General features: G+C 71.3%; 207 protein-coding genes, 4 tRNA genes and 4 pseudogenes (1 of these 215 cut by a window edge). 112 read left to right on the forward strand and 103 right to left on the reverse strand.

The window, feature by feature from the left end; translation table 11 throughout:
• A pseudogene (locus tag HG542_RS03225) lies at positions 1–1002 on the forward strand (response regulator); the annotation flags it as partial.
• Positions 1003–1020: 18 nt separating this feature from the next.
• On the opposite strand, the gene HG542_RS03230 reads toward HG542_RS03225, so the two are convergent.
• Positions 1021–1602, reverse strand: coding sequence for a TetR/AcrR family transcriptional regulator (locus tag HG542_RS03230; RefSeq protein ID WP_171078470.1), 582 nt, complete (start codon positions 1600–1602; stop codon positions 1021–1023).
• Between the two features lie 105 nt (positions 1603–1707).
• Here HG542_RS03230 and HG542_RS03235 point away from each other — a divergent pair, with 105 nt between their 5' ends.
• Together HG542_RS03235 and HG542_RS03240 are read left to right on the forward strand one after the other, a co-directional pair.
• Positions 1708–2931, forward strand: coding sequence for an MFS transporter (locus HG542_RS03235; RefSeq protein ID WP_171078471.1), 1224 nt, complete (start codon positions 1708–1710; stop codon positions 2929–2931).
• 82 nt (positions 2932–3013) lie between these two features.
• Positions 3014–4666, forward strand: a complete 1653-nt coding sequence (locus tag HG542_RS03240) for a long-chain fatty acid--CoA ligase (protein WP_171078472.1) — start codon at positions 3014–3016, stop codon at positions 4664–4666.
• Between the two features lie 57 nt (positions 4667–4723).
• Here the strand turns inward: HG542_RS03240 and HG542_RS03245 are convergent, their stop codons facing one another.
• From HG542_RS03245 to HG542_RS03270, 6 genes are all read right to left on the reverse strand, one after another.
• On the reverse strand, positions 4724–5266 hold the full coding sequence (locus HG542_RS03245; RefSeq protein WP_171078473.1) for a SigE family RNA polymerase sigma factor: 543 nt from the start codon (positions 5264–5266) through the stop codon (positions 4724–4726).
• 124 nt (positions 5267–5390) lie between these two features.
• Positions 5391–6230 carry a DUF1906 domain-containing protein gene (locus HG542_RS03250; protein ID WP_171078474.1) on the reverse strand — a complete coding sequence of 280 codons (840 nt, stop codon included), beginning with the start codon at positions 6228–6230 and terminating at the stop codon, positions 5391–5393.
• Positions 6231–6284: 54 nt separating this feature from the next.
• Complete coding sequence (locus tag HG542_RS03255) at positions 6285–7436, reverse strand: lipid-transfer protein (RefSeq protein WP_171078475.1); 1152 nt, start codon at positions 7434–7436, stop codon at positions 6285–6287.
• Positions 7436–7843, reverse strand: a complete 408-nt coding sequence (locus HG542_RS03260; RefSeq protein ID WP_171078476.1) for a MaoC family dehydratase — start codon at positions 7841–7843, stop codon at positions 7436–7438. Before HG542_RS03260 ends, HG542_RS03255 begins: the two co-directional genes overlap by 1 nt.
• The gene (locus HG542_RS03265; RefSeq protein WP_171078477.1) at positions 7840–8736 is read right to left on the reverse strand and encodes a bifunctional MaoC family dehydratase N-terminal/OB-fold nucleic acid binding domain-containing protein; all 897 of its coding nucleotides are present in this window, start codon (positions 8734–8736) and stop codon (positions 7840–7842) included. The genes HG542_RS03260 and HG542_RS03265 overlap by 4 nt, the downstream gene beginning before the upstream one ends.
• A 157-nt stretch (positions 8737–8893) precedes the next feature.
• On the reverse strand, positions 8894–9205 hold the full coding sequence (locus tag HG542_RS03270) for a hypothetical protein (protein WP_171078478.1): 312 nt from the start codon (positions 9203–9205) through the stop codon (positions 8894–8896).
• A gap of 613 nt (positions 9206–9818) precedes the next feature.
• On the opposite strand from HG542_RS03270, the gene HG542_RS03275 reads away from it, so the two are divergent.
• Positions 9819–10406 (forward strand): GGDEF domain-containing protein, encoded by a 588-nt coding sequence (locus HG542_RS03275; RefSeq protein ID WP_171078479.1) that lies wholly within the window; start codon positions 9819–9821, stop codon positions 10404–10406.
• A gap of 43 nt (positions 10407–10449) precedes the next feature.
• Here the strand turns inward: HG542_RS03275 and HG542_RS03280 are convergent, their stop codons facing one another.
• A complete protein-coding gene (locus HG542_RS03280; RefSeq protein WP_227723320.1) occupies positions 10450–11163 on the reverse strand; it encodes a GntR family transcriptional regulator in 714 nt (237 codons plus the stop codon).
• Between the two features lie 165 nt (positions 11164–11328).
• Here HG542_RS03280 and HG542_RS03285 point away from each other — a divergent pair, with 165 nt between their 5' ends.
• Positions 11329–11574: a hypothetical protein gene (locus tag HG542_RS03285; RefSeq protein WP_171078481.1), complete on the forward strand. Its 246-nt coding sequence runs from the start codon at positions 11329–11331 to the stop codon at positions 11572–11574.
• Here HG542_RS03285 and HG542_RS03290 read toward each other — a convergent pair.
• On the reverse strand, positions 11564–12097 hold the full coding sequence (locus HG542_RS03290; protein WP_171078482.1) for a DUF4232 domain-containing protein: 534 nt from the start codon (positions 12095–12097) through the stop codon (positions 11564–11566). The two genes, HG542_RS03285 and HG542_RS03290, sit on opposite strands and share 11 nt — an antisense overlap.
• Before the next feature lie 326 nt (positions 12098–12423).
• Here HG542_RS03290 and HG542_RS03295 point away from each other — a divergent pair, with 326 nt between their 5' ends.
• A complete protein-coding gene (locus HG542_RS03295) occupies positions 12424–13083 on the forward strand; it encodes a hypothetical protein (protein WP_171078483.1) in 660 nt (219 codons plus the stop codon).
• A 77-nt stretch (positions 13084–13160) separates the two neighbouring features.
• On the opposite strand, the gene metC is transcribed toward HG542_RS03295, so the two are convergent.
• The 7 genes from metC to HG542_RS03330 all read right to left on the reverse strand — a co-directional run bounded on the left by metC (position 13161) and on the right by HG542_RS03330 (position 21401).
• Positions 13161–14474: a cystathionine beta-lyase gene (gene metC / locus HG542_RS03300; protein WP_171078484.1), complete on the reverse strand. Its 1314-nt coding sequence runs from the start codon at positions 14472–14474 to the stop codon at positions 13161–13163.
• Entirely contained in the window at positions 14471–15748 is a 1278-nt protein-coding gene (locus HG542_RS03305; RefSeq protein WP_171078485.1) for an MFS transporter, read from the reverse strand. Before HG542_RS03305 ends, metC begins: the two co-directional genes overlap by 4 nt.
• A 5-nt stretch (positions 15749–15753) precedes the next feature.
• Positions 15754–16626 (reverse strand): sulfurtransferase, encoded by an 873-nt coding sequence (locus HG542_RS03310; RefSeq protein ID WP_171078486.1) that lies wholly within the window; start codon positions 16624–16626, stop codon positions 15754–15756.
• The gene (locus HG542_RS03315; RefSeq protein ID WP_171078487.1) at positions 16623–17840 is read right to left on the reverse strand and encodes an ATP-grasp domain-containing protein; all 1218 of its coding nucleotides are present in this window, start codon (positions 17838–17840) and stop codon (positions 16623–16625) included. Before HG542_RS03315 ends, HG542_RS03310 begins: the two co-directional genes overlap by 4 nt.
• A 13-nt stretch (positions 17841–17853) precedes the next feature.
• Positions 17854–19110, reverse strand: coding sequence for a radical SAM protein (locus HG542_RS03320; RefSeq protein WP_171078488.1), 1257 nt, complete (start codon positions 19108–19110; stop codon positions 17854–17856).
• Between the two features lie 489 nt (positions 19111–19599).
• Positions 19600–19686, reverse strand: a tRNA-Ser gene (locus HG542_RS03325).
• A gap of 56 nt (positions 19687–19742) precedes the next feature.
• Entirely contained in the window at positions 19743–21401 is a 1659-nt protein-coding gene (locus tag HG542_RS03330) for a trypsin-like peptidase domain-containing protein (RefSeq protein WP_229922656.1), read from the reverse strand.
• Positions 21402–21651: 250 nt separating this feature from the next.
• Between HG542_RS03330 and HG542_RS03335 the strand changes: the two genes are divergently transcribed.
• The 3 genes and pseudogenes from HG542_RS03335 (at position 21652) to HG542_RS03345 (ending at position 24353) form a co-directional block, all read left to right on the forward strand.
• Positions 21652–22497, forward strand: a complete 846-nt coding sequence (locus HG542_RS03335; RefSeq protein ID WP_227723349.1) for a glycerophosphodiester phosphodiesterase — start codon at positions 21652–21654, stop codon at positions 22495–22497.
• A gap of 102 nt (positions 22498–22599) precedes the next feature.
• Positions 22600–23211, forward strand: a pseudogene (locus HG542_RS03340) (ATP-binding protein).
• A 170-nt stretch (positions 23212–23381) separates the two neighbouring features.
• Entirely contained in the window at positions 23382–24353 is a 972-nt protein-coding gene (locus HG542_RS03345; RefSeq protein WP_171078491.1) for a DUF5926 family protein, read from the forward strand.
• A gap of 417 nt (positions 24354–24770) precedes the next feature.
• Here HG542_RS03345 and HG542_RS03350 read toward each other — a convergent pair whose 3' ends face one another.
• Together HG542_RS03350 and HG542_RS03355 are read right to left on the reverse strand one after the other, a co-directional pair.
• Positions 24771–25412 carry a hypothetical protein gene (locus HG542_RS03350; RefSeq protein WP_229922655.1) on the reverse strand — a complete coding sequence of 214 codons (642 nt, stop codon included), beginning with the start codon at positions 25410–25412 and terminating at the stop codon, positions 24771–24773.
• A 333-nt stretch (positions 25413–25745) separates the two neighbouring features.
• Positions 25746–26513, reverse strand: a complete 768-nt coding sequence (locus tag HG542_RS03355) for a bifunctional DNA primase/polymerase (RefSeq protein WP_171078492.1) — start codon at positions 26511–26513, stop codon at positions 25746–25748.
• A gap of 751 nt (positions 26514–27264) precedes the next feature.
• On the opposite strand from HG542_RS03355, the gene HG542_RS03360 reads away from it, so the two are divergent.
• From HG542_RS03360 to HG542_RS03370, 3 genes are all read left to right on the forward strand, one after another.
• The gene (locus HG542_RS03360; protein ID WP_171078493.1) at positions 27265–28710 is read left to right on the forward strand and encodes a PP2C family protein-serine/threonine phosphatase; all 1446 of its coding nucleotides are present in this window, start codon (positions 27265–27267) and stop codon (positions 28708–28710) included.
• Positions 28711–28813: 103 nt separating this feature from the next.
• Entirely contained in the window at positions 28814–30271 is a 1458-nt protein-coding gene (locus HG542_RS03365) for an aminopeptidase P family protein (protein ID WP_229922654.1), read from the forward strand.
• A gap of 283 nt (positions 30272–30554) precedes the next feature.
• Entirely contained in the window at positions 30555–31751 is a 1197-nt protein-coding gene (locus tag HG542_RS03370) for a Cmx/CmrA family chloramphenicol efflux MFS transporter (RefSeq protein ID WP_171078495.1), read from the forward strand.
• On the opposite strand, the gene HG542_RS03375 is transcribed toward HG542_RS03370, so the two are convergent.
• A complete protein-coding gene (locus HG542_RS03375) occupies positions 31699–32187 on the reverse strand; it encodes an ATP-binding protein (protein WP_171078496.1) in 489 nt (162 codons plus the stop codon). The genes HG542_RS03370 and HG542_RS03375 overlap by 53 nt on opposite strands.
• 214 nt (positions 32188–32401) lie before the next feature.
• Between HG542_RS03375 and HG542_RS03380 the strand changes: the two genes are divergently transcribed.
• From HG542_RS03380 to HG542_RS03420, 9 genes are all read left to right on the forward strand, one after another.
• Entirely contained in the window at positions 32402–33229 is an 828-nt protein-coding gene (locus HG542_RS03380) for a hypothetical protein (RefSeq protein WP_171078497.1), read from the forward strand.
• Positions 33230–33332: 103 nt separating this feature from the next.
• Positions 33333–34055 carry a YcnI family copper-binding membrane protein gene (locus tag HG542_RS03385; protein ID WP_171078498.1) on the forward strand — a complete coding sequence of 241 codons (723 nt, stop codon included), beginning with the start codon at positions 33333–33335 and terminating at the stop codon, positions 34053–34055.
• Positions 34056–34126: 71 nt separating this feature from the next.
• Complete coding sequence (locus HG542_RS03390; RefSeq protein WP_171078499.1) at positions 34127–34777, forward strand: SCO family protein; 651 nt, start codon at positions 34127–34129, stop codon at positions 34775–34777.
• The gene (locus tag HG542_RS03395; RefSeq protein WP_171078500.1) at positions 34777–35244 is read left to right on the forward strand and encodes a copper chaperone PCu(A)C; all 468 of its coding nucleotides are present in this window, start codon (positions 34777–34779) and stop codon (positions 35242–35244) included. The genes HG542_RS03390 and HG542_RS03395 overlap by 1 nt, the downstream gene beginning before the upstream one ends.
• Positions 35245–35251: 7 nt before the next feature.
• Positions 35252–37159: a FixH family protein gene (locus HG542_RS03400; RefSeq protein WP_171078501.1), complete on the forward strand. Its 1908-nt coding sequence runs from the start codon at positions 35252–35254 to the stop codon at positions 37157–37159.
• The gene (efeB, locus tag HG542_RS03405) at positions 37159–38448 is read left to right on the forward strand and encodes an iron uptake transporter deferrochelatase/peroxidase subunit (RefSeq protein WP_171078502.1); all 1290 of its coding nucleotides are present in this window, start codon (positions 37159–37161) and stop codon (positions 38446–38448) included. The genes HG542_RS03400 and efeB overlap by 1 nt, the downstream gene beginning before the upstream one ends.
• A 191-nt stretch (positions 38449–38639) precedes the next feature.
• Complete coding sequence (pheA, locus tag HG542_RS03410; protein WP_171078503.1) at positions 38640–39575, forward strand: prephenate dehydratase; 936 nt, start codon at positions 38640–38642, stop codon at positions 39573–39575.
• 634 nt (positions 39576–40209) lie between these two features.
• The gene (serS, locus tag HG542_RS03415; RefSeq protein WP_171078504.1) at positions 40210–41487 is read left to right on the forward strand and encodes a serine--tRNA ligase; all 1278 of its coding nucleotides are present in this window, start codon (positions 40210–40212) and stop codon (positions 41485–41487) included.
• Entirely contained in the window at positions 41484–42302 is an 819-nt protein-coding gene (locus HG542_RS03420) for an HAD family hydrolase (protein ID WP_171078505.1), read from the forward strand. Before serS ends, HG542_RS03420 begins: the two co-directional genes overlap by 4 nt.
• Here HG542_RS03420 and HG542_RS03425 read toward each other — a convergent pair.
• Complete coding sequence (locus HG542_RS03425) at positions 42244–42984, reverse strand: rhomboid-like protein (protein WP_229922653.1); 741 nt, start codon at positions 42982–42984, stop codon at positions 42244–42246. The two genes, HG542_RS03420 and HG542_RS03425, sit on opposite strands and share 59 nt — an antisense overlap.
• Positions 42985–43101: 117 nt before the next feature.
• Between HG542_RS03425 and HG542_RS03430 the strand changes: the two genes are divergently transcribed.
• Both HG542_RS03430 and HG542_RS03435 read left to right on the forward strand, forming a co-directional pair.
• Positions 43102–43815, forward strand: coding sequence for a FadR/GntR family transcriptional regulator (locus HG542_RS03430; protein ID WP_171078506.1), 714 nt, complete (start codon positions 43102–43104; stop codon positions 43813–43815).
• Between the two features lie 67 nt (positions 43816–43882).
• Entirely contained in the window at positions 43883–45160 is a 1278-nt protein-coding gene (locus tag HG542_RS03435) for a CynX/NimT family MFS transporter (protein WP_171078507.1), read from the forward strand.
• A gap of 58 nt (positions 45161–45218) precedes the next feature.
• On the opposite strand, the gene HG542_RS03440 is transcribed toward HG542_RS03435, so the two are convergent.
• From HG542_RS03440 to HG542_RS03455, 4 genes are read right to left on the reverse strand one after another with little or no spacing between them, the layout of a single operon-like run.
• Positions 45219–45938, reverse strand: a complete 720-nt coding sequence (locus HG542_RS03440; protein ID WP_171078508.1) for an ABC transporter permease subunit — start codon at positions 45936–45938, stop codon at positions 45219–45221.
• 13 nt (positions 45939–45951) lie between these two features.
• On the reverse strand, positions 45952–46863 hold the full coding sequence (locus HG542_RS03445) for an ABC transporter ATP-binding protein (protein ID WP_171078509.1): 912 nt from the start codon (positions 46861–46863) through the stop codon (positions 45952–45954).
• Positions 46860–47768: an ABC transporter permease subunit gene (locus tag HG542_RS03450; protein WP_171078510.1), complete on the reverse strand. Its 909-nt coding sequence runs from the start codon at positions 47766–47768 to the stop codon at positions 46860–46862. Before HG542_RS03450 ends, HG542_RS03445 begins: the two co-directional genes overlap by 4 nt.
• Positions 47758–48765 (reverse strand): ABC transporter ATP-binding protein, encoded by a 1008-nt coding sequence (locus HG542_RS03455; protein ID WP_171078707.1) that lies wholly within the window; start codon positions 48763–48765, stop codon positions 47758–47760. The genes HG542_RS03450 and HG542_RS03455 overlap by 11 nt, the downstream gene beginning before the upstream one ends.
• A 254-nt stretch (positions 48766–49019) precedes the next feature.
• Between HG542_RS03455 and HG542_RS03460 the strand changes: the two genes are divergently transcribed.
• Genes HG542_RS03460 through HG542_RS03475 form a run of 4 tightly spaced genes read left to right on the forward strand, consistent with a single transcriptional unit; the run spans position 49020 to position 53646 of the window.
• Positions 49020–49895, forward strand: coding sequence for a M24 family metallopeptidase (locus tag HG542_RS03460; protein ID WP_171078511.1), 876 nt, complete (start codon positions 49020–49022; stop codon positions 49893–49895).
• Positions 49892–51676, forward strand: coding sequence for an SDR family oxidoreductase (locus HG542_RS03465; protein WP_171078512.1), 1785 nt, complete (start codon positions 49892–49894; stop codon positions 51674–51676). The genes HG542_RS03460 and HG542_RS03465 overlap by 4 nt, the downstream gene beginning before the upstream one ends.
• Positions 51677–51696: 20 nt before the next feature.
• Complete coding sequence (locus tag HG542_RS03470; protein ID WP_171078513.1) at positions 51697–52593, forward strand: metal-dependent hydrolase; 897 nt, start codon at positions 51697–51699, stop codon at positions 52591–52593.
• A 12-nt stretch (positions 52594–52605) separates the two neighbouring features.
• Complete coding sequence (locus HG542_RS03475; RefSeq protein WP_176606186.1) at positions 52606–53646, forward strand: MerR family transcriptional regulator; 1041 nt, start codon at positions 52606–52608, stop codon at positions 53644–53646.
• Between the two features lie 43 nt (positions 53647–53689).
• Here HG542_RS03475 and HG542_RS03480 read toward each other — a convergent pair whose 3' ends face one another.
• Both HG542_RS03480 and HG542_RS03485 read right to left on the reverse strand, forming a co-directional pair.
• Positions 53690–55036 (reverse strand): carotenoid oxygenase family protein, encoded by a 1347-nt coding sequence (locus HG542_RS03480; protein ID WP_171078514.1) that lies wholly within the window; start codon positions 55034–55036, stop codon positions 53690–53692.
• Between the two features lie 85 nt (positions 55037–55121).
• Entirely contained in the window at positions 55122–55694 is a 573-nt protein-coding gene (locus tag HG542_RS03485; protein WP_308438056.1) for a hypothetical protein, read from the reverse strand.
• Positions 55695–55854: 160 nt separating this feature from the next.
• Between HG542_RS03485 and HG542_RS03490 the strand changes: the two genes are divergently transcribed.
• Both HG542_RS03490 and HG542_RS03495 read left to right on the forward strand, forming a co-directional pair.
• Positions 55855–56397: a PadR family transcriptional regulator gene (locus HG542_RS03490; RefSeq protein ID WP_171078515.1), complete on the forward strand. Its 543-nt coding sequence runs from the start codon at positions 55855–55857 to the stop codon at positions 56395–56397.
• A gap of 44 nt (positions 56398–56441) precedes the next feature.
• Positions 56442–56915 carry a hypothetical protein gene (locus HG542_RS03495; protein ID WP_171078516.1) on the forward strand — a complete coding sequence of 158 codons (474 nt, stop codon included), beginning with the start codon at positions 56442–56444 and terminating at the stop codon, positions 56913–56915.
• Between the two features lie 22 nt (positions 56916–56937).
• Here HG542_RS03495 and pspAB read toward each other — a convergent pair whose 3' ends face one another.
• The 3 genes from pspAB to HG542_RS03510 form a co-directional block, all read right to left on the reverse strand.
• On the reverse strand, positions 56938–57522 hold the full coding sequence (pspAB, locus tag HG542_RS03500; protein ID WP_171078517.1) for a PspA-associated protein PspAB: 585 nt from the start codon (positions 57520–57522) through the stop codon (positions 56938–56940).
• Between the two features lie 66 nt (positions 57523–57588).
• Positions 57589–58491, reverse strand: a complete 903-nt coding sequence (gene htpX / locus HG542_RS03505) for a zinc metalloprotease HtpX (protein WP_171078518.1) — start codon at positions 58489–58491, stop codon at positions 57589–57591.
• Between the two features lie 79 nt (positions 58492–58570).
• Positions 58571–59467, reverse strand: a complete 897-nt coding sequence (locus HG542_RS03510; protein WP_171078519.1) for an LLM class flavin-dependent oxidoreductase — start codon at positions 59465–59467, stop codon at positions 58571–58573.
• A gap of 201 nt (positions 59468–59668) precedes the next feature.
• Between HG542_RS03510 and HG542_RS03515 the strand changes: the two genes are divergently transcribed.
• Positions 59669–60541 carry an HAD family hydrolase gene (locus HG542_RS03515; protein ID WP_227723370.1) on the forward strand — a complete coding sequence of 291 codons (873 nt, stop codon included), beginning with the start codon at positions 59669–59671 and terminating at the stop codon, positions 60539–60541.
• A 35-nt stretch (positions 60542–60576) separates the two neighbouring features.
• Here HG542_RS03515 and HG542_RS03520 read toward each other — a convergent pair whose 3' ends face one another.
• The 6 genes from HG542_RS03520 to hisC all read right to left on the reverse strand — a co-directional run bounded on the left by HG542_RS03520 (position 60577) and on the right by hisC (position 71213).
• On the reverse strand, positions 60577–61650 hold the full coding sequence (locus HG542_RS03520; protein WP_227723371.1) for a M23 family metallopeptidase: 1074 nt from the start codon (positions 61648–61650) through the stop codon (positions 60577–60579).
• Between the two features lie 135 nt (positions 61651–61785).
• Positions 61786–63531: a GAF domain-containing sensor histidine kinase gene (locus tag HG542_RS03525; protein ID WP_373313140.1), complete on the reverse strand. Its 1746-nt coding sequence runs from the start codon at positions 63529–63531 to the stop codon at positions 61786–61788.
• A 9-nt stretch (positions 63532–63540) separates the two neighbouring features.
• On the reverse strand, positions 63541–67170 hold the full coding sequence (cydD, locus tag HG542_RS03530; RefSeq protein ID WP_171078522.1) for a thiol reductant ABC exporter subunit CydD: 3630 nt from the start codon (positions 67168–67170) through the stop codon (positions 63541–63543).
• A 51-nt stretch (positions 67171–67221) separates the two neighbouring features.
• Positions 67222–68223, reverse strand: a complete 1002-nt coding sequence (gene cydB / locus HG542_RS03535) for a cytochrome d ubiquinol oxidase subunit II (RefSeq protein ID WP_171078523.1) — start codon at positions 68221–68223, stop codon at positions 67222–67224.
• A gap of 34 nt (positions 68224–68257) precedes the next feature.
• Complete coding sequence (locus HG542_RS03540; protein WP_171078524.1) at positions 68258–69844, reverse strand: cytochrome ubiquinol oxidase subunit I; 1587 nt, start codon at positions 69842–69844, stop codon at positions 68258–68260.
• A gap of 289 nt (positions 69845–70133) precedes the next feature.
• Positions 70134–71213: a histidinol-phosphate transaminase gene (hisC, locus tag HG542_RS03545; RefSeq protein WP_171078525.1), complete on the reverse strand. Its 1080-nt coding sequence runs from the start codon at positions 71211–71213 to the stop codon at positions 70134–70136.
• A 343-nt stretch (positions 71214–71556) separates the two neighbouring features.
• Here hisC and HG542_RS03550 point away from each other — a divergent pair, with 343 nt between their 5' ends.
• From HG542_RS03550 to HG542_RS03570, 5 genes are all read left to right on the forward strand, one after another.
• Complete coding sequence (locus HG542_RS03550; protein ID WP_171078526.1) at positions 71557–72669, forward strand: LacI family DNA-binding transcriptional regulator; 1113 nt, start codon at positions 71557–71559, stop codon at positions 72667–72669.
• 336 nt (positions 72670–73005) lie between these two features.
• The gene (locus HG542_RS03555) at positions 73006–74166 is read left to right on the forward strand and encodes a metallophosphoesterase family protein (protein ID WP_171078527.1); all 1161 of its coding nucleotides are present in this window, start codon (positions 73006–73008) and stop codon (positions 74164–74166) included.
• Between the two features lie 181 nt (positions 74167–74347).
• Positions 74348–75226, forward strand: a complete 879-nt coding sequence (locus HG542_RS03560; protein WP_171078528.1) for a hypothetical protein — start codon at positions 74348–74350, stop codon at positions 75224–75226.
• Between the two features lie 495 nt (positions 75227–75721).
• Complete coding sequence (locus tag HG542_RS34695; protein WP_171078529.1) at positions 75722–76681, forward strand: TauD/TfdA family dioxygenase; 960 nt, start codon at positions 75722–75724, stop codon at positions 76679–76681.
• A 79-nt stretch (positions 76682–76760) separates the two neighbouring features.
• The gene (locus tag HG542_RS03570; protein WP_171078530.1) at positions 76761–77522 is read left to right on the forward strand and encodes a sulfite exporter TauE/SafE family protein; all 762 of its coding nucleotides are present in this window, start codon (positions 76761–76763) and stop codon (positions 77520–77522) included.
• Positions 77523–77530: 8 nt separating this feature from the next.
• On the opposite strand, the gene HG542_RS03575 is transcribed toward HG542_RS03570, so the two are convergent.
• Complete coding sequence (locus HG542_RS03575; protein WP_171078531.1) at positions 77531–78547, reverse strand: pyridoxal-phosphate dependent enzyme; 1017 nt, start codon at positions 78545–78547, stop codon at positions 77531–77533.
• A gap of 105 nt (positions 78548–78652) precedes the next feature.
• The gene (gene thiC, locus HG542_RS03580) at positions 78653–80413 is read right to left on the reverse strand and encodes a phosphomethylpyrimidine synthase ThiC (RefSeq protein ID WP_171078532.1); all 1761 of its coding nucleotides are present in this window, start codon (positions 80411–80413) and stop codon (positions 78653–78655) included.
• A 197-nt stretch (positions 80414–80610) separates the two neighbouring features.
• Here thiC and HG542_RS03585 point away from each other — a divergent pair, with 197 nt between their 5' ends.
• From HG542_RS03585 to HG542_RS03595, 3 genes are all read left to right on the forward strand, one after another.
• Positions 80611–81951: a YibE/F family protein gene (locus HG542_RS03585; protein ID WP_171078533.1), complete on the forward strand. Its 1341-nt coding sequence runs from the start codon at positions 80611–80613 to the stop codon at positions 81949–81951.
• A 39-nt stretch (positions 81952–81990) separates the two neighbouring features.
• Complete coding sequence (locus HG542_RS03590; protein ID WP_171078534.1) at positions 81991–82191, forward strand: NfeD C-terminal domain-containing protein; 201 nt, start codon at positions 81991–81993, stop codon at positions 82189–82191.
• Positions 82192–82328: 137 nt separating this feature from the next.
• Entirely contained in the window at positions 82329–83969 is a 1641-nt protein-coding gene (locus HG542_RS03595; protein WP_171078535.1) for a flotillin family protein, read from the forward strand.
• 118 nt (positions 83970–84087) lie between these two features.
• Here HG542_RS03595 and HG542_RS03600 read toward each other — a convergent pair whose 3' ends face one another.
• From HG542_RS03600 to HG542_RS03610, 3 genes are all read right to left on the reverse strand, one after another.
• Positions 84088–84534, reverse strand: a complete 447-nt coding sequence (locus HG542_RS03600) for an SsgA family sporulation/cell division regulator (RefSeq protein ID WP_171078536.1) — start codon at positions 84532–84534, stop codon at positions 84088–84090.
• A 452-nt stretch (positions 84535–84986) separates the two neighbouring features.
• A complete protein-coding gene (locus tag HG542_RS03605) occupies positions 84987–85205 on the reverse strand; it encodes a DUF5326 family protein (RefSeq protein ID WP_171078711.1) in 219 nt (72 codons plus the stop codon).
• Positions 85206–85407: 202 nt separating this feature from the next.
• Entirely contained in the window at positions 85408–85725 is a 318-nt protein-coding gene (locus HG542_RS03610; protein ID WP_171078537.1) for a cupin domain-containing protein, read from the reverse strand.
• A 79-nt stretch (positions 85726–85804) separates the two neighbouring features.
• On the opposite strand from HG542_RS03610, the gene HG542_RS03615 reads away from it, so the two are divergent.
• From HG542_RS03615 to HG542_RS03625, 3 genes are all read left to right on the forward strand, one after another.
• Entirely contained in the window at positions 85805–86185 is a 381-nt protein-coding gene (locus tag HG542_RS03615) for a phage holin family protein (RefSeq protein WP_171078538.1), read from the forward strand.
• Positions 86186–86378: 193 nt separating this feature from the next.
• Positions 86379–87275, forward strand: a complete 897-nt coding sequence (locus HG542_RS03620) for a LysR family transcriptional regulator (RefSeq protein ID WP_171078539.1) — start codon at positions 86379–86381, stop codon at positions 87273–87275.
• A 60-nt stretch (positions 87276–87335) separates the two neighbouring features.
• Positions 87336–87833, forward strand: coding sequence for an NUDIX hydrolase (locus tag HG542_RS03625; RefSeq protein ID WP_171078540.1), 498 nt, complete (start codon positions 87336–87338; stop codon positions 87831–87833).
• Between the two features lie 15 nt (positions 87834–87848).
• Here HG542_RS03625 and HG542_RS03630 read toward each other — a convergent pair whose 3' ends face one another.
• From HG542_RS03630 to HG542_RS03645, 4 genes are all read right to left on the reverse strand, one after another.
• Positions 87849–88448 carry a pyridoxamine 5'-phosphate oxidase family protein gene (locus HG542_RS03630; protein WP_227723378.1) on the reverse strand — a complete coding sequence of 200 codons (600 nt, stop codon included), beginning with the start codon at positions 88446–88448 and terminating at the stop codon, positions 87849–87851.
• A gap of 6 nt (positions 88449–88454) precedes the next feature.
• On the reverse strand, positions 88455–89876 hold the full coding sequence (locus HG542_RS03635) for a globin domain-containing protein (protein WP_171078541.1): 1422 nt from the start codon (positions 89874–89876) through the stop codon (positions 88455–88457).
• Between the two features lie 178 nt (positions 89877–90054).
• Complete coding sequence (locus HG542_RS03640) at positions 90055–90687, reverse strand: HAD family hydrolase (protein WP_171078542.1); 633 nt, start codon at positions 90685–90687, stop codon at positions 90055–90057.
• The gene (locus HG542_RS03645; protein WP_171078543.1) at positions 90684–91946 is read right to left on the reverse strand and encodes an MFS transporter; all 1263 of its coding nucleotides are present in this window, start codon (positions 91944–91946) and stop codon (positions 90684–90686) included. Before HG542_RS03645 ends, HG542_RS03640 begins: the two co-directional genes overlap by 4 nt.
• Positions 91947–92154: 208 nt before the next feature.
• Between HG542_RS03645 and HG542_RS03650 the strand changes: the two genes are divergently transcribed.
• Together HG542_RS03650 and HG542_RS03655 are read left to right on the forward strand one after the other, a co-directional pair.
• Positions 92155–92619 (forward strand): MarR family winged helix-turn-helix transcriptional regulator, encoded by a 465-nt coding sequence (locus HG542_RS03650; RefSeq protein ID WP_171078544.1) that lies wholly within the window; start codon positions 92155–92157, stop codon positions 92617–92619.
• A gap of 39 nt (positions 92620–92658) precedes the next feature.
• Complete coding sequence (locus tag HG542_RS03655) at positions 92659–93111, forward strand: GNAT family N-acetyltransferase (protein ID WP_171078545.1); 453 nt, start codon at positions 92659–92661, stop codon at positions 93109–93111.
• Here the strand turns inward: HG542_RS03655 and HG542_RS03660 are convergent.
• From HG542_RS03660 to dnaB, 4 genes are all read right to left on the reverse strand, one after another.
• Positions 93082–93864 carry a TetR/AcrR family transcriptional regulator gene (locus HG542_RS03660; RefSeq protein ID WP_171078546.1) on the reverse strand — a complete coding sequence of 261 codons (783 nt, stop codon included), beginning with the start codon at positions 93862–93864 and terminating at the stop codon, positions 93082–93084. The two genes, HG542_RS03655 and HG542_RS03660, sit on opposite strands and share 30 nt — an antisense overlap.
• 196 nt (positions 93865–94060) lie before the next feature.
• Positions 94061–95191, reverse strand: a complete 1131-nt coding sequence (locus HG542_RS03665; protein WP_171078547.1) for a pyridoxal-phosphate-dependent aminotransferase family protein — start codon at positions 95189–95191, stop codon at positions 94061–94063.
• Positions 95192–95294: 103 nt separating this feature from the next.
• Positions 95295–96689 carry a serine hydrolase domain-containing protein gene (locus HG542_RS03670; RefSeq protein WP_171078548.1) on the reverse strand — a complete coding sequence of 465 codons (1395 nt, stop codon included), beginning with the start codon at positions 96687–96689 and terminating at the stop codon, positions 95295–95297.
• A gap of 56 nt (positions 96690–96745) precedes the next feature.
• Positions 96746–98221: a replicative DNA helicase gene (dnaB, locus tag HG542_RS03675; protein ID WP_171078549.1), complete on the reverse strand. Its 1476-nt coding sequence runs from the start codon at positions 98219–98221 to the stop codon at positions 96746–96748.
• A 449-nt stretch (positions 98222–98670) separates the two neighbouring features.
• Between dnaB and HG542_RS03680 the strand changes: the two genes are divergently transcribed.
• Entirely contained in the window at positions 98671–100032 is a 1362-nt protein-coding gene (locus HG542_RS03680) for an MATE family efflux transporter (RefSeq protein ID WP_171078550.1), read from the forward strand.
• Positions 100033–100109: 77 nt separating this feature from the next.
• Here HG542_RS03680 and rplI read toward each other — a convergent pair whose 3' ends face one another.
• The 4 genes from rplI to rpsF form a co-directional block, all read right to left on the reverse strand.
• Positions 100110–100556, reverse strand: a complete 447-nt coding sequence (gene rplI, locus HG542_RS03685; protein WP_171078551.1) for a 50S ribosomal protein L9 — start codon at positions 100554–100556, stop codon at positions 100110–100112.
• A gap of 18 nt (positions 100557–100574) precedes the next feature.
• Entirely contained in the window at positions 100575–100811 is a 237-nt protein-coding gene (gene rpsR, locus HG542_RS03690) for a 30S ribosomal protein S18 (RefSeq protein ID WP_004950692.1), read from the reverse strand.
• A gap of 79 nt (positions 100812–100890) precedes the next feature.
• Positions 100891–101478, reverse strand: coding sequence for a single-stranded DNA-binding protein (locus HG542_RS03695; protein WP_171078552.1), 588 nt, complete (start codon positions 101476–101478; stop codon positions 100891–100893).
• An 84-nt stretch (positions 101479–101562) separates the two neighbouring features.
• Entirely contained in the window at positions 101563–101853 is a 291-nt protein-coding gene (gene rpsF / locus HG542_RS03700) for a 30S ribosomal protein S6 (protein WP_049719052.1), read from the reverse strand.
• A 287-nt stretch (positions 101854–102140) separates the two neighbouring features.
• Here rpsF and HG542_RS03705 point away from each other — a divergent pair, with 287 nt between their 5' ends.
• The 3 genes from HG542_RS03705 to HG542_RS03715 all read left to right on the forward strand — a co-directional run bounded on the left by HG542_RS03705 (position 102141) and on the right by HG542_RS03715 (position 104858).
• On the forward strand, positions 102141–102470 hold the full coding sequence (locus tag HG542_RS03705; RefSeq protein WP_171078553.1) for a hypothetical protein: 330 nt from the start codon (positions 102141–102143) through the stop codon (positions 102468–102470).
• 183 nt (positions 102471–102653) lie between these two features.
• Positions 102654–103772 (forward strand): lipid II:glycine glycyltransferase FemX, encoded by a 1119-nt coding sequence (locus HG542_RS03710; RefSeq protein WP_171078554.1) that lies wholly within the window; start codon positions 102654–102656, stop codon positions 103770–103772.
• A gap of 54 nt (positions 103773–103826) precedes the next feature.
• Positions 103827–104858 carry an alanine racemase gene (locus HG542_RS03715; RefSeq protein WP_171078555.1) on the forward strand — a complete coding sequence of 344 codons (1032 nt, stop codon included), beginning with the start codon at positions 103827–103829 and terminating at the stop codon, positions 104856–104858.
• 42 nt (positions 104859–104900) lie between these two features.
• Here the strand turns inward: HG542_RS03715 and HG542_RS03720 are convergent, their stop codons facing one another.
• Positions 104901–106403 (reverse strand): glycosyltransferase family 87 protein, encoded by a 1503-nt coding sequence (locus HG542_RS03720; protein ID WP_171078556.1) that lies wholly within the window; start codon positions 106401–106403, stop codon positions 104901–104903.
• A 143-nt stretch (positions 106404–106546) separates the two neighbouring features.
• Positions 106547–109156: a transglycosylase domain-containing protein gene (locus HG542_RS03725; protein WP_171078557.1), complete on the reverse strand. Its 2610-nt coding sequence runs from the start codon at positions 109154–109156 to the stop codon at positions 106547–106549.
• A gap of 385 nt (positions 109157–109541) precedes the next feature.
• Between HG542_RS03725 and HG542_RS03730 the strand changes: the two genes are divergently transcribed.
• From HG542_RS03730 to HG542_RS03745, 4 genes are all read left to right on the forward strand, one after another.
• Complete coding sequence (locus HG542_RS03730; protein ID WP_171078558.1) at positions 109542–110129, forward strand: PadR family transcriptional regulator; 588 nt, start codon at positions 109542–109544, stop codon at positions 110127–110129.
• A gap of 49 nt (positions 110130–110178) precedes the next feature.
• Complete coding sequence (locus HG542_RS03735) at positions 110179–111261, forward strand: inositol-3-phosphate synthase (RefSeq protein ID WP_171078559.1); 1083 nt, start codon at positions 110179–110181, stop codon at positions 111259–111261.
• A 69-nt stretch (positions 111262–111330) separates the two neighbouring features.
• Positions 111331–112599 (forward strand): MFS transporter, encoded by a 1269-nt coding sequence (locus HG542_RS03740; protein ID WP_171078560.1) that lies wholly within the window; start codon positions 111331–111333, stop codon positions 112597–112599.
• A 109-nt stretch (positions 112600–112708) separates the two neighbouring features.
• The gene (locus HG542_RS03745) at positions 112709–113293 is read left to right on the forward strand and encodes an LppU/SCO3897 family protein (protein WP_171078561.1); all 585 of its coding nucleotides are present in this window, start codon (positions 112709–112711) and stop codon (positions 113291–113293) included.
• Between the two features lie 100 nt (positions 113294–113393).
• On the opposite strand, the gene HG542_RS03750 is transcribed toward HG542_RS03745, so the two are convergent.
• Positions 113394–114851: a CCA tRNA nucleotidyltransferase gene (locus HG542_RS03750; protein WP_171078562.1), complete on the reverse strand. Its 1458-nt coding sequence runs from the start codon at positions 114849–114851 to the stop codon at positions 113394–113396.
• A gap of 209 nt (positions 114852–115060) precedes the next feature.
• On the opposite strand from HG542_RS03750, the gene HG542_RS03755 reads away from it, so the two are divergent.
• From HG542_RS03755 to trxA, 7 genes are all read left to right on the forward strand, one after another.
• Positions 115061–117388, forward strand: a complete 2328-nt coding sequence (locus tag HG542_RS03755; protein WP_171078563.1) for a DUF6049 family protein — start codon at positions 115061–115063, stop codon at positions 117386–117388.
• A 45-nt stretch (positions 117389–117433) separates the two neighbouring features.
• Positions 117434–119629: a murein biosynthesis integral membrane protein MurJ gene (murJ, locus tag HG542_RS03760; RefSeq protein WP_171078564.1), complete on the forward strand. Its 2196-nt coding sequence runs from the start codon at positions 117434–117436 to the stop codon at positions 119627–119629.
• A 109-nt stretch (positions 119630–119738) separates the two neighbouring features.
• Entirely contained in the window at positions 119739–121403 is a 1665-nt protein-coding gene (locus tag HG542_RS03765; protein ID WP_171078565.1) for a protein kinase family protein, read from the forward strand.
• 31 nt (positions 121404–121434) lie between these two features.
• Positions 121435–122124, forward strand: coding sequence for an RNA polymerase sigma factor SigM (sigM, locus tag HG542_RS03770; RefSeq protein WP_171078566.1), 690 nt, complete (start codon positions 121435–121437; stop codon positions 122122–122124).
• Positions 122121–123050, forward strand: coding sequence for an RsmA family anti-sigma factor (locus tag HG542_RS03775; protein ID WP_171078567.1), 930 nt, complete (start codon positions 122121–122123; stop codon positions 123048–123050). The genes sigM and HG542_RS03775 overlap by 4 nt, the downstream gene beginning before the upstream one ends.
• 118 nt (positions 123051–123168) lie before the next feature.
• Positions 123169–124137 carry a thioredoxin-disulfide reductase gene (trxB, locus tag HG542_RS03780; protein WP_171078568.1) on the forward strand — a complete coding sequence of 323 codons (969 nt, stop codon included), beginning with the start codon at positions 123169–123171 and terminating at the stop codon, positions 124135–124137.
• A 48-nt stretch (positions 124138–124185) separates the two neighbouring features.
• Positions 124186–124518, forward strand: coding sequence for a thioredoxin (gene trxA, locus HG542_RS03785; protein WP_171078569.1), 333 nt, complete (start codon positions 124186–124188; stop codon positions 124516–124518).
• Between the two features lie 81 nt (positions 124519–124599).
• Here trxA and HG542_RS03790 read toward each other — a convergent pair whose 3' ends face one another.
• The 9 genes and pseudogenes from HG542_RS03790 to rpmH all read right to left on the reverse strand — a co-directional run bounded on the left by HG542_RS03790 (position 124600) and on the right by rpmH (position 131360).
• Complete coding sequence (locus HG542_RS03790; RefSeq protein WP_171078570.1) at positions 124600–125217, reverse strand: GNAT family N-acetyltransferase; 618 nt, start codon at positions 125215–125217, stop codon at positions 124600–124602.
• Positions 125218–125528: 311 nt separating this feature from the next.
• Positions 125529–126647: a ParB/RepB/Spo0J family partition protein gene (locus tag HG542_RS03795; protein WP_171078571.1), complete on the reverse strand. Its 1119-nt coding sequence runs from the start codon at positions 126645–126647 to the stop codon at positions 125529–125531.
• Positions 126644–127708, reverse strand: a complete 1065-nt coding sequence (locus tag HG542_RS03800; protein ID WP_171078572.1) for a ParA family protein — start codon at positions 127706–127708, stop codon at positions 126644–126646. The genes HG542_RS03795 and HG542_RS03800 overlap by 4 nt, the downstream gene beginning before the upstream one ends.
• A gap of 272 nt (positions 127709–127980) precedes the next feature.
• On the reverse strand, positions 127981–128697 hold the full coding sequence (gene rsmG, locus HG542_RS03805; RefSeq protein WP_171078573.1) for a 16S rRNA (guanine(527)-N(7))-methyltransferase RsmG: 717 nt from the start codon (positions 128695–128697) through the stop codon (positions 127981–127983).
• Between the two features lie 134 nt (positions 128698–128831).
• Entirely contained in the window at positions 128832–129353 is a 522-nt protein-coding gene (locus HG542_RS03810; protein WP_171078574.1) for a Jag family protein, read from the reverse strand.
• A 14-nt stretch (positions 129354–129367) separates the two neighbouring features.
• Positions 129368–130447: a membrane protein insertase YidC gene (gene yidC, locus HG542_RS03815; protein WP_171078575.1), complete on the reverse strand. Its 1080-nt coding sequence runs from the start codon at positions 130445–130447 to the stop codon at positions 129368–129370.
• Between the two features lie 3 nt (positions 130448–130450).
• Positions 130451–130768: a membrane protein insertion efficiency factor YidD gene (gene yidD, locus HG542_RS03820; RefSeq protein ID WP_171078576.1), complete on the reverse strand. Its 318-nt coding sequence runs from the start codon at positions 130766–130768 to the stop codon at positions 130451–130453.
• A gap of 59 nt (positions 130769–130827) precedes the next feature.
• Positions 130828–131196: pseudogene (gene rnpA, locus HG542_RS03825) on the reverse strand (ribonuclease P protein component); the annotation flags it as partial.
• 26 nt (positions 131197–131222) lie between these two features.
• Positions 131223–131360 carry a 50S ribosomal protein L34 gene (gene rpmH, locus HG542_RS03830; RefSeq protein ID WP_003949374.1) on the reverse strand — a complete coding sequence of 46 codons (138 nt, stop codon included), beginning with the start codon at positions 131358–131360 and terminating at the stop codon, positions 131223–131225.
• Positions 131361–131793: 433 nt separating this feature from the next.
• Between rpmH and dnaA the strand changes: the two genes are divergently transcribed.
• From dnaA to HG542_RS34480, 10 genes are all read left to right on the forward strand, one after another.
• Entirely contained in the window at positions 131794–133611 is a 1818-nt protein-coding gene (gene dnaA, locus HG542_RS03835) for a chromosomal replication initiator protein DnaA (RefSeq protein WP_171078578.1), read from the forward strand.
• Positions 133612–134435: 824 nt separating this feature from the next.
• Positions 134436–135566 (forward strand): DNA polymerase III subunit beta, encoded by a 1131-nt coding sequence (gene dnaN, locus HG542_RS03840; RefSeq protein WP_171078579.1) that lies wholly within the window; start codon positions 134436–134438, stop codon positions 135564–135566.
• 134 nt (positions 135567–135700) lie between these two features.
• Complete coding sequence (gnd, locus tag HG542_RS03845) at positions 135701–136579, forward strand: phosphogluconate dehydrogenase (NAD(+)-dependent, decarboxylating) (RefSeq protein WP_171078580.1); 879 nt, start codon at positions 135701–135703, stop codon at positions 136577–136579.
• A 34-nt stretch (positions 136580–136613) separates the two neighbouring features.
• Positions 136614–137738 carry a DNA replication/repair protein RecF gene (recF, locus tag HG542_RS03850; protein WP_171078581.1) on the forward strand — a complete coding sequence of 375 codons (1125 nt, stop codon included), beginning with the start codon at positions 136614–136616 and terminating at the stop codon, positions 137736–137738.
• Positions 137735–138262 (forward strand): DciA family protein, encoded by a 528-nt coding sequence (locus tag HG542_RS03855; RefSeq protein WP_171078582.1) that lies wholly within the window; start codon positions 137735–137737, stop codon positions 138260–138262. Before recF ends, HG542_RS03855 begins: the two co-directional genes overlap by 4 nt.
• A 319-nt stretch (positions 138263–138581) precedes the next feature.
• On the forward strand, positions 138582–140627 hold the full coding sequence (gyrB, locus tag HG542_RS03860; protein ID WP_171078583.1) for a DNA topoisomerase (ATP-hydrolyzing) subunit B: 2046 nt from the start codon (positions 138582–138584) through the stop codon (positions 140625–140627).
• A 44-nt stretch (positions 140628–140671) separates the two neighbouring features.
• Positions 140672–143302, forward strand: coding sequence for a DNA gyrase subunit A (gyrA, locus tag HG542_RS03865; RefSeq protein ID WP_171078584.1), 2631 nt, complete (start codon positions 140672–140674; stop codon positions 143300–143302).
• A 192-nt stretch (positions 143303–143494) separates the two neighbouring features.
• Positions 143495–144124, forward strand: a complete 630-nt coding sequence (locus HG542_RS35910; protein ID WP_171078585.1) for a DUF3566 domain-containing protein — start codon at positions 143495–143497, stop codon at positions 144122–144124.
• A 75-nt stretch (positions 144125–144199) separates the two neighbouring features.
• A tRNA-Ile gene (locus HG542_RS03875) sits at positions 144200–144273 on the forward strand.
• Positions 144274–144443: 170 nt separating this feature from the next.
• A complete protein-coding gene (locus HG542_RS34480) occupies positions 144444–144578 on the forward strand; it encodes a DLW-39 family protein (RefSeq protein ID WP_003958712.1) in 135 nt (44 codons plus the stop codon).
• Between the two features lie 91 nt (positions 144579–144669).
• Here the strand turns inward: HG542_RS34480 and HG542_RS03885 are convergent, their stop codons facing one another.
• Positions 144670–145782 carry a serine/threonine-protein kinase gene (locus HG542_RS03885; RefSeq protein ID WP_171078586.1) on the reverse strand — a complete coding sequence of 371 codons (1113 nt, stop codon included), beginning with the start codon at positions 145780–145782 and terminating at the stop codon, positions 144670–144672.
• Positions 145783–145796: 14 nt separating this feature from the next.
• Positions 145797–146342 carry a helix-turn-helix domain-containing protein gene (locus HG542_RS03890; protein WP_171078587.1) on the reverse strand — a complete coding sequence of 182 codons (546 nt, stop codon included), beginning with the start codon at positions 146340–146342 and terminating at the stop codon, positions 145797–145799.
• 118 nt (positions 146343–146460) lie between these two features.
• Between HG542_RS03890 and HG542_RS03895 the strand changes: the two genes are divergently transcribed.
• Positions 146461–146533 (forward strand) — tRNA-Ala (locus HG542_RS03895).
• A 327-nt stretch (positions 146534–146860) separates the two neighbouring features.
• Here the strand turns inward: HG542_RS03895 and HG542_RS03900 are convergent.
• Positions 146861–147580, reverse strand: coding sequence for a DUF5324 family protein (locus tag HG542_RS03900; RefSeq protein ID WP_171078588.1), 720 nt, complete (start codon positions 147578–147580; stop codon positions 146861–146863).
• A 228-nt stretch (positions 147581–147808) separates the two neighbouring features.
• Between HG542_RS03900 and HG542_RS03905 the strand changes: the two genes are divergently transcribed.
• Positions 147809–148336 (forward strand): peptidylprolyl isomerase, encoded by a 528-nt coding sequence (locus HG542_RS03905; protein WP_171078589.1) that lies wholly within the window; start codon positions 147809–147811, stop codon positions 148334–148336.
• Positions 148337–148425: 89 nt separating this feature from the next.
• Positions 148426–149289: a rhomboid family intramembrane serine protease gene (locus tag HG542_RS03910; protein ID WP_171078590.1), complete on the forward strand. Its 864-nt coding sequence runs from the start codon at positions 148426–148428 to the stop codon at positions 149287–149289.
• A 293-nt stretch (positions 149290–149582) separates the two neighbouring features.
• On the opposite strand, the gene crgA is transcribed toward HG542_RS03910, so the two are convergent.
• A complete protein-coding gene (crgA, locus tag HG542_RS03915) occupies positions 149583–149837 on the reverse strand; it encodes a cell division protein CrgA (RefSeq protein WP_171078591.1) in 255 nt (84 codons plus the stop codon).
• 144 nt (positions 149838–149981) lie between these two features.
• On the opposite strand from crgA, the gene HG542_RS03920 reads away from it, so the two are divergent.
• The 6 genes and pseudogenes from HG542_RS03920 (at position 149982) to HG542_RS03945 (ending at position 154090) form a co-directional block, all read left to right on the forward strand.
• Positions 149982–150752, forward strand: coding sequence for a DUF881 domain-containing protein (locus HG542_RS03920; protein ID WP_171078592.1), 771 nt, complete (start codon positions 149982–149984; stop codon positions 150750–150752).
• Positions 150753–150771: 19 nt separating this feature from the next.
• Entirely contained in the window at positions 150772–151521 is a 750-nt protein-coding gene (locus tag HG542_RS03925; RefSeq protein WP_171078593.1) for a class E sortase, read from the forward strand.
• Positions 151522–151618: 97 nt separating this feature from the next.
• Complete coding sequence (locus HG542_RS03930) at positions 151619–151828, forward strand: hypothetical protein (protein WP_171078594.1); 210 nt, start codon at positions 151619–151621, stop codon at positions 151826–151828.
• Positions 151825–152463: an aminodeoxychorismate/anthranilate synthase component II gene (locus tag HG542_RS03935; protein ID WP_171078595.1), complete on the forward strand. Its 639-nt coding sequence runs from the start codon at positions 151825–151827 to the stop codon at positions 152461–152463. Before HG542_RS03930 ends, HG542_RS03935 begins: the two co-directional genes overlap by 4 nt.
• A 167-nt stretch (positions 152464–152630) precedes the next feature.
• Positions 152631–153365: pseudogene (locus HG542_RS03940) on the forward strand (class E sortase); the annotation flags it as partial.
• Positions 153366–153400: 35 nt separating this feature from the next.
• Entirely contained in the window at positions 153401–154090 is a 690-nt protein-coding gene (locus tag HG542_RS03945; RefSeq protein ID WP_227723395.1) for a class E sortase, read from the forward strand.
• Positions 154091–154157: 67 nt separating this feature from the next.
• On the opposite strand, the gene pknB is transcribed toward HG542_RS03945, so the two are convergent.
• From pknB to HG542_RS03975, 6 genes are all read right to left on the reverse strand, one after another.
• Positions 154158–156197: a Stk1 family PASTA domain-containing Ser/Thr kinase gene (gene pknB / locus HG542_RS03950; RefSeq protein WP_171078597.1), complete on the reverse strand. Its 2040-nt coding sequence runs from the start codon at positions 156195–156197 to the stop codon at positions 154158–154160.
• A 161-nt stretch (positions 156198–156358) separates the two neighbouring features.
• On the reverse strand, positions 156359–157813 hold the full coding sequence (locus HG542_RS03955) for a peptidoglycan D,D-transpeptidase FtsI family protein (RefSeq protein WP_171078598.1): 1455 nt from the start codon (positions 157811–157813) through the stop codon (positions 156359–156361).
• The gene (locus HG542_RS03960) at positions 157810–159249 is read right to left on the reverse strand and encodes an FtsW/RodA/SpoVE family cell cycle protein (protein ID WP_373313138.1); all 1440 of its coding nucleotides are present in this window, start codon (positions 159247–159249) and stop codon (positions 157810–157812) included. The genes HG542_RS03955 and HG542_RS03960 overlap by 4 nt, the downstream gene beginning before the upstream one ends.
• A 22-nt stretch (positions 159250–159271) precedes the next feature.
• On the reverse strand, positions 159272–160774 hold the full coding sequence (locus HG542_RS03965; RefSeq protein ID WP_171078715.1) for a Stp1/IreP family PP2C-type Ser/Thr phosphatase: 1503 nt from the start codon (positions 160772–160774) through the stop codon (positions 159272–159274).
• Positions 160775–160850: 76 nt separating this feature from the next.
• On the reverse strand, positions 160851–161381 hold the full coding sequence (locus tag HG542_RS03970) for an FHA domain-containing protein FhaB/FipA (protein ID WP_171078599.1): 531 nt from the start codon (positions 161379–161381) through the stop codon (positions 160851–160853).
• 10 nt (positions 161382–161391) lie between these two features.
• A complete protein-coding gene (locus HG542_RS03975; protein ID WP_171078600.1) occupies positions 161392–162246 on the reverse strand; it encodes an FHA domain-containing protein in 855 nt (284 codons plus the stop codon).
• Positions 162247–162631: 385 nt separating this feature from the next.
• Here HG542_RS03975 and HG542_RS03980 point away from each other — a divergent pair.
• Positions 162632–162715, forward strand: a tRNA-Leu gene (locus HG542_RS03980).
• 139 nt (positions 162716–162854) lie between these two features.
• Here HG542_RS03980 and HG542_RS03985 read toward each other — a convergent pair.
• Together HG542_RS03985 and HG542_RS03990 are read right to left on the reverse strand one after the other, a co-directional pair.
• Entirely contained in the window at positions 162855–164552 is a 1698-nt protein-coding gene (locus HG542_RS03985) for a proline--tRNA ligase (RefSeq protein ID WP_171078601.1), read from the reverse strand.
• A 116-nt stretch (positions 164553–164668) separates the two neighbouring features.
• The gene (locus HG542_RS03990) at positions 164669–165316 is read right to left on the reverse strand and encodes an FMN-dependent NADH-azoreductase (protein ID WP_171078602.1); all 648 of its coding nucleotides are present in this window, start codon (positions 165314–165316) and stop codon (positions 164669–164671) included.
• Between the two features lie 102 nt (positions 165317–165418).
• Between HG542_RS03990 and HG542_RS03995 the strand changes: the two genes are divergently transcribed.
• The 3 genes from HG542_RS03995 to HG542_RS04005 are packed head-to-tail and all read left to right on the forward strand — an operon-like array spanning position 165419 to position 166992.
• A complete protein-coding gene (locus HG542_RS03995) occupies positions 165419–165778 on the forward strand; it encodes a winged helix-turn-helix transcriptional regulator (protein ID WP_171078603.1) in 360 nt (119 codons plus the stop codon).
• Positions 165779–165833: 55 nt separating this feature from the next.
• A complete protein-coding gene (locus tag HG542_RS04000; RefSeq protein ID WP_171078716.1) occupies positions 165834–166634 on the forward strand; it encodes a J domain-containing protein in 801 nt (266 codons plus the stop codon).
• Positions 166635–166662: 28 nt separating this feature from the next.
• Positions 166663–166992, forward strand: coding sequence for a rhodanese-like domain-containing protein (locus HG542_RS04005; protein WP_229922651.1), 330 nt, complete (start codon positions 166663–166665; stop codon positions 166990–166992).
• A gap of 13 nt (positions 166993–167005) precedes the next feature.
• On the opposite strand, the gene HG542_RS04010 is transcribed toward HG542_RS04005, so the two are convergent.
• The 6 genes from HG542_RS04010 to paaA all read right to left on the reverse strand — a co-directional run bounded on the left by HG542_RS04010 (position 167006) and on the right by paaA (position 171848).
• Positions 167006–168133 (reverse strand): acyl-CoA dehydrogenase family protein, encoded by a 1128-nt coding sequence (locus HG542_RS04010; RefSeq protein ID WP_171078605.1) that lies wholly within the window; start codon positions 168131–168133, stop codon positions 167006–167008.
• A gap of 76 nt (positions 168134–168209) precedes the next feature.
• The gene (gene paaE / locus HG542_RS04015) at positions 168210–169298 is read right to left on the reverse strand and encodes a 1,2-phenylacetyl-CoA epoxidase subunit PaaE (RefSeq protein WP_171078606.1); all 1089 of its coding nucleotides are present in this window, start codon (positions 169296–169298) and stop codon (positions 168210–168212) included.
• Entirely contained in the window at positions 169299–169841 is a 543-nt protein-coding gene (gene paaD, locus HG542_RS04020) for a 1,2-phenylacetyl-CoA epoxidase subunit PaaD (RefSeq protein WP_171078607.1), read from the reverse strand.
• Positions 169835–170536 carry a 1,2-phenylacetyl-CoA epoxidase subunit PaaC gene (paaC, locus tag HG542_RS04025; RefSeq protein WP_171078717.1) on the reverse strand — a complete coding sequence of 234 codons (702 nt, stop codon included), beginning with the start codon at positions 170534–170536 and terminating at the stop codon, positions 169835–169837. The genes paaD and paaC overlap by 7 nt, the downstream gene beginning before the upstream one ends.
• Positions 170537–170547: 11 nt before the next feature.
• Positions 170548–170835 (reverse strand): 1,2-phenylacetyl-CoA epoxidase subunit PaaB, encoded by a 288-nt coding sequence (paaB, locus tag HG542_RS04030; protein ID WP_171078608.1) that lies wholly within the window; start codon positions 170833–170835, stop codon positions 170548–170550.
• A complete protein-coding gene (gene paaA / locus HG542_RS04035; protein WP_171078609.1) occupies positions 170832–171848 on the reverse strand; it encodes a 1,2-phenylacetyl-CoA epoxidase subunit PaaA in 1017 nt (338 codons plus the stop codon). The genes paaB and paaA overlap by 4 nt, the downstream gene beginning before the upstream one ends.
• Before the next feature lie 196 nt (positions 171849–172044).
• Between paaA and HG542_RS04040 the strand changes: the two genes are divergently transcribed.
• Genes HG542_RS04040 through HG542_RS04050 form a run of 3 tightly spaced genes read left to right on the forward strand, consistent with a single transcriptional unit; the run spans position 172045 to position 174824 of the window.
• The gene (locus tag HG542_RS04040) at positions 172045–172809 is read left to right on the forward strand and encodes a DUF5819 family protein (RefSeq protein ID WP_229922650.1); all 765 of its coding nucleotides are present in this window, start codon (positions 172045–172047) and stop codon (positions 172807–172809) included.
• Positions 172806–174074 (forward strand): HTTM domain-containing protein, encoded by a 1269-nt coding sequence (locus HG542_RS04045; protein ID WP_171078610.1) that lies wholly within the window; start codon positions 172806–172808, stop codon positions 174072–174074. The genes HG542_RS04040 and HG542_RS04045 overlap by 4 nt, the downstream gene beginning before the upstream one ends.
• Before the next feature lie 9 nt (positions 174075–174083).
• On the forward strand, positions 174084–174824 hold the full coding sequence (locus HG542_RS04050; RefSeq protein WP_171078611.1) for a TrmH family RNA methyltransferase: 741 nt from the start codon (positions 174084–174086) through the stop codon (positions 174822–174824).
• A 3-nt stretch (positions 174825–174827) separates the two neighbouring features.
• Here HG542_RS04050 and paaN read toward each other — a convergent pair whose 3' ends face one another.
• Entirely contained in the window at positions 174828–176540 is a 1713-nt protein-coding gene (paaN, locus tag HG542_RS04055) for a phenylacetic acid degradation protein PaaN (protein WP_229922649.1), read from the reverse strand.
• A gap of 137 nt (positions 176541–176677) precedes the next feature.
• On the opposite strand from paaN, the gene HG542_RS04060 reads away from it, so the two are divergent.
• Complete coding sequence (locus HG542_RS04060; protein ID WP_171078613.1) at positions 176678–178207, forward strand: 3-hydroxyacyl-CoA dehydrogenase; 1530 nt, start codon at positions 176678–176680, stop codon at positions 178205–178207.
• Positions 178208–178209: 2 nt separating this feature from the next.
• Positions 178210–178797: a TetR/AcrR family transcriptional regulator gene (locus HG542_RS04065; protein ID WP_171078614.1), complete on the forward strand. Its 588-nt coding sequence runs from the start codon at positions 178210–178212 to the stop codon at positions 178795–178797.
• A 29-nt stretch (positions 178798–178826) separates the two neighbouring features.
• Here the strand turns inward: HG542_RS04065 and HG542_RS04070 are convergent, their stop codons facing one another.
• Positions 178827–179351, reverse strand: a complete 525-nt coding sequence (locus HG542_RS04070; RefSeq protein WP_373313137.1) for an Lrp/AsnC family transcriptional regulator — start codon at positions 179349–179351, stop codon at positions 178827–178829.
• A 170-nt stretch (positions 179352–179521) separates the two neighbouring features.
• Between HG542_RS04070 and pdhA (HG542_RS04075) the strand changes: the two genes are divergently transcribed.
• The 5 genes from pdhA (HG542_RS04075) to HG542_RS04095 are packed head-to-tail and all read left to right on the forward strand — an operon-like array spanning position 179522 to position 185495.
• The gene (gene pdhA, locus HG542_RS04075) at positions 179522–180697 is read left to right on the forward strand and encodes a pyruvate dehydrogenase (acetyl-transferring) E1 component subunit alpha (RefSeq protein WP_171078615.1); all 1176 of its coding nucleotides are present in this window, start codon (positions 179522–179524) and stop codon (positions 180695–180697) included.
• Entirely contained in the window at positions 180694–181731 is a 1038-nt protein-coding gene (locus HG542_RS04080; protein ID WP_171078616.1) for an alpha-ketoacid dehydrogenase subunit beta, read from the forward strand. Before pdhA (HG542_RS04075) ends, HG542_RS04080 begins: the two co-directional genes overlap by 4 nt.
• On the forward strand, positions 181731–183068 hold the full coding sequence (locus tag HG542_RS04085; protein ID WP_171078617.1) for a dihydrolipoamide acetyltransferase family protein: 1338 nt from the start codon (positions 181731–181733) through the stop codon (positions 183066–183068). The genes HG542_RS04080 and HG542_RS04085 overlap by 1 nt, the downstream gene beginning before the upstream one ends.
• Positions 183069–183111: 43 nt before the next feature.
• On the forward strand, positions 183112–183990 hold the full coding sequence (locus HG542_RS04090; RefSeq protein ID WP_229922648.1) for an NTP transferase domain-containing protein: 879 nt from the start codon (positions 183112–183114) through the stop codon (positions 183988–183990).
• Positions 183987–185495 (forward strand): molybdopterin molybdotransferase MoeA, encoded by a 1509-nt coding sequence (locus HG542_RS04095; protein WP_171078618.1) that lies wholly within the window; start codon positions 183987–183989, stop codon positions 185493–185495. Before HG542_RS04090 ends, HG542_RS04095 begins: the two co-directional genes overlap by 4 nt.
• A 132-nt stretch (positions 185496–185627) precedes the next feature.
• Here HG542_RS04095 and HG542_RS04100 read toward each other — a convergent pair whose 3' ends face one another.
• Positions 185628–186746, reverse strand: a complete 1119-nt coding sequence (locus HG542_RS04100; protein ID WP_171078619.1) for a potassium channel family protein — start codon at positions 186744–186746, stop codon at positions 185628–185630.
• Between the two features lie 101 nt (positions 186747–186847).
• Between HG542_RS04100 and HG542_RS04105 the strand changes: the two genes are divergently transcribed.
• The 3 genes from HG542_RS04105 to HG542_RS04115 all read left to right on the forward strand — a co-directional run bounded on the left by HG542_RS04105 (position 186848) and on the right by HG542_RS04115 (position 189060).
• Positions 186848–187825: an NAD(P)H-quinone oxidoreductase gene (locus tag HG542_RS04105; RefSeq protein WP_171078721.1), complete on the forward strand. Its 978-nt coding sequence runs from the start codon at positions 186848–186850 to the stop codon at positions 187823–187825.
• Between the two features lie 104 nt (positions 187826–187929).
• On the forward strand, positions 187930–188376 hold the full coding sequence (locus HG542_RS04110) for a hypothetical protein (protein WP_171078620.1): 447 nt from the start codon (positions 187930–187932) through the stop codon (positions 188374–188376).
• 123 nt (positions 188377–188499) lie between these two features.
• On the forward strand, positions 188500–189060 hold the full coding sequence (locus tag HG542_RS04115; protein ID WP_171078621.1) for a bacterial proteasome activator family protein: 561 nt from the start codon (positions 188500–188502) through the stop codon (positions 189058–189060).
• 56 nt (positions 189061–189116) lie between these two features.
• Here HG542_RS04115 and HG542_RS04120 read toward each other — a convergent pair whose 3' ends face one another.
• Positions 189117–190784, reverse strand: a complete 1668-nt coding sequence (locus HG542_RS04120; protein WP_171078622.1) for a protein kinase domain-containing protein — start codon at positions 190782–190784, stop codon at positions 189117–189119.
• A gap of 330 nt (positions 190785–191114) precedes the next feature.
• Here HG542_RS04120 and HG542_RS04125 point away from each other — a divergent pair, with 330 nt between their 5' ends.
• Positions 191115–192716, forward strand: a complete 1602-nt coding sequence (locus HG542_RS04125) for a protein kinase domain-containing protein (RefSeq protein ID WP_171078623.1) — start codon at positions 191115–191117, stop codon at positions 192714–192716.
• Between the two features lie 10 nt (positions 192717–192726).
• Here the strand turns inward: HG542_RS04125 and HG542_RS04130 are convergent, their stop codons facing one another.
• The 3 genes from HG542_RS04130 to HG542_RS04140 all read right to left on the reverse strand — a co-directional run bounded on the left by HG542_RS04130 (position 192727) and on the right by HG542_RS04140 (position 194986).
• Positions 192727–193767 carry a phosphotransferase gene (locus HG542_RS04130; RefSeq protein ID WP_171078624.1) on the reverse strand — a complete coding sequence of 347 codons (1041 nt, stop codon included), beginning with the start codon at positions 193765–193767 and terminating at the stop codon, positions 192727–192729.
• A 15-nt stretch (positions 193768–193782) separates the two neighbouring features.
• Positions 193783–194241 carry a pyridoxamine 5'-phosphate oxidase family protein gene (locus HG542_RS04135; RefSeq protein WP_171078625.1) on the reverse strand — a complete coding sequence of 153 codons (459 nt, stop codon included), beginning with the start codon at positions 194239–194241 and terminating at the stop codon, positions 193783–193785.
• Positions 194242–194326: 85 nt separating this feature from the next.
• Complete coding sequence (locus HG542_RS04140; RefSeq protein WP_308110139.1) at positions 194327–194986, reverse strand: response regulator; 660 nt, start codon at positions 194984–194986, stop codon at positions 194327–194329.
• A 349-nt stretch (positions 194987–195335) separates the two neighbouring features.
• Between HG542_RS04140 and pdhA (HG542_RS04145) the strand changes: the two genes are divergently transcribed.
• The 6 genes from pdhA (HG542_RS04145) to HG542_RS04170 all read left to right on the forward strand — a co-directional run bounded on the left by pdhA (HG542_RS04145) (position 195336) and on the right by HG542_RS04170 (position 201966).
• The gene (gene pdhA / locus HG542_RS04145; RefSeq protein ID WP_171078627.1) at positions 195336–196493 is read left to right on the forward strand and encodes a pyruvate dehydrogenase (acetyl-transferring) E1 component subunit alpha; all 1158 of its coding nucleotides are present in this window, start codon (positions 195336–195338) and stop codon (positions 196491–196493) included.
• A 2-nt stretch (positions 196494–196495) separates the two neighbouring features.
• Positions 196496–197476 (forward strand): alpha-ketoacid dehydrogenase subunit beta, encoded by a 981-nt coding sequence (locus HG542_RS04150; RefSeq protein ID WP_171078628.1) that lies wholly within the window; start codon positions 196496–196498, stop codon positions 197474–197476.
• Positions 197477–197496: 20 nt separating this feature from the next.
• A complete protein-coding gene (locus HG542_RS04155) occupies positions 197497–198888 on the forward strand; it encodes a dihydrolipoamide acetyltransferase family protein (RefSeq protein WP_171078629.1) in 1392 nt (463 codons plus the stop codon).
• Positions 198889–199059: 171 nt separating this feature from the next.
• Entirely contained in the window at positions 199060–199902 is an 843-nt protein-coding gene (locus tag HG542_RS04160) for a helix-turn-helix transcriptional regulator (protein WP_171078630.1), read from the forward strand.
• Between the two features lie 82 nt (positions 199903–199984).
• Complete coding sequence (locus tag HG542_RS04165; RefSeq protein WP_171078631.1) at positions 199985–200647, forward strand: GntR family transcriptional regulator; 663 nt, start codon at positions 199985–199987, stop codon at positions 200645–200647.
• Entirely contained in the window at positions 200644–201966 is a 1323-nt protein-coding gene (locus HG542_RS04170) for an MFS transporter (RefSeq protein ID WP_171078632.1), read from the forward strand. The genes HG542_RS04165 and HG542_RS04170 overlap by 4 nt, the downstream gene beginning before the upstream one ends.
• 30 nt (positions 201967–201996) lie before the next feature.
• Here HG542_RS04170 and HG542_RS04175 read toward each other — a convergent pair whose 3' ends face one another.
• The gene (locus HG542_RS04175) at positions 201997–202827 is read right to left on the reverse strand and encodes a maleylpyruvate isomerase family mycothiol-dependent enzyme (protein WP_171078633.1); all 831 of its coding nucleotides are present in this window, start codon (positions 202825–202827) and stop codon (positions 201997–201999) included.
• Between the two features lie 110 nt (positions 202828–202937).
• Here HG542_RS04175 and HG542_RS04180 point away from each other — a divergent pair, with 110 nt between their 5' ends.
• From HG542_RS04180 to HG542_RS34700, 3 genes are all read left to right on the forward strand, one after another.
• Positions 202938–203711, forward strand: coding sequence for a carbon-nitrogen family hydrolase (locus tag HG542_RS04180; protein WP_171078634.1), 774 nt, complete (start codon positions 202938–202940; stop codon positions 203709–203711).
• Between the two features lie 107 nt (positions 203712–203818).
• Positions 203819–205369, forward strand: coding sequence for a recombinase family protein (locus HG542_RS04185; protein ID WP_171078635.1), 1551 nt, complete (start codon positions 203819–203821; stop codon positions 205367–205369).
• 496 nt (positions 205370–205865) lie between these two features.
• Positions 205866–206021 (forward strand): HNH endonuclease, encoded by a 156-nt coding sequence (locus HG542_RS34700; RefSeq protein WP_171078636.1) that lies wholly within the window; start codon positions 205866–205868, stop codon positions 206019–206021.
• A gap of 358 nt (positions 206022–206379) precedes the next feature.
• Here the strand turns inward: HG542_RS34700 and HG542_RS04195 are convergent, their stop codons facing one another.
• Entirely contained in the window at positions 206380–206538 is a 159-nt protein-coding gene (locus HG542_RS04195) for a hypothetical protein (protein WP_171078637.1), read from the reverse strand.
• A 561-nt stretch (positions 206539–207099) separates the two neighbouring features.
• On the opposite strand from HG542_RS04195, the gene HG542_RS04200 reads away from it, so the two are divergent.
• On the forward strand, positions 207100–207255 hold the full coding sequence (locus HG542_RS04200; protein WP_229922646.1) for a hypothetical protein: 156 nt from the start codon (positions 207100–207102) through the stop codon (positions 207253–207255).
• Between the two features lie 54 nt (positions 207256–207309).
• Complete coding sequence (locus HG542_RS04205) at positions 207310–209124, forward strand: NHL domain-containing thioredoxin family protein (RefSeq protein ID WP_171078639.1); 1815 nt, start codon at positions 207310–207312, stop codon at positions 209122–209124.
• Between the two features lie 49 nt (positions 209125–209173).
• Here HG542_RS04205 and HG542_RS04210 read toward each other — a convergent pair whose 3' ends face one another.
• The 3 genes from HG542_RS04210 to HG542_RS04220 form a co-directional block, all read right to left on the reverse strand.
• Complete coding sequence (locus HG542_RS04210; protein WP_171078640.1) at positions 209174–209800, reverse strand: DUF4232 domain-containing protein; 627 nt, start codon at positions 209798–209800, stop codon at positions 209174–209176.
• Positions 209801–209812: 12 nt separating this feature from the next.
• Positions 209813–211105 (reverse strand): M18 family aminopeptidase, encoded by a 1293-nt coding sequence (locus HG542_RS04215; protein ID WP_171078641.1) that lies wholly within the window; start codon positions 211103–211105, stop codon positions 209813–209815.
• 82 nt (positions 211106–211187) lie between these two features.
• The gene (locus tag HG542_RS04220) at positions 211188–213014 is read right to left on the reverse strand and encodes an acyl-CoA dehydrogenase (protein ID WP_171078642.1); all 1827 of its coding nucleotides are present in this window, start codon (positions 213012–213014) and stop codon (positions 211188–211190) included.
• Positions 213015–213146: 132 nt separating this feature from the next.
• Here HG542_RS04220 and HG542_RS04225 point away from each other — a divergent pair, with 132 nt between their 5' ends.
• Complete coding sequence (locus tag HG542_RS04225) at positions 213147–213599, forward strand: SseB family protein (RefSeq protein ID WP_171078643.1); 453 nt, start codon at positions 213147–213149, stop codon at positions 213597–213599.
• Between the two features lie 63 nt (positions 213600–213662).
• Here HG542_RS04225 and HG542_RS04230 read toward each other — a convergent pair whose 3' ends face one another.
• Entirely contained in the window at positions 213663–214604 is a 942-nt protein-coding gene (locus tag HG542_RS04230) for a trypsin-like serine peptidase (protein WP_171078644.1), read from the reverse strand.
• A 120-nt stretch (positions 214605–214724) separates the two neighbouring features.
• Between HG542_RS04230 and HG542_RS04235 the strand changes: the two genes are divergently transcribed.
• A complete protein-coding gene (locus HG542_RS04235; protein ID WP_171078645.1) occupies positions 214725–215675 on the forward strand; it encodes a pirin family protein in 951 nt (316 codons plus the stop codon).
• Positions 215676–215739: 64 nt separating this feature from the next.
• Here HG542_RS04235 and HG542_RS04240 read toward each other — a convergent pair whose 3' ends face one another.
• On the reverse strand, positions 215740–217887 hold the full coding sequence (locus HG542_RS04240) for an ATP-binding SpoIIE family protein phosphatase (RefSeq protein ID WP_171078646.1): 2148 nt from the start codon (positions 217885–217887) through the stop codon (positions 215740–215742).
• A 172-nt stretch (positions 217888–218059) separates the two neighbouring features.
• Between HG542_RS04240 and aspS the strand changes: the two genes are divergently transcribed.
• Positions 218060–219856 (forward strand): aspartate--tRNA ligase, encoded by a 1797-nt coding sequence (gene aspS, locus HG542_RS04245; protein WP_171078722.1) that lies wholly within the window; start codon positions 218060–218062, stop codon positions 219854–219856.
• Positions 219857–219917: 61 nt separating this feature from the next.
• On the opposite strand, the gene HG542_RS04250 is transcribed toward aspS, so the two are convergent.
• Positions 219918–220313, reverse strand: coding sequence for a DNA-binding response regulator (locus tag HG542_RS04250; RefSeq protein ID WP_373313136.1), 396 nt, complete (start codon positions 220311–220313; stop codon positions 219918–219920).
• Between the two features lie 136 nt (positions 220314–220449).
• Positions 220450–222168: a methionine--tRNA ligase gene (gene metG, locus HG542_RS04255; RefSeq protein ID WP_171078647.1), complete on the reverse strand. Its 1719-nt coding sequence runs from the start codon at positions 222166–222168 to the stop codon at positions 220450–220452.
• 180 nt (positions 222169–222348) lie between these two features.
• On the opposite strand from metG, the gene HG542_RS04260 reads away from it, so the two are divergent.
• Together HG542_RS04260 and HG542_RS04265 are read left to right on the forward strand one after the other, a co-directional pair.
• Positions 222349–223002 (forward strand): response regulator transcription factor, encoded by a 654-nt coding sequence (locus HG542_RS04260; protein ID WP_171078648.1) that lies wholly within the window; start codon positions 222349–222351, stop codon positions 223000–223002.
• Positions 222999–224144 (forward strand): sensor histidine kinase, encoded by a 1146-nt coding sequence (locus HG542_RS04265; RefSeq protein ID WP_171078649.1) that lies wholly within the window; start codon positions 222999–223001, stop codon positions 224142–224144. The genes HG542_RS04260 and HG542_RS04265 overlap by 4 nt, the downstream gene beginning before the upstream one ends.
• A 93-nt stretch (positions 224145–224237) precedes the next feature.
• Here the strand turns inward: HG542_RS04265 and HG542_RS04270 are convergent, their stop codons facing one another.
• Positions 224238–225320: a vWA domain-containing protein gene (locus HG542_RS04270; RefSeq protein ID WP_171078650.1), complete on the reverse strand. Its 1083-nt coding sequence runs from the start codon at positions 225318–225320 to the stop codon at positions 224238–224240.
• 148 nt (positions 225321–225468) lie between these two features.
• Entirely contained in the window at positions 225469–226806 is a 1338-nt protein-coding gene (locus HG542_RS04275) for a carotenoid oxygenase family protein (protein WP_171078651.1), read from the reverse strand.
• 276 nt (positions 226807–227082) lie between these two features.
• Between HG542_RS04275 and HG542_RS04280 the strand changes: the two genes are divergently transcribed.
• Positions 227083–228273, forward strand: coding sequence for an alpha/beta hydrolase (locus HG542_RS04280; protein WP_171078652.1), 1191 nt, complete (start codon positions 227083–227085; stop codon positions 228271–228273).
• Here HG542_RS04280 and HG542_RS04285 read toward each other — a convergent pair whose 3' ends face one another.
• The 3 genes from HG542_RS04285 to HG542_RS04295 form a co-directional block, all read right to left on the reverse strand.
• Entirely contained in the window at positions 228274–229338 is a 1065-nt protein-coding gene (locus HG542_RS04285) for an alpha/beta hydrolase (RefSeq protein WP_171078653.1), read from the reverse strand. It abuts the gene before it with no gap.
• A gap of 123 nt (positions 229339–229461) precedes the next feature.
• The gene (locus tag HG542_RS04290; protein WP_171078654.1) at positions 229462–230055 is read right to left on the reverse strand and encodes a TetR/AcrR family transcriptional regulator; all 594 of its coding nucleotides are present in this window, start codon (positions 230053–230055) and stop codon (positions 229462–229464) included.
• A 275-nt stretch (positions 230056–230330) separates the two neighbouring features.
• Positions 230331–230686, reverse strand: partial view of a TetR/AcrR family transcriptional regulator gene (locus tag HG542_RS04295; RefSeq protein ID WP_171078655.1) — the 3' portion only. It continues 265 nt past the right edge of the window; only the last 356 of its 621 coding nucleotides appear in the window; the start codon falls outside the window, past its right edge; its stop codon occupies positions 230331–230333.

Here is a 230686-nt window from a genome sequence, read left to right on the forward strand (position 1 = left end):
GCCGGGGACACCCCGCCCGGCGGGACCGCCGTCGGTTCGGGGCGGCGCCGCAAGCTCGCGAACCCCGCCGACACCCCCCGCGAGGCCAAGGCGCCGGCCGCCCCGGCGCAAGCCGCACCCGCCCGCCCGCACCCGCTCGGCGCCCCCGAAGCCCGCCCGGAGGGCCGCGCGTTCACGGTCGGCGCCCCGGACGAGGGTTCCGAGGGCCCCGAGCCGCTGGACGGGCCCAACGGCGCCGTCGAGGTCGAGCAGGTGCGGCCGCCGATGGACGACGAGCTGCCCCCGGAGCCGCTGGACAACCCGCGGCGGCTGCTGGTCTGGCCGGCCCCGGACGCGTCCACGGAGTCCGCGCTGACCGAGCGCGGCTACCGCCCGGTGCTCGTGCACTCGCGCGAGGAGGTCGACGCCCAGAAGGCGGCGTACCCGGCGGCGCTGTTCATCGACCCGCTGACCGGCCCGATCACCCGCACCGCGCTGCAGTCGCTGCGCGAGGCGGCGGTCGTGGCCGAGGTCCCGGTGCTGGTGACGGCCGGCCTCGGGCAGGCCACGCGGGAGGCGGCGTACGGCGCCGACCCGGCCGTCCTGCTCAAGGCGCTGGCCCCGCGCGACAGCGAGATGCACCCGCCGCGGGTGCTGCTGATCGAGGAGCAGGAGCCCGTCGCCAACGCGCTCCGGGCCACCCTGGAACGCCGCGGCATGCACGTGGTGTGCGCGGCGACGGACGCCGAGGCCGTGCAGCTCGCGCAGCAGACGCACCCGAACCTGGTGGTGATGGACCTGATGCAGGTGCGCCGCCGCCGGGCCGGCATCGTCGACTGGCTGCGCGGCAACGGCCAGTTGCACCGCACGCCGCTCGTCGTCTACACGTCCGCGGACATGGACCCCTCGCAACTGCCGCGCCTGGCATCGGGCGAGACGGTGCTGTTCCTGGCGGAACGCTCGACGAGCGCCGAGGTGCAGGGCCGCATCGTGGACCTGCTGGCGAAGATCGGCACCAACTAGCGTCGGCGGGACCGGCGTTCAGGCCCGGGTGAGCCGGCGCGCGGCCGCCCGCAGGGACGCCCTCAGCCGGTCCTGGTCCTCGTCCGTGTCCCCGACGACGATCCGCCGCATCTGCGGCTGCACCGTGGACCACGAGGCCAGCGCGATCATCATGAACAGCAGGTCCTGCGCCGGAATGGCATCGCTGATGACGCCCTTCTCCTGGGCCTCCGTGAAGGCCGCGATCTTGCGCGCGTAGTGGTCCTTGCGCTCCTGCTCGTGCGGGATGCCGCCGGAGCCGTACTCCAGGCCCTCCCAGAAGACGAGCCGGATCAGGTCGGGATGGGCGGCGTGGTAGTCCACGAGGCGGTCGATCCAGCCGTCGGGGTCCTCCGCGTCGACAGGGATGGCGACGGCGAGTTCCATCAGCCGCTTCTCCAGGACCTGGGAGAAGAGCTCGGCCTTGTTGCCGAAATAGGCGTAGATCAGCTGCTTGTTGGCCTTGGCCTCGCGCGCGATCCGGTCCACGCGCGCCCCGGCGATGCCGTGCGCGGCGAATTCGTCGCTGGCCGCGGCGAAGATACGGGCCTTGGTCGCCTCGGGGTCCCTGGTTGCTCCCATGGCACACAGCGTAACCAACTATTCGGTTGACAGCGCGCGGACGGCTCTGCGAGATTCACAACCAACCAGTTGGTTGCAAGCACCCCGGGGGAGCCTCCGCCACTCATGACCGTCACCACGAGACCCACAGCACCCGCAACGCACATAACCGCCGACATCGCAAAGGGCCCGCGGCCCGCCCTCCTGCTCGCCGTCATCGCGCTGTGCACCGCCGTCACCGCCGCCAACATCTACCTGGCCGCCCCGCTCCTCGGGCTCATCGCCCGCAGCTTCGGCGCCTCGCCCTCCTCCGCCGGCTGGATCGCCTCCGTCGCCCAACTCGGCTACGCCATCGGCCTGCTGGCCTTCGCCCCGCTCGGGGACACGGCCGACCGCCGCCGCCTCGTCGCCGCGCTGTCCGGCCTCGCGGGCGCGGCCCTCGTCGCCGCCGGGCTCGCGCCGGGCCTGCCCGCGCTGGCGGCCGCGGTGCTGGTGGCCTGCGCCGGCACGGTCGTCCCGCAGCTGCTCGTCCCGCTCGTGGCCGAGCGCGCGCCCGCGGACCGGCGCGGTCTGCACGTGGCGGCCGTGGTGGCGGGCCTGTTCACCGGCATCGTCGCGGCCCGGGTGCTCGGCGGCCTGGCCGGCCAGGCCTTCGGCTGGCGCCCGGTGTTCTTCGGCGCCGCGGCGCTCACGGTGACCGTCGGCCTGCTGACGGCGCTGATGCTGCCCCGCGAGACGCGCCCGCGGCGCGCGTCCAACCCGCTGAAGAACATCGCCGGCCTCCCCCGCCTGCTGCGCTCCTCGGCCGACCTCCGGGCGGCGTGCCTGCGCCAGGCCGGCCTGTTCGGCGCGTGGAGCTCCCTGTGGACGACGCTGTCGCTGCTGCTGACGGCACCGCAGCCGTTCCACTTCTCGACGGGCACGGCGGGCCTCTTCGGCCTGTTCGGCCTGACCTCGACCGCCGTCGCCCCCGTCTCCGGCACGCTGATCGACCGCTTCGGCCCGCGCCGGGTGGTGACGGCCGCCTATGTGCTGGCGGCGCTCTCCCTCCCGCTGTTCTGGCTGGGCGGGCACCGGATCTGGGCCCTGTGCGCGGCGGCGGTGCTGATCCACGCCGGTCTGATGGCGGGCCAAGTGGCCAACCAGACGCGGGCGTTGGGCGCCACGCCGATGCCGTCGACGGCGAACACCGCGTACGTGGTGTCGGCCTTCATCGGCGGCGCGAGCGCCTCGGCCCTGGCGGGCCCGGCCTTCTCCGCGTGGGGCTGGAACGGGGTGTGTGCGATCGCGGTCGCGTCCGTCGTCGTGGGCTGGCTCGGAGGCCGGGGGAAGGGGTCGGTCCGGAACTAGTGACTTACCGCCGGATACGGCATCAGAATCGCCCCTGACGCAGTCACGCAGACACGCAGACAAGGGCAAAGGGGAGGCTCCGGTGCTGAGCACGATGCAGGATGTACCGCTGACCGTCGCACGCATCCTGGCCCACGGCTCCAGAGTGCACGGCCGGACGCAGGTCACCACCTGGACCGGCACCGGCGAGCCGCACCGCCGGAGCTTCGAGGACGTCGGGGTGCGGTCCGCGCGGCTCGCCCATGCCCTGCACGGGCTCGGCGTCCGCGAGGGGGAGCCCGTGGCGACCCTGATGTGGAACAACGCCGAGCACCTGGAGGCGTACCTGGCCGTCCCCTCCATGGGCGCGGTCCTGCACACCCTCAACCTGCGGCTGCCTCCCGAGCAGCTCGCCTGGATCATGCGGCACGCGGGCGACCGCGTCGTGGTCGTCAACGGCTCGCTGCTGCCGCTCCTCGCGCCGCTCCTGCCGCACCTGGACGACGTGGAGCACGTGATCGTCTCCGGCCCGGGCGACCGGTCCGCGCTGGCGGACGTGCGCCCGCAGGTGCACGACTACGAGGAGCTGCTCGCGGCACAGCCCGCGGACCCCTACCCCTGGCCCGAGCTCGACGAGCGCCAGGCCGCCGCCCTCTGCTACACCTCCGGCACCACCGGCGAGCCCAAGGGCGTGGCCTACAGCCACCGTTCGGTGTACCTGCACGCGATGGAGGTCAACGCCGCGGCCTCCTTCGGGCTGACCCCGGCGCAGATCTGTCTGCCGGTCGTGCCGATGTTCCACGTCAACGCCTGGGGCCTGCCGCACGCGGCCTTCATGGCGGGCGCCGCGCTGCTGATGCCGGACCGATTCCTGCAGCCCGCGCCGCTCGCGGACATGATCGAGGCCGAGCGGCCGACCGTCACCGCCGGTGTGCCGACCATCTGGCAGGGCCTGCTGGCCGAGCTGGACGCCCGCCCGCGCGACGTCTCCTCGCTGCACACGGTCGTCAGCGGCGGCTCGGCCTGCCCGCCCTCGCTGATGAAGGACTTCGAGGAGCGGCACGGGCTGCGCATCGTCCAGGCCTGGGGCATGACCGAGACATCCCCGCTGGGCTCGGTGGCCTACCCGCCGCCCGGCCTGAGCCCGGAGGAGGCCTGGCCCTACCGGATCACCCAGGGCCTGCTGCCCGCCTCGGTCGAGTTCCGGCTGGCCGGGCCGGACGGACGGTTCCTGCCGTGGGACGGCACGTCGGCCGGTGAGCTGGAGGTGCGCGGACCGTGGATCGCGGGCGCGTACTACGGCGGCAAGGACGGCGAGCCCTTCCGCCCCGCGGACAAGTTCAGCGAGGACGGCTGGCTGCGCACGGGCGACATCGGCACGATGTCCCCCGACGGCTACCTGACCCTCACCGACCGGGCGAAGGACGTCATCAAGTCCGGCGGCGAGTGGATCTCCTCGTGCGAGCTGGAGAACCACCTGATGGCCCACCCGGACGTCACGGAGGCGGCCGTCATCGCCGTCCCGGACGAGAAGTGGGGCGAGCGCCCGCTGGCCACGGTGGTCCTGCGCGACGGCGCGACGGCCGGCTGGCCGGAGCTGCGCAGCTTCCTCGGCGAGCGGGTGGCCCGCTGGCAGCTCCCGGAACGCTGGGCACCGGTCCCGGCCGTGCCGAAGACGTCGGTGGGCAAGTTCGACAAGAAGGTCCTCCGCAGGCAGTACGCGGAGGGGGAACTGAAGGTCACGGTCGTGGACTGACGTGAGCTGCGCCCCCGTCGGGGGCGCGGGGAACTGCGCGAGCAACCAGGTCCGGCCTCAAGCCGCACACGCAAGCTCAGGATCCTCCCGCAACTTCCCGAGCGCACGCGAAACCGCACTCTTCACCGTGCCCACGGAAACCCCCATCAGCTCCGCCGTCTGCACCTCGGTCAGATCCTCGTAATACCTGAGGACGACCATCGCCCGCTGCCGGTCCGGCAACCGGTGCACGGCCCGCCACATCGCATCACGCAGAGCCACCGGCTCTGCGTGATCGCCGGTACCCTGCGGCGCCTCCGGCAGCTCCTCGCAGGGGAACTCGTCGACCCTGCGCTTGCGCCACTGCGACGTGCGCGTGTTGACCAGCGCCCGGCGCACATAGCCGTCCAGCGCCCGGTGGTCCTCGATGCGGTCCCACGCCAGATACGTCTTGGTGAGGGCCGTCTGCAGCAGATCCTCGGCATCGCAGGGGTTCGAGGTCAGCGAACGGGCGGTCCGCTGCAGCACCGGACCGCGTGCCCGTACGTACGAGGAGAACGACGGGTACACGGCGGCCGCGGTGGAGGCGCCGGCACACACGGACGTCGAGGTCACTGTCATGCTTCAACGCTAGGAGCGCACCCGACCCCGGCGGATCGGCCGGAGGTGCCGAAGCGCGCTCCCCCTCAGGTCGTACGAAACACCGTGGCCACACCTCCTGGAGGGGGAGCCCGGCGGGGCCCGGTCAGTCGATCACGGCGACCGGCGCGTCGACGAGGTTGCGGTCGATGGTCAGCTTGCGGCCGCCGTAGGTCTCGGTCACATTGCCCGCGTACTGGTGGATCCGGCGGTGCGGCGCCCAGGCCGTGGAGGACAGCGACGGCTCCTTGGCCGTGTTCGGCGAGGTCTTCCAGCGGGCGAACCAGACGGCCTCGGGAAGGTCGTCCATCCCGGCCCGGCGGGCGCGCTCCAGGTGGCGGACGCCCGACTCGGCGCTGCTGTAGAAGCCGGGCAGGTAGCCCTTGTCCCTGACGGCGGCGCTCCAGGAGCGGATGAAGGTGAGGGTGGTGTCGGCGCAGTCGTCGTTCTTGTCGTTGTACGCCTCCATGTCGAGGTAGAGCGCGCTGTGCTGCAGGATGCCGAGCGCGCTCGCGTCGTGGACGGCGTCCATGCCCTCGTCCCAGCCCTGGTCGTAGGGGTCGTCCCCGATGGGGTAGCCCTTCTTGCTGGCGGCACGGACGCAGGGCGACTGCGAGCCGACGAAGATCGGCAGGACCTTCCAGCCGAGGTCACGGGCTCCGGAGAGCCAGCGGGCGCTGAGATAGGTCTGGCGCGGGCAGGCCCGGGCGCGGCCGCTGTAGTAGACGCCCACGGCGCGGTACTCGGACGCGGCCCATGCGCTGAGGGTGGTCAGCGGCGGGGCCTGGCAGGTGTCGAACGCCTGCCCCCGGAAAATCGAGGCACTGCCGCCCAGGCCCAGGAGTGCCGGGGCGGCGGTGACGGGCGCTGCTGCCTGGGTGACCACCTGGGCCAGCGCCGCCAACAGGGCGACGATGTATCCGATGATCTTCCTTCGTCGGTCCATAAGGGCGAGTCAAGGGGGCCGGACGGGGCCGTCCCGGCGTGACACGCCCTCGGTTCATCCGTCTGCGCCGAGAAGCAGCCCGGACGTGGGAACTCCCGTCCCGGCGGTGACGAGCACATGCGCGACGTCCGCAACTTGGTTGGCCGCACTGCCCCGCAACTGCCGCACGGCTTCGGCGATGCCGTTCATGCCGTGCAGGTACGCCTCGCCCAGTTGGCCTCCGTGGGTGTTGAGCGGCAGCCGGTCCGCGGCGACGAACTCGCCTGCGCCGCCCGGTGCGCAGAAGCCGAACTCCTCCAACTGCATGAGGACATGCGGGGTGAAGTGGTCGTAGAGGATACCGACGTCGATGTCGGAGGGCCGCAGCCCGCTGTCGCGCCACAGCCTGCGCGCGACGACGCCGGCCTCGGGGAGGCGGCCGGGCTCGCCCCGGTAGAAGCTCGTCATCTGCTCCTGGCCCGCGGCGGCGCCCTGGGCCGCCGCGGTGATCACCGCGGGCGGATGCCGGAGCGTACGGGCCCGTTCGGTGCTCGTGACGACGAAGGCCTGCCCGCCGTCGGTCTCCTGGCAGCAGTCGAGCAGCCGCAGCGGCTCGGCGATCCAGCGGGAGGCGGCGTGTTCGGCGAGGGTGACGGGACGGCCGTGGAAGTACGCGGCCGGGTTGGTGGCGGCGTACCGGCGGGCGGTGACGGCGACGTGGCCGAAGACCTCCGGTTCCAGGCCGTGGAGATGGAGATAGCGGCTCGCCTGCACGGCCACCCAGGAGGCCGGGGTGAGCAGCCCGAACGGCAGCGACCAGCCGAGGGCCACCCCCTCGGCGGAGGGTTCCCGGTGCCGTACGCCCGCGCCGAAGCGGCGGCCGGAACGTTCGTTGAAGGCGCGGTAGCAGACGACGGCCCGGGCCACGCCGGCCGCGACGGCGAGGGCGGCCTGCAGGACGGTGGCACAGGCGGCGCCGCCGCCGTAGTGGACGCGGGAGAAGAAGGACAGCTCCCCGATGCCGGCGGCCCGGGCCACGCCGATCTCGGGGCTGGTGTCCATGGTGAAGGTGACCATGCCGTCGACGTCGCCGGGTGCGAGCCCGGCGTCGTCCAGCGCGGCCCGTACCGCCTCGGCGGCCAGGGCGAGTTCGCTGCGGCCGGAGTTCTTGGAGAACTCGGTGGCGCCGATGCCGGCGATGGCGGCTCTGCCACCGAACGCGCCCATCAGGCACCCCCGCCGGGCAGATCCAGGGTCACGGTGCCGGTGACGTGGCGGCCGAGGCGGTTGGTGCCGACGACGTCGACGACGACGGTCTCCCCGTCGACGGAGCCGACCGTGCCGTTCAGGACGAGCTCGTCGCCCGGGTGGCTGGGCACGCCGAGCCGGATGGCGACCTTGCGCAGGACGGCGTCCGGGCCGAAGTGGTCGGTGAGGTAGCGGCCCACGAGGCCGTTGGTGGTGAGGATGTTCATGAAGATGTCGGGGGCGCCCTTGGCCCGGGCGGCCTCGGGGTCGTGGTGCACGTCCTGGTAGTCGCGGGAGGCGAGGGCGCCCGCGATGACGAGGGTGCGGGTGACGGGGATGGTGAGCGGGGGGAGCGTGTCTCCCTTCTTCGGCTCCTTCGGCGTCATGCGTCCGCCCCCCGGGGCCGGAACACCGGTAACTCCCTGCCCTCGCCCACCCGCTGGAACTCCAGCTCGACCGGCATGCCGATGCGCACCGCGCCCGGTCCGACCCCGGTGAGGTTGCTGATCATCCGTACTCCTTCGGCGAGTTCGACCAGCACGACGGCGTAGGGCGCGTCGAATCCCGGGGCGGGCGGGTGGTGCACGACGACGTACGCGTGCACCGTGCCGGCTCCGGAGGCGTCCACGGCCGTCCAGCGGGGCGAACCGCAGGCCCCGCAGCCGGGCAGCCAGGGGAAGCGGCGTTCCGCGCAGTCGTCGCACTGCTGGATCAGCAGGCGGTGGGCGGCGACGCCCTCCCAGAACCCGGCGTTGTCGCGGTTGACGACGGGCTGCGGGCGTTCGGCGGGGCGCGAAGCGGGCGGCGCAGGCGCGTACTTGAGGATGCGGAAGCGCTGGATGCCCGCGAGTTCGCCGTTGGCGCGGATCTCGGTGCGCCGGGTGAGGAAGTGGCCGCTGCCGAGCCGGGTCGTCTTGCGCGGCGAGACCGACTCGATCACGGAGTCGAACGTGATCTCGTCGCCGGGGCGCAGGGGCCGCAGGTACTCCTGTTCGCAGTCGGTGGCGACGACGGCGGTGAAGCCCGCGCCGTCGAGGAGGGCGAACACCTCGGCGAGGGCGACGGATCGGGCGGCAGGGCCGCCGAGCCCCGGCATGGTCCAGACCTGGAGCATGGTGGCCGGGGCAACGGCGTCCGCGCCGCGATAGGCGGGGCCGGTGTCGCCCAGCGCCTCGCACCAGTGCCTGATCATGGGGCGGTTGACGGGGTCGGGCCCGCGGCCCGCGACGGCGGCGGGGCGCCCTTCGTACAGCTTGAGGAGCTGGTGGAGGTCGCTCACGGTTTCTGACTGTCCGTCAGATCTCCGGGAACTGTCAAGGCCCGCGCACCAACGCCGCGGCGGCGGCACCGGAGTGCCGCCGCGCGGTTCGTACAGACCCTGTCCACTCTCACCACATCACCCGGTGCATGACTCCCGGGCGGGGGTCACTCCGGGCTCACCAGAGGTTGGTGAAGCGGACGGTGACATTGTCCTGGCGGATCGCCGTATGGCCGGACCTGTTGACGCTGGCCGTATTGGCCTGGTTACTGGCCCCTGTGCCGGTGGACTGCTGTTGCGTGGTGTCCGAGTTGCCGTGGTTGTTGTGGCCCACGCCGCTCCCGACGAGGCCGGCCGCGGCAGCGTTCGATCCCCGGTTGGCCAGCTGACCGCCGTCGTCGGCCTGGGCCATTCCGGAGAAGAGCAGGACAGCCATGGGCAGGGCCGCGACAGCGGCGAGAACGCGGGCGGCAGTGCGGGTGCTTGCCATCTCATTCCTCCAGTACGGAACTACGAACTACCGGTCGTTGCCAGGTGGTTGGCCGACCGCCCCGGCGCTGTTTCGACGTCGCGAATCCAGAATTGCCCACCGAATCTCCACCGAACCCACCTCCGCTCCCCATTCCCTCGCAAGCATGACCGGCTGCGGATAAACCTCCACCACCGCCGCACGGCCTGCGCCGGGCCCCACCGGATGCCCCCGGAATCCGTACGTCCCACGGAAGAAATCGTTTCGGCAGGGCCCCCGCGCGTGCTTCGAAAGACCCCGGACGGCCGAGCCTCGGACCGCGGAAGGGCGCATGCCGCGGTGTCCACTCCCCGCCCCCGCGGCCGACGCCGCGATATCCGGATCATCCGATGCCCGGCACCGCCCGGGACCGCATATCGGCCGCCACCGACCGCATTTCGGATGTTCCGGGCCACCCGGCGTGGCCCCGCGTGCTCCCACCGCCCGAAACGGGGGATGTGCGGCATGACGGCCCGGTCCGCGGCCCCGGTGAGCACACCCCAAGTACCGCCGTGATCAGGCACGTTCACCTGCAGGAACCCCGGACCGCGGTCCCCGCCGCACACCCGTCGTCCGAGGAACCGGAAGGTGCCCGATGAACCTCATACTCCAGGCCCTGCCCGTAGCCGCTCCGACCATCGGCTGGGTCACCCACGCCTGTTTCCTGGCCCGCAGGCTCCGTTCCGCGCGCCGGGATCCGCTGACGGGCCTGATGAGCCGCGCCGAATTCACCGCCCGCGCCCTGCGCGCCCTCCGGCACCCGCACGCGGCCGTCCTGCTGCTCGACCTCAACGGCTTCAAGCAGATCAACGACACCCACGGCCACGCCGTGGGCGACCAGGTCATCGCCGCCGTGGGCCAACGCCTCGACACCTGGTGCACGGAACACGCCGGCTTCGCCGCCCGCCTGGGCGGCGACGAGTTCGCCGCCCTCGTCCGCCTCGCCCCCGAAGCGGACCTGGACACCGAACTCACCCACGGCCTCTCGGCCCGTCTGTCGGCCCCCCTCGACACGGGCCGCACCACCCTGACCCCCCACGCCTCGATCGGCATCTGCCGCAAGGCGTTCCGCCCCGGCGCGGGCCTGCCGGACCTGCTGCGGGGCGCGGACGAGGCGATGTACGCGGCCAAGCGCCGGGGCGAACACTGGCGGCCGGGAACGCATTTGACGCTGGCGTCGTGACGGCGGGCCCCCGCGCCCCGCAAGAGGCGCGGGGGCCGGACCCTCACGAACGGAACCCGTACTCCAGCTCCTGAAGATGCCCCGCCTTGGCCATGACGCTGACCTCGATCGGCCGGTCCCCTTCGTCGTACAGCACGCGGAACGTCCGCAGCACCGGCAGGTCACCCGGCATCTCCAGGGCCCGGTACTGCTCCTGGGTGGGCACGCGTGCGGAGACCCGGTCCACGCAGCGGCGCGGCGGGTGGCCCAGTTCCGCCAGGAGGGCGGGGGCGCCTTCTCCTATGGCGCGGTGTTCCATCATGGGGGTGCCCCGCGCGATGTCGAGCGGGTAGTAGGACTTGACCAGTTCGACGGGCTCGTCGTCGAACAGCACGATCCGGGAGCGCAGCAGGGCCGTCCCGTTCTTCATCAGGTTCATCGCCGCGGCGACGTCCGCGGGCGGGCGGACCTCGGCGACGTCCAGCAGCCGGCTCCGGTCGCGGCGCGGGCGCCAGGCGGGGCGCAGGGTGCGCTGCCGGTGCGGGCGGACGGTGACGGACGCGCCGGGGCGTCCCACGACGAGGCCTTCGGCCTTCAGGACCTGGAGCGCCTTCTGCACGGTCGCGTTGGAGGCCACGAAGCGGGTCTTGAGCTGCTGGGTCGACGGCACGCTCTCGCCCGGCGGGATGTCGCCGGACATGATCTCGTCCCGCAGGTCCGCCGCGATGCGCTCGTGGAGCGAGCGCCTGTCGCACGCGTTGTCCTCCGCCTTGGGCACAGCCGTCCGATCCTCCGCTACGGGCCTCATCGGCTTACACAGTAGGCAGGTTGGCCCAGTGCGACCAGAGCTCACCCCTGACCTTGCCGCCTTTCGTGAACAGCAGTACCGTCACCGCAGCGCCACGGAGACATCACCCTCTGTCGTCGTACAAGGAGTTCACCGATGCCCGACCGCCGCAGGACCGGCAGGACCGGCAGCACCGCCAGGATCAGCACCGTCACCGTGACCGGGGACGGCGTGCGCGTAGGGGACGTCATCACCGTCGGCGGCATCCCGCACGTCGTCCGGGACGTGCGGGGCGTCCAGCCGGCCCGTAAACGCGTCGAGTTCGAGGACGGCAACGCGTACGTCCTCGGGCGGCACCACCCCATCGAGGTCGCCCGCCCCTCCCCGCCGGTCACGACATGAGGGCGTCGCCGGGGGTCGCCTGCCAGGAGGAGACGGCCGCCGAGCCGTCGACGGAGGTGCCCTCGGGCAGGGCGAGCCGGGACGGGGCCGCGTTCGCCCACTGCACCGACACCGTCAGGAAGTGGGCGGGACGGGCGCCCGCCGCCGCACGGACGGCGGCATAGGCGGACTGCCCGGGGGCCAGGGCGACTTCGGCCCGCGGCCGGCTGCCGGGCAGGTCCCGGTTGACCGGCTCGCCCTCGTCGAAGCGCAGGCGAGGACGGCCGTGCACGGCGCAGCGGGCGGAGCCGGTGTTGGTGAAGGTGAGGAGCAAGTGGTGCGCGGTGCGGCGGACCGCACCGACCGTCAACCTCCCGGCGGCCGCCGAGCAGACCGGCACCCCCTGCATGCGGGCCGCCTGGGCCTCGGTGGCCGGCGCGGGACCGAGCCTCGCCCCGCTCCCCTGCCCCTGGCAGGCGGTCGTGGCGAGAGCGGCGGTCACGGCGAGTGCAGCGGAAGCGGCGAACCGGGCGGTGCTGGGCATGGACATTCCCCCCGAAGGCATGAGCAGGAGCACGGGAAGCCTCCGCCGCCCGCCGCCCCGGCCGCAACGGCCCTCGGCGCGTTCGGGACGCTGGGACGGTCGCATGCACTCCGACCTGGGGAAACACCGTTCCCCTGGAACGCCTCCCCGGGACGGAGGAGCTGCCGGAAGCCGATGTACGGCCGCCCGCCCGGCAGTTGGTGATCTCCGCCACACGACAGCCGAAGACCGCTAAGAGGTCGTTTTTGCGCCATCCGTTCCGGCGTCAACTGCCGTACCGTCCCCCCTCGCACTTCACCATCCACAAGCAACGGGGGAATCACACGGTGAACGGTATCGACATCAAGTCTGTCCGAAAACTGAGCGGTCTCGTGGCACTCGGGGCGCTCGCCCTGACCGGCTGCGGTCCCGAGGACAAGCCGGCCCAGTCGTCCTCGCAGCCCTCTTCGGCCTCCTCGGCCCCTGCGTCCTCTTCTTCCTCGGCCGCGCCCGCCGCCACCCCGAGTGCGGCAACCGGCGGCGGGAGCACGGGAGAGGTGAAGCCCGGCCAGACCTTCAAGGTCGGCGAAGCGGCTCACATCCCCTTCTCCTACGGCCACACGAGCGGCAAGATCGCGCTGACCGTCACGGCGATCGAGCAGGGCGACCCGAACGACCTCTCCTCGCTGAACCTCGGCGACCAGGTCAAGGGCAAGGTCCCCTACTACATCCGCTACTCGGTCACCAACGACGGCACCACGGACCTGTCCTTCGCCGCCGTGAACCACATGAAGGGCCACCTCCAGGACGGCACCGAGGCCCAGGACCTCATGGTCATCGGCGACTTCGACAAGTGCAAGGGCGGCGACCTGCCGAGCGGCTTCACCGCGGGCAAGACCACCCAGGGCTGCGCGGTGGCGCTCGCGCCGTCGGCCTCGGTGAAGGTCGCGTCGGCCGAGTACTGGGGGGACCCGTTCACCCTGGGCAAGGGCGTCAACTGGAAGTGACCTGAGTCGGGTTGACGTGACCTGAGCCGGGTTCATGAGGGCGCCCCCCAACCGGGGCGCCCTCATCGCTCCAGCGGTCATCCCCTCAGTACGGCAAACCCCGCCGCCAAGTCGGCCTCGAGGTCGTCCAGATCCTCGAAGCCTGCATGAACGCGCAGGAGAGGCCCGCGGTCCCGCCACGTGCCGGGCAGCCGGTGCGTGAGCGGGTCGGCGGGGACGAGCAGGCTCTCGTACCCGCCCCAGCTGTGGCCCAGCCCGAACAGCCGCAGGCTGTCGATCATCGCGTCGACGGCCGTCCTGCCGAAGTCGGGCCGGAGGACGAGGCCGAACAGGCCCGACGCACCGTCGAAATCGCGCTGCCAGACCCGGTGTCCCGGGTGCTCGGGCAGGGCGGGGTGGATCACCTCGGCGACCTCGTCGCGCTCCCGGAGCCAGTGGGCGAGGTCCAGCGCCTGCTGCTGGTGCTGCCGGAGCCGTACGCCGAGGGTGCGCAGGCCGCGCAGCCCCAGGTAGAGATCGTCGGCACCGGCGCACTGGCCGAGCCGCATGGCGGCCCCGCGCACGGCCGGGAAGGTCTCCTCGGAGCAGACGACGGCACCCAGGATGCTGTCCGCGTGCCCGGTCAGGTACTTGGTGGCGGAGTGGACGACGACATCGGCGCCGAGTTCGAGGGGGCGCAGGAAGGCCGGAGTGGCCCAGGTGTTGTCGATGACGGTGGTGATCCCGCGCGGCCGGCAGGCGGCGGTGATCGCCGGGACGTCCTGGACCTCGAACGTGGTGGAGCCGGGGGACTCCAGGTACACCAACCGGGTCTCCGGGCGGAGCAGTTCCTCGATGCCGGCGCCGATGACGGGGTCGTAGTACTCGACGCGGACGCCGAAGGCGGTGAGCGAGTCGCAGAACCGCCGCGTCGGCATGTAGACCGAGTCGCTGACGAGCAGGTGGTCGCCGGCGCGGACGAAGGAGAGGACGGCGGTGGTGGCCGCGGCCAGCCCGGAACAGGTGGCCACGGCGGCGTGCCCGCCTTCCAGTTCGGCCAGGGCGCTCTCGAAGGCCCGGCCGGTCGGGGTGCCGAAGCGCCCGTACACCGGCGGCGTCCGCTTGAGCGGGTCGGCCTGCGAGGCCGCCATCTCGGCGGTGTCCCGGTAGAGGACGGTGGAGACGCGGTGGACGGGCGGGTTGACGTAGCCGTGGCGGCGGCGCGGCTCGGAACCGGCCTGGACGTGCGGCTCCGAACCGGCTTGGACGTAGCGGGTGTCGCGGTGGGTACCGCTGCTGATGTCGCGGCGCGTGCCGCTGCCGGCGTCGTTGCTGATGTCGTGGCGCGTGCCGCTGCTGATGTCGCTGCCGGCGTCGGTCCTCGCCTCGCTGCCGGTGTCGCGCAGGGTCATGCCGCAGGCTCCTTCTCGCGGCCGGCGGTGTCCTCGGTGCCGGCCCGCTCCGTGCGGCCGGCGGAGGAGCCGCCGAGGACGAGGCCGAGGACGGCGACGACCGCGCACTGGGCGGCGACGGCCAGCCAGTAGCGGCCGGGGTGACCGTCGTGCTGGAAGTGACCGAACAGGAAGCCGCCGGCCGCACCGGCGAACAGTCCTCCGACGCCCGTCGTGAGCCGCTGGACGCCGAAGGCGAAGGCGGGCCGGTCGGGGATCCGGCCGACCACCTCCAGGTCGCCGCGGAGGAAGACGAACGCCTCGCCGACCGTGAACACCGCGGTGCCGAGCAGCAGGGCGAAGGTGCCGCCGAGACACATCACCGCCGTGCCGGCCGCCATCAGCAGGAACGACCCGGCGAGCAGCATCCGGTAGCCGGCCCGGGCGATCCGCCCGGCCAGCAGGGGCTGGAGGACGGCCATCATGGCGCAGTTGAGCAGCATCACCCAGCCGACCAGGCCGAGGTGCGACTCGGCGGCCGCGTACAGGCCGATGAAGCTCTGGAAGGAGAAGTAGAGGTAGAAGGCGGCCACGTTGAAGAGCACGGGCCGCAGCGCGTCGCTCAGGGCACCGCGCAACGTGCTGCCCCCACCGGCCTCCGTCCCACCGGCCTCCGTCCCGCCGCCCGGCGCCTCGGGCCGTGCGGCGACCGGCTGCATGGCGACCTGATGGGCGACGGTGATCAGGGCGAAGAACCCGGCCAGCACGAGCAGCAGCACGACCGGGTCCCGCCCGATCAGCAGCACCGCGAGGAACGGGCCGAGGCCCATGCCGACGTTGAGGGCGGCAGCGCTGATCGCCAGGAAGAGCGGCCGCAGTTCATCGGACACCGAACGCACGATGTACGCCTTGTTGGCCGGCAGGTACAGCGCAGGCCCGGCCGCCACCAGGACGACCGCGGGCAGGACGAGGAAGTGCACCCGGACCGCGAGCGCGAGCAGGACGAGGCCGAGCGTCCGCAGCAGCAGGGCGACGATCATCGTCGGCCTGAGGCCCAGCCGGTCGGCGACCGGGCCACCGACGATGCTGCCGCCGAACTGGACGAACGTGGCGACCGCGACCAGCAGACCGGCCGTACCGGTGTCCAGGCCGACGCCCTTGACCAGGAGCACCCCGATGAACGGGGTGATCATGTAGCTGCCGAGGCCGACCACGGTGGAGAGGACGACCAGGGCCTTGAGCCCGGCCGGCAGCCCGGCGTACGTCCGCCACCGGGCGGCTGCGGAGCCCGTCACCGGGGCTACTCCTTCCCCGGCTCGGCGCCCGTCACGACCGGCGGTCCGGAGGGCAGGCCCCACTCGCTCCACGAGCCGTCGTACACCGTGAGATCGCGGTAGCCGGCCAGTTCGGCGCCGAGGGCGAGCACGCAGGCGGTGACGCCGGAGCCGCAGCTGAACACCAGCCGCTCGCGGCCGCCCGCCGCCGCGGCGAAGGCGGAGCGGAGATCGTCGGCGGGCAGCATCCGGCCGCCGTCCTGCAGTTCGGTGAACGGCAGGTTCACGGCGCCGGGCATGTGGCCGCCGCGCAGGCCGGGCCGGGGCTCGGCCTCGGTGCCGGCGTAGCGGCCGCGGGAGCGGGCGTCGAGGACGGCCGAACCCTCGTCGGCGAGGGCCTCCCGCACGGTGTCGATGCCGACGAGCAGCCCGGTGCGGGGCCGCGCGATGAAGTCGCCCTCGGCGGGCGGCTCCTGGCCGAACGGGCCGCACGGGTGCCCGGCGGCCGTCCAGGCGGGCAGTCCGCCGTCGAGGACGGCGGCCCGGTCGAAGCCCATCGCGCGCAGCATCCACCAGGCCCGGGCACTGGAGTAGATGCCGGCCGCGTCGTACACCACCACGGTGGAGCGGTCGTTGACGCCGAGGGCCCGTATCCCGCGGACGAACTGCTCGATGCCGGGCATGGTGTGCGGGCGCGGGTCGTCGTGGTCGGACATCGCCCCGTCGATGTCGAACACCCGGGCGCCGGCGATCGCGGTCCCGGCGCCCCGGGCGGCGCCGACGCTCGCGTCGAGCACCACCAGGTCGGGGTGGCCCAGGTGCTCCGCCAGCCACTCGACGGTGACCAGCGGACCGGGCAGGGACAGGGGAGGGACAGGGGTCGGGGTCGGGGAACTCATCGCGCGCCTTCCTCGCTTCCGAGCGGCCGCCACTTGGCCGTCTCGGCGAACCAGGTGTGGACGCGTGCCATGTTGGTCACGACATCCTCCTCCGAGCTCCCGGCTACCGCGTAACCGGCCAGGAACAAACCGGACTTGACGCCGCCGTGGAAGGTCTGGCCACTGGCCCCGTGGAGCACCCGCTCGTGGACGCAGTCCGGTTCGCCGTCCTCCGGCAGGTACTCCAGCACGCCGTTGAGCGGCGGGATGCACATGCCGGCGAAGGGCCGCAGCCCGGCGGCCGCGGGCGTCACGGCCAGGCCGCACTCGGCGTACAGCCACTCGCGGTCGATGTCGATGCCCCGGGCGTGGTTCAGCGTGGTGGCGATCATGCCGCCGCCGGTGCGGCTGGCGATCTCGCAGAACACCAGCCGGTCGTCCGGGGTGATCCACAACTCGCAGTGGAACGCGGTGTTCTCCGGCGTCGGCAGCCGGTCGACCACCGCCAGCGTCGCCTCGACCAGCCGGTCGTACACCGGGTTGCCGGGCTCCAGCGTGAGGCTGGCCACCCAGTCGTTGCTGCGGAACGACAGGCAGTCGTTGACGTACCGGAAGGGCTGGACGAAGACCACTTCACCGCCGGCCACCAGGCCGTCGATGTGGTACATCTGCCCCTCGACGAAGCTCTCGACCATGCTGGTGCCGGGCCAGGGGGCGGCCAGGTACGCGTCCAGGTCGGTCTCGTCACGGATGACAGCGGCACCCAGCGAGCCCGACTCGGAGACGGGCTTGACCACCACCGGGTAGCCGTGCTGCTCGACGAACTCCAGGACGGTGTAGGCCGATTCGACCTGCCGGTACTCCGGGAGCCCGACCGGGCCGCCGGCCAGGTGGTCCTTCATCACGACCTTGTCCCGGAAGGCGAGGGCACTCGCCGTCCACTGGCCCGGCAGGCCGAGCAGCTCACGGAGCCGGGCCGCCCGCAGCACATCCGCCTCGGCCCGGGCGAACACGGCCTCCACGCCGAATTCGCGGGCGAGCCGCAGCGCCGCCTTCTCGACCAGCTGGTTGGTGTCGTAGTCCGCGAAGGCGTGTACGTGTCGCAGGTGGCGGCGGTACTCCTCGGCGTACCCGTCGGTGGTGAGCACGACCGGCTCGATGCCGGTGCCCTCCAGCCAGCGGTCGTACGGCGTCTTCTGGTAAGGGGTCTTGGCAAAAACCAGGATGCGGCGCACGGGCGGCCCTTTCTCAGCTGGCGGTCTCGACGATCGGCAGTCGGCGGCGCTCGGGCACCCGGGACACCAGCTGCTGCTCCTCGGCCAGTTCACGGGCGAAGCACCCGTCCTTGTAGTGGCCGGAGAGCCGCTTGGCGGTGAAGGCCTCGATCGCGTCGTGGTCGAACTCGACCCGGTATCCGGCCTCTTCGCCCTCGGCGGTGGTGCGGACCAGGATCCCGAGGTGCGGCTCGAAGGTGTTGACGCAGCCGACGATGTCGCCGATCTTCTCGCGGCGCTCGCCGCCCGCCTCGGAGAGCGTCTCCTCCGGCGTCGGAATGGCGGCGAACAGCTGACGGCCGGCCCGGCACCAGCCGACGTGGCCGGGGAAGCCCATGACCTTGATGCCGAAGGTGCCGAAGTCCTCGCTGACACCGAGCTGGAAGGACATCTCCACGGTCTCGTGGAGCTCCTTGAGGTCGCGGTAGGCCTGCGCGATCTCCTCGTGGCTCAGCTGGAGCTCGGCGTGCTTGCCGCCGTGCGCGGCGTAGTTGTTGAAGCGGACGGTGTCGACGCCCAGCTTGTTGAAGTAGTGGACGTAGCGCTCCAGCGACTGACGGCCGTGGTTGTGCCGGCCGACGGTGACGCCGATGTTCACACGGAAGGCGTCGTCGCTCTCGCCCGAGACGGCCCGCCAGTGCTCGTTGTACTTGCCGATGCGGCGCAGCACTTCCTCGGTGAGGGCACCGCTGAACACACCCTTGATGGGGTAGCTGCCGTCGTCGACGACGGCGAGGTTCTCGTCGATCACACCGTGGTAGGTGATCGAGATGGTGCCGTAGCCGCTCTCCCGGGCCAGGTCGAGCAGCTCCATCCAGTTGTCGGCGAGCAGCGGCCGCCCGCTCGTCCAGGCGTCGCCCTTGGCCATGGTCTCGGTCGGCGTGTGATCCGCGTCCTGCCGGAACTCACGGTTGTTGGCCGGCCCGTAGATGCGCATGAACTCGCCGTCGTACGCGAAACTGTCGACGTACCGCGGGTAGACGTGGAAGCCCTGCGACTCCAGGCCCGCCTTGATGAGCGGGCCTTCCTCCATCGCGAACGACCGGTCGTACACCTTCTCGTAGTTGACGAACCAGCAGTGCGTGCACTTCTGGCCGCAGGTGTTCTTCCCGACCTTGGTGTCGAGGTCGAGATAGATGTGGATGTCCTCCGGCTTGATGTCCGCGAACGGGACGGAGAACGGCTGGTCACCGTGGAAGTCGTAGGCGATGGGCGCGTTCTGGACAGGCATGCTTCCCCCGGATGGTTCGCGGATGACTCGCGGATGATTCGTGAAAGGCAGAACGGAGGGGCGCCGCGGAGAGCGGCGCCTCGGAAACGGCGTGGTGCCGGTATGCGGAAGAGGTGGTGACGGCGGGGCGGGCGGCGGGCCCGGCTACGACTGCCTCACCATGCGCGCTGCAGCGCCTCTGACCCCGCCGACGACAAGACTCACGACGCCCCCCGACTCGCTCGACATGCGCCCCCACCGTGGACGACCGCAGTTGATCGGGCAGTCGTACGGCGTGGCAACGGAACGATCCAACAGCGCCCGGATTTCGTCAATCCCCGTCAGGACCGAGAGATGCTCAAAGCAAGTCTTTGAGTTGGGTGCAGGGTGAAACGATCACCGGGCCGGGTCAAGGGCCGTTCGGCACCGGGGAATTGCCGAACGGAACGACAAGAGGGCGCCCCTGACACAGAGGCGCCCTCTTCGACCGGGCTACTGCACCGGCTTCTGCGGAGGCTGTGGGATTTGAACCCACGGTGACATCGCTGCCACGACGGTTTTCAAGACCGTTCCCTTCGGCCGCTCGGGCAAGCCTCCCCGCACCGCCTCACGGCAGCGCGGGGACAGCCTACCGGGTGACGGAAGGCGGACGGTCAGCTGTCGCCCTTGCGTTCGCCCAGCGTGATCTCCGTGGTGGCCTGCTTGCCGTCGCGGATGTAGGTCACGGTGACCTTGTCGCCGGGCTGGTGCGTCCAGATCTCGCTGATCAGGGTCGGGCCGCTGTCGATCTTCGTCTCGTCGAGCTTGGTGATCACGTCGCCCGGCTTGAGGCCGGCCTTGTCCGCCGGGCCGCCGGGGGTGACGGCCGGGCTGCCGTTGGCACCATTGGCGGCGATCTTGGCTCCGTTGCCGGAGTCCTTCATGTTCACCGTGGCCGAGATGACCGGGTAGGTCGGGACATGGTTCTTGATCAGCTGCTCGGCGACGTTCCTCGCCTGGTTGATCGGGATCGCGAAGCCGAGGCCGATACTGCCCGACTGGCCCTGGCCGCCGCCGAATCCGCCGCCGTTGCCCGCGGACTGGATCGCGGAGTTGATGCCGATGACGGCGCCCTGGGCGTTGAGCAGCGGGCCGCCGGAGTTGCCCGGGTTGATCGACGCGTCCGTCTGCAGCGCGCTCATGTACGAGGCCTGGCCGCTGCCGCCGCCGTCGCTGGAGGCGACCGGGCGCTTCTTGGCGCTCACGATGCCCGTGGTGACCGTGCCGGACAGTCCGAAGGGCGCGCCGATGGCGACCGTCGCGTCGCCCACCGCCGCCTTGTCGGAGTCGCCGAGCGGGAGCGGGTTGAGCCTGGCGCCGGAAGGGTTCTTCAGCTTGATGACGGCGACGTCGTAGCCCTGGGCCCGGCCGACCACCTCGGCGTCGTAGCTCTTGCCGTCCGAGAACGTCGCCTGCAGCTTGCCGCCGTCCGCGGCCGCGGCCACCACGTGGTTGTTGGTGAGGATGTGGCCCTGCTTGTCGTAGACGAAGCCGGTGCCCGTGCCGCCGTCGCCGTTGTTGCTCTGCGCCTCGATGGTGACGACGCTCGGCAGCGCCTTGCTCGCGATGTCCGCGACCGAACCGGGCGAGCGGCTCTCCACCTTGGGGTCGCCCGCGGCGGAGACCGTCGTCGAACCGGCGTTGTCGGTGCGGTTCGCGGCCCAGTAGCCGACGCCGCCGCCGACACCGCCCGCGATCAGGGCCGCGGCCAGCACCGCCGCCACGAGCCCGCCGCCCCGCTTGCGCTGCGGCACGGGCGCGCCCCACGGATCCGTACCCCCGTACGGGCCCTGCGGCCCGTCGGGCCCGCCGTACCAGGCGCCGGTGGCGGACTGGTGCGGCGCGGCGCCCATGGGGGCACCGGGTGCGGGAGCACCGTACGGATCCGCCTGCGGCGCGCCGCCGGGGGCTTCGGCCTTGGACATCTGCACACCGGGTGCACCCGGGGCAACTGCCGCTGCATCCGCGGGGATCGAGGGCATCTGCGCGGTGCCGCCGTGCGCGTCGGCCGCAGCGGCCTGTCGCGCCTGCGCCTGCGCCGCGGCGTCGTAGGCAACCGCGGCACCCTGCGCCCCGTCACCGTGGGCACCCCCGGAAGCCTGCGCCGTGGGGGGCTCCGCCGGGTGCGGGGCGTCCGTCGGGGCGGCCGCCCCGACGGCAGGCGGCTCCGCCGGGACCGGCGGAACAGGGCCCGCACCCGAATCCGGGGTCGGAGACCCCGCCCCCGGCCCGGCCGCGGACGGAACGGCGGCGCCCTCGTTCTCGGTGCTCACAGTTGTCTCCTCATCAGGTGCATGGTGCAGTGCAGTCCGATGCAATTCGGTACACATCGGCCTTTTCGCGACCCAGGCCACGCTCGCAACATGTCTGCGGCAAGCTTTTCCCATCGCACGTCAGACCGCTGTAAACGGAGGCTGTGTCCTTACCGGCCTCACGGCCCCCGCCGAAGCCACCCGGATCAGGGCGATTACCGAACAAAGGGCCCGCATGCGCGATTGTGCCAGGCGGTGGCACCATAACGCGGTGACCTATGCGCACCCGGCCCGGAACGTCCGTCCCGAGCGCCATCCGCTTGCCGTCGTAGCCCATCGGGGAGCCTCCGAGGACGCCCCGGAACACACGCTGGCCGCGTACCGCAAAGCGCTCGAGGACGGCGCCGACGGGCTGGAGTGCGACGTCCGGCTGACCGCCGACGGGCACCTGGTCTGCGTGCACGACCGCCGGGTGAACCGCACGTCCAACGGCCGCGGTGCCGTCTCCGCCCTGGAGCTGGCCGACCTCGCGGCGCTCGACTTCGGCTCGTGGAAGGGCAAGGCCGCCGATGCCGAGGCGCCGGACATCGACCCCGCCGCCCCCGATCACGAGCGCACCTCCGTCCTCACCCTGGAGCGCCTCCTCGAGCTCGTCGCCGACTCGGGGCGGCAGGTCGAGCTGGCCATCGAGACCAAGCACCCGACCCGCTGGGCCGGCCAGGTGGAGGAGAGGCTGCTCGGCCTGCTCGACCGCTTCGGCCTGGCCGCACCGCCGGCCGGCAAGGGCCCGCGGGTGCGCGTGATGAGCTTCTCCGCCCGCTCCCTGCAGCGGGTACAGGCCGCCGCGCCCGCCATCCCGACCGTCTATCTCATGCAGTTCATCTCCCCGCGCTACCGCGACGGGCGGCTGCCCGCGGGCGTGCACATCGCCGGGCCGAGCATCCGGATCGTCCGCAACCACCCGGAGTTCGTGGCCCGGCTGCAGCGCGCCGGCAACCAGGTGCACGTCTGGACCGTGAACGAGGCGGAGGACGTCGAGCTGTGCGCCCGCCTCGGCGTGGACGCGGTCATCACCAACCGGCCCAAGGCAGTGCTTACCCAGCTGGGCCGCCGCTAGACGCGGAGCCCGGTCCGACGGCGCCGGGGCGCATCCCGATGCCACCGCACGGCCATTACAAGGAGTGCACCGGCGCGTTCGCTCCGCAGTCGGCCCGCGCGAGTGCCCCTGCCCGTGCGCGATGGCCGGTTTCCGGTACAGGCCATTGGGGCATTCATCCCCTGACGTGGGGCAAAGGAGGTCTCGGGGGTGGCGTTGGTGGTGGCACAGGAGGTGCCCACGTCGTCGATCATGGCCGTACCCCATGGTCCTGCCGGTGTGGGAGAGGCAAGACACCGGATGCGCAAGGATCTGCGCAGCAGCGGGGTACCGGATCCGGTCATCGACGACGCCGTACTGATCCTTTCGGAGCTGCTCAGCAACGCGTACCGGCACGGACGCCCGCTGCCCCGGGAGAACGGCGCGGCAGGCGGCAGCGGCCCGGAGGACGGCGGCGGCATCCGCGCGGCCTGGCGGGTGGACGAGCGCGGCAGGCTCACGGTCGAGGTCACCGACGGCGGCGGACCCACCCGGCCTGTTCCGGCCACTCCATCGGTCACCGCCCGCGGCGGCCGCGGGCTGAACATCATCAGTGCCCTCTCCCAGGACTGGGGCGTGCGCGACGCCTCCGGCGAGGTCACGGTCTGGGCCGCACTCTCCGCGCGCGCCGGTTTCGCTACGCGCGTTGAGCCCGTCCCCGAACTCGCCTTCCCGGAACTCGACGGACTGCTCTGACGACGCGCGTGGCACGCCCCGAAGGGGCGCGAGGAACTGCGCGATCAGCCACAACGCACCCGCAGATCAACACGAACTCCCGGCGGAGCGCTTAGGCTCGCGCCCGTCAAGGCAGTCCGCCGCCCGGCCCGCCGCCAGGCGCACCGCACCGATCGGGAGACCCGCACACCATGGCCAAGAAGCGCCGCCCCCAGACCAAGGCCGCCGCACCCCGGGCGGGCAGCGACGCCCCGATTCCCGTGGTGGGCGCCCGCGAGCCCTGCCCCTGCGGTTCGGGCCGGCGGTACAAGGCCTGCCACGGCCGCGAGGCCGCGCACGCCGTGGCCGAGCTGGTGCAGCGCCCGTTCGAGGGGCTGCCGGGCGAGGCCGACTGGGTCGCCCTGCGCGAGCTGGTCCCCGCCGCCACGGTCGAACTCACCCTCAAGGACGGCCTGCCCGAGGGCGTCCCCTCGGTGACGCTCGCCACCGTGCTGCCGATGGCCTGGCCCGCGCTGCGCCGCGACAACGGCGCCGTGCTGCTCGGCCTGCAGAACGACACGGCCTCCGGCGACCTCAGCCGCGACCTCGCCGACACCCTGCGGCGCGCCCTGACCGCCGAGCCCGGCACGCCGGTGGCCGCCGGCCGCGCCGCCGCCGACGGGCCGCGGCTGCAGGATCTGCTGGACCCGCAGGGCGCGTTCGAGCCGGCGGTGCACACCGGCTTCGAGTTCTGGATCGAGAACGCGGAGAACGCCACCGGCGAGGTCGCCGCCTCCCTGGAGCGGGCCAACGCCGCCGCGATCCCCACCGTCCGGCTCGCCGGCCCGGATGCCGCGTACTGGTGCGAGACCCCGGAGAAGAACCACCTGCGCTGGGTGATGACGCACCCGGAGGAGCAGCTCCTGGACGCCCTGGCCCGGCTGCACGCCGCGGGCGCGACCTCGCTCGGCGAGGGCACCCGCCTGGTCGGTTCGTTCCGTGCGCACGGGCTGACCGTGCCGGTGTGGGACCTGCCGAGCGGGATGCGGGCGGAGGACGTGGAGAAGCCGGCCAAGGAGTTCGCGGAGCGGCTCGCCGGGGCGCTGGCGGACACCGCGCCGCTCTCGGCCGACGAGCGGCGGGCCCGCAGCGGCCTCACCAGCCGTCAGGTCACCCTGAACTGACCCGTGCGGGGGATCGGCCGGCCCCGATCCGGTGACGGCGGGGGCGAGAGCGCGGAGGGCCCCGTTCCGGGGCTTTCCGGGAGCCCGGGGGCGTGACTCCTGTCACAACTCCCGCTGTCGGCCCGGAAATCCGCGTCCGGAAATCCGCGATCGAATTTGCGAACCGCCGATCTCTTGTTACCGTTTGAGGAGCCCGGTCGCTGGTGCATCCCCCGTCGCCAGCGACCGGGCGCTTCCATGTCCGGACGCATCCGGAGAGCGCGCGGCATCCTCCGCGCCCCCGGCGCTCCCACAGCCGGCCCACAGCAGGCCGCAGCCCTTCCCCCGCAGCTCCCGAAGCACCTCGGCCCGGGCATCCGTGCGCCCCTGCCCCGGCCCGGCGCCTCCGCGCCCGGCCGGAGCGCTCTGGCGGACGGGCTACGGAAGGAGATCCGGACTGTCTGCCTCCGCCGCAGGAGAGTTGCTGCCGGACCGGAGCAACAGGTTCCCCTTGGCCGAGGCGATCTCCGCGACCGCTGCATACGAGCCATGTCCGCGCACGGACGCCGCATGTGGCGTCTCACACGCGCCCGGGTCGTCGGAGGCGGGCATGTCGCACGGCGCCTGGACCGTGCTGCCGTCGGGCGCCATGAGGGTCAGCACGCCCGAGAGCGGGCCGCCCGTGGCGTTCCGGTAGTACGTGCGCCCCCACGTCTCGTGGCTCTGCTCCAGGACGCAGGTCTGGGCCTCCAGGCCTGCGGGGGAGGAGAGTTCGGGCCCGCACTGGGCGATGTTGGCGTCCTGCGCGCCCGGCAGCGGGAGGGCCCGGCCGGCGGGCCGGGGGTCGGACGCCGCGGCGGACGCGCCGTCCCGCAGGGCACCGCCCCGGGCGCGGTCCGCCGGGACCTTGCCCGGCCCCGTCCGCTCCCGGCCCGCCGGGCCCGCGGGGCCGGCGCTCGCCGCGGCCAGCGGCAGCACGACGACGAGCGCCACCGCACCGGCCAGGGCGAGCATCCGGAGATTCGCTCCGCGCGGCCTGGACATTTCGGCCATACCGGCCGCACTGGACGCTCGCTCCATGAGGGATCACCTGCAATTCGCCGCGGAAGCCTGAACGCAGGACGGCTCGGCGGCACGCCCCTGCGGATGACCGGACCGACGGCGCCTGCTGCGCTGTGCGCGGCACCCGACACAGGCCCGGTCACCCGAACATAGCGGGCGGGAACGGGTCTTGATGACCCCACACGGCCGTTCCCGGGACATCTCGGGGTTGGTTACACCCGAACGAGTGAGAGCGCGGGCGTCTCCCGTCCGTACGCGCTCTCACCTGCCCTCCGAACCGGCCGCTCCGGGCCCGGGCCGCGTCAACGCCCTTGCCCCTCCGCACGATCGACGACGGGCGGCGGCGATGCCTCAGTGAGCGAGCCGGCTGCCGCCGCCGGACGTGCCGCTGTCCGCGCTCTTCTCCACCAGGACGTCCACGAGGGTGGCCACGTCCGGCAGCCAGGGCCGCGCGGAGGAGTCGAGCCGTCCGGTCCGCAGCATCCGCACCGAACCCGCCCGCGGCATACGCCCGTTACCGGCACCCGGCCCCGCCGTGCTGCCGTCCGGCCGCGGCGCCCGCTCCCAGCGCACCCGGCCGGCCCCCGTGGGCGACGGCGGCAGCACCACGTACCCGCCGTCGCCGTGGAAGCGCAGCGAGCCGGGCACCCAGTCCTGGCGGTGCAGCAGTTCGCCGAGCACCTCCAGCGAGTACGGGGCCACCAGCAGGGACCAGCGCGTGGGCGTCGCCACCACCGGGCCCAGCCGCACGCCCGCGCGGTCGAGGGCAGCCAGCGCCCGGGCCCCCGCCACCGCCGGCAGGCTCACCGCGCACGGCGCCCGCCCGCCCGTGGCGAGCACGACGGGGGCCTCGGGCCGGTTCGTCCACCACCAGCGCACCATCCGGGCGTCGGTGGTCGCGGCCAGCAGGCCGGGATCGAAGGGGTGGGCGCCGGGGACCGCGCAGTCGGGGTCCGGGCAGCCGCACTCCCGCACCCGGCCGATGCCCGGCTGCAGGCCCACTCCGGGGAGTACGGGCCACTGCCACTCCGTCGCGCAGGTCAGGGCCGCGGTGAGCACCGCGGACCGGCCGGCACGCCGGAGGGAGAGCTTGCGTCGCCTTCCGAGGATCTCGCGCATGAGCGCTCGTTCCTTTCCGTGAACGCCGAAGGACCGGTCCCGCCCGGCGGCGGGAACCGTCTCGCACTACATGGCACTTCCATGGCCGTCGCATGGACTGCACGGGACTGCTTGGAACACATGGCACTACGGGCACTGCATGGCGCGGTACTCAACGCGCCGTGGCCCCTTCGAGGCCGCTCACCACATGGATCACTGGTCTCTGCGCGTACAACGCAGCGCATCATGCCGCGGGCCGAGCGTGAAACGTGGCGGGGGGTGGCGCGCGTATGGCGCTTCGTGCTGCTCCGGTGCGCCCCTCGCCCACGGCATGGGTTCCCCCACGCCGCTCGGGGACGGGCGTGGCCGTTGACGGTAGAGACGCTCGGGCCCGCCGCCGGGTTCCGGGGCGGCCCCAACTGCCCCTGCCCTTCTCCGAGTACGTACCCACCGGGGTGGGTATGACGCGCTGTTCGAGCGAAGCCAGTCGATCGCAATTCCACGGCCACGACAGTATTTTCCGGCCAAAGTTCACGGCGTACCGAACCTCCCAGACACCACCAATCCCACTGGTCCAATGCTGGACATCCCCTTGCCCGGGCGTGTACATGTGGAGCACTGATAGCGCGCAACACGACAGGGGGTGTGCGGTGCTATTCACCAGAACGCGCAGACCAACAGCCTGGTCACCATGGTCCGCCGAAGCGCGGCGGACGGCGCGTCAGGGCCGCGGCGAGCGCTCCTCCGTGCGGCCCTCCCCGGGCAGCCGGCCATGAGCGCGCCCCACCTGCCGAAAGTGGCCGGAATCAATCCACCTGCCCCTGCTCCCCCGCACACTTCCGCCCCCGCCGGTCCCGCCGCCCCCGCGCCCCCGGACCCCCCGGAGCCCTCTCCCGCACCGCCCGCGCCGAACGCCGTCGTCCAGGACCGCCTCGCCGGCTGGATCTCCGACCTCACCACGCTCCAGGAGCTGATCGAGCGGCTGCTGCGCACCGCCACCCTCGACGCCGCCCTGCACGAACTGCTGCGCGCCGGGGCCCTGCTGCTCGGCGCCGGCCGCGGCCTGGTCACCCTGCAGCCGCCCGCGGGCACCGGCCGGTCCGTCACCGTCGGCCTGGGGCTGGGCCGCGCGGACCTCGGGCACATCGAGACGATTCCGCACGACGGCGGGTACGTACGGCTCCTCGACGACCTGCCGGCTGCAGGGAATCGTTCCGGCACGGCCCACCCCGACATCGCCGGCGAGGACGGCCTCGACCCCCGCCACCGCGAGGTCGCGGCCCGGCTGGGCTACGCCGCCAGTTACGCGGTGCCGCTGGAGCCCACGGTTCCGGGCCGGGCGCCCGGCCCCCGGCTCGGCGCGGCCGTCTGGCTCTACGACGAGCCCGCCGAACCCTCCGAGCGCCGGCGCCACCTGGCCGGCCTCTACTGCGGCTGCGCCGCCGAGCACCTCGCCCGGCTCGTCGAGCTGACCCACGCCCGCGAGGCCGTCGCCACCCTGCACGAGGAACTGCTGCCCAGCCGCCTCCCCCGGGTCCCCGGCATCCGCCTCGCCGTCCGCCACCGCACCGGCCCCGGGGGCGGCGGCGACTGGTACGACGCCCTGCCGCTGCCCGAGGGGGCACTGGGCATCGCCGTCGGCGGTATCTCCGGTTCCGGTCCGGGCGCCGTCGCCGCGATGGGCCGGCTGCGCGCCTCCCTGCGGGCGTACGCCGTCATGGAGGGCGAGGATCCGGTCGCGGTCCTCTCCGACCTCGAACTGCTGCTGCGGCTGACCGAGCCCTCCTGGGCCGCCACCGCGCTCTTCGCCTACTGCGAGCCCGCCGCGCGCAAGGTCGTCGTGGCCGGCGCCGGGCACTGCTCGCCGCTGATCATCGGCGACGGCCGGGCCGAGTACGTGGAGACCTCGCTCTCGGCGCCGCTGGGCATGCTCGCCTGCTGGGAGGCGCCCAGCGTGGAAATCGAACCGGCACCCGGAGAAACGCTCCTCTTCTACAGCGACGGTCTGCTGCACCGCACGGGCGACGCCATGGACCGCGCCTTCACCCGGCTGCAGCGGGCGGCCGCGAGCGTCCCCCGGGCCGCCCGTCACGACCCGGAGGCCATCGCGGACCACGTCCTGCGCGCCGTCCTGCCGGAGGGCGGCACGGCGGGTACCGGGGAGCGGGACCCCGAGCACGCCGAGGACATCGTCCTGCTCGTCGCCCACTTCGAGTGATCTCCGAACGGAAAATCCACACTGTCCGATGGAGCACAGTCCTCCTCGCCCGCTTTCCGCCACACATACGATGGAACGCGGCCCCGTTCGAGGAGGAAATGCAGTGACCGAGCAGCCCGCGCCCGAGAACCCCGAAGGTGACGAGCCGATCAAGCAGCGGAAGAACGGCCTCTACCCGGCCGTCTCCGACGAGCTTGCCGCCAACATGAAGTCCGGCTGGGCCGACACCGAACTGCGCGACCTGCAGCCCATAGCCCAGGCGGCGGAGACCGCGAAGCGCCGCGCCGAGCTCTCCGCGCGGTTCCCCGGTGAGCGCCTGGTGATCCCGGCGGGCAACCTGAGGACCCGCTCGAACGACACCGAGTACAGCTTCCGCGCCTCGACCGAGTATGTGTACCTCACAGGCGACCAGACCGAGGACGGTGTCCTGGTCCTGGAGCCGACGGCCGGCGAGGGCCACGAGGCGACGGTCTACCTGCTGCCCCGCTCCGACCGCGAGAACGGCGAGTTCTGGCTGGACGGCCAGGGCGAGCTCTGGGTCGGCCGCCGGCACAGCCTCGGCGAGGCCGAGCAGCTGCTCGGCATCCCCGCCCGCGACGTGCGCGAGCTCGCCGATGCGCTGCGCGAGGCCACCGGCCCCGTCCGCGTCGTCCGCGGCCACGACGCCGGTATCGAGGCGGCCCTCACCGACAAGGTCACCGCCGAGCGCGACGAGGAGCTGAGGGTCTTCGTCAGCGAGCAGCGCCTGGTCAAGGACGCCTTCGAGATAGCCGAGCTGCAGAAGGCGGTGGACTCCACGGTCCGCGGCTTCGAGGACGTCGTGAAGGTCCTCGACAAGGCCGAGGCGACCAGCGAGCGGTACATCGAAGGAACGTTCTTCCTCCGGGCCCGCGTCGAGGGCAACGACATAGGCTACGGCTCCATCTGCGCCGCCGGCCCGCACGCCACCACCCTGCACTGGGTGCGCAACGACGGCCCGGTCCGCTCCGGGGAGCTGCTGCTCCTGGACGCCGGTGTGGAGACCCGCACCCTCTACACCGCGGACGTCACCCGGACTCTGCCGATCAACGGCACCTACTCCGAGCTGCAGCGGAAGATCTACGACGCCGTGTACGAGGCCCAGGAGGCCGGCATCGCGGCCGTCCGCCCCGGCGCCAAGTACCGCGACTTCCACGACGCCGCCCAGCGCGTCCTCGCCGCGAAGCTGATCGAATGGGGCCTGCTCGAGGGCCCGGTCGACCGCGTCCTGGAACTCGGCCTGCAGCGCCGCTGGACCCTCCACGGCACCGGCCACATGCTCGGCCTGGACGTCCACGACTGCGCGGTCGCCCGCACCGAGACCTATGTCGACGGTGTCCTGGAGCCCGGTATGGTCCTCACCGTCGAGCCCGGCCTGTACTTCCAGGCCGACGACCTGACCGTGCCGGAGGAGTACCGCGGCATCGGGGTCCGCATCGAGGACGACATCCTCGTCACCGAGGACGGCAACCGGAACCTCTCCGCCGCGCTGCCGCGCACGTCCGCGGACGTCGAGGCGTGGATGGCGGGGCTCAAGGGCTGACCCGTCCGTTTCCCGGGAGCCGCGGTCCGCACGAGCGGGCCGCGGCTCCTGTGCGTCCAGGGGCACCGGGCCCGAAGTGCGCCGAAAATCGGTGGACTTGACGTGGCGGGAGTGCCTACCGTGCACCCATGTCCAGTCCCGAGTCGAACAGACGCTAGCCACCGGTTCCCGTTCTTCTTCCTCCGTGGCTCGTCTTCCGTGCGCCCGGCGCACGCCCGACTGGACGGTTCTCTTCCGCATGCGTTTTTTCGTGACGCGTTTTTCTGTGACGCGCTTTTTCGCGATGCCTTTTTTCGTGTACCTGCTCGGACTGGCGGTCTTCGCCCAGGGGATGTCCGAGTTCATGTTGTCCGGCCTCGTGGAGGACATCGCAGCCGACCTGGGTGTCTCCATCGGTACGGCCGGCACGCTGACCTCGGCATTCGCCGTGGGGATGATCATCGGCGCGCCGCTGATGGCCATGCTGAGCATGCACTGGCCCAGGCGCCGCGCCCTGTCGGCCTTCCTGATCGCCTTCCTCGTCGTGCACATCGCCGGTGCGCTGACCAGCAGCTTCGCGGTCCTGCTGGTCACCCGGGTCGTGGGAGCCCTGGCCAACGCCGGCTTCCTGGCCGTCGCCGTGGCGACCGCGGCCGCCGTGGCCGGGCCGGACGCCAAGGGCCGGGCCACTTCGGTCCTGCTCGGCGGGGTGACCCTCGCCTGCGTCGTGGGCGTGCCGGGTGGTGCGCTGCTCGGCCAGTTCTGGGGGTGGCGCTCGGCGTTCTGGGCGGTGGTCGTCCTGTCGGTGCCGGCCGTCTTCGCCGTGCTGCATTCGGTGCCGGACGACGCCCCCGCCGGCGCGGTGCCCGGCGCACGCCGGGAACTACGGGCGCTGCGCCGCCCGCGGCTGCTGGTGACGCTGCTCCTGGGCGCTCTCGTCAACGGCGCGACGTTCTGCAGCTTCACCTACCTCGCGCCGCTGTTCACCCATGTCACCGGCGTCGCGGACACGTGGGTGCCGGCCCTGCTCGCCCTCTTCGGTCTGGGGTCGTTCGCCGGTGTCACGGCCGGCGGCCGGCTGGCCGACACGCGGGCTGCGCAGGTCCTGGTGGCCGGAGGTGCGGCCCTGCTCGTCGGCTGGGTCGTCTTCGCGCTGACGGCCGGGAACCCGGTGGCCGCTTCCGTCCTCGTCTTCGTCCAGGGCGCATTGTCGTTCGGCGTCGGCTCCACGCTCGTCACGCAGGCGCTCTACGCGGCCGGTGAAGCGCCCACCCTGGCCGGCGGGTTCGCCACGGCCGCCCTCAACGTGGGCGCCGCGGCCGGCCCGTCCATCGGCGCCCTCGCTCTCGACGGCGGCCTCGGCCACCGCTCGCCCCTGTGGGTCAGCGCCCTGCTGGTGGGGCTCGCGGCCGTCGTGGCGGGGGTGTGGCGCAGGACGTCCGCCGTGCTCAGGACGCGCGCAGCAGGGCGGCCGCCGGCGGACCGCCCTCTCTCCATTTGAGGATCTTGTCGAAGCTGACGACCGCCCCCTGGCGCCCGGGGCGGTTGCGGACACGGACGTGATCGGTGAGGGAGGCGATCAGAAAAAGACCCCGGCCGTGTTCGTCCTGGACGGACACCGGGGTCTGCGGGCGGGGGTGGCACGCCGGATGAGGGCGGGCCGTGGAGCGGGGGCCTCCGCCGGTGAAGCCGGGGCCCGAGTCGGTGACCTCGATGCGGCACGTGTCCCCGTCGATCAGGGCGGTGACGCGATAGCCGGGTGAGGAGTCACCGCCGTGTTCGACGGCGTTGGCACAGGCCTCGCTGAGCGCCACAGCGAGGTCGTAGGACGTATCGGGATCGACTCCGGCCGTCTCCATGGCACCGATCAGCAGGCGCCTGGCGAGCGGAACGCTCGCAGCCTCGCGCCGCAAGTGGAGTGACCACCAAATGCTCATGCTCAGCCTCCTGGCTGCGGCTCGACATACCGATACGTATAGCCGGGACAGGCCTCTCGTAAGCCTGCCGGGCGTGTGAGTCCGCTCATTCGGCCGATGCGCGGAGGCGGTCCTGCGGTGTATGGCTCCGGTGAGGAGGATCCGGACAGCCGCGGTGGAAATCCGGACACCCGCCGTGGGTGGGGGGCGGTCGCGGTGGGATGATGGCGCAGCCATGCCTCACCCCGTCGCGCGCGCCGGCGCGGATCTGCGACTGATACGGGCCGCGGTGTTCACCGCGGTCTGTGTTCTGCTGTCCGCGGGCGGGCACGTGCTGGCCTCCTGCGCGGGCGTGCCGCTGTGGACGCTGGGCGCGGGCGGCGCGGCCGTCTTCGCGGTGGCCGTGCTGCTGGCCGGCCGGGAGCGCTCGCTGCCGGGGATAGCAGCGTTGCTGGCCGTGGGCCAGCTCGCGCTGCACACGCTGTTCGGGCTCGGGCAGCAGGGCGCCGAGGAGGTCCGGCAGCAGGCCGGCTCCGACGGACGGCTGATCGACTTCGCGGCGCAGCTGGTGTGCAACCAGCCGCACCGGATGACCGCCGCCCAGGCGCGGCAGGTCATCTCCGACGCCGGGTTCGACCCCGCGGCCCATGTGCCGGGGGCGGCGCCGATGGACGGGATGTCCATGGGGACCCCGGGCGGCTCCGGCGCGTCCGGCCCCTGCGAGCTCCTCGCGCACGTCCTTCCCGCCTCCCTCCCGATGCTGCTCGGCCACGTCGTCGCGGCCGTGGTGCTGGGCTGGGTGCTGCGTCGCGGCGAGGCCGCGCTGTGGCGGGCGCTGGAGCTGTCGGCCCAGGGGGCGCAGGGTGTCGCGGAGGCGGCGCTCATACGGTCGTTGCGCGCCGCCTTGGCGCTCGTACGGTCGCTGGTGCACCCGGCCGCCGGGGCCCGTGAGGTGCCGTCCGTCCGGCACGCGCGCGAGGACGACGAGCGTCCGGCCCGCGAGCCGGAGCTCCAGCACTTCGTGATCAGGCGGGGACCGCCGCGCTTCGCCCTCGCGGCCTGACGACGCGGCGCACTCCGGCACTTACGACGGGAGGGCGTCCGCGCTGCTGCCGCACGCGCGCCGAACACCTCTCTCGTCCCTCCTGCCTGTGGAGTGTCATCCCATGAACCCAACCTCTGCCGTGTCCCGGTTCCGCCGCCGTCTCCCCCTCGCCGCCGGTGTCGCCGCGGGCGGCGTGCTGCTGCTCGCCTCCCCCGCCTTCGCGCACGTGAGCGTGCAGCCGGGCACGGCCGAGAAGGGCGGCTACGGCACCATCGCCCTCAAGGTGCCGAACGAGAAGGACAACGCCTCGACGGTCAAGCTGGAGCTCACGCTCGACCCGCAGCACCCGCTGACCTCGGTGATGCCGCAGCCCGTGCCGGGCTGGGACATCAAGGTCGAGAAGTCGAAGCTCGACAAGCCGGTGCAGATGCACGGCGAGACCGTCAACGAGGCCGTCACCAAGATCACTTGGTCCGGCGGCAAGATCGACCCGGGCCAGTTCCAGCAGTTCCCGCTGTCGGTCGGGCCGCTGCCCAAGGACGCCGACCAGCTGACCTTCAAGGCGCTCCAGACCTACTCCGACGACGACGTCGTGCGCTGGATCGACGCCTCGAAGCCGGGCGGCCAGGAGCCGGAGCACCCGGCCCCGGTGCTCAAGCTCGTCGACAAGGCGGGCGCCAGGACCGACGACAAGCCCGCGGCCGCTGCCCCCGCCGAGAAGTCCGGCTCCGGTTCGGACACCACCGCCCGTGCCCTCGGCGGCGCCGGCATAGCCCTCGGCGCGGCCGGTGTCGCCTACGGCGTGTTCGCCGGCCGTCGCCGCAGGACCGCCGACGCCTCCTGACCCGCACAGCCGTCCGCCTCACGCCGGGCGGGCCCGCCGCGGGCCCGCCCGGCCGACCCCGGGAAGAACACATGCGCACCAAGCTCCTGGGCGCGGCCCTGGCCATGGCCGCCGCGCTCACCCTGACCGCCTGCGGCGGTTCCTCCGGCAGCGGCGACAAGCCCGCCGCCGACGTCTCCGCCGAGCCCAAGAAGGCGGCGATCACGCTCGACACCCCGAAGGACAAGCCGGACCTCGTCCTGACCGACACGTCGGACAAGAAGTACGAGCTCGCCAAGGAGACCAAGGGCCGTCCGGTCCTGCTCTACTTCGGCTACACCTACTGCCCGGACGTCTGCTCGACGGTCGTCTCCGACATAGCGGCCGCGACGAAGAAGCTGTCCAAGGAGGACCAGGAGAAGCTCCAGGTCGTCTTCGTCACCACCGACCCCGAGCGCGACACCCCCAAGCGCATGCGCGAGTGGCTCGACGCACAGGGCGGTCAGAACATCGTCGGCCTGACCGGTGACTTCGACACCATCCAGGCCGCCGCCAAGCCGCTCGGCATCCTGGTGGAGAAGCCGAAGAAGGAGAAGGACGGCTCGGTGACCGTCTCCCACGGCGCCGAGGTCGTCGGCTTCTCGCCGAAGGACGACGCGGCCCACTGGATCTACACCTCGTCCACCACCGCCGACCAGTACGCCCAGGATCTCCCGAAGATCGTCAAGGGGGAGAACCCGTGATGCGCAGGACCACCGTCGCCACCGCCGCCGCCCTTCCGCTGCTGCTCGCCGGAGGGCTCCTCGCGGTCACCGGCTGCGATGCGGAGAAGAAGTCGCAGAAGGCCGAACTGTCCGTGAGCGGCGCCTATATGCCGCAGCCCGCCATGGACGACATGGCGGCCGCGTACTTCACCGTCAAGAACGACGGCGGCAAGGCCGACACCCTCACCAAGGTGACCAGCCCGCTCTCGCAGGACGTCACCCTGCACACCACCGAGGGCGAGCAGATGAAGCACGCCGAGCAGCTGGAGGTGCCCGCGAAGGGCGAGCTCGCGCTGTCGCGCGGCGGTACGCATCTGATGCTCGGCAAGCTGGCGCACAAGCCGAAGGAAGGCGAGAAGATCGAATTCACGCTGCACTTCGCCACGTCGGCATCCATCAAGGTCCAGGTGCCCGTCGAATCCGCCACCTACCGCCCCAAGAGCTGACGTTGCGATGACGATCCAGGCCACCGCCGCCCGGCGCACCGTGACACTGCTGGGCACCCTGTTCGCCGCGCTGCTGTGCGCGCTGAGCCTGGGTGCGGGCACCGCGTCGGCGCATGCCGCGCTCGTCTCCACCGACCCGAAGGACGGGTCGGTGGTGCCCGTCGCACCGCAGCAGATCAAGCTCACCTTCTCCGAAGGCGTGCTGCTGAACGCCGACTCGCTGCGCGTCCTGGACCCTCAGGGCAAGCGCGTCGACGAGGGCAGGCCCGCACACCTGGACGGCAAGTCCGACACGGCGGCGGTGGCGGTACGGGCCGGGATCGCCGACGGCACGTACACGGTGGCCTGGCAGGCGGTTTCCGCGGACAGCCATCCGGTGGCCGGGGCGTTCACCTTCTCCGTCGGAGCACCGTCGAAGACGACGGTGACCACGCAGTCGGCGACCGCCGGCACCGACCCTGCGGTCGGCACGTTCTACGGCATCGGCCGGTACACCGCGTACGGCGGTTTCGTGCTGCTGGTCGGCGGCTGCGTGTTCGCCGGTGTGTGCCGTTCCTCGCGGTCTGTGCAGCGGGTCGCGGTGGGCGGCTGGATCGCGCTGTTCCTGTCCACCACGGTGCTGTTGCTGCTGCGCGGCGCGTACACGGGCGGCAAGGGGATGGGATCCGTCCTCGACCTGTCGCTGCTGGGCGACGCCCTGTCCACCAAGCCGGGCGCGGCACTGCTGTCCCGGCTGCTGCTGCTGAGCGCGGCGGCGGTGTTCCTGGCCGTGCTGTTCGGCACCTACGCCGACAGCGGTGCGCGGAACGGCTGTTCGGCGCAGGCGCTCGCCGAGCGGCGCGGTGTGGCCTACGGGCTGGCCGTCGGCGGCACGCTCGTCGCGGGCGGGCTGGCAGCGACGTGGGCGCTGGCCGAGCACGCGTCACAGGGGCTTCAGTCGTGGCTGGCGATGCCGGTCGACGTCGTGCACCTGCTGGGCGTCGCGGTGTGGCTGGGCGGTCTTGCCGCACTGCTGGCCTCTCTGTGGTCCGGTGAGCCGGTGCGGCGTGCGGGCGTGCAGCGCTTCTCCCGGCTGGCGTTCACGTCGGTCTGCGTGCTGGTGGCCACCGGGCTCTACCAGTCCTGGCGGCAGGTCGGTTCGTGGGACGCGCTGACGGGCACGGAGTACGGGCGCCGGCTGCTGGTCAAGGTCGGCCTGGTCGCCGTCATGGTGGCCGTCGCGTCCGTCTCGCGGCGGTGGACGGGCCGGCTGACGGACGAGCGGAGGGAGCCGAAGAAGGAGCCGAGGAAGGCTGCCGCCAAGGCGAAGGTGCCCGCTGCACAGTCCGGCGCCTCCCCCGAGCGCGCCGCACAGCTCGCCCGGCAGCAGGCCGCACTCGCCAGGGCGGCCGGAAGGCGGGAACGCGACGCGGACACCGGCCGCACCGGGCTGCGGCGCGCCGTGCTCGCCGAGGCCGCGGTCGCGGTCGTCCTGCTCGCCGTCACCACCGTGCTGACCGGCACCCAGCCCGGCCGGGCGGAGACCGAGCAGCGGCAGGCGGGCTCCGCCGGGAGCACCGCACCGGCCCCGGCGGGCCCGGCCGAGGTGACGATCCCCTACGACACAGGCGGCCCGAACGGCCGCGGCACCGCCGTGATCACCGTCGGCCCGGCACGCGCCGGCGCCAACACCGTCGACGTCACGCTGACCGACGCCTCGGGCAAGCCGGCCGACGTCCCGGAGCTGGACGTCTCGTTCACCGAGAAGGACAAGGCGATCGGCCCGCTGCGCACCACCCTGCAGCGGCAGTCCGCAGGCCGCTGGCAGGCCGCCGGCTTCCAGCTGCCGATGGCCGGTACGTGGCAACTCACCCTGACCGTACGGACCTCCGACATCGACCAGGTCACCGAGACCGGGAACGTGAAGATCAACTGATGGCAGACACGACAGACAAGGTCGAGCAGAAGAGCAAGACCGGTCAGACGAACATTGCACAGCCCGCTCTCTCGCGCCGACGCCTGCTCGGCACCGCGGGCGCCGTGGGCGCCGCCGGTCTCGTGGTCGGCGGCGCGGGCGGCGCGTTCGGGGCGGAGGCCCTGCGGGACGATGTCGCGCCGCTGTCCGGGGTCGGCACGGCCGCCCTGCCCTTCCACGGCACGCACCAGTCCGGCATCGCCGATCCGGCGCAGGCCCACGGCCATCTGGTGGCCTTCGACCTGGCACCCGGCGCCGACCGCAAGGCTGCTGCCGCACTGCTGCGCCGCTGGTCGGATACAGCAGCCGAACTGATGGCGGGCCGGGCGCCCAAGGGCGACGACACGGGCATCGCCCTGGACGCCGGGCCGTCGTCCCTGTCGGTCACCTTCGGCTTCGGACGCACCTTCTTCGACCGCACCGGCCTGACCGGGAAGCGGCCCGCCGCGCTGGAGCCCCTGCCGGCCTTCACGGCCGACGCGCTCGACCCCAAGCGCAGCGACGGCGACCTGTGGGTGCAGATAGGCGCGGACGACGGCCTCGTCGCCTTCCATGCCCTGCGGCTGCTGCAGAAGCAGGCGGACGGCACGGCACGGCTGCGCTGGCAGATGAACGGCTTCAACCGCACACCGGGCGCGACCGGCCGGCCGATGACCGCCCGCAACCTGATGGGCCAGGTGGACGGCACCAACAACCCCAAGACGTCGGACGGGGACTTCGCGGCCAAGGTGTTCGTCCCGGACGACCGCAAGGGCGCGGACGCCTGGATGGCGGGCGGCTCGTACGCGGTCGTCCGGCGCATCCGGATGCTCCTCGACAGCTGGGAGCAGCTGTCGCTGGACCGGCAGGAGAAGGTGATCGGCCGCCGCAAGTCGGACGGCGCACCGCTGTCCGGCGGCACCGAGACCACCCCGGTGGACCTGGACAAGCTGGGTCCGGACGGTTCGCTGGCCATTGCGGGGGACGCGCACATCCGGGTCGCCGCACCGGCCTCGAACCGGGGGGCGGCCATGCTGCGCCGCGCCTTCTCGTACCACGACGGCTTCCGCGACGACGGGGCACCGGATGCGGGCCTGCTGTTCGTCGCGTGGCAGGCGGACCCGCTCAAGGGGTTCGTGCCGGTGCAGCGGAAGCTGGACCGCGGCGACGGCCTGTCGCGCTTCCTGCGGCACGAGTCGAGTGCGCTGTTCGCGGTGCCGGGCGGCTGTGCGGAGGGGGAGTACGTGGGGCAGCGGCTGCTGGAGGGCTGAGGGCCGCGTGATCGCGCCCCAAAGGGGCGCGGGGCGTTTTTCCTGTGCGGCTCCGCCGCGTGGGCGCGAGCAACCACAACGAGCCCGCAGTTGACGCACTGCACCCGCGGAGGATCGGCGACGCCGCGGGGCGCCCACCCCCGATATCGTGACGAGGCCCATGGTGACCCCTCCGGAGGAGAGCCCGCGTGATGTCCGCCAGCAGCTACACCTACCTCGGCCCGGAAGGCACCTTTACCGAGGCGGCCCTCCGTACCCTCCCCGAGGCGGCCACCCGTGAGCTGGTCCCCATGCTCTCCGTCCCGGCGGCGCTGGACGCCGTCCGCAACGGCGAGGCCGCGGCAGCCCTCGTGCCGATCGAGAACTCCGTCGAGGGCGGCGTCACGGCGACCCTCGACGAACTCGCCACCGGCACACCGCTGATGATCTACCGGGAGGTGCTCCTCCCGATCGCCTTCGCCCTCCTCGTCCGCCCCGGCACCGCCCTCGGCGACATCAAGACGGTGACCGGCCACCCGGTCGCCCAGCCCCAGGTGCGCAACTGGCTGTCCGCCCATCTGCCGGACGCCGTGTGGGAGTCGGCCGCATCCAACGCGGACGGCGCCCGGCTGGTCCGCGAAGGCCGCTACGACGCCGCGTTCGCGGGCGAGTTCGCCGCGGCGACGTACGCACTCGAGCCGCTGGTCACCGACATCCACGACGCGCAGAACGCACAGACGCGCTTCGTCCTGGCGGGCCGCCCGGCGCGGCCGGCGGCGCGTACGGGCCTCGACCGCACGTCCGTGGTCGTCTGGCTGCGGGACGATCACCCGGGTGCCCTGATGGAGCTGCTGCAGGAGTTCGCCGTGCGCGGGGTGAACCTGATGCGCATCGAGTCCCGCCCCACGGGCGAGGGCATGGGCCGCTACTGCTTCTCGGTCGACTGCGAGGGGCACATCAGCGACCGCCGGGTGGGCGAGGCCCTGATGGGGCTGAAGCGGATCTGCCCGAAGGTGCGGTTCCTGGGGTCGTATCCGCGGGCGGGTGCGGCCCCGGACGGTATGCCGGAGCCGCGGTACGGCACGTCGGACGGCGACTTCGTGACGGCGGCCGAGTGGCTGGCGCGCTGCCAGGACGGCCGGGCCTGAGCGCGGCGGGGTGGACGAGCCGGGCGGACCTGCCGGGACGGGTTTCCCACAGGGTTACCCACAGACTTATCCACAGGCCGTTCTCGACCTGGGGATAAGTCGACAGAGCGGGGCGCGGACCGCCGCCGCGAAACGGTCAAGGTCGACAAATCTCTCTAGCCATCCGCGGGCTCGTCCACAGCCGACCGTCGGCCACCCCCGCACCACATGTCATCCGAAAAGCCTCGAACAACCCGTTGGAGTGGGTGAATACCACTCGAATGAGCAGCCGGAAGGGGTTTATCCGGGAAATGCCCTCTGAAGGGCGGAAGTAGCGGAACCCGAAGTTCCGACATCCACAGATTGAGCGCACAGCCTGTGGACAAAGAACCGGAAGCTGCCGCTCCTGTGGACAACAGAAGTGCTCAACTCCCGCCGTACGCAAGCGCTCTCGGCGTACGGAACGGCCACCGGCCCCTTTTCCGGCATTTCCCGGCGGCTTTCCGGCAACTCCCCGTCAGCTGCCCGTGAGAGTGACACGAGAACGATTCCCGGCGACGACTCTGCCTTTTCCTGTCACGCCAGAATGGTGCAAACCGCCACGAAAGGGAATATCGCGTCGAGGACACGCAGCCCGCAACGGTAGCCTGGAGGGGTGATTGACCTTCGCCTGCTTCGTGAGGACCCCGACCGAGTGCGCGCGTCCCAGCGTGCCCGTGGAGAGGACGTCGGCATCGTCGACGCGCTGCTCTCCGCCGACGAGCGGCGCAGGTCGTCCGGCGTCCGCTTCGACGAACTCCGCTCCGAGCAGAAGGCGCTCGGCAAGCTCATCCCCAAGGCGTCCGGCGACGAGAAGGCCGAGCTGCTGAAGAAGGCCGGCGAGCTGGCCGCCGCCGTCAAGGCGGCCGACGCCGAGCAGGACGAGGCCGCCGCCGAGACGCAGCGCCTGCTGCTCCAGGTCGGCAACCTCGTCCACCCGGACGTGCCGCGCGGCGGCGAGGACGACTTCGTCGTCCTGGAGACCGTCGGCACCCCGCGCGACTTCGCCGCCGAGGGCTTCGAGCCCAAGGACCACCTGGAGCTCGGCCAGACGCTCGGCGCGATCGACGTCGAGCGCGGGGCCAAGGTGTCCGGCTCGCGCTTCTACTACCTGACGGGCGTCGGCGCCCTGCTGGAGCTGGCCCTGGTCAACGCCGCCATCGGCCAGGCGACCGCCGCCGGCTTCACGCCGATGCTCACCCCCGCCCTGGTCAAGCCGCGCGCCATGGAAGGCACCGGCTTCCTCGGGCAGGCCGCGCAGGACGTCTACCACCTGGAGAAGGACGACTTCTACCTGGTCGGCACGTCCGAGGTCCCGCTCGCCGCGTACCACATGGACGAGATCGTCGAGGCGGACCGGCTGCCGCTGCGCTACGCGGGCTTCTCGCCCTGCTTCCGCCGCGAGGCCGGCACGTACGGCAAGGACACCCGGGGCATCTTCCGGGTCCACCAGTTCGACAAGGTCGAGATGTTCTCGTACGTCGCACCGGAGGACGCCGAGGCGGAGCACGCGCGCCTGCTGGAGTGGGAGAAGCAGTGGCTGACCAGCCTGGAGCTGCCGTTCCAGGTGATCGACACGGCCACCGGCGACCTCGGCGCCTCCGCCTCCCGCAAGTTCGACTGCGAGGCGTGGATCCCCACCCAGGGCAAGTACCGCGAGCTGACGTCCACCTCCAACTGCAACGAGTTCCAGGCCCGCCGCCTGTCGGTGCGCATGCGCGACGGCAAGAACGTCAAGCCGCTGGCCACGCTGAACGGCACGCTGTGCGCCGTTCCGCGCACCATCGTGGCCCTGCTGGAGAACCATCAGCAGGCCGACGGCTCGGTCCGCGTGCCCGAGGTGCTGCGCCCGTACCTGGGCGGCCGTGAGGTGCTGGAGCCCGTTACCAAGTGAGTGCACCCGCACCGGAAGGCCTGCCCTTCCGCTTGGTGGCGACCGACCTGGACGGCACGCTGCTGCGCACCGACGAGACGGTGTCGGAGCGCACCCGTGCCGCCCTCCGGCGGGTCAGTGAGGCCGGTGCCGCGCACATCGTGGTCACCGGCCGGCCGGTCGCCTGGACCCGGCACATCCTCGACGCCCTGGACTACCAGGGGATCGCGGTGTGTGGTCAGGGCGCGCAGGTCTACCACGCAGGCGAGCACCGGCTGCTGACGTCCGTGACGCTGGACCGGCAGCTCGCCGCCATCGCCCTCGCCAAGATCGAGGCGGAGGCCGGTCCGCTGTTCCTCGCCGCCAGCCGTGACGGCCTGGACGGCGACCTGCTGGTCGGCCCCGGCTACAGCATCCAGGAGGGCCCGGTCGCGGCCGTCCCGATCACCGAGCCGGGCGAGCTGTGGACGGCCCCGCTCAACAAGCTCTACCTCCAGCACCCGGAGCTCGGCGACGACGCCCTGGCGGACGTCGCGCGCCGGGTGGCGGGCGGGCTGGTGGATGTGACGATGGCGGGCGCCGGCATCGTCGAGCTGCTGCCGCTGGGCCTGAGCAAGGCGACGGGCCTCTCGCTGGCCGCGCGCCGGCTGGGCGTGAAGGCCGCCGACACCATCGCCTTCGGCGACATGCCGAACGACATCCCGATGTTCGGCTGGGCCTCCTGCGGCGTCGCCATGGCCAACGCGCACCCCGAACTCAAGGCCGTGGCCGACGAGATCACCGTGTCGAACGACGAGGACGGGATCGCGGTCGTTCTGGAGCGTCTTTTCGCCTGAAGGGTCTGAGCGCCCTGTCGATGACAGGGACTTCGGTCAGCCGGCCGAAGTCCCAGGTCGGGCAGTCGCGTGTGAGCGGCCAGCAGGCCAGACCCAGCGCCACGGAGATGGCGTGCCCGATGTCCGTGAAGGTGCCTCCGGTCGCCAGCGGCAGCGCGAAGAAGAGCAGCACTCCGGCGAGGTACGGCCAGCGCCAGGGCCGTGGCACGCGGTAGGCGAGGATGCCCGCGGCGGCGGCCAGTCCGTACGAGACCCCTATGTCGACCACGTGCTTCATCGCGCGGGGGGCGGAATGGTGCTGGATGGCCAGCAGCAGCACCTCCTGGCTGATGAGAGTGGCCGCCACGTGGGCCACGGCGACCGTGACGAGCCAGCGCAGGGTGCCGATCCAGCGTTCGACGTTGGCATGGAAGATCTCGAACAGCACGGCGTAGAGCAGGAACGAGGACGGCTGCTCGATCCAGAAGCCGCTGATGAGCAGTGACTGCAGCGGATGCTTGTTGAGCTCGTGGATGTTGCTGCTGTTGCGGTGCAGGAGGAAGGCCGAGAGCCCCTCGCTGGCCGAGGCGATCACCAGGCTGGTGACGCCGATGATCAGCAGCCAGATGTGGGTACCGGGCGAGGAGCGCACCCAGGCGCCCACCTCGGTCCGGAGCGTCGACCACAGCCTCGCCGCGTCCACCGTTCGACGGTAGCCCGGACGGCTCTGCGGCGCCCGGGAAAGGAGTTGTAGGATGACTGGGCAATAGGTTGACCCGGCAGGCCCCTGTGCGGCCGCCCGCCAGCATCCGGAGAACACATGGCCCTGCGAGCCGCGGGACGGCAGTCCCTCGTGGACACCGTCGTGGAACAGCTGCGTGCGCAGGTCGCCGCGGGCGAGTGGAAGGTCGGCGAGCGCATCCCCACCGAGCACGCGCTCGCCGAGCAGCTGCAGGTCGGGCGGAACACCGTCCGCGAGGCCGTGCGCGTCCTGGTGCACGCCGGGATGCTGCGGTCGCGCCAGGGCGAGGGCACCTTCGTCGTCTCCACCGCCGACCCCGCCGAGATCATGCGCGGAGTGCAGCGCGCCGGGGTGCGCGACGTCCTGGAGCTGCGGATCGCCCTGGAGGCCGAGGCGGCCCGGCTGGCGGCCCTGCGGCACGAGCCGGCCGACCTGGAGCGGATGCGGGCCGCGCTGGACGCGCAGCGGGCCTTCGAGGACCCCGAGGGCCAGCCCGACTCCGGGAGCCTCGAGCTGTACGCCGACCACGACGTCGAGTTCCACCGGGCCGTCGTGGAGGCCGCGCACAACCCCGCGCTCACCGCGACCTACGCCTGGTTCAGCAGCTCCGTCCGGGAAGCACTGGTCACCGCGCTCGGCGACCGGGACATGCCGCGCATCATCCACGGCGACCACCAGGCCCTGATGGAGGCCATCGCCTCCGGCGATCCCGACACGGCCGCCCGTGCCGCGCGCACCCTCCTCGAACGCCCCAAGCAGGCCGTCGAATCGCTGCTCGACGCCGAGGACTGACCGAGGACCGGTCGGCACGCAGCGCGGTCCGCACACAACCCCCAGCACCCCCCACGGAGGCACCCTCATGTCGGAGACGAGGACCGACCAGACCGGCATACCGCTGATCGACGCGGAGGAGGACTTCGCACCCACCCCCGCGGTCGCGGCGGCGCGGCGCAGCCTGATCGCCCACCCCGCCTTCCTGCTGCTCGGCATCGTCCTCGCCTCGCTCAACATGCGGGCCGCGCTCGCCGGGGTCTCGCCGCTGATGGGCGAGATCGGCGACCACTTCCACCTGGGCGCCGCAACGAGCAGCCTGGTCACCACCATTCCGCTGGCCTTCATGGGCCTCGGCTCGATCGTGGCGCCCCGGCTCGCCCGCCGCTGGGGCACGGAGGCGGCGCTGTGCGGCGCGCTCGTGCTGCTGGCCGGGGGCATCCTGCTGCGCGTCGCGCCGCCGGTCGCCGCGCTGTTCGTGGGCTGCGCCCTCGTCGGCACCGCGATCGCCCTGCTCAACGTGCTGATGCCGGGGCTGGTCAAGCGGGACTTCCCGGACCGGGCGGCCGGCATGACCGCGCTCTACTCGACCACGCTGATCCTGGGCGCCACGGGCTCGGCCGCCTCCGCCGTGCCGCTGGAGAACGCCCTCGGCGGCTGGCAGGGCTCGCTGGCCTCCTGGTCCCTGCTCGCGCTGATCGCGACGGCCGTCTGGGTCCCGCAGGCGGTCGCGGCCCGCCGGGGCACCCCGCACGGCGCCGCGGCGGCCGTGGCCAAGCACGCGGCGGGCGACGGCCCGAAGCTCTCGCGTTCACCGCTCGCCTGGCAGGTCACCCTGCTGATGGGCACGCAGTCGCTGATCGCGTACGTCTGCATCGCCTGGATGCCGACGGTCTTCACCGACCATGGCATGAGCAAGGGCGAGGCGGGCATGGTCTACGCCTTCTACACCCTGGTGCAGATGGCCGGTTCGTTCGTCGTGCCGATGCTCGCCGGGCGGATGCGGGACCAGCGGGTGCTGGCGGTCGCCGTCGTGGCCGTCATGACGGCCGGTGTGACGGGCCTGTTGATCGCCCCGGTCGCGGGGGCGTGGGTCTGGGCGACGCTGATGGGTGTTGCGCAGGGCGGCATGCTGGGGCTCGCCCTGACGCTCATGGTGCTGCGCACGCGTGACGCGCACACGGCCGCCAGGCTGTCCGGCATGGCACAGACCGGTGGCTATCTCCTCGCCTCTGTCGGCCCGTTCGCCATCGGTGCCGTCCACCAGGTGACCGGTGACTGGACGTTGCCGATCGCTCTGTTGCTGGTCGCCTGTGCGGCGCTGGTGTTCCTCGGGCTGGGCGCCGGGCGCGACCGGAAGATCTGACCTGCCGGTTGAACGTGAACGAGGGGGGCCTGCACGCAGCAGGCCCCCCTCGTTCACGTCACTCCTCCCCGGCGAGGGTGAGCGAGCGCAGCTTGGTCACGGCGAACCACGTGGCCGCCGCCGTGACTCCGGCGAGCAGCACCAGCGCCGTGGGCAGGCCCACGTCCGATGTGATGGTCCCGTCCGCGCCGATCTTCTGGGCCAGTGCCAGTGCCCACTGCTGCACGCTCAGCGTGCGTGCACCCGGCACGAGGTTGCCGAAGAGCGACTCCCAGACGAGCGCGTAGACGAGGCCCGCGACGACCGCGTGCCGGGTCACCGTGCCCAGCAGCAGGAAGATCGCGCTGTATGCCACGGATGCGACCGCGGCGGCCACCGCGTAGGCGACTGCGATCTGCTGGCTGTTGCCGTTGAGCAGGAAGCCCGCGATCAGCGTGGGGATCGCCGAGAAGGTCACCGTGACCCCGATGGCCACGATCAGCTTGGTGATGGTGATCGTCGACCGCTTCAGGGGCTTGGCCAGCAGATAGACCACCGACCCGTCGTCGATCTCCGGGCCGATGGCGCCCGTTCCGGCGATGACGCCGATCAGCGGCACCATGGTGGCGAGCGCGAAGCCGCCCAGGACGTTGACGGCGGTCTGGTCGTCCGCACCCGTCAGAGCACGCACGAGGGCCGACAGGACGATCAGCAGCGCGGGCAGCGCGAAGAGGATCAGGGCGCGGCGGCGGCCGAGGAGGGCCCGGTAAGTGAGCCGGGCGACAGTGCTGTTGAACACGGGGTGGCTCCTTTCAGGCCGCGACGAGGTAGGAGAAGACCGATTCGAGCGACTCGTCGGACGGTGAAACCGTCAGCAGCCGGATGCCGTGCTCGCGGGCGACGCGCGGCAGGAGCTCGGTGAAGCGGCCGAAGTCGACGGCCTGGATACGCAACGCGCCTTCCTTGACGTCCACTTCGATGCCCGCGGTCGACGGGTCGGCGATGAGCGCCGCGGCGAGGGCGCGGTCGTCGCTGGAGCGTACGACGTAGCGGTGCGGCCGGTCGGTCATCAGCCGGCGGATCTTGCGGAAGTCGCCCGAGGCGGCGTGCCGTCCGGCGACGACCACCTCGATGTGGGCGGCGAGCTGTTCGACCTCTTCGAGGATGTGGGAGGAGAACAGCACGGTGCGTCCCTCGGCCCCCATCGCGCGCAGCAGGTCCATCAGTTGCATGCGCTGCCGCGGGTCCATACCGTTGAACGGCTCGTCGAGCAGCAGGACGGACGGCTGGTGCACCAGCGCGGAGGCCATCTTCACGCGCTGCCGCATGCCCTTGCTGTACGTGGAGATCTTGCGGTCCTGTGCGTACTCCATCTCGACCGTGGCGAGCGCCCGTTGGGCCTCGGCCGCACCCAGGCCGTGCAGCTCGGCGTTGGCCCGGACGAACTCCCGGCCGGTCAGGAAGTCGTACATCGCCTCGCGCTCGGGGACGATGCCGATGTGCCGGTAGATCTGCTCGTTGCGCCAGACGGTCTGACCGTCCAGGGTGACCGTTCCGGTGGAGGGGGCGAGGAAGCCGCCCATCATGTTGATGAGGGTCGACTTTCCGGCGCCGTTGGGGCCGAGCAGTCCGGTGACGCCGGGGCCGATCGTCATGGAGACGTCGTTGACGGCGACCACGTTGCCGAACCAGCGCGAGACGTTGTCGATGTGGAGGGTTGTCACAGCCCCGCCTTCCGGTAGCGGGCGGTCAGCAGGCCGTAGGAACCCGCCACGGCGGCGAGGAGGACGAGGAGGTAGACCACTCCGGCACCGGTGCCCGGGCCGTGGCCGCCGGGGAAGGAGGTGGTGGCGGAGAGGAACGCCGTCTGCACGCCGTCGATCAGGGTGATCGGTGAGAAGAGTCCGAGCCAGCTGATGATCTGGGTGTTGTCGGTGTTGAGCGCGATGCCCTGGATGGTGCCGACCGCGCCGTAGGAGATGGTCAGCACGGCGATGACGGCGGCGACGCCGAAGCCGCGGCGCGGGGTGAGCGCGGCGACCACCAGGCCGAGGCCGGCGAAGAGGAGGGAGAGCAGGGCCACGGAGACCAGTCCTTGCGCGAAGCCCTTCGTCTGGTCGACGAAGTCGAGTTTGGCGAGCAGGGCGCCCGCGTAGAGGGTCACGAGGGGCGCGGCGGTGAGGACGAACAGGGCGGTGGTCATGGCGGCGAACTTGGCCACCACGTAGTCGACGCGCTCGATCGGCCGGGAGAAGTACAGCGGCACGGTCTTGAACCGGAGGTCCCGGGAGACCGACTGCGGTGCCTGGGCGGCGAGGAACAGGCCGATGACCGCCTGGAGGTAGATCGCGTAGCGCGTGTACTCCAGCGGCAGGTGGTTCATCTTCGTGAAGACGGCGACGGCCACGACGATCGCGGCGGGCACGCACATCACGGCGAACAGCAGCATCGGCAGGATCTTGGACTTCGCCGAGCGCCCGAGGCCGTAGGCGCCGCGCAGGCTCTGGGAGTAGAGCGAGCGGCGGGCGTAGGCACGGCCGAGGCGGGCGCCGCCGTAGCTGCGGTAGCCGATGTTGTGAATGACGTCCGGTGCGGGGTGCACGGGTGCGGCTGTGGTCTCAGGCGGCATCGGTGCTGCCCCTCTCCTGCGGGGCGGCGCCCCAGGCGTGCGTCTGCTGTGGCTGCTCGTCGGTCCGGAAGACCTCGGCGATGCGGTGCCGGCGCTGTTCCATGCGGACCAGGCCGAGGCCGAGTCCGGCGACGGCGTCGCGCACGGTGTCGTACGTCTCCTCGCCCGCGACGTCGACGAGCAGGACGTGGCCGGGGCCGGCGGCGGCGTACTCGCCGGTGCCGCCGGCCGGCTGGACCGTCAGCCCCGCGGCGGCCAGGGCGGCGGCCAGCGCGCCCGTGCCGTCGGGGACGGCGTCGGAGTCGGTGACCTCGACGGCGAGCGAGCCGGAGTCGCGGGTGAAGTCGCTGGTGGAGGAGGAGCGCAGCAGCGTGCCACCGTCGATGACGACGACGTGGTCGCAGGTGCGCTCCAGTTCGCCGAGCAGGTGGGAGGTGACCAGCACCGAGATGCCGAAGTCGGTGTGGACGCGCCGGATGAGGCCCAGCATGTCGTCCCGTCCGACCGGGTCGAGGCCGTTGGTTGGCTCGTCCAGCAGGACCAGCTTCGGGTCGTGGACGAGCGCCTGGGCCAGCTTGACCCGCTGCTTCATGCCCGTCGAGTAGCCGCCCATGGGGCGGTACCGCTCCTCGTACAGGCCCACGTGGCGCAGGGTGTCGGCCGTGCGCTCGCGGGCCGCGGTGGGCGGCAGACCGGACATGCGGGCCATGTGGACGACGAACTCGGTGGCCGAGACGTCGGGCGGCAGGCAGTCGTGCTCGGGCATGTAGCCGACCTGTTCGCGGATCTCCGCGCCCCGGGTGGCGACATCGAGGCCGAGCACCTCGGCGCGGCCCTCGGTGGCCGGGGAGAGGCCCAGCAGAATCTTGATCAGCGTTGACTTGCCGGCTCCGTTCGCCCCCACCAGTCCGGTCACTCCCGGACCGATGTCGACGGAGAGCCGGTCAAGGGCGGTCACCCGGGGGAACCGCTTGCTGAGGCTTTCGGTGGCGATCACAGTCACCCTTCGACGGTAGTGGGGCGAGCCACAGCCGTCGTCAGACCTGACGGTGGGATGCGTGTAGTCCTCGGGTCTGACACGACCCCGGGAACGGGGCTGAAAGGAGGGGGCGCATCCCGAGGGGCCGGTGCGCCGAGGTTTTCCACAGGGGCGTCCGGGGGTCTTGACGCAGCCGTCGGACATTGTCACATTCATCAGTGTCAACTTGCGGACGTGGCTTCGGGGTTCGCCCGGGAGAACGGAGAGTGGGCATGGCGGCTGTGGTGGGAGCGCCCGGGAGCCCCCGGGCGCGGACCGGGCCGGGCGCGGGGGAGCTCGGCGGCTTCCGGGAGGTGCAGCGCCTGGCGTATGCGTGCGCGGAGGAGGTCGCCGCGCAGCTCCGGCCGGGCGTGACCGAGCGCGAGGCGGCCCGGATGCAGCGCGAATGGCTGCGCCGGCGCGGCGTGCGGGACTGGTTCCATCTGCCGTTCGCCTGGTTCGGCGACCGCACGGCCTTCGCCGGCTTCCGGGTGCCGCTGCAGTTCTTCCCGACCGGGCGGCGGCTGGAGCCGGGGATGCCGTTCATCCTCGACATGGCGCCGGTGCACCGGGGCTTCACGGCCGACATCGGCTACTCGGGCTGCCTCGGCCCGAATCCCCTGCACGACCGGCTCATGGCCGACCTCGGTGCGCACCGCGAGCTGATCCTGCGCGAGGTGCGCGAGCGCAGGACGCTGCGCGAGATCTACGCGGACGTGGACCGCCTCATGGCCCGCCAGGGCCACGCCAACCGGCACCGCGCCTATCCCTTCGGGGTGATCGCGCACAAGGTGGACCGGGTGCGCGAGCGCCGCTGGTCGCCGCATGTCTTCGGGTTCGGCACGCAGTCGCTCAAGGGCCTGGCCTCCGATGCGCTGCACGGCCACCGCGAGGGCTGGTCGCCGCTGTGGAGCCCGTACCGCTTCTCGGACCATCCGCCGCAGCCGGGCCTGTGGGCGGTGGAACCGCATCTCGGCTTCCGGGGCACGGGCGCGAAGTTCGAGGAGCTCCTGGTGGTCACGGACTCCCGGGATCCGCAGGAGAGCGCGTTCTGGCTGGACGACGATCTGCCGCATGTGCGGCGCGGGCAGGAGGGAAGAGCCGCATGAACCGGGGCCTGGCAGGAGCGCGCGAGCGCCGGGTGCGCACGGGCGGGATCGAGCTGTGCGTCGCGGAGCTGGGCGATGCGGCACAGCCGACCGTGGTGCTGGTGCACGGATATCCGGACAGCAAGGAGGTGTGGGAGGAGGTCGCGCTGCGCCTCCAGGACCGCTTCCACGTGGTGCTCTACGACGTGCGCGGCTGTGGCCGCTCGACGGCCCCGCAGCCCCTGCGCGGGGGCTTCACCCTGGAGAAGCTGACGGACGACTTCCTGGCCGTGGCGGACGCGGTGAGCCCGGACGCCCCGGTGCACCTGGTCGGGCACGACTGGGGATCGGTGCAGGGCTGGGAGTTCGCCACCGTCGCCCGCACCGAGGGCCGCATCGCCTCCTTCACCTCCGTCTCGGGCCCCTCCCTCGACCACTTCGGGCACTGGCTGAACCGGCGCATCTCCCGGCCCACCCCGCGCCGGGCCGCCCAGCTGCTCGGCCAGGGCGCCCGCTCCTGGTACGTCTACGCGCTGCACACCCCCCGCCTGCCGGAGGCGGCCTGGCGCGGGCCGCTCGGCGCCCGCTGGCCGCGCATCCTGGAGCGCCTGGAGCGGCTCCCCGCCGACGGCTATCCCACGGCCTCCCTGCCCTCCGATGCCGCGCACGGCGCCTGGCTGTACCGGGACAACGTGCGCTCCAGGCTGCGCCGCCCACGCCCCGACGCGTACGCCCACGTCCCGGTCCAGCTGATCGTCCCCACCGGCGACCGCTATCTCTCGCAGCACCTCTACGACGACCTGGAGCAGTGGGCCCCGCAACTGGTGCGGCACACCCTGGAGGGGCAGCACTGGGTGCCGCGCACCAGGCCGGACCAACTGGCCGCATGGATCGCCGAGTTCATCACGTCCCAGGAGAGCCGCGCGGACGGGGCCGGCGCACCGGCGGCGCGCACGCCGGCCGCGAAGGGGCCGTACGCGGAGCGCTTCGGCGGACGTCTGGTGCTGGTGACGGGCGCGGCCGGAGGGATCGGACGGGCCACGGCCTTCGCCTTCGCGGAAGCGGGCGCCCGGGTCGTCGCGGTCGACCGCGACGCCGAAGGGGCCTCCCGCACAGCCGAGTTGGCCCGGCTGATCGGAGCGCCCGCAGCGTGGGGCGAGTGCGCCGACGTCGCGGACGAGCAGGCGATGGAGAAACTGGCCGCCAAGGTCGCCGCGGAATACGGCGTGGTGGACGTGCTCGTCAACAACGCCGGCATAGGGCTCTCCGGGACGTTCATGGACACCTCGGCCGAGGACTGGCGCCGGGTCCTGGACGTCAACCTGTGGGGCGTCATCCACGGCTGCCGGACCTTCGGCCGCCAGATGGCCGAGCGCGGCCAGGGCGGCCACATCGTCAACACCGCCTCCGCCGCGGCCTTCCAGCCGTCCCGGGCCCTCGCCGCCTACAGCACCTCCAAGGCGGCGGTGCTGATGCTCAGCGAGTGCCTGCGCGCCGAACTGGCCGGGCAGGGCATCGGGGTCTCCGCGATCTGCCCGGGCATCGTCAACACCGGCATCACCACCGCCGCCCGGTTCACCGGGGTCTCCGAGGAGGAGCAGCAGCGCCGGCGCGCCCGCACGGCCAAGCTGTACGGCCTGCGCAATTACCCGCCGGAGAAAGTGGCCGACGCCGTCCTGCAGGCCGTGCTCCACGACCGGGCCGTGGTGCCCGTGACCCCCGAGGCGCACGGACTGCGCTTCCTGTCCCGCTTCACCCCGCGGGTGCGCCGTGCACTCGCCCGCATCGAGCCGAAGCTGTAGAGGCAGAACGAGGCAGAACGATGAGCTACCGCATCGCCCCCAGAAGGGTCTCCTTCGACTGGCAGGAGACGCCGCTGCACTGGATACCCGACGAGCCCACCGCCACCCACGTGATCAACGTGCTGCATCTGCTGCTGCCCGCCGGGGAGCGCTGGTTCGTCAAGGTCTTCAAGGAGGCCCTCCCGCTCGTCCACGACGAGGAACTCCTCAAGGACGTCAAGGGATTCATGGGCCAGGAGGCCACCCACAGCGTGCAGCACTCCTACGTCCTGAACCACCTCGCCGAACAGGGCCTGGACACCGGCCCGTACACCCGGCACGTCGAATTCCTCCTCGACGTCCTGCTCGGCGAGAAGCCCCCACTCGGGCTGCCGCTGACCGAGCGCGAGTGGCTGCGTTTCCGGCTCTCGCTGATAGCAGCCATCGAACAGTTCACGGCCGTGCTCGGCGACTGGGTCCTGCGGGCGGAGGAGCTCGACCGGGCCGACCCCGATCCGGTGATGCTCGACCTGCTGCGCTGGCACGGCGCCGAGGAGGTCGAACACCGGTCGGTGGCCTTCGACATGTACGAGCACTGCAGCGGCGAGGATGCCGCCCGCTACGCCCGCAGGCTGCTGGGCATGGCCGTCACCGCACCCATGCTCCTGTACCTGTGGGCCTGGGGCGCGCGCTACCTCGTCCGGCACGACCCGCTGCTGGCGGGCCGGCTGCGCTATTCGCTGCGCGAGCACAACAGGGCCGTGGCCAAGGGACTTCTGCCGTCCTGGCGCGAGCTGGGCCGCGCCGTGCCCCGCTACTGCCGGCGGTCGTACCATCCCTCGCAGGAGGGGTCGCTGCGCAGGGCCGTCGACTATCTGGCGACCTCCCCCGCGGCCCGGGCCGCCGCGGGCGCCCTGGGCCGGGCAGCCCTTTCGTGAGGAGCAACACCCTTGACCGAACAACCCGACGCGACCGCACGGCACCGGCAGGCCGTGCGGCCCGGACCGGCCGCCGCCGAGTACCGGATCGAGGACCTGGCCCACCACAGCGGCGCCACGGTCCGCACGATCCGCGCCTACCAGGACCGCGGACTGCTGCCGAAGCCGGAGCGGCGCGGCCGGGCCAACGTCTACGGCGAAGACCACCTGAACCGGCTCCGCCAGATCGCCGGCCTTCTGGAGCGCGGCTACACCCTGGCCAGCATCAAGGAACTGCTGGAGGCCTGGGATGCGGGCCGCGGGCTCGGCGGGATCCTCGGACTGGTGGCCGAGGTCGACGGGCCGTGGTCCGACGAGAAGGCCGCCCGGATCACGCGCGCGGAGCTGAACGAGAGGTTCGGCGGTGCGCACGACGACGAGGCCGTGGCCGAAGCGCTGGAACTCGGCGTCCTGGAGCGGCTGCCGGACACCCCGGACGCCTTCCTCGTGCCCAGCCCCCAGGAACTGGCTGTCGCCGTCGAACTGCATGCGGCAGGTGTACCGCTGCCCGCCATCTCCGGCCACCTCCGTGAACTGCGCATCCAGGTCGAGCACATCGCCGGCCGCTTCCTCGACTTCACCACCGAGCACGTCTTCGGGCAGTACCTCGGCCACCCGCCCTCCGACGAGGAGGCCGCCGAGGCCGCCGCCCTGGTGCGGCGGCTGCGCCCCCTCGCCCAGCAGACCGTCGACGCCGAACTCGCCCGCGCCATGCGCACCCTGGCCACCCGCTACCTCCGCAGCCACCTGGACGAGACGGCGGCGGAAGCAACGGAGCCGGCGGCCCCGGCCCCCGCTCCGGCTGTGGAGGCCCCGGCCGAGCACCCCCCGCGATCCCGGGCCGCCGCTGCCCCCGCCCCCGCCGTGGAAGCGGTGCGCCTCCCCCGCCGCACCGTCCACGCCGTGCGGGCCCTGGTCGGACCGGAACCGGAGCGCACCGAGGCATTCATAGCCGCCGCCGCTGAACGCGAGGTCCAGGCCCGCACCATGGACGCGCTGGCCGACCGCAGTTGAGGTCCACCGCAGTTGAGACCGCCGCAGTCGATGGCGCTGCCCGTCAGCAGTCCGGCAGCCAGTTGCCGTGGAAGCCGTGCGGCACGCGCTGCGGCAGGTGCACGGTGGCCACGGGCGGTGCCCCGACATCGTCGGCATCGAGTATGACGAGGTCACTCGTGTCGGTGGCCGCATCGTGCACGTACATCAGCAGCCACCCGGGCCCGCCGGGCCGGCCGTCCGCAGGCGCGAACGCCGCCTCCGAGGGCGTGCGGCCGGGACCGAACGCGTGCCGTGCGACCGACCCCGTGAGCAGGTCGTAGCGCAGCAGCTCGCCCGGCACGGCCTCGATTCCGGGCCCCGCGGCGACGGTGGCATGGCCGTATCGTGCGGCGAGTCCGGCCAGCCTGTCGTCGATGCGGGGGAACTCCACGGGCCGGTCGTCCAGTTGCTCCTCGGTCACGGTGCCCCGGGTCAGGTCGGCCGTCCACCGCCACAGCGCCGGGGCGGCGGGCCCGGACCCGGAGGCTCCGAAGTGCGGGTAGCGGACGACGTGGAGCACGATCCGCTCGCCGTCGGCATCAGTCTCATCATGGGCGTTGAGCGCGTGGAAGACATAGCAGGGATCGATCGGCAGCCAGCGGATCTCCCCGTGCGGGTCGTCGCGGCGCAGCACGCCCAGCCGGGACCTGTAGCCGGGATCCCACACGTAGGGCAGTCCGCCGCCCGGCTTCCCGGCACGGTCCCGGTCGAAGACCACGGGAAGATCCATGAAGACGACATGGCGGGCGGTGAGATGGAAGTCGTGCATCATCGTGTGCGCGGGCACATCGACGGGCCGGCTGACGGTCAACTCGCCCGCAGCATCGGCGCGGTGATAGGTCAGGTAGGGCGGTTCGAGCCCGCCGTACCCGAAGAAGTGCAGCTCGCCGGTGTCCGGACAGGTCTTGGGATGGGCGGTCATCGGGGTGTCCAGACGCCCGCCGAAATCGTGCGGGCCGACGGTCCCCAGCTCCTGCCCCGGCCTGAAGTCCAGTTCGTACGGGAAGGACGACTCGACCAAGGCGAATGTGCGTCCCGCATGCCGCACCACATGGGTGTTGGCACGTCCTGCTGCGAGATCGCGGCGTCCCTCCTCGTCGCGCATGGGGGCGCCGTGGGTGAAGACCGACGTGCGGACCCAGCGGTTGCGGTAGGAGGTGGCGCGGCCGCCCTCCAGGCGGACCCCGTGGACCATGCCGTCGCCGAAGAACCAGTGGGCGGAGGCCGCCTCGTGCGGATTGGGGCCGTTGCGCACGTACCAGCCGGTGAGCTCGGGCGGGATCGCTCCGGTGACCGGAAGATCGTGGGCGGTCAGCTCTCTGGTCACCGGGGCGAAGTTCCCGGCGAGGTGTGCGGATGCGGTCGTCATGGTGCGGACCTCCTGGGAGTCCTGCGGACGCGTGCTTGGGCGGTGAAAGTCGTTACGACGGTGATCGTGCGGTCGAACTCGCCTGCTACTGCACCGCGTTGACGGCACGGGCCCGCGCCCGGACCCGCTCAGGGTATCGAGCGGTGAACAGAGCGGGCAGGACGAATCCGGCGACCTGGACCGGGACGGAGACGGCATTGCCGAGCCCTGCAGCGGTGACGGCGGCCATTGCCACGGCCGTCAGCGTGAAGGCGACGGCCCATACGGCTGTGATCACCACATTGATCCGGCGGAACACCGGGTGGTCCCAGACCTCGGGCGGGGTCTGCCGCTTGGCTATGCCGATGGTGAAGGGCCTGCCGACGGCGAGCGTCGCCAAGGCGGTGGCGGCGAGCCAGCCGAACGACATGGCTCCGCCGTAGTGCCGCAGGCCACTGTGCGGAAGGCAGAAGGCAAGGGCGGTCAACGCGACGAAGTACGCGAGCGTGCTGTACTCCAGGATCAACGAGTCCCCGGCCATCCCCTCGCGGCGCTGCGCGACCAGCAGTGCCGCACCGACGACGAACGCCGTTGCGGCGGCCCACTGCCAGCCCGCCGCGGACACGACGGCGAACGCGATCCACGGAATGAAGCCGCGCAGATAGTTCACGTAGTTCACGAGAGATCCCCCCCCCCAGCCGATGGGCGGCGCCGCACCTCTGCATCCGGGCCACGCCGTCGGCATCCCGTCCGACATCCACTTCGACATTCCAACGTCGACATGTCAAAGCTAGAAGGTCCGACCTTGATGTGTCAACAGTGGAATGTAGGCTGGGCCCATGAGCCTGAGACACGCGATGCTGGGACTGCTCGCGGAGCGCCCCTCCAGCGGATACGACCTGATGAAGCGGTTCGAGACCTCGCTCACCAACGTCTGGCCGGCCACCCAGAGCCAGGTCTACGGCGAGCTCGGCAAGCTGGCGAAGGCGGGGCTGCTGGAGGTCGTGGCGGAGGGCCCCCGCGGCCGCAAGGAGTACGCGATCACCCCGGAGGGCCGCGCCGAGCTGCGCCATTGGCTCGCCGAGACCCGGCCGGACCGGTCGCGCCGCAGCGAGATGCTGCTGCGGGTCTTCTTCCTCGACCTGCTCACGCCGTTGGAGGCCGTCGCCTACCTCTCCACCGAGGCCGAGCGCGCCGCCTCGCTGCGCGCCGATCTCGAGCAGGTGAAGGAGCAGGTCCAGTGGGACGACGGCCCGCTGTCCGTCAACGGCCGCCTGGCGCTGGAGTACGGACTCCGCCTCAGCGCCATGCAGGAGGAGTGGGCCCGGTGGGCGGCCGAGCAGATCGGCGGGACGCAAGCGGCCGAGGCCGGAAAAAGCTGAGGTCACTGGCCCTTCACGGGCTTTCTGCGGCAGGATCGACCGGCATGGACCACAGCGCCGGCCTGCCGCCGTTCCCCAGTACCGAAGCCGCCGTCACGGCCCTCCGCGAGACCGCCGACCGGCATGGCCGTGAATTCCTCGTCGAACACGCCGTGGGCGCCGACCAGTCCGCACGCCGCACCGCGGCGGGCGCGTTCGCGGTCACCGACGAGGACGGCTCGCTGCCGCACGAGGCCCTGATCGAGCTGCCCGGAAGCCCGGAGATCGAGATCCAGGTCTTCTCCGAGGGCGACAGCCACATCACCGTGGAGGGGATCACCTTCCACGACGTCCCCACCGCGCACGCCCCGGCGTTCCTGGACGCCGTCCTGGCGCGCCGCGCCCGGGTGAAGACCACCTGGTATCCGCCCTTCGCCCGGCTCATCGTGCCCCTGCCCGGCGACATCACCTACAAGGAAGTCGTCACCATGGCGCACGGCGCCGGCATGACGCGCTGGCTCAGCAGCATCACCCGCTGAACCCGGGCGGAGCCGGGGGAGTTCACAGCCCGGGGGCACCCCACACCGGGAACCACCGGGCCAGGTCCTGCTCGATGCGGAGGTCGTTCTCCAGCAGTGCCCGCACCTGGAGTTCCAGGGCGTTGTCCCGCTTGTCGCCGCCGCCCGCCGCAGGTGCGAAGGGGTAGAACGTGCCGCGCTTGTAGAGGTAGACCAGCGCGAGGGACCGCTGCCCGGCGTCCCGGAACGCCATCAGCGAGCAGAGCAGCTGTGGCCCGAACCCGCCTTCCTGCAGGAGGGTGTTGACCGCGTGCAGGTCGTTGACCAGCACCGCGGGGTCGTCGGCCGGCCGGCGCGCGAGCAGCCACGTGTAGCCGTAGCCGTCGCCGCTGAACTCCACCGGCGCCCCGCCCCGTTCGGCGTCGGCGTCCAGCAGGGCCCGTACATCCTGCTGGAGCCGGGCGAACGCCCCGCCCTCCACACTCGCGAAACAGACCGAGCCCAGCCCGGTCGGCGTGAAACCGGCACCCGCCTGGAGGGTGACGGCGGCCGAGGGCAGGCCGAAGAGCTGGTCGAGGTCCGGGCGGACCGGCTTGCTGCGGCCGAGGATGACGTCCAGAAGACCCACGGATCACCACTCCATTTCAGCCGGAAACCGGAAGCGGAGTCCGGAGGCGGAAGCCGGAACCCCTTGTCAGCCGCGCCCGAGCTCCGCCGAGATCCGGCCGAGCTGCTCCAGCCGCTGTTCCAGCGTCGGATGGGAGGACAGCAGCCTGCCCAGGCCGTCCTTGGAGAATGCAGGCGCGAAGTAGAAGGCGTTGAACGGTTCGGCCTGCCGCAGGTCGCGCGTGGGGATCCGGGCCATCTGCCCGGTGACCTTGGTGAGCGCGGAAGCCAGTGCCGAGGGCCGGCCCGTCAGCAGCGCGGCGGAGCGGTCGGCGGACAACTCGCGATAGCGGGAGAGCATCCGGGTGAGCAGGAAGCTGATCGCGTAGACCACGGCGCTGACGAGCGGGATCAGCATCATGACGATCGCGGTGTTGCTGTCGCGGCCGCCGACCCGGCGGAAGCCTCCCCACAGCCCGATCCGGGTGATGAGCCCGGCCAGCACGCCCAGGAACGAGGCGATCGTCATCACCGCCACGTCGCGGTGGGCCACATGGGAGAGCTCGTGCGCCAGCACGCCCTCCAGCTCCTCCGGTTCCAGTCTGCGCAGCAGTCCCGTCGTCGCGCACACCACCGAGCTCTTCCGGCTGCGGCCGGTGGCGAAGGCGTTCGGCACGTCGCTGTCGGCGATCGCCACCCGCGGCTTGGGCATGTCGGCAAGCGCACACAACCGGTCGACGGCGCCGTGCAGTTCGGGCGCCTGCTCCGGGGTGACCTCGCGGGCTCCCATGCTGAAGGCCGCGATGCGGTCGCTGAACCAGAACTGCGCCACGAACAGGCCGCCCGCGAGGACCAGGACCATCGGCCAGGCCCCGCGCAGCAGCACCATCAGCACACCGACGAAGACCACATAGAGCAGCCCGATGAAGAACATCGTGCTCACCATGCGGGTGGCCAGCCCCCGGTCGGGAGCGAAGCGAGTGCCTTGCATGGGGAACCTCCAAGGCTCTGCGAACCGTGCCCCCAGTAGGTGCCTCTGCCCCGATTCTCCCTCGCGGCGGCCGTTTCCGTCAGAGCCCTGCGAGGCCCTCCGTCGCGATCTTCTCGAAGAGCGTCACGTCCGCCTCGAAGATCGAATCGGCTATCGGCCAGTGCAGCACGATCTCGTCGATGCCCAGCTCCGCATAGCGGCCCGCGAAATCGGTGAACGCGTCGAAGGACTCCAGCGGACGCTCCGGGGCGAAGCCCGTCAGCAGCACCTTGTGCATGCCGGAGACGTCCCGGCCCGCCCGGTCGCAGGCCTCGCCGAGCCGCTCGATCTGTCCGGCGACCGCGGCCCGGGACTGCTCCGGGGTGCCCGTCTCGGCGATCTTCGGGTCGCCCGTGGTCACCCAGGCCTGTCCGTACCGCGCGGCGAGGCGCATGCCGCGCGGGCCCGTGGCCGCGACGGCGAAGGGCAGCCGGGGGCGCTGTACGCAGCCGGGGATGTTGCGGACCTCCGTCGCGGAGTAGTGCTCGCCCTCGTGCGAGACGACGTCCTCGGTGAGCAGGCGGTCCAGCAGCGGGACGAACTCGCCGAAGCGGTCGGCGCGCTCGCGCGGCGTCCACGGCTGCTCCCCCTCCCCGAGCAGCGCCGTGGCGTCGAAGCCGGAGCCCCCGGCGCCGATGCCCAGCGTGATCCGGCCGCCGGAGATGTCGTCCAGGGAGATGAGCTCCTTGGCGAGCGTGACCGGGTGGCGGAAGTTGGGGGAGGTCACCAGAGTGCCGAGGCGCAGCCGGGAGGTGGCGGCCGCCGCGGCCGTCAGCGTCGGTATCGCGCCGAACCACGGGCCGTCCCGGAAGCTGCGCCAGGACAGGTGGTCGTAGGTGTAAGCGGTGTGGAAGCCCAGCTCCTCGGCCCGCTGCCAGGACGCGCGGCCGCCCTCGGACCAGCGGCGGTGGGGAAGGATCACGGTGCTCAGTCGCATGACACCGAGCGTAAGGGCAGGGTCCGACACCCGGCCCCCGGAGTGCGTCCGATGCCAGCCGGATATGACGGGTGCCTATGGCGGACGCGTGTGGCGGGCGGCGCCCCGGGGAAGGCACCCGGCGCCATCGCGTGCCCGCGCTCGTACCCGTCGTACGAACGCGCGTGCGCCCGCGCCCGCCCCGTGACCGAGAATGGGACCGTGACTTCAGCTATCGAGCAGCCCGAGACGCCGGCCGCGCGCCGGAGAGCAGCCGCCGTCACTCCCAGGCTGATCGCCACCGACCTCGACGGCACCCTGCTGCACGACGACAAGACGGTGTCCGACCGCACCGTCGCGGCCCTGGCCGCCGCCGAGGAGGCGGGCATCGAGGTCTTCTTCGTCACCGGCCGCCCGGCCCGCTGGATGGACGTCGTCAGCGAGCACGTGCACGGGCACGGCCTGGCGATATGCGCCAACGGGGCCGTGGTCGCCGACCTCCGTGACGGCGGCCGTCTCCTGGAGGTCCGCCCGCTGGAGACGGTGGCCGCACTCACGGTGGTCCGGGCCGTGCGGGCCGCGGCCCCCGGTGCCTCGTTCGCGGTCGAGTGCTCCACCGGCCTGCACTACGAGCCGCACTACCCGCCCTTCCAGCTCGACTCCGCCACGGTCGTCCCCTCCGCCGAGGCACTGCTGACCGGTACGGACGGCCGGCCGGGCGCCATCATCAAACTGCTCGCCTTCCACCCGGAGCTCGGCCCCGACGAGTTCCTCGCCCTGGCCCGCACGGCGGCAGGCGACCACGGCTGCGTCACCCGCTCCAGCCCGACCGCCCTGCTGGAGATCAGCGGTGCGGGCGTGAGCAAGGCCAGCACACTGGCCCGGTGCTGTGCCGAGCGCGGCATCTCCCCGGAGGAGGTCGTGGCGTTCGGGGACATGCCGAACGACCTCGAAATGCTCACCTGGGCAGGCACGTCCTACGCCATGGCGAACGCGCATCCCGAGGTGCTGGCCGCCTGCACGCACCGCACGGCTGCCAACACCGAGGACGGAGTCGCCCTCGTCATCGAGCAGTTGCTGCACGGTCTGACGTAGCACGCGCGCGTACGCCGCGCTCCGGCCGAGCGGCGTCACACGTGCACCCCGCGCGAGCGCAGCCACTCCAACGGCTCGACCGCGGAACCGAATTCGGGTGTCGTGCGGATCTCGAAGTGCAGATGCGGGCCGGTGGAGTTGCCGGTGGTCCCGGAGAGCCCGATCCACTCGCCCGCGCGCACCCGGTGTCCCGGTGAGACGAACACCGCGGACAGATGGGCGTACTGGGAGTACCAGCCGTTGTCGTGCCGGATCACCAGGCTCATGCCGAACGCCCCGCCGCACCCGGCCGCCGCCACCGTGCCCGCGCCGACCGCGCGCACCGGTGTGCCGATGGGGACGGCGAAGTCCTGACCGGTGTGACCGCTCTGCCAGTTGGCGCCGGTGCCGCCGAACCCGGCCGACAGCTCGTAGGAGACCACCGGCCGGGTCCAGCCGCTCGACGAGATCTCCGCGCCCGGCCGTCCGGCGTCCGGATCCCCGTCGCTGCCCTGGACGGAGGGACGTTCCATCGGCACACAGCTGCCGGTGCGCACGGCGCTCTCCGCCATGCCGTCCAGTTCACTGCGCGCGTTCGCCAGCCGGTCCTCCGCCACGCGCTTCTCCTCGCCCAGCCGCCCGGCGTCGGCCTCCAGCGCGCGCCAGGAGGCGGATGACGACTCCTCCTGGGCCGCCAGGGAGCGGCTCCGGTCGTCCGCCTCGGTCAGCATCCGGGCCAGCAGGGTGCGCCGGCCGGTCTCGGCCGATTGGATGTCCAGCAGTTCGAGGGGGTCCTCGGCCGCGGTCGCACCGGACGGGACGGTGAAGCCTCCCGTCCGGTACTGGGCACGGGCCACGGCACCGGCGTCGTCGTGCAGGGCGCCCGCCACGATCCGCTGTCCGCGCAGCAACTGGGCCGCCTTCTCGGCCTGGAGGCGCTGTTCCCTCGCCGCACGCAGCCCGTGCTCGTACCGCAGCCGCGCCCGGCCGGCCTCCTCGGTCAGCCGGAACAGCTCGGAACCGATCTGCGGCACCCGCGCCGCAGGCCCGTCGGCGGCGGACGGCCCCGAGCCGAACAGCGGGGCGGCCACCACGCACAGGGAGCACAGGGCGGCTCCCCCGCGATACACACGATGACGGTGTCGCATGGACGCGATCTTGGCTCGCGCCCCGGCCGCGCGCCCCCGCAGAGGACCGTTCGGAGGACAAGCGTGCGGCCGACCGGGGACGCGCCGCGCACCTCCGGCCGGCGCGCCGCAGCAGCCCTACAGCGGTGCCTCCCACACCACCCGGGTCCCTCCCCCGTCCGTCCCGATCCCGGGCCCGTACGAGCTGGAGCCGCCCAGCGACTCGGCCCGTTTGGCGAGGTTGCGCAGTCCGCTGCGGCGGCCGCCCTCCGGGATGCCGGTCCCGTCGTCGGCGACAGTCAGCCGAACCGCCTCCCGGCCGTCCGGCAGCTTGACGGTGACGTCGACGACGATGTCGATCCGGGTGGCCTGCGCGTGCCGGAAGGCGTTGGACAAGGCCTCGCGCAGCGCGGCGATGAGATTCTTGCCGGTGCGTTCGCCGACCTTGGCGTCGACCGGGCCGATGAAGTTCACGGACGGGTGGAAGCCGAGCGGCACGGCTGCCGTGCCCGTCTCCCGCAGCACGCGCGTGCGCAGCCCGGCGGGTGCCTCGGTCGGCTCCTGCTGCAGCGCGAAGATGGCCGTGCGGATCTCCTGGATCGTCACATCGAGTTCGTCCACGGCCTGGCCGACCTTCTCGTGCACGTCCGGTTCGGCCGCCTTGCGCTGTGCGCTCTCCAGCAGCAGTCCGGTGGCGAACAGCCGCTGGATGACGAGGTCGTGCAGATCCCGTGCGATGCGGTCGCGGTCCTCGTAGACGGCCAGCCGTTCGCGGTCGCGCTGTGCCTCCGCGAGGACGAGTGCGAGAGCGGCCTGTGCGGCGAACTGGGCGGCCAGTCTGCGCTCGGCAGCGGTGTACTTGCGGGCGCCGCGGCGCCGCGGTGTGGCGAGCGTGCCGAGCACACGGTCGCCGCTCTTGAGCGGCAGCAGCATGCTCGGGCCGAAGCGCGGGGCGACTGCGGTGATCATGCGCGGGTCGGTGGCGGAGTCGTCGATGAACACCGGCTCCCCGGCGAGCAGTTGCCCCACGACCGGGCTGTGCGGCGGTATCACCGTCCCCAGCAGCCCGGCCGGGTCCTCCGCGGAGACCGCCACCATCTCCAGGCCGCCCTCGTCGTCCGGCAGCAGCACGATGCCCGCGGCCGAATCGGCGAGCCTGCGCGCCTGTTCGGCCACGACGGCCAGGGCGTCCTCCGCATCGCTGCCCGACAGCAGGGCCGTGGTCACCGCGACGGAACCGTCGATCCAGCGCATCCGCTGACGGCCCTCGTCGTGCACGCGCGCGTTGCCGATCGCGATACCCGCCTCCGTGGCGAGGATCTTCACCATGTTCAGATCGGCGATGCTGAACTCCCCGCCGCCGCGTTTCTCGGTGAGATACAGGTTGCCGAAGATCTCGCCCTCGACCCGGATCGGTACGCCCAGGAAGCTGCGCATCGGCGGGTGATGGGGCGGGAACCCGGCGGACCGCGGGTCGGAGGACAGGTCGGCGAGCATGACCGGGGCGGGCTGGTGGATCAGCGCACCCAGCAGCCCGCGATGGCCGTCGGGCAGGGCGCCGATGCGCTCTCGCTGCTCCTGGGTGACCCCGTAGGTGATGAAGTCCGCGAGGCCTTCGCCGGTGGAGTCGATGACGCCGATGGCGGCGTAGCGCGCATCGGCCAGTTCGGCGGCCGTCTCGGCGATGCGGTCGAGCGTGCTGTGCAGTTCCAGCCCGGTGCCGACGGACTGCATGGCCTCCAGCAGATGCGGGACGCGCGCGGTGAGCTCCGTCGACATGCCCTGCAGGCTGCGGGTGGCCTCCGTGGCGATGGCCAGCGGGTCCATCGTGCCCTGAGAGGGCGGGGAGTCCTGCGGGTCGGAGGAGTGCGCCGTGGCTGCCATGACACGAGCCTAATAAGTACCTTTTGCCATGGAAAGCGGCCGATGGGCAGTGTCGACGGTGCACGGCGCATAGGGCACGGCGGACGTCACCGCCGCCCCCAGCGCGTCCGCGGCCCGTTCCCGCTCCAGCATCCGGCGGAACGGCCCCTCGGCGGCGGCCAGCTCGCCGTACGGGCCCCGTTGCACCGTCCGCCCGCCGTCCAGGACGACCACCTCGTCCACCGCCTCCAGACCCGCCAGCCGGTGCGTGATCAGCACGGTCGTCCGGCCCTCCGTGGCCGCCAGCAGATCCGCCGTCAGCGCGTCGGCAGTGGCCAGGTCGAGGTGCTCCGCGGGCTCGTCCAGGACCAGGACGGGGAAGTCCGCGAGCAGTGCCCGGGCCAGCGCGAGCCGCTGCCGCTGACCGCCGGACAGCCGTGCGCCCTGTTCGCCGACGAGCGTGTCCAGCCCCTGCGGAAGACCGTCCACCCACTCCAGCAGGCGTGCCGCCCGCAGTGCTTCGCGCAGTTCGTCGTCCCCTGCCTCCCTGCGCGCGAGCCGCAGGTTCTCCCGGAGAGAGCTGTCGAAGATGTGGGCGTCCTGCGCACACAGGCCCACGAGCCGCCGCACCGCGTCGCCGTCCATGCGGGCCGCCTCGCGGCCGGCCAGCGTGTACGTACCGCCCTCCGCGTCCAGGAAGCGCAACAGCACCTGCGCCAGCGTGGACTTGCCCGCCCCCGACCGGCCCACCACGGCCACCCGGCGCCCAACCGTCAGCTCCAGCGCGAAGCCGTCGAGCGCGGGCGCGGACTGACCGGAGTGCCGCACCGTCAGGTCCGTCAGCCGCACCGGGAACGGCGACTGCGGCGCAGGCTCCGTGCCGTCCTGCACCGGCTCGGGAGCGTCCAGCACCTCCTGCACCCGCTCCGCGGAGCGCCGCACCCGCTGCCGGTACTGCACGGCGAGCGGCAGGCCGGTCACGGCCTCGAACGCGGCCAGCGGGGTGAGCACCACCACCGCCAGCCACACTCCGCCGAGTCGGCCGTCGTGCACCGCCTGGACACCCGCCCAGGCGGCAGCGGCCACCGTCACGCCACAGGCCAGCGCCGACAGACCGGAGCCCAGCGCCGTGGCCGCAGCGGCACGGCGGGCGATACGGGTGAGCGTGCTGTCGACACCGTCCAGCCGCTCCAGCCGCGCGGGCAGTGCACCCGCGACCGTCAACTCGGCCGTGCCGGACAGCACGTCCACCACCTGGGTGGACAACTCGCCCCGCGCAGGCGCCAGCTGCCGCTCGGCACGCCGGGCGACCGCACCCGACAGCACGGGCACGACAACTCCCGCGACCAGCAGCCCCGCAGCGAGCACCGCGCCCGCCTCCGGAAGCAGCCAGGCGGTGAACCCCACCGAGGCCGCACCGACGACGACGGCCGAGCCGAGCGGCAGCAGCCAGCGCAGGAAGTGGTCCTGCAGGGCGTCCACATCGGCCACCAGACGGGACAGCAGGTCACCGCGCCGCGTATCGCGCAGCCCCGCAGGAGCCAGCCGCTCCAGTCGCGCGTAGACCGCCACGCGCAGGCCCGACAGGATGCGCAGCACCGCGTCGTGCGAGACCAGGCGCTCGGCGTAGCGGAAGACGGAGCGGCCGATGCCGAACGTGCGGGTCGCGGTGACGGCCACCATCAGGTAGAGCACCGGGGGCTGTTGGGAGGCCCGGGAGATCAGCCAGCCGCTGACCGCCATCAGGCCGATGGCACTGCCCAGGGCGAGCGTGCCGAGGAGGAGGGCGAGGGCCAGGCGGTTGCGGTAGGGCTTGCCGGCGGCGCGGACCCGGGCCAGGGGGCTCACGCTCCGTACGGGATTGCGCACATCCGCTCGCGCGTCCGCTTGCGCACCCGCTCGCACGCCCGCGTGTACGTCTGCCGCATACGCGCCTGCCTGCACAACCGCCTGCCCCTCGACGGGACCGGAGGGGGCGGCAACCACACCGGAGGGACCGGCAACAGCCTCCGGCACGGTCTCCGGCACGGCCCCCGGCGCGATACGGATCACCCGGTCCGCGACCGCGAGCAGCGCCGGGCGGTGCACGACCAGGATCACGGTGCGGCCCGCCGCCAGTCGGCGCACCGCGTCCACCACCGCCGCCTCGTGCTCCCCGTCGAGGGCCGCGGTCGGCTCGTCGAGCAGCAGAACCGGCCGGTCGGCCAGGAACGCCCGTGCCAGCGCGAGGCGTTGGCGCTGCCCTGCGGAGAGCCCGGCTCCGTTCTCGCCGAGCCGGGTGTCAGTGCCGTCGGGCAGCATGGAGACGAAGTCGAGCGCACCGGCTTCGCGCAGTGCGTGCTGCACCTGCGCGTCCGTGGCGTCGGGCCTGGCCAGCCGTACGTTCTCGGCGACCGTCCCGGCGAAGAGATGCGGCCGTTGCGGGACCCAGGCCACCTGGTCCCGCCAGCTTCCGGGGGAGAGCGATGACAGATCCGTACCACCGACGAGAACCCGCCCGCTCGTGGGCCGGGCGAGGCCCAGCAGCACGTTCAGCAGCGTCGACTTGCCGGCGCCGCTCGGCCCGACGAGCGCCACCGTCTCCCCGGGCCGCACCTCGAACGAGGCTCCGGCCAGGGCCGGTTCGGCCCTGCCCGGGTAGCGGACCACGAGCCGCTCGACGGTCAGCGCCGCCGTGCGCGCGTCCGGGGCCGGCAGCGTGCCCTCCACGGCCGACTCGGTCTCCAGCACCGCGAAGACCTGGTCGGCGGCCGCCAGGCCCTCGGCGGCCGCGTGGTACTGCGCACCGACCTGGCGCAGCGGCAGATAGGCCTCGGGCGCCAGCACGAGGACCATCAGGCCGGTGCGCAGGTCGAGTTCGCCGCCGACGAGCCGCATGCCGATGCCGACGGCGACGAGCGCGACCGACAGGGTGGAGAGCAGTTCCAGGGCGAAGGAGGAGAGGAAGGCGATGCGCAGCGTCCGCAGCGTGGCCCGCCGGTAGTCGGCGGTGATCGCCCGGATCGACTCGGCCTGCGCCTTGGCGCGACCGAAGACCTTGAGCGTCGGCAGCCCGGCGACGACGTCGAGGAAGTGCCCGGAGAGCCGGGAGAGCAGGCGCCACTGCCGGTCCATGCGCGACTGGGTGACCCAGCCGATGAGCGCCATGAAGAGGGGGATGAGCGGCAGCGTGAGGACGATGACGAGCGCCGAGATCCAGTCGGCGGAGACGATACGTGCCAGCACGGCGACCGGCACCACGACCGCGAGCCCCAACTGGGGCAGATAGCGGGCGAAGTAGGCGTCGAGCGCGTCCACGCCGCGCGTGGCCAGGCTGGTCAGCTCGCCCGTGTCCGGCGCGTCCGGACCGAGCCGGGTGGCCCGGTCCAGCAGCCGCCTGCGCAGTTCGGACTTCACGGCCGCGCTCGCGCGGTGCGCGGTCAGTTCGGTGAGCCAGGACACCACGGCCCGCCCCGCCCCCGCGGCGGCCAGCAGGCCCAGCGGCACGACCAGTTGCCCGGCCGTGCGCCCGTGCTGGAAAGCCCCGGTCACCACGTCGGCGATGAGCATCGCCTGCGCGACGACCAGGCCCGCGCCCGCGAGGCCGAGCAGGACGGAGGCGGCCAGGAAGCCGCGTGTCGCGGAGGCGTACCGCAGCAGCCGGGGGTCGACGGGCTTCATCGTGGTGTCTCCTGACGTCCTGGTCCGGCGTACTGACCCATCGGACAGGCCCTAGTGGGCGGCGGGGATGTGCTGGGTGCCGATCCGCTTGCGGAACACCCAGTAGGTCCAGGCCTGGTAGGCGAGGATCAGGGGGGTCGCGAAGCCCGCGACCCACGTCATGATCCCCAGCGTGTACGGGCTGGAGGCGGCGTCGGTGACGGTCAGGCTCCACTCCGGGTTCGTCGAGGAGGGCATGACGTCCGGGAAGAGCGCCAGGAAAACCAGCGCGAAGGCGGCGACGACGGTCAGCCCCGACAGGGTGAACGCCCAGCCCTCCCTGCCCAGCCTGTTCATCACCAACGCGCCGGCCAGCCCGGCCAGGGCGACGATCAGGGCGGCCAGGCTGCGTCCGTTGCCGGAGTCGGCCTGCGTCCAGCCGAGGAAGGCCACGGCGAGGGCGGCGGCGCCCAGGCCGTACCGGCCGGCGTGGGCCCTGGCCCGGTGGCGGATGTCACCGGCCGTCTTGAGCGCGGCGAACACCGCGCCGTGGAAGGTGAAGAGCACCAGCGTGAACAGGCCGCCGAGCAGCGCGTACGGGCTCAGCAGGTCGGCCAGGGAGCCGGTGAAGTTCTTGTCCGGCCCGATCGGCACCCCGCGCACGATGTTCGCGAAGGCGGCGCCCCACAGGAAGGCGGGCAGCAACGAACACCAGAAGATGGCGTGTTCCCAGTTGCGCTGCCAGCGCTCCTCGGGCCGCTTGTGGCGGTACTCGAAGGCCACGCCGCGCACGATCAGGCAGACCAGGATCAGCAGGAAGGGCAGGTAGAAGCCGCTGAAGAGGGTCGCGTACCAGTCGGGGAAGGCGGCGAAGGTGGCACCGGCGGCGGTGATCAGCCAGACCTCGTTGCCGTCCCAGACGGGGCCGATCGTGTTGATCAGCACCCGGCGCTCGGTGCGGTCCCGGGCGAGCGTCTTCGTCAGCACGCCGATGCCGAAGTCGAAGCCCTCGAGGAAGAAGTAGCCGGTCCACAGGACGGCGATCAGCAGGAACCAGAAGTCGTGGAGGTGCATGGGGTGTCTCCGTTCCGCGGTCCGCGTGCGGCGGTCAGTACGCGAAGGTCATCGGCTTGTCGGCGTCCTCGCGCTCCGTGCCGGAGCCCGGTGCGCCGCCGGACGGCAGCCGCAGCCGGGGGTCCTCGGCCGGAGGCTTCTCGTCGGTGTCCGGCCCGGCCTTGGCGTACTTCACGAGCAGCTTGACCTCGACGACCGCGAGCACGCCGTAGAGCAGGGTGAACACGGCCATGGAGGTGAGGACTTCGCCCTGGCTCACGCCGGGGGAGACCGCCTTGGCGGTCTTCATCAGCCCGTAGACGGCCCAGGGCTGGCGGCCCATCTCGGTGAAGATCCAGCCGAAGGAGTTGGCGATCAGCGGGAAGCCCATGGTGAGAACGCCCACGCGCCAGGACCACTTGGTCAGGAAGGGGCTCATCTCCCGGGTCTTCGTGAGCATCAGCCGCGGGACCTCGTTCTCGCCGGTGCGGAACGCGGGTGCCAGCCACAGCTTCTTGCGCGTCGTCCACAGTCCGATCAGGCCGGCGACGAAGGACGTCATGCCGAAGCCGATCATCAGGCGGAAGCCCCAGAAGGTCATGAAGATGCTGGGGATGTAGTCGTCCGGCTTGCCGCCGTAGCGGGCGGCCTCCTGTGCGGCGACGTCGTTGATGCCGGGGACGGCCTCGGAGAAGTTGCTGTGGGCGAGGAAGGAGAGGACTCCGGGGACCTCGATCTCGACGCTGTTGTGGCCCTTGGTGACGTCGCCGACGGCGAACACCGAGAAGGGGGCGGGCGCCTGGGTGTCCCACAGGGCCTCGGCGGCGGCCATCTTCATGGGCTGCTGCTCGAACATCACCTTGCCGAGGCTGTCGCCGCTGATGGCGGTGCCGAGACCGGCGATGACCGCGACCACGAGTCCGACACGCAGCGAGGTCCGCATCGCGCCGATCTGGTGGCGCTGCTTCTCGCCGAGCTCCTCGCCGTTGATCTGCTTGCGCTTGGCCCGCCACAGGTGGAAGGACGCGATGCCGACGATGAAGGCGGCGCCGGTGAGGAAGGCGGCGGTGAGGGTGTGGAAGACGACGACGAGAGTGGTGTTCTGGGTCAGGACCGCCCAGATGTCGGTGAGGTGCGCCCTGCCCGTGTTCTTGTCGATGGAGTAGCCGGTGGGGTGCTGCATCCAGGAGTTGGCGGCCAGGATGAAGTACGAGGACAGCAGGGTGCCGACGGCGACGATCCATATGCAGGCGCAGTGGATCTTCTTGGGCAGCTTGTCCCAGCCGAAGATCCAGAGGCCGATGAAGGTCGACTCGAAGAAGAAGGCCAGCAGCGCCTCCATCGCGAGCGGCGCGCCGAAGACGTCACCGACGAAGCGTGAGTAGTCGGACCAGTTCATCCCGAACTGGAACTCCTGGACGATGCCGGTGACCACGCCCATGGCGATGTTGATGAGGAAGAGCTTTCCCCAGAACTTCGTGGCGTGGAAGTACTTCTCCTTGCCCGTGCGGACCCAGGCGGTCTCCAGACCGGCCGTGATCGCGGCAAGACTGATCGTGAGCGGGACGAAGAGAAAGTGGTAGACGGTGGTGATGCCGAACTGCCAGCGCGCCAGCGTTTCCGGAGCCAAAGCCAGATTCACTCGGTCTCTCCTTGCCTCTTGCTTCACCGACGGGCCGAGCCGCCGACGGTATGCACCTTTGTGTCCCATAAGGCCCCATAGGAAGCGGGACATAAAGGTGCGCTTGTGAACGCGTTCACATTCACAAGCATTATGGCGCACCGAGTTTTCGGCCAAGTCAGGGGGGTACCCCCTCCGGCCCTTGCGCGGGGGCGGGCGCACGGGCGGGCACCTGAAGGGGCAAAGACAGGGGCGCCGCGCCCCCTCCCGCAAAGGGAGAGGCACGGCGCCCCGGCAGGCGTCAGCAGGCTCAGAGCTGCTTGCGGAACTCCTCGGCGACCCGCAGCACGATGTCGTTGGCCTCGGTCTCGCCGATCGTCACCCGCACACCGTCGCCCTGGAACGGCCGCACGGCCACCCCGGCGGCGTCGCACGCGGCGGCGAAGTCCGCCGCCCGGTCCCCCAGCCGCAACCAGACGAAGTTGGCCTGCGACTCCGGCACCGTCCAGCCCTGCGCGGCCAGCGCCGCGGCCACCCGCGCACGCTCCTCCACCAGCGCGTCCACCCGCTCCTTCAGCGCCTTCTCGCTGCGCAGCGACGCGATCGCCGCCTCCTGCGCGACGTGGCTCACGCCGAACGGGACGGCCGTCTTGCGCAGCGCCGCGGCGACCGGCTCGTGGGCGATCGCGAAGCCGACGCGGAGCCCGGCGAGCCCGTACGCCTTGGAGAAGGTGCGCAGCACACAGACGTTCGGCCGGTCCCGGTAGAGGTCGATGCCGTTGGGGACGTTCTCGTCGCGGATGAACTCGATGTACGCCTCATCCAGGACCACCAGCACGTCGGACGGCACCCGGTCCAGGAAGGACTCCAGCTCGGCCCGGTGAACCACCGTGCCCGTGGGGTTGTTGGGGTTGCAGACGAAGATCAGCCGGGTTCGCCCGGTGATCGCGGCGAGCATCGCCTCCAGGTCGTGCACATCGCCCTCGGTCAGCGGGACCGGCACCGGAGTGGCGCCCGAGACCTGGGTGATGATCGGGTACGCCTCGAACGAGCGCCAGGCGAAGATCACTTCGTCGCCCGGCCCCGACGTGGCCTGCACCAGCTGCTGGGCGACGCCGACCGAGCCGGTGCCGGTCGCCAGGTGCGACAGCGGCACCTCGAAGCGCTCCGCCAGTTCGGCCATCAGGCCCGTACAGGCCATGTCCGGGTAGCGGTTGAGCGAACCGGCCGCCTCGACCGCGCGCTCCAGCACGCCCGGCAGCGGCGGGTACGGGTTCTCGTTGGAGGACAGCTTGTACCCGGCCGGTCCGCCCGTGGCCGCCGGCTTGCCCGGCTGGTAGGTGGGAACGCCGTCCAGCGCGGCGCGCAGCTTCGGGGTCTTCTCGGTCACCGCGGTCCTCCGGGGCAAGGGACATGAAGGGACATGAATACTGCACACCTTATGAGGATTCCCCCGGGCGGCGTCCAGAGTTTCCGGCGCGCTCCCGCTGCCGCAGTGCGCCGTGGCGGGCGCCCTGGCGCGCATCACCCGTGAAGGTGAGTTGAGACCTCTCCGAGACCTGGACCACCCCCGAGACCGGGATATGCCAGACGCCGACCGGCACCCGGCGACCCGCTCAACCACCTGCAATTCCATGATCATTGGACCCTGTGACGGCTGCAGAAACGTGCCTGTCAACAGTGAAATGCGGCGCCCTGCCGAAGGACCAGGCGAGCCCTACTATCGGCTCGCCATGACAGCAGCAGGGAAGCATCAGGTGAGCCGGGCGGAAACCTCCCGCAGGGGCAGCCGGCAAGGGCGGGCGGGCATCCGCGACGTCGCCGCCGCCGCCGGGGTTTCGATCACAACCGTCTCGGACGCGCTCAACGGCAAGGGCCGGCTACCGGACGCGACCCGCCGCCATGTCCGCGAGGTCGCCGACCGACTGGGCTATCGCCCGTCGGCGGCGGCCCGCACCCTCCGCACGGGCAAGTCGGGCCTCATCGGCCTGACCGTCACCACGTACGGGGATGAACCTTTCACCTTCACCGAGTTCGCCTACTTCGCGGAGATGGCCCGGGCGGCCACCTCGGCCGCGCTGGCCCGCGGCTACGCCCTCGTCATCCTCCCGGCGACCTCCCGGCACGACGTGTGGTCCAACGTCGCCCTCGACGGCACCGTCGTCGTGGACCCCTCCGACCACGACCCGGTCGTCTCCGACCTGGTCCGCCAAGGCATCCCGGTGGTCTCCGACGGCCGCCCCGCCGGCACCCTGCCGGTCACCGCCTGGGTCGACAACGACCACGAGGCCGCCGTCCTGGGCATCCTCGACCACCTCGCCGCCGCCGGGGCACGCCGGATCGGCCTGCTCACCGGCACCACCACGGACACCTACACCCGGCTGTCCACCACCGCGTACCTGCGCTGGTGCGAACGGATCGGCCAGGACCCGGTCTACGAGGAGTACCCCGCCCACGACCCCTGCGCCGGAGCCGTCGCCGCCGACCGGCTGCTCGCCCGGCCGGACCGGCCCGACGCGGTGTACGGACTCTTCGACCCCAACGGCACCGACCTGCTGGCCGCCGCCCGCCGCTACGGCCTGCGCGTACCGGAGGACCTGCTGCTCGTCTGCTGCAGCGAGTCCACCGTCTACGCCACCACGGAACCGCCCATCACGACGCTGTCGCTCAAACCGCGGCGGATCGGTACCGCCGTCGTCCAGCTGCTGATCGACGCCATCGAGGGGCTCGACACGGGACGGCCGGTGGAACAGGTCATACCCACCGAGCTGATCGTGCGTACGTCCTCCGAGCGGCGCCCGCCGCGCACCACCGTCAGCGCCCCGCGCGGCCCGGCCACGACCTGACCGGCCCCGGAACACCGCCCGACCCCGCCGACACCCCGGCGTCACCCGTGTGACCTGCACCGACCCGCCCGGCCCGCGTCAACCGCAGGCATCCCGCGTCCGGCCCACGGGGCATCGCGTCATCCGGTACGACGCAGCCGTCCCCGCCCCCTGCGGACCGGCACGAACGGCTCATTTAACGGAGCATTTGGGGAGAAAATCCCGGCGATCCCGGTGGAGCTCCCCGATTCACAGCCCCTGGTGCGTCACAAGCCGCGACGGTCATTCCTATGATGGGCGCACGACACCGCGGACCGCCGTCGACCAGGCAAGGTCCACAAGGGTGCAGGCGGCGCGATGGTGGAGGGGTCGATGACTCAGGGGGCCGGTCAGGGACCTGCGGCACGGACCACGGCGGCGATGCCGCCCTTCCCCGGGTACGCCGCTCCCCCGCCCATGCCCGGATACGACCACGCGGCCCCCCCTGCCGAGGGCCCCTACCCGGACTACGCGGCCCCGGACTACGCGGCGCACACGGAGTACCCCGAGGGCTACACCCCGACCGCCCGCGACCTCCCGGTCATCGTCCGCGGCGCGGCCCCCGGCACCGTGCCGCCGCAGGACGTGCCGACCGTCGAACTGACGCCCCTCACCGCCCCGCAGCAGCTGCCCCAGCAGCCCGTGCCCACGGGCCCGGGCCCGCTGTACGTCGTCGGCGACGTCCACGGCTACCTGGACGAGCTGTACGCCGCGCTGCACGCGCAGGGGCTCATCGACGAGCAGGGCCACTGGTCGGCGGGCAACACCCGGCTGTGGTTCCTGGGCGACTTCACCGACCGCGGGCCGGACGGCGTCGGCGTGATCGACCTGGTCATGCGGCTCTCCGCGGAGGCGGCGGCGGCCGGCGGCTACTGCAAGGCCCTCATGGGCAACCACGAGTTGCTGCTCATCGGCGCCAAGCGGTTCGCCGACACGCCCGTCAACTCCGGTGCGGGAACGGCCTCCTTCCAGGCGGCCTGGCTGCTCAACGGCGGCCAGCGCACCGACATGGAGCGCCTGCAGGACCACCACCTGCAGTGGATGTCCCGCCTCGACGCCATCGCCGAGGAGGACGGGCACCTGCTCGTCCACTCCGACACCACCGCATACCTCGACTTCGGCGACTCCATCGAGGCCGTCAACGACGCCGTCACCGAGGCGCTGCAGCGCAACGACCCGGACGAGTGCTGGGACCTGTTCCGCAAGTTCACCAAGCGGTTCGCCTTCCGCGACGACGAGGCGGGCCCGTCGGCCGTACGGGAGCTGCTGCAGACGTACGGCGGCCGCCGTATCGTGCACGGACACAGCCCGATCCCGTATCTGCTGGGCGAGGTCGGCGGGGAGGACCCGGACGACCAGGACGGCGCGCCGCTCGTCGAGGGACCTCATCTGTACGCGGACGGGCTGGCGCTCGCCATGGACGGCGGGGTCACGATGGCCGGAAAGCTGCTGGTGGTGCAACTTCCGCTGGCCTGCTGAGGGTTCGGCGGCGGCGTCCACGGGCACATGTCGGGTTCCACCGCCGCGGGGTAATTCGGGAAACCCGCTGTCACCGCGCGCCGGTGCGGCTCTACCATCGGCTTATCCGTAGCAGGCTCTCCTCCGTTTCCGCCCACTGCCGGCACCAGGCCGGCTATCAGGCCCTACGGAGCATCGGGGGATGCACATGAACAGCGTTCCGCACCTGCTTGCCGAGGACCGCCCGGATTTCGAGCGGATCCTCGACCAGGCGCTGCGTACCGCGGCCCATGACCCGGAACTCAATGCCCTGGCCGCCGCGACAGGGCGGCGGCTCACCGCCGAACAACTGCGCACGATGGCCATCGGCGCCATGGCCGCCATCTCCGCCTGCGCCATGGCGGAATACCAGGACCTCATAGAAGCGCGCCGGGCACTGCGCGACCGCGCCCCGTCCGGCCGGCCGCAGCCCGTCGGCGGGCCCGTGCCCGCCGGGGAGGACGCCGCGCCGCCCGCCGGCCCTCCTCCCGAGGAGTCCCCGGGCGCGGGAGCCGCAGCGGTGCTGGTCGTGCTGGCCCCGGTACTGGCGGGGATCGCCGCGATCCTCTTCCTGGCGATCGGCTACGTGCTGCGCACGGCCGGCTCGGACGCTCCGGTCGCGGGCTCGATGATCACGATCGGCTGGTGGTTCGGCGGCCTCACCGCCGTCGGCGTGCTCGCCGCGACGACGGGCATCCTGCTCACGGCCCTGCGCAACGGGGCGCCCACGGAGGACGACGACCGCCGCCGCGAGCTGGCCGAACAGGCCGACCGGGCCCGGGAGGCATGGCGCGGGGCACTGCTGGAGCGGGGCATCAGGCCGTTCCTGAAAGAGGCCCAGGCCAACGCCACGGCTCCGGCGCCCCGTTCGCCGTCCGTCCCCCCGGCCCGCAACGGCCACAGCCGGACCCCCCATCTCGGCTACACCCGCCCGGGCTTCACCAGCCCCGACGAGGACCACACGACCCCCACGCGCCCCCGCTTCACCAGTCCGGACTTCACCGGCCCCGATTTCGGGAGGCCGGACCGCCGGCGGGAGTGACGAGCGGAAGCGCTCCGCGAAAATCGTATCGCCGCGGAACAACGCGGCGCAGGCGTCCCGGGGAAAGGGGCCTGATCGTCAAGGCCCCTGCCCCGCACACCTGTCCGGTCGCCGGCGGGCGGGTGTTGAAGATCCGGCGCAGCCTTTGTTCAAGTGCGGCGCAACATATTCACGACACAATTGCCGACAAGAAGCCGTAAAGAAGCCGGTGTTCTCGGATCACGCTGCGCATACACACACTTCTCCCCCAGGTGATCTACGTCGCACGGCCCTGCTCGGCGGGCGCGAAACATCGAGCACATAGGTGCCGCCGAAGGGCGAATCGGGCGGTAGCGGACCGTAATCGATCTTGACGCCGCCATCCACCACTGGAAGGCTCGGCAAAGCCAAATCGGTGTACCATGAATGCTCGCAATACCGGAAATTTGCAATTTTTCAGCCTCTCGGGGGAGAGAAGCAGTGATTTCCCGTAGTGAAGTTATTCCGGCCGTAACCGTGAAGCCCGAGGACATGGCTGCGGTGGAGTCCCTCGGCGTCTATGCTTCATTCTTGCTGGGGCATGACGTGGACGACATCAAGGCCTTATCCTCCCAGCTTCCCGGCTACGTAAATGAGTACGTGGACGACTTCGTCTCCGAACCGAACGACTTCGGATTCATCCTGATCAACGGCCTTCCCGTCGGAGAGCTTCCGCCGACACCTTTCGCCTACGGCGCATCGCCGCTCCCTGATGGCCATGTCTCATCGGGTGTCATGGCGCTCGTGGCCGAGCGGCTCGGCCAACTCTTCGGATACTCCGAGGAGAAGCAAGGAGCAACCCTGCAGGAGGTCCATCCGGTCAAGGGGGAGGAGACTCGTCTGGAGAACAGCGGCTCTGTGGCGTTCGACTTCCACACGGAGAATTCTCACCACCCCTTCCGTCCGGACTATCTTGCCCTTCTGGGGATGCGCACCGACCATGACCGCGTGGGCGTCACACGGGTGTCGTCCGTGCGTCGCGCCGTGCGCCTGCTGGACACATCCACGGTGCGGACACTGCGCAAGCCCATTTTCCAGAGCCTGTTCGCCAACTCCTTCATTCGCGGCTCGTCGGGTGAGCATCCGAAGACCCACCCGCACTCCGTTGTTTTCGGCGCGTCGGACAAGCCGCTCATCCGGTTCAACTCGCACCACACCGGTTCAAACGAGCCGGAGGGGCGGAAGGCGCTGCACGAACTGACTGCCGCCCTGGAAGAGGTCTGTGTCGACCTGTTGCTCGAGCCCGGCCAGATGGTCGTCGTCGACAACCATGTCGCCGTCCACGGCAGGTCGAACTTCACGCCGCGCTACGACGGCGAGGACCGCTGGCTGCGGAGGTTCTATTCCATTCAGTCGATTCCGCGAGCCCTGCGGAAAATCTCGTCGAACGAACGGGTGCTGCCCAGGCTCGACGAGATTTCGACGACGTTCTCGTAGCCCCGAACACCTCCCGACCCGGCGTGTGACGATTCCGGTTCATCACCGGCCGTCACACGCCTGGCCCACAGAGGCGAATGTGAATATCACACACATAGTCATATTGCTCGTATTTGCGTGTCTGGCGGGATGGGTCGACTCCATCGTGGGCGGCGGAGGACTCGTCCAACTGCCGGCCTTTCTTCTGGCGTTCCCCGGAATTCCTCCCGTTGTGGCAATCGGTACCGGCAAGGTGCCTTCCCTCCTCGGCACCGCGTCTGCTGCGGTCAAATACCTCAGGAACAGTCCCGTAAGAATGGCGTTGGCGCTGCCTGTGGCGCTTGCCGCTTTCCTCTTCGGAGGGGTGGGTGCCGGGTTCGCTTCGCTGATACCCACTCATGTCTTCCGGCCGGTCATCATCGCCGTGCTGATCGGTGTTGCCGCTTTCGTGGCCCTGCGCCCCGGCTTCGGCACCCGCGAGGGGACGTCGAGGGCGGGAGATTCCGCATCCAAGGTGGTACTGATCACCGCAATCGCCGCGGCCATCGGGCTCTACGACGGACTGATCGGCTCGGGCACCGGGACGTTCCTCGCCGTTGCCATGGTGTGGGCACTGCGCACCGACTATGTCGGTTGCGCGCCCATGGTGAAAGTCGCGAACATCGGCTCCAACGCCGGCGCGCTGGTGGTCTTTGCCTACCAGGGGCATGTGCTCTGGATCCTGGGCCTGGGAATGGCCCTGTGCAATGTGCTCGGCGCCCAGATCGGAGCGTCGATGGCGCTCAGGCTCGGTGCGGGGTTTGTTCGGCGCGTCTTGCTCGTCGTGGTCCTCGCGATGGCAACACGGCTTGCTTTCCAGTGACTTCGGGGTCAGACCGGATGATCCCGCCTCGCAGGGCAGGATATTAAGGCCTTGAACCTGTCGAAGCTCACATTTCCTCCGGTGAGCACCACACCGATCCGCCTGGGGAGTGGGCGGAGCCGTCCGGCGAGCAGAACTGCCAGCGCGGCGGCCCCGCTGGGCTCCACGACGATCTTGAGGTGCTCGAAGGCCAGCGCCATGGCGGATCGGATCTCGTCATCGCTGACCACCAGGACCTGATCCACCAACCGGCGCATGATGGGGAACGTCAGTTCACCCGGCATTTCCGTCGCCAGGCCGTCAGCGATCGTGTGCGGCACGGCAATGCGCACGCGCGCGCCTGCTTGCAGCGAGCGCCGGGTGTCGTCGCCCTCCCCGGGCTCGACGCCCACAACAGTGATGCGCGGGTCGAGCGCCTTGGCGGCGATGGCGCAACCGGAGATCAGGCCACCGCCTCCCACCGGTATCACCAGAGCTTCCAGGGCACCGGCATCCTCCAGGAACTCGAGCGCGACGGTTCCCTGCCCGGCTATCACATCAAGATGATCGAACGGCGGGATCACGGTGAACCCGTGATCGCCCGCCACCTGTTCCACCAGAGCCCGGCGATCCTGCCGGTAGCGGTCGTAGGGAACAACCACGGCACCGTACCGCCGTGTGGCGTCCAGCTTTTCCGGTGGAGCGTCCCGGGGCATCACGATGGTCGCACGGCTTCCGAGGAGCCGGGCGGCGAGCGCCACGGCCTGCGCGTGATTGCCCGAAGAGTAGGTGGCCACGCCGCGTCTCAGCTGCTCCGGGCCCAAGCGGGAAACGGTGTTGTAGGCACCGCGGAACTTGAAGGCGCCGACCCGCTGCAAGTTCTCGCACTTGAAGAAGACTTGAGCTCCGGAGAGGTCGTTCACCACGTGAGAGGTGACGACCGGAGTGCGGTACGCAGCAGAGCCGATCCGCTTGGCCGCAGCCCGCACCTCTTCCAGCCCGAGCCTGCACGCCTCTTGCTCCCGACGACCCGCGCTTCTCCCCATGCCCGTCCACTATCCGCAGGATCGCCCCGGGTCACAATGGCGCCTCTGCCAGGGAACGGCCAAGCCCCGGAACGAACGAACCGGGGCTTGTCGAGGGAAGCGTGGCTAGTCCGCGACCGGCAGGTACACCCGGTTGCCCGCCTCCGCGAACTCCCGCGATTTCTGGGCCATTCCGGCCTCGGGGTCGACGGCGAGCTCGTCGCCGTGTGCCCGCCGGATGTCCTGCGAAATCTTCATCGAGCAGAACTTCGGCCCGCACATCGAGCAGAAGTGCGCCGTCTTGGCGGGCTCCGCCGGCAGCGTCTCGTCGTGGAAGGCGCGTGCCGTGTCGGGGTCGAGGGCCAGGTTGAACTGGTCCTCCCAGCGGAATTCGAAGCGCGCGTCCGACAGCGCGTCGTCCCACGCCTGAGCGCCCGGGTGGCCCTTGGCGAGGTCGGCCGCGTGGGCGGCGATCTTGTAGGTGATGACGCCGGTCTTGACGTCGTCCCGGTCCGGCAGGCCCAGGTGCTCCTTGGGCGTGACGTAGCAGAGCATCGCTGTGCCCCACCAGGCGATCATCGCGGCGCCGATGCCCGAGGTGATGTGGTCGTAGCCGGGCGCGACATCGGTCGTCAGGGGGCCGAGCGTGTAGAACGGGGCCTCCTCGCAGATCTCCTGCTGGAGGTCGATGTTCTCCTTGATCTTGTGCATCGGGACGTGGCCCGGGCCCTCGATCATCGTCTGGACGTTGTGCCGCTTGGCGATCGTGTTGAGCTCGCCGAGGGTCCTGAGCTCGGCGAACTGCGCCTCGTCGTTGGCGTCGGCGATCGAGCCCGGACGCAGGCCGTCGCCCAGCGAGTAGGTCACGTCGTAGGACGCGAGGATCTCGCAGAGCTCCTCGAAGTTCTCGTAGAGGAACGACTCCTTGTGGTGCGCGAGGCACCACGCGGCCATGATCGAGCCGCCGCGCGAGACGATGCCGGTCTTGCGGCGGGCGGTCAGCGGGACGTACCGCAGCAGTACGCCGGCGTGGACGGTCATGTAGTCGACGCCCTGCTCGGCCTGCTCGATGACGGTGTCCTTGTAGATCTCCCAGGTGAGTTCCTCGGCCTTGCCGTCGACCTTCTCCAGGGCCTGGTACAGCGGCACGGTGCCGATCGGCACGGGGGAGTTGCGCAGCACCCACTCGCGGGTGGTGTGGATGTTGCGGCCGGTGGAGAGGTCCATGACGGTGTCGGCGCCCCAGCGGGTGGCCCACGTCATCTTCTCCACCTCCTCCTCGATGGAGGAGGTGACGGCCGAGTTGCCGATGTTGGCGTTGACCTTCACCAGGAACTTCTTGCCGATGATCATCGGCTCGATCTCGGGGTGGTTGACGTTTGCCGGGAGGACGGCCCGGCCGGCCGCGATCTCCTCGCGGACGGTCTCCGCGGAGACGCCTTCCCGGAGGGCGACGTACTCCATCTCCTCGGTGATCTCGCCGCGGCGGGCGTACGCGAGCTGCGTCACCGCCTGGCCGCCCCGGCCCCGGCGGGGCTGGCGCGGGCGGCCGGGGAAGACCGCGTCGAGGTTCCGCAGCCCGCCGCGGGGCGAGGTGTGCTTGATGCCGTCGTCCTCCGGCCGCACCGGGCGTCCGGCGTACTCCTCGGTGTCTCCGCGGCCGATGATCCAGTTCTCGCGGAGCGGCGCCAGGCCGCGCCGGACGTCCGTCGCGATGTCCGGATCGGTGTACGGGCCGGAGGTGTCGTACAGCGTGACGTCCTGCCCGTTGGTGAGATGCACCCGCCGCACCGGGACCTTGAGGTCCGGTCGCGAGCCGGTCACGTAGTCCTTGTGCCAGCCGAACTCCCGGCCGTTTTCGGACGTGCGTGCATCCTGCGAGGTCATGTGACCAGAACTCCCTACGCCGGCATTACCCGGTAACAGGTTCGGCGGTCGGCGCAGCGATGTTCGTACGGACAAGATCCCGTACGGCGGTCAGCGCCCTCTCAGCCCGGTGCTCCGAGCTCCCGCGATTGCAAAGGTGCCACCACGCTAGCGCCTCCCCGGTCCGGAGGGCCAGGGGGGCTTGCAATGATCTGGCGGTGACCCCCACCGAGCGTACGCACCACCACGCCCCCCATGCCCACAGCCATGCCCACAGCCATGGTCCGGCCAAGCCCGTCTCCTCACACCTGCGCAAAGTGATCGCGGCGGTTCTCGTCCCGTTCGCCGCCGCCGTGCTGGCCGGCATGGTGATCCTCTGGCCGGGCAGCGCACCACCGCACCAGCACAGTGGGCTGGGACTCGACCAGCAGACCGAGTCGGGACGGGTGGTGAAGATCGAGGAGGTGGACTGCGCCAAGGTCGGCGCGCAGCCGCAGCAGCAACAGCAGTCCCCGCAGGGCGGCCCGCCCGTCACCGGCCCGTGCGAACAGGCCACGATCGAGGTCGGCTCGGGACCGGACAAGGGCGTGACGTTCACCGAGATCGTGCAGCCCAGCGCCTCGCGCCGCTACACCGTCGGCGAGGGCGTGGTGCTGGCCTACGCGCCCAAGGCCCCCGAGAACCTGCGGTATTCGGTCACGGACGTGGACCGGAACGTCCCGATGGCGCTGCTGGCCGGGATGTTCGCCCTGGCGGTCGTGGTGATCGGCCGACTGCGCGGGGTCTTCGCCCTGGTGGCGCTGGTGATCAGCTTCGGTGTGCTGACCATGTTCATCCTCCCCGCGATCCTGCAGGGTTCGGATCCGCTGCTGGTCGCCGTGATAGGCGGCAGCGCGATCATGCTGATCGCGCTCTACATGTGCCATGGCCTCAACGCCCGTACGTCCGTGGCCGTTCTGGGCACGCTCACCTCCCTGCTGCTCATCGGCCTGCTGGGCGCCGGCTTCATCGGATGGGCGCATCTGACGGGCAACACGGACGACACGACGGGCCTGGTGCACGGCCTGTATCCGCACATCGAGATCCAGGGCCTGCTGCTCGCCGGGATCATCATCGGCTCGCTGGGCGTGCTCGACGACGTCACGGTGACCCAGACGTCGGCCGTGTGGGAGCTGAAGGAGGCGGATCCGAAGGCGAGTTGGCGCAAACTGTACGCATCGGCCATGCGCATCGGCCGGGACCACATTGCGTCGGTGGTCAACACGCTGGTGATGGCGTACGCGGGGGCGTCGCTGCCGCTGCTGCTGCTGTTCTCGATCGCGGACAGCGGGGTGGGGAGGGTCGCGACGAGCGAGATCGTCGCGGAGGAGATCGTCCGCACGCTCGTGGGCAGCATCGGGCTGGTGGCCTCGGTGCCGGTGACGACCTTCCTGGCAGCGCTCGTTGTCAGTGCCGACCGGCACAATACGAGCAAGGGTTCCAAGAGGGGGTCCAGGGGAGGCGCCAAGGGGGTCTCCAGGACCGCGAAGAGCGGCGGCAGGCGGCGCCGCGCGAAGTGACGGTCCCGCGCGGGCGGGCCGGAAGGCGGGGGGGCGTCGGTGGTCGGGGAGTTGGGCAGGGTGACGGGGGCGGTCGGCCCGGGCCTGGTCGGCGAGGTGATGGTGCGGGTACGGGGCGGAGCCGAGGCCTTCCTGGCGTACCCGGCCGAGCCGGGCGAGCGCATCGAGCGGGGGACGGTGGTGCTGATAGTGGAGTACCAGCCGCCGCGCACGGTGTTCGTTGCACGGGCGTATGCCTGACGGACGGCAGCGTTTGCCGCGCACCCTCCTGGCCGGAACGGATCCATGAGGTGTCGGCGTCTTCACCAAGGGGCACATCCGGGAGCAGACTGCATGATCACAGGGCCCCGCCGGGGCCGCTAAAGGGGGAATGACGCATGCTCATCGGCGTCGTGGCGGGGATCGTCCTCGTCGCCATAGCCGTCCTCGTGGGGCTGTTCAAGCTCATGTGGCGCGTTGCCGAGCCCAACGAGGCGCTCATCATCTCCGGGTCCAGGCACCGTGTGGAGGGCCTGGAGGAAGGCATGGGCTTCCGGATCGTCACCGGGCGGGGGACGCTCGTGCTGCCCGGGGTCCAGGCGGTGCGCAAGCTGTCCCTCGACCTCAACGAGGCCGATCTGAACGTGGATTGCGTGACGCGGCAGGGCATCCCGCTCAAGGTGCACGGCGTGGTGATCTTCAAGGTCGGCGACGACCTCGTGTCCATAGCCAACGCCGCCCGCCGCTTCCTCGACCAGCAGAAGCACATGAGCGAGCGGGTGCACAACGTGTTCGCGGGCCATCTGCGGTCCATCGTGGGCGGGTTGACCGTCGAGGACATGATCCGCGACCGCGAGCGGCTGACGGGCGAGACCCGTTCCGCCTCGGGCACGGAGATGGAGAAGCTGGGCCTGATCATCGACTCCCTGCAGATCCACGAGATCCAGGACCCCACGGGCTACATCAAGAACCTGGCCGCACCGCACGCGGCCGCCGTCCAGCGTGATGCGCGCATCGCCCAGGCGGAGGCGGACCGGCTGGCCACCGAGGCCGAACAGCAGGCCGCGGCGCGGATGTCGGAGGCCACGCGCGACAGCGAGATCCTGCAGGCGGGGTACCAGGCCGAGCGGGACAGCGCGGCCGCCAAGTCCCGGCAGGCGGGCCCGCTGGCCGAGGCCGCGGCGCGGCAGGAGGTCGTGGTCCAGGAGACCCGGGTCGCCGAGCTCGCGGCCAAGCAGCGCGAGCAGCAGCTGCAGGCGGACGTGCGCAAGCCCGCGGACGCCGCCGCGTACGAGAAGCGCACGCTCGCGGAGGCGGAGCGCGACGCCCGCATCTCCGCCGCCGAGGCCCGGGCCCGGGAGACGGAGCTGGCGGCCGCGGCCGAGGCGACCCGGGTGAAGGCAGCCGCCGCGGCCGAGGCGGAGGCCACCAGGACGCGTGGTGAGGCCGCCGCCGCGGCGACCCGTGCGACGGGCGAGGCCGAGGCCGCCGCGACGCAGGCCAAGGGTCTGGCGACGGCCGAGGCGGCCAAGGCGCACGGCCTGGCCGAGGCCGAGGCGATCAAGGCCCGGGCCGAGGCGCTGGCGCAGAACCAGGAGGCGGTCGTCGCCCAGCAACTGGCCGAGAACTGGCCGGAGATCGTCCAGGCCGGCGCCCAGGCCTTCGGGAACGTGGACCACATGGTGCTGCTCAACGGGGCGGACGGGATGTCCGAACTGTTCGCCAAGGCACTGACGATGGGCGGTACGGGCCTGGGGCTGGCCCGCCAGCTGCTGGCTTCCGTGGGCAATGCCCCGGGCCGGGAGCCGGGTGCGGATGGTGTGCACACCCCCGGTGCGGGCGACGGCGGCGACGGCCGGAGCGCGGGTCTGCGCAGCGAGCCGGTGCCGATCGACGGGCCCGTCGGGGACGGTCCGGAGGGATCCGGTGCGCCGGAGGGGCCCGGCGGTGTCGCCGGATCCGCCGGGGCTGTCGGGGAGGGTGCCGAGGAGACCTCCGCGGAGACGGCGGAGGGGGCTGTGGCGGGGACGGCCGGGTAAGCGGCCGGAGTCGGTCGGGGACGGCCGGGAGCCTCGTCGGGGAGGGGCCGCCACGGCGGCCGGAGGGGCCGTCGCGGGCGCCGGGCCCCGCTGCGGGGCGGCGGCGGCCCGGAGGCCGCTAACCGGCGTTCTGCCCTTCAGGGTTGCCGGCGAGGATGCTGTCGAGCGCCGCGGCGAGCTCGTGGTCGAAGTCCGCGACGGAGCGCTCCTCGCCGAGCGGTGCGATGCGGTCGGTTCGGTCGAGGAACGCCACCAGCGGCGCCGCCCCCGCCCGGAACAGGGCTCCCTCCCCGCCCACTTGCAGCCGGATGAAGACGTCCGACAGATGCTGGGCGGAGGCGGGGGCGATGTGCACATCGCCCTCGCCGGAGGGCTGGCTCAGCCCGTCGAGCAGCAATTCCCGGGCGAAGGCCCAGGTCACTGGGGCGTCGCCGGGGAGGTGGAAGGTGAACTTCACCGCGTACGGATCACTGCTGTCGTAGTCCAGCTCCACCGGGATCCGGAAGGACAGCTCCTCGGAGACGAGGAACGTCATGATCACTTCTGCCTGAACTGTGTCGCGCATCGCCCAATGCCCCGTCTTCGTCGGTTTGGCCGGGATTGGATCCTCATGGCCCTCTAATGACGCCATAGTCTGACAACAACGTCCCGTGGATCACAAGGAGTGATTTTTCAGTTACCGATAGAGACCGAGAGGGAGCTTACGAGCTCTCCGACTCTGGAGCGTAGCGACTCGACTACGGGGCGGAGTCGTTCCGCAGGATCCGGCGGCACGGAACAACCGAGAACCGGCCAAAGTGACCGGCGTTCACAGGGGCGGTGAACAGGCCGGTCACGGGTTGGAGGGCGAGAACGTCGGGGCAGGTGGCCGGGGGCGGGGGCAGGGGCGTACTGCTGTCGTCCGCACACGGGTTGGAACCATGGAGACGGTCACAAGGCACCGAACGCTAATCAGAATGGGGTATTTCAGACAGGCCGGTATTCCCGGGCGATGTCCCTCGCCCGGGTTACCGCCCTCTACCAATCGCCCTTGGACGACGAGGACGACGTGAACTTCTTGACGACGAAGACGAGGCCGCCGACGAGGGCGACGAGCAGCAGCGCCTTGAAGAGCAGGCTGATGACAAAGCCGAGCACGCTCATGATCAGGCTGCCGAACACCACGAGCACCAGGACCGGCACGGCGATCCACGTCACCCACCAGGGCAGTCCTGCGAATATCCCCTTCTCGGCCATGTCGTCCTCTGCTTCCCGCTCCACGCGTCTTCACGCGTCGCTGTCGTGTCGCCGGCCGGGAGGACCCGGCCTGCTTCGGTACTTCGATGCTAGGCCGGGCACACGGGCAGGTGGAGGCCTCGCAGCCCCCGTCCGTCCCTGAGCGGACCCCTACGGGACACCGGGGTTCCGGGGCCGTCCGTCTCAGGGAAGGGCCCCGGCCTCAGCTCTCCGGCGGCGAGAAGACGACCAGCACCCGCAGGTCCTCGCTGATGTGGTGGAACCGGTGCTGCACGCCCGCCGGCACGTACACCACGCTGCCGCGCGCCACCTCGGTCGTCTCCGTGCCCACGGTGATCGCGGCCCGGCCGCTCACCACCACGTAGACCTCGTCCTCGGCGTGCGGCCCCTGCGGGTCGGCGTCACCGGCATTCAGGGCGTACAGCCCGACGGACATGTTCCTCTCGCGCAGGAACTGCAGATACGCCCCCTGGTTCGCGGCCCGCTCCGCATCCAGTTCGTCGAGCCGGAACGCCTTCATCCTCGCCACCCCTCACTGTGCCGGTCACTGTGCCGGCGCAGGCCTCCGCATCCGCCCGCCGGTCTGCCACGATCTCATCATGAAGAACTTCGTAGTCAAGACGATCGCCAACGCGGCAGCCCTGGCAGTGGCCATCTGGCTGCTCAAGGGGATCACGCTGTCCGGCGAGAACACCGCCCGCAAGGCGGTCACCCTGGTCCTCGTCGCGCTCGTCTTCGGCCTGGTGAACTTCATCGTCAAGCCGGTCGTGAAGCTGCTGTCCTTCCCGCTCTTCATCCTCACCCTGGGCCTGATCACGCTGGTGATCAACGCGTTGATGCTGCTGCTGACCTCATGGGCGGCGGGAAAGCTGCATCTGGCCTTCCACGTGAGCGGCTTCTGGACGGCCCTCGTCGGCGGCGTCATCGTCTCGGTCGTGGCGTGGGCGATGCACATGATCCTGCCCGACGAAGAGGACTGAGCGCCGCGGTGCACACCGGACGGCGGCTCGAGCCTCCCCCCTCTTGGCTCGAGCCGCCCGGTTCCTGTGCACGAAGAACCGTGCGATCCAGGCTAGTTGACTCTGCGTCAGTGTCCAATCACTCCGGCGACACAGACCTATCGACTTATTTATAGTTCCCCCACGATCTGTAGCGGCGAGCCGGGGAGCACCCATGGATCTGGCCCTTCTCCGCACCTTCGTCACCGTGCACAGGGCCGGCTCGTTCACCCGGGCCGCAGCACTGCTCGGTCTCTCGCAGCCCGCGGTCACCAGCCAGATACGGGCGCTGGAACGGCAACTCGGCCGTCCCCTCTTCCTCCGGCAGGCCCGCGGTGTCCGCCCCACCACCACCGGCGACGAACTCGCCCACCGCATCGGCCCGCACGTGGACGCGCTGCTGGCGATCACCGAGCCGGGCCCCGACGGGCACTGGACCGGCCGCAGTCTCCACCTGGCCGGTCCCCCCGAGTTCACCGGCCTGCGGGTGCTGCCCGCCCTCGCCCCGCTCGTCGCGCAGGGGCTGACCCTGCGCACGGCGCACGGCACGGCCGAGGAGCTCTTCGACGGGCTCGCCGCGGGCCACCACGACCTCGCCGTCACCACCGCGCGCCCGCGCGGCCGGCTGCTGACCGCCACCCCGCTGTGCGACGAGGAGCACGTCCTGGTCGGGGCCCCGCGCTGGGCGGCCCGGCTCGGCGGCGCGGCCGTCGTCCGCGACCAGGGCGCCCGCGCACTGGAGGACCTGCCTGTCGTCGAGGTCCACGAGAGCCTGCCGTTCGTCTCGCGCTACTGGGCCGCCGTCTTCGACGGCAAGCCGGCCGCCACCGCCACGGTCGTCGTCCCCGACCTGCGCGCCGCGCTGTCCTGCATCGCCGCCGGAGCCGGCATCGGCGTACTGCCGCGCTATCTGTGCGGCGACGCCCTCGACACCGGCGAACTCGTGGCCCTGCTCGACCCGCCGGTGCCGCCGCTGCGCACATACTTCCTGGTCGTCCGGACCGGTGCACCGGCTCACCCGCATCTGGCGAGGGCGCACGAGTGGTTGTTGCGCGCCGCCGTCTCCTGGTGAGGCTGCCGTTTCCCCGCGGGAAGGGGTTTCACCGGGGGTCCGGCGCGGCAGATGTCCCCTATGACCGAACGTCCCGTGGTCAAACGCACCGCCCGCGCCATCCTGCTCGACGGGGACCCCTCCTCCGGGAGCCTCGAAATGCTCCTGATCAAGCGGACCAAGCCCGGGGAGGCCCCGTACTGGATCACCCCCGGCGGCGGGGTGGAGCCCGAGGACGCCACCGTGGTCGCCGCCCTCCACCGCGAAGTGTCCGAGGAACTCGGCGCCAAGGTCACGGACGTGGTCCCGGCATTCGTCGACACGGTTTCCCACTCCCTGCACCATGCGGCACACGGCGTGAAGGTCCAGCACTTCTTCGTCTGCCGGCTGGCCTCGATGGACCTCTCCCTGCGGCACGGCCCCGAAGTGGACGAGCCGGTCGGGACGTACGAGGTGGTGCGCATCCCCTTCACCCGCGCCGGCATCGCCTCCGTGGGCCTGGTGCCGCCCGCCCTGCGCGCCTACCTCGACGCGAACATCGAGGGGGTACGGGCCCTGCTCGCGCCCGACCTCGGCTAGGGCGTGTCCGATGGGTCAGGGACCGCCGACCGCCGCGCCGAAGAAGTCGCCGCCCTTGCGCCGCGCGTCGTCCGTGCCCCAGGCGCGGCCGTCCCCGCCCGAGTCGCGGGAGGCCTTGCAGAGCTGCGGAATGTGCTTGGCGCAGTGCACGTACGCCTCCTCGACCGTGACCTCGACCCACACCACGGGCCTGCGGCCCGGCACGCCGTCGGCGGGGAGCCGCGGGTGGGCGGCGCGCAGGACGGCGTCGTCGACGATCCGGGCCCGGCCGTTGACGTGCAGGCCGATCCGGTCGCGGAAGAAGTCGATCAGCAGGATGGCGACCCGGGGGTTCTCCTCGATGTTGCCCAGGCTCGCGAGGACGCCGTTGCCCCGGTACTCCGGGTAGGCCAGCGTGCGCTCGTCCAGGACATGCAGAAAACCCGGCGGTCCGGCACGGAAGGTGTTGTCGCACGCACCCCCGGCATCCGCGGTGGCGAGGAAGAACATCTCCTGCCGGGCCACGAACTCCCGCATCCGCGCGTTGAGCCGGTCCAGCACCTGTTCGCCGTTGAAGCGCTCCGCGCGGACGGCCGTGCCCAGCCGTTGCTGCAACTGCTGCTCGCCGATGCCCACTTCGCCTCACCGTCCGCGGATCGCCGGCTCGTCCAGTGCGTCATGCCGTATGCGGTGGGACGGTATGCCGATGCCCACCAGGGTGTCCACACTGCTGCGAATCATTTCCGGCGGCCCGGACAGAAACGCGTCACAGGCGTGCCACGGCCCGTATTTCCTGACGACGGCGGGGAGTTGACCGCTCAGGCCACGGGTCGGTCCGTCCGAGACCACCGGGCGGACGCAGAGCCAGCGGTGCGCCTTCTGCAGACGCAGCAGCGTGTCGATGTCGTACAGATCGTCGTCGTACCGGGCGCCGTAGAAGACGTCGACCGGGCGGCGGCGGCCGTGCCGGACGACGTCCTCCACCAGGGCCTCGATGGGGGCGATGCCGGTGCCGCCGCCGAGGCAGAGCATGCCGTCGTCGGTGCTGTGGTCCACGGTCATGGAACCGGCCGGCGGGCCGAGGCGGACGACGTCGCCGGGGCGGGCCCGGTGGACCAGGGCACCGGACACCCAACCGGCCGGAACGGCCTTGACGTGGAAGGACAGCAGGCCGTCCTCGCGGGGCGCCGAGGAGAAGGAGTAGTGCCGCCACACCCGGGGCCACCAGGGAGTCTCCACACTCGTGTACTGCCCCGCGAGAAAGGGGTAGGGCTGGTCCGGGCGGAGGGTCAGCACGGCGACGCTGCGGGTGCGGCGCTCGTGGGAGACGATCTCGGCCTGCCACCAGGCCGGGGCCCGCTGCTCGTCCTCGGCGGCCGCATCGATCATGATCTGGGAGACCGCCGTGTAGACCCGCACCCATGCGGCCTCGGCCGCCTCGCTCCAGGTGCCGGGCGCGTAGCGGGTGAGCGCACCGATGAGACACTCGCCGACGGCGGGGTAATGAACGGCCTGCGTACCGTACTTGCGATGTCCGCGGCCGAGCCGGGAGAGGTACGCGGTGAGGGTCTTGGGGTCGTCCGCGTGCTCGGCGGCGGTCAGCAGCGCCTTGAAGAGGCGGTCGCGCTGGACGTCCATCGCCGCCGGGAAGAGCTCGCGCAGTCCGGGGTACCGGACGAAGAGCAGTGCGTAGAAGTACGACGTGGCCTTGTCGGCGACGGGCTCGATCTCGGCCAGGGTGCGCCGTACGAGGATCGCGTCCGGGGAGGGGGACGATGAGGAGCCGGCGGCCGGCGGGGCGGCGGCCGCCATGGGTAACGGTGAGGGCCGTAACGGCTCCGGGCGGGCGGCGTCCGACGGGGCCGGGCAGGCCTCGGCCGGGTGCTCATGCTCCCGGCCGGGCGCTTGCCCGGCCTCCCGGCCGTCGGGCGGAGCGGCCGGGCCGTCCCCGTCGTCACGTTCCCGAGGGCGGCCCTCCGCGCCGTCCCCCGGCGCGTACCAAGTCCATTCACCCGCCGTGCGCGTGGTGCAGTCGTGGGCCGACTGAGTGGCCGGAGCGTCCATCTATGCCTCGCCTCGAACATCCCTCGGGCGGTACCAGTCCGCGCAGCATGTCACCCCGGGGCACGGTCGCGGTGAATATGCCGCAACTCCCGGCGCGTGAAGGAACGTTGCGGCTAGGCTGACCGGTCGGGCAGACCCACCGTTGCCTCCGGCACGGCTGCCCCTGCGGCACGCCCGCTCAGCGCGCGGCACCTGCCAGCGCGTAGGCCTCGCGCAAGTCCCTCCCCCTGTACGCATGCGTGGCGATGTCCCGCACATGGTGATCCGCATTGACCGCCACCGACACCGGAACGACGGCGAACAGGCTCGCATCCGACATCGAGTCCCCGTATGCCACACAGTCGGCGCGGCCCAGCCCGTACTGCACGCAGAGCTCGTCCGCGATCCGCACCTTCGCGGCGGCGTCGAGGATCCCCGACGGATCCACGGGCTCCCGGAACGGCACCGCCGGCCAGAGCGAACCGCGGGCCGCGTCCGCGCCCCAGTCCAGCAGCTTCTCCACGAAGAACGACGGCGACAGCGAGATCACCGCGCACCGCTCGCCCCGCGCCCGTATGTCCGCCCAGACCTCCCGGATGCCGTCCATCCACGGCGCCGCGTCGAACGCCGCGGCCACCTGTGCCTCGGTGAGCTCCTTCCACAGCTCGACGGCCCGCGCGGCGAACTCCGGCGGTGTCAGCCCGCCTGCCGCGAACGCCCGCTCCAGTTCGCCGATACCGGGCTCCACTCCGAGCTGCCGGGAGATCTCGACCGCGGCCGCGGAGCCGTGGATCAGCGTGCCGTCGAGATCGAACAAGTGCAGTCTGCTCATGGTCGTCGAGCGTAGGCGCCGGTGTCGGCGGCGGAGGCGGGCGCCCCCGCGGCCACGACCCGCGACCCGGCGGCCTCCGGCCCGCCCGGCACGCCCGGCAGTCCCGCCGCCGGCCCGCCGCGCCGCTCCAGCGCCGCGGACACCAGCGCCAGGACCAGCGCGGCAGCGGCCATCAGCGCACCGACCCCATTGGGCGCGGTGTAGCCGAACCCGGCGGATATGACCAGGCCGCCGAGCCAGGCCGCCATGGCATTGCCCAGGTTGAAGGCACCGATGTTGACCGCGGAGGCGAGGGTGGGTGCGTCGGCGGTCTGGTCCAGCACCCGCTTCTGCAGCGGGGGCACGGTCGCGAAGCCGAAGGCACCGACGAGCGGCACCGCGACCGCCGCCGCGATCTTGTCGTGCGCGGCCAGGGGCAGCAGGGCGAGCACGATCGCGAGGCCCGCGAGAGCGGTGCAGAGCATGGGCATCAGCGCGCGGTCGGCATACCGGCCGCCGACGAGATTGCCCCCGACCAGGCCCAGGCCGAAGAGCACGAGCAGCCAGGTGACGGATGCAGGGGCGTAGCCGGTGACCTCGGTCATCATCGGCGTGATGTAGGTGCTCATGGTGAAGACACCGCCGAAGCCGAGCACGGTCATCGCCATGGCGAGCAGGACCTGGGGGTTGCGGAACGCGGCCAACTCCCCACCGATCCTGGTCCGTTCGGGGCGCCCCTGCTCCGGCACCAGGGCCGCTATGCCGAGGACGGCGAGCACGCCGAGCCCGGCGATGGCGAAGAAGGTGACCCGCCAGCCCGCGTTCTGGCCGACCAGCGTGCCCAGCGGCACGCCCACCACATTGGCGACGGTCAGACCGGTGAACATCATCGCTATCGCGCCCGCCTTCTTCTGCGGCGGGACGAGCCCGGCGGCGACGATCGCGCCGATGCCGAAGAACGCGCCGTGCGCGAGCGAGGCGACGATGCGGCCCGCGAGCATCACCCCGAAGACCGGCGCGGCTGCGGAGATCGCGTTGCCCGCGATGAACAACGCCATCAGGGCCATCAGCATCCGCTTGCGCGGCACCCGGCTGCCGACGATGGCGAGGACGGGCGCCCCGACGACCACCCCGAGGGCGTAGCCGGTGACGAGGTAGCCGGCGGTGGGGATCGAGACGCCGAAGTCCGCCGCGACCTCGGGCAGCAGCCCGGACGTCACGAACTCGGTCGTGCCGATCCCGAAGGCGCCTATGGCGAGCGCCAGCAGGGCGAGAGGCATGAGGTGGGTCCTTCGGATCGAGCAGGGCGAACGGAGCGGAGGAACGCAGCCTGCGCACCAGGAGGCACCACATCATTGCCAGCGCCTCTTTCCAGCGTCCACAATAATTGCAGACGCGGGCTAAACGCAAGCGCCGACTATCGCCCCGGAGGGCTTACCCTGGTCCCTGACGGGCACGGCACCGCGCGCACGACCGAAGGAGGGCCCCATGTCCCGCACCCCGGACCCCGCTCTCGGCGGGCTGGCACAGGGCTGGTGCGCCCTCTCCGCCCTGCACAGCCGGATCGAGGCGCACATAGAGCGCGCCCTCCAGGCCCACCACGAGCTGAGCGTGCGCGAGTTCTCCGTCCTGGACGTGCTCAGCCGCCAGCACGACGGCGAGGGCGGCCACCTGCGCATGAACGAGGTGGCCGACGCGGTCGTCCTCAGCCAGAGCGCCACGACGCGCCTGGTCAACCGCCTGGAGGACCGCGGCCTGCTGACCCGCTACCTGTGCCTCACCGACCGCCGCGGCATCTACACGGACGTCACGGACTCGGGTCGCGCCCTCCTCGCGGAGGCCCGGCCCACGAACGACACCGCACTGCGCGAGGCGCTCCAGGAGGCCTCCTCCCGTGCGGAGTTGGCACCGCTGGTCGCCGCCGTGGAGTCCCTCGCCCCGGCCCGGAAGTGAGCATGGTCCCGGCGGCCGCCCGCGCATAGGGTCCGGATCATGAGCGACATCGTGATCCGGCACGCGACCGCCGACGACATCCCCGCCATCGTGGCCCTCCTCGCCGACGACCCGCTCGGCGCGCAGCGCGAATCCCCCGGCGACCTGGCCCCCTACCGCGCGGCCTTCGAGCGCCTGGCCGGCGACCCGCACCAGCACCTGGTCGTCGCCGAGCGCGACGGCCGCACGGTCGGCACCCTCCAGCTCACCGTCATACCGGGGCTCTCCCGGCGCGGCGCGACGCGTTCCGTCGTCGAGGCCGTCCGCGTCCACGCGGACGAGCGCGGCAGCGGGCTGGGCACCCGGCTGATCGAGTGGGCGGTCGGGACGTCCCGCCGGGAGGGGTGCGCGCTGGTGCAGCTGACGTCGGACGCCACCCGCGTCGACGCCCACCGCTTCTACGAGCGCCTGGGCTTCGAGGCCTCACACCTCGGGTTCAAGTACCACCTCTGACGCCGCCTCCGCCGCGGCCCGGGCCCGTTCCCGGTGCGCCTTCTGACGGCAGGCGCCGCCGCAGTACCGGGCGGGCCGCCCCGTACGCGCAGCCGTGACGGGGCGGCCGCACACCGCGCACGCCGTTTCGTCACGCCTCACGGCAGGCTTTGCGGGCAGTTTCGTCACACGCCGTCCCGGACGGAGGCTGTCGCACGCCAGGGCCGTCATCCTGCCCGGTGCCACGCCGGGGCCGCGGCGCTGCTCCATCGACAGACACCCCATGAGCAGGGCCGTCACGTCGTCGACGTCGACGTCCTTCCTTACGGCGTCCGCCTGTTGGGCCCGTTCGAGCAGGACGGCCAGGGCGGCCCGGAAGTCCTCCTCGACGCCAGGCGAGGGCTCGAAACTGCCCTCCAGCGCCTCGCACAGCCCCTTGTTGCGCACGGACAGGCGCACCACGGCCGCCAGGTAGCGGAAGAAGACGACTCCGGGGTCGTCCGCGGAGGCCAACTCCCTTGCGGCGTCCGTGAAAAGCCGTATCCGATCCGCCACCGTGGCCCTGAACAGGGCGTCCTTGGACGGGAAATGGCGGTACACGGTCCCCGCACCGACCCCGGCCCGCCGTGCGATCTCCCCCAGCGGCACCGCCAACCCGCCTTCCTCGAAGGCGGATCGGGCCGCCTGGAGGACGAGCGCGCGATTGCGCCGGGCATCGGCCCGGAGCAGCGGAGCGGCCGCCGGAGGCGGTGACGTCTTCCTGCGCTGTGCCATGCGCACGGACCTCCGGGAGCCGGACGACGAAACGGGGTGGAGGTTCCGATTGTATCCAGGCGTGTGAGCGAGGACCCGAAGCGCCATACCGGTACTTAACTCCAAAAATTAGAGGAAACGAAAAAAGCCGTCATCAGCGAACAAAGCGCTGATGACGGCCCGAAAACTGGCTTTTTGTGGCGTGTTCAGCCCGCGATCACTGCGCCGCGGCGGCATCCCAGGCCTTGCCCGCCGCCGCCGTGACCTCGTCCGCCCCGGCGACCGTCGCTCCCACGGCCCGCAGGCCCGTACCGAGTGCCGCGAGCGAGGCCAGGACGACGTCCCGGTCCGCGGCCGTCCCGTAGTGGTTGACGCGGATCATCTCCGGGGCGAGCGCACCCGCGGCCCCCTGCACCGGGACCGAGGCGTCCGCCGCCAGGGCCGCGGCCACGATCTCGCGGGCGTCGGTGCCGCCGGTGGCCCGCAGCGTGGTGGCGACGGGCGCCGCGTCCTCGTCCCGGACCACGTAGGGCTCCAGGCCGCCGCCCAGGGCCCGTACGCCCGCGCGCACGGCCGCCGCTGCCGCCCGGTGCCGGGCCATGACCGCGTCCAGGCCCTCCGTCCCGATCCGGTCCACGGCCTGTTCCAGGGCGAGCATCTCCAGCTGGGCGGGGGCGTGCGGCAGCGCCGTGCGCCCGCCGTCGATCCAGCGCTCCTTCCAGTCCAGCAGGGAGAGGTACGAGCGCCGGGGCGCGTGCTCATTGGCCGCGATCCGCTCCCACGCGCGGGCGCTGACCGACGCCACCGACACACCCGCCGGTCCCGCCATCGCCTTCTGCCCGCCGATGACACAGAGGTCCACGCCCCACTCGTCCGTGAGCAGCGGCTCGGCGCCCACGGAGGCGACCGCGTCCAGCATCAGCAGCGCACCGTGCTCCCGCACGACGGCGCCGATCTCCGCCACGGGGTTGGTGTTGCCCGTGGCCGCCTCCGCGTGGACGAGGCAGACGAAGTCGATCCCGGGGTGCGCGCGCAGCGCCTCCGCGATCTGCCCGGCGGAGACCGCTCCGCTGAACGGCGCCGACACGGTGATCACCTCGGCGCCGCAGGACCGCAGCCAGCCGCCGAAGGTCTCCCCGTACGGCCCGGTGACGACGTTGAGCGCGGTGCTGCCGGGTCGTACGGCCGAGCGGATGCACGCCTCCAGCGGCAGCAGCGCCTCGCCCTGCATCGTGACGACGGTTTCGCGGGTGCGCATCAGCGCCGCGACCTTGTCCTCGATGCGCGCGAAGTGCCCGGCGCCCAGCGGCGCGAGGTCGAGCAGGGCCGGTGCGGTGTTCGCAGTCACGGTTGCCAGTGCCTTCCAGGGTCTCGCGCCGTGTCCGGCGCACGACAATCTCTCCCCGACCCTACGTCCGCAACCCCGGCCCGCGCCGACGGCCGGACAACCCCTACCGCCAGCCGCCGGCGTCCACACCGCCCGGCACGACGTCACCCGGCCCGTAGGGCTCGCGGGTGAGGACGAACGTGCCGATGTCGAGATGGCTCACCGCCCCGTCGGCGCCCCGCACGACCCGCAGCGTCTCGCCCGCGTAGTACCCGTCGAGACCTGTCCAGGTGCCGTCCTCCTCGGCGCGGAACCGCGCGGCGCGGCCCCCGTTCCCCAGCGGCGACAGGTCCAGGCCGCGTTCCGCGCCCAGCCGCAGGGCGAAGCCGGTGGCGCCCCAGTACCAGGGCCCGGTCAGCTCCAGCAGCGCCGGATCGGCCGCGTCGAGGGGCCGCCAGGGCTCCGGGATCCGCGGTTCGTGCTCGGCGACCGTGGCCACCATCTCCGCGCAGGCGGCGGCCACTTCGAAGCCGGAGGTGAGGTTGGCGAGCAGGACCGCGCCGACGCCGTCCTCCGCGCTCACCCACAGCGTCGCGATGAAGCCCGGCATCGACCCGGTGTGCCCGAAGAGGAACCGGCCGTCCCGGCGCGCCAGTTGCATCCCGAGCCCGTAGCCTCCTGCCCAGTCCGGCCCCTGGGGCGCGGTCTCCGGCACCCGCATCTCCTCCAGGGAGCTCTTCCGCAGCACCCGCTCGTCGCCGTCCAGCAGGAACGCGGCGAACCGGCCGAGGTCCTCCGCCGTCGACCAGAGCTGGCCGGCGGGCGCCATCCGGCCGGTGTCGGTGAGCGGTTCGGGGAGCAGGACATCGGCCCAGGGGTGGACGGCCCAGCCCTCGGCGTGCGGTGCCTCGGGGGCGGGTGTCGTACGGAACATGCCGAGCGGCTCCAGCACCTCGCGGCGCAGCACCGTGTACCAGCTCTCGCCGCGCAACTGCTCGATCAGGGCGCCCAGAAGGGCGTATCCGGGGTTGGAGTAGTGATGGGTGCGGCCCGGCGCGTGGACCCGGGGGCGTGCGCCGAAGACATCGGCGAGCTCGGGGCGCAGGGCACCGTCCGTGCGCTCCCACCATGGGCCCCGCGTCTCCGCCGCGAGCCCGGAGGTGTGCGCCAGGAGCTGGGCGATGGTCGCGTCGCCGCCCTCGGGGGTGTCCAGGTGGCTGCCGAGGCGGTCGTCGAGCCCCAGCAGACCCTCGTCGCGCAGCCGCAGCACGAGAACGGCCACGAAGGTCTTGGTGATCGAGCCGATCCGGTACTGGGTGTCCGCACCGGGCACCGCCCCGGCCACGCTGCCCCGCCCGGCCGACCACACCGTGCGCCCGTCCCGCACCACCGCCCCCACGAGGGAGGGGGTACGGCCCTTCGTCTGGGCGACGGCGACCCGGTGCAGCAGGGCACGACGGGTGGCGGGGAGCAGGCCGGCGGACTCTTCGGGCACGGCGTGTGCAGGCGAGACGTTCATGAACGCACCCTAATGAGGCCCGATTTGCGCCGCACGCCCGTTTCGCTCGGGCCGGATCAGGTCTGCGCCATGTCCACGAAGCGCGAGTAGTGGCCCTGGAAGGCCACCGTGATGGTGGCCGTGGGGCCGTTACGGTGCTTGCCGACGATGATGTCCGCCTCGCCCGCGCGGGGCGACTCCTTCTCGTATGCGTCCTCGCGGTGGAGCAGGATGACCATGTCGGCGTCCTGCTCGATCGAACCCGACTCACGAAGGTCGGAGACCATCGGCTTCTTGTCCGTGCGCTGCTCGGGACCACGGTTCAGCTGCGACAGCGCGATCACCGGGACTTCGAGCTCCTTGGCGAGGAGCTTGAGGTTACGGGACATGTCCGAGACCTCCTGCTGGCGGCTCTCGGGGCGGCGGGCGCCTCCGGACTGCATCAGCTGGAGGTAGTCGATGATGACGAGCTTGAGGTCGCTGCGCTGCTTGAGGCGGCGGCACTTGGCGCGGATCTCCATCATCGACAGGTTCGGGGAGTCGTCGATGAAGAGCGGGGCGGCCGAGACGTCCGGCATCCGGCGGGCCAGGCGCGTCCAGTCGTCGTCCGTCATCGAGCCCGAGCGCATATGGTGCAGGGCGACCCGGGCCTCGGCGGACAGCAGACGCATCGCGATCTCGTTGCGCCCCATTTCGAGGGAGAAGATCACGCTGGGCAGGCCGTGCTTGATCGAGCAGGCCCGTGCGAAGTCCAGCGCGAGGGTGGACTTGCCCATGGCCGGCCGGGCGGCGATGACGATCATCTGGCCGGGGTGGAGGCCGTTGGTGAGCGCGTCCAGATCGCTGAAGCCGGTGGGGACGCCGGACATCTGGCCGCTGCGCGAGCCGATGGCCTCGATCTCGTCGAGCGCGCCTTCCATGATGTCGCCGAGGGGGAGGTAGTCCTCGCTGGTGCGCTGCTCGGTGACGGCGTAGATCTCGGCCTGGGCGTTGTTGACGATGTCGTCGACGTCGCCGTCGGCCGCGTATCCCATCTGGGTGATGCGGGTGCCGGCCTCGACCAGGCGGCGCAGCACGGCCCGCTCGTGGACGATCTCGGCGTAGTACTCGGCGTTGGCCGCGGTGGGGACGGACTGCACCAGGGTGTGCAGATAGGCCGCGCCGCCGACGCGGTTGATCTCGCCGCGCTTGGTGAGCTCCGCGGCGACGGTGATCGGGTCGGCGGGCTCGCCCTTGGCGTAGAGGTCGAGGATGGCCTGGTAGACCGTCTCGTGGGCCGGACGGTAGAAGTCGTGGCCCTTGAGGACCTCGACCACGTCGGCGATGGCGTCCTTGGACAGCAGCATGCCGCCGAGGACGGACTGCTCGGCGTCGAGATCCTGCGGGGGGACGCGCTCGAAGCCCTGCGACCAGCCGCCCTCCTCGCCGCCGCGCTCGTGCTGATCGCCGCGGCCGCCGCCCTTGCCCTCACCACGGCGGGGGCGGGAGACCGGGAGCCGGTCGCCGGGGCCGCTGTCGGCCCAGGGGTCGTCCATGGGCTCGTGAATGCTCACCCTGCCACCTCCTCCCGTCCGCGGGGCGGACCTCACCGTGCCCCTCATTCCTACGGCACGGCTCCGACAATCGACACGCCCGACTCCGGTTGTCACGGGGTCCGGTGCGCGGCCGGGACAGGCGTGGGGCGCCGGTCCACGGTAGGCCCGTCGGCACCGTCAGCCAATCTGGTTATCCACAGGCGGTGTGGATGACGGGCCCCATCCTGTGGAGAACCCCCCGGATCCTGTGCACGGCGCGGGGGAAACCGCTGTGGACAAACACACAATCGCCCGCGGCTCACCCTTCTGACCTGCACAGATGCCATCCACCGGCTGTGGGGGAGAAAAACTTTCGCGGCCACCCGGAGATCACGACAAACGGCGCAGAGAAGATCACACCCGAGCTCCGGAAGTAAGGGGCTTACAGTAGAGGGACTGCTTACCTGTGGAAGATTGGACGGCACAGCTTGGACGGCCCCACAGCCCCCGCCCCCGAGCTCGGGCGGCGCGGCCTCCGCCGGCACGACCGCGAGATCCTCGCCCTCGCCGTGCCCGCCTTCGGCGCGCTCGTCGCGGAGCCGCTCTTCGTGATGGCCGACAGCGCGATCGTCGGCCACCTCGGCACCCCCCAGCTCGCCGGGCTCGGCGTCGCCGCGGCCCTGCTCACCAGCGCCGTCAGCGTCTTCGTCTTCCTCGCCTACGCCACCACCGCCGCCGTCGCGCGCCGGGTCGGCGCGGGGGACCTGCCCGCCGCCATCCGGCAGGGCATGGACGGCATCTGGCTGGCCCTGATACTCGGGGCCGCGGTCACGGCCGCCGTGCTGCTCGCGGCGCCCGCGCTGGCCGGGCTCTTCGGCTCGTCCCCGACCGCGGCCCCCTACGCCGTCACCTACCTGCGCATCAGCGCCCTGGGCATTCCCGCCATGCTGGCCGTCCTCGCCGCCACGGGGGTGCTGCGCGGCCTCCAGGACACCCGGACGCCGCTCCTCGTCGCCGTCGGCGGCTTCGCGGCCAACGCCGCCCTCAACGTCGCCCTCGTCTACGGCGCCGGCCTCGGCATCGCCGGCTCCGCCTGGGGCACCGTGATCGCGCAGTGCGCCATGGCCGCCGTCTACCTCGCCGTCGTCGTCCGGGGCGCGCGGCGGCACGGTGCCTCGCTGCGACCCGACGCCGCGGGCATCCGGGCCTGCGCCCGGGCGGGCGCGCCGCTGCTGGTCCGTACGCTCTCGCTGCGGGCCGTGCTGCTGATCGCCACCGCGGTCGCCGCCCGGCTCGGCGACGAGGACATCGCCGCCCACCAGGTCGTGCTGACCCTGTGGAGCCTGCTGGCCTACGCGCTGGACGCGATCGCCATAGCCGGGCAGGCGATCATCGGCCGGTACCTCGGCGCGGACGATCCCGCGGGCGCCCGGGCCGCGTGCCGCCGCATGGTGCAGTGGGGCATCGCCTCGGGCCTGGTGCTCGGGCTGCTCGTGGTGGCCGGACGGCCGCTGTTCGTCCCGCTGTTCACCTCGGACCCGGCCGTGCGGGACGCGCTGCTGCCCGCCCTGCTCGTGGTCGCCGTGAGCCAGCCGGTGGCGGGAGTGGTGTTCGTCCTGGACGGGGTGCTGATGGGCGCGGGCGACGGGCCGTACCTGGCCTGGGCGATGCTGGCCACGCTCGGCGTCTTCGCCCCCGTCGCCCTCCTGGTGCCGGGGCTGGGCGGCGGCCTCACCGCGCTGTGGTGGGCGATGACGCTGATGATGGCGGTCCGCCTGGTGACCCTGTGGCTGCGGGCCCGCTCCGGGCGCTGGATCGTCACGGGAGCGGTGCGCACGTCCGGCGCGTGACGTGCCCGTACCGGGCGCGGAACAGCGGAAGGGCCGCACCCCTTGCGGAGTGCGGCCCTTCACGGCCTATGCAGCGGTCAGGCCGCGATGACCTCGACGCCGAGCTTGGCGACGACGTCGGCGTGCAGACGCACGGACACCTGGTGGGCGCCCAGGGTCTTGATCGGCGCAGCGACCTCGACGCGGCGCTTGTCCACGTCCGGGCCACCGGCGGCCTTGATCGCCGAGGCGATGTCGGCCTGGGTCACCGAGCCGAACAGGCGGCCGGCGTCGCCGGCGCGGACGGCCAGCTTGACCTTGGCAGCCTCGAGCTGACCCTTGATCTCGTTGGCCTGCTCGATCGTGGCGATCTCGCGGATCTTGCGAGCGCGGCGGATCTGAGCGACGTCCTGCTCGCCACCCTTGGTCCAGCGGATCGCGAAACCGCGCGGGACCAGGTAGTTGCGGGCGTAGCCGTCCTTGACGTCGACGACGTCGCCGGCGACACCGAGGCCGGAGACCTCGTGGGTGAGGATGATCTTCATTGTTCGGTCACCCTTCCCTTATCGCGCGGACGAGGTGTAGGGCAGCAGCGCCATCTCACGGCTGTTCTTCACGGCCGTGGCGACGTCACGCTGGTGCTGAGTGCAGTTGCCGGTCACGCGGCGGGCACGGATCTTGCCGCGGTCGGAAATGAACTTCCGCAGCATGTTCGTGTCCTTGTAGTCCACGTAAGCGGTCTTGTCCTTGCAGAACGCGCAGACCTTCTTCTTCGGCTTGCGCGGAGGCGGCTTCGCCATTGTCTCTCTCCTGTGGAATCAAGAAGTTTTGTGCTGACGCCCTCGGGCGGCCCTGCGGCCGGCCCGGGCCCGTAGGGGCCTAGAAGGGCGGCTCGTCCGAGTAGCCGCCGCCGGAGTTGCCGGAGCCGCCGCCCCAGCCGCCTCCGCCGCCGCCCTGCTGGTTGCCGGACGGAGCGCCGGTGGCCCAGGGGTCGTCGGCGGGAGCCCCGCCGCCGCCCTGCTGGCCGCCGGGGCCGGAGCCCCAGCCGCCGCCCTGGCCACCGCCGTTGCCGCCGCCGTAGCCACCACCCTGGCCACCGCGACCGGTGGTCTTGGTGACCTTCGCCGTGGCGTTCTTCAGGCTGGGCCCGACCTCTTCGACGTCGAGCTCGTAGACCGTGCGCTTGACGCCCTCGCGGTCCTCGTAGGACCGCTGCTTGAGACGGCCCTGCACGATGACGCGCATGCCGCGCTGAAGCGACTCGGCGACGTTCTCCGCCGCCTGACGCCACACCGAGCACGTGAGGAAGAGGCTTTCGCCGTCCTTCCACTCGTTGGTCTGGCGGTCGAAGGTGCGGGGAGTGGACGCGACGCGGAACTTCGCGACCGCCGCACCGGACGGGGTGAAGCGCAGCTCGGGGTCGTCGACGAGATTGCCGACGACCGTGATGACGGTCTCGCCTGCCATGGGTGAACCTCTCGGCGGGTGTGCTGCTGGCTGCTTGTTGCTACTCGTTGCGATGCAGCCCGATTACCTCTGAACCGCTGGGGTTCAGTGGGTCTCGGGACGGAGGACCTTGGTCCGGAGGACCGACTCGTTCAGGTTCATCTGGCGGTCGAGCTCCTTGACGACCTCAGGCGTGGCCTGCAGGTCGATGACCGAGTAGATGCCCTCGGGCTTCTTCTTGATCTCGTAAGCGAGACGACGACGGCCCCAGGTGTCGACCTTCTCGACCTTTCCGTTGCCCTCACGGACGACGGAGAGGAAGTTCTCGATCAGCGGGGAGACAGCGCGCTCCTCGAGATCGGGGTCGAGGATGACCATCACCTCGTAGTGACGCATGTGGAACCCACCTCCTTTGGACTCAGCGGCCACGGTCGATCCGTGGCAGGAGGGTCGTGATGCGTGAGCAACGGTATCGGCCGACACTGACATTCAGCGGAAGTTCCTGGGTCGCCCCTGAGGAGTGCTCCTGGAACCGAAGCTGGGTCCGGGCAGACACCGGTGCAGACCGTACACAGTACCCGCACTCGGGCGTCCGGTTGAAATCCGGCCGCCGGGCACCGCAGTCTGGACCCGTCGGGTGTGACCGGCGCTACACAGCGCCGCCTGCCTTCAGGAGGTAGCCCATGACACAGGCGGTACGGCAGCCCCGCGGTCCCCGCGCGCTGGTGAATGCCGTTCTCAACAGCGACGGGAAGTCCCATCCCGTCGAGAACACCTTCGTCGCGGTGACGGTCGTGCTCGGCGCCGTCGCCTTCATCTCCTCCGCGTTCAGCAATCTCCACCTGCTCAGTTCATGGACGGGCCTGGCCGGCGTGCTCAGCGGCGCCTGGGGCCAGTTCATCTCGGCCACCACGGGCGAGCGCTTCCTGCTGATCATCGGGCTGGGCGCCTCGGCCATCGGCCTCTTCCTGGGCATCGCGCACGGCGGGCCCTTCGGGGGACTGATCGGCTAGCGGCAGCCCGCCCCGTCCGGCTCTCCCCGGCCCCCGCACCCGGCCCCGCGGCCGGGTGCCGGCCGGGGCGGGCGGGGCCGCAGGGCCGTACGGCCAAACGGGTCGCTCCACCGTCGCAGTAGGCTTCGGCGCGAGAGCCGGAGCCCCGACCATGGGGACACACCTGCCGAGGAGCGCCCCGCAATGAGCCTGACCCTGAGGACCATCAGCCGAGAGCAGCATCTGGCGTACATCCAGAGCCTGCCCGCGGCGAGTCACATGCAGGTGCCGGCGTGGGCCGATGTGAAGGCCGAGTGGCGCTCGGAGAGCCTGGGCTGGTTCGACAAGACCGGCCAGATCGTCGGCGCCGGTCTGGTGCTCTACCGCCAGCTGCCCAAGATCAAGCGCTACCTGGCCTACCTCCCCGAGGGCCCGGTCATCAACTGGTACGCCCCGAACCTCGAGGACTGGCTGCAGCCCATGCTGGCCCACCTCAAGCAGCAGGGCGCCTTCTCGGTGAAGATGGGCCCGCCCGTGGTCATCCGGCGCTGGGACGCCAACGCGATCAAGGGCGGTATCGCCGACCCGGACGTGAAGCGGCTGCGCGACGTCGAGCCGACCTTCATCGAGCCGCGCGCCTTCGAGGTCGCCGACAAGCTGCGCCGGATGGGCTGGCAGCAGGGCGAGGACGGCGGCGCCGGCTTCGGCGACGTCCAGCCGCGCTACGTCTTCCAGGTGCCGCTGGCGAACCGCTCGCTGGAGGACGTCCACAAGAACTTCAACCAGCTGTGGCGCCGCAACATCAAGAAGGCCGAGAAGGCCGGCGTCGAGGTCGTCCAGGGCGGCTACGAGGACCTGGCCACCTGGCAGCACCTGTACGAGATCACCGCCGAGCGCGACAAGTTCCGCCCGCGCCCGCTGAGTTACTTCCAGCGCATGTGGACGGCCCTCAACTCCGAGGACCCCAACCGCATGCGGCTGTACTTCGCCGTGCACGAGGGCGAGGCCGTCGCCGCCGCGACGATGCTGATCGTCGGCGGGCACGTCTGGTACTCGTACGGCGCCTCCGCCAACCACAAGCGCGAGGTGCGCCCGTCCAACGCCATGCAGTGGCGGATGCTGCGGGACGCCTACGCGCTGGGCGCCACGGTCTACGACCTCCGCGGCATCGGCGACTCGCTGGACGAGAGCGACCACCTCTTCGGTCTCATCCAGTTCAAGGTCGGCACGGGCGGCCAGGCTGCCGAGTACCTCGGCGAGTGGGACTTCCCGCTCAACAAGCTGCTGCACAAGGCCCTCGACATCTACATGTCGCGCCGCTGAGCCGGCTGCACCGACTGCTTCATCCACACCGAGGGAAAGGTTCCGGGACCGGCGATGGCGCTCACGCTCTATGTCGACACCGCGCGCTGGCGGGCACACCAGCAGTCCGTGATCCAGCAGTTTCCGGGGATCGTCCCGGTCTGCAAGGGCAACGGCTACGGATTCGGGCATGAGCGCCTGTGCGAGGAGGCGACCCGGATGGGCGCCGACCTCCTCGCCGTCGGCACCACCTACGAAGCGGCCACGATCAAGGACCTCTTCAGCGGCGACCTGCTGGTGCTCACGCCCTTCCGGCTCGGCGAGGAGCCGGTGCCGCTGCCGGACCGCGTCATCCGCTCCGTCTCCTCGGTCGAGGGCGTGCGCGGCCTGGTCGGCGCCCGCGTGATCGTCGAGGTCATGAGCAGCATGAAGCGGCACGGCATCAGCGAGGAGGACCTGCCCAAGCTGCACGCGGCCATCGAGGACGTGCGCCTGGAGGGCTTCGCGATACACCTCCCGCTGGATCACGCCGACGGCACCTCCGGTGTCGACGAGGTGGCCGCCTGGATGGAACGGCTGCGCGCCGCCCACCTGCCGCTGCACACCATGTTCGTCAGCCACCTCAAGGCCGACGAACTGGCCCGGCTGCAGCAGCAGTACCCGCAGACCCGCTTCCGCGCCCGCATCGGCACCCGGCTGTGGCTCGGCGACCACGACGCCACCCAGTACCGCGGCGCCGTCCTGGACGTCACCCGGGTGTCCAAGGGTGACCGCTTCGGCTACCGGCAGCAGAAGGCGGCCGGCGACGGCTACCTCGTCGTCGTGGCCGGCGGCACCTCGCACGGTGTCGGCCTGGAGGCCCCGAAGGCGCTGCACGGCATGATGCCGCGCGCCAAGGGCGTGGCCCGCGCGGGCCTGGCCACCATGAACCGCAACCTCGCCCCGTACGTCTGGGCGGGCAAGCAGCGCTGGTTCGCGGAGCCGCCGCACATGCAGGTCTCCATCCTCTTCGTGCCGGCCGACGCGCCCGCACCGCAGGTCGGGGACGAGCTGGTGGCCCATCTGCGGCACACCACCACGCAGTTCGACCGCATCGTCGATCACTGATCCGCTCCCCCCCCCCCCGGTGCGGGGAACCGGGGCCGCCGCCTAGGGGTTGCGGCTCCCGGTGCCCCACTGGACGCGCGTGCCGTCCGCCCGGTCCTGCGGGTTCGCCGCCTGCCGGGCGCGGCGGGCGGCTCCGGCCACGACTATGTCCGGTGCCCCGTCCAGAACGCCCCCGGAGGGGTCGTCCGAACCGTCGCGCCGTACGACGTCGCGCTCGGGCAGCAGGATGTCCCGGACGACCAGGGCGCAGAAGAAGAGCGTGCCCAGCAGGTGCACGGCGATGGCCAGTTGATAGCCCTCGGGCGGCAGCCCCTGGTGCTTGTCGCCGCTTCCCGTGTAGGCCAGGTAGAACCAGATGCCCAGGAAGTACAGGACCTCGCACGCCTGCCAGACCAGGAAATCACGCCACTTGGGCCGGGCCAGCGCCGCGAGCGGGACCAGCCAGAGCACGTACTGCGGCGAATAGACCTTGTTGACAAGGATGAAGAGCGCCACGACCAGGAAGGCCAGCTGCGCGAAGCGCGGGCGCCTGGGGGCGCACAGGGCGAGGGCGCCCAGGCCCAGGCAGCCGAGGACCATCAGCAGCGACACATAGGTGTTGGCGTCGTCCAGCGGATTGCCCGTGCGCTGCGAGATGAACAGCCACACGGATCCGAAGTCGACCGGCCGCTCCTGGCTGAAGGTGTAGAACTTCGCCCACCCCTCGCGGACGTGGAAGCCGCCGGCGTCGTGGGTGATCATGACCGGCAGGTTCACCACCAGCCAGGCGCCGGCCGCGCCGGCGGCCGCGCCCGCGAAGGACCGCAGCCGCCCCGCCCGCAGGCACAGCACGAACAACGGCCCGAGCAGCAGCAGCGGATACAGCTTCGCCGCGGCGGCGAGCCCGATCAGGATGCCCGCCGCGACCCCCCGGCCGCGGGACCACATGAGCATCGCGGCGGCGGTCAGCGCGACCGCGAAGAGGTCCCAGTTGATGGTGGCCGTGAGCGCGAAGGCGGGCGCGAGGGCGACCAGCAGGGCGTCCCAGGGGCGGCGCCGGTGCGTGCGGGCCACACACACCGCGATGACCGCGGTGCACGCCAGCAGCATCCCGGCGTTGACGATCCAGTACATCTGCTCGCGGTACTGGACCGTGCCGCCGCCCGGCGTGAGCAGCGCGGCGACCTCCATGAACAGGCCCGTCAGGACCGGGTATTCGAGGTAGTCCATGCCGCCGGAGAGGGACTGCGGGATCCGGTCGAAGTACGGCAGGAGCCCCGCGTCGAAGCCGCGGCCGGTGTAGAGATGCGGGATGTCGGAGTAACACGCGTGCGTGTACTGCGTGGTGGCGCCGAAGAACCAGCCGTGGTCGTAGCAGGGCAGTTTCTGCACCATGCCGAGCGCGAACATCCCGATCGCCACGAGCGCGATCACCCTGACCGGCGTCCACCAGCCCCCGGGCAGCGCCCGGCGGCCCATCGGCCCGCCGATGAGCTCACTGGCGGCGGCGGCCGTCCCGTCCTCCACCGTGGGCCGTACCGGCCGCTCGTCGCGCTCGCTGCTCATGAACCCATCCTGCCGTAACCGCAACGACCCTGCTCGGCCCTGTGGATAACTCCGAGGGCCGCCCCGCACGGTGGCGGGACGGCCCTCGGGAGAGCGGTCGGCGAAGCGGGCTCCGCCGGGCGGATGCGCCGGTCGGGCGCCGGTCAGCCGTTCGGGCCGCCGAAGAGGCCGCCACCGCCCTGCTGGCGCCGCGTCGGGCTCGGCGACTCGCCTCCGGTGTCGCCGCCCGGTCCGCCGATGCCTCCCGGACCGCCCGAGGCGCCCGCGTCGGTTCCGCCGGTCCCGCCCTTGCACTTGCGGTCGAACGGGGAGCAGGACCTGCTCGGCGACGGGGAGCTGGACGGGGACTTCGACGGGGACGGCGACGCGCTGGACGGCGCCGACGCCGAGGGCGACGGGGGCGCGACGGCGCTGGGGGAGGGGCTGGCGCCGTCCCCGTACACCTTCACGCCGAGCGGCTGAGGGGCGTCGAACTGCTCGACGGGCTTGCCCTTGAGCGCCTCTCCCATGTAGTCGGCCCAGATCTGTGCGGGGAACGACGCACCGTGGATGGTGGGCTGGCCGCCCACACCGCGCATGGACAGGAACTCCTGCTGCTTGGCGTTGGGGTCCACGCGGTACATGCCGATCGCGGTGGACAGCTGCGGGGTGTAGCCCGCGAACCAGGCGGAGCGGTTGCCGTCGGTGGTACCGGTCTTGCCGGCCACCGGACGGTCACCGAGCTGCGCCGCCGTGCCGGTGCCCGCCTGGACCACGGTCCTCAGCACGTCGGTGACGTTGTTGGCCACGTTCGCGTCGAAGGCCTGCGCGCTCTTCTCCTCGTGCTCGAAGGCCGCCTTGCCGTCCTTCTCGACCTTCTCGACGGAGTACGGGTCGACCTGCTTGCCGCTGTTCGCGAAGGTCCCGTAGGCGCCGGCCAGACGGATCGCGCTGGGCGCCGAGGTGCCCAGCGAGAAGGTGGGCGTGAGGGAGGCCAGCTGGTCCTTGTCCAGGCCCGCCTTGAGCGCCGCGTCCTGGACCAGGTCTGTCCCGACGTCCATGCCGAGCTGGATGTAGGGGGTGTTCACCGAGAACTGCATGGCGGTGCGGAGGCTGATGGGCCCCTTGTCCTCGTCACCGTCGTTCTTCTGCTGCCACTCGCTGCCGTCCTTGTCGTGCCAGACGGTTCCGTCGTAGTTCCGCAGGGTCAGCTTGTTGTTGCCGTTGTAGATGCTCTCGGGCGAGACGAGCGTGCGCTGGCTGTCGCTCTGCTGCGGGCCGAGGCCGGGGTTGCGCTTGCCGTGCGTCATCGCCGCCGCCAGGACGAACGGCTTGAAGGTCGAACCGACCTGGACGCCGGTGTAGTCGGCGTTGTTGGTGAAGTGCTCCAGCGCGTTCTCGCCGCCGTAGATGGCGACGATCTTGCCGGTCTTGGGCTCCACCGAGGCGCCGCCGAACTGCACGTACTTGTCGACGTCCCGCACGTCCGGCTTGATGCTGGCCTTGCGGACCTCCTCGACCGACTTGGTCAGGGCGGCGACCTTGTCGCGGTCGAAGGTCGTGTAGATCTGGTAGCCGCCCTTGTCCAGCTCGGCCTTGCTGATCTTGGAGTGGGCGACGATGTAGTTGTCGGCGAGGTCGGTGAGGTAGCCGATCTGACCGGCCCGGTTGGTAGCGGGCTTGGGCTTCTGCGGCTGCGGGAAGCCCTTCGCGACCCACTGGTCGTGCTCGGCCTGGGACAGGTGGTGCGTCTGCACCTCGCGGTCCAGCGTCCACTTCCACCGGTCGGTCGCGCGCTTGAGGTTCTTCTCCGGCGTCGCGGCAGGCCCCTGGCCGCCGTACGGGTCGTACAGGTTGGGGCCGTTCAGCGTGGCCGCGAGGTACGCGCCCTCGCTCGGCGTCAGGTCGTTGCAGTCCTTGTCGAAGTACGCCCGCGCCGCGGCCTGGATGCCGTACGCGCCACGCCCGTAGTAGGCGGTGTTGAGGTACCCGGCGAGGATGTCGGGCTTCGGCTGCGTCGCGCCGACCTTTATGGAGATGAGCAGCTCCGTGGCCTTGCGCTTGATCGTCTGTTCCTGGCTCAGGTAGGTGTTCTTCACGAACTGCTGCGTGATGGTCGAGCCGCTCTGGGTCTCACCGCCCTGCGCCATCTTCACGATGGCCCGGGCGATGCCCATGGGGTCGACGCCCCAGTCCTGGTAGAAATTGGCGTTTTCCGCAGAAATCACCGCATTCTGCATCGACTTGGGGATCTGTGCGATCGGCACGATCTGCCGGTTGAGACTGCCGCCGCCGGCGACGACCATCTGCTTGCCGTCGGCCCAGTAGTAGACGTTCTTCTGCACGACCGAGGCCTTCTGCGCACTCGGCACCTGCACCATGGCCAGTGCGACGCCCACGGCCCCGAAGACGAGGCCCACGAACGTCAGGCACAGTCCCGTCATCAGCTTCCAGGACGGGATCCAGCGACGCACACCGGACTTGCCCGCGCGGGGATAGTCGATGAACCGCTTGGCCGCCGGGCGCCCATTGCCCCTGCGGCCCCGGCCGTCCCCGGAGGGTGCCGGTTCCGCGGCGCGTCTGCGCCCTCCTCCTCCGCCTCCTCCCCCGCCGCGCCGGCCCGCACGGCGGGCGTCGGCCCGGCCGAGGCCCGGCGAAGGGGAGTTGCCCGGCGGCGCGGCTCGCCGGCCCGGCGTCGGCTGCTGGGCCGCACGGCGGGCCGCGGCGCGGCCGCCTCCCTGGGGCTGCGGAGGCTTGCGGCGGTGTTCGCTCATCGAACGACTACTCCTCGGGCAGGCGCTATCGCCTGACAGCGGCGAGATGGCTTGCGGTCCCCCCGATGTGCGCCGCCGCCCTTCCCCCAGGCCGCCGGGCACACTGCATCCGGGTCGAGGACGTCTGCGGGCGTCACCCGGTTCCCAGTGGTCTGCATGGCCCACAGACTACGCACGGCCAAATCCCGCCCACTGGGGATGTTCACTCAAAAATCAGGCCGGTTCTGTCCCACGAATCGGTGATGTGACCTCGTTCACCGTGCCCCCTCTTGTTCGCTCAACACCCCCGTTCTATCGTCTGGATGTATCGAGTCGATACATCAGCTCGGCATAAGGGACCAATAAGGACTAGGGGATTAGGCTGTGGGGGACAAGGAGGCGAAACATGAGCAGACGCTCCGGCATCCTCGAGTTCGCCGTCCTCGGCCTGCTCCGCGAGTCCCCGATGCACGGCTACGAGCTGCGGAAACGCTTGAACACCTCGCTCGGGGTGTTCCGTGCGTTCAGCTACGGCACCCTCTACCCCTGCCTGAAGTCCCTTGTGGCGAACGGCTGGCTGGTCGAGGAGACGGGGAGCGCTCCGGAGGATGCCCGGGCGGCGTCCATGGCCGGGCGGCGGGCGAAGATCGTCTACCGCCTGACCGCGGAGGGCAAGGAGCACTTCGAGGAGCTCCTCTCCCACACCGGCCCGGACACGTGGGAGGACGAGCACTTCGCCGCCCGCTTCGCGTTCTTCGGGCAGACCTCCCGGGATGTCCGGATGCGGGTGCTGGAAGGCCGCCGCAGCCGGCTGGAGGAGCGTCTGGAGAAGATGCGCGCCTCCCTGGCCCGTACCCGAGAACGGCTGGACGACTACACCCTCGAGCTTCAGCGGCACGGCATGGAGTCCGTGGAGCGCGAGGTCCGCTGGCTGAACGAGCTGATCGAGAGCGAGCGGGCCGGGCGTGACAAACGCACCGGTCCGGACCAGTGAGCCCTGCACCCCGCAGGGCTTCGTCGAGTACTAACAGGGAGCAACCGGAATGGGTTCGGTTCGCGTAGCCATCGTCGGCGTGGGCAACTGCGCCGCCTCGCTGGTGCAGGGCGTCGAGTACTACAAGGACGCCGACCCGAACGGTCGCGTGCCGGGTCTGATGCACGTGCAGTTCGGCGACTACCACGTGCGCGACGTCGAGTTCGTCGCCGCCTTCGACGTCGACGCGAAGAAGGTCGGCCTCGACCTCGCCGACGCCATCGGCGCCAGCGAGAACAACACCATCAAGATCTGCGACGTCCCGGCCACCGGCGTCACGGTCCAGCGCGGCCACACCCTCGACGGCCTGGGCATGTACTACCGCCAGACCATCGAGGAGTCCGCCGAGGCCCCGGTCGACGTCGTCCAGGTCCTCAAGGACAAGCAGGTCGACGTCCTGGTCTGCTACCTGCCGGTCGGCTCCGAGGACGCCGCCAAGTACTACGCGCAGTGCGCCATCGACGCCAAGGTCGCCTTCGTCAACGCCCTCCCGGTCTTCATCGCCGGCACCAAGGAGTGGGCGGACAAGTTCACCGAGGCGGGCGTCCCGATCGTCGGCGACGACATCAAGTCGCAGGTCGGCGCCACCATCACGCACCGTGTGATGGCCAAGCTCTTCGAGGACCGGGGCGTCGTCCTGGACCGCACGATGCAGCTGAACGTCGGCGGCAACATGGACTTCAAGAACATGCTCGAGCGCGAGCGCCTGGAGTCCAAGAAGATCTCCAAGACGCAGGCCGTCACCTCGCAGATCCCCGACCGCGAGCTGGGCGCCAAGAACGTCCACATCGGTCCCTCGGACTACGTGGCCTGGCTGGACGACCGCAAGTGGGCCTACGTGCGCCTCGAGGGCCGCGCGTTCGGCGACGTCCCGCTGAACCTGGAGTACAAGCTCGAGGTCTGGGACTCCCCGAACTCCGCCGGTGTCATCATCGACGCCGTGCGCGCCGCGAAGATCGCCAAGGACCGCGGCATCGGCGGCCCGATCCTCTCCGCCTCCTCGTACTTCATGAAGTCCCCGCCGGTCCAGTACTTCGACGACGAGGCCCGCGAGAACGTCGAGAAGTTCATCAAGGGCGAGGTCGAGCGCTAAGCACCCCCTTCGGACGTGGCCCCCGGGTAATGCCCCCGGGGGCCCGTGCGTTGTGTGAGGCTGGGCGGCATGCCCGTAGTGCGTGATCTACGCGTCCTGCTCCAACTGCGCGATTTCCGCCGCCTGCTGGCAGTCCGGCTGCTCTCCCAGGCGGCCGACGGCGTGTATCAGGTCGCCCTCGCCGCCTACGTCGTCTTCTCCCCGGAGAAACAGGCGTCGCCCGCGGCCATCGCCTCCGCCATGGCCGTCCTGCTGCTCCCCTATTCGCTGCTGGGGCCCTTCGCCGGCGTGCTGCTCGACCGCTGGCGGCGCCGTCAGGTGCTGCTGTACGGCAATCTGCTGCGCTCGGTCCTGGCCGCCGGCACCGCCCTGCTCATCGCGGCCCACGTGCCGGACTGGCTGTTCTACGCCTCCGCGCTGTCGGTCACCGCGGTCAACCGCTTCGTCCTCGCCGGGCTTTCGGCGTCCCTGCCCCGCGTGGTCGACAGCCAGGACCGCCTGGTCATGGCCAACTCCCTGTCCCCCACGGCCGGCACGCTGGCGGCCACCGCGGGCGGCGGTCTGGCCTTCGCCGTCCGGCTGGCAGCGCCGCACGGAACGGTGTCCGACGCCCTCGTCGTGCTCGTCGGGGCCCTGCTGTACCTGTGCGCCGGGCTCTGCTCCCTGTTCATGCCCGCCGGACTGCTGGGCCCGGACATCACGGCCACCCATGTCCGGGTGCGCACCGCACTGGCGGTCACCGTGCTCGGTCTGGCCGCCGGGGTGCGGCACCTGGCGCAGCGCCGTATCGCCGCCGGTGCGCTGGCGGCGATGACGCTGATGCGGTTCTGCTACGGGGCCCTGACGGTGACGGTGTTGATGCTCTGCCGGTACGCCTGGTCAGGCGCCGGATCCGACGGCCTGGCGATGCTCGGCTATGCGGTCGCCGTCTCGGGGGCGGGCTTCTTCGCCGCGGCCGTGGTCACGCCGTGGGCGGTCGGCCGGCTGGGGAGGCTCGGCTGGATGCTGACGTGCGCCACGGCGGCCGCGGTCCTGGAACCCGCCCTGGGGCTCCCCTTCGAGCCCGCCCCCATGCTGGCCGCCGCCTTCGTCCTCGGGCTCGTCACCCAGGGGGCCAAGATCACGACGGACACGATCGTCCAGGCCGCCGTCGACGACGCGTTCCGCGGCCGGGTCTTCTCGCTCTACGACGTCCTGTTCAACGTCGCCTTCGTGGGGGCGGCGGCGGTGGCCTCGCTGATGCTGCCGCCCGACGGCAGGTCCGCTGCGCTGGTCGTCGCCGTGGCGGTCGTCTACGGAGCAATTGCTGCCGCTTTGGCGGTATTTCGCCGTTGGTGAGTGTCACATCAGGGCCACAGGACAGTTGCGGGCTGCGTACATGCCAAAGTCGGCGGTTACCTTACGGGCTGCACATGCCACACGGCTCACTTCAGCTCGGGGGACACCTGTGACCACTCCGCCGCCTCACCAGAACCCGTACGCCCAGCAGGGCGGCGGCAACCCCTATGCCCAGCAGCCGCAGGCACCGTACGGCCCGCCTCCGCAGGGCCCGTATGCGCAGCAGCCTCCGCAGGGGCCGTACGGGCAACAGCCTCCCGGGCCCTACGGGCAGCAGCCCCCCGGCCCGTACGGTCAGCAGCCGCCCGGCCCCTATGGCCAGCCCGGCGGCTTCCCTGGGGCGCCGGTGCCGCCGCAGGCGCCGCGCCGCTCACCGAAGAGGGTCATCAGGAACATCGTGCTGCCGATCGTGGCACTCGTCGTCGCGGTGGGCGGCTGGCTGTTCGGCAAGAGCGACGACACCACCAAGCTGGCCGTCGGCGACTGCCTGCAGAACACCGGCACGGACACCCGGCCGGCGATCAAGAAGCTCCCCTGCACGGACAGCAAGGCGACCTACAAGGTGCTCAAGAAGATCGACGGCTTCACCATCACCTCGCTGGCCTGCTCCAAGGTCGAGGGCGCGACCTCTGCGCTCACCTGGAAGGAGCGCTCGAACCGCTTCACGCTCTGCCTGAGCAACAACAAGGCGTAAGAGGGAGGGGCGGTGTTTCACGTGAAACACCGCCCCTCATCGCTGCCCGTTCTGATGTTTCACGTGAAACATCAGAACGGGACCTGCGGAATCCTCCGCCTCAGTCCTGAGCCGCCCACCAGTCCTTGAGCAGGGCGATCGCCGCCTCCCGCTCCAGCGGGCCGTGCTCCAGGCGCATCTCCAGCATGTGCTTGTACGCCTTGCCGACCTGCGGCCCCGGGCCGATGTCCAGGATCTGCATGATCTCGTTGCCGTCCAGGTCGGGCCTGATGGCGTCCAGCTCCTCCTGCTCCTGGAGCCTGGCGATGCGCTCCTCCAGCCCGTCGTAGGCGCGGGACAGTGCCTGCGCCTTGCGCTTGTTGCGCGTGGTGCAGTCCGAGCGGGTCAGCTTGTGCAGCCGGTCCAGCAGCGGCCCCGCGTCCCGCACGTAGCGGCGGACGGCCGAGTCGGTCCACTCGCCGGTGCCGTAGCCGTGGAAGCGCAGGTGGAGCTCGACAAGCCGGGAGACGTCCTTCACCAGCTCGTTCGAGTACTTGAGCTTGGTCATCCGCGCCTTGGTCATCTTGGCGCCCACCACCTCGTGGTGGTGGAAGGAGACGCGGCCGTCCAGCTCGAAGCGGCGCGTCTTCGGCTTGCCGATGTCGTGCAGCAGCGCGGCCAGGCGCAGGACCAGGTCGGGACCGTCCTCCTCCAGGTCGATCGCCTGGTCCAGGACGGTGAGCGTGTGCTCGTAGACGTCCTTGTGGCGGTGGTGCTCGTCCCGCTCCAGACGCAGCGCGGGCAGCTCCGGCAGGACGTGCCGGGCGAGCCGGGTGTCGACCAGGAGCCGGAGGCCCTTGCGGGGGTGGCCGGAGAGGATCAGCTTGTTCAGCTCGTCCCGGATCCGCTCGGCCGAGACGATCTCCAGGCGGTCGGCCATCTCGTTCATCGCCGTGACGACCTCGGGAGCGACTTCGAAGTCCAGCTGGGCGGCGAAGCGGGCCGCCCGCATCATGCGCAGCGGGTCGTCGGAGAAGGACTCCTCCGGGGTGCCGGGCGTACGCAGGACGCGCCGGGCCAGGTCCTCCAGCCCGTTGTGCGGGTCGACGAACGCCTTCTCCGGCAGCACGACGGCCATCGCGTTGACGGTGAAGTCGCGACGGACGAGGTCCTCCTCGATGGAGTTGCCGTAGGAGACCTCCGGCTTGCGCGAGGTCCGGTCGTACGCTTCCGACCGATATGTCGTGACCTCAATATCGAAGTCCGCTTTGCGGCACCCCACGGTGCCGAAGGCGATCCCGACCTCCCAGACGGCGTCGGCCCACGGGCGCACGATCTTCAGCACGTCCTCGGGACGGGCGTCCGTCGTGAAGTCGAGGTCGTTGCCGAGCCGGCCCAGCAGCGCGTCCCGTACCGATCCGCCGACCAGGGCCAGCGTGAACCCGGCCTCCCGGAATCGGCGGGCGAGGTCGTCGGCTACGGGGGACACCCGCAGGAGCTCGCTCACGGCACGGCGCTGCGCCTGGCTGAGCTCGTTGGTCGACGGCAGGGTGTGGCTGTCATTGTTGGCGTTCGGCACAACAGAAGAGGGTACGTGGCCGCGCGCGGGCCGGCCTCCCGGTTACGCGACGCTCCGTGACGGCCTGCGCACAGCAGTCGCCGGCCGGGCCGCGGGGCCGGATGTCGATCTTGTAAGGCGGTCCGCGGCACTTCGTCGCAGCAGGCCTCGTTACCATTCGGGGACGCACCATCCGACGACCACTGACGACGACGAGGGACGGGCGAGGCGTGGCCGAAGCGGCAGAGTTCCAGGGGACGACTTCCGCTCCTGCCTGCCGGTGGGCCCGGCGCACCGCGATGCTGCTCGGGGTCCTGCTCTTCGCCGGCCTCGTGCACCTGCCGACGGCACCCGCCGCCCGTGCGGACGCCGCGGACGTCGGGGGCACCCGTTCGGTCGGTGTCTCCATCGATGCACTGACCCCCGTCGCCCCGACGCAGAACGACACGCTCACCGTCTCGGGCACGGTCACCAACAACGGCAGGACGGCGATCACCGGCGCCCATGTGGGCCTGCGGGTGGGATCGCAGCTCGGCACGCGCAGCGACATCGACGACATAGGGGACAAGGGCGGTTTCTCGCCGAGCTCCGACGGCGCCGAAGTGGGCGGCAACCACGTCCAGAAGATCGACAGGCTCGCTCCGGGCGTCAGCCAGAACTTCACCCTGACGCTGCCGGTGAAGGACCTGAACCTCGGCAAGGACGGCGTCTACCAGCTCGCCGCCACCTTCTCCGGGCAGTCCGCCGACCAGCCCTACGAGCGGGTGCTGGGCATCCAGCGGACCCTGCTCCCCTGGCAGCCGTCGGCGGTCGAGGGCAAGAAGACCAAGCTCACCGTCCTGTGGCCGCTGATCTCGACCACGCACCTGAGCGCGCGCACCGAGTCCGACCAGCAGCAGACGCCGGTCTTCATCAACGACGACCTCGCCGCCGACCTGGCGCCGGGCGGACGGCTCCAGCAGCTCGTGTCGCTCGGCAAGAACCTGCCGGTCACCTGGGTGATCGACCCCGACCTGCTGGCCACGGTCGAGGCCATGACCAAGCCCTACCGGGTCGGCACGCCGGACGGGAAGAGCAGCACCCCGGGCCGGGGGCAGGCGGTCGCCAAGCAGTGGCTGGGACAGCTCCAGGACGCCGTCACCAACCACCAGGTGGTGGCCCTGCCGTTCGGCGACCCGGACCTGGCCTCGCTCGCGCACCGCGGGAAGGACGTCTCCGGCGCCCTCAGCCACCTGCAGTCCGCCACGGACCTCGCCTCGACGACCGTGGACACCATCCTCGGCGTCAAGCCGCGCACGGACTTCGCGTGGCCCGTTGACGGGGCGGTCGACACGTCCATCGTCGACGTCGCCACCTCGGCGGGCGCCCACAACGTCATCGCGCGCAGCGACAGCTTCCGCGAGTCCGGCAACACCTACGCCCCCACCGCCGCCCGCCAGATCGGCGGCGGCAACACGGCGATCGTCGCGGACGCCCGGCTCTCCACGGCCTTCCAGGGCGACATGATCCGGGCGGGGGACTCCTCCCTGGCCGTGCAGCAGTTCCTGGCCCAGAGCCTCGTGGTGGACAAGCAGGCGCCGGAGAACGAGCGCAGCATCGTCGTCGCCCCGCAGCGCATGCCCACGACCAGCCAGGCCCAGGCGATGGCCGCGGCGGTCAAGGGCCTGTCGGACAGCCGCTGGGCCCAGCCCCTCGACCTGGGGGACGCGGCCAAGGCCACCCCCGACCCCAGCGCCGCCCAGCAGGTGCCCGGCAGCGGCTCGTACCCCGACTCGCTGCGCTCGCAGGAGCTGACCACCGGGGCGTTCCAGGAGATCCAGAAGACCCAGAGCACCCTGGACAGCTTCAAGGTGATCCTCAGCGCCCAGGACCGGGTGGTCACCCCCTTCGGCAGCGCGATCATGCGGGAGATGTCCACGTCGTGGCGGGGCAACCCGCAGGGCGCGGGCCAGTTCCGCAACGGCGTCCAGGCGTACCTCTACAAGCTCACCCGCCAGGTGCAGCTGATCAAGAAGTCCGACGCGACCCTGTCGGGCCGCAGCGCGACGATCCCGGTGACCGTCGAGAACGGCCTGCTGCAGGAGATCCACGGGCTGAAGCTCGTCCTGGAGTCCAGCCAGCCGAACCGCCTCAAGATCGACAACGCCCAGCCGGTCAAGGTGGAGGGCGGACACAGCCAGTCCGTGAAGTTCGAGACCCGGGCCAACGCCAACGGCCCCGTCCAGGTGACCGCCCGCCTCTTCACGAGCGACGGCCAGCAGTACGGCGACTCGATGACCTTCACTGTGCATGTCACCTCCATCACGCCTATGGTGCTGCTGGTCATCGCCGGAGGCGTGCTCCTCCTGGTCCTCGCGGGGCTCCGCATCTACCTCCAGCGCAAGCGCGCCGCAGCGCACAAAGCCGCTGGTGGCGGGCCCGGGACGACGGGCGGGGACGGGCCGGAGGGCACCGGCGGCCCCGGCGACGACATGCCCGGGCAGCCGGGTGACCCGGCCGTGGACACCGGAACGCAAAGCGGTGGCCCATCCGGCCCGGGTGAGAAAGTGGAACATTGACGTGTTGTGGGGCCGGCCGGCCGCCGACGATGAGGTGGGGTAGCGATGAACGCGCCGTACGACGGTGACCACGGTCCGGGGACGGGCGGTGAGCAGCGGGGTCCGTACCCGCCGGTGCCGCCTGCCCAGCCCCAGGCGCACCAGGGGACCCCGTACCCCCAGGACCCCTACCTCCGGGACGCGTACACGGCCGACCCGTACGCCCCGCAGGACCCGGCCGCCCCGGCGGCCGACGCGCTCTACGACCAGGCCACCCGCCCGATGCCGACCGTGCCGCAGCACTCCGCCGGCGCCCGCCCGTGGCCCCCGGCCCCGGCCCCCGCGCCGCAGACCGGTGCGGACCGGCGGCCCCCGGTCGAGGAGCCGACGGCGCAGATCCCTGCCGTCGGCGGTTTCGCGGCCCCGGGCGAGCCCCCGCAGCGGGACGCCTTCGCGCACCTCTACCGCGACCAGCAGCAGCCGTACGAGCCGCAGCGCCCGTCGGACCTGCCGCCGGTCCCCCCGGCACAGGGCCAGTTCGTGCCCCCGCCCGCCCAGCCTGCTCAGCCGCCGGCCGCGGAGCCTGCCGCCGAGCCGGAGGCCGCGGCCCCGGCGAAGAGCGGCAAGGCGGCCAACCTGCTGAAGTCGAGCGCGGTCATGGCCGCAGGCACCATGGTGTCCCGCGTCCTGGGCTTCGCCCGGAACCTCGTGATGGCGGCGGCGATTGGCGTCGGCACGCTGAACGACGACTACCAGGTCGCCAACACCCTGCCGACGATGATCTACATCCTCGTCGGCGGCGGCGCGCTCAACGCGGTGTTCATCCCGCAGCTGGTGCGCGCCATGAAGAACGACGACGACGGCGGCGAGGCCTACGCCAACCGGCTGCTCACCCTGGTCGTCGTCATGCTGGCGGGTGTCACGACCGTGTGTGTGCTCGGTGCACCGCTCTTCATCAAGCTGATGTCGCCGACCATCGCGGACGATCCGGCCCGGATGGACGTGGCCGTGGCCTTCGCCCGCTACTGCCTTCCGACCATGTTCTTCATGGGCGTCCACGTCGTCCTGGGCCAGATCCTCAACGCCCGCGAGCGGTTCGGCGCGATGATGTGGACCCCGGTCCTCAACAACATCATCATCATCGCCACCTTCGGCTCCTTCATCTGGGCCTTCGGCAGCTTCACCGACAGCGGCGTCAGCGCGGCCACCATCACGCCCGAGGGCGTCCGGCTGCTGGGCATCGGCACCCTGCTGGGCCTGGTCGTCCAGTCCCTGGCGATGCTCCCCTACCTGCGTGACGCCGGCTTCCGGATCCGTCCCCGCTTCGACTGGCGCGGCCAGGGCCTGGGCAAGGCCCTCGGCCTGGCGAAGTGGACGTTCTTCTTCGTCCTCGCCAACCAGCTCGGCCTGGTCGTGGTCACCCAGCTGGCCACGGCGGCCGGTGCCACGGCCGAGAAGGCCGGCCACCCCGGCACCGGCATCACGGCCTACAACTTCGCGCTCCAGCTCTGGCAGATGCCGCAGGCCATCATCACCGTCTCGGTGATGACCGCCGTCCTGCCCCGGATCTCCCGCGCCGCCCACGACGGGGACGCCTCGGCCGTCCGGGACGACCTCTCCCACGGCCTGCGCACCTCGGCCGTGGCCATCGTGCCCTGTGCCTTCGCCTTCCTGGCGCTCGGCGTCCCCACAGCCACCCTGATGTTCGCCTCGGGTTCCGGGGTCGGCGGAGCCACCAACATCGGCTTCATCCTGATGGCCTTCGGCCTCGGCCTGATCCCGTACTCGGCGCAGTACGTCATCCTCCGCGGCTTCTACGCCTACGAGGACACGCGCACGCCGTTCTACAACACGGTCATCGTGGCCGCCGTCAACGCCGCCGCCTCGGGGCTGAGCTTCCTCGTGCTGCCCGCGCGCTGGGCCGTGGCCGGCATGGCCGCGTCCTACGGCCTGGGCTACGCGATCGGCGTGGGCGTCGCCTGGCGCCGCCTCCGCAACCGGCTGGGCGGCGACCTGGACGGGGCCCGCGTCGTGCGGACCTACGCCCGGCTGGCCGGCGCCTGCCTGCCCGCCGCCCTGTTCGGCGGTGCGGTCTCCTACGGAATCGGCCAGGCTGCGGGCTACGGCTTCGCGGGTTCGCTCGGTGCTCTGGTCGGCGGCGGGCTGGTCCTGATCGCCGTCTTCTACCTCGCCGCCAAGCGGATGCGCATCGACGAGCTGAACGCCATGGTCGGTATGGTCCGCGGACGGCTGGGGCGCTGACCGGAGCACAACCATCGCCCGCTGCCGTGTGTCGTGCATAGCGCCGGACTGTGGGCACAATTGTCTTGGCTGTGGACAGGGTGCAACGGATGGGGAGGCAGGGACGACGGTGGCGGAACGGAGCACGGCTGCCGTCGACGTGGCCGACAACAGCGGCGAGCAGCCACTGACCGCCGAGGCGGGCAAGGCCACGACCGACGGGGCGGAGGCCGACAAGAAGGTCGGTACGCACCAGGACACCGCGGGCGCGGAGAGCAAGGGCTCCGCGCGCGATGCGCAACCGCTCGAACTGCACAGCGGCCACAAGCTCGCCAGAAGGTACCGGCTGGAGGAGTGCGTCACCCGTCTGGAGGGATTCAGCAGCTGGCGTGCGGTCGACGAGAAACTGCGCCGTGCCGTCGGCGTCCATATCCTCCCCGCCGACCACCCCCGCGCCCGCCCGGTGCTCGCCGCCGCCCGCTCCGCCGCGCTTCTCGGCGATCCCCGCTTCGTCCAGGTCCTCGACGCGGTCGAGGAGAACGAACTCGTCTACGTGGTCCACGAGTGGCTGCCCGACGCCACCGAGCTCACCCCTCTCCTGGCCGCCGGCCCGCTCGAACCGCACGACGCCTACCAGCTCGTGAGCCAGGTGTCCCAGGCCATGGCGGCCGCACACCGCGAGGGCCTGGCGCACCTGCGCCTCACCCCCGGCTCCGTCCTCCGCACGGGCACCGGCCAGTACCGCATCCGCGGTCTGGCCGTCATGGCCGCGCTCCGGGGCATCACCTCCGAACACCCCCAGCGGACCGACACCGAGGCCATCGGTGCGCTCCTCTATGCCGCGCTCACCCAGCGCTGGCCGCACGAGAACAACGCCCACGGCCTGCCCGGCCTGCCCAAGGGCATGGGCCTGATCGCCCCCGACCAGGTCCGCGCCGGAGTCCACCGGGGTCTCTCCGAGCTCGCCATGCGCGCGCTCACCACTGCTTCGAAGCAGGAGGACCCCTGCACCACGCCGGAGGAGCTGGCCAAGGCGGTCGCCGCGATGCCGCGCATCCGGCCGCCGGAGTCGGCCTTCGCCGCTGCTGCGGCCTACCAGCGCAGCGCATACCGCGGCCCGGTCCCGCCCCACACCGGCGGCCCGGTCCAGCCGGCTCCCGTGCCCCCGCCGCCCCCGCTGGAGAGCCGCACGGGCAAGGTCATCAAGTGGAGCGTCTCGGCCCTGCTCATCGCCGCCCTGGGGCTGGGCAGCTGGCAGCTGGCGGACACGTTGCTGAAGCACGGTGAGTCGGACGACCCGTCGCACTCGCAGTCGACGGGGGACGGTTCGCCGAAGAAGCCCGAGTCCGGACAGCCGATCGCCATCCAGGGTGCGAAGGACTTCGACCCGCTGGGCGACGGCCAGGAGAAGCCGCGCGACGTTCCCAAGGCCTACGACGGCAACCCGGCCACCTACTGGTCGACGGACTTCTACACGAACGCGAACTTCGGTGGCCTGAAGTCGGGCGTCGGACTGATCCTGGACCTGGGCAAGAAGCAGCAGGTCGGAAAGGTTCAGGTCGGCTTCCTCAACGACACGTCCGTGGAGCTGAGGGCCGCCGACTCGTCCGGCGACTCCATGCCGATGTCCCTCACCGCCTTCCACAAGGTCGCCGAGGGAGCGGGAACGGACGTCCCGCTCACCCCGGACAAGCCGGTGGAGGCACGGTACGTTTTGGTCTGGCTGACAAAGCTCTCGCAGACCGAGCAGGGCGAGTACCGCGGCAGGGTCTCCGAGATCAAGGTGACCAGCTGACCGTACGGTCGCTCAGGGGGAGGGCTCACGCTTGGACGACGCCACACGTGCCGACGCCGGCGATGCCGAGCTGCTCTCCCGGCACATCGACGGTGATCCCGACGCCTTCGGCGAGATAGTCCGCCGGCACCGCGACCGGCTCTGGGCAGTGGCCCTGCGGACCCTCGGGGACCGGGAAGAGGCCGCGGACGCCGTCCAGGACGCCCTCGTCTCGGCCTACCGGGCCGCCCACACCTTCCGGGGGCAGTCCGCCGTCACCACCTGGCTGCACCGGATCACCGTGAACGCCTGCCTGGACCGGGCCCGCAAGAGCGCCTCCCGGCGCACCGCGCCGCTCGCCGAGACGGAGCGGCTGGAGCAGTTGCTGGAGCCGCACGAGTCGGCCGCCGCACCTGCCGAGCGCAGCGACCTGCACCGGGAGCTGATCCGGGCACTGGCCACGCTGCCCCCGGACCAGCGAGCCGCCCTCGTCCTGGTGGACATGCAGGGCTATCCCGTCGCCGAAGCGGCCAAGGTGCTGGACGTCCCCGCCGGCACGGTGAAGAGCAGATGTGCCCGGGGCCGGGCACGCCTGCTGCCACTGCTCACCCATCTGCGCCCGGATGGCAGGGGTAGCCCGCACGTCGGCAGGGAAAGGAACCGGTCGCAGGGGACGTCCGTCCCACCACCGGCACAGCAGAGCGACACAGATCCAGTGAAGGGCGGAGGTGGACGAGCGTGACCTCGACGACCGGCACGGACGGGCACCCGGAGGTCGCGGAGATCTCCGCACTTGCCGAGGGGGTCCTCTCCCCCTCGCGTTCGGCGGATGTCCGGGAACATCTGGCGGACTGTGAACTCTGCGAGGACGTACGGAACTCGCTGAGCGAGATCCGGGAGCTGCTGGGAACGCTCCCCGGCCCGCCCCGGATGCCCGCGGACATCGCCGGCCGGATCGATGCCGCGCTGGCCGCCGAAGCGCTGCTCGACGCCACCGCCCCCAGGCCGGGCACCGAGGTTTCACGTGAAACCGGTGAAGCCGGTGAAACCGCACCGAGCGAGCCGCACCGGCCGGAGCCCCGCCCCGTTTCCGTTTCACGTGAAACAGGCGACCGCCCCGCAGGACGCCCCCGCGCCGCAACCGGCCCGGGCCGGCAGACACCCGGCTCCCGTTCCCGCAGGATCCGGCGCGGACCCGCCGTGCTGCTCGGCACCGCATGTGCCGCCGCCGTCATCGGACTGGGCAGCCTGTTCCTCAACAGCGGCTCGGACGGCACCCCCCGGGCGAGCGCCGGCCCGTCCGGAGAGAGCCACCCCCCGTCGGGCTTCTCCGAGCAGGAACTCACCGTGCGCGTGCAGGACCTGCTGCGCTCCTCCGCAGCCTCCGTGGAGCCCCGCGGCATGAGCGCCCAGAACTCGCCCGAGACGACACTGCGGGACAACGGCACGACGGCCCCGTCGTGTGTACGGGAAGGCATCGGCCGCCCCGAATCCGCCTTGGCCACCCACCCGGAGAAGTACCGGGAGCAGGACGCCTATCTCGTCGTCCTGCCGCATCCCGGCGACGCCTCGCTCGTTGACGCCTACGTCGTGTCCGCCGCCTGTGAGTCCTCCGCCTCCCAGTCCCCCGGGCAGGTACTGCTCGACCGGACCGTGCCGCGCCGCTGACGCGCCACCGCCCGGGCTGTCGTCTCCGAAGGGAATGCGGGCCCCGTAGGATCCGTTGGGTGGGGTGAGACCCAGCAAGGATCCCAGACCGCAGTCGGCAGAGACGAGGAAGACACCCGTGAGCGACGTCCGCAACGTGATCATCATTGGCTCCGGGCCCGCGGGCTATACGGCCGCGCTCTACACGGCCCGGGCCTCTCTGAAGCCGCTGGTCTTCGAGGGTGCCGTCACCGCGGGCGGTGCGCTGATGAACACCACCGACGTGGAGAACTTCCCCGGCTTCCGTGAGGGCATCATGGGCCCGGACCTGATGGACAACATGCGGGCCCAGGCCGAGCGCTTCGGCGCCGAGCTGATCCCGGACGACGTCATCGCGGTCGACCTCGGCGACGAGATCAAGACGGTCACCGACTCCGCGGGCACCGTCCACCGTGCCAAGGCCGTCATCGTGACCACCGGCTCCCAGCACCGCAAGCTCGGCCTGCCCCGGGAGGACGAGCTGTCCGGCCGCGGCGTCTCCTGGTGCGCCACCTGCGACGGGTTCTTCTTCAAGGACCAGGACATCGCCGTCGTCGGCGGTGGCGACACGGCCATGGAGGAGGCGACCTTCCTCTCCCGCTTCGCCAAGTCCGTCACCGTGATCCACCGCCGTGACGCCCTGCGGGCCAGCAAGGCCATGCAGGAGCGCGCCTTCGCCGACCCGAAGATCTCCTTCGTCTGGGACAGCGAGGTCGCCGAGATCCACGGCGAGAACAAGCTCTCCGGGCTGACCCTGCGCAACCTCAAGACGGGTGAGACCTCCGAGCTCCCGGTCACCGGCCTCTTCATCGCCATCGGCCACGACCCGCGCACCGAGCTCTTCAAGGGCCAGCTGGAACTGGACGACGAGGGCTACCTCAAGGTCGCCTCTCCCTCCACCCGCACCAACCTGACCGGTGTCTTCGCCGCGGGTGACGTCGTCGACCACACCTACCGCCAGGCGATCACCGCCGCCGGCACCGGCTGCTCCGCCGCCCTGGACGCCGAGCGCCACCTGGCCGCGCTCGCCGATGGCGAGAACGTCCGCGAGCCCGAGCAGACCCCCTGACCCACCCCCGCACCTCCACCCCACGCACAAGGATTTAAGGAGACAGCCGTGGCCGGCACTCTCAAGAACGTGACCGACGCCTCCTTCGAGCAGGACGTCCTCAAGAGCAGCAAGCCCGTCCTGGTGGACTTCTGGGCGGCCTGGTGCGGCCCCTGCCGCCAGATCGCTCCGTCCCTGGAGGCCATCGCGGCCGAGCACGGCGACAAGATCGAGATCGTCAAGCTGAACATCGACGAGAACCCGGCCACCGCGGCCAAGTACGGCGTGATGTCGATCCCGACCCTCAACGTCTACCAGGGCGGCGAGGTCGCCAAGACCATCGTCGGCGCCAAGCCGAAGGCCGCCATCGAGCGCGACCTGGCCGACTTCCTCGGTATGTAGCACAGAGCGACATTCGCTGTTTCACGTGAAACAGGGCCCGCCCCCGACGAGGGGGCGGGCCCTTTTCGCAATCCCGGGGCGCTACAGCGGCCGGAGCGCAGGCTCTTTCTGTACGGCTCCCAGCAACCGGTCCAGCGCCAACTCGACATCCTCTTTCCAGGACATCGCCGTGCGGAGCTCCAGCCGCAGCCGGGGATACCGCGGATGGGGCCGCACCGTCTTGAATCCCACCGCCAGCAGGTGCTCGGCCGGCAGGACGCAGGCGGGTTCCTTCCACCGGGCGTCGCCGAAGGCCTCGATCGCCTTGAAGCCCCGCCGCAGCACGTCCTTCGCCACGGTCTGCACCATCACCCGGCCCAGCCCCTGCCCCTGGTGGCCGGGCGCCAGCCAGGCAGTCATCAACTGCACGGCGTCCGCGGCAACAGGACTGGTGGGGAAGGCCGTCGAGCGGGGGACATAGGCCGGGGGCGCATAGAGCACGAACCCCACCGGAGCCTCGTCGACGTACACCACCCGGCCGCAGGAGCCCCACTCCAGCAGGACCGCCGACAGCCAGGCCTCCTTCTCCAGCTCCGGACGTCCGGCCCTCAGTGCGGCTTCACCACTGACGGGATCCAGCTCCCAGAAGACACAGGCGCGGCAGCGCTGGGGGAGGTCCGGGAGATTGTCCAACGTGAGCGGTACGAGCCGGCGCCCCATGCAGTCAGTCCCTCACTTCCATCGCGTGCCCTGCCCCGGGCGGCGTTCAGCACACTGCGTTCCCTGAGGAGGCTGCCGACGAATCCGCCGACTGCTCCCAGGCCCAAGCCCGTTGCCACCAGTCCGCTCCGGCTCACCGTTCGCATGGCCTCGCCCCTCCGTGAACTGTGTCCAACGTGGATGTGCGATACCCCAACGCATCGTATCCGCACGTCGATTGACCGGATAGCCGGAGAGGGCAAAGGGCGGGTTGTGTTCACACGGAGGTTCCACGTGAAACACAACCCGCCCCTGGCGGTAACGCAGCAGGACTACGCCGCGCCCTCATCGTCGTCGTGCGCGAGCTTCTGTGCCAGCACCCGCCCCTCGCCCGGGGCCAGGGTGCTGAGGATCCGGTCCAGGTCGTCCATCGAGGCGAACTCGACGACGATCTTTCCCTTCTTCTGCCCGAGGTCGACCTTCACGCGGGTCTCGAAGCGGTCCGAGAGCCGCGAGGCCAGGTCGGTCAGCGCCGGGGAGACCCGCGCACCCGCCCGGGGACCCTTGGGCTTGGCCGAGGCGGGGCGTGAACCCATCAGGGTCACGATCTCCTCCACGGCACGCACCGAGAGCCCCTCCGCCACGATGCGGTGGGCGAGGCGGTCCTGCTCCTCCGAGTCGTCGACCGAGAGCAGCGCCCGGGCATGACCGGCGGACAGCACACCGGCGGCAACCCGCCGCTGCACTGCGGGGGAGAGCTTCAGCAGCCGCAGTGTGTTGGAGACCTGAGGACGCGAACGCCCGATGCGGTCCGCCAGCTCGTCATGCGTGCACTTGAAGTCCTTGAGCAACTGGTCGTAGGCGGCGGCCTCTTCCAGCGGGTTCAGCTGGGCCCGGTGGAGGTTCTCCAGCAGGGCGTCCAGCAGCAGCTTCTCGTCGTCCGTGGCCCGGATGATGGCAGGAATCTTCTCCAGCCCGGCCTCACGGCAGGCCCGCCAGCGGCGCTCGCCCATGATGAGCTCGTAGCGCTCCGGAGCCAACTGCCGTACCACGACGGGCTGGAGAAGCCCGACCTCGCGGATCGAGGTGACGAGTTCGGCGAGGGCGTCCTCGTCGAACACCTCACGCGGCTGACGCGGGTTGGGGGTGATGGAGTCCAGGGGCAGCTCGGCGAAGTGGGCGCCCGCAACGGCCTCCGCAGTCTCTGCGGCCTCCGCAGGCTGCTCCGACCGTGTTTCACGTGAAACGGGATCGAGCACCGCAGGCGTCTCGTCGACCGGGAACGTGGTCACCCTGGCCGCAGCCGGCCCCCGTTCCGTCGTCAGTACCGGCACCGCCGTCGGGGACGTCGCACCGGACCCCATGGCCGGTGCACCGTTCTCCGATCCCTTCGGCGCTGCCGGGATCAGCGCACCGAGCCCACGGCCCAGTCCTCTACGTCGCTCACTCACTGAAGCCCCTCCGACATGCTGTGCTGCTCTTGCTGCTGCTGGTGGCCCACGGCCTGAGGACCCACGGTATGAGCCGTGCTGCCGTCGTAGTGCACGCCCACCCCCCGGAGCGCGATCTCCCGGGCCGCCTCCAGATAGGAGAGAGCGCCGCTGGAACCCGGGTCGTACGTCAGCACCGTCTGCCCGTAGCTGGGCGCTTCCGAGATGCGGACCGAGCGCGGGATGCTGGTCCGCAGCACCTCGTGCCCGAAGTGGCTGCGCACCTCCTCGGCAACCTGGGAGGCCAGTCGGGTCCGGCCGTCGTACATCGTCAACAGGATCGTCGACACGTGGAGCTTGGGGTTGAGGTGCCCCCGTACCAGCTCCACGTTGCGCAGCAGCTGACCCAGGCCTTCCAGGGCGTAGTACTCGCACTGAATGGGGATCAGCACCTCTGCGCCGGCGACGAGCGCATTGACCGTCAGCAGACCCAGGGAGGGCGGACAGTCGATCAGGATGTAGTCCAGCGGCTGCTCGTACGCCTTGATGGCACGGTCCAGCCGGCTCTCCCGGGCCACCAGCGAGACCAACTCGATCTCCGCACCGGCCAGATCGATGGTGGCGGGGGCGCAGAACAGCCCCTCCACGTCCATGACGGGCTGGACCACGTCGGAAAGCTGCTTGTTGTCCACCAGCACGTCGTAGATCGACGGCACCTCGGCATGGTGGTCGATGCCCAGCGCGGTGGAGGCGTTGCCCTGCGGGTCGAGGTCGATGACCAGGACCCGGTTGCCGTGCAGCGCCAGCGAGGCCGCGAGGTTCACCGTGGTCGTGGTCTTGCCCACCCCGCCCTTCTGGTTGGCGACCACCATCACCCTGGTCTGCTCGGGCCGGGGCATCGCAGGCCGCGTTTCACGTGAAACGGCTGCGTCGGCAGTCGGGTTACCAGGGGGAGCCAGGGGCTCGGAGTCGGCGGGGCGGGGGCCGGGGACCGGATCGGTCATCGGCCCCGCGATATTGGCGTCGGACCGCAAGGATTCACTCTCCTCGACATCAGGCTCGCGATGAACAGAGCCTGCCATGCTTTCAGGGTTGTGAACCAGCGAGGCCCGTTCTCCTGTGGATGAATCCACCCGGCCTGTGGATGAACTCACGCCCTCGGCCGGGCGACGGTCGCGCGGCATGGCAGCCGCGCGACCACGATTGATGATTCCGTGCAGCAAGGAGCGATGTTTCACGTGAAACACGATGCCGAGGCGCTGCCACGGAGCTGTCGCGACACTCCGGAATGCGTAGTGTTGGCAGCTTGTATGGAGCATTGCCGCCAGCAGAACGGCCCAGTGCCGCCTCCGTCTCAGCGGCGCCGGCGGACCCTGCCGGTCCGGGCAGCCTTTGCCCGCTTCGCCGCGAAGCGCACGCCGCCGGGGCTCTCCCCGCACTCCACCCGCACCACGGTGGACATCGGGTCCACGACGCCCTCGCCGACCTGGAACACCGAGGTGCGTACGACGCCGAGCTTGCTCAGCGCCGCCCGTGCGGCCGTGAGCTCCTCCTCGGCGGTGTCGCCCTTGAGGGCCAGCATCTCGCCGTACGGCCGCAGCAGCGGCACGCCCCAGCCGGCCAGCCGGTCCAGCGGTGCCACGGCCCGGGCCGTCACGACGTGCACCGGCGGGACCTTGCCCATCATCTCCTCGGCCCGGCCGCGCACCACCGTGACGTGGTCCAGCCCCAGCAGCTCGACGACCTCCTGGAGGAACGTCGTGCGCCGCAGCAGCGGCTCCAGCAGCGTGATCTGCAGGTCGGGACGGACCAGGGCCAGCGGGATGCCCGGCAGCCCGGCGCCCGAGCCCACGTCGCACACCGAGACGCCCTCGGGTACGGCCTCCGACAGCACCGCACAGTTCAGCAGGTGCCGCTCCCACAGCCGGGGAACCTCACGGGGGCCGATCAGCCCGCGCTGCACACCCGCATCCGCGAGCAGCTCCGCATAGCGGACGGCCTCCGGAAAGCGGTCACCGAATACCGCCCGCGCCACCGCGGGCGCCGGGGGGAGCTCCGCTGCCTCTTCCACGAGAACCGTCCTTCCGTACAACCTTGTTCTGGAACCCGGGCGGTCGAAGGCCCGGGGAGTTCTGAGTATCGGGGAAACCACGGCCCCGTCTGCGAGCAGACGGGGCCGTGGCTACCTGGAACCGGTACGTGACGTCAGGCCGGGAGGACGACCACGCGGCGCTGGGGCTCCTCGCCCTCGGACTCGCTGCGCAGCCCCGCGGCGGCCACCGCGTCGTGGACGACCTTGCGCTCGAACGGCGTCATCGGGTCGAGCCGGACGGCCTGCCCGGTGCTCTTCGCCTCGTCCGCCGCCTGCGCGCCGATCTTGGTCAGCTCCTGGCGCTTGCGCGCACGGAAACCGGCGATGTCGAGCATCAGACGGCTGCGGTCACCGGTTTCCCGGTTCACCGCGAGCCGGGTCAGCTCCTGGAGCGCCTCCAGCACCTCACCGTCACGGCCCACCAGCTTCTGCAGGTCACGGCTGGTGGAGTCGCTGATGATCGACACCGCGGCGCGGTCGGCCTCGACATCCATGTCGATGTCGCCGTCGAGGTCGGCGATGTCCAGCAGCCCCTCGAGGTAGTCGGCCGCGATCTCGCCCTCCTGCTCCAGGCGGGACAGGGTGTCGGTGCCCTCAGCGGCGGCCGCACTGGTCTGACGCTGTGTGTCCGTCACGGTGGACTCCTTCTTCACTTCTTGGACGGGTGCTTGGGCCGCTGCGGGCCGCCCTTGCGCTGCCCGGACTTGGCACTGCGGGAAGAGCCGCCCGCCGGCTTGGGCTTGCTGCTCTCGTCCTGCTTCTGCTGCTCGGCGGCCTGCTCACCGGCGGAGGGCTGGCCGCCCGTCTGCCGCTGGGACTTCGTCTGCCGCTTCGGCTGCTGACGGGACGCACGGGCGGCCTCGGCGGCCTTCTTGGCCTCGACCTGCGCCGGGTCCTCCTTGAGCTTGCCCTTGGCCCGCAGGCGCTCCTGGCGCTGCTCGAAGGCGAGGCTGCCCGGGGTGGGGTTGCGGCGGATGACGAACATCTGCTGCCCCATGGTCCACACGTTGGTGGTGAGCCAGTAGACCAGGACACCGACGGGGAAGTTGATGCCGAAGACGGCGAACATGATGGGGAAGACGTACATCAGCATCTTCTGCTGCTGCATGAACGGCGTCTTCACCGTGAGATCGACGTTCTTCGTCATCAGCTGGCGCTGCGTGTAGAACTGCGACAGCGACATCAGGACGATCATGATGACCGTGACGACCCGGACGTCCGTCAGGGTGGCGCCCAGCGACTCGACCTTGGACGCGGAGTCCATGAACTTCACGGACAGCGGGGCACCGAAGATGTGCGCCTGCCGTGCACTCTCCAGGAGCGGCTTGTCGATGACGCCGACGACCTTGCCCTGGGCGATGTGGTTCAGGACCTGGTAGAGCGAGATGAAGAAGGGCGACTGGGCCAGGATCGGGAGACAGCTCGAGAGAGGGTTGGTGCCCGTCTCCTTGTAGAGCTTCATCATCTCTTCGGACTGGCGCTGCTTGTCGCTCTTGTAACGCTCCTGGATCGCCTTCATCTTCGGCTGGAGCGCCTGCATGTTCCGCGTGGCCTTGATCTGCTTCACGAAGAGCGGGATCAGGCAGATGCGGATCAGCACCACCAGCGAGACGATGGACAGTCCCCACGCCGCGCCACTGTTCCTGTCGAAGACCAGGCTGTAGAACGAGTGGAACTGGACGATGATCCAGGAAACAGCGTAATAAAGGGGACCGAGGATCGTGTCCACGAATCAGGCTCCTTGGGCGTTGGGCTGAGTCTCGGGCTGTGCGACGGACCCCATGGTGGGGTGCCCGCCCAGTCGGCTCCTCAGCCGCTGGTGCCAGACCGGACGCTTCCGGGGAGGGACGTGGTCGACGCCACCGAGCGACCACGGGTTGCAGCGCAGGATGCGCCAGGCCGTCAGCACCGTGCCTTTGACCGCACCATGCCGGTCAATGGCCGTGTAGCCGTAGTGCGAGCACGACGGGTAGTACTTGCAGACCGGCCCCAGCAGGGGGCTGATGGTCCACTGGTAAATCTTGATCAACCACAGCAGCGGATACTTCACTGTGCGCTCCCTCCCGGGTGGATACCGGGGTTCCGGGGGTCTCCCTCCGGGGGATTGCTTCGCGGCGCCCCTCCCAGCAGCCGCTGCAGCGCGGTATCGAGATCGCGGGCCAGCTGGGCGTGGTCCGCCTCGCCCGCGCCGGGCAGGGCTCGCACCACCACCAGGCTACCGGCGGGCAGCTGATCCAGCCGGTCGCGCACGAGGTGGCGCAGCCGGCGCTTGACCAGGTTGCGGACGACGGCTCCGCCCACGGCCTTGCTCACGACGAAACCCGCACGCACCGGGGAGGCTGTGCTCCCAGGTGTGTGCGGGTCCGTGGTACCGCTGCGAAGGTGGACGACGAGGAGCGGGCGGCCGGCCCTGCGTCCTCGGCGCACCGCGGTCGCGAAGTCCTCGCGCCGCCTCAGCCGAGACTCGGAAGGCAGCACGTCATTGGACCTTGACGTCAGGCTGCTCAGGCCGACAGGCGGGCGCGACCCTTGCCACGGCGGGACGCGAGGATCGCGCGGCCGGCACGGGTACGCATGCGCAGGCGGAAGCCGTGGGTCTTCGCGCGACGGCGGTTGTTCGGCTGGAAGGTGCGCTTGCTCACTCGGGGACTCCAGAAATGTGTGATGGCGGGACATCGCCTGGCTGTCACCGTGCGCCCACGAGGAACTCGCAATACGCCCAAGTGCACCGCTTCATGACCTCACCCTTGGGCGTGGTCGTTGCCCATCGGAGGCAGGCGGCAGCAGCCATCGACAACTCGACCTGGTCACGGTACGCGCGGTTACGCCATCCGGTCAAACCGGCAGCGCACCAGGGGTACACCGTAGCCTCCCGCAGGCCAGGTCCGTGCCGGGCGCGCAGGGGGTGGTGCGGTACAGGGCATGGCACATTTGTGCACACCCTGTGGACAACGACTTGAACCGTGCACCGTGGCCTGACTACCGTGGCTGAACTCCGAATCCTTCCCGCCCGTCCCGAGAACCACACATTCGTGGGACTCCAGGGCGCCCCCGCTGACTGAGAGAGCGTGCCCTGTGGCTGACCTGCCCGCCGATCTTGCCGCAGTGTGGCCGCGCGTACTCGAACAGCTCCTGGGCGAGGGCCGTGGCCAAGGCGTCGAGAGCAAGGACGAGCACTGGATCCGGCGCTGCCAGCCCCTGGCCCTGGTCGCCGACACCGCGCTGCTCGCCGTGCCCAACGAGTTCGCCAAGGGCGTCCTGGAGGGCCGGCTGGCCCCGATCGTCGGCGAGACCCTCAGCCGCGAGTGCGGCCGCCCGATCCGGATCGCGATCACGGTCGACGACTCCGCGGGCGCACCCCCCGAGCCCCGTCCGCAGGAGCACCGCCCCCAGGAGAGCCGGCCGCCGTACGACGGCCGCGAGGCGTACGAGCCCTACGACGGCCAGGGCGGCGGCTACGGCGTCCGCCAGGCGCCGCCGGACGACCTGCCGTCCGTCCGGCCCGCCTACCCCGACTATCAGCAGCCCCGGCCCGAGCCCGGTGCCTGGCCGCGGCACGGCGGCCCCTCCGGCCCGGCCGTGCCCGAGCGGGGCGGCGACTACGGCTGGCAGCAGCCGCGCCTGGGCGGTTTCGCCGAGGGCGAGCGCGACCCGTACGCCTCGCAGCACGGCGACGCCCCGTATCCGCAGCAGTACGAACCGCAGCAGGACTACCGCTCCGCCGCGCCCGAGCGCCCGGCGTACGAGCCGCAGCGCCGCGAGCTGCCCGACAGCCTTCCCCGGTCCGCACCGGGCGGCGGGGACCGGGGCGAGCGGGGGTCCTCCGGCGGGACACAGCCCGCGGCGGGCTCCGGTGAGCCGACGGCCCGGCTGAACCCCAAGTATCTCTTCGACACCTTTGTCATCGGCGCGTCCAACCGCTTCGCCCACGCGGCGGCGGTCGCCGTGGCCGAGGCGCCGGCCAAGGCCTACAACCCCCTGTTCATCTACGGGGAGTCGGGCCTCGGCAAGACCCATCTGCTGCACGCCATCGGGCACTACGCGCGCAACCTCTACCCGGGCACGCGGGTGCGCTACGTGAGCTCCGAGGAGTTCACCAACGAGTTCATCAACTCCATCCGCGACGGCAAGGCGGACGCGTTCCGCAAGCGCTACCGCGACATGGACATCCTGCTGGTCGACGACATCCAGTTCCTGGCGAGCAAGGAGTCGACGCAGGAGGAGTTCTTCCACACCTTCAACACCCTGCACAACGCGAACAAGCAGATCGTGCTGTCCTCGGACCGGCCGCCCAAGCAGCTGGTGACCCTGGAGGACCGGCTGCGCAACCGCTTCGAGTGGGGCCTGATCACGGACGTGCAGCCGCCCGAGCTGGAGACGCGGATCGCGATCCTGCGGAAGAAGGCCGTGCAGGAGCAGCTCAACGCCCCGCCGGAGGTCCTGGAGTTCATCGCCTCCCGCATCTCGCGCAACATCCGCGAGCTGGAGGGCGCGCTGATCCGGGTCACCGCCTTCGCCAGCCTCAACCGGCAGCCGGTGGACCTCGGGCTGACCGAGATCGTCCTCAAGGACCTGATCCCCGGCGGCGAGGACGCCTCGCCCGAGATCACCGCGCCGGCCATCATGGCGGCGACGGCCGACTACTTCGGGCACACCGTCGAGGACCTGTGCGGAGCCTCGCGCAGCCGGGTGCTGGTGACGGCCCGGCAGATCGCGATGTACCTGTGCCGTGAGCTGACGGACCTTTCGCTGCCGAAGATCGGTGCACAGTTCGGCGGCCGCGACCACACGACCGTGATGCACGCGGACCGCAAGATCCGTGCGCTGATGGCCGAGCGGCGCTCCATCTACAACCAGGTGACGGAGCTGACGAACCGCATCAAGAACGGCTGACACACCGCACGAGAACGCTCTTCAGGGCGCCCCGGGACACGTCCCGGGGCGCCCTTCGGCGTTCCGGCGGCGGTCCCGCACCACGAGCGGTGTTCGAATACAGGCCCCGGACCAGCGGTTCTCCACAGTTTCGGGCCCGAACGGCCGTCCACACCCTGGGGACCCGGAAGTTATCCCGAACCTGTCCACAGACCGGGCTGTTGATATGCCATCAGGCGAGGTCACGGGGGTGTGGATTTGTGGCCGACGGGGTTCCACAGCCTGTGGACGGCGGGGCGGCCCACAACCCCGCTCCGCGTTGTCCACCGGCCGCCCACAGGAGAACCGGTCTTATACACAGCCTTTCCACACCGCTGTCCACTGTTCGGCAACGAAACGCCCGAGCTCACCGCACCGAGTGAAAGGCGTCACACCAAGATGCCGGGTTGGGCTGTGGGGAACGTGGGTAAACCTGGGGACACGGCTGGGGAGAAGTGGCCCCCGCCTGTGCACCGGGTGTGCAGAACTTTCCGCAGTCCACAGCGGACCCGGTTTATCCACTGTGCGCGCCCACAGGCCCGGTGGACAAAAAATCTGCCCTGACCTGGGCAAAGGAAGTTTTCCACGGTTTCCACAGGGCCTACTACTACGACCACAGAGTTCAGCCGGGAAACTCGCTTCGAAGTGGGTCCTGTGCACAACTCGCCCTCCGGCCGCGCCACGCCTCCGACCTCGACTTGACCGCCGACCGCACCGACTGTCAGCAACGTGCGTCAGACTGGTCCCCGGCACTCAGCCGACGACGAAGCCAGCAGGGCAAGCCAGCAACACAGGAGGCGGTACCGGTGAAGATCCGGGTGGAGCGCGATGTACTCGCGGAGGCAGTGGCCTGGGCGGCCCGCAGCCTCCCGGCCCGTCCGCCGGTGCCGGTCCTCGCGGGCCTGCTGCTGAAGGCGGAGGAGGGCTCCCTGAGCCTCTCCGGCTTCGACTACGAGGTCTCGGCCCGTGTCTCGGTCGAGGCGGATGTGGAGGAGGACGGCACCGTCCTCGTCTCCGGCCGGCTCCTCGCCGACATCTGCCGGGCACTTCCCAACAGGCCTGTGGAGATCTCCACCGACGGCGTGCGCGTCACCGTGGTCTGCGGCTCCTCGCGATTCACACTCCACACCCTGCCTGTGGAGGAATACCCGGCGCTGCCGCAGATGCCGACGGCCACGGGCACCGTCCCGGCCGAGGTCTTCGCCTCCGCCGTCGCCCAGGTCGCCATCGCCGCCGGCCGTGACGACACGCTCCCGGTGCTCACCGGCGTCCGGATCGAGATCGAGGGCGACACCGTCACCCTGGCCTCCACCGACCGCTACCGCTTCGCGGTCCGCGAGTTCATGTGGAAGCCCGAGACCCCGGACATCTCCGCGGTCGCCCTGGTCCCCGCCAAGACCCTGCTGGACACCGCCAAGTCGCTCAGCGGCGGCGACACGGTGGCGCTGGCGCTGGCCGGCTCCGGAGCGGGCGAGGGCCTCATCGGCTTCGAGGGCGCCGGGCGCCGTACGACCACGCGCCTGCTCGAGGGCGACCTGCCCAAGTACCGCACGCTGTTCCCGACCGAGTTCAACTCCGTCGCCGTGATCGAGACCGCCCCGTTCGTCGAGGCCGTCAAGCGTGTGGCGCTCGTCGCCGAGCGGAACACCCCGGTGCGCCTGAGCTTCGAGCAGGGCGTGCTGATCCTGGAGGCCGGCTCCAGCGACGATGCACAGGCTGTGGAGAGGGTCGACGCCCAGCTCGACGGCGACGACATCTCGATCGCCTTCAACCCCGCCTTCCTGCTCGAAGGCCTCTCGGCCATCGACTCCCCGGTGGCCCAGCTGTCCTTCACCACCTCCACCAAGCCCGCGCTGCTCAGCGGCAAGCCGGCGCTCGACGCCGAGGCGGACGAGGCGTACAAGTACCTGATCATGCCGGTGCGCCTGTCCGGCTGAGGATGACGACCGAGGGGTGCGGGCTCCCCGCGGGGCCCGCCGTTTGAGCGCCCGTACCCCACAGGTGTGCACCCGCCCCCGGGCGTAGGCTCGTAGAGCAGGTACGCATCGCAATCAAGGCAAGAGGATCACCCATGGAGCTCGGTCTCGTCGGTCTCGGCAAGATGGGCGGCAACATGCGCGAGCGCATCCGCCGCGCAGGCCACACCGTCATCGGATACGACCGCAATCCGGACCTGGCGGACGTCCACAGCCTCAAGGAGCTTGTGGATTCCCTGCAGGGTCCGCGCGTCGTGTGGGTCATGGTCCCGGCCGGCGCCGCCACCCAGTCCACCATCGACGAGCTCGGCGAGCTGCTCTCCCCCGGCGACGTGGTCGTGGACGGCGGGAACTCCCGCTGGACGGACGACGAGAAGCACGCCGAGGAGCTCGCGGCCAAGGGCATCGGCTTCGTCGACTGCGGCGTCTCGGGCGGCGTCTGGGGCCTGGAGAACGGTTACGCCCTGATGTACGGCGGCGACGCCGAGAACGTGGCGAAGGTCCAGCCGGTCTTCGACGCGCTCAAGCCCGAGGGCGACTTCGGTTCGGTCCACGCGGGCAAGGTCGGCGCCGGCCACTTCGCCAAGATGGTCCACAACGGCATCGAGTACGCGATGATGCAGGCCTACGCCGAGGGCTGGGAGCTGCTGGAGAAGGTCGACTCCGTCACCGACGTGCGCGAGGTCTTCCGCTCCTGGCAGGAGGGCACTGTCATCCGCTCGTGGCTGCTCGACCTGGCCGTCAACGCCCTCGACGAGGACGAGCACCTGGACGGCCTGCGCGGCTTCGCCGCCGACTCCGGCGAGGGCCGCTGGACGGTCGAGGCCGCCATCGACAACGCCGTGCCGCTCCCCGCGATCACGGCCTCCCTCTTCGCGCGGTTCTCCTCGCGCCAGGAGGACTCGCCGCAGATGAAGATGATCGCCGCGCTGCGCAACCAGTTCGGCGGCCACGCGGTCGAGACCAAGAAGTAAGCAGTACAAGCCGGGGGAGGTCGGCTCGCCACCCATGCATGTTTCGCATCTGTCGCTGGCCGACTTCCGCTCGTACGCCCGGGCCGAGGTCCCGCTGGACCCGGGCGTCACGGCATTCGTCGGCCCCAACGGCCAGGGCAAGACCAATCTCGTCGAGGCCGTCGGCTACCTGGCGACCCTCGGCAGCCACCGGGTCTCCTCCGACGCGCCCCTGGTGCGGATGGGGGCGGACCGGGCGGTCGTCCGCGCCTCGGTCGTCCAGGGCGAGCGGCAGCAGCTGATCGAGCTGGAGCTCAACCCCGGCAGGGCCAACCGGGCCCGCATCAACCGTTCCTCGCAGGTCAAACCGCGCGACGTGCTCGGCATCCTGCGGACGGTCCTGTTCGCACCCGAGGACCTGGCGCTGGTCAAGGGCGACCCGGGCGAGCGCCGCCGCTTCCTGGACGAGCTGATCACGGCCCGGACCCCGCGCATGGCGGGCGTGCGCTCGGACTACGAGCGCGTGCTCAAGCAGCGCAACACCCTGCTGAAGTCGGCCGCGATGGCCCGTCGGCACGGCGGCCGGCAGATGGACATGTCGACCCTCGACATCTGGGACCAGCACCTGGCCCGCGCGGGCGCCGAACTGCTGGCGCAGCGGCTCGACCTGATCACCACGCTGCGCCCGCTGGCCGACAAGGCGTACGAGCAGCTGGCCCCGGGCGGCGGCCCGGTCTCCTTCGACTACCGCGGCCCGTCCGGCATCGAGGACGCGCAGACGCGCGAGGAACTGTACGAGGCGCTGCTGGCCGCGCTCGCGGAGACCCGCAAGCAGGAGATCGAGCGCGGTGTGACGCTGGTCGGCCCGCATCGCGACGACCTGCTGCTCCGGCTCGGCCGGCTGCCCGCCAAGGGCTATGCGAGCCACGGCGAGTCCTGGTCGTACGCGCTGGCGCTGCGCCTGGCCTCGTACGAGCTGCTGCGCTCCGAGGGCAACGAGCCGGTGCTGGTGCTGGACGACGTCTTCGCGGAGCTGGACGCCCGGCGCCGGGAGCGGCTGGCGGAGCTGGTCGCACCGGGGGAGCAGGTGCTGGTGACGGCCGCCGTGGACGACGACGTGCCGGACCTGCTGGTGGGTGCGCGGTACGCGGTCGCGGAAGGCAGGGTCGAGCGCGTATGAGCGAGCAGCCGGCCCCCAAGCCGCCGGAGCCGTCCGGTGTGGACCTGGCGCGGGTCGCCCTGCGCGCCGCGAAGGAGCAGGCGCGGGCGCGCGGCAACGCGGCGCAGCAGAAGAAGCAGGCGCGCCGCGGCGGCCTGCGCTCCGGGGCCCGCGCCGACGGCCGCGATCCGCTGCCGCTGGGCGCCGCGATCAACCGCCTGATCACCGAGCGCGGCTGGGAGACGCCCGCCGCGGTGGGCGGGGTGATGGGCCGCTGGCCGCAGATCGTGGGCCCGGAGGTGGCCCTGCACTGCGAGCCGCATAAGTACGACGAGGACGAGCGCGTGCTGACGGTGCAGTGCGACTCGACGGCGTGGGCGACGCAGCTGCGGCTGCTGGCCCCGCAGCTGGTGGCCCGGCTGAACGCGGATCTCGGCCAGGGCACCGTGAAAATGATCAAGGTGCTGGGCCCGGGCGGCCCCGCACGCCGGTACGGCTCGCTGCGGGCCCCCGGCAGCCGCGGCCCCGGCGACACCTACGGGTGATCCGGCGCGGCGGGTTGACCCGTGATGCGCATGGTGCGGTACGCGACTGCGCGCACCGTAGCGGGTGGTTGACATCCGGAAGCGCTGAGTGCCGCTGTGAGCGTCCTGGAGCCCCGGTCGCCGTATAGGGAGTCGGCTGATGCCGGTTCAGGGCGGCACATGAGGACTCAGGCACCGCCAAACCCCCATTCATGTCGGCGCTACCGGTAGACTGGTAACAATCCCGCCGCTTGCGGGACTCGTCGACCAACGCAGAACGACGCAGCCGCTCCTGCCTTGCCCCGGGCGGGGTCCCCCCGCCGCAGGCAGGGGAAGGCCTGTGCTGTGCCAGAAAGGGCGCTTCGTGGCCGATTCCGGCAACCCCAACGAGAACATCACCTCCTCCCCTTCCGTGGCCGCCGCATCCGGCGCGCCCGGCGGTGAGCCGTCGTACGACGCCAGCGCGATCACCGTTCTGGAAGGTCTGGACGCGGTCCGCAAGCGGCCCGGCATGTACATCGGCTCCACCGGTGAGCGTGGTCTGCATCACCTCGTGTACGAGGTCGTCGACAACTCCGTCGACGAGGCCCTGGCCGGGCATGCGGACACCATCGACGTGACGATCCTGCCGGACGGCGGTGTGCGCGTCGTCGACAACGGCCGTGGCATCCCGGTGGACATCGTGCCTTCCGAGGGGAAGCCGGCCGTCGAGGTCGTGCTGACCGTGCTGCACGCGGGCGGCAAGTTCGGCGGCGGCGGCTACGCCGTCTCCGGCGGTCTGCACGGCGTCGGCGTCTCCGTCGTCAACGCCCTGTCGACGCGCGTTGCGGTCGAGGTCAAGCGCGACGGCTTCCGCTGGACCCAGGACTACAAGCTCGGTGCCCCCACCGCTCCGCTGCAGAAGAACGAGGCGACGGACGAGACCGGCACCTCGGTCACCTTCTGGGCCGACGGCGACATCTTCGAGACCACCGAGTACTCCTTCGAGACGCTGTCGCGGCGTTTCCAGGAGATGGCGTTCCTCAACAAGGGCCTGACCATCTCGCTGACGGACGAGCGCCCGGACCATGTGGACGAGGAGGGCAAGCCCCTCAACGTCCGGTACCACTACGAGGGCGGCATCTCCGACTTCGTCACGTACCTCAACTCCCGCAAGGGCGAGCTGGTCCACCCCACGGTGATCTCGTTCGAGGCCGAGGACAAGGAGCGGATGCTCTCCCTCGAGGTCGCGATGCAGTGGAACACCCAGTACAGCGAGGGTGTGTACAGCTTTGCCAACACCATCCACACGCACGAGGGCGGTACTCACGAAGAGGGCTTCCGCGCGGCGCTGACGGGTCTGATCAACCGTTACGCCCGGGACAAGAAGCTGCTCCGCGAGAAGGACGACAACCTCACGGGCGACGACATCCGCGAGGGCCTGACGGCGATCATCTCCGTCAAGCTCGGCGAGCCGCAGTTCGAGGGCCAGACCAAGACCAAGCTGGGCAACACGGAGGCCAAGACCTTCGTGCAGAAGGTCGTCCACGAGCAGCTCACCGACTGGCTGGACCGCAACCCCAACGAGGCCGCGGACATCATCCGCAAGTCCATCCAGGCGGCCACCGCCCGCGTGGCGGCCCGCAAGGCGCGCGATCTGACCCGCCGCAAGGGCCTGTTGGAGACGGCGTCGCTGCCGGGCAAGCTCTCGGACTGCCAGTCGAACGACCCGACCAAGTGCGAGATCTTCATCGTCGAGGGCGACTCCGCCGGCGGCTCGGCCAAGTCCGGCCGGAACCCCGAGTACCAGGCGATCCTCCCGATCCGCGGCAAGATCCTCAACGTCGAGAAGGCGCGGATCGACAAGATCCTGCAGAACACCGAGATCCAGGCGCTGATCTCCGCGTTCGGCACCGGTGTGCACGAGGACTTCGACATCTCGAAGCTCCGCTATCACAAGATCATTCTGATGGCGGACGCCGATGTCGACGGCCAGCACATCAACACCCTGCTGCTGACCTTCCTGTTCCGTTTCATGCGGCCGCTGGTCGAGGCCGGGCATGTCTACCTCTCCCGTCCGCCGCTCTACAAGATCAAGTGGGGCAAGGACGACTTCGAGTACGCCTACTCCGACCGCGAGCGCGACGCGCTGATCCAGCTCGGCCGGGAGAACGGCAAGCGGATCAAGGACGACTCGGTCCAGCGCTTCAAGGGTCTCGGCGAGATGAACGCCGAGGAGCTGCGCGTCACCACCATGGACGTCGACCACCGCGTCCTCGGCCAGGTCACGCTGGACGACGCCGCCCAGGCGGACGACCTGTTCTCGGTGCTCATGGGCGAGGACGTCGAGGCACGGCGCTCGTTCATCCAGCGCAACGCCAAGGACGTCCGTTTCCTCGACATCTGAGTCGGCCGGACAACAGCAGCCGCTCGAAAGGACTTTGAACAGCAATGGCCGACGAGACCACCCCTGAGGCCCCTGTCACGCCCGACGGCACCACGCCGGAGGGCCAGCCCGCCACCATCGAGGGCGTGGGCATGCGCGTCGAGCCCGTCGGGCTCGAGACCGAGATGCAGCGCTCGTACCTCGACTACGCGATGAGCGTCATCGTCTCGCGTGCGCTCCCCGACGTGCGGGACGGCCTCAAGCCGGTGCACCGCCGCGTGCTCTACGCGATGTACGACGGCGGTTACCGGCCCGAGAAGGGCTTCTACAAGTGCGCCCGCGTCGTCGGTGACGTCATGGGTACGTACCACCCGCACGGCGACGCCTCCATCTACGACGCGCTCGTCCGCCTGGCCCAGCCCTGGGCGATGCGGATGCCGCTGGTCGACTCCAACGGCAACTTCGGTTCCCCGGGCAACGACCCGGCCGCCGCCATGCGGTACACCGAGTGCAAGATGGCGCCGCTGTCGATGGAGATGGTCCGGGACATCGACGAGGAGACCGTCGACTTCCAGGACAACTACGACGGCCGCAACCAGGAGCCGACGGTCCTTCCGTCGCGTATCCCCAACCTGTTGGTGAACGGTTCCGCCGGCATCGCGGTCGGCATGGCCACCAACATCCCCCCGCACAACCTGCGCGAGGTGGCCGAGGGCGCCCAGTGGTTCCTGGCCAACCCGGAGGCCACCCCCGAGGAGCTGCTCGACGCGCTCGTCGAGCGCATCAAGGGCCCCGACTTCCCGACCGGCGCCCTCGTGGTGGGCCGCAAGGGCATCGAGGAGGCCTACCGCACCGGCCGCGGCTCGATCACCATGCGTGCCGTGGTCGAGGTCGAGGAGATCCAGAACCGCCAGTGCCTGGTGGTCACCGAACTCCCCTACCAGGTCAACCCGGACAACCTCGCGCAGAAGATCGCCGACCTGGTGAAGGACGGCAAGATCGGCGGCATCGCCGACGTCCGCGACGAGACCTCCTCGCGCACCGGCCAGCGCCTGGTGATCGTCCTCAAGCGGGACGCGGTCGCCAAGGTCGTCCTCAACAACCTGTACAAGCACACCGATCTGCAGACCAACTTCGGCGCGAACATGCTGGCGCTGGTCGACGGCGTGCCGCGCACCCTGTCGCTGGACGCCTTCATCCGCAACTGGGTCACGCACCAGGTCGAGGTCATCGTCCGGCGCACCCGCTTCCGGCTGCGCAAGGCCGAGGAGCGCGCCCACATCCTGCGCGGCCTGCTCAAGGCGCTCGACGCGATCGACGAGGTCATCGCACTCATCCGGCGCAGCGACACGGTCGACGTCGCCCGCGAGGGCCTGATGGGCCTGCTGCAGATCGACGAGATCCAGGCCAACGCGATCCTGGAGATGCAGCTCCGCCGGCTGGCCGCCCTGGAGCACCGGAAGATCACCGCGGAGCACGACGAACTCCAGGCGAAGATCAACGAGTACAACGCGATCCTCGCCTCGCCCGAGCGGCAGCGCGGGATCATCAGCGAGGAACTCACCGCGATCGTCGAGAAGTTCGGCGAGGACCGGCGCAGCCAGCTGGTGCCCTTCGAGGGCGACATGTCCATCGAGGACCTGATCGCCGAGGAGGACATCGTCGTCACGATCACCCGCGGCGGCTACGTCAAGCGCACCAAGACCGAGGACTACCGCTCGCAGAAGCGCGGCGGCAAGGGCGTGCGCGGCACGAAGCTGCGGGAAGACGACATCGTCGACCACTTCTTCGTCTCCACCACGCACCACTGGCTGCTGTTCTTCACCAACAAGGGCCGGGTCTACCGGGCCAAGGCCTACGAGCTCCCGGACGCCGGCCGCGACGCCCGCGGCCAGCACGTGGCCAACCTGCTGGCCTTCCAGCCGGACGAGAAGATCGCCCAGATCCTCGCCGTCCGCGACTACGAGGCCGCGCCCTACCTGGTGCTGGCCACCAAGTCCGGCCTGGTGAAGAAGACTCCGCTGAAGGACTACGACTCGCCCCGTTCCGGCGGCGTCATCGCCATCAACCTCCGCGAGACGGAGAGCGGTGCCGAGGACGAACTCATCGGCGCCGAGCTGGTGTCGGCCGAGGACGACCTGCTGCTGGTCAGCAAGAAGGCCCAGTCCATCCGGTTCACCGCGACGGATGAAGCGCTGCGCCCGATGGGCCGTGCCACGTCGGGTGTCAAGGGCATGAGCTTCCGCGAGGGTGACGAGCTGCTCTCGATGAACGTCGTGCGTCCGGGCACCTTCGTCTTCACGGCGACCGACGGCGGTTACGCGAAGCGGTCGAACGTCGACGAGTACCGCGTCCAGGGCCGCGGCGGTCTGGGCATCAAGGCCGCCAAGATCGTGGAGGACCGCGGTTCGCTGGTCGGCGCCCTGGTGGTCGAGGAGCGGGACGAGATCCTGGCGATCACCCTCGGGGGCGGCGTGATCCGGACCCGGGTCGACGAAGTCCGTGAGACGGGCCGTGACACCATGGGCGTCCAACTGATCAACCTGGGCAAGCGCGATGCCGTCGTCGGCATCGCCCGTAACGCCGAGGCCGGTCGCGAGGCGGACGGTGTCGAGGAGTTGACCGGCACGGCCGAGGGCGACGGGTCTGCGGCTGCCGAGGGCGTACAGCCCCCGGCCGAGGACACCGAGGAGTAAGTCGTGAGTCGAGCCACGGGCACCGCGACCGGCGGTGCCGGCGTCAAACGGAGCGGGTCCGCCCGCACCGTCACCGATACCGCAGGCGCCCGTGGCTCGGATTCCGACGGCGAGACCGGGGCAGTAATCCCCGGCGAGCGCTCCGGGTCGGACGGGAGCAGCGGAACCAGGTCCGCAGGCAGGGGGAGAACCGTGACGGAGACCCGAGGTCCGAAGCCCTATCACCCGCCGAAGGCGTACGAGCCTCCGGCGGACCGTTCCGGACCGGATTCCGCATCGGAGTCCGGTCCGAAGTCCGCTGCCGCGGAGAAGGGGGCCCGCGGCGGCAAGGGGGCCGCTGAGGCCCCGAAGACGGCCAAGGCCGCGAAGGCCGCCGGGACGGCCCAGGCGGCCCGGAAGAACAGCGGGCAGGAGCCGGCCGCCGCGGCGGTCCCTGCGCCCCGTACGGCCCCGCGGACGCGCAAGGCGCGGCTGCGGGTGGCCAAGGCCGACCCGTGGTCGGTGATGAAGGTCAGCTTCCTGCTGTCGCTCGCCCTGGGCGTCTGCACCATCGTGGCCGCCGCCGTGCTGTGGACGGTCCTGGACGCCATGGGCGTGTTCTCCGCGGTCGGCGGGACCATCAGCGATGCAACGTCGGGCGAGGGCGGCGGGTTCGACCTGGAGTCGTTCCTGTCGCTGCCGCACGTGCTGCTCTTCACGTCGGTCATCGCCGTCATCGATGTCGTCCTGGCGACCGCCCTGGCGACGCTGGGGGCCTTCGTCTACAACCTCTCCGCCGGTTTCACGGGTGGTGTGGAGCTGACCCTGGCGGAGGACGAATAGCGGCTTCAGGGGCCCGGCCAGGCACGATTTTGGTACCGGGCCCCAAGTGCGCTAATCTTTCGGTGCAGCCAGCGAGGGGCTATAGCTCAGACGGTTAGAGCGCTTCCCTGATAAGGAAGAGGCCACAGGTTCAAGTCCTGTTAGCCCCACCGGCACGATCGGCCCGGACGGAATTCTCCGTCCGGGCCGATCGCTTTTGGGGAGTTGGCGCCGGGGGCGAGGTGACGGAGGACCGGATCAGGTCACCGATCGGTATCGGCCGGTGTGTATCATCGGCGACCAGAGGTCCCCTTACGTCAAGGAAAGACGAGGTCGCGCGGTGAAGAAGCTGCTCCTGGTCGCACTGGCCGCCATCGGCGGGCTCCTCGTGTACCGGCAGATCCAGGCGGATCGCGCCGAGCAGGATCTGTGGACGGAGGCGACCGACTCCGTGCCCGCAGGTTCGGGTGTGTGAGCCGCAACACGTACTGAAGCAGGGCCCTGGCCGGTGAACGGCCGGGGCCCTGTCTTTTTGCTTCCGCAAATAAAATGATTGCGATAGTGAACTAGCTCGCCCGGAGCGCCCAGACGCCCACGGCCAGGCACAGCAGCGCCACGAGCAGCACGGGCACGGCCACCTTCGCGGGCGGCCCCGGGCGGGCCGGCGGCACCTCGTAGGGCCGCGTGGGCGGGTAGGCGGGCCGGGGCGGGGCGAGGACGAAGTCGGCCGGTTCCGCCGGGGGTTCCGCTTGTGCCTTCGCTTGTGCCCCCGCTTCCGGCCGTTCCGGACCGTCCGGGCCGAAGCCCGGCGGCAGCGGGCCGAGCTGGTCGAAGACCTCGATCCGCTCCCCGGCGTCCGGCGCGCCCTGTTCACCGGCCGGCTCCCCCAGCAGCTCGACGGCGGCCGCAAGGGCCTTGCGCGCCCCCACGGCCGTACGGAAACGCATGGCCGGATCGGGCTGCAGGAGATGCGCCACCACGTCCCACAGCGGCGCGGGGACCTCGTCCGGCGCGTTCGGCACACCGTGTTTCCCGAATCGCTCCACGAGCGCCTCGGCGTCGGGTTTGCGGCCCGTGAGCAGATAGAGCGCCACCAGTCCCACGGCGAAGAGATCGGCGGGGAAGTCCGGTTCCTCGCCCAGCAATTGCTCGGGCGCGAAGTAACCGGGCGTCCCCATCACCAGGTTGGTGTCCGTCAGCCGCGGCTCGCCCTTGCGCATGGCGACGCCGAAATCGGAGAGCCGTAAATGCGGGCGGCCCGTTCCGGTGGCCTCCAGGAGGAGATTGGCGGGCTTGATGTCCCGGTGCACGACATCCTCCGCGTGCACCGCGGCGAGCCCGGACAGCAGCTGGTCGAGCAGGATGCACACGAAGTGCGGCGGCAACGGGCCGTAGTCGCCGATGAGATGGGCCAGCGAGCCGCCGCTCACCACGTCCATGGTGAACAGCACCTTGTCGTCGTCCGCGGCCCAGCTCATGGGGGCCAGGACGTGGGGGTGGTCGATGCGCAGCGCCTGCTCGCGGACGAACCTCAGCAGCGTGTGGGCGTCGCTCTGCTGCAGCACCTTGGCGGCCACGTAGCGCCGCCGGCGCCGGTCCCAGGCGCGCCAGACCTCCCCCGCCCCGCCGCGCCCGATCGGGTCCACCAGCTCGTAGCGCCCGGCGAAGACCTCACCCATCGGTCGCGGCGCGGTCAGCTCTGGTGCGCCTCGTAATGGGCGACCGCCTCGGCTGTCCGGCCGGCGCCGTACACCCGCAGGAATTCGGCGAGTTCGGGGTGGGCGGGGGCGAGGGTGTCGGCGGCGGCGATGATGTCCCCCGCGCCCGCCACGGAGCGGAGCAGCGACTGGATCTCGCGGACCACGCGGCGCACGGTCGGCGCTCCGCTGCTGGCCGTCGTCTGCGTGGAGTTGAGCACCGAGCCCCCCGAGCTCCGCTTGACCTCCTCCATCCGCTCGGCGGCCTCGGCGGCGCTCACGCTGCCGTCGGCGACCTGGCTGGAGAGCTCCTGCAGCGCCTGCACCCGCTGCACCACCGCGGGGTTGCCGATCTTCGCGCGCTGACCGCTCATCAACTGCGAGAGCATGGGCGCCGAAAGGCCCAGAACGGAGGCGAGACGGGCCTGGTTGAGGCCGAGGTCGTCGATGAGACGGCGGAACAGGGCCCCCAGCGGCTCCCCGTACCAGCTCCGCTGCAGCTCTCGTGCGCGGGCGGTGGCTTCCTGCTGTGCTGCGTCCATCTCGCTCTCCCCTTCGCTTCGCTGCCGCGAATCTTGCGGTGCATCCTACGGAGAGTGGTGGGTCCCGGCGATACCCGGTCGGGAAACACCCCGGGCACCAGGTAGTCTGTTCCCGGACGGGGCCTTAGCTCAGTTGGTAGAGCGCTGTCTTTGCATGGCAGATGTCAGGGGTTCGACTCCCCTAGGCTCCACTTGTCAGACCCCTCTGACCTGCGGTAACGCGGTTGGAGGGGTCTTTTTGCACCCGCTTTCCGGCCCGTCGCCGGAGAAGCCGCCGGCACCCCGGGGGATGGGGGCGTCCCGTTCCGCGCGCAGCGCGATCCCCGCGTCCAGGAACTGGGTTCCCGACCAGGAGCCGGCTGCGTTGCCGAGGTTGAAGGCCGAGGTGCCACTTCCTCCTTGTCGGCGAAGTGGAAGTACATGGCTGGGCTTTCACCACGAGGCGCGCTTCGAGAGAGAGCCCCTCCGGCCGGCGGACAGGCAGGCGGAGGGGCTCTCTCTTGATTCCGGTAACCGCGTCAGGGCCGGTCGTTGTCCCCCTCGGGCGAGGCCTCCGTGTCCGCGCGGTCCTGCTTGGCCTGGACCTCCGGGTCGAGGACCGAGCGGTCCTGGCCGCTGCCGTCGACGGAGGAGAGCGGGGGGCGGTCGGCGACCTCGGTGGCCTCCGGGGGCTCGACGAGCCAGTCCGGGTTGGCCTGCTTGTCCCACCACTTCCAGGCGGCGACGGCGCCGCCCGCGAGCAGGCCCAGCAGGGCGAGGCGCTTGACCGCCCGGCCGGTGCGGCAGCGGCGGGACTTGCGCCGGACGAGCTTGTCGATCTCGTCGGCCGTCACCTGTCCGCGCAGGGCCGCGAGGGCGGCGGCGCTGCGGGAGACCGCCTCCTCCCGGACCGGCTCGGCGGCCGCGCGGGCCTGCGCGACCTTGGGGCCCGCGTAGTCGGCGGCCTGCCGGGCGGCCTTGCGGGTCTGCTTCGCGGCGCGCGTGGCGGCGGCGTCCACCTTCGGCGGGAGGGCGCCGCGGGCGTGCTCGAGGCGGGGATGGAGGTGCGTGTCGTACTGCGCGCGGGCCTGGTGCGCGGCCTCGGCGACCTTGGGCGCGAGCCGCGTCCGGGTCTCGTGCGCGTAGTGCACGGCCGCGTCCCGCGCCGTGCCTGCGTAGGGCGCCACCACTTCCGCGGCGTGGCGCACGCTGTCCTTGGCGGTGCTGGTCGCGGCGCGCACGCTGTCCTTGCGGGTCACGAGAACCTCCTCCTCGGTGGCGTATGGTTTGTCGCCTTTCCACCCGTTGGAAAATCATGCCTGGCGACGGGCGGTCCGGCACGTGCGAGCGGGCATCCGGGTCAAGCGGGGGAGCTTCGATCGACAATGCCATGGTTCGCCGCCGCGCGCGGGGGTTTGGTGGCTACTGCCGCGGACCGGTCCGTGCGAGGATCGGTAGCCGTCAGTGAACACTATGGAAGGTAGATCGTGGCTGAGCAGCTCTACGCCACCCTGAAGACCAACCAGGGCGACATCGAGATCCGGCTCCTCCCGGACCACGCCCCGAAGACGGTCAAGAACTTCGTCGAGCTCGCCAAGGGCGAGCGCGAGTGGGTCAACCCGGAGACGGGCGCCAAGACCACGGACAAGCTGTACGACGGCACGATCTTCCACCGTGTCATCAGCGGCTTCATGATCCAGGGCGGCGACCCGCTGGGCAACGGCACCGGCGGTCCCGGTTACAAGTTCGGGGACGAGTGCCACCCGGACCTCGCCTTCACCAAGCCCTACCTGCTGGCCATGGCCAACGCGGGCCCGGGCACCAACGGTTCGCAGTTCTTCATCACCGTGGCCCCGACCACGTGGCTGACCGGCAAGCACACCATCTTCGGCGAGGTCAGCAACGACGCCTCGAAGAAGGTCGTGGACGCCATCGCCGAGGCGCAGACGAACCCGCGCACCGACCGCCCGGTGCAGGACATCCGCATCGAGTCCGTGGTGATCGAGTCCCGCTGACCCACGGGAACCCGGAGCCCCGTCCGTCCGTATGACGGGCGGGGCCGTGTCGTCCGCGCTGCCCGCAAGGTGCCCGCCAAGGGGAGAGCATGAACGATCAGACCGTCTGCTGCTACCGGCATCCGGGCCGGGAGACGGGCATCCGCTGCACCCGGTGCGAGCGGCCGATCTGCCCCGAGTGCATGGTCGGCGCCTCGGTCGGCTTCCAGTGCCCGGAGTGCGTGAGCAGCGGGTCCGGCACCGGCCACGACCCGCGGGCGTCCGCGCCGCGCACCATAGCTGGGGCCGCCGTGCACACCTCGGACCCGCGCCTGGTGACCAAGATCCTGCTGGGGATCAATGTGGCCGTCTGGATCGCGGTCATGGCCACGGGCAGCCGGCTGGTGGACGCCCTGGAGCTGTTCGGCCGGGCGACGACCACGGGCTACGGACCGCTGGAGGGCGTCGCCGAGGGCGAGTGGTACCGGCTGCTCACGGCGGTGTTCCTGCACCAGACGCCGGTGCACATCGCCTTCAACATGTTCTCGCTCTGGTGGCTCGGCCCGCCGCTGGAGGCGGCGCTGGGCCGGCTGCGCTACACGGCGCTCTATCTGCTGTCCGGACTCGGCGGCAGCGCGCTGACCTATCTCCTCGCCGACCCGCGCCAGCCGTCGCTCGGCGCCTCCGGCGCCATCTTCGGCCTGCTGGGTGCCACGGCGGTGCTGCTGCGCCGGCTCAGGTACGACATGCGCCCGGTGATCGCGGTGCTCGTGCTCAACCTGATCTTCACGTTCACCTGGGCCAACATCGCCTGGCAGGCCCACGTCGGCGGTCTCGTGGTGGGCACGGCGGTGGCGTACGGGATGGTGCACGCGCCCCGCGGCAGGCGGGTGCTCGTCCAGCAGCTCACATGCGCCGTGGCGCTGGCCGCCATCGCGGCGGTGGTGGCCGTGCGGACGCTCCAGCTGACCTAGCCGGGGTGCCCTCGGCGGCCCGTCACCCACACCAGTGGTGGCACAGGTTGTCCACAACAGCTGCCGGATCTTGCGCACCCTGTGGGGAACATCCGTTCCCCGCCTCCCCGGCCCCTCTGAGCTGCGTTTCTGCTGGAAGGTGCCGGTGTGCCCATGGATACGCAGAGCTCGTACCCGGTCACACCGGCGTCAACGCCAGGGAAGTTATCCACAGATCTTCTGAGTTTTCCCCACTGTGGACGAGGGTGTGGATAACTCACGGGAAGGCTTGGGGGAAAGCTTGACGGAGCGCGTCACTTCCACTGGGTGGAGACGACGAACCCCGCGGCGATGAAGCCGAAGCCGACCACGATGTTCCAGTTGTGCAGCGCCTGGACGGGCATGTCGCCGCCCGTCACATAGAAGACGACGATCCAGGCCAGGCCGATCAGGAACATCGCCAGCATCAGCGGTGCCACCCAGCGGCGCCCGGCGTTCAGCTTGATGGACTGCTGCTTCACGGGCGGCGGCGTGAAGTCGTCTTTCTTGCGGATCCGTGACTTCGGCACGAGGAACTCTCCTGTCGATGCGCTGCGTGACCGCGCTGGGCTTCGGGCTGGGTCCGTCCGGGACGGCGGGCCGGGGCAGCGGCTGCCGCCCCCGGGCGTCCGTTAGCGTAGTGCTTCCGCGGCGTCGGAGAGGATAAGGGTACGTTGAGCAATTCTGCCGACTCCACCGGTGCGCCCGTCCGGCGATTCCGCTTCCGCCCGGTGCGCCTGCTGACCGCCGCCGTCTTCGCCCTCGCCGGGCTCATCTTCTGGACGAGCTTCAACACGGCCAAGGGCACCAACCTCCGCACCGATTCGTCCATGCTGCGGCTGTCGGACCTCATCCAGGAACGCAGCCGGAACAACGGCGCACTCGAGGAGAGCGCGGCCGCAGCGCGCGCCGAGGTGGACGCCCTCGCGCGGCGCGACAACGGCAACAGCGCCGAGCAGGACAAGAAGCTCACCGCCCTGGAGCAGGCGGCGGGCACCCGGCCGCTGTCCGGCCAGGCCCTGACCGTCACCCTCACCGACGCCCCGCCGAACGCCACGGCGAAGATCCCCGGCGTCCCGGCGCCCCAGCCCAACGACCTCGTCATCCACCAGCAGGACCTCCAGGCCGTCGTCAACGCCCTGTGGCAGGGCGGGGCCAAGGGCATCGAGGTCATGGACCAGCGGCTGATCTCCACCAGTGCCGTCCGCTGCGTCGGCAACACCCTGATCCTCCAAGGCCGCGTCTACTCCCCGCCGTACAAGATCACCGCTGTTGGTGACCGGGGGGCGCTCAAGAAGTCCCTGGACGCCTCCCCCGCGATCCAGAACTACCTCCAGTACGTCGTCGCCTACGGCCTCGGCTGGAAGGTCGAGCAGCGCGATGCCGTGACTCTTCCGGGGTACTCGGGCACAGTGGATCTCCACTACGCCAAGCCCGTGGGGTGACCCGGGAGGGGGCCAGCCGGTGAGGTCGCGACTCGTCGTCCGCACGCTCAGCGAACTGTGCCTGACCGTCGGCACGTTGATCGTCCTCTTTGTCGTCTACGTCCTGTACTGGACCGGGGTCCGGGCCGACCACGCCATGGACGGCGAGATCGGCCGGCTGCACGAGCAGTGGTCCGCGGCCCCCTCGCCCCCGGCGGAGAGCACGGCAGCCCCGCAGAACCGGCCGTCGCCGCAGCCGCGCCGGGGCGCAGCGGGGCAACCGGGGGCGCAGGAGCGGCAGTCGGCGCCGCAGGCGTACCGGGACGGCGCCCCGTTCGCCGTGATGTACATCCCCCGCTTCGGCCCCGGCTGGGCCAAGCCCGTCCTCGAGGGCACCGGCACCGAGCTGCTGAAGAAGGGCCTCGGCCACTACGACCGCACCGCCGCACCGGGCACCACCGGCAACTTCGCGGTCGCCGGGCACCGCCGCACGTACGGCGACCCGTTCAAGGACTTCCCGGAGCTGCGGCCCGGCGACGCCGTGGTGCTCACCGACGGGGCCGCCTGGTACACCTACCGCCTCGACACCCGGCCGTACACGACGCTCCCCGACGACACCGCCGTCGTCGACCCCGTCCCCGCCCACTCCGGCTACCGGGGGCCCGGCCGCTATCTGACGCTCACGACCTGTGAACCGGAGTGGGGCCACAGTCACCGGCTGATCGTGTGGGGGCACTTGGAGGACACCCGGCCGGTGGAGGAGGGCAAGCCGAAGGCTTTGCACGGCTGACCCCCGCGCCCGGGGTGCCGCCCCTTAGGCTGGTGCTGCAATGCAGTAATGCAGTCAAACGACCCCGTCATCTCCGTCATCGGCAAGTAGGGACAGCATGTACGCGTGGATCTGGCGTCACCTGCCGGGCAACGCATGGGTGAAGGCGCTGATCTCGCTCGTGCTCGTACTGGCGATCGTCTACGCCCTCTTCCAGTACGTGTTCCCCTGGGCGGAACCGCTGCTGCCGTTCAACGACGTGACGGTCGACAACGGTATGCCGGCCGGTGCGACAGTGCCCGGCGGCGGAATGGCAGTGGCACTGTGAGCGCACGCATCCTCGTCGTGGACAACTACGACAGCTTCGTCTTCAACATCGTCCAGTACCTCTACCAGCTCGGTGCCGAGTGCGAGGTGCGCCGCAACGACGAGGTCGAACCGGCCCATGCACAGGACGGGTTCGACGGCGTCCTGCTCTCGCCGGGGCCCGGTGGCCCCGAACAGGCCGGTGTCTGCATCGACATGGTCCGCCACTGCGCCGCGACGAACGTCCCGGTCTTCGGCGTGTGCCTGGGCATGCAGTCGATGGCGGCCGCCTACGGCGGGGTCGTCGACCGCGCCCCCGAGCTGCTGCACGGCAAGACCTCCCTGGTCACCCACGAGGGCACCGGCGTCTTCCAGGGACTGCCCTCGCCCTTCACGGCCACGCGGTACCACTCCCTCGCGGTCGAGCGGGACGGCTGGCCCGACGAGCTGGAGATCACCGCCTGGACGGAGACGGGCATCGTGATGGGCCTGCGCCACCGCGATCTGCCCGTCGAGGGAGTGCAGTTCCATCCCGAGTCGGTGCTCACCGAGTGGGGCCACCGCATGCTCGCCAACTGGCTGGCCGAGTGCGGCGACGCGGGAGCGGTGGAGCGGTCCGCCGGGCTCGCTCCGGTGGTGGGCAAGGCCGGGGCGTGACCACGCTCCGGCCTGAGCAGGACGCCTGGCCGGCGCCGTCACAGCCGACGCAGACACACTACGGTTCGTACGACCCCGCGGCGCGCGCCGCCGCCTTCCCTCCGCTCCCGCCGGAGGACAACGCCACCATGCAGCTGCGCCGGGTCGAACCGGCGCCGCCGCCGGGCGGGCGGGCCGAGCGGCGCAGGGCCGCGAAGCGCGGTGCGGCGCGGGCGCGCCGCGAGAGCCTGGGCGTGTTCCTGAGCCGCCTGCTGGGCGAGGTGTTCATCACCCTCGGCACGGTGATGCTGCTGTTCGTCGCCTACCAGCTGTGGTGGACGAACGTCATCGCCCACAACCAGGCCGGCGGCGCCGCCAAGTCCCTCCAGCACACGTGGGACAAGGGCGGCGGCGCGGACCGGGACGCCGGGGCGTTCTCCCCCGGCGAGGGCTTCGCGATCATCTACATCCCCGCGCTGGACGTGAAGGCCCCCATCGCCCAGGGCATCGACAAGCACCGCATCCTCGACAAGGGCATGGTCGGGCACTACGCCGAGGGCTCCCTGAAGACCGCCATGCCGTGGGACCGGCAGGGCAACTTCGCGCTGGCCGGGCACCGCAACACCCATGGCGAGCCGTTCCGTTACGTCAACCGTCTGAAGCCCGGGGACAAGATCGTTGTGGAGACCCGGAGCACGTTCTACACGTATGAGATGACGAGCCGCCTGGACCAGACGTCCCCGGCGAACGTGCGGGTCATCGACCCCGTCCCGGCAGGATCCGGTTTCACGAAGCCCGGCCGCTACATCACGCTGACCACCTGCACCCCCGAGTTCACCAGTACGTACCGGCTGATCGTGTGGGGCAAGATGGTCGACGAGCGGCCCCGGAGCAAGGGCAAGCCGGACGCGCTCGTCGAGTGAGACACGCAGGAACAGCGAAGCGGGGTACGAACGCGGTGGCAGGGACCCGGATACGAGGGCGCATCGCCGCCACCGTCAGCGTCGTGGGGGAGCTGCTGATCACCGCGGGGGTGATCATGGCGCTCTTCGTCGTCTACTCGCTGTGGTGGACGAACGTGCTCGCCGACCGCGAGGCCAAGCGCCAGGGCAGCCAGGTCCGCGACCACTGGGCCCGCCAGCCCGCCGGACCGGGTGCGCTCGACACCAAGGACGGCATCGGCTTCCTGCACGTCCCGGCCATGCGCAACGGCGAGGTGCTCGTGAAGCAGGGCACCGGCACCGACGTCCTCAACGAGGGCGTCGCCGGCTACTACGAGGACCCGGTGAAGTCCGGGATGCCGTGGGACAAGGAGGGCAACTTCACCCTCGCCGCGCACCGGGACGGGCACGGGGCGAAGTTCCACAACATCGACAAGATCAAAAACGGTGATGCGGTCGTCTTCGAGACGCGCGACACCTGGTACGTCTACAAGGTCTTCGCGGAGCTGACGCAGACCTCGCGGTTCAACACGAGCGTCCTGGACTTCGTCCCCAAGGAGTCCGGGAAGACGAAGCCCGGCCGCTACCTGACCCTCACGACCTGCACGCCCGTCTACACCTCCGACTACCGCTATGTCGTCTGGGCGGAGCTCCAGCGCACGGAGAAGGTCGACGCCAAGCGCACCCTGCCCGCGGAGCTGCGCTAGCCGCAGCGGGCAGCACAGAGCCCCGGTGCCTCGCTTCCGAACGAGGCGCCGGGGCTCTTGTGTTGCGTCAGTGCTTCCGGCCGCCGATCAGACCGCCGAAGAAGCCGCCGTCCTGGCCGCCGTTCTGACCCCCGGGCTGGCCCGTGGAGTTGTCGCCGCCGGGGTTGCCGGTGCCGGCGGTGGTCAGGTTGACGGGCGTGTTCTTGTCGACCTGCTGGCCCACGCCCGGCTGGGCGAGGACGACGACGGCGTTGTCGTCCTGCGGGCCGGCGATGGCCCCGACCCCCAGGCCCGCATCCGTCAGCTGCTTCTTGGCGTCCTTGAGCTTCTGGCCGACGACGTTGGGCACCGCGGCCTTCTGCGCCGCGCCCTTAGAGACGAAGAGCGTCACCGTGGAGTTCGGCTTCGCCGAGGTGTTGCCGTCGGGGCTCTGGCGGTCGACCGTGCCGGCGGGCTGGGTCGAGTCCTCGTCCTGGCGGTCCACCTGGAAGCCGAGGTCGGTCAGCTGCTTCTTGGCCGCGTCGAACGGCTGGCCCACCACGGACGGCACGGTCTTCGACGTCGCCTGCGCGGCGACCGTCAGCGTGATCTCCGCACCCTTGTCGGCCTTGGTGCCGGCCTTCGGGTCCTGGGCGAGGACGATGCCCGGCGTACGGTCGGACTCCTGCTGCTTCTGCTTGACCGTGAAGCCCTTGTCCTCCAGCGTGGACTTGGCCTCGTCGAAGCTCGCGCCCAGCACGTCCGGGACGCCGATCTTCTCCGCGCCCTTGGACACCACGACCTTGACGTCGCCACCCTTGTCGATCTTGGCGCCGGCCTGCGGGTTCTGCTCGCAGATCTTGTCCTTGGGCTGGTCGCAGAACTTCGTGTCGCTCTGGACGACCTTGAAGTCGCCGTTGTCGCCCATCTTCTTGGCGTCGTCCAGCGTCTGGCCGACCAGGGTCGGCACGGTGACCTGGCCGTTGTTGGCGTTGCCGCTGAAGAGCGACTTGCCGATGAAGATGGCGCCGACGAGCACCAGGATTCCGGCGACGACCAGCAGGATCGTCGACAGGTTGCTCTTCTTGCCGTTGCCGCCCCGGCGCCCGCCGCGGCCGGAGCCGTCGTCGTAGCCGCCGTAGCCCCCGCCGTGGTCGCTCACGGGCGGCAGCATGGACGTCTGGCCGGCGCCGTGGTCCTGCGGGCGCAGCATGGTGGTCGGCTGGTCCTCGCCGTAGCCGCCCGCGCCGACGCCCAGCGCGCCGAGGGAGGCGGTGGCGGCCACGGGCTGGCCCTCCAGGCACGCCTCGATGTCGGCCCGCATCTCGTCGGCGGACTGGTAGCGGTAGTCCGGGTCCTTGGTCAGCGCCTTGAGGACGATGGCGTCGACCTCGGGCGCGATCTCGGGGTCGTAGGTGCTCGGCGGGTTCGGCTCCTCCCGCACGTGCTGGTAGGCGACGGCCACGGGGGAGTCGCCGACGAACGGCGGCCGGACCGTGAGCAGTTCGTAGAGCAGGCAGCCCGTCGAGTAGAGGTCGGACCGCGCGTCGACCTGCTCGCCCTTGGCCTGCTCGGGCGAGAGGTACTGGGCGGTGCCGATGACGGCCGCGGTCTGCGTCATGGTCATGCCGGCGTCGCCCATCGCGCGGGCGATGCCGAAGTCCATGACCTTGACCTGGCCGTTGCGGGTCAGCATGACGTTGGCGGGCTTGATGTCCCGGTGGACGATGCCGGCGCGGTGCGAGTACTCCAGCGCCTGCAGCACACCGATGGTCATCTCCATCGAGCGCTCGGGCAGCAGCTTGCGCCCGGAGTGCAGCAGCTCGCGGAGCGTGGACCCGTCCACGTACTCCATGACGATGTACGGGATCGAGACCCCGTCCACGTAGTCCTCGCCGGTGTCGTACACGGCGACGATCGACGGGTGGTTGAGCGAGGCGGCCGACTGGGCCTCGCGGCGGAACCGGGCCTGGAAGGACGGATCGCGGGCCAGGTCGGCGCGCAGCGTCTTCACGGCGACGGTGCGGCCGAGCCGGGTGTCGTGCGCGAGGTACACCTCGGCCATGCCACCACGGCCGAGCACCGAGCCCAGCTCGTACCGGCCGCCGAGGCGACGCGGCTCTTCCATAGCTCCAGCCCTTCCGTTTTCCTGACCGCACCGGCGTGGGTCCGGCGGTGTGCTGTCCGGGCATACCGTACCCGGCGCACCGAGCCCCTTCCGGCCGCCACCGTCACCCGATACACGACCGGTACCGACCTGCGGCCCGGTCGCCGCGCGGGTGAGCGGGCTCACTTCTCCGTCTTGAGCACCGCCTCCATGACGCTCTTGGCGATGGGGGCGGCGAGCTTGCCGCCGGCGATGTCGTCACGCGTGGTGTCCGAGCCCTCGATCACCACGGCGACGGCGACCGGCGAACCGTTGTCGGTCTTGGCGTAGGAGATGAACCACGCGTACGGGTTGCCGCTGTTGTCGACGCCGTGCTGGGCCGTACCGGTCTTGCCACCGACCTTGACGCCGTCGATCTGGGCCGCGGTTCCGGTGCCGTTCTGGACCACCGTCTCCATCATGCTCTGCAGCTTCTGGGCGTTGGCGGCGGAGAGCGGCTGGCTCATCTCCTTGGGCTTGTGCTGCTCGATGACGTTGAGGTTGGGCGCGCGCAGCTTGTCGACCATGTACGGCTCCATGAGCTTGCCGTTGTTGGCGACCGCGGAGGCGACCATGGCCATCTGCAGCGGGGTGGCGCGGTTGGAGGCCTGGCCGATGCCCGCCATGGCGTTCTGCGGGCGGTTGTCCTTGGGGTAGACGCTCTTCACGGCGCGCACGGGCGTGTCGATGGTGTTGTTGAAGCCGAACTTCTGGGCCTCGTCCATCATCTTCTGGTTGCCCAGGTCCGCGCTTATCTTGCCGAAGACCGTGTTGCAGGAGTACTTGAGGGCGTCCCGCAGCGTGGCGTTCTGGCAGGGGATGTTGCCCTCGTTGCTCAGCTGGACGCCGGCGGTGTCCGGCAGGACCCACGGCAGCGGCGAGTCGGTCTTGACGTCCGGGTCGCTGTAGAGGCCGTTCTGCAGCGCGGCGGCGGCGGTGACGACCTTGAACGTGGAGCCCGGCGGGTAGGTCTGCTTGAGCGCCCGGTTGAGCATGGGCTGGTTCTTGTCGTTCTGCAGCGACGTCCACGCCTTGGAGTCGTTGGCCCCGGCGATCGTCGAGGGGTCGTACGACGGGGTGGAGGCCAGCGCCAGGATCTTGCCGGTGCGCGGGTCGAGGGCGGCGACGGCGCCCTTCTTGTCGCCGAGGCCCTTGAACGCGGCCTCCTGCGCCTGGGCGTTGAGGGTGGTGATCACGTCGCCGCCCTTCTTGCCCTTGCCGGTGATCATGTCGACCGTGCGGTTGAAGAACAGCCGGTCGTCGTCGCCGGTGAGCACCTTGTCCTCCAGCTTCTCCAGCTGGTTGGAGTCGAAGACCTGCGAGGAGTAGCCCGTGACCGGGGCCCACATCTCGCCGTTCTTGTAGGTGCGCTTGTACTTGTAGTCGATGCCGCCGGTCTCCGTGGAGCCGGTGACGGCATCGCCGTCGACGATGATGTTGCCGCGCGGCTGGCTGTAACGGGCGATGTCGACGCGGTGGTTGTGTTTGTTGGTCTTGAGCTCGTCGGCCTGGACGAACTGGATCCAGTTGTCTCGGATCATCAGTGCGAGGACGAGGAGACCGCAGAAGATTGCGATCCGGCGCACGGGCTTGTTCACGGGCGGACCACCTGGGTCATCTCGGCGTCGGGGGACGAGGCGGGGGAAGGGGCGGGGCGGCGCGCGGTGTCGCTGATCCGGATCAGGATGCCGATCAGGGCCCAGTTGGCGATGATCGACGAACCGCCGGCCGCCAGGAACGGCATGGTCATGCCGGTCAGCGGGATGAGACCCATCACACCGCCGGCGACGACGAACACCTGCAGCGCGAAGGCGCCGGACAGGCCGACCGCCAGGAGCTTGCCGAAGGGGTCGCGGGCGGCGAGCGCGGTGCGCACGCCGCGCTCCACGATCAGGCCGTAGAGCAGCAGCAGGGCCATCATCCCGGCCAGGCCGAGCTCCTCGCCGACGGTGGAGAGGATGAAGTCGGCGTTGGCGGCGAACCCGATGAGGTCGGAGTTGCCCTGCCCCAGGCCGGAGCCCAGGGTGCCGCCGGAGCCGAACGACATGACGGCGTCGCCGATCTGCTGGCAGGCGCCGCTCGGGTCCGTCTTGTAGCAGGCGAACGGGTCGAGCCAGGCGTTGACGCGCTTCTGGACGTGGGACTCGAAGGTGGCCACGCCGACCGCGCCCACGGCGGACATCAGCAGACCGAAGAAGATCCAGCTGGTGCGCTCGGTCGCCACGTAGAGCATGACGACGAACAGGCCGAAGAACAGCAGCGAGGTGCCCAGGTCCGTCTCGAAGACCAGGATCAGGATGGACATCGCCCAGACCGCGAGGATCGGCCCGAGGTCACGGCCGCGCGGCAGGTACATCCCCATGAAGCGGCGGCTGGCCAGGGCCAGGGCGTCGCGCTTGACCATCAGGTAGCCCGAGAAGAACACCGCGATGACGATCTTCGCGAACTCGCCGGGCTGGATGGTGCCCAGACCCGGGATGGAGATCCAGATCTTGGCGCCGTTCACGGCCGGGAAGAACATCGGGACGACCAGCAGGAACAGCGCCACCGCCATGGAGATGTAGGTGTAGCGCTGCAGGATCCGGTGGTCCTTGAGCAGCATCAGGACGCCGATGAAGAGCGCGATGCCCACCGCGGTGAACAGCAGCTGCTTCGGGGCGTCCGGCTGGAAGGAGCCGAACGCGCTCTTGGCGCGCTGGATGAGCCGCGGCGACTGGTCGAGCCGCCAGATCAGCACCAGGCCCAGCCCGTTGAGGAGCGTGGCCAGCGGCAGCAGCAGCGGATCCGCGTAGCGGGCGAACTTGCGCACCACCAGGTGCGCGACGCCCGCCATCAGGCCGAGGCCCAGGCTGTAGCCGAGCATCCCGGACGGCATCGCCCCGTCCATGGCGAGGCCCACGTTGGCGTACGCGAAGCACGGGATGAGGACGGCGAAGACCAGCAGGGCGAGTTCGGTGTTGCGCCTGCTGGGCAGCCCCACGGTGCTGATCGTCGTCGTGGCCGTGGCGTTCGGCAGCGGTGACGTTGCTGACATGACTGGCTGGCCCCTTACGGCTTCACTGCTGGGTGCTGCTGCACTGCGGGACCAACTTCTGCTCTTCCTCGGTGAGGGTGGGGGCCGGGTCGGGGGCCGGGGCCGTCGGCGTGGCGGCCGGCTTCGGCTCGCCGGGCTTGTCGGCCTGGTTCGGGTTCTGCTTCTCGTTCTCCCGGCGCTGGGCCTCCGCCTTGCGGCGCTCGTCCTCCTTCTTGCAGGCGCCGGCGAGCGTGCCGAGCTCCTTGGCCTTCGCCTCCGCCTGGCTGCGGCTGCCCACCGTGATGGTGTCCACGACGCGGCTGCGCTGGTCGACCGGGAGGTACTTGAGTTCGATCTCCGGGTGGTCCTGGTACAGCCTGCTGAGGCTGACCCAGGCCAGGTCCTGGTTGATGCCCTGGTAGACGGCGACGTGGTCGTTGTCCTTGGCACCCACGTAGTACTGCGACTGCGTCCACTGCCAGCCGGCGTAGAGGCCGCCGGCGACGACGCCGAGGCAGACCGTCAGGATCAGCGACCGCTTGAGCCACTTGCCGCGGCGGACGGGCTTGACGTACTCCTCGTCCTCGTCGAGGAAACCGCCGAACTCCCCTTCCGGGGCGGCCGCGAGAGCCGGGCCGCCGCTGCCGGGCGGGCCGAAGCCGCCCTCCTGCGGGGGCACCGGCCGCCCGGAGCGGCCGAGTTCGGAGGCGCGGCCCGCCGGGGTCTGCATGGCGGCGGCGTCGTTGAAGTGCAGCTGGTTCTCGGCGACCGCACCGACGATCACCGGGGTGTCGCTGACCTGCTGCGCCAGGGTGTCCCCGCCGTCCATGTCGAGGACGTCGGCGACGATGACGGTGATGTTGTCCGGGCCGCCGCCGCGCAGGGCGAGGCGGATCAGCTCCTCGACGGTCTCGTGGGGACCCTGGTAGCTGGCCAGGGTCTCTTCCATCGTCTGGTGGCTGACGACCCCGGAGAGGCCGTCGGAGCAGATCAGGTAGCGGTCGCCGGCGCGCACCTCGCGGATCGAGAGGTCGGGCTCCACGTGCTCGCCGCTGCCGAGGGCACGCATCAGCAGCGAACGCTGCGGGTGCGTGGTGGCCTCCTCCTCGGTGATCCGGCCCTCGTCCACCAGGCGCTGCACCCAGGTGTGGTCCTGGGTGATCTGCGTGAGCACGCCGTCGCGCAGCAGGTACGCGCGCGAGTCGCCGACATGCACCAGGCCGAGGCGCTGGCCCGTCCACAGCAGGGCGGTGAGCGTGGTGCCCATGCCCTCCAGCTGGGGGTCCTCCTCGACCATGACGCGCAGCTGGTCGTTGGCGCGCTGCACGGCGCTGCCCAGGGAGGTGAGGATGTCGGAGCCGGGGATGTCGTCGTCGAGCGTGACGAGCGTGGAGATCACCTCGGAGGAGGCGACCTCGCCGGCGGCCTGGCCGCCCATGCCGTCCGCGATGGCGAGCAGCCGGGGGCCGGCGTAACCGGAGTCCTCGTTGCCCTCGCGGATCATGCCCTTGTGCGATCCGGCGGCGAAACGCAGTGACAGACTCATGCGCACCTCGCCCGTCGGCTCCGGGTACAGCCCCTTTCCAGCCACGCTGCCCACCCTCCGGTCGTCATGGTCCTAACTACTTCCGCAGCTCGATGACGGTCTTGCCGATACGGATCGGCGCACCGAGCGGGATCGGGGTCGGGGTGGTCAGCCTGGTCCGGTCGAGATAGGTGCCGTTGGTCGACCCGAGGTCCTCGACGATCCACTGGCCGTCGCGGTCGGGGTAGATCCTGGCATGCCGGCTCGACGCGTAGTCGTCGTCCAGCACGATCGTGGAGTCGTGGGCACGGCCGAGGGAGATCGTCTGGCCCTGGAGGGCCACCGTGGTGCCGGTGAGCGAGCCCTCGGAGACGACCAGCTTGGTGGGGGCCCCGCGGCGGCCGCGCTCGGCGCGCCGGCCACCGGACTGCTGCCGGGGCTGCTGCTGCGGCGCCGCCGCCTGCTGCGCCGCGCGCTGCTGCCGGCCGGTGTCGCCACGGCGGGAGCCGCGCTGGGTCACGCGGGTGCCGAAGAGATCGCTGCGGATGACCTGTACGGCCACGATGACGAACAGCCACAGTACGGCGAGGAAACCCAACCGCATGACCGTGAGGGTCAGCTCTGACATTGCCCCCGCTTCACCCTTCGGCTTGCCGATAAACGATGGTGGTGCTGCCCACGACGATGCGCGAGCCGTCGCGGAGCGTAGCGCGCGTGGTGTGCTGTCCGTCCACCACGATCCCGTTGGTCGACCCCAGGTCCTCGATGGTGGCGGGGGTGCCGACCCGGATTTCGCAGTGCCGGCGCGAGACGCCGGGGTCGTCGATGCGTACGTCCGCCTCGGTGCTGCGGCCCAGCACGAGGGTGGACCGCGAGATCTGGTGGCGGGTGCCGTTGATCTCGATCCAGCGCCGCGTCTGGGTGCCCTGCGCCGGGCCGGGAACCGGTCCGCCCGTGCGGGGCAGGGGCCGGACGCCGGGGGGCGGGGACGCGGGCATGGGCGGCGCACCGGCCGGCGGACGCGCCGCCGGGTACCCGCCGCCGCCGTGGGTGGCCGCGCCACCGGAAGCGTACGGGGCGGCGGCCCGCTGCTGCGCGCCGTGCGGGTCCTGGGACTCGCTGGACGCGAGCGTGCGGCTGCGCACCCGGTACAGACCGGTGTCGAGGTCGTCGGCCTTCTCCAGGTGGACCTTGATGGTCCCCATGAAGGTGTACCGCTGCTGCTTGGCGTAGTCGCGGACCATTCCCGCCAGTTCGTCGCCGAGCTGGCCGGAGTACGGGCTGAGGCGCTCGAAGTCCGGCGCGCTCAGCTCCACGATGAAGTCGTTGGGGACGACCGTGCGGTCGCGGTTCCAGATGGTGGCGTTGTTGTCGCACTCGCGCTGGAGTGCGCCCGCGATCTCGACCGGCTGTACCTCGGACTTGAACACCTTGGCGAAGGTGCCGTTCACGAGACCCTCGAGTCGCTGCTCGAAGCGCTTCAGTACTCCCACGGGGCACCTCCTTCCCTCAGTGACGTCTGTGATGCCCGTCGTCGGCTCAGTGTCGTTCCTGATACTGCTTACTGATCGTATCCACGCGTCGGGGAAACGGCCGGTTCCCCTTCGGCGCCAGGAGTGACGAGTGTCGCCTTCCTGCGGCGGCCCCGTCCTTCCGCTTCTCCTCACACGGATCGTAGAGGCGCCTACGAGCCAGTGTCCCGCAACCGGAGCGGTCCCCGCTCCGCCCCCGGCACCCCCGCCCGGGACCGGGGGTGTGGGCCGGGGGTGTGAAGAGACCCCGGATGACGTGCTAATGTTCTCGATGTCGGAAGGCGAGCGCGACGGAAACGAGCCGAAAGGCCCGGAGACGGAGCGGGAAGCCGGAAGACGCACCCATGCGCGGGTGGCGGAATAGGCAGACGCGCTGGATTCAGGTTCCAGTGCCCGCAAGGGCGTGGGGGTTCAACTCCCCCCTCGCGCACAGTGGGAACGGGCCGCATCGTCGAGATGCGGCCCGTTTTCGTATGCCCTTCTCCGGTGACGGAGGTGTGAGGAGCGTCTCAGGGGCGGGTCCGCCGCAGCAGGACGGTGCGGAGCCGTCCTGCTGCGGTCCGTCGCCGTCAGGATGTGAGGCGTGCGATCGCCTCGTCGGCTGTGAGCTCCTCGCGGGCGCCGGTGCGGCGGTCCTTCAGCTCGACGACGTCCTCGGCGGAGCGGCGGCCGGCGACCAGGATGCGGGGGACGCCGATGAGTTCGGCGTCGGTGAACTTCACGCCCGGCGAGACCCCGGCCCGGTCGTCGACGATGACGCGGACGCCCGCGGCGGCCAGCTTGGCGGCGACCTCCAGGGCGAACTCCGTCTGCAGGGCCTTGCCCGCGGCGACGACGTGCACGTCCGCCGGGGCGACCTCGGCGGGCCAGCACAGGCCCCGTTCGTCCGCGGTCTGCTCGGCCAGGGCGGCCACCGCGCGCGAGACGCCGATGCCGTACGAGCCCATGGTCACCCGTACCGGCTTGCCCTGCGGGCCCAGGACGTCGAGCTGGAAGGCGTCGGCGTACTTGCGGCCGAGCTGGAAGATGTGGCCGATCTCGATGGCCCGGCCGAGCTCCAGGCCCGTGCCGCAGGAGGGGCACGGGTCGCCGGACTCGACGACGGCCACGTCGAGGTACTCGTCCACCTCGAAGTCCCGGCCGCAGACGATGTTCCGGGCGTGCGTGCCGGGCTTGTTGGCGCCGGTGATCCAGGAAGTGCCGGGCGCGACGCGGGGGTCGGCGAGGTAGCGGACGCCCTGCAGGCCCTGCGGTCCCACGTAGCCGCGGACGAGGTCGGGGCGCCCGGCGAAGTCCTCGGCGGTGACCAGCTCGACGGTGGCCGGGGCGAGGTGTCCGGCCAGCTTGCCCAGGTCGACCTCGCGGTCGCCGGGGACGCCGACGGCCGTGATCTCGCCGTCGACCTTCACCAGGAGGTTCTTCAGGGTGGCGGAGGCCGGGACGCCGAGGTGGGCGGCGAGGGTCTCGATGGTGGGGGTGTCCGGGGTGTCGAGCTCCTCGGGCGCGGGGTGTCCGCCGGTGTCCGCGGGCCGCAGGGGGTGGGTCACGGCCTCGGTGTTGGCGGCGTAGTCGCACTGCGGGCAGTGGGCGAAGGTGTCCTCGCCCGCGGCCGCCGGGGCGAGGAACTCCTCGGAGGCCGAGCCGCCCATGGCGCCGGAGACGGCGGAGACGATGCGGTGCTCCAGGCCGAGACGCTCGAAGATGCGCCGGTAGGCAGCGCGGTGCAGCCGGTAGGACTCCGCCAGGCCCTCGTCCGTGGTGTCGAAGGAGTACGAGTCCTTCATCTGGAACTCGCGGCCGCGCAGCACGCCGGCGCGGGGCCGCGCCTCGTCCCGGTACTTGGTCTGGATCTGGTAGAGCATCACCGGCAGGTCCTTGTAGGACGTGCACTGGTCCTTCACCAGCAGGGTGAAGATCTCCTCGTGGGTGGGGCCGAGGAGATGGTCGGCGCCCTTGCGGTCCTTGAGGCGGAAGAGCTCGTCGCCGTACTCCTCCCAGCGGCCGGTCGTCTCGTAGGGCTCCCTGGGCAGGAGGGCGGGGAGCAGGACCTCCTGGGCGCCGATGGCGTCCATCTCCTCGCGCACCACGCGCGCGACGTTGTCCATGACCCGCTTGCCGAGCGGCAGCCAGGACCAGACGCCCGCGGAGGTCCGGCGGACATAGCCGGCGCGGACGAGCAGCCGGTGGCTGAGCGTCTCGGCATCCGCCGGGTCGTCGCGCAGTGTCTTGATCAACATGCGGGACATGCGCTGGACGGCCTCGGGCATCGTGAACTCCTGCAGGTGCTGAGAGCTTTGGGCGGATTGCCGACGAGGGTAGCCGCGCAGCAGCAGGGGGCGCCCGGGAATTCCCGGGCGCCCCCTGGCGCAGATGAGGGTGCCGGTCAGGCGGCGAGACGGGCGGCGAGGGCCTTGGCCTTGGCGGCGGCCTCCTCGTGGGCCGCGGCGCGGGAGGCGTCCGCCATGTCGATCAGGTCGGCCATCGCCGGGACGGAACGGGCCAGCGTGAGCTCGGGGGTGATGACGTCGACCTCCAGGCCGAGCAGGCCGCTGAGCACCTTCTCCAGGTACGTGGCCGCGAACTCGAAGCCCTCGCGCGGGGTGCCCGGCGCGTAGGAGCCGCCGCGGCTGGCGACGACGGTGACCGGCTTGCCGGCGACGGAGGAGTTCTCGCCGCCCGTGCGGCCCATGATGATCACGTGGTCCAGCCAGGCCTTGAGGCTGGAGGGGATCGTGAAGTTGTACATGGGGGCCCCGATGAGCACCGCGTCCGCGGCCTCCAGTTCGGCGGCCAGCTCCTCGCGCAGGGCGAAGGCGGCCCGCTGCTCCTCGGTGCGCTCGGCGGGGTCGGTGAACAGGGCGGTGACGCCGGCCGCGCTGATGTGCGGCAGCGGGTTCGCGGCGAGGTCGCGGTGGACGACCGTGCCCTCGGGGTGCTGCTCCTCCCAGGCCTTGCGGAAGGTGGCCGTGACATCGCGCGAGGCGGAGCCCTGGGGGAGGGCGGAGGAGTCGAGGATCAGCAGCGTGGCCATGGATAGCTCCGGAATGACGAGATGAAGTTCCGTACGGAACTATTGATAGCACAGGAGCTTACTTTTCCGCAGTTACCAACGGCAGGGGGGTACCCTGGGGACATGGCGGATCACGGTGAGCAGGCGTGCAAGCGCGTCGGCGAGGGCATGACGCGTGTCTTCGGGCTCTTCGGCAAGCGCTGGACGGGCCTGATCGTGGCCACGCTGCTGTCGGGGCCCGCGTACTTCGCCGATCTGCGGCGCGCGATTCCGGGCATCAGCGAGCGCATGCTCTCCGACCGGCTCACCGAGCTGGCCGCCGCCGGCCTGCTGCTGCGCGAGGTGGACGCCGGCCCGCCGCTGCGGGTCGCCTACCGGCTGACCGAGGCGGGCAAGGCGCTGGAGCCCGCGCTCAAGGAGCTCGGGCGCTGGGCGGAGCAGCACCTCGAGGACGGCAGCGGCTGTCCCGACCGGTTCCGCTGAGCCCGGCCGGAACCGTTCCCCGCGCCGGTCGGAGTGCTCGTACCCTGGGCGCGTGATGAATCCGGAGGCGGACATTTCCGAGGACCCCGCGGCGGAACGGCTGGCGCAGGCCGTGCGGGCCGCCGAGCAGGCGCTGATCGAGTTCGAGATAGCGGTGGAGACCTTCCGCGTGGAAGTCGAGAACTTCTCCCGGCTGCACCACCAGCGGCTCGGCCCGATGTATGCGCGCCTCGACGAGCTGGAGGCGCTGATCGCCGAGGCCGTGGCCGCGCGCAGCGGCAGTGCCGAGGACGTCCGGCGGGCCCGGGAGGCGCGGGCCCTGGTGCAGCCGCTGCCCGGGGTGGAGGAACTGCTCGGCGGCTGGATGGACTCCGAGGGCCTCTTCCCCGAGGCCACCGCCATGCTCACCGGGCAGTCCGTGCAGCCCCCGAAGCGGGTGCGGCCCAGCGACGAGGTGCGCCGCGCCTACCGCGAGCTGGTCCGCAAGGCGCACCCCGACCTGGCGGCCGACGAGGCGGACCGGCAGCGGCGCGAGGAGTTCCTCGTGCGCGTCAACAGTGCGTACGCGCAGGGCGACGAGGCGACGCTGCGCACGCTGGCCGCGGAGTGGGCGGCGGGCCCGGTGCCGGGGCAGCGGCGGGCGAGCCGCAGCGAGGAGCTGTACGCCCGGCTGGAGTGGCTGGCCGAGCGCAAGGAGATGCTCTCGGCGGTGGCCGCCGAGCTGGAGTCCTCCGCGATCGGCGCCATGATCAAGATGGCGCCGGACGACCCGGACGGGCTGCTCACGGAGATCGCCGACGGCCTGGTGGCGCAGATCGCCGAGCGGGAGGCCCGGCTGGCGTCGCTGGTCGGGTAGCGTCGGAGGCATGGTTTTTGGTTCCGCTGTGCCCACGGTCGGTGTCGACGCTCTGTCCGCCGGTGACTTCCTGCTCGATGTCCGCGAGGCCGACGAGTGGGAGGCCGGTCATGCCGAGGGTGCGCTGCACCTGCCGATGAGCGAGTTCGTGGCGCGGTTCGGCGAGCTGACGGAGAAGGCGCCCGAGGGCGCCCGGATCCATGTCGTCTGCCGGTCCGGCGGGCGGTCCGCGCAGGTCACCAACTACCTGGTGCAGCAGGGTTTCGACGCCGTCAATGTGGACGGCGGGATGCAGGCGTGGGCGGCCGGGGGCCGTCCGGTGGTGGACGGTTCCGGGGCGCCCGGCACCGTGATTTAGGGGGTGGCGCCCCTTACGGGGCGCAGTCGGCCAAGAGGTTGCCCAAGACCTCCTCGTGGGCGGCCGCCGGGCCCAGGGACAGTTCCAGGTGCTTGGCCCACGCGTGGTAGCGGTGCAGGGCGTAGTCCGTGTCCGCGCCGAAGCCGCCGTGCAGGTGCTGTGCGGTCTGGACGACGCGGCGCACGCCCTCCGCGGCCCAGATCTTCGCCACGGCGACGTCCGCGGCCGCCGGGAGGGCGCCTTCCGCGTCCGACTCCATGCGCCAGGCGGCCTGCCACAGGGTGGCCTCCATGGCGCGCAGGTCGATGTAGCGGTCGGCCGCCTGGACGGCCACGGCCTGGAAGGTGGCCAGGGGATGGCCGAACTGCTCGCGTTTCGCGGTGTATTCGCCCGTCAGCCGCAGCACCTCCTCGCCCAGGCCGAGCGCCAGCGCACAGGTGCCGGTCGCCAGCAGGCAGCGCAGCCATTCCCAGGCGCCCTCGGCCGTGACGATCTCTTCCTCCCCGGCGCGGACGGACTCCAGGACGACCTGTGCCGAGGGCTCGCCGCTGGTGGAGACCTGGTCGGCGAGGGCGACCCCGGGGCGGTCGGGGGGCACGAGGGCGAGGACGGTGCGTCCGTCGGCCGTATGGGCCGGGAGCAGGATCCGGTCGGCGCTGCGGGCCCAGGGCACCGCGGTCTGCAGTCCGTCCAGGAGCAGGCCTCCGCCCACCGGCCGGGCGGTGACGGCCAGTTCGGCCCCGTCATGTCCGGTGCGGCCGTGGGCGGCCACGGTCACGACGAGCTCGCCGCCGCCGATCAGCGGGAGCAGCCGGTCCGTCCCGGCGCCGCCGAACCTCCGCAGGGCCAGGGCCGCGGCGCCGGTCTCCAGCAGCGGCACCCGGGCCAGGACCTTCCCCGCCTCGCGCAGCACCAGACACAGGGCCACGGGGCCGAGCCCCGCACCGCCGTACTCGTCCGGAACGGGCAGACCCAGCAGGTCCGCCGCGGCGAGCCGGCTCCACAGTGCGCGGTCGATGTCGTCGGCGACGGCACCGGGGACGAGCGCCGGGCTGGGCACGCCGTCCGGGGTGACGTCGGAGAGGACGGCCCCGGCCGCTTCGGCGGCCGCCTGCTGTTCCTCGGTGAAGGTGAAGTCCATGGCCGCTGCCGCCTTCCGCCTCCAGGAATCTGACGGTCCGTCAAGATAGGGCAGGCGGCGGCAAGTCGGAAGCACTTCAGCTGTCGAAGTCCAGCTCCACCTCCTCCGTCACCGGGTGCGACTGGCAGGCCAGCACATAGCCGGCGGCCAGCTCCTCCTGTTCCAGGGCGAAGTTCCGGTCCATCCGCACCTCGCCGGACACCAGGCGGGCCCGGCACGTCCCGCACACCCCGCCCTTGCAGGCGTAGGGCGCGTCGGCGCGGTTGCGCAGCACCGTCTCCAGCAGGGACTCGCCGTCCTGCACCGGCCAGCTGCCGCTGCGTCCGTCCAGCGTCGCGGTGACCGTGCTGCGGTCGGGGGCGGGCGCCGCGGCGGGGCGGGCGTCCGGGGCCGGTGCGTCCGCCACGTGGAAGATCTCCTCGTGGATCCGGTCCCGCGCAACGCCCAGGCCGCGCAGGGCCCGTTCGGCGCCCTGGACCAGGCCGTACGGGCCGCACAGGAACCAGCCGTCCACGGCCTCCACCGGCAGCAGGGCGGGCAGCAGCCGGGCCAGCCGCTCCTCGTCCAGCCGCCCGGACACCGGTCCGGCCTGCTGCTCCTCGCGGGAGAGGACCTGCACGAGCTGGAACCGGTCCGGGTAGCGGTCCTTGAGGTCGGCCACCTCGTCCAGGAACATCGTCGACGCCGTCGTACGGTCGCTGCGCACCAGGGTGAACCGCGCCGCGGGCTCCCGGGTGAGCAGCGTCGAGACGATGCACAGCACCGGCGTGATCCCGCTGCCGCCGACGACCGCCGCGAACCGGCCCGGGCGCGGCTCCAGCACGAACCGCCCCGCCGGGGGCAGCACTTCGACGGTGTCCCCGGCCTTCAGCTCCTTGAGGGCGTACGTGGAGAACACGCCGCCGTCCACCAGCCGCACCGCGACCCGCAGCGCCTCCGGGCCCTCCGCACCGGGCTCGGGCGCCCGGCCGCAGATGGAGTACGTGCGGCGTATCTCCGCGCCGTCGACGGTCCGGCGCAGGGCGAGGTGCTGGCCCGGGGCGTGCCGGAAGTCCGCGCGCAGTGCGGGCGGCACGGCGAGGGTCACGGCGACCGCGTCGTCGGTGAGCGGGTCGACGGCCGTCACCTGAAGGGGGTGGAAGACGCCGTGGCGGGCCGCTGCCATCTACAACTCCTTGAAGTGGTCGAACGGTTCGCGGCATGCCTCGCAGCGGCGCAGAGCCTTGCAGGCGGTGGAGGAGAACCGGCTCAGCACGGTGGTGTCGGCGGAGCCGCAGTGCGGGCAGCGCACCGGCTCCGCCTCGTCGGCGGGGGCCGCGGTGTGCCGGGTGGGGCCCAGCTCCACGGCGACCGGCCCCGTGTCGCGGGCGCCGGGCCGGGGCGGCGCTATGCCGGACTCGGCCAGTTTGCGGCGTCCTTCGGCCGTGATGTCGTCCGTGGACCAGGCGGGGGAGAGCACGGTGCGCACGGACACCTCGGCCTGACCGTGCTCGTGCAGCACGCGCTCGATGTCCGCCGCCATGGCCTCGACGGCGGGGCAGCCGGTGTAGGTGGGGGTCAGCTCCACCTCGACGCGGCCGGGGCCGAGGACGTGCAGCCCGCGCAGGACGCCCAGTTCGGCCAGGGTGAGGACGGGCAGCTCGGGGTCGGGGACCGCTCCGGCGAGGGCCCGGAGCTCCGCTTCGAGGGGAGTGGGTGCGGTCACCATGACGCCCCCGGGTGGCTGCGGTGCAGGTGCTGCATCTCGGCGAGCATCCGGCCGAACGGCTCGGTGTGGATGCCCTGGCGCCCGGCGCCCGCCGTCCAGGCGCCTTCCCGGGGGCCCTCGGGAAGGGTCAGGCCGGCGCGGCGGAGGACATCCGTGACGTACGCGCTCCAACCGTCCTGCAGGGCGGGCCAGTCGGCGGACACGCCCTCGACCGGCTCGAAGAGCTCGCCCGTGTACCGCCAGAGGGCGTCGAGGGCGCGCTGCATCCGGGCGTGGCTCTCGGGCGTGCCGTCGCCGAGGCGGAGCGTCCAGTGTTCGGCATGGTCGAGGTGGTAGGCGACCTCCTTGACGGCCTTCGCCGCCAGCGGTGCGAACGGGCCTTCGCCGGAGGCCAGTTGGCCGTACAGCAGCTGCTGGTACGCGGAGAAGTACAGCTGGCGGGCGATCGTGTGGGCGAAGTCCCCGTTGGGCTGCTCGACGAGCTGGACGTTGCGGAAGGCGCGCTCCTCGCGGAGGAAGGCCAGTTCGTCCTCGTCACCGGCGAGGGAGAGCAGGGCGCGGGCCTGGCCCAGCAGGTCCAGGGCGATGTTGGCGAGGGCGACCTCCTCCTCCAGGACCGGGGCGTTCCCGGCCCACTCCCCCAGCCGGTGGGAGAGCACCAGGGCGTCGTCCCCCAGGGCGAGTGCGGCCGGCACGGGTACGCGGTTCACAGGTGCCGCACTCCTTCCGGGATCTCGTAGAAGGTCGGGTGCCGGTAGGCCTTGTCGGCGGCGGGCTCGAAGAACGGGTCCTTCTCGTCCGGCGAGGAGGCGGTGATCGCGGAGGACGGCACCACCCAGATCGAGACGCCCTCCGAGCGGCGGGTGTAGAGGTCGCGGGCGTTGCGCAGCGCCATCTCCGCGTCCGGGGCGTGCAGGCTGCCGGCGTGGGTGTGCGACAGGCCGCGCCTGCTGCGCACGAACACCTCCCAGAGCGGCCAGTCGGTGCCGGTCATGCCGCTGCCTCCTCGGGCTTGCCGTGGTTGTCGTGCTCGGTGTGCTCGGCGTGCTTGTCGTGGGTTCCGTGGTGTCCGTCGTGCTTCGCGGCATAGGCCGCGGCCGCCTCGCGCACCCAGGCGCCTTCCTCATGGGCCCGCCTGCGGCGCTCGATGCGCTGCTCGTTGCACGGGCCGTTGCCGCGGAGCACCTCGTGGAACTCGTCCCAGTCGATGGCGCCGAAGTCGTGGTGGCCGCGCTGCTCGTTCCAGCGCAGGTCCGGGTCCGGCAGGGTCAGGCCGAGGGACTCGGCCTGGGGGACGCAGATGTCGACGAAGCGCTGGCGCAGCTCGTCGTTCGAGTGCCGCTTGATCTTCCAGGCCATGGACTGGGCGGAGTGCGCCGAGGCGTCGTCGGGCGGGCCGAACATCATCAGGGACGGCCACCACCAGCGGTTCACCGCGTCCTGCGCCATGGCGTGCTGGGCCTCGGTGCCGCGGCTGAGGGCGAGGAGGAGCTCGTAGCCCTGGCGCTGGTGGAAGGACTCCTCCTTGCAGATGCGGATCATGGCGCGGGCGTAGGGGCCGTAGGAGCAGCGGCAGAGCGGGACCTGGTTGGTGATCGCGGCACCGTCCACGAGCCAGCCGATGGCTCCGACGTCCGCCCAGGTCAGAGTGGGGTAGTTGAAGATCGAGGAGTAGCGCTGGCGGCCCGAGTGGAGCTTGTCGAGCAGCTCTTCGCGGCCGGTGCCCAGGGTCTCGGCGGCGCTGTAGAGGTAGAGACCGTGGCCGGCCTCGTCCTGCACCTTGGCCATCAGGATCGCCTTGCGGCGCAGCGAGGGGGCGCGGGTGATCCAGTTGGCCTCGGGCTGCATGCCGATGATCTCGGAGTGGGCGTGCTGGGCGATCTGCCGCACCAGCGTCGCGCGATAGGCGTCGGGCATCCAGTCGCGCGGCTCGATGCGCTCGTCGGCGGCCAGTGCCGCATCGAACACCGCCTCCGGCGCTTGTGCGTCCGGCACCGTCGTCGTCATGCCGTGCCCCCTGGGCTCTCTCGTCCTGCTCCCTACCGACCGATCGTTCGGTTCAATGGTGGTCCGAGGGCTCGGAGGGTGTCAAGCCTGTGGATAACTCGTGCGCGCTGGGCCTCTCGGGGCGGCCTGGGTACGGTTCGGGTGCACGCCGACAGGCGGCGATCCGGGGAAGGCGCGGGGCAGCGGGGTTTCGGGGATGGACGGCAAGGCTGACGGCAGGGCTGCGGAGAGCGGCGACGAGCACGACGACGAGCGCGGCGAGGATCGCGGCGAGGAGCGTCGCGAGGAGGGCACCGGCAAGGCCGGCGGAAACGGCATCGGGCAGGGCGGGGTGGCCGGGCTGTCCCTGCCCGCCCGTGTCGTCGTCGGCGCCGCCGGCGTGGTGGTGGCCCTGGCGGCCGCCGTGCACCTGAGCATGGTGTTCCTGCACGTGGCGCCGCAGAACTCGGTGAGCAGACAGCACGCCGCGGCCATCGACGCCTACGTCTACCCCGAGTTCGAACAGAACTGGAAGTTCTTCGCTCCGAACCCGCTCCAGCAGAACACCGCCGTCCAGGCCCGCGCCGAGCTGCGTCGGCCGGACGGGAGCACCACGGTCACCCCCTGGACGGACCTCTCCGCCCAGGACGGCGCCGCCATCCTGCACAACCCGTTCCCCAGCCACACCCGCCAGAACGAGCTCCGCCGCGCCTGGGACTTCTACGCCAGTACGCACGACGCGCGCGAGCAGCCCGTCGGCCTGCGCGGACGGCTGTCCGAGCAGTACGTGCGCCGCATCGTCGTCTCCCGGCTGGGCGGTGGGCGCGACGGGCTCCCGGTCGACCGCATCCAGGTGAGATCCGTGACCGTCCCCATCGCCCCGCCGCCCTGGAGCGACGAGAAGGCCGACACCAAGCCGGTGTACCGCGTCCTGCCCTGGTGGCCGGTCACCACCGACGACCGCGCGGAGGCGGGCCGATGAGTACGACGTCCACGACCGCTCCGACGGGCTCCGCGCTGCTGCGCGGCCTCGACCGGGTCACCGGGTCGTCGCTCGGCCGCCACCAGACCGCCGTGCTGCGGATCGGCCTCTCCTTCGCCTGGGTCGGCTACCTGCTGCGCGAGTGGCCCAACCGCCGTGAGCTGTACGGGCCCGGCGCGCCGTGGAGCTGGGGCATGGCCCGCGAACTCACCGGCGACAACCATGCGTTCACCGCGCTCATGTGGTCGGACAGCACGGTGTGGTTCGAGGCCGTCTACGCGTTCGCGATCGTCAGCGGCGTGCTGCTGATGCTCGGGTGGCGTACCCGGACCATGGCCGTGCTCTCCATGATCGGGGTGCTGTCGCTGCAGAACCGCAGCGTGTTCGTGGGGGACGGCGGCGACAACGTCCTTCACCTGATGGCCCTTTACCTGGTCCTCGTCCGCTGCGGGCAGGTCTGGTCGCTCGACGCGCGGCGGGCGCGGGCCCGCCGGCCGGGCGGGGACCGGGATGTCACCGGCATCGTGCTGTGGGTGCTGTGCGGCCTTGCGCTGGCCGCGGCGCAGCTCCTCATGGACACGCGGATGACGTGGACGGACCGGGGGCCGCTGCCCGGCATCGGATGGGCGGCGGCCCTGTGGGGGCTCTGGGCCGTCCAGGCGCTGTGGTGGCTGGCCTGCCGCCGGGCGCCCGGGGAGCCGCGCACCGTGCTCGACATGATCGCCCATCTCGCGCACAACGGCGCCCTGTTGGTGATCATGGCGGAGGTCTGCCTGATCTACGCCACGGCGGGCTGGTACAAGATCCAGGGCTCGCGCTGGCAGGACGGCACCGCGCTCTTCTACCCGATGCACATCGACTACTTCTCGCCGTGGCCCTCGCTGTCGCATGCGCTGGCCGCCAGTTCGGTGGTGGTGCTGCTGCTGAGCTACGGGACGGTCGCGGTGCAGGTCGCGTTTCCGTTCACGCTGCTCAACCGGCGGGTGAAGAACGTGCTGTTGGCGCTGATGATGGCCGAGCACGTGGGGATCGCGGTGATGCTGGGGTTGCCGTTCTTCTCGTTGGCGATGGTGGTGGCCGATGCGGTGTTTCTGCCGACGGGGTTCCTGGTGCGGTTGGGGGCCGTGGTGCGGGGGTTTGTTGCACGGACCCGCCCCTTCCCGGAACCGGGGGCGCAGCCCCCGGGCCCCGGCATGGGGTCCGACGGCTGCGAGTCGTCCGTGGCCGGTCGCGCAGTTCCCCGTGCCCCTTCGGGGCGCACGTAGGCTGAACGCATGACCGAGGAACTGACCTGGCGCGCCGACGCGCCCGGCGCCGTGCTGCTCGACGGCTTTCATGCGCTCAAGCACGCCCTGCGTTTCGGGGCCGAGGTCGGGCCCGCCCTCACCACGGACAAGGCGGCCACGCTGGCGCTCGCCGGCAAGCTGGCCGAGGACCTGACGGACACCCTCGACGCCCTCCTCGTCGAGGTGCCCGCGCAGACCCTGCGCGAGCTCGTGCCCCGGGTGCACCCCACCGGGGTGGCCGCCCTGGCCGCCCGTCGTGACCGTGAGGCCAATCTGGCGGCCCTGGCGCAGCAGCCCCGCCGGGCACCCGTGGTCGTCCTGGACAACCCCCGCAACCTCGGCAACGTCGGCGCCGTGATCCGCCTGGCCGCCGGGATGGGGGCCACGGGCGTGGTCACCACCGGCGACCTCGACCCCTGGCACCCGAACGCCGTGCGCTCCGGTGCGGGGCTGCACTATGCGACGGCCGTGGAGCGGCTCCCGCTCGACGGCCTGCCGCCCGGGCCGCTGTTCGTACTGGACCCGGAGGGCGAGGACATCCGGTCCGTGCCGCTCCCCGACGACGCGCTGATCGCCTTCGGCTCCGAGCGGCACGGGATCTCGCCCGAGCTGCGGGCGAGGGCGACCCGGCTGGTCGCCCTGCCCATGCGGCCCCAGGTGTCCAGCTACAACCTCGCCACCAGCGTGGCCATGGCGCTCTTCCACTGGGGCGGCCCGGCACCCGCGTAGGGGTCACGCCTGGCGCCGCACCTCCACCATCCGGAAGCGGGAGGCGACGAACGCGCTGTCGCAGAGCACCGCGTTGGCCGCGGGGTTGCCGCCGGAGCCGTGGAAGTCCGAGAAGGCCGCCGTCTGGTTGACGTACACCCCGCCCGTGAGGTTCAGGGAGAGCTGGGCGCACTCCTCCAGGCAGGCCTCCTCCACCAGCCGCTCGACCTCCGGCGACGTCGTGTACGCGCCGACGGTCATGGCGCCCTTCTCCCGCACCGTGCGGCGCAGCAACTGCACCGCGTCCTCGGCGGAGTCGACCGCGACCGCGAAGGACACCGGCCCGAAGCACTCCGAGAAGTAGGCCGCCTCGGCGTCCGGCTTGGCGCCGTCCAGCTTCACGATCACGGGCGTGCGGACCGTGGCACCGGGGAAGTCCGGGTTGGCCAGCGTCCGCGAGGCGAGGGCGACTTCGCCGAGCCGGCCCGCGGCGTCGATCCGCTCCTTCACCTGGTCGTTGACGATGGCGCCCAGCAGGGCGTTGGCCCGGGCGTCGTCGCCGAGCAGCCCGTCCACCGCCGCGGCCAAGTCGGCCACGACCTCGTCGTACGTCTTGTGCCCGGCGTCGGTGCCGATGCCCTCGCGCGGGACGAGCAGGTTCTGCGGGGTGGTGCACATCTGGCCGCTGTAGAGGGACAGCGAGAAGGCGAGGTTGGACAGCATGCCCTTGTAGTCGTCGGTGGAGTGGACGACGACCGTGTTGACCCCGGCCTTCTCCGTGAAGACCTGTGCCTGGCGGGCGTTGGCCTCCAGCCAGTCGCCGAAGGCGGTCGAGCCGGTGTAGTCGACGATGCGGATCTCCGGGCGCACCGCAAGGGACTTGGCGATGCCCTCGCCGTCCCGCTCGGCGGCCAGCGCGACCAGGTCGGGCGAGAACCCCGCCTCCTGCAACACCTCGCGTGCCACGCGCACCGTGAGCGCCAGGGGCAGCACGGCCCGCGGATGGGGCTTCACCAGCACGGCGTTGCCCGTCGCGAGCGAGGCGAACAGGCCCGGGTAGCCGTTCCACGTGGGGAAGGTGTTGCAGCCGATGAGCAGCGAGATCCCACGCGGTACGGCGGTGAACTCCTTGCGCAGCTCCAGGGGATCGCGCTTGCCCTGCGGCTTGACCCACTCCGCGGAGCGCGGCGCCGCGCCCGTCTGTTCGGCGAGGGCGTAGACCACGGCCTCCAGGCCGCGGTCCTGGGCGTGCGGCCCGCCGGCCTGGAACGCCATCATGAACGCCTGGCCGCTGGTGTGCATGACCGCGTGGGCGAACTCGTGCGTCCGGGCGTTGATTTGGGCCAGGATCTCCGCACAGACCGCTGCCCGCGCCTCCGGCCCCGCCTCGCGCCACGCCGGCATGGCCGCACGCATGGCGGGCAGCAGGACGTCGGCGTCGGCATGCGGATACTCGATGTCCAGCGCGAAGCCGTACGGCGAGACCTCGGAGCCCGCCCAGCCGTCCGTCCCCGGCTGTTCCAGCGCGAAACGGCCGCCCCGCAGCGCCTCGAAGGCGGCCTGCCCCTCGGCCGCGTCCAGGCTGCCCGGCACCCCGTCCGCACCGTAGGCCTTCGGGTGCTCGGGGTACGGGGACCAGTAGCCGCGGGAACGGATGGTCTCCAGGGCCCGGTCGAGCGTGGGGCGGTGTTTCTCGGTCAACCGGGTCAACTGGTCGGTGCTGGGTCCGGCGGTCACGTCTGACCAACTCCTCGTCGAGTGGGCGGAGGACAAGTGGGCGGAAGACAACCCCGATGGATACAGTAACCGAACGATCGGTCGGGACAAGGGGGCCCGGCGAACCTGTGGACAACTCATCGGGGAGGATCACAGCCATGACCGCCATCGAGCCCGCCCGCACCGTTGCCGTGGTCGGTACCGGAACCATGGGCCAGGGCATCGCCCAGGTCGCCCTTCTCGCAGGGCACCCCGTGCGGCTGTACGACGCGATGCCCGGCCGCGCGGAGGAAGCGGAACGTTCCGTCAGGGCCCGTCTCGACCGTCTCGTGACCAAGGGGAAGCTCGCGGGGGCCGAGCGCGACGCGGCCGCCGCCCGGCTGCGCCCCGCCGCGCGCCTGGCGGATCTCGCGGGTCCCGCGGACCGCACGGCCCTGGTCATCGAGGCGATTCTGGAGCAACTCGACGTCAAGCAGAAGCTGTTCGGCGAGCTGGAATCGGTCGTCCCGGACGACTGCCTGCTGGCCACCAATACCTCGTCCCTGTCGGTGACGGCGATCGGCGGCGCCCTGCGCCGGCCCGGCCGCTTCCTCGGGCTGCACTTCTTCAACCCCGCCCCGCTGCTGCCGCTGGTGGAGGTCGTCCGCGGCCACGCCACCGACGCGGCCGCCGCCGAGCGGGCGCGCGCGACCGTGGCCGCCTGGGGCAAGACCCCGGTGACCTGCACCGACACCCCGGGCTTCGTCGTCAACCGGATCGCCCGGCCGTTCTACGCCGAGGCCTTCCGGGTGTACGAGGAGCGCGCCGCCGACCCGGCGACGATCGACGCCGTGCTGCGCGAGTCCGGCGGCTTCGCGATGGGCCCTTTCGAACTGACCGATCTCATCGGCCAGGATGTGAACAACTCCGTCACCCGATCGGTGCATGAATCCTTCTTCCACGACCCGAAGTTCACGCCCTCCCTCGCCCAGCAGCGGCTCGTCGAGGCCGGGCTGCTCGGGCGCAAGACGGGGCGGGGCTGGTACGACCACGCCGAGGGCGCGGAGCGGCCGCGGCCGCACACCGCCGCGCCCTGCGAGGCGCCCGGGGCCGTCGTGCTGCACGGGGAGCTGCCGCCGGCCGCCGCGGCCCTGCCGCAGCTGATCGAGGAGGCGGGCATCACCGTCGGCCAGGCACCCGGCGACGAAGAGGCCGGATATCTCGCCCTGCCCGGTGGCGTCCGGCTCGCCCTGACCGACGGGCGCGCGGCCGGCTCGGACGCGCCCGGGCCCCGCATCCATGTCGACCTCGCCCTCGACTACCGCACCTGCACCCGTGTCGCCCTCGCGCCCTCCCGCACCGCACCGGAGGCGGGCGTCCGGGCGGCCACCGGCCTGTTCCAGGCGCTGGGCAAGCAGGTGAGCGTCATCGGCGACGTGCCCGGCATGATCGTCGCCCGGACGGTCGCCATGCTCGTCGACTTCGCCCGGGACGCCGCCGGGCGCGGCGTGGCGGGCGAGGAGGACATCGACACCGCCATGCGGCTCGGCGTGAACTACCCGCGCGGCCCGCTGGACTGGGGCCGCGGCCTGGGCGACCGGTGGGTCTGCGGCTTCCTGCGGCACATGGACCGCGAGTACCCGGGCGGCCGCTACGCCGCCTGCCAGCCACTGCGCCGCCGTGCGGCCGCCGAGGGGAGCCTGCTGTAATCATGACCATGGCCAAACGCGACACCTACACGCCCGAATCGCTGCTCGCGGTCGCCGTCAAGGTGTTCAACGAGCGGGGCTACGACGGCACGTCCATGGAGCACCTGTCCAAGGCGGCCGGGATCTCCAAGTCCTCGATCTACCACCACGTCAAGGGCAAGGAGGAGCTGCTGCGGCTGGCCATAAGCCGGGCACTGGACGGGCTCTTCGCCGTGCTGGACGAACCGGGTGCGACTGCGGGGCGGGCCATCGACCGGCTCGAGTACGTCACCCGCCGCACCGTCGAGGTGCTCATCGCCGAGCTGCCGTATGTGACCCTGCTGCTGCGCGTGCGCGGCAACACGGAGACCGAGCGATGGGCCATGGAGCGGCGGCGGGAGTTCGACCACCGGGTCGCCGGGCTGCTCAAGGAGGCGGCGGCCGACGGGGACCTCCGGTCGGATGTGGACGTCCGGCTCGCGACCCGGCTGCTGTTCGGAATGATCAATTCCGTGGTGGAGTGGTATCGCCCGGAGCGGGGCGGTGCGGCCACCGCCGATGAGGTGGCCGATGCCGTTTGCCTGACGGCGTTTGCGGGGTTGCGGACCTAGGGCGGTACGCCGGGTGCGGCGGGGCGTGGCTACGGGCTGCCTTCCCCCGCCTCCAGCAGATCCGTTTCCTCGAAGACCAGCAGCGTGCGGGTGCTCAGCACCTCGTCCATGGCCTGGATCCTGGTGAGCACCAGCTCCCGCAGGGCGCGGTTGTCCTTGGTGTGTACGAGCAGCAGGACGTCGAAGTCGCCGCTCACCAGGGCGATGTGGGCCGCGCCCGGCAGGTCCTGGAGCTTCTCGCGGACCGTCCGCCAGGAGTTCTGGACGATCTTCAGCGTGATGTACGCCGACGCGCCCTGCCCGGCCCGTTCCTGGTCGATCCGCGCGCTGAAGCCGCGGATGACCCCGTCGTCGATGAGCCGGTTGATGCGGGCGTAGGCGTTGGCCCGTGAGACGTGCACGCGCTCGGCCACGGACCGTATCGAGGCCCGCCCGTCGGCCTGGAGCATCCGCAGGATCGAGCGGTCGATGTCGTCCAGGGGCCGTGCGGGAGCTCTGTTTCCCTGGGTGGCCCCGGGGAACCCGTGCGAAAAGGCCATCTGTTCGTCCGGCATACCGCCATGCCTCCCCTTCATGGACGCCCTGTGCATATCTCAGGCTGTGGAGAACCGTTTGTCCACAGGCTCGGGCCGCCTGTAGCCAAAATGCGCCGACGACCGAACAATCGGTAGGGAGAGCGCAGGACGCTTTCCGGTCACGCTCGTCCCATGAGGAGGTGCTCGTCATGACGGTTCTGGAGCAGCCCGGCTCGTACCGCCCCGCCCCGCCGCCCGCCTGGCAGCCCCGTACCGATCCGGCACCGCTGCTGCCCGAGGCGGAGCCCCTCCGGGTGCTGGGCACCCCGGCGGCGGGCGGGCTCGACCCCGTGCTGCTCGGCCGGATGTACGGCGAGCTCGTGCGCGGCCGGCGGTACAACGCCCAGGCCACCGCGCTGACCCGGCAGGGCAGGCTCGCCGTCTACCCCGCCTCCACGGGACAGGAGGCGTGCCAGGTCGCCGCCGCGCTCGCCCTGGAGCCGCAGGACTGGCTCTTCCCCAGTTACCGCGACACGCTCGCCGCCGTCGCCCGCGGCCTGGACCCGGTCGACGCCCTGACCCTGCTGCGCGGCGACTGGCACACCGGCTACGACCCGCACGAACACCGCGTCGCCCCGCTGTGCACACCGCTCGCCACCCAACTCCCGCACGCCGTCGGCCTCGCGCACGCCGCGCGGCTGAAGGGGGACGACGTCGTCGCCCTCGCCCTCGTCGGGGACGGCGGCACCAGCGAGGGCGATTTCCACGAGGCGCTCAACTTCGCCGCCGTCTGGCGCGCCCCGGTCGTCTTCCTCGTCCAGAACAACGGCTTCGCCATCTCCGTCCCGCTGGCCAAGCAGACCGCCGCGCCGTCCCTCGCCCACAAGGCCGTCGGATACGGCATGCCCGGCCGGCTGGTCGACGGGAACGACGTGGCCGCCGTCCACCAGGTGCTGACCGAGGCCGTACGGCACGCGCGGAACGGCGGCGGCCCCACCCTGGTCGAGGCCGTCACCTACCGGATGGACGCCCACACCAACGCCGACGACGCCACCCGCTACCGCAGCGACGCCGAGGTCGAGGCCTGGCGCGCGCACGATCCGATCGCCCTGCTGGAACGGGAGCTGACCGGTCGCGGGCTGCTCGACGAGGCGGGCATACGGGAAGCGCGGGAGGCGGCCGAGCGCATGGCCGCGGATCTGCGCGAGCGGATGAACCGGGATCCCGTGCTCGACCCCATGGAACTCTTCACCCACGTTTACGCCGAACAGACTGCCCAACTGCGCGAGCAGGCAGCACAATTGCGGGCCGAGCTGGCCGCTGCCGGGGAACCCTCCCCGGCCTGCCGGGAGGACGACGGCCCCCAGGAAGGAAGGCGGCGATGACCACCGCTGCTGTCGGGACGGTACACAGGGCCACGGCGCTGGCGCAGGCGCTCGGGAGGGCGCTGCGCGACGCCATGGCCGAGGATCCGTCCGTCCATGTGCTCGGCGAGGACGTCGGCACCCTGGGCGGCGTCTTCCGGGTCACCGACGGGCTGGCCAAGGAGTTCGGCGAGGACCGCTGCACCGACACCCCGCTGGCCGAGGCGGGCATCCTCGGGGCGGCCGTGGGCATGGCGATGTACGGGCTGCGGCCGGTCGTCGAGATGCAGTTCGACGCCTTCGCCTACCCGGCCTTCGAGCAACTCGTCAGCCACGTCTCACGGATGCGCAACCGCACCCGCGGCGCGCTGCCGATGCCCATCACCGTGCGGGTGCCCTACGGCGGGGGCATCGGCGGCGTCGAGCACCACAGCGACTCCTCCGAGGCGTACTACCTGGCCACCCCCGGCCTGCACGTGGTCGCCCCGGCCACCGTCGCGGACGCGTACGGCCTGCTGCGCGCCGCCATCGCCTCCGACGACCCGGTCATCTTCCTGGAGCCCAAGCGCCTGTACTGGTCCAAGGACGGCTGGGACCCCGAACGGCCCGAGCAGGTGCCCGGCATCGGGCGGGCCGTCGTCCGCAGGCAGGGCACCTCCGCGACGCTGATCACCTACGGGCCGTCCGTGCCCGTCTGCATGGAGGCCGCCGAGGCCGCCGGTGCCGAGGGGTGGGACCTGGAAGTGATCGACCTGAGGTCGCTGGTGCCCTTCGACGAGGAGACGGTCTGCGCGTCCGTGCGGCGCACCGGGCGGGCCGTCGTCGTCCACGAATCGACCGGATTCGGCGGTCCCGGAGGGGAGATCGCCGCCCGGATCACCGAGCGCTGCTTCCACCACCTGGAGGCGCCCGTGCTGCGCGTCGCGGGCTTCGACATCCCGTATCCGCCGCCGATGCTGGAGAAGCACCAACTGCCCGGTGTGGACCGGGTGCTGGACGCGGTGGCGCGCCTGCAGTGGGAGTCCGAGTGGACGTCCGAGGGCGGTGTGCGGTGATGGCCGTCGTCAAGGAATTCACCCTGCCGGACCTGGGCGAGGGGCTCACCGAGGCACAGGTCGTGCGCTGGCTGGTCGCGGTGGGGGACGTGGTCTCCGTCGACCAGCCGGTGGTCGAGGTCGAGACGGCCAAGGCGATGGTCGAGGTGCCGTGCCCCTACGGAGGCGTCGTCACGGCGCGCTTCGGCGAGGAGGGCACGGAACTGCCGGTGGGCGCACCGCTGTTGACGGTGGCCGTGGGGGAGCCGGAGCCGGGCGGCAAGGGTCCGGACGGCCCGGACGCTTCCCGGGGCTCGGGCAACGTGCTGGTCGGTTACGGTACCCAGGCGCCCGCGGCCCGCCGCCGCAGGGTGCGGCCGGGCGACCGCGGCGCCGCAGAGACCGCCGGCCCGGACGGCGTGTCCGGGGCTCCGGCCTCCGTCGCCGTCATATCGCCGCTCGTCCGCCGGCTCGCACGCGAACGCGGGCTGGACCTGCGGCGGATCCGGGGGACGGGCCCGGAGGGGCTGATCATCCGGGCGGACGTGGAGCAGGCAGCACAGGCGGCACATGCGGCTCAGGCCTCCCATGCCGCCGCGGCAGCCGTGCCGCGCGGCGCGGCGTCCCCGGCCGTCCGCACGGCCCGTACGTCCGGCCGCCGCAAGACCGACGGGCTGCGCGTGCCGCTGCGCGGCATGCGCGGCGCGGCCGCCGAGAAGCTCAGCCGCAGCCGCCGGGAGATCCCGGACGCCACCTGCTGGGTCGACGCGGACGCCACGGAACTGCTGACCGCCCGGAAGGCCATGAACGTCTCCGGCGGCGCGAAGGTGTCGCTGCTCGCCCTGCTGGCCCGCATCTGCACGGCCGCGCTCGCCAAGTACCCCGAGCTCAACGCGACCGTCGACACCGAGGCGCACGAGATCGTCCGGCTGCCCGGAGTGCACCTGGGGTTCGCCGCGCAGACCGACCGCGGGCTGGTCGTCCCCGTCGTCAAGGACGCCCACGCGCGCAACGCGGTCGAGCTGTCGGTGGAGATGGCCCGCCTCACCGAGGCCGCGCGGGCGGGCAAGCTCAGCCCCGCGGAGCTGACGGGCGGCACGTTCACCCTCAACAACTACGGGGTGTTCGGGGTGGACGGCTCCACGCCGATCATCAACCACCCCGAGGCGGCCATGCTCGGCGTCGGCCGGATAGCGCCCAAGCCCTGGGTGCACGAGGGCGAACTCGCCGTGCGGCACGTGGTGCAGCTGTCGTTCACGTTCGACCACCGGGTGTGCGACGGCGGTACGGCGGGCGGCTTCCTGCGGTACGTGGCCGACTGCGTCGAACAGCCGGCGGTGCTCCTGCGCTCGCTCTGACCCGGCGGAACCCCGCACTCCCCGGAGGCGGCACACTCGTCGGGTGACCAACGATCCGGTGTACGACGCAGTGGTCCTGGCCGGCGGTGCGGCCCGCAGGCTCGGCGGAGCGGACAAGCCCGCCGTGCGGGTGGGCGGGCGGCCGTTGCTCGACCGGGTGCTGAGCGCCTGCGGCGGTGCCGCCCGCACGGTCGTCGTGGGACCGCGCAGGGCGACGGTGCGGCCCGTGCTCTGGGCCCGTGAACAGCCGCCCGGAGGCGGCCCGCTCGCCGCCCTGAACGCCGGGCTGCGCCAGGTCTCCGCGGCGACGGTCCTCCTGCTCTCCGCCGACCTGCCGTTCCTCGACGAACAGGCCGTACGGGCGCTGCTCGGCGCCCTCGGCGAGCACGCCGGCACGGCCGAGGGCGCCGTCCTCACGGATCCCGGCGGCCGGGAACAGCCCCTCGTCGCCGCCTACCGCACCGAGGCGCTCCGGCGGGAACTCGGGCTCCTCGCCGCCGAGCACGGCACGCTCTCCGGCCTGCCCCTGCGGCTCCTCACCGCGGAGCTTTCGCTGACCCGGCTGCACCACCCCACCGCGTCCTTCGACTGCGACACCTGGGAGGACATCGGCACGGCCCGCGCCCGGATCAGGGACGATGGGAGCGTGCTGGATGAATGGATCTCCGCGGTCAAGGCCGAACTCGGCATCGAGATCGATGTCGACACGGCAGGCCTGCTCGACCTCGCGCGCGACGCCGCGCACGGCGTGGCCCGTCCGGCCGCGCCCCTGACGACCTTCCTCGTCGGCTATGCCGCGGCGCTCCGCGGCGGCGGCCCGGAGGAGCTCGCCGAGGCCGCCCGCAAGGCCACGGCGCTCGCCGCGCGCTGGGCCGAGGAGGGCGGTGCGGCGGAGCCGCAGAAGCCCGACGGGTCGTCATGACCGGCCGGCGGGAGGCGGACGCCTCGCTCGACCGCGCCACGGACGAGGCCCTGGCGCTCTTCGCGGACACCCGGGCCGCGGCGGCGGAGCCGGATCCTGACCCCGAGCCGCAGCGGGAGAGCCGCGGGCCGGGCGGCCCCCTCCCCTTCGACTTCCCGTTCGACGAGGACCCCTTCGAGGACGCCCCCGCGGCCCCCGGGCGCGAAGAGCCGCCGCTGGACGTGCCGTTCGCGGGCGTCCGCTACTACGACGCGACGGGCGGCACGGCGGAGCGGACGGGCGACGGCACCGAGCCGTCCCCCGGCCACGGCACCCCCTGGCAGGCGGCCCGCCGGACGGCCGCCCTGGCCACCGCACCTCTGCAGCCCTGCCCGCGCCCCCTCGGCGATGCCCTCGGCCACACGCTGGCCGCACCGCTCACCGCCCTGACCGACCTGCCGTCCTTCGACACCTCGGCCATGGACGGCTGGGCCGTCGCCGGGCCCGGCCCCTGGCGGCTCCCCGCCGACGGGGACGGCATCCTCGCCGGGCACGCCGGGACCGACGTGCTCCGCGACGGCCATGCCGTCCCGATCGCCACCGGCGCACGCGTGCCGGCCGGGGCGACGGCCGTCCTGCGCAGCGAGTACGGCATCGTGCGGGACGCGGGCGAACTGCTGCACGCCACCCGGCACATCACCCAGGGCGCCGACATCCGTCCGCGCGGCCAGGAGTGCCGCACCGGAGACGCCCTCGTGCCCGCCGGCACCCTCGTCGGCCCCGCCGTGCTCGGCCTCGCCGCGGCGACCGGCTACGACGAGCTGACCGTCGCCCCGCGTCCGCGCGTCGAGGTGCTCGTCCTCGGCGACGAACTGCTGCGCGAAGGCCTGCCGGACGAGGGCCGCATCCGCGACGCGCTCGGCCCGATGCTCGGGCCCTGGCTGCGGGCCCTGGGGGCCGAGGTGACGGCGACGCGGTTCCTCGGCGACGATGCGGCGGCGCTGCGCGCGGCGCTCAATGCGTCCGATGCCGACCTGGTGCTCACCACCGGGGGCACGGCCGCCGGGCCCGTCGACCACGTCCACCCCACGCTGTGCGAGCTCGGTGCCGAGTGGCTGGTCGACGGCGTCGCCGTGCGCCCGGGCCACCCCATGCTGCTGGCCCGCTACGGGCCCGGGAAGCACGTGGTCGGGCTCCCCGGCAATCCGCTGGCCGCCGTCGCGGGGCTGTTGACGCTCGCCGAGCCGCTGCTCGGCACCCTCGCGGGGCGCGGCGCGCGCAGGCCGCGCCGGGCCGTGCTCACGGAGGCCGTGGCCGGGCGGCCGTCGGACACCCGGCTCGTACCGGTCGCCGACCGCGGCGAGGGCCGCGCGCGTCCGCTGCGCTTCCACGGTCCGGCGATGCTGCGCGGCCTGGCGGCCGCGGACGCGCTGGCGGTGGTCCCGCCGGGCGGTGCGCCTCGCGGCGCGACGGTGGAACTGCTGGGTTTGCCTTGGGCGGACGGCGCGTCGGGCGGCGCCCCGTAAGGGATGCGGGGAACTGCGCGAGCAACCACGACGCGCCCGCAGTCGAGGCGCCCAGGGGCTTCGCCCCGGACCCCTGGGGTAGTGCGTCGGCTGCAGGCCGTCGGTGGCTGGTCGCGCAGTTCCCCGCGCCCCTTACGGGGCGCCCGTGACGGGCGAGTTCTGCCTGATCGTGACCACGCGATCCGCCAAGTGGAGGGATGCCGCCTCAGGATCCGTGTACGGCAGCAGCCGGTGCCCCCGGATCACCGCCACCACCAGGTCGGCGCAGTCCCGGGGGCTGCGGCCCGCCTCGCTCTTCGTCACCGGGCGTTCGACGACGTCCAGGCCGTGGCCGTACGTCAGCAGGTCCTCCAGGACGTTGCCGACGTTCGGGCTCAGCATGGACATACCGAGCAGCCGCCCGGCCGAACTGGAGCTGGTGACAACCGTGTTGGCGCCGCTCTGCCGCAGCAGCGGGACGTTCTCGTCCTCCCGCACGGCGACGACGATCGTGGCGTGCTTGTTGAGCTGGCGGGCCGTGAGCGTCACCAGGGCGGCCGTGTCGTCCCGTTCCGTGGAGATCACGACATGCGTGGCCCGCTGCAGCTCGGCGCGCAGCAGGGTCTCGGACCTGGTGCCGTCGCCGAGGACGCCCACGAGACCGTCGCTCGCGGCGGCGTCCACCGCCTTCTTCTGCGGGTCCACGACGACGATCTTGTCCTTGGGCTTGCCCTGCCCGATCAGGGTGTCGATGGTGTGACGGCCCTTGGTGCCGTATCCCACGACGACGGTGTGGTCTCGCATCCGCGACCTCCAGCGGTGAACGCGTACTTGCTGCCGTGTCCGTTCGGTGAGCACTTCGAGCGTGGTGCCGACCAGGATGATCAGGAACAGCACGCGGAGCGGCGTCACCAGCAGCACGTTGCTCAGGCGGGCGCTGTCGCTGTACGGGACGATGTCGCCGTAACCGGTGGTGGACAGGGTGACGGTGGAGTAATAGAGGGCGCCGAGGAAACCCACCTCGCCGCCCGCGTTGTCGTGGTAGCCGTTCCGGTCGGCGTAGACGATGAAGACCGTGGCGGCCATGACGAGCAGCGCCATGAGCAGCCGCCGGGCGACCTGGCGCAGGGGCGAGGCGGCACCCTGGACGGGCAGCACGATGGTCCGGCCGGCCTCGATGTCCTCGGCGTCGGGGCGGCCCCGGCGGAGCAGGGACCGGATGAGTGCCCTGTTGCCCCGCGGACCGGGGGATTCCGGGCGGTCAACCGTCATCTGTCGGCCTCAAGGCTGCATTCGTCACATTTCGCACGCAGCCCATGATCTCCTATCGCCTTGCGCAGCGAGGAGCGTCACCCGTGAGTAGCCTCGCGCTCATGCATGCGATCACCATTCCCGTTCCCGGCGGACCCGAGGCCCTCGTGTGGGCGGAGGTCCCCGACCCCGTGCCCGGCGCGGGCGAGGTACTGGTCGAGGTCGTCGCCAGTGCCGTCAACCGTGCCGATCTGCTGCAGCGGCAGGGCTTCTACGACCCACCGCCCGGTGCGTCCCCCTACCCCGGTCTCGAATGCTCCGGTCGGATCGCCGCGCTCGGTCCCGGAGTGAGCGGCTGGGCGGTCGGTGACGAGGTGTGCGCGCTGCTGGCCGGCGGCGGCTACGCGGAGAAAGTCTGCGTGCCGGTCGGTCAGTTGCTCCCCGTACCGGACGGCATGGACATCGTCACGGCGGCCGCTCTGCCCGAAGTGACGGCCACTGTGTGGTCAAACGTTTTCATGGTGGCGCACCTCCGCCCCGGTGAGACGTTCCTCGCGCACGGCGGCGGCAGCGGAATCGGCACCATGGCCGTCCAGTTGGCCAAAGCGGTCGGGGCGCGCGTCGCGGTGACCGCGGGAGGCCAGGACAAGCTGGAGCGCTGCCGCGAGCTGGGTGCCGACATCCTCATCGACTACCGCGAACAGGACTTCGTCGAGGAACTGCACAAGGTGACCGGCGGAGTCGGCGCCGACGTCATCCTGGACATCGTCGGGGCGAAGTACCTGCAGCGGAACATCGACGCCCTGGCGGTCAACGGCCGGCTCGCCATCATCGGTCTGCAGGGCGGCCGCAAGGCCGAGATCGATCTGGGCAAGCTGCTGGCGAAGCGGGCGGCCGTCACGGCGACCTCGCTGCGCGGGCGGCCGCTCGCGGAGAAGGCGGCCATCGTGGCGGCCGTGCGGGAGCACGTGTGGCCGCTGATCGCCGGCGGGCGGGTGCGGGCGGTCGTCGACCGGACGATTCCCATGCGGGACGCCGCTGCCGCGCACCGGGTGCTGGAGGAGAGCGCGCACGTCGGCAAGGTGCTGCTCACGACATGAGCGGCACGGCCGCGTCACCCGACCGGACGGCCACCGGTGCGCCGCGGCCGGGCAGGGGTGTGAGGGTGGGGGTGATGTGACTCCTGCGAAGGGCGGTGGCGGCCGTGTGGATTGCCGGGGCCCTGGCCGGGCTGGCCATGGTGGTGCCGGGGGTGCTCATACCGGTGGTACCGGTGTCGGAGGCCCTGTCCGCACCGTCGCCGACGCCGTCGCCCACGGTGCCGTCCACCACGACCGTCTTCCCGTCGCCGCCCGTCCCCGGCAGGCGGCTCGCCGGGACCATGGCCGGTGAGGGCCGCCCGCACCCCGGGCGCGCCGACACGGCCGAACCGCGCCGCCCCGTCCCGCGGCCCTCGCACGCGGCGCCGATCGTGCCGCCCGTGCGCGAGGAGCCCGGCCCCGTGCGCGGGGCCTCGCACGGCCCGGGACCCGCGGCTGCGGAGCGGCCGGAGCCCGCGGAGCGGGTGATACGCGTGCTGCCGCTGGGCACCGGCATGGCACTGACCGGCCTGGGGCTGGGATTCATCGCCTGGCGGCTGCGGAGGCAGTAGGAGGCGGCGGGAGGCAGCGGGAGGCAGGAGCAGGGGAGCGCACGCCCCGCGCGAGGAAGCGGTGGATCAGGCGTGTACGGGGGCATCACCAGGGGGAAATCACCTGTGCGAGAGAATGGCGGCATGGATATGCCGAGGAATGAACGGTCGCAGGAGAGCCCGCACGTTCTGGTCGTAGGCCCGGACGGCATGGCTCTCGGCAGCGCCAGCCCCGGCGGCGGGGAGGGCGATGACGAATCGCGCGAGGTCCCGGTGACGGAGATGGTCGAGCAGCCCGCCAAGGTCATGCGCATCGGCAGCATGATCAAGCAACTGCTGGAGGAAGTGCGCGCCGCGCCTCTCGACGAGGCGAGCCGCGCCCGGCTCAAGGAGATCCACCACAGCTCCGTCAAGGAGCTCGAGGACGGCCTCGCCCCCGAGCTCGTCGAGGAGCTGGAGCGGCTGTCGCTGCCGTTCACGGACGAGACGATTCCGACCGAGGCCGAACTGCGCATCGCACAGGCCCAGTTGGTCGGCTGGCTGGAAGGCCTCTTCCACGGCATCCAGACGACGCTGTTCGCCCAGCAGATGGCGGCCCGCGCCCAGCTGGAGCAGATGCGGCGCGCCCTGCCCCCCGGTGTCCTCGCCGAGGACGAGCACGACGGCCAGCAGCACGGCGGCGCCCGCTCGGGCCCGTACCTGTAGGCGAATGGAAGAGGGGCCCTTGCCGAACCGGCAAGGGCCCCTCTTCCATCGGGTACTTACGACGCCGAGTCGCCGGTCGACACCGTCAGCACGAACTGCGCGCTCTTCGGGTCGAACGGGTCGCCCGCCTCGGGCGACTGGGTCATCACGGTGCCCTTGCCCCAGGTGTTCTCGTTGACCGGGTCCACGCGGTACTTCCAACCGGCGGCCTGCAGGCACTCCTTCACGGAGTCGATGTACAAGTACTTGAAGTCCGGAGCGGTCTTCTTCGTCTTGTCGTTGTAGGCGTCGTAGGCCTGCGTGCACTTCTCCTTGTCGATGGTCTTCGACTTGTCGCCGTCCTTGTGCTTGGCCTGCCCCGTGCCGCCACCGCTGCCGCCACCGCTGCCGCCGGAGGTGCTGCCCTGGCCGCCCGCTCCGCCGGGTGCGACCGGTGCGTTGGAGGACTTGTCGCCGCCTGCCTGGTCGGTCTTGTTGTTGTCCTCGCCGTTGAGGGCGATGGCGGCGATCACGCCGATGACCGCCAGGACCGCGACCACGGCCGAGCCGATGAGCACGGGCTTGTTGCTCTTGGCGGCGGGCGCCGGAGCCGGGGCGGGCGGCGGCGTCTGGTACGCGGGCGCCTGGGGCTGGTAGCCCCCCTGGACGGTCGGCGGCGGAGTCGACGGGCCATAGCCGCCGTACGGGTTCTGGACGGCCTGCTGCGGCTGGTACGGCGTCTGGACGGCCTGCGGACCGGGCGCCGGCATCTGGCTGTCCACGGGCGGGAAGACGGCGGAGCCGACCCCCGCACCGCTGCGGGCCGGCGGGCCGCCCGCGATGATGATCGGCGAGCCGGTCGCCTGCGCCGCACCGGCCACCCGGGCGCACTCGTCGCGCATGGCCTCGGCGCTGGGGAAGCGCTCGTTCGGGTTCTTCTTCAGCGCGCGCAGCACCAGCGCGTCGACGGCCGGCGGGATCGACCGGTTGATCGTGGAGGGCGCGACCGGCTCCTCCTGGACATGCGCGTAGGCGATGGCCAGCGGAGAGTCCGCGTCGAAGGGCAGCCGGCCGGTCAGCAGCTCGAAGAGCATGATGCCGACCGAGTACAGGTCGCTGCGGGCGTCCACACCGCGGCCCAGCGCCTGCTCGGGCGAGAGGTACTGCGGGGTGCCGACGACCATGCCGGTCTGGGTCATCGACGTCACGCCGGACTGCATGGCGCGGGCGATGCCGAAGTCCATGACCTTGACCACATTGCGCTTGGTCATCATCACGTTGCCCGGCTTGATGTCCCGGTGGACCAGGCCCATCTCGTGGCTGACCTCGAGCGCCGCCAGCACATCCGCCGTGATCTTGAGCGCCTTGTCGGTGGGCATCGCACCGTACTGGGCGACATCGGCGTCGAGCACCGAGCGCAGCGGCTTGCCCTCGATGTACTCCATGACGATGTACGGCATCGTCGAACCGTCGATCTCGTCCTCGCCGGTGTCGAAGACCGAGACGATGTTGGTGTGCGTGAGCTTGGCCACGGCCTGCGCCTCGCGGCGGAAGCGCTCGCGGAAGGAGGCCTCGCGGCCCAGCTCGGTGTGCAGGGTCTTGATGGCCACGTGCCGGTCGAGCACACTGTCGTGGGCGAGGTGCACGGAGGCCATGCCGCCCTCGCCGAGCAGGTCGCGGAGCTGGTAGCGGCCACCGCCGACCGTGCGTCCCGCGTACCGGCCGTGTGCGCCGTCCTGGCTCATGGTGTTGCTTCCCCCTCGGCGCACTGTGCACTGTCTGTGACCGGTGACGGTGGCGTACGGAGCCGGTTCACCGCGGCGATCCGGCTGTTCTTCGACGTATCCCGGCCAAGTCTGCCCCAGGGCGCGGGCACGTCAAGCCGCGTGCCCGTTCCGTGACCGGATGCGCGACAAGCCGTCACGGGATTTGCCTTGTTAGGGACGGTACGGGTTTGATGGCCGGTCCATCCCGGACCGGTGCACGCTGCGGAACCTGTAGCGTGGGCTGGCGGAAGACCGTATTGCCCCGCGCATCGCCCCCACGCGAGCGGCCAGACACGACGGCGAGGACTGATGGCACAGACGCAGAGCGCCCAGGGTCCGGGCGACCCTGACGCCAACGGGGGCGGAATGCCCGATGTGCCGGAAATGTGGGGCAATGGCGGGCTGGTCGGCGACGGCCGCTACCGCCTGACCCACCGGCTCGGCCGCGGTGGCATGGCCGAGGTCTTCGCCGCCGAGGACGTCCGTCTCGGCCGCACGGTCGCGGTGAAGCTGCTCCGCGCCGACCTCGCCGAGGACCCGGTCTCCAAGGCCCGCTTCACCCGCGAGGCACAGTCGGTCGCCGGTCTGAACCACCACGCCGTGGTCGCCGTCTACGACTCCGGCGAGGACACCGTCGGCCGCAACGTCGTGCCGTACATCGTCATGGAGCTGGTCGAAGGCCGCACCATCCGCGACCTGTTGCTCAACGCCGAGGCGCCGCCGCCCGAGCAGGCCCTGATCATCGTCTCCGGGGTGCTGGAGGCGCTGGCCTACAGCCACCAGCACGGCATCGTGCACCGCGACATCAAGCCCGCCAACGTGATCATCACGAACAACGGCGCGGTCAAGGTCATGGACTTCGGCATCGCCCGCGCCCTGCACGGTGCGGCGTCCACCATGACCCAGACCGGCATGGTCATGGGCACCCCGCAGTACCTCTCGCCCGAGCAGGCCCTCGGCAAGACCGTCGACGCCCGCTCGGACCTCTACGCCACCGGCTGCCTGCTCTACGAACTGCTGGCGCTGCGCCCGCCGTTCACCGGCGAGACCCCGCTCTCGGTCGTCTACCAGCACGTCCAGGACAACCCCGTCCCGCCGTCGCAGGTGCTCGGCAGCGTGCCGCCGGAGCTCGACGGCCTCGTCATGCGCTCCCTCGCCAAGGACCCGGACGACCGGTTCCAGAGCGCCGAGGAGATGCGCGGGCTGGTCCAGTACGCGCTGCAGATGCTGCAGGACGCGGGCGCCCACACGGGCGTCTGGAACACCGGTCCCGTCGACCACGCGACCGCGGCCACCCAGGCCATCGGCGGCATGGGCATGGGGGCCACCACGGCCATGCCGCATGCGCAGCACGGCAACACCTCGCAGCAGCCGATCCTGCCGCGGCGCCCCGGCGACAGCGGCGGCTTCGACGGCTACGGGGGCGGCGGGCAGGGCGGCTACGGCGGCGGTTCCGGCGGCGGCAAGGGGAAGACGGCGCTGATCGTCGCGGTGATCCTGATCATCGTGGCGCTGGGCGGCTTCTACGCGTACAAGCAGCTGGGCAGCAGCAACAACAACCAGACCGGCAATACGGACACCAAGATCTCCCAGTCCAACTCGCCGAGCGCCGAGCCGAGCAACTCCCCCGAGAAGCGCCTCAGCCCCAGCCCCAACCGCAACGGTCACACGGGCAGCGACAACAGTGACTGGGGCGACTCGACCGACGACGAGCCGACGACCGAGCCGACCCGGCACCGTTCGAAGTACCCGACCACGGACCCGTCGGCCAACCCGTCGAACCCGGACGTGCCGAGCGGGAAGCCCTCGCCCAACCCGTCGGGCGACGACAAGAACCCGACGACGCAGCCCCAGCCGAGCCACGGCACCGGCGACACCGCCGGCACCGTCCAGGGCACCACCGGGCACTGAACCCCGGGCGTCAGTCGGTGAAAGCCGCGCCGACCGCCTCGTACGAGCTGGTCCACCACACCGCCAGCGCCGCCGACGCCGGGAAACCGGGGTCGGCGCGGCGGTCGCCCAGCTGGTAGCGCCAGCGCAGCATCCAGAAGTCGTTCAGGCGCTCCCACCACACCCGGTGCACGGCCGCGGCGAGTTCGGCCGCGTCCGCGCCGGTGGCCCGGCGGTAGGCGCGTGCGTACGGCCGCACCTTCGCGAGGTCCAGCGTGCCGTCCGGGCGCACGAAGAAGATCACGGCGGCCCGGACCGCCTCCTCGGCGCGCGGCTGGACGCCCAGCCGGTCCCAGTCGACGATCGCGGCGGGCTCGGCGCCCCGGTAGAGCAGGTTCAGCGGGTGGAAGTCGCCGTGCACCCAGCCGCGGGCCGGGACGGCGGCCGCGCCGGGGCGCCGGTGGGCGTGCTGCTCCAGCAGGCCGCGGCGCTCGACGAGCCGGTGTTCGGCCAGTTCGTCGAAGGCGTCCCGGGCCCGGCGGCGCACAAGGGCCAGGAGATCCTCGATGAGGGCGTAGGTGGTCTCGGGATCGGCTGCGGCGTCCGGAGCCTCTCCAGCGGCCGTACAGGCCCGCCCAGGGCCCTCCATGACCTCTTCCAGGCATGTGTGCACATGGCCGAGCAGCGCGCCGAGCCGGTCGGACTGGCCCGTGGTGAGTTCGCCGCCGTCGCGGTGCCGCCCGTCGATCCAGGGGTGCAGGGCGTAGCAGCGGCCGCCGAGGACGGTCACGGTGGAGCCCTCGGAGTCGGCGACGGGCGGGACGACGGGCAGGCCGAGGGCGCCCAGCCGGCGGGTCACCTCGTGCTGGTGCGCGATGGCGGCCTCGTCGCCGTCCAGGTGGTGCTTGAGGAAGAAGCGGCCGCGGGTGGTGGAGAGGCGGTAGCCGCGGTTGAGGAGCCCCTCGGTGAGGGTCTCGCAGGAGACGGGCTCGCCGGCGTCGCCGTAGCGGCGCAGCAGGGTGCGCAGGGTGCCGCCGTCGGGTGGGGCAGGGGTGACAAGTGAGCGCGGCACGCCCCAAATGTTAGATCACGCTGAGTGCGCAGGTCGTCGCACAGGTACGCCTTCGAGATGGTGCAGGGTGATGAACTGGGGTTCTATGCACAGGTATTCAGGCGCGAAGGGCACGTCGTCCGCGAACCGGGGTGCGGGGCCGAAGAGTTCGAGCTCCGCCGGTTCCGGCACGCAGCGCCGTGCCGTGCCGACGAACTGCACGGTCCAGACGGTCTCTTCGCCGTCCTCGCGGTCGCCGATGTTGTCGGCGGAGTAGGCGACGACGCTGCCGTCGCAGGCCTGCGCGTACCCGAAGCCCTCGTGCAGCCGCAGCAGCACCCGGCCGCCGTCGACGACGTGCCGGGCGACGGTGACGAACGGCAGTGCGCGCAGGGTGACGGACACCCGGCCGTAGGGGGTGCGGCCGAGCAGTTCGAGCGCCCGGAAGGCGTCGCCGTCGTGCGCGCGGTGGGCGCCTGGGGGCACGGAGGACATGGTCACCACTCTGCCGGTCGGTCCCGCGGCGCCATAGGGGCGCCAGTCCCCTCCGGCACAGGGCCTTTGGTCCCTGATCCGGCGTTCAGCCCTTTCCGGCCTGCAGCCGGGCCACGTAGGCCGCCGCCTGGGAACGCCGCTCCATGCCCAGCTTGGACAGCAGGCTGGAGACGTAGTTTTTGATCGTCTTCTCGGCGAGGTGCAGCCGTTCGCCGATCGCGCGATTGGTCAGGCCCTCGCCGATGAGATCCAGAATGCGGCGTTCCTGATCGGTCAGCGAGTCCAGCCGGCCGTCCCCCTTGGGGTCCTTGCCGTCGCGCAGCCGTTCCAGCACCCGGGCCGTCGCCACCGGGTCGAGCAGGGATTTCCCGGCCGCCACGTCCCGCACGGCCGAGAGCAGTTCATTGCCGCGAATGGCCTTGAGGACATAGCCCGCGGCACCGGCGACGATCGCGTCGAAGAGGGCCTCGTCGTCCGCGTACGAGGTGAGCATCAGGCATTTGATGCTGTCATCGCGGGAGCGGATCTCACGGCATACTTCGACTCCGCTGCCATCCGGAAGGCGCACGTCCAGTACGGCGACGTCCGGCCGGGTGGCGGGAATGCGCACCAGTGCATCCGCGGCGGTGCCGGCCTCGCCCACGATCTCGATGTCGTCCTCGACGGAGAGGAGCTCATGGACGCCGCGACGGACGACTTCATGGTCGTCCAGCAGAAATACCGTGATTTTTCCTTCTTCGCGCACGAAGACAGTCTCACACATCGACTCTTCCCCTGCTCTTGTCCTCCGGGATAACGTGCCCCCGTTCCGGCACTGCACAAGGCTGTGACCAGGGGATGCGCCCCGCTTTCTCGATTTACTTGGAAATCCAAGCAAAATCGCAGGTCAAGAGGGGTTTCGCAGGAATGCGGTCCGCTGGGTAACGTGCTTATTGCAGGCCATTCGCCGGGGCGCCTGTCACGCCCGGTTCCGGCCTCGGCACACCCACCCCGTGTGCCCCGGGCGGCCGGGCGAGCCTCCCCCTGTCTCACGGCGGGGGGACTTCCCTCTGGCCGCCGGCGACCCCGGGGGCCGGACAGACGGAGGAGCACACGTGACCGTGGACAGCACTGCCGCGCGCAAGCCGCGACGCAGCAGCAGCAAGCGAGCCGGGGGCAAGAAGCCGGCCGACGGGGCCGGGCAGGAGCCGGAGCTCGTCCAGTTGCTGACGCCGGAGGGCGTACGGGTCGAGCACCCGGCCTACTCCATCGACCTGTCGCCCGCGGAACTGCGTGGTCTGTACCGGGACATGGTGCTGACCCGCCGGTTCGACGCCGAGGCGACCACCCTGCAGCGGCAGGGCGAACTCGGCCTGTGGGCCTCGCTGCTGGGCCAGGAGGCCGCCCAGATCGGCTCCGGCCGCGCGACCCGCGACGACGACTACGTCTTCCCGACCTACCGCGAGCACGGCGTCGCCTGGTGCCGCGGGGTCGACCCGACCAACCTCCTGGGCATGTTCCGCGGCGTGAACAACGGCGGCTGGGACCCCAACGAGAACAACTTCCACCTCTACACGATCGTCATCGGCTCGCAGGCGCTGCACGCGACCGGTTATGCGATGGGCGTGGCGAAGGACGGCGCGGACTCGGCCGTCATCGCGTACTTCGGCGACGGCGCCTCCTCGCAGGGCGACGTGGCCGAGGCGTTCACCTTCGCGGCCGTCTACAACGCGCCGGTGGTGTTCTTCTGCCAGAACAACCAGTGGGCCATCTCCGAGCCCACCGAGAAGCAGACCCGCGTGCCGCTCTACCAGCGTGCCCAGGGCTACGGCTTCCCCGGCGTGCGCGTGGACGGCAACGACGTGCTGGCCGTGCTCGCCGTGACCAAGGCGGCGCTGGAGCGCGCCCGCACCGGCGAAGGCCCCATGCTCATCGAGGCGTTCACCTACCGCATGGGCGCCCACACCACCTCCGACGACCCCACCCGCTACCGGCGCGACGCCGAGCGCGAGCAGTGGGAGGCCAAGGACCCGATCCTGCGGCTGCGGAGGTACCTGGAGAGCGAAGGCCACGCCGACGAGGCGTTCTTCGCGGAGCTGGAGACCGAGAGCGACGCCCTCGCCAAGCGGGTGCGGGACACCGTGCGCACCATGCCGGACCCCGACGACATGGCGATCTTCGAGAACATCTACGCCGACGGACACGCCCTGGTGGACGAGGAGCGCGCCCAGTTCGTCGCGTACCAGGCGCAGTTCGCAGAGGAGAGCAACTGACCATGAGCATCGACAAGCTCTCGATCGCCAAGGCGATCAACGCCTCCCTGCGCACGGCCCTGGAGACCGACCCGAAGGTCGTCGTCATGGGCGAGGACGTCGGCAAGCTCGGCGGCGTCTTCCGCGTGACCGACGGTCTGCAGAAGGACTTCGGCGAGGATCGGGTGATCGACACCCCGCTCGCGGAGTCCGGCATCGTCGGCACGGCGATCGGTCTGGCGCTGCGGGGCTACCGCCCGGTCGTGGAGATCCAGTTCGACGGTTTCGTCTTCCCGGCGTACGACCAGATCGTCACGCAGCTGGCGAAGATGCACGCCCGTGCACTCGGCAAGATCAAGCTGCCCGTCGTCATCCGCATTCCCTACGGCGGTGCGATCGGTGCGGTGGAGCACCACAGCGAGTCGCCGGAGGCGCTGTTCGCGCATGTGGCGGGTCTGAAGATCGTGTCGCCGTCGAACGCGGCGGACGCGTACTGGATGATGCAGCAGGCCATCCAGAGCGACGACCCGGTCATCTACTTCGAGCCCAAGCGGCGCTACCACGACCGCGCCGAGGTCGACACGGAGGCCATCCCCGGCCCCCTGCACGCCGCACGCACCGTGCGCTCCGGCACGGACCTGACCCTGGCCGCGTACGGGCCGATGGTCAAGACCTGCCTGGAGGCCGCCGCGGCGGCCGAGGAGGAGGGCAAGTCCCTGGAGGTGCTGGACCTGCGGTCGATCTCGCCGGTCGACTTCGACGGCATCCAGGCGTCCGTGGAGCGCACGCGCCGCCTGGTCGTGGTCCACGAGGCGCCGGTGTTCTTCGGTTCCGGCGCGGAGATCGCCGCCCGGATCACCGAGCGCTGCTTCTACCACCTGGAGGCCCCCGTCCTGCGGGTCGGCGGCTACCACGCGCCGTATCCGCCGTCGCGGCTGGAGGACGAGTACCTGCCCGGACTGGACCGGGTGCTCGACGCCGTCGACCGCGCACTGGCGTACTAGGGCCGAGGAGAGTCGTGACGATGACTGCCAGCAATCAGCGTTTCCGCGAGTTCAAGATGCCGGACGTGGGCGAGGGGCTCACCGAGGCCGAGATCCTCAAGTGGTACGTGAACGTGGGGGACACGGTCTCCGACGGTGACGTGGTGTGCGAGGTCGAGACGGCCAAGGCGGCCGTCGAACTGCCCATCCCCTTCGACGGCGTGGTCCACGAACTGCGCTTCCCCGAGGGCACGACGGTCGACGTCGGCAAGGTGATCATCTCCGTCGACACCGACCCCCAGGCGGGGCCCGCCGAGGCTCCCGCGCAGGCTGCTGCCCCGGCCGCCGCTCCGGCCGCGGAGGAGCCGGAGCCGGCCGGCAGGCAGGCCGTGCTCGTCGGCTACGGTGCCGCGCCCTCCTCGACCAAGCGCCGCGCGCGCAAGACGTCCGGCGGGCCCGCGGCGTCGGCCCTCGCCGCCGTGCAGTCCGAGCTGAACGGGCGCGGGGCACCGGTTGCGCCGGAGACGACCGCACCGGCGGCGACCCCGGTCGCCGCGCGGCCGCTGGCCAAGCCGCCGGTGCGCAAGCTCGCCAAGGACCTCGGCATCGACCTGGCGACGGTCGTCCCGACCGGGCCCGACGGGATCGTCACCCGCGAGGACGTGCACGCCGCCGCCCGGCCCGCCCCGGCCCCGGCCGTGGAGGCCCCCGCCGAGGCAACCGTGTCCGCGGCACGCGAGACCCGGATCCCCGTCAAGGGCGTCCGCAAGGCGACCGCGCAGGCCATGGTGGCCTCCGCGTTCACCGCCCCGCACGTCACGGAGTTCGTCACCGTCGACGTCACCCGCACCATGAAGCTCGTCCAGGAGCTCAAGACCGACCCCGACATGGCCGGCCTGCGCGTCAACCCGCTGCTGCTGGTCGCCAAGGCCCTGCTCGTGGCGATCAGGCGCAACCCGGACGTCAACGCCGCCTGGGACGAGGCGAACCAGGAGATCGTCCGCAAGGACTATGTGAACCTCGGCATCGCTGCCGCGACCCCGCGCGGGCTGATCGTGCCCAACATCAAGGACGCCCAGGCCAAGACGCTCCCCGAGCTGTCGAAGGCCCTGGCCGACCTGGTGACCACCGCCCGCGAGGGGAGGACCAGCCCGGCGGACATGCAGGGCGGCACCGTCACGATCACCAACGTCGGCGTCTTCGGCGTCGACACCGGCACGCCCATCCTCAACCCCGGCGAGTCCGCGATCCTCGCCCTCGGCGCGATCAGGCTCCAGCCGTGGGTCCACAAGGGCAAGATCAAGCCCCGCCACGTCACCACCCTGGCGCTGTCCTTCGACCACCGCCTCGTCGACGGCGAGCTCGGCTCCAAGGTCCTCGCCGACATCGCGGCGGTCCTGGAACAGCCCAAGCGCCTCATGACCTGGGGCTGACGGCACAGGACAAGGGGCCCGGATACTCTCTCCTCACCCCCCTCCAGTGAGGAGAGAGTGCGGCATCCGGGCCCCTCGTCCGTATGCAGAGCGGCCTACGGACAATCCACACTGGTCAGATGCGGGAATAGCCCGTGCGGGCAAATTACCCAAGGATGACCGACACTTGCAGTGTCGGAATTGGAGGCCGCTTTGGAGCCCGCGGTGGACCGTGACGGCGGGGAATCCATCAGCCGTCTGCTCCGCGCCTGGCGGGCCCGCGTCGACGCCCGGAACCTGCCCGAGCTGCGCGGAGTCTTCCCCAGGCCGGGGCGACGGCTGTCGCAGAAACACGTCGCCCGCATGACGGGCGTGAGCGAGGGCTGGTACCGGGCACTGGAGGCCGGCCGGCGCCAGGACTTCTCGGAAAGCTTTCTGCTGCGCGTCGCCGAGGCGCTGCGGCTGAGCGATGCCGAAACGCTGACGCTGTTCGTGGCCGTCACCGGCCGCCGCCCTCCCGAATTCGGCCGCTGCCGCCGGGATCTGCCGCCCGGCGTCAAAGCGCTGCTGGAACAGCAGGTCTCCTATCCGGCCTATCTGTCCGACGACGCCTGGAACATCGTCGCGGCCAACTCCCTCATGGGCGCCTGGTTCCCATGGGTGCTGCGGCCCAAGGCGAATCTGATGCGCTGGGCACTGCTGGACCCCGAGGCTCGGGAGCAGATGCTCGACTGGGAGGACAGCTGCGCGCGCATCTATCTCGCCATGCTCCGCGTCGCCTCCAACAGCAATCCCGGCAACACCGAACTGCACGGCCTCGTCCGGGAGATCCTCGCCGCCGACGCGGACTGCCGGCGCATCTGGGCCGAGGAGTACGACGTCGTCGAGCACCGGGACGGCCACGTCTTCCGGCTGCGCCTGCCGTACCACGGCGGGGCGGAGGTGCGGGTGACGTCGCATGTGCTGCTGCCGATACAGCGTCCTGATCTGCGGTTCGTGTTCATCACGCCGCTGGAGGGCTGGGCGGGGGTGTAAAGGCGCGCAGCGCACTCCTGAGCGCTGCTCACATCCCGGACGCGCTCTGACCACGCATCCCTGTTGTATCTATCCTGTGCGCATGCCATCCACCACCGCCCCCGCCGTCAGACGTCCCCCCGCCGCCGAACGCGTCTACACACACGTCAAGGACGCCGTCCTGCACCGCCGCTACGAGGGCGGCACCCTGCTCACCGAAGGCGACCTGGCCGAGGCCGTGGGGGTGTCGAGGACGCCCGTGCGCGAGGCGCTGCTGCGGCTGGAGGCCGAGGGGCTGCTCAAGCTCTACCCGAAGAAGGGAGCGCTCGTGCTGGCCGTGTCCGCACAGGAGATCGCGGATGTGGTGGAGACCCGGCTGCTCGTCGAGAAGCACGCGGCCGGCAAGGCCGTCCCCGCCGCGCCGGCGCTCATCGCCCGCCTGGAGGAGCTCATCGACGACATGCGCGCCCAGGCCGCCGCGGGCGACCTGGCCGCCGTCTCCGTCAGCGACCGCGCCTTCCATGCCGAGATCGTGCGCAGCGCGGGCAACCGGATCCTGTCGGGCCTGTACGAACAGCTCCGCGACCGCCAGCTGCGGATGGGCGAGGCCGTGATGCACGCCCACCCCGACCGCATCGCCAAGAACATCGCCGAGCACACCGAGATCCTCGACGCGCTGCGCTCCGGCGACGCCGAGGCCGCGATCCGCGTCGTCGACCGGCACGTCGGCTGGGTGGGCAACCTCGCCCGCGGAGAAGCCCGATGAGCACCGGCACCGCGGCGGGCGGCGGCACCGGCTCCATATCCCTGCCCGGCGACCCTCCGGGCGGTCGCCGGGCGCTGGCGGTCTGGGGCATCGGCGTCGCGGTCTACTTCGTCGCCATCATCTTCCGCACGAGCCTGGGCGTCGCCGGCATCGACGCGGCCGCCCGCTTCCACATCAACTCCTCCGCGCTGTCCACCTTCTCGATCCTCCAGCTGCTCGTCTACGCGGGCATGCAGATCCCCGTCGGCGTGCTGGTCGACCGGCTGGGCACCAAGAAGGTGCTGGGCATCGGCGTCGTCCTGTTCACCGCAGGCCAGTTCGGCTTCGCGCTCTCGCACTCGTACGCCACCGCCCTGGCCTGCCGGGCGCTGCTCGGCTGCGGCGACGCGATGACGTTCATCAGCGTGCTGCGGCTGGGCGCACGCTGGTTCCCCGCCCGGCACGGGCCGATGATCGCGCAGGTCGCCGCGCTGTTCGGGATGGCGGGCAACCTCGTCTCGACCGTCGTCCTCGCACGGCTGCTGCACAGCGCGGGCTGGACCACGACCTTCGGCGGCAGCGCGGCCGCGGGCGTGCTCGTCCTCGTGCTGATGCTGCTGTTCCTCCAGGACCATCCCGAGGGCCACGAGCCGCCGGCCGGCCCGCAGGCGGGCAAGGGATCCGTGCGCCGGCAGATCGCACTGGCCTGGCGCGAGCCCGGGACCCGGCTGGGCCTGTGGGTGCACTTCACCACGCAGTTCCCGGCGATGGTGTTCCTGCTGCTCTGGGGGCTGCCGTTCCTGGTGGAGGCCGAGGGGCTCTCGCGCGGCACGGCCGGGATGCTGCTGACGCTGGTGGTGCTGGTGAACATGGCCGTCGGCCTCGTCTACGGGCAGGTCATCGGCCGCCACCATGCGGCCCGGCTGCCGCTCGCCCTCGGCACGGTCGCCGCAACGGCCGTGCTGTGGGCGGCCGTTCTGGCCTGGCCGGGGCATGCACCCCTGTGGCTGCTGGTGACGCTGTGCACGGTGCTGGGCGCCTGCGGACCGGCCTCGATGATCGGCTTCGACTTCGCCCGGCCCGCCAACCCGCCCGAACGCCAGGGCACCGCCTCCGGCATCGTCAACATGGGCGGTTTCACGGCCTCGATCACCACCCTGCTGGCGGTGGGCATCCTGCTCGACGCCACCGGCGAGGACTACCGGGCCGCCTTCTCCTCGGTGTTCGTCCTCCAGGCGCTCGGCCTCTCGCAGATCCTGCGCCTGCGCGGCCGCGCCCGGCAGCGCGAACGCGAGCGCGTTGTCGCGTCGCGGGTGGAAACGGTGCACGTACCGGTGTGAGGACGCGGGGGACCGGACGGCCCCCCGCCCTCACGGAGTGACGGCGAACTCCCGCAGGATCGCGGCCGCCAGCACCGGATCGCCCTCCACCTTGATCCGGTCCGCGACGGCCTCCGCCCGCACCCGGCCGCACGCCAGCCGGACGAACAGCTCCCAGTCCATCGCGAACCCCACCGTCGGCCCCAGCGCGATGCTGCTGTCGATCGTCGCCCTGCCCTGCGAGCCGACCCGCACCGTCTGCAGGAACTCCACCGCACCGTGCACGTCGAAGGCGACCGTCGAACCCGGCTTCGCCTCCGCCCTCTCGGCCACCACCTTCGGCAGCGCCCGCAGCAGGAAGTCCCGCGCGAGCAGCGCACCCGGGGAATCCAGATTCCCCGGCACACCGAGCGCTCTGCGCAGATCCTGTTCGTGCACCCACACATCGAAGGCCCGTGTCGTCAACATCCGTTCGAGACTTGCCTCGTTGCCGCTGCCGAGCGGCCAGCGCACCAGCGCATTCGGCGAACGCATCTCGTTGCGCAACTGCCGCGACCGCCGGATGACCGTGTACTCCAGCTCGGAGGTCATCTCCAGGGCCGTGTGGCAGCGGCGCACATCGACCTGCACCTCGATGTACCGCGAGAACTCGTCGGTGACGTGGTAGAGATCGCGCGGCAGGGTGTGAATGGGCCGTGGTTCTCCCAGCATTTCGCATTCGACGCCGATGATGTGCGACACCACATCGCGCACGGACCACCCCGGGCAATCGGTGCGCAGATTCCAGTCGTTCTCGGCGAGCGGTTTCACCAAGTCGCCGATGGCTTCGATGGAGTGGGTCCAGGCGTCGATGGCGGGCTGAAGACTTGGGTGGACGGTCACGTGGATCCCTCGGCGGTGCTCGGACGCGGGTGCGGGGCAAGTGCTGTCTGGGTGCTCTCCCGTTAAGTTACGCTGCGCACGGGCAACTCGGCAGAGGAATGGTGGGTACGGTGCGCGCCTCCGTGATGCAGTTGAAGGTCGACCCGGCAGAATCCGTGGCGGCACGCCGCGAACGTGCCGCGGACCGCGTGCGGGCCCTGCACGGCAGCGACCTGGTGGTGCTCCCCGAACTGTGGACCACGGGCGCGTTCGCGTACGAGTCCTTCGCCGCGGAGGCCGAGAGCCTGGACGGCCCCACGGCCGGGGCGATGTCGCGGGCCGCCCGCGACACGGGCGTCTGGCTGCACGCGGGCTCGATCGTCGAGAAGGCCCCCGACGGCTCGCTCTACAACACCTCCCTCGTCTTCTCCCCCGACGGCGAACTCGCCCGCACCTACCGCAAGATCCACCGCTTCGGCTTCGACCGCGGCGAGGCCGTCCTGATGAGCGCGGGCCGCGAGATCGTCACGGTGCCCACGCCGGAGGCCACGCTCGGCCTGGCGACCTGCTACGACCTCCGCTTCCCCGAACTCTTCCGCGCCCTGACCGACGCGGGCGCGCAGATCCTCGTCGTCCCCGCGGGCTGGCCGGCCCGCCGCCGCGAGCACTGGCGGCTGTTCGCCCGCGCCCGCGCGGTCGAGGACCAGTGCTACGTCCTGGCGTGCGGCACGGCGGGCACCCACGCGGACGTGGAGCAGGCGGGCCACAGCATGGTGGTCGACCCCTGGGGCACGGTCCTCGCGGAGGCGGGCGAGGACGAGGAGGTCCTGACGGTGGACCTCGACCTGGCGACGGTCACGAAGACGCGCGAGGACTTCCCGGCGCTGAAGGACCGTGTGTTGTAGCGCCTCAACCGGCTTCGGGTCCTTGCCAGTCGACCCCTGGGGCGCACTTCGTCATCCTCAACTTCTGGAAGTTCACAACGAACCACGGAACTTCCAGAGACACTTACGTGGTGCACCAAGACTCAATCTGTGACCTGTACCTGCGCCTGTCGCTGGACAGGGGCGGCAAAACGGCAATTGAGAGGCAGGAGACGGACTGCCGTGCGTGGGCGGAGCGCAACGGCCTGACGGTCCGCAAGGTTCACATCGACCGGGGCCGCTCCGGTTACAAGACCGTGGAGCGCAAGGGGTTCGACGCCGCACTTGCGGCTGCCACCGCCGGAGTGGTCGGCACTCTGATCGTCTGGAAGCTCGACCGGCTGTCGCGCCAGGGCATCGGGCAGGTGGGTAAGGTCCTCGACGACATCGAGAAGGCGGGCGGCCGGCTTGTGTCCGTCATGGACGGCCTGGACACGTCGAACGACTCGGCCCGGATGATCGTCGCCATGCTCGCCGAACTGGCGCGCACGGAGTCCAAGAACCTGGGCACCCGTGTCGGGCACGCGAAGCGCTACCTCCGCAGCAAGGGCCAGTGGATCGGCGGACAGCCGCCTTACGGGCTGCGGGTGGATCCCGAGACCAAGAAGCTCGTCCATGATCCTGAGGACGTTGTCTACGCCCGTCTGATAGCGGATGAGGCGCTGGCTGGTACGTCCCTGGTGAAGATCGCCCGGCTGCTCAACGAGTACGAGATTCTGTCGCCCCGTGGTGGGCAGTGGAACGCGGCGAGCATCATGCAGCTTCTGAGGTCGCCAGCGTTCGCGGGGCTCATGCCCGAGACCGAGAGTGTGGAGACGGACGACGGGGAGCGGAAGTACACGGGGCGCGTCTTCCCGTACCGGGACCCGGAGACGCTGGACACGGTGGAGATCGGGGAGGGGATCATCACCGTGGGCGAGCGAGATAAGATCATCCGGCAGCTTGAGGAGCGGACGTTCGTGCACGCGGGCAAGCGTCGTCCGAAGGCCGAAGGAACGGCGCTGCTCACAGGGTTGATCTTCTGTGGGGTGCCGGGCTGTGGGCGGCGGATGCACCGTGTGGGCAACAGCTACCAATGCATGGCGCGCCGCGCGGGGAACCAGTGTCCCGGAGCCAACGCGATGGCCGGCCGCGTAGACGAATACGTCGCGGAGAGCTTCCTGTCCAAGCTTCCCGCCCTTGAGCCGACTGACCCTCTGGTGGTCGCGATGGCCGACCGCTGGGTTCACCGGTCCGATCCGGAGACGTTCGCCAAGCGGGATGCCATCAAGGCGGAGATCGAGGATGAGGAAGCGCGGTTGGCCGACCTTGAAGACGCCCGTTACGTCCGTGGTGAGTTCAAGGGTGCTGCGGCCGTGGAGCGGTATAACCGGCTGACGGGGCGACTCAAGGACCGTATAGAGGGGCTGCGCGCTGATCTGGCGAAGCTTCCGATGCCCTCGGTGGACGTGACCCCGATGCTGGATGGCGTGCTGCTGGAGGAAGCGTGGGAGGTCGCCACAGAGGCAGACCGCAGGGACCGTCTGTCCCTGGCGATCGACCGGGTGGAGGTCACCAAGGGGCAGCGTGGACGGCGCTTCGTGCCCGAACAGCGCGTCCGGATCAAGTGGGCGACGATCACTGAGGATGGCATTGCGTAAACCTGTTTGAACGCCTGTCGCGGCCCGTTGGTGGGGATTTCCCTGGCGGCGGGCTGTTCGGCGTTCCTGGGGCGCGTGTGGCCTTTGGGGATGTTGTGGGACCCGGGGTGACGATGGGGGCGATGCAGGAGGCGCCCCTTTCCTCGCCTCGCCCTCTGGCCACCTTGGTCAAGTGTCCGGGCGCTGCGCCCACAGTGATTCGTGCGCTCCCCGGCCACTCCCCGCTGGCTCCGGGCTCGGGCCGAGGCTGCCCTGCAGCGGGCTGAGCGGTGTCGGAGTGACGGTTTACACCACTTTTTTAGAACACATAGAAAGAGTAGTAAAGAAGAGAGAACGGTGCCTCAAACGGCACTGCATCACCGACGTGCCTTCGAGCGCCCCTTGTCCCCTGTCAGCTGTAAGCGGGGCCGCTGGCGGGCTCGCCACTCGGCATGACGCTGCTGCGCGGCTCCGCCGGATCGTGGAGCGCAAGGGGCACGCTTGGTGCGGCTGGTGCATGGAGACGTTCCCGGCGTCCGCTGTGGACGTTGACCACGTGCGGCCCCTCGCGATGGGAGGGACCGACACGGACGGGAACGTTCAGGTGCTGTGCCGGGGGTGTCATCGGCTCAAGATCCGCGCCGAGTTCGACATTGCTGGTCCGCCGTTCTGAGCGGCGACGCCAGTCATGACGGGGCACAGTTGCTGTCCGTCTGGTCAGAGTGCCGACGCGAGGGTCAGAACAGGCCCAGCAGGCCGACTAGCGCAGCGACGGCGCTAGCAAGAGGCAGCGTGACGACCTGAAGCATTAAGTCTCCTTACAAGGGGCGGAAGTTGGGCTCAGTAAGAGTTGCATGGGGTTTGATCACTGCGCGCCCCCTCTCGCCCGTGTGGGTCTGCTGTATCGATCCATCGCCCCCTTGTTCGGAGGTACCCCATGCCGCGCAGACCCCGCCCCCTGCCCTGTCCCCGGGGTGTCCCGAGCTGACCCGGGCCGGCGGCGGGCGCTGTGGGCGGGGATCGGTCCCGCGTTACCGGCCTGTCCACCAGGCGGCTCCGGCTCCGGTTCCGGCTGCTGTGGTCAGCAGGGTGACGAGCCAGGCGGGGACGCGCTGAATGGTCAAGTGCAGTCCGCCCCAGCGGAGTTCGAACTGTGGGCGCTGCTTGGTGCCGCTCGTGTTCGAGGTCATGGCAAGCAGTCTTGCACTCACTCTGGGTGCTCGCGCAGGAGGCGTTTGTGCACGAAACGCGCTGTCGGACTTAGACGTTTTGGCCAAGGCCTGACGAGATGGCGCAGGACTGTAAATGTCCAGCTCAGAGCCGGTGCGACCGTGGAGTCGGTGCGACCGTGCCGAGGATCTTGAGCCGCCGCGTATTGAGTGGAAGGCACCCCAATTGCCGCAGGTGGGGGCGTTCCAGTTCCAGACGATTGGCCCCGATGCTCCCCGACATGCCCTCAGTCTGGCCGACAGTTGGCCGACGCGGGGCCGCTAGCTCTAGATCCACTCCGGGCCAACTCTGGACGCTATGACCGAGCCGACGCGATACAGCACAGCACCTGTGGAACTGCCGTTGCGCCTGGAGCTGGAACCGACCCCCGTCGAAGGGTGTAGGGGATGCGCCGGCCTCGCAGCCGTTCGGGATCACGCCCGTGCCGTTTGCGACATGTCCACGGTGACCGATTGCAACGTGCGCATGCGGCAGCACCCGGACGGTCACCGGTGATCACACGCGAGGACATCGGCAAGCGCGTGAGAGACACATCGGGCCGTGTCGGCATCCTGTGCGACGTGATCCCGGACTACGAGGACCCCGACGCCCCGCGCCATGAGCGCCGCAAACGCCCCACAGCGTTCCTGCGCCCCGAGGGCGGGGCAGGGAGTGGCTGGTCCCACCCGGCTCCGTAGCCCCTGTCGCACCGCCGTGATCCTCCGTTCACGCCCGGATGGCACCCTTGGTGCATGAACGCTGCTTCCCCCGCTCCGCGTCGTCCCCGTGTCCGTGCCCCTGAGCTGGTCGGCAAGGGCGGGTGGATCAACACGGGTGGCAAGAATCTGACCCTCGCGGACCTGCGAGGTAAGTGTGTCGTTGTAGATTTCTGGACGTTCTGCTGTGTGAACTGCCTGCACGTCCTGGACGAGCTCCGCGAGCTGGAGGAGAAGCACCGCGACACCGTGGTGATCATCGGCGTCCACTCGCCGAAGTTCGTGCACGAGGCCGACCACCAGGCCGTCGTCGACGCCGTCGAGCGCTACGAGGTGCACCACCCCGTCCTCGACGACCCCGAGCTCGCCACCTGGAAGCAGTACGCCGTGCGGGCCTGGCCCACGCTCGTCGTGATCGACCCCGAGGGCTACGTCGTCGCGCAGCACGCGGGCGAGGGCCACGCGCATGCGCTGGCCGCGCTGGTCGAGGAGCTGGAGACCGAGCACGCCGCCAAGGGCACCCTGCGGCGCGGCGACGGACCCTACGTGGCGCCCGAGCCGGAGGCCACGGACCTGCGCTTCCCCGGCAAGGCGGTCGTGCTGCCCACCGGCCGCTTCCTGGTCTCCGACTCGACCCGGCACCAGCTCGTCGAGCTGGAGGCCGACGGCGAGACCGTCGTGCGCCGCATCGGCACCGGCGAGCGCGGCTTCGGGCCGGAGAGCTTCAGCGAACCGCAGGGGCTCGCGCTGCTGCCGGACGGCAAGGTCCTCGTGGCCGACACGGTCAACCACGCGCTGCGCACGTACGACCCCGAGACGGGCGTGATCTCGACCGTCGCCGGAACCGGCAGGCAGTGGATGCAGGGGCAGCCCACCTCCGGGCCCGCCCGCGAGGTCGCGCTCTCGTCCCCCTGGGACGTGGCCTGGTGGGCGGACCGCGTCTGGATCGCCATGGCCGGCGTCCACCAGCTGTGGACGTACGACCCCGCGACCGGAACCGTCGCCGTCGCGGCCGGCACCACCAACGAGGGCCTGGTGGACGGGCCCGCGGACGAGGCCTGGTTCGCCCAGCCGTCCGGGCTGGCCGCGGCCGGGGACCGGCTGTGGCTGGCCGACTCGGAGACGTCCGCCCTGCGGTACGTGGAGCGGGACGGCGACGGCTTCGCCGTGCGGACGGCCGTCGGCACCGGCCTCTTCGACTTCGGGCACCGGGACGGGGACGCCGCACAGGCGCTGTTCCAGCACCCGCTGGGCGTCACCGCGCTGCCGGACGGTTCGGTGGCCGTCTCGGACACGTACAACCACGCGCTGCGCCGCTACGACCCCGCCACCGGCGAAGTCACCACCCTGGCAACGGACTTGCGGGAGCCGTCCGACGCGGTGCTCGTCGGCGACGACATCGTCGTCGTGGAGTCCGCCCGGCACCGGCTGACCCGGCTGCGGCTGCCGGAGGAGGCGGTCCGCGTCGAGGCGGTGGCACACCGCACGCAGCGGGCCGCGACGGACATCGCGCCGGGGCGCTTGCAACTGGACGTCGTCTTCCAGGCCCCGGCGGGCCAGAAGCTGGACACGCGCTACGGCCCGTCGACGCGGCTGCTGGTCTCCGCCACCCCGCCGGAACTCCTGGCGGAGGGCTCGGGGGCGGGCACGGACCTCGCGCGCGAGCTGGTGCTCGCGGACGGGGTGACGGAGGGGGTGCTGCACGTCTCCGCGATGGCGGCGTCGTGCGACGACGACCCGGAGAACGAGTACCCGGCGTGCCACATGCACCAGCAGGACTGGGGGGTGCCGGTACGGGTCGTTGCCGGGGGCGCGGAGCGCTTGCCGCTGGTGCTGGCGGGGCTGGCGTAGGCCCCCTGACGGAGTCCCCGCGCCCCTTACGGGGCGCGGCCCGCAACCGTCACCACTTCAGCGCCGCATCCTCGCTCCCCACCCAGTACGTCCCCTTCGCCGAGTCGTCCACATGCAGCGTCCCGCCCGGCAGGGCGGGAACGGACGGATCGCCGTCCACCGGATCGCCGTTCGGGGTCTGGAAGGACACCGACAGCTTCTTCACGTCCCGCCCGTTCCCGCCGGAGGCGGACGCCGTCACCCCGGCATACGCGGCCTTCCCGGGCGCGAGCTTCAGCGCGGCGCCCGGCTTGCTCTCCTCCGTGACCCCGGCCGTCGCCTGGTCCTGGTCGAAGCGGAGGAAGGGGAAGCCGTACGCCGTGCACTCCTTCTTGCCGGTGTTGGTGGCGACCAGCAGCACATGGTGCGCGGGCGACGGGACCGCCCGCGCCTCCACCTTCATCTGGGTCGGCGTGCACGCGTCCCCGGTCGCCTGCGGCGACGACTTCGCGTCGTCGTCCGCCTCGTCGCCCCCGTCACTGCCCTCGTCGTCCGGGCTCGCCGACTGCTCCGCGCCGTCGGCCTTGGCCGTGTCCGAGCCGTCCTTGCTGCTGCCGCCGCAGGCGGTGAGGGACAGTGCGGTCACAGCGGCAAGCGCAGCGGCGGCGACCGCCCTGCGCACGGTGTGCGTGGTCATGGTGCGTTCCCCTCAGCCTTCGAGGAAGGCCGTCAGTGCGGATGCGAGCAGGTGCGGATCCTCCGCGCCGCACAGTTCGCGCGCGGAGTGCATGGAGAGGATGGCCACGCCGATGTCGACGGTGTGGATGCCGTGCCGCGCGGCGGTGATGGGGCCGATGGTGGTGCCGCAGGCGACGGAGTTGTTGGAGACGAAGTGCTGCCACGGCACACCGGCGCGCTCGCAGGCGGCGGCGAAGACGGCCCGGCCGCTGCCGTCGGTGGCGTACCGCTGGTTGACGTTGACCTTGAGGATCGGGCCCTTGTTGGGCAGCGGGTGGTGCCCCGGCTCGTGCCGCTCGGCGTAGTTGGGGTGCACGGCGTGGCCGGTGTCGGAGGACAGGCAGACCGAGCCGGCGAGCGCCCGTGCCCGGTCCTCGAACGTGCCGCCGCGCGCGAGGACCGAGCGCTCCAGGACGTTGCCGAGCAGTGGCCCTTCGGCGCCGGTGTCGGACTGGCTGCCGTTCTCCTCGTGGTCGAAGGCGGCGAGCACCGGGATGTAGGGCAGCGAGGCCGAGCCGGCCGCGGCGACGAGCGCGGCGAGACCGGCGTGGACGGACAGCAGGTTGTCCATCCGCGGCCCGGCGAGCAGTTCGCGGTCGCGGCCGAGGTAGGCGGGAGCCTCCACGCTGTGGACCATCAGGTCCCAGCCGCCGATCTCCCGCGCGTCGACACCGGCCTCCTCCGCGACGAAGCGGATCAGGTCGCCCTCGTTCACGTCGCCGAGGCCCCAGATGGGAGTCATGTGACGCTGCTTGTCGAGCTTGAGGCCGTCCTGGTTGACCGACCGGTCGAGATGTACGGCGAGTTGGGGCACGCGCAGCAGCGGGCGGTCGACGTTGACGAGCCGGTGGCTCCCGTCCCGCAGCGTGATCCGGCCGGACAGGCCGAGGTCGCGGTCGAGCCAGGTGTTGAGCAGTGTGCCGCCGTAGATCTCGACGGCCACCTGCCGCCAGCCCTGCGCGCCGGTGTCGGGCAGCGGCTTGACGCGCAGGTTGGGGGAGTCGGTGTGCGCGCCGACGATCCGGAACGGGGTGGCCGGGGTGGCCCCTTCCGGCACGTACCACGCGATGAGCGCGCCGCCCCGCAGCACGAACCTGCCGCCGGCCGCGGCGTCCCACGCCTCGGTCTCCTCGACCTGGCGGAAACCCGCCTTCTCCAGCCGCTCGGCGGCGTTGGCCACCGCGTGGTACGGAGACGGGCTTGCGGCGAGGTAGGACATCAGGTCATCGGTGTGGCCGCGGTCGAAGCGGTGCGCAGAGCTCATGGCCTCAGGATAAGGATCAGGGCAAGCGCCGGGCTGCCTTTCGGCGCCCGGCACTTGCCCGTTCGACAGTGTCCGCGTGTGCTTAGAACGCGGCCTCGTCCAGCTCCATCAGCGACTGGTCGACCGACTCGGCAAGCGTCCGCTCGACGGCCAGGGCCGGGAGCACGGTGCGGGCGAAGAACTTCGCCGCCGCGATCTTGCCCTGGTAGAAGGACTTGTCCCTGGAGGAGGCGGCGGGCAGCTTCTCGGCGGCCACCGCGGCGCCCTTGAGGAGCAGGTACGCGACGACGACGTCACCCGAAGCCATCAGCAGGCGGGTGGTGTTGAGGCCCACCTTGTAGATGGACTTCACGTCCTTCTCGGTGGCGGCGAGGTCGGTCAGCATCGCGCCGACGATCCCCTCCAGGTCCACCGCGGCCTTGGCGAGCTGCTCGCGGGCCTCGGCCAGGTCCTCGCCGCCGGCGGCCTCGGCGAGGAACTTCTTGATCTCCTCGGAGAGGGTGGTCAGCGCCTGGCCCTGGTCGCGGACGATCTTCCGGAAGAAGAAGTCCTGGCCCTGGATGGCCGTGGTGCCCTCGTAGAGGGTGTCGATCTTCGAGTCGCGGATGTACTGCTCGATCGGGTACTCCTGCAGGTACCCGGAGCCGCCGAAGGTCTGCAGCGACTGTGCCAGCTGCTCGTAGGACTTCTCGGAGCCGTAGCCCTTGACGATCGGCAGCAGCAGGTCGTTGAGACCGTGCAGCGCCTTGGCGTCCTCGCCCGCGGCCTCCTTGACCATGATCTCGTCCTGCACCGTGGCGGTGTAGAGGACGAGGGCGCGCATGCCCTCCGCGTACGCCTTCTGCGTCATCAGCGCGCGGCGCACGTCGGGGTGGTGCGTGATGGTGACCTTGGGCGCGGCCTTGTCGGTGAAGGCGGCCAGGTCCGGGCCCTGCACACGCTCCTTGGCGTACTCCAGGGCGTTGAGGTAGCCGGTGGAGAGGGTGGCGATGGCCTTCGTGCCGACCATCATGCGGGCGAACTCGATGATGCGGAACATCTGGCGGATGCCGTCGTGCTTCTCGCCGATGAGCCAGCCCTTGGCGGGGTGCTTGTCGCCGAAGGTCATCTCGCAGGTGTTGGAGGCCTTCAGGCCCATCTTGTGCTCGACGTTGGTGGCGTAGACGCCGTTGCGCTCGCCCAGTTCGCCGGTCTCGAAGTCGAACTCGTACTTCGGCACGAGGAAGAGCGAGAGGCCCTTGGTGCCCGGGCCGTGGCCCTCGGGGCGGGCGAGGACGTAGTGGAGGATGTTCTCCGCCATGTCGTGCTCACCGGAGGTGATGAAGCGCTTCACGCCCTCGATGTGCCAGGAGCCGTCCTCCTGCTGCACGGCCTTGGTGCGGCCGGCGCCCACGTCCGAGCCGGCGTCCGGCTCGGTGAGGACCATGGTGGAGCCCCACTGCTTCTCCACCGCGAGCTTCGCGATGTGCTTCTGCTGCTCGGTGCCCTCCTCGAAGAGGATGCCGGCGAACGCCGGGCCGGAGGCGTACATCCAGATCGCGGGGTTGGAGCCGAGGATGGCCTCCGCGTACGCCCAGATCAGCGAGCGCGGCGAGGTGGTGCCGCCGATCTCCTCCGGGATGCCCAGGCGCCACCACTCGGCGTCCATGTAGGCCTGGTAGCTCTTCCTGAACGCGGCCGGGACGGGCGCGGTGTTGGTCTCCGGGTCGAAGACCGGCGGGTTGCGGTCGGCGTCGGCGAAGGACGCGGCCAGCTCGTTCTCCGAGAGGCGGGTGAGCTCCGACAGGACGCTCTTCGCGGTCTCGACGTCCATCTCCGCGAACGGGCCGGTGCCGTACGCCTTGTCGCGGCCGAGAACCTCGAAGAGGTTGAACTCGATGTCGCGAAGATTCGACTTGTAGTGGCCCATGACAGACGGCTCCGTAAGAGACGGGAGGTGCGATCCTCTGTGCGTACCGGTCAGTAAGCAGCAATGATGCTACCCGTCGGTAATAAGGCGCAAGACCCGATCGCCCAACTGTGACTCGTTACGCTTTGGCCCATGTACGGCTACGACCAGAATGCGGGAGCCCAGGGTTACGCCCCGCCGCAGCAGCCCGGCGGCTACGGCGAACAGCCGCTCTACCCCGAGCCGTCCCCGCCGTCCCTGGCCGACGCGGTGCGTGCCTTCACCACGGGCCAGATGTCCGCGGAGGACTTCCAGACGGTGTTCGCCGGCTCCAAGGTCTACTGCCCGCGCGGCGAGAACCCCGGGTTCCTCGCGCTGCACAACACCCAGCAGCCGGTGATCCCGATGTTCAGCTCCCTGAAGGAGCTGCGGCGGTACGCGGGCAAGGAGTCCAAGTACTTCGTGATCACGGGCGCCGAGGTGCTCGATCTCCTGCCGACCGGCTACGGGTTCGTCCTCGACATGGAGGGCGATCACCGGATGGTGTTCGACGCCAAGTCCGTGGAGCAGATGGTGGATTTCGCGATGCGAAGGATGTACGGCTGAGGGTTCGTCGTGGTTGCTCGCGCCCACGCGGCGGAGCCGCACATCGAAACAGCCCCGCGCCCCTTACGGGGCGCTGGTCGCCCGCTGGTACAACTCCTGTACCGCCGAACCGAAGTACGAGCTGTACGACGTCTCGTCGTCCCCGCCCTCGTCCTTCCCGCCCAGGACGCCGTTGACCGTGCCGAGGCCGGTGGCGGCGTCCACGTCCGTGAGGACCGGGCTCCCGCTCGTCCCGTTCGGCAGGCCCTCGCAGTCGAAGCGCAGCTGCGTCGGGCCCTCGGTGGTGGTCGTGTTCTGGCAGCCGAGCGGGCTCTCACGGTCGTTCGGGTAGCCCAGCACCCGCGCCGGGCGGTGGACGGGCGGGTCGAAGCGGATCTGCTCCGCTCCCGTCACCCGCTCGATCTGTGCATCGCCCTGCGCGCTGCGGACGTGGACGAACGCCACGTCGTAGTCGGGATCCCGGGAGTCCGCCCACTGCGGGGCGACATCGATGGACGTGGCCACCCAGACCCCGTACGGCGCCTGTCCGTCGTGGTAGCCGGGCACGAAGGCGATGTCCGTGCGGAAGCCGTCGGCGTGGACGCAGTGCGCGGCGGTGACCAGCAGATTTCCCGAGGGGCTGTGCACGACGCCCGCCGTGCAGCCGTGGGCCGGGTCGCCCTGCCCGGTGTAGAACAGCGGTCCCACGGCCGGCGAGGGCGCCATGGGGGCCGCCTCCAGCGGCTCCGACGGGGCCAGCGCGTCGGTGCGCAGGCCGCGCGAGACCGGCTGCACGGGCTCCCGCGGCTCGGTCGTGCGGACGGCGGAGCGCATGGCCTGTGCCGCCGCCTCGCTCAGTGCCGCGGGCTCCTGGTAGTGCCCGGCGGAGTCGCCTTCGGCGACCGGGGCGTCGGTCGCCGCCAGACCGCGGGTGGCCACCAGCAGGCCGACGACGGCCAGGGCCAGCACGGCGGCGGCGAGGGCGGCGTACCCGGCAGGGCCCGGGGCTCTGACGTTCAGGCGCATTGATCAAGTGTCCCCCCTGGCGCTGTGAAGAGGCTGTGGTGGGCCAGGGGAATGCCTACATCTTGCAGGTTGTTCACCATTCAACTAAATTGGAGACGCAGAGACCCCGAGGAGGCCGTCATGCCCGCAGTGACCGTGGAAAACCCGCTGACCCTGCCCCGCGTATCCGCTCCCGCGGCGGCGCAGCAGCGACCGGTGCTGCACGTCGCCACCGCTCCCGGCGGCTTCGAGGGCGAGGGCTTCCCCGTCCGCCGGGCCTTCGCGGGGATCGACTACCGGTACCTGGACCCGTTCATCATGATGGACCAGATGGGCGAGGTGGAGTACGCCCCGGGAGAGCCGAAGGGCACCCCCTGGCACCCGCACCGGGGCTTCGAGACCGTCACCTATTTGATAGACGGCACATTCGTGCACCGTGACTCGCACGGGGGCGGCGGTGTCATCACCGACGGCGACACCCAGTGGATGACGGCGGGCTCCGGCCTGCTGCACATCGAGGCGCCGCCGGAGTCGCTCGTCATGTCGGGCGGCGTCTTCCACGGCCTCCAGCTGTGGGTGAACCTGCCCGCCAAGGACAAGATGATCGCGCCGAAGTACCAGGACATCCGGGGCGGCAGCGTCAAACTGCTGGCCTCCGAGGACGGCGGTGCGCTCGTCCGCCTGATCGCCGGTGACATCGCGGGCCACGAGGGCCCGGGCGCGACCCACACCCCGATCACGATGATCCACATGTCGGTGAGCCCCGGCGCCTCGGTCACCCTGCCGTGGCGGAAGGACTTCAACGCCCTGGCGTACGGCCTCGCGGGCCTCGGCTCGGCGGGCACGGAACGGCGCCCGTTCCGGATGGGCCAGGCGGTCGTCTTCGGCGACGGCGACTCGCTCACGGTCCGTGCGGACGAGGCCCAGGAATCGCGCAGCGAGAACTTCGAGGTCGTCCTGCTGGGCGGCCTGCCGATCCGGGAGCCGATGATGCACTACGGCCCGTTCGTCATGAACACCCACGCCGAACTGGCCCAGGCCTTCGAGGACTTCCAGGCCGGTCGGCTCGGCACCGTGCCCGCAGGCGAGTGAGCCTTCGGCTGCGGGCCGGCTGTGGCCGGTCGCGCAGTTCCTCCCCCAGCGCCCCTCGGGGCGCTCAGGTGATCCCCTCGTAGTCCTCGACCGTCTGGCCCGAGTTCTCATGCAACTCGAACCAGATGTTCTTGCCCTCGCCCCGCGGGTCCACCCCCCACGTCCCGGCGAGGAGTTCCATCAGCACCAGCCCGCGCCCGGAGGAGGCCATCTCCCCCGGGTGCCGGCGGTGCGGCAGCTCGTCGCTGCTGTCGGCGACGTCGACGCGGACGCAGCGCGAGCCGAGCTCGCCCGATATCTCGGCGACCACCAGCGCGTCCCCGTCCGTGTGGACGAGCACATTGGTGACCATCTCGGAGACCATCAGCACCGCCGAGTCGGTCTGGTCCTCGTCCGGCCAGTCGTACATCAGGTCCCGCACCTGCTGGCGGGCCTCGGCGATGCGTTCCGGCTCGGCCTGGGCGATGCTCAGGACCGTGCGCCGGGTGGGCCTCGGCAGGGCGGCGATGCCGGGCCCGGCCGGGATGCCCGGCTCGCGGCACAGGAGCAGCAGGGCGATGTCGTCCTCGCGCCGGTCGACCAGCGGCCCGGTGGTGTGGTGGGAGGACGGGCCGTGCACGGCCTGCACGAGGGAGTCCGCGAGCTGCTCCAGGCTGTCGCCGAGGTTCCCGTCGCCGTCCTGGTCGAGGGCGTGCCCCTCGATGACCTCGCGCAGCCGGTTCCAGCCGCTCTCCAGGTCGTGGCCGCCGGTCTCGATCAGCCCGTCGGTGCAGACCAGCATGGTCTCGCCGGGTTCCAGGACGAGCCGGGTGGTGGGGTAGTCGGTGTCGGGGTCGATGCCGAGCGGCAGCCCGCCCGCGGTGGAGCGGACGAGCATGGTGCCGTCGTTGAGGCGGACGGCCGGGTCGGGGTGGCCGGCGCGGGCGATGACGAGCAGGCCGGTGAGCGGGTCGACCTCGATGTAGAGGCAGGTGGCGAAGCGCGGATCGGTCTCCTCGCCGCCGGCGCCGTTGATGCCGGCGAGGAAGCGCGAGGCGCGGGAGAGCACGGCGTCGGGGTGGTGGCCCTCGGAGGCGTAGGCGCGCAGGGCGATGCGCAGCTGTCCCATGAGCCCCGCCGCCCGCACGTCGTGGCCCTGGACGTCGCCGATGACCAGGGCGATCTTTCCCGAGGGCAGCGGGATCATGTCGTACCAGTCGCCGCCGATCTGCAGACCGCCGCCGGTGGGCACGTAGCGGGCGGCCACCGTCATGTTGGGGATGTCCGGCTGGACGGTCGGCATCATCGTGCGCTGCAGGCCGTCGCTCAGCTCGCGCTCGGACTCGTGGACGCTGGCCCGGCTCAGCGCCTGGGCGAGCATCCGGGCCACGGTGGTCAGCACGGACCGCTCGTCGGGCGTGAAGGCGACCGGCATGCTGAAGCCGGCCATCCAGGCGCCGATCACGCGCCCCGCGTTGATCAGCGGGAGGAAGGCCCAGGAGCTGCGGCCGAAGTGCTCGACCATCGGGTAGATGAGCGGGAAGCGGCGCCCGTACTCGCCGGGGGTGGGGATGTAGACCGCGCGTCCGGTGCGGATGACCTCGGCGGCCGGGTACTGCGAGTTCACCGGCAGGTCCAGGAAGGCGTCCATGTCGCCGGGTGCGTAGCCGTGCTGGCCGATGAGCCGGACGCGGTTGCCCTCGCCGGCGAAGACCGCCAGGGCGGAGGGCTCGAAGCCGGGCATGGAGAGGCCGGCCGCCACCCGCAGCACCTCGGAGGTCGAGCGTGCCTCGGAGAGCGCCCGGCCCGCGTCCAGCAGGAAGGCCTCGCGGTTGCGTCTCCAGTCGCCCGTGACGGGCGTGCGGGCCGCGGTGGTGCCGGGCTGGGGCGCGGGCACTTCCTCCAGGGTGCCGACGAGGACGGTGCCGGGGCCGGTGACGAGGGGCTTGGTGCGGCTGCGGACGGTGCGCAGCACCCGGCCCTCCTCGTCGACCACCCGCATCCGGACCTCGGCGAGGGTGCCCTCGGCGACGGCCAGGCCGGTGATGTTCTGGATCTCGACCCAGTCGACGGCGTGGAAGCGCGCCCGGGCGGCCCGCTCGGGCAGCTCCACCTGCTCCGCGGGCAGACCGAGGAGCCGTGCGGCCTCGGCGTCGAAGGTGACGATGCCCGAGGCGTTGTCCCAGGACCACAGCCCGGTGGCGACGGCGGCCAGTACGTCCTCGGTGCGCATTGCCCCACTTTATGCAGGTGTGGGCAGTGGGGACCACCGATGACAGGTGGGGCAGTACCCTTGCACAGGTGCTGTATGCGCACCAGTCGGTGCCGCATCCGCACCGGCGGCGCACCACCGGGCGCGCGGCATTCCGCTCGATCAACGACTCCGACCACGACTTGGATGAATGATGCATCGGTACCGGTCCCACACCTGCGGCGAGCTCCGTGCGGCTGACGTCGACACCGACGTGCGACTGAGCGGCTGGCTGCACAATCGTCGCGACCTGGGCGGCATCCTCTTCATCGATCTCCGCGACCACCACGGCATCACCCAGCTGGTGGCCCGTCCCGGCACCCCGGCCAACGAGGCCCTGAGCCACCTCACCAAGGAGACCGTCGTCCGCGTGGACGGCAAGGTCATGAGCCGCGGTGCGGAGAACGTCAACCCCGATCTGCCCACCGGCGAGGTCGAGATCGAGGTCACCGCCGTGGAGGTGCTCGGTGCCGCCGAGCAGATCCCGTTCACCATCAACGCCGACGACGGCGTGAACGAGGAGCGCCGCCTGGAGTACCGCTTCCTCGACCTGCGCCGCGAGCGCATGCACCGCAACATCATGCTGCGCTCGGCGGTCATCGCCTCGATGCGGCAGAAGATGACGGCGCTCGGCTTCAACGAGATGGCCACCCCGATCCTGTCCGCCACCTCCCCCGAGGGCGCGCGCGACTTCCTGGTGCCGTCCCGCCTGCACGCCGGCAAGTTCTACGCACTGCCGCAGGCGCCGCAGCAGTTCAAGCAGCTGCTGATGATCGCGGGCTTCGACCGCTACTTCCAGATCGCGCCCTGCTTCCGTGACGAGGACGCCCGCGCCGACCGTTCGCCGGGCGAGTTCTACCAGCTCGACGTGGAGATGTCCTTCGTCGAGCAGGAGGACGTCTTCCAGGTGATCGAGAAGGTCATGACCGACCTCTTCGAGGAGTTCGGCAACGGCCGCCACGTCACCTCCCCCTTCCCGCGCATCCCGTTCCGCGAGGCGATGCTCAAGTACGGCTCGGACAAGCCGGACCTGCGCGCCAAGCTGGAACTGGTCGACGTCTCCGCGGTCTTCGCCGACAGCGGCTTCAAGGCGTTCGCCGGCAAGCACGTGCGTGCGCTGGCCGTGCCGGACACCGCCGGACAGTCCCGCAAGTTCTTCGACGGCCTGGGCGAGTACGCGGTCCAGCAGGGCGCTCAGGGCCTTGCGTGGGTTCGTGTGGGCGGGACCGCTGAGAACACGGAACTCTCGGGTCCCATCGCCAAGTTCCTCACCGAGGAGAACGTCAAGGCCCTCACCGAGGCCCTCGGCCTGGCCCCCGGTCACGCGGTCTTCTTCGGCGCGGGCGAGTTCGACGAGGTCTCGAAGATCATGGGCGCGGTCCGCGTCGAGGCCGCCAAGCGCGCCGGCCACTTCGAGGAGAACGTCTTCCGGTTCTGCTGGATCGTCGACTTCCCGATGTTCGAGAAGAACGAGGACACCGGGCAGATCGAGTTCTCCCACAACCCGTTCTCCATGCCCCAGGGCGGCCTCGAGGCCCTCAACACGATGGACCCGCTGGACATCCTGGCCTGGCAGTACGACATCGTCTGCAACGGCACCGAGCTGTCCTCCGGCGCCATCCGGAACCACGAGCCGGACGTCATGTACAAGGCGTTCGAGATCGCCGGTTACTCGAAGGACGACGTCGAGCGCGAGTTCGGCGGCATGCTCCGCGCGTTCAAGTTCGGCGCCCCGCCGCACGGCGGCATCGCCCCGGGCGTCGACCGCATCGTGATGCTGCTGGCCGACGAGCCCAACATCCGCGAGACGATCGCCTTCCCGCTCAACGGCAACGCGCAGGACCTGCTGATGGGCGCCCCGAGCGAGGTCGACGACGCCCGCCTGAAGGAGCTCCACCTGAGCATCTACAAGGGCGCGGCCAAGCCGACCCCGTACAAGCCGACCAAGTAGGGGCGGCAGCACGACGCGGAGGGCGGGCCCGGTGAGTTTCTCACCGGGCCCGCCCTCGTTCTCACGTCAGTGCGCTCAGGGCGCTCAGCGCCGTCACCATCGGCAGTCTCGGACAGCACCCCGCGGCCTCGTGCACCGCGCGCTGCAGCCGCCCGGGGGTCAGCCGCTGACTCCACAGCACGGACCGGGCCCCGTACTCCGTCACCGCCATCAACTCGGTCTCGCCGAGGTCGTCGGCGATGACCAGCAGCGGCGCGCGGCGGGCCCGTGCGAGCCGGCGCAGCGTGCCGGGTGCGCCGTCGTCGTGGCGCCCCAGGAGCAGCACGTCGACGGCCGCCCCCTCGCGGACCACGCTCACCCCCGGCAGCGCACGCAGCTGTCTGGCGACGCGGGCCCGGGCGACCTCGTCGGCGGTGTGGACGCTCACGGTGATGCGGTCGGTCGTCATGCGCTTCACTGCTGTTGCACTTCCTCGTCTGCCCCCGTGTATCGACGGGACCAGCCTTCCGAAGCGCGCTGAACGAACGATTGTCGAACGATCAACGGGCCCGGAAACCATCCGGTTTCCGGGCCCGTGAGGAAGGTGTGGCCGACTACGCGGCTTCCTCGCTCCCGCCGAAGCGCTCGCGGTACGCGGCCAGGTCGTCCTCGGTGATCTTCGCGAAGAGCACCGGCGGCACCGTGAACGCCGTGCCCGCAGGGACGAAGGACAGCGACATGGCCTCGTCCGCCGTCACCCACGTCCGGGTGTCGTTCTCCAGCGCGAACGCCGAGCGCATCGCGGCCGCCGAGGCCGGGATGAACGGCTCGGAGACGACCGAGTAGAGGTGGATCAGGTTCATCGCCGTGCGCAGCGTCAGCGCGGCCCCGTCGGGGTCGGTCTTGATCTCCAGCCAGGGCGCCTTGGTCTCCAGGTAGGCGTTGCCCGCGCTCCACAGGGCGCGCAGCGCCTGGGCGGCCTTGCGGAACTGCAGGGCCTCCATGTGCTCCTGGTACTCCCCGAGCAACTGCGCGACCTCGCGGCCGAGGGCGGCCTCCGCCTCGCCGGCCTCGCTGCCCGCGGGAACCTCGTCACCGAAGCGCTTGCGGGAGAAGGACAGGACGCGGTTGACGAAGTTGCCCAGGACGTCGGCGAGGTCCTTGTTCACGGTGGCGGAGAAGAGCTCCCAGGTGAACGACGTGTCGTCCGACTCCGGGGCGTTGGCCATCATGAAGTAGCGCCAGTAGTCGGCGGGCAGCAGCTCCAGGGCGTCGTGCGTGAACACGCCGCGCTTCTGGGAGGTGGAGAACTTGCCGCCGTAGTAGTTCAGCCAGTTGAAGGCCTTGACGTAGTCGACCTTCTTCCACGGCTCGCGGATGCCGAGCTGCGTGGCCGGGAACATCACCGTGTGGAACGGGACGTTGTCCTTGCCCATGAACTGGGTGTAGCGGACGTCCGTCGCCTCGTACCACCAGGACTTCCAGTCCCGGTTCTCCGGATCCTGGTCCGCCCACTCCTTCGTCGCACCGATGTACTCGATCGGGGCGTCGAACCAGACGTAGAAGACCTTGCCCTCGGCCGCCAGCTCCGGCCACGTGTCCTCCGGGACCGGCACGCCCCAGTCCAGGTCACGGGTGATCGCGCGGTCGTTCAGGCCCTCGGTCAGCCACTTGCGGGCGATGGAGGAGGCCAGCACCGGCCAGTCCTTGCCGTGCTCGTCGATCCACGCCTCGACCTCGCCCTGCAGCTTCGACTGCAGCAGGAACAGGTGCTTGGTCTCCCGCACTTCCAGGTCGCTGCTGCCGCTGATCGCGGAGCGGGCGTCGATCAGGTCCGTCGGGTCGAGCACGCGCGTGCAGTTCTCGCACTGGTCGCCGCGGGCCTTGTCGTAGCCGCAGTGCGGGCAGGTGCCGACGATGTAGCGGTCGGGCAGGAAACGGCTGTCGGCGAGCGAGTAGACCTGGCGGATCGAGCGCTGCTCGATGAACCCGTTCTTCTGCAGCTGCCGCGCGAAGTGCTGGGTGATCTCGCGGTTCTCGGCGGAGGAGCTCCGGCCGAAGTAGTCGAAGGAGATCCCGAAGCCGTCGTAGATCGCCTTCTGCACGTCGTGCTGCTGCGCGCAGAACTCGTCCACGGGCAGACCGAGCTCCTTGGCGCCCAGCTCGGCCGGGGTGCCGTGCTCGTCCGTGGCACAGATGTAGAGCGTCTCGCGGCCGGTCTGGCGCAGGAAGCGGGCGTAGACGTCCGCAGGGAGCATGGACCCCACCATGTTGCCCAGGTGCTTGATCCCGTTGATGTACGGAAGGGCGCTGGTGATGAGGTGTCGAGCCATTGCGGCTGCTCCCTGGTCGCGGTGTTCTTGATGGAGGCCTTTAGCGTATCCGAGCACCGGTGCTCGGCCGCGCCGCATTAATGACCACTCGGCCCTCACAGAGACATTTGCGAAACATCCCCTCTGGTACACCCGCATCCTGGAGGGAAGGGGGCATATCCGACGAGAGGAACGAAGGTCATGCGGGTGCTGGTCGCCGAGGACGAAGAGGTGCTGGCCGAGCTCGTGGCCACCGGCCTGCGCCGGGCGGGCTTCGCCGTGGACACCGTCTACAGCGGCGACGCCGCACTCGCCTACCTCGGGCTGCACGACTACGACGTCGTCGTGCTGGACCGCGACCTGCCCCGGGTGCACGGCGACGACGTCACCCGTCGCCTGGTCGCCTCCGGCTCCCGCACCCGCATCCTGATGCTCACCGCGGCCGGCTCCATGGAGGACCGGGTCTCGGGCCTGGACCTGGGCGCGGACGACTACCTCCCCAAGCCCTTCGAGTTCCCCGAACTGATCTCCCGCGTCCGGGCGCTGCGCCGCCGCAGTGCCCGTCCCGCGCCGCCGCTGCTGGAGCGGCACGGCCTGCGGCTGGACACCGTGCGGCGCACGGCGGACCGCGAGGGGCGGGAGCTCGACCTCTCGCCCAAGGAGTTCGCGCTGCTGCAGATCCTGCTGGAGGCCGACGGCGCGGTGGTCAGCGCCGAGGAGCTGCTGGAGCGTGCCTGGGACGCGCACGCCGACCCGTTCACCGGCGCGGTCCGTGTCGCGATGAGCAAGCTGCGCGGCAAGCTCGGCGAACCCCCGCTGATCCGCACCGTGCAGGGCGTCGGGTACACCCTGTGAGGCGGCCCGTCCTCACCGCCCGGGCCCGGATCGCCTTCGCCTTCGGGGCGATCTTCCTCGTCCTGGGGACGGCGCTGCTGGCGACCGTGAACGTGCTCTCGCGCGAGAGCACCCGGCAGCGGGCCACGACGATCGCGCGCATGGCCGTGCCGGTGGAGGTCGTGCGGCCGGGGGAGCCCGTCAGCATGTCGACGGTCTACCGCGTCTCAGGCGACGTCAGCGCCGCCGCCTCGCAGGAGATGACCGTCTGGTCCGCGGCGGCCCTGCTGATCACCGCACTGCTGGCGGTCGGCGTGGGCTACTGGACGGCGGGGCGGGTACTGCGGCCCGTGCAGGGGGCGTTCGAGAGCCAGCGGCGCTTCATCTCCAACGCCTCGCACGAACTGCGCACTCCGCTCGCCGTGCAGCGCACCGCGATCCAGGTCGGGCTCGACGGCGACCCGACCCCGGAGGAACTGGCCCGCACGAAGGCCACGTTGCTGGAGACCAACCGGCATTCGGAGCGTCTGATCGACGGGTTGCTCGTGCTCGCCCGCAGCGAGCGCGGCCTGGACAGCTGTGAACGCGTCGATCTGGCCGCCGTGGTGGCCGACGAGGTCGCCGCGGTGACCGGTCAGGCGACGCAGAACGGTGTACGGCTCCGGCTGACCGCCGCGACCGCCCCCATGCAGGGCAACCGCGTCCTCCTCGCCCAGCTCGCCGGCAACCTGCTGCGCAACGCGGTCGGTTACAACCACCCCGGCGGCAGCGTCGAGGTGGACGTCCGGCCGGGCCGGCTGACCGTCGTCAACACGGGCCCGCCGGTGCCGGGTCCGGAGGTGGACGGCCTCTTCGAACCGTTCCGCCGGGGGGCCGGCCGGGAACGGCTCGGCGGGGGCGTCGGGCTCGGCCTGTCGATCGTACGATCCATCGCCCGAGCCCACGGGGGCACGGCCAAGGCCGCCCCCCGCGCGGAGGGCGGCCTCAGGGTGACGGTGGATTTCCCGTCCCGTGACCGGCGCCCCGTCAGGGGCGCGGGGAACTGCGCGATCAGCCCCCACCGGCCCGCGGCCGAAGCACCACCCTGGAGGTCCGGGGCGCAGCCCCGGGTGCCTCGGCTGCGGGCGCGTCGTGGCCGCTCGCGCAGTTCCCCGCGCCCCTGACGGGGCGCCCGGTGCGGGCGCGTCGTGGTTGCTCGCGCCCACGTGGCGGAGCCGCATATGTGAACAGTCCCGCGCCCCTTACGGGGCGCCGCATCAGCGCACGATGCCCGCGGCACGCGCCTCGGCGAGCCAGTCCGGGAACTCCACCATGAGCTCCTTGTAGAGCTCGTCATGCGTCAGCGACATCGGCTCACGCCCCGCGTGGAAGAACCCCGCATTGTCGACGACACGTCGCCCCGGCACCGGCAGGTCGTCCAGCCGCCGCAGGAAGTCGAAGCCCTTGCCCTCCGGGTCGCCGAAGCCGACGAACTGCCAGAAGATCGGCAGGTGCGCGGCCTCGCACAGCGCCTTCTCGGCGGCCGGCTTGCTGTACGGGGCGCCGTCGGTCTGGAAGACGACGAAGGCGGGATCCGTGGCGCCGGAGGCCTGGTAGTGGTCGATCACGGCCTTCATGGCCCAGTGGTAGTTGGTCCGGCCCATGTGGCCGTAGGAAGCATGGAGTTCGCCGATGCGGCCCTCGTAGTTGCCGAGGTCGATCTCGGCCGTGCCGTCGACGTCGGTGGAGAAGAAGACGACGGGCACGACGCCGTCGTCGTCGAGGTTGGCCGCGAGCCCCAGCGTCTGTTCGGCGAGGTGCTGGACGCTGCCGTCCTTGTAGTACGGGCGCATCGAGCCGGACCGGTCGAGGACGAGGTAGACCGCCGCCCGCTGGCCCGCGAGGCCCTGCTTGCGCAGCGAGACCCCGGCCGACTTGTAGAGGCTGACCAGCGCGGGGGCCTGCTGCTGCACCTTCTCCAGGCTGACGGCCGCCCCGCCCATGGCCGGTGACGGCTCCGGCTCCGGCCCGGGGGCCGGCTCCGGGACCGGGTTCGGCGGCGGCGCGGGGGCGGGCTCCGGCTCCGGTACGGGCTTCGGCTTCGGCATCGGGGTCGGCGAGGGCTCCGGCTCCGGGACCGGCTCGGGGCGCGGCGGGCCGGGAGTGGGGATCGGGCCCAGCGGCCCGGGGTCGGGGACCGTCGGTTCGCCGGCCCGCTCGGCGGTGGTCTGTGCGGGGACGGTCACGGCACCGGCCGCTGCGCCCTCGGGCCCTGCGTTCTGCTGGGGCACACCCGGTTCGTCTCCGCTCGCCGGTTTGCCCAGGCCGAATGCGTTCCGCAGCAGACTCCGAATGCCCATGGGGAGATGTCCTCTTGGTGTGAAGTGTCTGATGTGATGGGAAAAGTTCCCCGGTAGTGCGACGCAGTAAGGCTAGCCGTCAACACCCGTCCCGCAGGGCCACACCTGCCCCGCGCGCGTCGCTGTCACACAGACAGCAACAAACGCCTCACACGTCATCAGGAACCCAGTTGCCGTGGAACCCCGGCGGTACGCGCACCGGAAGATGCACCCGGGCCACCGGACCCGCCGCGACGTCCTGGGCCGCCAGCACGACCAGATCCGTGGCCGCACGGGCCGGTTCGTAGGTGAAGGCGAGCACCCAGCCGTCGTCCTCCGCCGCGTCCGCAGCGGCGGGGACGAACACGCCCTCGCCGATGTCACCGCCCGGCGGCACCCGGAACTCCTCGCTCGTTCCGCGCAGGACATCAAATTTGACGAGTCCGGCGCCCAAGCCGCCCCGGCCACCCTCCCGTTCGTGCACCGCGTAGGCGTAGCGGTACGGACCGGTCAGCCGGCGCGGATCGGCCCGCGGGAACTCCACCGCCCGGTCGTCCAGCTGCTGCCGCCGCACGGTCCCGGTCACCAGGTCGGCCGTCCAGCTCTCCAGCCGCCCGCGGTGCCCGTCCGGAGCGGTCCGGCTGCCGTCGAACAGCCGCTCGTGGCGGACGAGATGGATGGTCACACACCGCCCGCCGTCGTGCTCGTAGGCGTTCACCGGGTGCAGCACACAGCACGGCTCGACCTCCAGCCAGCGGACGTCCGCGGCCCGCCCCTCCCGCGGCAGCACCCCGAGCCGCGCCGGGCGCCCGGGCTCCCAGGTGTACGGGAAGCCGGTGCGGCCGCGCTCCGGGGCGAGGACCACGGGAAGGTCGTAGAGCAGCACGTGATGCTCGGTGAGCGAGAAGTCGTGCATCATCGGCCGCCCCGCGACGGGGACGTCGACGCGGCGCCGCACACAGCCGTCCGTCCCCACGACCAGGTGCTGCACGTAGGGCCAGGCCCAGCAATACGCGACCGCGTGCAGTTCCCCGGTCCGGGGGTCGACGACCGAGTGCGCCGCGAACCCGCCGGGCAGCGTGCCGTGGAAGTCGAACGGGCCGATCGTGAAGAGCTCGGAGTCGATCTCGTAGGGCAGCGCACCGCCCTCGACGAGCGCCAGGCAGTGGCCCGCGAAGAACTGCACATGGCTGTTGGGCGCGCAGTCCGTCCCCAGATGACGCGGCCCGTGCAGCAGCTTCTCGCCGAGCCGCCCGGCGACGTCGTCGGAGCGGATCCAGCGGTTGCGGTACCACTCGGCCCGGCCGTTGCGCAGCCGTACCCCGTGGATCATGCCCTCGCCGCCGGACCAGTGGCGGGCGGCGGGCTCGTCGCCGGTCAGCGGGTTGGGCCCGTTGCGCAGATAGCGCCCGCGCAGCGACTCGGGGAGGCGGCCGGTGACGGGCAGGTCGAAGGCGGTGATCTCGTCGTGCACGGGGGCGAAGAGGCCTCGGTCCGCACCGGTCATGTCCCCACCGCCTCCCGCCGGCCCGCCCCCGCGGCGCCCTCCCGACCACCATCCAGCGGAAGGGGGAGTTCGGCCAGCGGCGGCCGCACTTTCCGGCAGCGCCCCGGGTCCTTTCGGAGCGGGTAACACCGGGAGAAGGCCAGGACACGGGCAGGACAAGAGCAGGGCAATAAATGCGGGCCGGGCAACCCTCCCGTCCCGTTCCCGACTCTTTATCGGTGAGTATTGCCGGACGAACACGAGTACCCACCACGGGGGCAGGGAGTTGAGGCGCACATGGGCCTGACCAGCCGGTCGCTCTTCTACACGGTGACTTTCGGCGCCGTGTTGTGCGTGGCCCTCATGGTGTGGGTGTGGCCGCGGCTGGCGGGCCGCGGAGTGCTGCCCGTCCTGGGCCGGCTGGGCTCCATCCTGACCACCCAACTGGCGATCATGGCGGCCCTGCTGCTCGCGGTGAACTCCTGGGGCCAGTTCTACGGCACCTGGGGACAGCTGCTCGGCCGCGTCGACAAGGCACCGGTCAACGTCAACGAGATGACCCAGGGCGCCCCCTACGCGACGGTCGGCGCCTCGAAGGACGGGCTGGTGCAGCCGGCCGGTCCGCAGGGCATCGACAAGGTGGGCGGAATTCCGCGCGGCCCGGCCGAGAAGGAGGGCAAGGTCCAGTCGGTCCGGATCATCGGGCAGAAGTCGCGCGCGATCAATCCCGCTTTCATCTATCTGCCGCCCCAGTACTTCCAGAAGCAGTACGAGCGCCACCGCTTCCCCGTCATGGTCGTCATCAGCGGATATCCGGGCGGGATCATGAATCTCGCCCAGCACCTCCAGGTGCCGCAGACCGCGGGCTCGCTGCTCGCGCAGAACAAGATGCAGCCGACGATCATCGTCATGGTCCGCCCGACCATCGCCCCGCCGCGCGACACCGAGTGCGTGGACGTGCCGGACGGCCCGCAGGCGGAGACCTTCTTCGCCGAGGACCTGCCCGACGCGCTCAAGAGCACCTACCGCGTGGGCGGCGACCCCAGCGCCTGGGGCGTCCTCGGCTACTCCTCGGGCGGCACCTGCGCCCTGGAGCTCGCGATGCGCCGGCCGAATGTCTACCCGGCGGCCGCCGCCCTCTCCGGCGACTACAAGGTCGGCAGCGACCCCACGACCGGCAAGCTCTTCGGCAGCGGCCCCGACGCCAAGCAGCGCCAGCGCGAGCACGACCTGATCTGGCGCCTGGAGAACATGCCGGTGCCCCGCGTCTCGGTGCTCGTCACCAGCAGCAAGAAGGGCGAGAAGAACTACGGGGAGACCGAGAAGTTCCTGAAGGCGGTCAAGCAGCCGATGACGGCCTCGTCGGTGATCCTCCCCGAGGGCAGCCACAACTTCCAGACCTGGCGCCGCGAGATCGGCCCGGTCCTGGAGTGGATGAGCCAGCAGCTCACCTTCCCGCAGGACACCGCCGACAAGCCGAAATCCTGATCACCGCGGCGGCCCGCCCGTCAGCTGCTCGCCCAGCCAGCCGAAGGCCGCCGGGTACAGCGTGATCCACGTCCCGTAGTTGTGGCCGCCCGACGGCAGCAGCATCGTCTTCAGCTGCACCGGTGAGGCGGCAGCCGCCCGCTGGAAGTCCTCGATGTAGCTCGGCGGGCTCACCCGGTCCTGCCGCGACGTGGCCAGGAACAGCCCCGCACCGGCCTTGGTGTGCCCCACCAGCCAGGTGGGGCTGTTGCGCTCCCGCAGCACCGGGTCGTTCACCGCCCCCCGGTCCCCGTTGAGCGGATCCGGGTCCAGCCCGGCGCCGGCCCCGAAGACCTTCGGATACTGCAGCGGCAGCTTCGCCGCGCACAGGCCTCCGGTCGAAATCCCCAGCAGCCCCCAGGACTTCGGCTCGGGCGCCGTCCGGAAGTGGCTGCGTAGCAGCTCCGGCACATCGGCGGCGAGCCATGTGGCGACCTTGCGCCCGTCCACATCGGAGCAGTCGGTGTCCACGCCCCCGGGGTTGATGATCGGCGCGGCCAGGATGAACGGCCGCGTCGTGCCGTCCCGCAGCAGCCGCTCGTAGGCCCCTGGCATCCTGCCCTGCTCCATCCACGACTGGGGCGAGCCCGGCACCCCGTGCAGCAGCATGACGACGGGGAACGCGGTGCGGCGGTACCGAGGTTCGTCGTACTCCGGCGGCGTCCACACCATGACCTGGCCGGACAGCCCGGACCGGGAGCCGTGGAAGTACGTCTCCCTCATCCCGTTGTCCCCGCGGATGAACCGGGCCCGCTGCGCGGGCGGGCCCGGCATGGAGACCGGGCCCGTGTCCCCGGAGCGGCCCAGCAGGTCGTCCCAGGAGGCGTAGAGGCCGTAACTGGAGTTGATCCACACGGCAACCGCACAGATCGCTGTCAGCTGGCACAGCCCGATCAGCAGCACCCGCCCCAGCCAGCGCACCGGACCGGGCCCGGGGATCCTCGCCCAGAACAGCAGCGTGGCCAGCACGGTCAGTGCGGTCACCGCGAGGAGCAGCGCGAGGAACGCGGTTCCGGTCAGACTCATCCCGCAGACGCTCCCTCGGCTCGGCGGCGGTCGGTTGCGGTGACTGCGCCCGACCCTAATCGAGGGGCACCCCGGTCGCCCGGGGTATCGGCCAGCGGTACCCGGATGGGGCCGCGGGCCCCGTCAGCCCGTGGAGCCGCCGTCCGCGGAGTCCAGGATCTGCAGGGCGACCGCGAGCAGCGCGACCCGCTTCGCCTCCGGGTCGCCCGGCAGTTCGTCCAGCGTGAAGGTGCCGAAGTGCACGGTCAGCAGGGCGCTGGAGAACCGCACCAGGGTCTCCAGGGGCGTGTTCTCGCCGTCCTCCGCGGCGTGCACCAGCCGGGAGACGGCGCCGACCCGCTCCCGCAGCCGCGCGCCGATGTCGAGGTCGCGCAGCGTCGCCTGGTTCTCCTGCAGGATCCGGTACAGCGGTGCGGCGTCGCGCACCGCGAGGCTGTAACGGGTCAGCAGCTCGCGCTTGTTCTCCAGGGTGGGCGGCTGTTCCCGGCCCCAGGCGATGAGTTCGTCGACCGGCTCGCCCAACCGGTCGGAGAGCGCGGTGAGGATGTCCTCCTTGGTCTTGAAGTGGTAGTAGAGCGCGGCCTTGGTGACGCCGAGCTCCTCCGCGATCTCCCGGAGCGAGGTCTTCTCGTAGCCGCGCGTCACAAAGAGGCCGAGGGCGGTCTGCTGAATGCGCTCACGGGTGTCGCTCCTGCGCGCCCGGGGGGTTGTGCCCATGACCTGCTCTCCTGCTCTCCGTCGCGTCGTCCCGCCCCCTCCGGCCAGTGAGCCTACTTGACGACCGGTTAGCGTCGGATCCGGTTACGTTATGAACGAAACTGGTCCGGCGGCAAGGAAGTCCAGCAGTCCGTCGGGGGCACCGCACCCACGGCGGCGCGGAGAACGATGATGGCGCACGAAGTGCCCGCCGCGGGGCGGGTCCTGGCGCGATATCGCTGCAGAGAGGGCGGTCGGGGTCATCCGGACGCGCGACGCCGCCGGAATCTCCGCCGTCACCCTTCCGGAGGTACCCCCGCCGCCGGTCCGGCCGTGCCGGACAGGATGCCCTCGTGGGCCGAGGTGAGCAGTTCGGTCGCGCCGGCCAGCAGGGCCAGCCGCTTCTCTTCCGGATCGCCGTCCAGCTGCCGGATGGCGAAGGTGCCGAAGTGCAGCGTGAGCAGGGCCGTTGCACAGCGGACCCGGGCGTTCAGCGAGGAGTTCTCCTCCTGGAGGAGGTCCGACAGGGCGGCGACCCGGTCCTTGAAGTCCTGGCCGACGCTGAGCGCGTCGAGCGTCGCCTGGTTCGCTATGAGGATGTCGAACAGCGGTGCCGCGTCATGGAAGATGACGCTGCAGCGGGCCAGCAGCT

The sequence above is a fragment of the Streptomyces morookaense genome (assembly GCF_013030945.1).
GTDB classification, from domain to species: Bacteria; Actinomycetota; Actinomycetes; order Streptomycetales; family Streptomycetaceae; genus Streptomyces; species Streptomyces morookaensis.

Coding starts and splice junctions, on each gene's coding strand:
- HG542_RS04275 (WP_171078651.1), bottom strand. CDS start 226,806: ATGACCGGTGCGGACCGAGGCCTCTTCGCCCCCGTGCACGACGAGATC.
- HG542_RS03995 (WP_171078603.1), top strand. CDS start 165,419: ATGGCGGATCACGGTGAGCAGGCGTGCAAGCGCGTCGGCGAGGGCATG.
- HG542_RS34700 (WP_171078636.1), top strand. CDS start 205,866: ATGGAGACGTTCCCGGCGTCCGCTGTGGACGTTGACCACGTGCGGCCC.
- HG542_RS04285 (WP_171078653.1), bottom strand. CDS start 229,338: ATGAGTCTGACCGGAACCGCGTTCCTCGCGCTGCTCCTCGCGGTGACC.
- HG542_RS03385 (WP_171078498.1), top strand. CDS start 33,333: ATGAACCCAACCTCTGCCGTGTCCCGGTTCCGCCGCCGTCTCCCCCTC.
- HG542_RS03310 (WP_171078486.1), bottom strand. CDS start 16,626: ATGAGTTCCCCGACCCCGACCCCTGTCCCTCCCCTGTCCCTGCCCGGT.
- paaB (WP_171078608.1), bottom strand. CDS start 170,835: ATGACCGGCACCGACTGGCCGCTCTGGGAGGTGTTCGTGCGCAGCAGG.
- HG542_RS04150 (WP_171078628.1), top strand. CDS start 196,496: ATGAGCATCGACAAGCTCTCGATCGCCAAGGCGATCAACGCCTCCCTG.
- HG542_RS03640 (WP_171078542.1), bottom strand. CDS start 90,687: ATGAGCAGACTGCACTTGTTCGATCTCGACGGCACGCTGATCCACGGC.
- paaD (WP_171078607.1), bottom strand. CDS start 169,841: ATGGTGACCGCACCCACTCCCCTCGAAGCGGAGCTCCGGGCCCTCGCC.
- efeB (WP_171078502.1), top strand. CDS start 37,159: ATGGCAGACACGACAGACAAGGTCGAGCAGAAGAGCAAGACCGGTCAG.
- HG542_RS03705 (WP_171078553.1), top strand. CDS start 102,141: ATGACACAGGCGGTACGGCAGCCCCGCGGTCCCCGCGCGCTGGTGAAT.
- thiC (WP_171078532.1), bottom strand. CDS start 80,413: ATGACCTCGCAGGATGCACGCACGTCCGAAAACGGCCGGGAGTTCGGC.
- HG542_RS03495 (WP_171078516.1), top strand. CDS start 56,442: ATGGACCACAGCGCCGGCCTGCCGCCGTTCCCCAGTACCGAAGCCGCC.
- HG542_RS03375 (WP_171078496.1), bottom strand. CDS start 32,187: ATGAGCATTTGGTGGTCACTCCACTTGCGGCGCGAGGCTGCGAGCGTT.
- HG542_RS04125 (WP_171078623.1), top strand. CDS start 191,115: ATGGCACAGACGCAGAGCGCCCAGGGTCCGGGCGACCCTGACGCCAAC.
- HG542_RS03255 (WP_171078475.1), bottom strand. CDS start 7,436: ATGGGCGCGTTCGGTGGCAGAGCCGCCATCGCCGGCATCGGCGCCACC.
- HG542_RS04215 (WP_171078641.1), bottom strand. CDS start 211,105: ATGAGCTCTGCGCACCGCTTCGACCGCGGCCACACCGATGACCTGATG.
- HG542_RS03645 (WP_171078543.1), bottom strand. CDS start 91,946: ATGCCTCTCGCCCTGCTGGCGCTCGCCATAGGCGCCTTCGGGATCGGC.
- HG542_RS03555 (WP_171078527.1), top strand. CDS start 73,006: ATGGTGGAGGGGTCGATGACTCAGGGGGCCGGTCAGGGACCTGCGGCA.
- HG542_RS03600 (WP_171078536.1), bottom strand. CDS start 84,534: ATGCGCGACACAGTTCAGGCAGAAGTGATCATGACGTTCCTCGTCTCC.
- HG542_RS04240 (WP_171078646.1), bottom strand. CDS start 217,887: ATGCGCACCGAGGACGTACTGGCCGCCGTCGCCACCGGGCTGTGGTCC.
- HG542_RS04260 (WP_171078648.1), top strand. CDS start 222,349: ATGCGGGTGCTGGTCGCCGAGGACGAAGAGGTGCTGGCCGAGCTCGTG.
- HG542_RS03345 (WP_171078491.1), top strand. CDS start 23,382: ATGGCCAAGAAGCGCCGCCCCCAGACCAAGGCCGCCGCACCCCGGGCG.
- HG542_RS03450 (WP_171078510.1), bottom strand. CDS start 47,768: ATGCCGCCTGAGACCACAGCCGCACCCGTGCACCCCGCACCGGACGTC.
- gnd (WP_171078580.1), top strand. CDS start 135,701: ATGGAGCTCGGTCTCGTCGGTCTCGGCAAGATGGGCGGCAACATGCGC.
- HG542_RS03275 (WP_171078479.1), top strand. CDS start 9,819: ATGAACCTCATACTCCAGGCCCTGCCCGTAGCCGCTCCGACCATCGGC.
- HG542_RS03695 (WP_171078552.1), bottom strand. CDS start 101,478: ATGGCAGGCGAGACCGTCATCACGGTCGTCGGCAATCTCGTCGACGAC.
- HG542_RS03990 (WP_171078602.1), bottom strand. CDS start 165,316: ATGGCCACGCTGCTGATCCTCGACTCCTCCGCCCTCCCCCAGGGCTCC.
- HG542_RS04165 (WP_171078631.1), top strand. CDS start 199,985: ATGCCATCCACCACCGCCCCCGCCGTCAGACGTCCCCCCGCCGCCGAA.
- cydB (WP_171078523.1), bottom strand. CDS start 68,223: ATGCACCTCCACGACTTCTGGTTCCTGCTGATCGCCGTCCTGTGGACC.
- HG542_RS04220 (WP_171078642.1), bottom strand. CDS start 213,014: ATGGGCCACTACAAGTCGAATCTTCGCGACATCGAGTTCAACCTCTTC.
- HG542_RS03660 (WP_171078546.1), bottom strand. CDS start 93,864: ATGGCACAGCGCAGGAAGACGTCACCGCCTCCGGCGGCCGCTCCGCTG.
- HG542_RS04115 (WP_171078621.1), top strand. CDS start 188,500: ATGGATATGCCGAGGAATGAACGGTCGCAGGAGAGCCCGCACGTTCTG.
- HG542_RS03245 (WP_171078473.1), bottom strand. CDS start 5,266: ATGACAGTGACCTCGACGTCCGTGTGTGCCGGCGCCTCCACCGCGGCC.
- HG542_RS04135 (WP_171078625.1), bottom strand. CDS start 194,241: ATGTCCTCCGTGCCCCCAGGCGCCCACCGCGCGCACGACGGCGACGCC.
- rpsR (WP_004950692.1), bottom strand. CDS start 100,811: ATGGCGAAGCCGCCTCCGCGCAAGCCGAAGAAGAAGGTCTGCGCGTTC.
- HG542_RS04080 (WP_171078616.1), top strand. CDS start 180,694: ATGACCACCGCTGCTGTCGGGACGGTACACAGGGCCACGGCGCTGGCG.
- HG542_RS04085 (WP_171078617.1), top strand. CDS start 181,731: ATGGCCGTCGTCAAGGAATTCACCCTGCCGGACCTGGGCGAGGGGCTC.
- HG542_RS04155 (WP_171078629.1), top strand. CDS start 197,497: ATGACTGCCAGCAATCAGCGTTTCCGCGAGTTCAAGATGCCGGACGTG.
- rplI (WP_171078551.1), bottom strand. CDS start 100,556: ATGAAGATCATCCTCACCCACGAGGTCTCCGGCCTCGGTGTCGCCGGC.
- HG542_RS03800 (WP_171078572.1), bottom strand. CDS start 127,708: ATGGCAGGCTCTGTTCATCGCGAGCCTGATGTCGAGGAGAGTGAATCC.
- HG542_RS04195 (WP_171078637.1), bottom strand. CDS start 206,538: ATGACCTCGAACACGAGCGGCACCAAGCAGCGCCCACAGTTCGAACTC.
- HG542_RS04235 (WP_171078645.1), top strand. CDS start 214,725: ATGCCCGCAGTGACCGTGGAAAACCCGCTGACCCTGCCCCGCGTATCC.
- HG542_RS04065 (WP_171078614.1), top strand. CDS start 178,210: ATGACCATGGCCAAACGCGACACCTACACGCCCGAATCGCTGCTCGCG.
- HG542_RS03730 (WP_171078558.1), top strand. CDS start 109,542: ATGAGCAGACGCTCCGGCATCCTCGAGTTCGCCGTCCTCGGCCTGCTC.
- metG (WP_171078647.1), bottom strand. CDS start 222,168: ATGGCTCGACACCTCATCACCAGCGCCCTTCCGTACATCAACGGGATC.
- HG542_RS03735 (WP_171078559.1), top strand. CDS start 110,179: ATGGGTTCGGTTCGCGTAGCCATCGTCGGCGTGGGCAACTGCGCCGCC.
- HG542_RS04170 (WP_171078632.1), top strand. CDS start 200,644: ATGAGCACCGGCACCGCGGCGGGCGGCGGCACCGGCTCCATATCCCTG.
- HG542_RS03395 (WP_171078500.1), top strand. CDS start 34,777: ATGCGCAGGACCACCGTCGCCACCGCCGCCGCCCTTCCGCTGCTGCTC.
- HG542_RS03390 (WP_171078499.1), top strand. CDS start 34,127: ATGCGCACCAAGCTCCTGGGCGCGGCCCTGGCCATGGCCGCCGCGCTC.
- HG542_RS03510 (WP_171078519.1), bottom strand. CDS start 59,467: ATGCGACTGAGCACCGTGATCCTTCCCCACCGCCGCTGGTCCGAGGGC.
- HG542_RS03910 (WP_171078590.1), top strand. CDS start 148,426: ATGAACGATCAGACCGTCTGCTGCTACCGGCATCCGGGCCGGGAGACG.
- rpsF (WP_049719052.1), bottom strand. CDS start 101,853: ATGCGTCACTACGAGGTGATGGTCATCCTCGACCCCGATCTCGAGGAG.
- HG542_RS03605 (WP_171078711.1), bottom strand. CDS start 85,205: ATGGCCGAGAAGGGGATATTCGCAGGACTGCCCTGGTGGGTGACGTGG.
- HG542_RS03615 (WP_171078538.1), top strand. CDS start 85,805: ATGAAGAACTTCGTAGTCAAGACGATCGCCAACGCGGCAGCCCTGGCA.
- paaE (WP_171078606.1), bottom strand. CDS start 169,298: ATGGCAGCGGCCCGCCACGGCGTCTTCCACCCCCTTCAGGTGACGGCC.
- HG542_RS03885 (WP_171078586.1), bottom strand. CDS start 145,782: ATGGGTGAGGTCTTCGCCGGGCGCTACGAGCTGGTGGACCCGATCGGG.
- HG542_RS04270 (WP_171078650.1), bottom strand. CDS start 225,320: ATGGGCATTCGGAGTCTGCTGCGGAACGCATTCGGCCTGGGCAAACCG.
- HG542_RS04290 (WP_171078654.1), bottom strand. CDS start 230,055: ATGGGCACAACCCCCCGGGCGCGCAGGAGCGACACCCGTGAGCGCATT.
- gyrA (WP_171078584.1), top strand. CDS start 140,672: ATGGCCGACGAGACCACCCCTGAGGCCCCTGTCACGCCCGACGGCACC.
- HG542_RS03855 (WP_171078582.1), top strand. CDS start 137,735: ATGAGCGAGCAGCCGGCCCCCAAGCCGCCGGAGCCGTCCGGTGTGGAC.
- HG542_RS03740 (WP_171078560.1), top strand. CDS start 111,331: ATGCCCGTAGTGCGTGATCTACGCGTCCTGCTCCAACTGCGCGATTTC.
- paaA (WP_171078609.1), bottom strand. CDS start 171,848: ATGACGACGACGGTGCCGGACGCACAAGCGCCGGAGGCGGTGTTCGAT.
- recF (WP_171078581.1), top strand. CDS start 136,614: ATGCATGTTTCGCATCTGTCGCTGGCCGACTTCCGCTCGTACGCCCGG.
- HG542_RS04095 (WP_171078618.1), top strand. CDS start 183,987: ATGACCGGCCGGCGGGAGGCGGACGCCTCGCTCGACCGCGCCACGGAC.
- HG542_RS03285 (WP_171078481.1), top strand. CDS start 11,329: ATGCCCGACCGCCGCAGGACCGGCAGGACCGGCAGCACCGCCAGGATC.
- HG542_RS03435 (WP_171078507.1), top strand. CDS start 43,883: ATGTCGGAGACGAGGACCGACCAGACCGGCATACCGCTGATCGACGCG.
- HG542_RS03930 (WP_171078594.1), top strand. CDS start 151,619: ATGTACGCGTGGATCTGGCGTCACCTGCCGGGCAACGCATGGGTGAAG.
- HG542_RS03550 (WP_171078526.1), top strand. CDS start 71,557: ATGACAGCAGCAGGGAAGCATCAGGTGAGCCGGGCGGAAACCTCCCGC.
- HG542_RS03890 (WP_171078587.1), bottom strand. CDS start 146,342: ATGGACGCAGCACAGCAGGAAGCCACCGCCCGCGCACGAGAGCTGCAG.
- HG542_RS03235 (WP_171078471.1), top strand. CDS start 1,708: ATGACCGTCACCACGAGACCCACAGCACCCGCAACGCACATAACCGCC.
- HG542_RS03620 (WP_171078539.1), top strand. CDS start 86,379: ATGGATCTGGCCCTTCTCCGCACCTTCGTCACCGTGCACAGGGCCGGC.
- HG542_RS03430 (WP_171078506.1), top strand. CDS start 43,102: ATGGCCCTGCGAGCCGCGGGACGGCAGTCCCTCGTGGACACCGTCGTG.
- HG542_RS03710 (WP_171078554.1), top strand. CDS start 102,654: ATGAGCCTGACCCTGAGGACCATCAGCCGAGAGCAGCATCTGGCGTAC.
- HG542_RS03790 (WP_171078570.1), bottom strand. CDS start 125,217: ATGGGGCGCCGGCTCGTACCGCTCACGTTGGACAATCTCCCGGACCTC.
- HG542_RS03635 (WP_171078541.1), bottom strand. CDS start 89,876: ATGGACGCTCCGGCCACTCAGTCGGCCCACGACTGCACCACGCGCACG.
- HG542_RS04045 (WP_171078610.1), top strand. CDS start 172,806: ATGAGTACGACGTCCACGACCGCTCCGACGGGCTCCGCGCTGCTGCGC.
- HG542_RS03460 (WP_171078511.1), top strand. CDS start 49,020: ATGGCGGCTGTGGTGGGAGCGCCCGGGAGCCCCCGGGCGCGGACCGGG.
- HG542_RS03270 (WP_171078478.1), bottom strand. CDS start 9,205: ATGGCAAGCACCCGCACTGCCGCCCGCGTTCTCGCCGCTGTCGCGGCC.
- HG542_RS03965 (WP_171078715.1), bottom strand. CDS start 160,774: ATGAGTCTGTCACTGCGTTTCGCCGCCGGATCGCACAAGGGCATGATC.
- HG542_RS03655 (WP_171078545.1), top strand. CDS start 92,659: ATGAGCGACATCGTGATCCGGCACGCGACCGCCGACGACATCCCCGCC.
- HG542_RS04105 (WP_171078721.1), top strand. CDS start 186,848: ATGCATGCGATCACCATTCCCGTTCCCGGCGGACCCGAGGCCCTCGTG.
- metC (WP_171078484.1), bottom strand. CDS start 14,474: ATGACCCTGCGCGACACCGGCAGCGAGGCGAGGACCGACGCCGGCAGC.
- HG542_RS03960 (WP_373313138.1), bottom strand. CDS start 159,249: ATGTCAGCAACGTCACCGCTGCCGAACGCCACGGCCACGACGACGATC.
- pheA (WP_171078503.1), top strand. CDS start 38,640: ATGTCCGCCAGCAGCTACACCTACCTCGGCCCGGAAGGCACCTTTACC.
- HG542_RS03610 (WP_171078537.1), bottom strand. CDS start 85,725: ATGAAGGCGTTCCGGCTCGACGAACTGGATGCGGAGCGGGCCGCGAAC.
- HG542_RS03595 (WP_171078535.1), top strand. CDS start 82,329: ATGCTCATCGGCGTCGTGGCGGGGATCGTCCTCGTCGCCATAGCCGTC.
- HG542_RS03355 (WP_171078492.1), bottom strand. CDS start 26,513: ATGCGCGAGATCCTCGGAAGGCGACGCAAGCTCTCCCTCCGGCGTGCC.
- HG542_RS04000 (WP_171078716.1), top strand. CDS start 165,834: ATGAATCCGGAGGCGGACATTTCCGAGGACCCCGCGGCGGAACGGCTG.
- HG542_RS03650 (WP_171078544.1), top strand. CDS start 92,155: ATGTCCCGCACCCCGGACCCCGCTCTCGGCGGGCTGGCACAGGGCTGG.
- HG542_RS03370 (WP_171078495.1), top strand. CDS start 30,555: ATGCCTTTTTTCGTGTACCTGCTCGGACTGGCGGTCTTCGCCCAGGGG.
- HG542_RS04040 (WP_229922650.1), top strand. CDS start 172,045: ATGGACGGCAAGGCTGACGGCAGGGCTGCGGAGAGCGGCGACGAGCAC.
- HG542_RS04050 (WP_171078611.1), top strand. CDS start 174,084: ATGACCGAGGAACTGACCTGGCGCGCCGACGCGCCCGGCGCCGTGCTG.
- htpX (WP_171078518.1), bottom strand. CDS start 58,491: ATGCAAGGCACTCGCTTCGCTCCCGACCGGGGGCTGGCCACCCGCATG.
- HG542_RS03725 (WP_171078557.1), bottom strand. CDS start 109,156: ATGAGCGAACACCGCCGCAAGCCTCCGCAGCCCCAGGGAGGCGGCCGC.
- HG542_RS03350 (WP_229922655.1), bottom strand. CDS start 25,412: ATGGAGCGAGCGTCCAGTGCGGCCGGTATGGCCGAAATGTCCAGGCCG.
- HG542_RS03380 (WP_171078497.1), top strand. CDS start 32,402: ATGCCTCACCCCGTCGCGCGCGCCGGCGCGGATCTGCGACTGATACGG.
- HG542_RS03320 (WP_171078488.1), bottom strand. CDS start 19,110: ATGCCTGTCCAGAACGCGCCCATCGCCTACGACTTCCACGGTGACCAG.
- HG542_RS03575 (WP_171078531.1), bottom strand. CDS start 78,547: ATGGGGAGAAGCGCGGGTCGTCGGGAGCAAGAGGCGTGCAGGCTCGGG.
- HG542_RS03720 (WP_171078556.1), bottom strand. CDS start 106,403: ATGAGCAGCGAGCGCGACGAGCGGCCGGTACGGCCCACGGTGGAGGAC.
- HG542_RS03360 (WP_171078493.1), top strand. CDS start 27,265: ATGAGCGCGCCCCACCTGCCGAAAGTGGCCGGAATCAATCCACCTGCC.
- aspS (WP_171078722.1), top strand. CDS start 218,060: ATGCATCGGTACCGGTCCCACACCTGCGGCGAGCTCCGTGCGGCTGAC.
- HG542_RS03715 (WP_171078555.1), top strand. CDS start 103,827: ATGGCGCTCACGCTCTATGTCGACACCGCGCGCTGGCGGGCACACCAG.
- murJ (WP_171078564.1), top strand. CDS start 117,434: ATGAACGCGCCGTACGACGGTGACCACGGTCCGGGGACGGGCGGTGAG.
- HG542_RS04120 (WP_171078622.1), bottom strand. CDS start 190,784: ATGAGCCAGGACGGCGCACACGGCCGGTACGCGGGACGCACGGTCGGC.
- HG542_RS04210 (WP_171078640.1), bottom strand. CDS start 209,800: ATGACCACGCACACCGTGCGCAGGGCGGTCGCCGCCGCTGCGCTTGCC.
- HG542_RS03400 (WP_171078501.1), top strand. CDS start 35,252: ATGACGATCCAGGCCACCGCCGCCCGGCGCACCGTGACACTGCTGGGC.
- HG542_RS04205 (WP_171078639.1), top strand. CDS start 207,310: ATGAACGCTGCTTCCCCCGCTCCGCGTCGTCCCCGTGTCCGTGCCCCT.
- HG542_RS03470 (WP_171078513.1), top strand. CDS start 51,697: ATGAGCTACCGCATCGCCCCCAGAAGGGTCTCCTTCGACTGGCAGGAG.
- pdhA (WP_171078615.1), top strand. CDS start 179,522: ATGACGGTTCTGGAGCAGCCCGGCTCGTACCGCCCCGCCCCGCCGCCC.
- HG542_RS03625 (WP_171078540.1), top strand. CDS start 87,336: ATGACCGAACGTCCCGTGGTCAAACGCACCGCCCGCGCCATCCTGCTC.
- pknB (WP_171078597.1), bottom strand. CDS start 156,197: ATGGAAGAGCCGCGTCGCCTCGGCGGCCGGTACGAGCTGGGCTCGGTG.
- HG542_RS04280 (WP_171078652.1), top strand. CDS start 227,083: ATGGGCCTGACCAGCCGGTCGCTCTTCTACACGGTGACTTTCGGCGCC.
- HG542_RS03230 (WP_171078470.1), bottom strand. CDS start 1,602: ATGGGAGCAACCAGGGACCCCGAGGCGACCAAGGCCCGTATCTTCGCC.
- HG542_RS03560 (WP_171078528.1), top strand. CDS start 74,348: ATGCACATGAACAGCGTTCCGCACCTGCTTGCCGAGGACCGCCCGGAT.
- HG542_RS03290 (WP_171078482.1), bottom strand. CDS start 12,097: ATGCCCAGCACCGCCCGGTTCGCCGCTTCCGCTGCACTCGCCGTGACC.
- HG542_RS03970 (WP_171078599.1), bottom strand. CDS start 161,381: ATGTCAGAGCTGACCCTCACGGTCATGCGGTTGGGTTTCCTCGCCGTA.
- HG542_RS04100 (WP_171078619.1), bottom strand. CDS start 186,746: ATGACGGTTGACCGCCCGGAATCCCCCGGTCCGCGGGGCAACAGGGCA.
- HG542_RS03985 (WP_171078601.1), bottom strand. CDS start 164,552: ATGCCCGAGGCCGTCCAGCGCATGTCCCGCATGTTGATCAAGACACTG.
- HG542_RS04060 (WP_171078613.1), top strand. CDS start 176,678: ATGACCGCCATCGAGCCCGCCCGCACCGTTGCCGTGGTCGGTACCGGA.
- HG542_RS03490 (WP_171078515.1), top strand. CDS start 55,855: ATGAGCCTGAGACACGCGATGCTGGGACTGCTCGCGGAGCGCCCCTCC.
- HG542_RS04070 (WP_373313137.1), bottom strand. CDS start 179,351: ATGCCGGACGAACAGATGGCCTTTTCGCACGGGTTCCCCGGGGCCACC.
- cydD (WP_171078522.1), bottom strand. CDS start 67,170: ATGAAGCCCGTCGACCCCCGGCTGCTGCGGTACGCCTCCGCGACACGC.
- HG542_RS03250 (WP_171078474.1), bottom strand. CDS start 6,230: ATGGACCGACGAAGGAAGATCATCGGATACATCGTCGCCCTGTTGGCG.
- HG542_RS03260 (WP_171078476.1), bottom strand. CDS start 7,843: ATGACGCCGAAGGAGCCGAAGAAGGGAGACACGCTCCCCCCGCTCACC.
- HG542_RS03480 (WP_171078514.1), bottom strand. CDS start 55,036: ATGACGACCGCATCCGCACACCTCGCCGGGAACTTCGCCCCGGTGACC.
- HG542_RS04010 (WP_171078605.1), bottom strand. CDS start 168,133: ATGGACTTCACCTTCACCGAGGAACAGCAGGCGGCCGCCGAAGCGGCC.
- HG542_RS04225 (WP_171078643.1), top strand. CDS start 213,147: ATGTACGGCTACGACCAGAATGCGGGAGCCCAGGGTTACGCCCCGCCG.
- HG542_RS04230 (WP_171078644.1), bottom strand. CDS start 214,604: ATGCGCCTGAACGTCAGAGCCCCGGGCCCTGCCGGGTACGCCGCCCTC.
- HG542_RS03465 (WP_171078512.1), top strand. CDS start 49,892: ATGAACCGGGGCCTGGCAGGAGCGCGCGAGCGCCGGGTGCGCACGGGC.
- HG542_RS03525 (WP_373313140.1), bottom strand. CDS start 63,531: ATGGCAGCCACGGCGCACTCCTCCGACCCGCAGGACTCCCCGCCCTCT.
- HG542_RS03670 (WP_171078548.1), bottom strand. CDS start 96,689: ATGAACGTCTCGCCTGCACACGCCGTGCCCGAAGAGTCCGCCGGCCTG.